This window comes from Pseudomonas sp. BJa3, from assembly GCF_026343815.1.
Classification (GTDB): domain Bacteria; phylum Pseudomonadota; class Gammaproteobacteria; order Pseudomonadales; family Pseudomonadaceae; genus Aquipseudomonas; species Aquipseudomonas soli.
The window spans coordinates 1-226,755 of sequence record NZ_JAOXMC010000004.1 but is presented as its reverse complement, the minus strand read 5'-3'; the positions used below and the strand labels follow the sequence as shown (position 1 = coordinate 226,755).

At 64.3% G+C, this 226,755-nt stretch carries 211 protein-coding genes, 1 tRNA gene, 1 other RNA gene, 4 pseudogenes and 1 riboswitch (1 of these 218 only partly in view); of the genes and pseudogenes, 132 read left to right on the top strand and 85 right to left on the bottom strand.

Features of this window, described 5'->3' with window-relative positions; all coding sequences use genetic code 11:
* The 16 genes from OH705_RS06280 to OH705_RS06210 form a co-directional block, all read right to left on the bottom strand.
* Nucleotides 1-488, bottom strand: the 5' end (the start) of a protein-coding gene (locus OH705_RS06280) for a phage tail tape measure protein (RefSeq protein WP_267301434.1). The gene continues 1,585 nt to the left of window position 1, outside the view; the window shows 488 of its 2,073 coding nt (coding positions 1-488); it begins with the start codon at nt 486-488; the stop codon falls past the left edge of the window.
* Nucleotides 489-493: 5 nt separating this feature from the next.
* The gene (locus tag OH705_RS29235; protein ID WP_156177691.1) at nt 494-640 is read right to left on the bottom strand and encodes a DUF6890 family protein; all 147 of its coding nucleotides are present in this window, start codon (nt 638-640) and stop codon (nt 494-496) included.
* Nucleotides 641-660: 20 nt separating this feature from the next.
* Nucleotides 661-948: a putative phage tail assembly chaperone gene (locus OH705_RS06275; protein ID WP_267301433.1), complete on the bottom strand. Its 288-nt coding sequence runs from the start codon at nt 946-948 to the stop codon at nt 661-663.
* 27 nt (nt 949-975) lie between these two features.
* Nucleotides 976-1,200, bottom strand: a complete 225-nt coding sequence (locus OH705_RS06270; protein WP_267301431.1) for a TraR/DksA family transcriptional regulator — start codon at nt 1,198-1,200, stop codon at nt 976-978.
* Nucleotides 1,200-1,649 (bottom strand): phage protein, encoded by a 450-nt coding sequence (locus tag OH705_RS06265; protein WP_046857144.1) that lies wholly within the window; start codon nt 1,647-1,649, stop codon nt 1,200-1,202. The genes OH705_RS06270 and OH705_RS06265 overlap by 1 nt, the downstream gene beginning before the upstream one ends.
* 3 nt (nt 1,650-1,652) lie before the next feature.
* The gene (locus OH705_RS06260) at nt 1,653-2,768 is read right to left on the bottom strand and encodes a DUF2586 domain-containing protein (RefSeq protein WP_267301428.1); all 1,116 of its coding nucleotides are present in this window, start codon (nt 2,766-2,768) and stop codon (nt 1,653-1,655) included.
* A gap of 91 nt (nt 2,769-2,859) precedes the next feature.
* The gene (locus OH705_RS06255) at nt 2,860-3,324 is read right to left on the bottom strand and encodes a phage tail protein (RefSeq protein WP_267301426.1); all 465 of its coding nucleotides are present in this window, start codon (nt 3,322-3,324) and stop codon (nt 2,860-2,862) included.
* A gap of 476 nt (nt 3,325-3,800) precedes the next feature.
* Nucleotides 3,801-4,901, bottom strand: a complete 1,101-nt coding sequence (ychF, locus tag OH705_RS06250; protein WP_023629554.1) for a redox-regulated ATPase YchF — start codon at nt 4,899-4,901, stop codon at nt 3,801-3,803.
* A 23-nt stretch (nt 4,902-4,924) separates the two neighbouring features.
* Nucleotides 4,925-5,509 carry an aminoacyl-tRNA hydrolase gene (pth, locus tag OH705_RS06245; RefSeq protein WP_023629555.1) on the bottom strand — a complete coding sequence of 195 codons (585 nt, stop codon included), beginning with the start codon at nt 5,507-5,509 and terminating at the stop codon, nt 4,925-4,927.
* Nucleotides 5,510-5,588: 79 nt separating this feature from the next.
* The gene (locus OH705_RS06240; protein WP_011532196.1) at nt 5,589-6,185 is read right to left on the bottom strand and encodes a 50S ribosomal protein L25/general stress protein Ctc; all 597 of its coding nucleotides are present in this window, start codon (nt 6,183-6,185) and stop codon (nt 5,589-5,591) included.
* A 118-nt stretch (nt 6,186-6,303) separates the two neighbouring features.
* Nucleotides 6,304-7,245: a ribose-phosphate pyrophosphokinase gene (locus tag OH705_RS06235; protein ID WP_016391678.1), complete on the bottom strand. Its 942-nt coding sequence runs from the start codon at nt 7,243-7,245 to the stop codon at nt 6,304-6,306.
* A gap of 45 nt (nt 7,246-7,290) precedes the next feature.
* Nucleotides 7,291-7,365: transfer RNA gene (locus OH705_RS06230), tRNA-Gln, on the bottom strand.
* A gap of 20 nt (nt 7,366-7,385) precedes the next feature.
* Entirely contained in the window at nt 7,386-8,246 is an 861-nt protein-coding gene (ispE, locus tag OH705_RS06225) for a 4-(cytidine 5'-diphospho)-2-C-methyl-D-erythritol kinase (RefSeq protein ID WP_267301423.1), read from the bottom strand.
* Nucleotides 8,247-8,250: 4 nt separating this feature from the next.
* Complete coding sequence (lolB, locus tag OH705_RS06220; protein WP_094010299.1) at nt 8,251-8,868, bottom strand: lipoprotein insertase outer membrane protein LolB; 618 nt, start codon at nt 8,866-8,868, stop codon at nt 8,251-8,253.
* A 3-nt stretch (nt 8,869-8,871) separates the two neighbouring features.
* The gene (locus OH705_RS06215) at nt 8,872-10,593 is read right to left on the bottom strand and encodes a tetratricopeptide repeat protein (protein WP_267301422.1); all 1,722 of its coding nucleotides are present in this window, start codon (nt 10,591-10,593) and stop codon (nt 8,872-8,874) included.
* 479 nt (nt 10,594-11,072) lie between these two features.
* Complete coding sequence (locus tag OH705_RS06210; protein ID WP_267301420.1) at nt 11,073-11,291, bottom strand: hypothetical protein; 219 nt, start codon at nt 11,289-11,291, stop codon at nt 11,073-11,075.
* Here OH705_RS06210 and hemA point away from each other — a divergent pair.
* From hemA to murI, 5 genes are read left to right on the top strand one after another with little or no spacing between them, the layout of a single operon-like run.
* A complete protein-coding gene (hemA, locus tag OH705_RS06205) occupies nt 11,290-12,567 on the top strand; it encodes a glutamyl-tRNA reductase (protein WP_038707349.1) in 1,278 nt (425 codons plus the stop codon). The genes OH705_RS06210 and hemA overlap by 2 nt on opposite strands.
* Nucleotides 12,564-13,646 (top strand): peptide chain release factor 1, encoded by a 1,083-nt coding sequence (gene prfA / locus OH705_RS06200; RefSeq protein ID WP_023632111.1) that lies wholly within the window; start codon nt 12,564-12,566, stop codon nt 13,644-13,646. Before hemA ends, prfA begins: the two co-directional genes overlap by 4 nt.
* A 1-nt stretch (nt 13,647) precedes the next feature.
* A complete protein-coding gene (gene prmC, locus OH705_RS06195) occupies nt 13,648-14,478 on the top strand; it encodes a peptide chain release factor N(5)-glutamine methyltransferase (protein WP_038707350.1) in 831 nt (276 codons plus the stop codon).
* Nucleotides 14,472-15,227: a molybdopterin-synthase adenylyltransferase MoeB gene (locus tag OH705_RS06190; protein ID WP_094010298.1), complete on the top strand. Its 756-nt coding sequence runs from the start codon at nt 14,472-14,474 to the stop codon at nt 15,225-15,227. The genes prmC and OH705_RS06190 overlap by 7 nt, the downstream gene beginning before the upstream one ends.
* Entirely contained in the window at nt 15,220-16,017 is a 798-nt protein-coding gene (murI, locus tag OH705_RS06185; RefSeq protein ID WP_094010297.1) for a glutamate racemase, read from the top strand. The genes OH705_RS06190 and murI overlap by 8 nt, the downstream gene beginning before the upstream one ends.
* A 9-nt stretch (nt 16,018-16,026) precedes the next feature.
* Here murI and OH705_RS06180 read toward each other — a convergent pair whose 3' ends face one another.
* The 5 genes from OH705_RS06180 to OH705_RS06160 form a co-directional block, all read right to left on the bottom strand.
* A complete protein-coding gene (locus OH705_RS06180) occupies nt 16,027-16,707 on the bottom strand; it encodes an SDR family NAD(P)-dependent oxidoreductase (protein WP_263159303.1) in 681 nt (226 codons plus the stop codon).
* Complete coding sequence (gene phrB / locus OH705_RS06175; RefSeq protein ID WP_023630153.1) at nt 16,704-18,146, bottom strand: deoxyribodipyrimidine photo-lyase; 1,443 nt, start codon at nt 18,144-18,146, stop codon at nt 16,704-16,706. The genes OH705_RS06180 and phrB overlap by 4 nt, the downstream gene beginning before the upstream one ends.
* A gap of 21 nt (nt 18,147-18,167) precedes the next feature.
* Nucleotides 18,168-19,037, bottom strand: coding sequence for a MerR family transcriptional regulator (locus tag OH705_RS06170; protein WP_110604437.1), 870 nt, complete (start codon nt 19,035-19,037; stop codon nt 18,168-18,170).
* Nucleotides 19,027-19,995 (bottom strand): YbgA family protein, encoded by a 969-nt coding sequence (locus OH705_RS06165; RefSeq protein ID WP_023630155.1) that lies wholly within the window; start codon nt 19,993-19,995, stop codon nt 19,027-19,029. Before OH705_RS06165 ends, OH705_RS06170 begins: the two co-directional genes overlap by 11 nt.
* 105 nt (nt 19,996-20,100) lie before the next feature.
* Nucleotides 20,101-21,087: an NAD(P)/FAD-dependent oxidoreductase gene (locus tag OH705_RS06160; protein WP_023630156.1), complete on the bottom strand. Its 987-nt coding sequence runs from the start codon at nt 21,085-21,087 to the stop codon at nt 20,101-20,103.
* A 185-nt stretch (nt 21,088-21,272) separates the two neighbouring features.
* Here OH705_RS06160 and OH705_RS06155 point away from each other — a divergent pair, with 185 nt between their 5' ends.
* Nucleotides 21,273-22,178, top strand: coding sequence for a TIGR01777 family oxidoreductase (locus OH705_RS06155; protein ID WP_267301412.1), 906 nt, complete (start codon nt 21,273-21,275; stop codon nt 22,176-22,178).
* 13 nt (nt 22,179-22,191) lie between these two features.
* Entirely contained in the window at nt 22,192-23,205 is a 1,014-nt protein-coding gene (gene hemH / locus OH705_RS06150; protein WP_267301411.1) for a ferrochelatase, read from the top strand.
* Between the two features lie 111 nt (nt 23,206-23,316).
* Here the strand turns inward: hemH and OH705_RS06145 are convergent, their stop codons facing one another.
* Nucleotides 23,317-24,591, bottom strand: coding sequence for a uracil-xanthine permease family protein (locus OH705_RS06145; RefSeq protein WP_038707351.1), 1,275 nt, complete (start codon nt 24,589-24,591; stop codon nt 23,317-23,319).
* 2 nt (nt 24,592-24,593) lie between these two features.
* Nucleotides 24,594-25,232 carry a uracil phosphoribosyltransferase gene (gene upp / locus OH705_RS06140; RefSeq protein ID WP_023630748.1) on the bottom strand — a complete coding sequence of 213 codons (639 nt, stop codon included), beginning with the start codon at nt 25,230-25,232 and terminating at the stop codon, nt 24,594-24,596.
* A 165-nt stretch (nt 25,233-25,397) separates the two neighbouring features.
* On the opposite strand from upp, the gene OH705_RS06135 reads away from it, so the two are divergent.
* The 4 genes from OH705_RS06135 (at nt 25,398) to OH705_RS06120 (ending at nt 27,360) form a co-directional block, all read left to right on the top strand.
* Nucleotides 25,398-25,955 carry a hypoxanthine-guanine phosphoribosyltransferase gene (locus OH705_RS06135; protein WP_023630749.1) on the top strand — a complete coding sequence of 186 codons (558 nt, stop codon included), beginning with the start codon at nt 25,398-25,400 and terminating at the stop codon, nt 25,953-25,955.
* A gap of 2 nt (nt 25,956-25,957) precedes the next feature.
* Nucleotides 25,958-26,431 carry a WbuC family cupin fold metalloprotein gene (locus tag OH705_RS06130; protein ID WP_023630750.1) on the top strand — a complete coding sequence of 158 codons (474 nt, stop codon included), beginning with the start codon at nt 25,958-25,960 and terminating at the stop codon, nt 26,429-26,431.
* Nucleotides 26,432-26,528: 97 nt separating this feature from the next.
* Nucleotides 26,529-26,999, top strand: coding sequence for a hypothetical protein (locus tag OH705_RS06125; RefSeq protein WP_023630751.1), 471 nt, complete (start codon nt 26,529-26,531; stop codon nt 26,997-26,999).
* A 70-nt stretch (nt 27,000-27,069) separates the two neighbouring features.
* Entirely contained in the window at nt 27,070-27,360 is a 291-nt protein-coding gene (locus OH705_RS06120) for a PA4642 family protein (RefSeq protein ID WP_023630752.1), read from the top strand.
* Between the two features lie 76 nt (nt 27,361-27,436).
* On the opposite strand, the gene mqo is transcribed toward OH705_RS06120, so the two are convergent.
* Together mqo and OH705_RS06110 are read right to left on the bottom strand one after the other, a co-directional pair.
* The gene (gene mqo, locus OH705_RS06115; RefSeq protein ID WP_023630753.1) at nt 27,437-28,942 is read right to left on the bottom strand and encodes a malate dehydrogenase (quinone); all 1,506 of its coding nucleotides are present in this window, start codon (nt 28,940-28,942) and stop codon (nt 27,437-27,439) included.
* A gap of 604 nt (nt 28,943-29,546) precedes the next feature.
* Entirely contained in the window at nt 29,547-29,780 is a 234-nt protein-coding gene (locus tag OH705_RS06110; protein ID WP_104444516.1) for a hypothetical protein, read from the bottom strand.
* 143 nt (nt 29,781-29,923) lie between these two features.
* Here OH705_RS06110 and OH705_RS06105 point away from each other — a divergent pair, with 143 nt between their 5' ends.
* On the top strand, nt 29,924-30,508 hold the full coding sequence (locus tag OH705_RS06105) for a YajG family lipoprotein (protein ID WP_023630961.1): 585 nt from the start codon (nt 29,924-29,926) through the stop codon (nt 30,506-30,508).
* 239 nt (nt 30,509-30,747) lie between these two features.
* Here OH705_RS06105 and OH705_RS06100 read toward each other — a convergent pair whose 3' ends face one another.
* Complete coding sequence (locus OH705_RS06100) at nt 30,748-30,954, bottom strand: hypothetical protein (RefSeq protein ID WP_046857121.1); 207 nt, start codon at nt 30,952-30,954, stop codon at nt 30,748-30,750.
* Between the two features lie 158 nt (nt 30,955-31,112).
* Between OH705_RS06100 and OH705_RS06095 the strand changes: the two genes are divergently transcribed.
* Complete coding sequence (locus tag OH705_RS06095) at nt 31,113-31,373, top strand: hypothetical protein (RefSeq protein ID WP_023630962.1); 261 nt, start codon at nt 31,113-31,115, stop codon at nt 31,371-31,373.
* Nucleotides 31,374-31,484: 111 nt separating this feature from the next.
* Here OH705_RS06095 and OH705_RS06090 read toward each other — a convergent pair whose 3' ends face one another.
* Complete coding sequence (locus tag OH705_RS06090) at nt 31,485-32,651, bottom strand: 1-acyl-sn-glycerol-3-phosphate acyltransferase (protein WP_267301403.1); 1,167 nt, start codon at nt 32,649-32,651, stop codon at nt 31,485-31,487.
* A gap of 125 nt (nt 32,652-32,776) precedes the next feature.
* Here OH705_RS06090 and OH705_RS06085 point away from each other — a divergent pair, with 125 nt between their 5' ends.
* Genes OH705_RS06085 through OH705_RS06075 form a run of 3 tightly spaced genes read left to right on the top strand, consistent with a single transcriptional unit; the run spans nt 32,777 to nt 33,855 of the window.
* Entirely contained in the window at nt 32,777-32,959 is a 183-nt protein-coding gene (locus OH705_RS06085) for a CPXCG motif-containing cysteine-rich protein (RefSeq protein WP_010225771.1), read from the top strand.
* The gene (locus OH705_RS06080) at nt 32,959-33,219 is read left to right on the top strand and encodes a putative signal transducing protein (RefSeq protein WP_023630964.1); all 261 of its coding nucleotides are present in this window, start codon (nt 32,959-32,961) and stop codon (nt 33,217-33,219) included. Before OH705_RS06085 ends, OH705_RS06080 begins: the two co-directional genes overlap by 1 nt.
* A gap of 15 nt (nt 33,220-33,234) precedes the next feature.
* Nucleotides 33,235-33,855 (top strand): SOS response-associated peptidase, encoded by a 621-nt coding sequence (locus tag OH705_RS06075; protein WP_038707353.1) that lies wholly within the window; start codon nt 33,235-33,237, stop codon nt 33,853-33,855.
* Between the two features lie 85 nt (nt 33,856-33,940).
* Here the strand turns inward: OH705_RS06075 and OH705_RS29230 are convergent, their stop codons facing one another.
* Nucleotides 33,941-34,684 carry a methyl-accepting chemotaxis protein gene (locus OH705_RS29230; RefSeq protein ID WP_371041509.1) on the bottom strand — a complete coding sequence of 248 codons (744 nt, stop codon included), beginning with the start codon at nt 34,682-34,684 and terminating at the stop codon, nt 33,941-33,943.
* A 111-nt stretch (nt 34,685-34,795) separates the two neighbouring features.
* A pseudogene (locus OH705_RS29225) lies at nt 34,796-34,999 on the bottom strand (HAMP domain-containing protein); the annotation flags it as partial.
* A 1,235-nt stretch (nt 35,000-36,234) separates the two neighbouring features.
* Between OH705_RS29225 and OH705_RS06065 the strand changes: the two are divergent.
* Nucleotides 36,235-37,050 carry a M48 family metallopeptidase gene (locus OH705_RS06065; RefSeq protein WP_023631454.1) on the top strand — a complete coding sequence of 272 codons (816 nt, stop codon included), beginning with the start codon at nt 36,235-36,237 and terminating at the stop codon, nt 37,048-37,050.
* Between the two features lie 96 nt (nt 37,051-37,146).
* Here OH705_RS06065 and OH705_RS06060 read toward each other — a convergent pair whose 3' ends face one another.
* From OH705_RS06060 to OH705_RS06050, 3 genes are all read right to left on the bottom strand, one after another.
* Nucleotides 37,147-37,731, bottom strand: a complete 585-nt coding sequence (locus tag OH705_RS06060; RefSeq protein WP_177182881.1) for a TMEM165/GDT1 family protein — start codon at nt 37,729-37,731, stop codon at nt 37,147-37,149.
* Nucleotides 37,732-37,822: 91 nt separating this feature from the next.
* Nucleotides 37,823-37,942, bottom strand: a riboswitch (yybP-ykoY riboswitch).
* A 39-nt stretch (nt 37,943-37,981) separates the two neighbouring features.
* Nucleotides 37,982-38,980, bottom strand: a complete 999-nt coding sequence (locus OH705_RS06055; RefSeq protein ID WP_267301398.1) for a methyltransferase — start codon at nt 38,978-38,980, stop codon at nt 37,982-37,984.
* 44 nt (nt 38,981-39,024) lie between these two features.
* Nucleotides 39,025-39,990, bottom strand: coding sequence for a 2-hydroxyacid dehydrogenase (locus tag OH705_RS06050; protein WP_267301396.1), 966 nt, complete (start codon nt 39,988-39,990; stop codon nt 39,025-39,027).
* 190 nt (nt 39,991-40,180) lie between these two features.
* On the opposite strand from OH705_RS06050, the gene OH705_RS06045 reads away from it, so the two are divergent.
* From OH705_RS06045 to OH705_RS06000, 10 genes are all read left to right on the top strand, one after another.
* Entirely contained in the window at nt 40,181-41,863 is a 1,683-nt protein-coding gene (locus tag OH705_RS06045) for a fatty acid--CoA ligase (RefSeq protein WP_267301395.1), read from the top strand.
* A gap of 330 nt (nt 41,864-42,193) precedes the next feature.
* A complete protein-coding gene (locus tag OH705_RS06040) occupies nt 42,194-44,131 on the top strand; it encodes a DUF1302 domain-containing protein (RefSeq protein WP_267301393.1) in 1,938 nt (645 codons plus the stop codon).
* Nucleotides 44,132-44,156: 25 nt separating this feature from the next.
* Entirely contained in the window at nt 44,157-45,521 is a 1,365-nt protein-coding gene (locus OH705_RS06035) for a DUF1329 domain-containing protein (protein ID WP_104444513.1), read from the top strand.
* 209 nt (nt 45,522-45,730) lie between these two features.
* Entirely contained in the window at nt 45,731-48,448 is a 2,718-nt protein-coding gene (locus OH705_RS06030; RefSeq protein WP_038707357.1) for a LuxR C-terminal-related transcriptional regulator, read from the top strand.
* A gap of 310 nt (nt 48,449-48,758) precedes the next feature.
* On the top strand, nt 48,759-50,366 hold the full coding sequence (locus OH705_RS06025) for a response regulator (RefSeq protein ID WP_267301391.1): 1,608 nt from the start codon (nt 48,759-48,761) through the stop codon (nt 50,364-50,366).
* Nucleotides 50,363-51,055, top strand: coding sequence for a sensor histidine kinase (locus OH705_RS06020; RefSeq protein WP_023631285.1), 693 nt, complete (start codon nt 50,363-50,365; stop codon nt 51,053-51,055). Before OH705_RS06025 ends, OH705_RS06020 begins: the two co-directional genes overlap by 4 nt.
* A gap of 156 nt (nt 51,056-51,211) precedes the next feature.
* The gene (locus tag OH705_RS06015; protein ID WP_023631284.1) at nt 51,212-51,490 is read left to right on the top strand and encodes an AbrB/MazE/SpoVT family DNA-binding domain-containing protein; all 279 of its coding nucleotides are present in this window, start codon (nt 51,212-51,214) and stop codon (nt 51,488-51,490) included.
* Nucleotides 51,487-51,834, top strand: a complete 348-nt coding sequence (locus tag OH705_RS06010) for a type II toxin-antitoxin system ChpB family toxin (RefSeq protein ID WP_267301390.1) — start codon at nt 51,487-51,489, stop codon at nt 51,832-51,834. Before OH705_RS06015 ends, OH705_RS06010 begins: the two co-directional genes overlap by 4 nt.
* A gap of 11 nt (nt 51,835-51,845) precedes the next feature.
* Nucleotides 51,846-52,490 carry an MBL fold metallo-hydrolase gene (locus tag OH705_RS06005; protein WP_031315462.1) on the top strand — a complete coding sequence of 215 codons (645 nt, stop codon included), beginning with the start codon at nt 51,846-51,848 and terminating at the stop codon, nt 52,488-52,490.
* Nucleotides 52,491-52,585: 95 nt separating this feature from the next.
* Nucleotides 52,586-53,305: an OmpA family protein gene (locus OH705_RS06000; protein WP_267301388.1), complete on the top strand. Its 720-nt coding sequence runs from the start codon at nt 52,586-52,588 to the stop codon at nt 53,303-53,305.
* Nucleotides 53,306-53,353: 48 nt separating this feature from the next.
* Here the strand turns inward: OH705_RS06000 and OH705_RS05995 are convergent, their stop codons facing one another.
* From OH705_RS05995 to OH705_RS05980, 4 genes are read right to left on the bottom strand one after another with little or no spacing between them, the layout of a single operon-like run.
* A complete protein-coding gene (locus tag OH705_RS05995; protein WP_267301386.1) occupies nt 53,354-54,478 on the bottom strand; it encodes an agmatine deiminase family protein in 1,125 nt (374 codons plus the stop codon).
* A gap of 4 nt (nt 54,479-54,482) precedes the next feature.
* The gene (locus OH705_RS05990) at nt 54,483-55,577 is read right to left on the bottom strand and encodes an extracellular solute-binding protein (RefSeq protein WP_267301385.1); all 1,095 of its coding nucleotides are present in this window, start codon (nt 55,575-55,577) and stop codon (nt 54,483-54,485) included.
* 3 nt (nt 55,578-55,580) lie between these two features.
* Nucleotides 55,581-56,477, bottom strand: a complete 897-nt coding sequence (gene aguB / locus OH705_RS05985) for an N-carbamoylputrescine amidase (RefSeq protein WP_038707359.1) — start codon at nt 56,475-56,477, stop codon at nt 55,581-55,583.
* On the bottom strand, nt 56,474-57,523 hold the full coding sequence (locus tag OH705_RS05980; protein WP_267301384.1) for an agmatine deiminase family protein: 1,050 nt from the start codon (nt 57,521-57,523) through the stop codon (nt 56,474-56,476). Before OH705_RS05980 ends, aguB begins: the two co-directional genes overlap by 4 nt.
* A gap of 134 nt (nt 57,524-57,657) precedes the next feature.
* On the opposite strand from OH705_RS05980, the gene OH705_RS05975 reads away from it, so the two are divergent.
* From OH705_RS05975 to OH705_RS05960, 4 genes are all read left to right on the top strand, one after another.
* Nucleotides 57,658-58,509, top strand: a complete 852-nt coding sequence (locus tag OH705_RS05975) for a LysR substrate-binding domain-containing protein (RefSeq protein WP_267301383.1) — start codon at nt 57,658-57,660, stop codon at nt 58,507-58,509.
* A gap of 149 nt (nt 58,510-58,658) precedes the next feature.
* On the top strand, nt 58,659-59,858 hold the full coding sequence (gene fabV, locus OH705_RS05970; protein WP_094010279.1) for an enoyl-ACP reductase FabV: 1,200 nt from the start codon (nt 58,659-58,661) through the stop codon (nt 59,856-59,858).
* 167 nt (nt 59,859-60,025) lie between these two features.
* Entirely contained in the window at nt 60,026-60,712 is a 687-nt protein-coding gene (locus tag OH705_RS05965) for a GNAT family N-acetyltransferase (RefSeq protein WP_267301381.1), read from the top strand.
* A 97-nt stretch (nt 60,713-60,809) separates the two neighbouring features.
* The gene (locus OH705_RS05960; protein WP_267301379.1) at nt 60,810-61,718 is read left to right on the top strand and encodes an alpha/beta fold hydrolase; all 909 of its coding nucleotides are present in this window, start codon (nt 60,810-60,812) and stop codon (nt 61,716-61,718) included.
* A gap of 36 nt (nt 61,719-61,754) precedes the next feature.
* On the opposite strand, the gene OH705_RS05955 is transcribed toward OH705_RS05960, so the two are convergent.
* From OH705_RS05955 to OH705_RS05935, 5 genes are all read right to left on the bottom strand, one after another.
* Nucleotides 61,755-62,096 carry a HopJ type III effector protein gene (locus OH705_RS05955; RefSeq protein ID WP_267301378.1) on the bottom strand — a complete coding sequence of 114 codons (342 nt, stop codon included), beginning with the start codon at nt 62,094-62,096 and terminating at the stop codon, nt 61,755-61,757.
* A complete protein-coding gene (locus OH705_RS05950) occupies nt 62,089-62,385 on the bottom strand; it encodes a DUF1244 domain-containing protein (protein ID WP_023630529.1) in 297 nt (98 codons plus the stop codon). The genes OH705_RS05955 and OH705_RS05950 overlap by 8 nt, the downstream gene beginning before the upstream one ends.
* Before the next feature lie 11 nt (nt 62,386-62,396).
* The gene (folM, locus tag OH705_RS05945; protein ID WP_023630530.1) at nt 62,397-63,089 is read right to left on the bottom strand and encodes a dihydromonapterin reductase; all 693 of its coding nucleotides are present in this window, start codon (nt 63,087-63,089) and stop codon (nt 62,397-62,399) included.
* Between the two features lie 76 nt (nt 63,090-63,165).
* Entirely contained in the window at nt 63,166-63,738 is a 573-nt protein-coding gene (locus OH705_RS05940) for an antibiotic biosynthesis monooxygenase (protein WP_267301376.1), read from the bottom strand.
* Nucleotides 63,739-63,885: 147 nt separating this feature from the next.
* Nucleotides 63,886-64,509: a hypothetical protein gene (locus tag OH705_RS05935; RefSeq protein ID WP_267301375.1), complete on the bottom strand. Its 624-nt coding sequence runs from the start codon at nt 64,507-64,509 to the stop codon at nt 63,886-63,888.
* Between the two features lie 185 nt (nt 64,510-64,694).
* Between OH705_RS05935 and OH705_RS05930 the strand changes: the two genes are divergently transcribed.
* Nucleotides 64,695-65,150, top strand: a complete 456-nt coding sequence (locus OH705_RS05930) for a flavodoxin (RefSeq protein ID WP_046857095.1) — start codon at nt 64,695-64,697, stop codon at nt 65,148-65,150.
* A 37-nt stretch (nt 65,151-65,187) separates the two neighbouring features.
* On the opposite strand, the gene OH705_RS05925 is transcribed toward OH705_RS05930, so the two are convergent.
* A complete protein-coding gene (locus tag OH705_RS05925; protein ID WP_038707364.1) occupies nt 65,188-66,075 on the bottom strand; it encodes a LysR family transcriptional regulator in 888 nt (295 codons plus the stop codon).
* A gap of 102 nt (nt 66,076-66,177) precedes the next feature.
* Here OH705_RS05925 and OH705_RS05920 point away from each other — a divergent pair, with 102 nt between their 5' ends.
* The 4 genes from OH705_RS05920 (at nt 66,178) to OH705_RS05905 (ending at nt 69,350) form a co-directional block, all read left to right on the top strand.
* Nucleotides 66,178-66,564 (top strand): CidA/LrgA family protein, encoded by a 387-nt coding sequence (locus OH705_RS05920; RefSeq protein ID WP_217867217.1) that lies wholly within the window; start codon nt 66,178-66,180, stop codon nt 66,562-66,564.
* Nucleotides 66,554-67,240, top strand: a complete 687-nt coding sequence (locus tag OH705_RS05915) for an LrgB family protein (RefSeq protein ID WP_094010275.1) — start codon at nt 66,554-66,556, stop codon at nt 67,238-67,240. The genes OH705_RS05920 and OH705_RS05915 overlap by 11 nt, the downstream gene beginning before the upstream one ends.
* A gap of 173 nt (nt 67,241-67,413) precedes the next feature.
* A complete protein-coding gene (locus OH705_RS05910; RefSeq protein WP_094010274.1) occupies nt 67,414-68,319 on the top strand; it encodes an alpha/beta fold hydrolase in 906 nt (301 codons plus the stop codon).
* Between the two features lie 116 nt (nt 68,320-68,435).
* Nucleotides 68,436-69,350 carry an SDR family oxidoreductase gene (locus OH705_RS05905; protein WP_038707367.1) on the top strand — a complete coding sequence of 305 codons (915 nt, stop codon included), beginning with the start codon at nt 68,436-68,438 and terminating at the stop codon, nt 69,348-69,350.
* Nucleotides 69,351-69,637: 287 nt separating this feature from the next.
* Here the strand turns inward: OH705_RS05905 and OH705_RS05900 are convergent, their stop codons facing one another.
* A complete protein-coding gene (locus OH705_RS05900; protein WP_094010273.1) occupies nt 69,638-70,417 on the bottom strand; it encodes an IclR family transcriptional regulator in 780 nt (259 codons plus the stop codon).
* Nucleotides 70,418-70,607: 190 nt separating this feature from the next.
* Here OH705_RS05900 and hmgA point away from each other — a divergent pair, with 190 nt between their 5' ends.
* From hmgA to OH705_RS05880, 4 genes are read left to right on the top strand one after another with little or no spacing between them, the layout of a single operon-like run.
* Nucleotides 70,608-71,909, top strand: coding sequence for a homogentisate 1,2-dioxygenase (gene hmgA, locus OH705_RS05895; protein ID WP_267301363.1), 1,302 nt, complete (start codon nt 70,608-70,610; stop codon nt 71,907-71,909).
* A 3-nt stretch (nt 71,910-71,912) separates the two neighbouring features.
* On the top strand, nt 71,913-73,205 hold the full coding sequence (gene fahA, locus OH705_RS05890) for a fumarylacetoacetase (protein ID WP_104444509.1): 1,293 nt from the start codon (nt 71,913-71,915) through the stop codon (nt 73,203-73,205).
* Nucleotides 73,206-73,218: 13 nt separating this feature from the next.
* The gene (gene maiA / locus OH705_RS05885) at nt 73,219-73,848 is read left to right on the top strand and encodes a maleylacetoacetate isomerase (RefSeq protein ID WP_267301362.1); all 630 of its coding nucleotides are present in this window, start codon (nt 73,219-73,221) and stop codon (nt 73,846-73,848) included.
* Nucleotides 73,849-73,899: 51 nt separating this feature from the next.
* The gene (locus OH705_RS05880) at nt 73,900-75,249 is read left to right on the top strand and encodes an MFS transporter (RefSeq protein WP_267301361.1); all 1,350 of its coding nucleotides are present in this window, start codon (nt 73,900-73,902) and stop codon (nt 75,247-75,249) included.
* On the opposite strand, the gene OH705_RS05875 is transcribed toward OH705_RS05880, so the two are convergent.
* Complete coding sequence (locus tag OH705_RS05875) at nt 75,238-76,044, bottom strand: SirB1 family protein (RefSeq protein ID WP_267301360.1); 807 nt, start codon at nt 76,042-76,044, stop codon at nt 75,238-75,240. The genes OH705_RS05880 and OH705_RS05875 overlap by 12 nt on opposite strands.
* 123 nt (nt 76,045-76,167) lie before the next feature.
* Between OH705_RS05875 and OH705_RS05870 the strand changes: the two genes are divergently transcribed.
* Nucleotides 76,168-77,187: a Leu/Phe/Val dehydrogenase gene (locus OH705_RS05870; protein ID WP_094010269.1), complete on the top strand. Its 1,020-nt coding sequence runs from the start codon at nt 76,168-76,170 to the stop codon at nt 77,185-77,187.
* Between the two features lie 78 nt (nt 77,188-77,265).
* On the opposite strand, the gene OH705_RS05865 is transcribed toward OH705_RS05870, so the two are convergent.
* Nucleotides 77,266-77,529: a YebG family protein gene (locus tag OH705_RS05865; protein ID WP_023631474.1), complete on the bottom strand. Its 264-nt coding sequence runs from the start codon at nt 77,527-77,529 to the stop codon at nt 77,266-77,268.
* 218 nt (nt 77,530-77,747) lie between these two features.
* Here OH705_RS05865 and OH705_RS05860 point away from each other — a divergent pair, with 218 nt between their 5' ends.
* Nucleotides 77,748-78,218 carry a phosphate-starvation-inducible protein PsiE gene (locus OH705_RS05860; protein WP_031315617.1) on the top strand — a complete coding sequence of 157 codons (471 nt, stop codon included), beginning with the start codon at nt 77,748-77,750 and terminating at the stop codon, nt 78,216-78,218.
* Between the two features lie 3 nt (nt 78,219-78,221).
* On the opposite strand, the gene OH705_RS05855 is transcribed toward OH705_RS05860, so the two are convergent.
* Together OH705_RS05855 and OH705_RS05850 are read right to left on the bottom strand one after the other, a co-directional pair.
* Nucleotides 78,222-78,521: a DUF3509 domain-containing protein gene (locus OH705_RS05855; protein ID WP_094010268.1), complete on the bottom strand. Its 300-nt coding sequence runs from the start codon at nt 78,519-78,521 to the stop codon at nt 78,222-78,224.
* A gap of 129 nt (nt 78,522-78,650) precedes the next feature.
* A complete protein-coding gene (locus OH705_RS05850; RefSeq protein WP_023630676.1) occupies nt 78,651-78,998 on the bottom strand; it encodes an HPF/RaiA family ribosome-associated protein in 348 nt (115 codons plus the stop codon).
* 250 nt (nt 78,999-79,248) lie between these two features.
* Here OH705_RS05850 and OH705_RS05845 point away from each other — a divergent pair, with 250 nt between their 5' ends.
* The gene (locus OH705_RS05845; RefSeq protein ID WP_110604421.1) at nt 79,249-80,352 is read left to right on the top strand and encodes an NADH:flavin oxidoreductase; all 1,104 of its coding nucleotides are present in this window, start codon (nt 79,249-79,251) and stop codon (nt 80,350-80,352) included.
* Here the strand turns inward: OH705_RS05845 and OH705_RS05840 are convergent.
* On the bottom strand, nt 80,321-81,532 hold the full coding sequence (locus OH705_RS05840) for a glycosyltransferase family 4 protein (RefSeq protein ID WP_110604420.1): 1,212 nt from the start codon (nt 81,530-81,532) through the stop codon (nt 80,321-80,323). The two genes, OH705_RS05845 and OH705_RS05840, sit on opposite strands and share 32 nt — an antisense overlap.
* A gap of 56 nt (nt 81,533-81,588) precedes the next feature.
* Here OH705_RS05840 and OH705_RS29220 point away from each other — a divergent pair.
* Nucleotides 81,589-82,434, top strand: a pseudogene (locus OH705_RS29220) (PAS domain-containing protein); the annotation flags it as partial.
* Nucleotides 82,435-82,596: 162 nt separating this feature from the next.
* Entirely contained in the window at nt 82,597-83,028 is a 432-nt protein-coding gene (locus OH705_RS29215) for a methyl-accepting chemotaxis protein (protein ID WP_371041508.1), read from the top strand.
* A 77-nt stretch (nt 83,029-83,105) separates the two neighbouring features.
* Here the strand turns inward: OH705_RS29215 and cysZ are convergent, their stop codons facing one another.
* Nucleotides 83,106-83,834: a sulfate transporter CysZ gene (cysZ, locus tag OH705_RS05830; RefSeq protein WP_267301350.1), complete on the bottom strand. Its 729-nt coding sequence runs from the start codon at nt 83,832-83,834 to the stop codon at nt 83,106-83,108.
* Between the two features lie 327 nt (nt 83,835-84,161).
* On the opposite strand from cysZ, the gene trxB reads away from it, so the two are divergent.
* A complete protein-coding gene (gene trxB / locus OH705_RS05825) occupies nt 84,162-85,124 on the top strand; it encodes a thioredoxin-disulfide reductase (RefSeq protein ID WP_038707377.1) in 963 nt (320 codons plus the stop codon).
* A gap of 107 nt (nt 85,125-85,231) precedes the next feature.
* Here the strand turns inward: trxB and nadC are convergent, their stop codons facing one another.
* Nucleotides 85,232-86,080 (bottom strand): carboxylating nicotinate-nucleotide diphosphorylase, encoded by an 849-nt coding sequence (nadC, locus tag OH705_RS05820; protein WP_094010265.1) that lies wholly within the window; start codon nt 86,078-86,080, stop codon nt 85,232-85,234.
* A 245-nt stretch (nt 86,081-86,325) separates the two neighbouring features.
* Here nadC and OH705_RS05815 point away from each other — a divergent pair, with 245 nt between their 5' ends.
* From OH705_RS05815 to OH705_RS29205, 5 genes and pseudogenes are all read left to right on the top strand, one after another.
* Nucleotides 86,326-88,476, top strand: a complete 2,151-nt coding sequence (locus tag OH705_RS05815) for a DUF1631 domain-containing protein (RefSeq protein WP_267301348.1) — start codon at nt 86,326-86,328, stop codon at nt 88,474-88,476.
* 88 nt (nt 88,477-88,564) lie between these two features.
* A complete protein-coding gene (gene ampD, locus OH705_RS05810; protein ID WP_038707380.1) occupies nt 88,565-89,131 on the top strand; it encodes a 1,6-anhydro-N-acetylmuramyl-L-alanine amidase AmpD in 567 nt (188 codons plus the stop codon).
* On the top strand, nt 89,128-89,958 hold the full coding sequence (ampE, locus tag OH705_RS05805) for a regulatory signaling modulator protein AmpE (RefSeq protein ID WP_094010264.1): 831 nt from the start codon (nt 89,128-89,130) through the stop codon (nt 89,956-89,958). Before ampD ends, ampE begins: the two co-directional genes overlap by 4 nt.
* Before the next feature lie 254 nt (nt 89,959-90,212).
* Nucleotides 90,213-91,334 (top strand): annotated as a pseudogene (locus tag OH705_RS29210) (HAMP domain-containing protein); the annotation flags it as partial.
* A gap of 144 nt (nt 91,335-91,478) precedes the next feature.
* Nucleotides 91,479-92,192 carry a methyl-accepting chemotaxis protein gene (locus OH705_RS29205; RefSeq protein WP_371041507.1) on the top strand — a complete coding sequence of 238 codons (714 nt, stop codon included), beginning with the start codon at nt 91,479-91,481 and terminating at the stop codon, nt 92,190-92,192.
* 631 nt (nt 92,193-92,823) lie between these two features.
* On the opposite strand, the gene OH705_RS05790 is transcribed toward OH705_RS29205, so the two are convergent.
* Nucleotides 92,824-93,462: a DUF6036 family nucleotidyltransferase gene (locus tag OH705_RS05790; protein ID WP_267301343.1), complete on the bottom strand. Its 639-nt coding sequence runs from the start codon at nt 93,460-93,462 to the stop codon at nt 92,824-92,826.
* Nucleotides 93,463-93,673: 211 nt separating this feature from the next.
* Here OH705_RS05790 and OH705_RS05785 point away from each other — a divergent pair, with 211 nt between their 5' ends.
* A complete protein-coding gene (locus tag OH705_RS05785; RefSeq protein WP_110604364.1) occupies nt 93,674-94,801 on the top strand; it encodes an IS481 family transposase in 1,128 nt (375 codons plus the stop codon).
* An 85-nt stretch (nt 94,802-94,886) separates the two neighbouring features.
* Here the strand turns inward: OH705_RS05785 and OH705_RS05780 are convergent, their stop codons facing one another.
* On the bottom strand, nt 94,887-95,663 hold the full coding sequence (locus tag OH705_RS05780) for a TatD family hydrolase (protein ID WP_094010261.1): 777 nt from the start codon (nt 95,661-95,663) through the stop codon (nt 94,887-94,889).
* 2 nt (nt 95,664-95,665) lie between these two features.
* The gene (cra, locus tag OH705_RS05775; protein ID WP_104444502.1) at nt 95,666-96,661 is read right to left on the bottom strand and encodes a catabolite repressor/activator; all 996 of its coding nucleotides are present in this window, start codon (nt 96,659-96,661) and stop codon (nt 95,666-95,668) included.
* 296 nt (nt 96,662-96,957) lie between these two features.
* Here cra and ptsP point away from each other — a divergent pair, with 296 nt between their 5' ends.
* From ptsP to OH705_RS05760, 3 genes are read left to right on the top strand one after another with little or no spacing between them, the layout of a single operon-like run.
* Nucleotides 96,958-99,807: a phosphoenolpyruvate--protein phosphotransferase gene (gene ptsP, locus OH705_RS05770; RefSeq protein WP_267301339.1), complete on the top strand. Its 2,850-nt coding sequence runs from the start codon at nt 96,958-96,960 to the stop codon at nt 99,805-99,807.
* Nucleotides 99,807-100,754, top strand: a complete 948-nt coding sequence (gene pfkB, locus OH705_RS05765; RefSeq protein ID WP_267301337.1) for a 1-phosphofructokinase — start codon at nt 99,807-99,809, stop codon at nt 100,752-100,754. The genes ptsP and pfkB overlap by 1 nt, the downstream gene beginning before the upstream one ends.
* On the top strand, nt 100,754-102,469 hold the full coding sequence (locus tag OH705_RS05760) for a PTS fructose-like transporter subunit IIB (protein WP_267301335.1): 1,716 nt from the start codon (nt 100,754-100,756) through the stop codon (nt 102,467-102,469). Before pfkB ends, OH705_RS05760 begins: the two co-directional genes overlap by 1 nt.
* A 25-nt stretch (nt 102,470-102,494) precedes the next feature.
* Here OH705_RS05760 and OH705_RS05755 read toward each other — a convergent pair whose 3' ends face one another.
* A complete protein-coding gene (locus OH705_RS05755) occupies nt 102,495-102,716 on the bottom strand; it encodes a DUF3820 family protein (RefSeq protein ID WP_031315465.1) in 222 nt (73 codons plus the stop codon).
* A gap of 202 nt (nt 102,717-102,918) precedes the next feature.
* Between OH705_RS05755 and OH705_RS05750 the strand changes: the two genes are divergently transcribed.
* A complete protein-coding gene (locus OH705_RS05750) occupies nt 102,919-103,395 on the top strand; it encodes a ferritin-like domain-containing protein (protein WP_094010256.1) in 477 nt (158 codons plus the stop codon).
* A 31-nt stretch (nt 103,396-103,426) separates the two neighbouring features.
* On the opposite strand, the gene OH705_RS05745 is transcribed toward OH705_RS05750, so the two are convergent.
* Nucleotides 103,427-104,923: a sensor domain-containing diguanylate cyclase gene (locus tag OH705_RS05745; RefSeq protein WP_104445310.1), complete on the bottom strand. Its 1,497-nt coding sequence runs from the start codon at nt 104,921-104,923 to the stop codon at nt 103,427-103,429.
* 461 nt (nt 104,924-105,384) lie between these two features.
* Here OH705_RS05745 and OH705_RS05740 point away from each other — a divergent pair, with 461 nt between their 5' ends.
* Both OH705_RS05740 and OH705_RS05735 read left to right on the top strand, forming a co-directional pair.
* Entirely contained in the window at nt 105,385-105,624 is a 240-nt protein-coding gene (locus OH705_RS05740; RefSeq protein WP_023631630.1) for a hypothetical protein, read from the top strand.
* Nucleotides 105,621-105,872 carry a DUF3077 domain-containing protein gene (locus OH705_RS05735; protein WP_094010255.1) on the top strand — a complete coding sequence of 84 codons (252 nt, stop codon included), beginning with the start codon at nt 105,621-105,623 and terminating at the stop codon, nt 105,870-105,872. The genes OH705_RS05740 and OH705_RS05735 overlap by 4 nt, the downstream gene beginning before the upstream one ends.
* Nucleotides 105,873-105,954: 82 nt before the next feature.
* On the opposite strand, the gene OH705_RS05730 is transcribed toward OH705_RS05735, so the two are convergent.
* The 6 genes from OH705_RS05730 to OH705_RS05705 all read right to left on the bottom strand — a co-directional run bounded on the left by OH705_RS05730 (nt 105,955) and on the right by OH705_RS05705 (nt 114,208).
* Nucleotides 105,955-107,265, bottom strand: a complete 1,311-nt coding sequence (locus OH705_RS05730) for an OprD family porin (RefSeq protein ID WP_023631632.1) — start codon at nt 107,263-107,265, stop codon at nt 105,955-105,957.
* Nucleotides 107,266-107,470: 205 nt separating this feature from the next.
* Nucleotides 107,471-107,695, bottom strand: a complete 225-nt coding sequence (locus OH705_RS05725) for a hypothetical protein (protein WP_023631633.1) — start codon at nt 107,693-107,695, stop codon at nt 107,471-107,473.
* A 130-nt stretch (nt 107,696-107,825) separates the two neighbouring features.
* Entirely contained in the window at nt 107,826-109,229 is a 1,404-nt protein-coding gene (locus tag OH705_RS05720; protein ID WP_267301332.1) for a heavy metal sensor histidine kinase, read from the bottom strand.
* Between the two features lie 45 nt (nt 109,230-109,274).
* The gene (locus OH705_RS05715) at nt 109,275-109,946 is read right to left on the bottom strand and encodes a heavy metal response regulator transcription factor (RefSeq protein ID WP_104444494.1); all 672 of its coding nucleotides are present in this window, start codon (nt 109,944-109,946) and stop codon (nt 109,275-109,277) included.
* A 9-nt stretch (nt 109,947-109,955) separates the two neighbouring features.
* Entirely contained in the window at nt 109,956-113,048 is a 3,093-nt protein-coding gene (locus OH705_RS05710; protein WP_267301330.1) for a multidrug efflux RND transporter permease subunit, read from the bottom strand.
* A complete protein-coding gene (locus OH705_RS05705; protein WP_267301328.1) occupies nt 113,045-114,208 on the bottom strand; it encodes an efflux RND transporter periplasmic adaptor subunit in 1,164 nt (387 codons plus the stop codon). Before OH705_RS05705 ends, OH705_RS05710 begins: the two co-directional genes overlap by 4 nt.
* A 222-nt stretch (nt 114,209-114,430) precedes the next feature.
* Between OH705_RS05705 and OH705_RS29200 the strand changes: the two are divergent.
* A pseudogene (locus tag OH705_RS29200) lies at nt 114,431-114,712 on the top strand (PAS domain-containing protein); the annotation flags it as partial.
* A 264-nt stretch (nt 114,713-114,976) separates the two neighbouring features.
* Complete coding sequence (locus OH705_RS05700; protein WP_371920591.1) at nt 114,977-116,014, top strand: methyl-accepting chemotaxis protein; 1,038 nt, start codon at nt 114,977-114,979, stop codon at nt 116,012-116,014.
* Nucleotides 116,015-116,042: 28 nt separating this feature from the next.
* Here OH705_RS05700 and OH705_RS05695 read toward each other — a convergent pair whose 3' ends face one another.
* From OH705_RS05695 to norR, 4 genes are all read right to left on the bottom strand, one after another.
* Nucleotides 116,043-116,777, bottom strand: a complete 735-nt coding sequence (locus OH705_RS05695) for a YkgJ family cysteine cluster protein (RefSeq protein WP_023632439.1) — start codon at nt 116,775-116,777, stop codon at nt 116,043-116,045.
* Nucleotides 116,774-117,085 carry a hypothetical protein gene (locus OH705_RS05690; protein WP_023632440.1) on the bottom strand — a complete coding sequence of 104 codons (312 nt, stop codon included), beginning with the start codon at nt 117,083-117,085 and terminating at the stop codon, nt 116,774-116,776. The genes OH705_RS05695 and OH705_RS05690 overlap by 4 nt, the downstream gene beginning before the upstream one ends.
* Nucleotides 117,086-117,173: 88 nt before the next feature.
* A complete protein-coding gene (locus tag OH705_RS05685; protein ID WP_023632441.1) occupies nt 117,174-118,073 on the bottom strand; it encodes a chemotaxis protein in 900 nt (299 codons plus the stop codon).
* 110 nt (nt 118,074-118,183) lie between these two features.
* Entirely contained in the window at nt 118,184-119,734 is a 1,551-nt protein-coding gene (gene norR, locus OH705_RS05680) for a nitric oxide reductase transcriptional regulator NorR (protein ID WP_038707393.1), read from the bottom strand.
* A gap of 154 nt (nt 119,735-119,888) precedes the next feature.
* Between norR and hmpA the strand changes: the two genes are divergently transcribed.
* From hmpA to OH705_RS05585, 19 genes are all read left to right on the top strand, one after another.
* A complete protein-coding gene (gene hmpA / locus OH705_RS05675) occupies nt 119,889-121,067 on the top strand; it encodes an NO-inducible flavohemoprotein (protein WP_267301324.1) in 1,179 nt (392 codons plus the stop codon).
* Between the two features lie 546 nt (nt 121,068-121,613).
* Nucleotides 121,614-122,120, top strand: a complete 507-nt coding sequence (locus OH705_RS05670) for a disulfide bond formation protein B (RefSeq protein WP_023629873.1) — start codon at nt 121,614-121,616, stop codon at nt 122,118-122,120.
* A gap of 559 nt (nt 122,121-122,679) precedes the next feature.
* Nucleotides 122,680-123,624, top strand: a complete 945-nt coding sequence (gene cyoA / locus OH705_RS05665) for a ubiquinol oxidase subunit II (RefSeq protein WP_038707394.1) — start codon at nt 122,680-122,682, stop codon at nt 123,622-123,624.
* Nucleotides 123,625-123,627: 3 nt separating this feature from the next.
* The gene (cyoB, locus tag OH705_RS05660) at nt 123,628-125,649 is read left to right on the top strand and encodes a cytochrome o ubiquinol oxidase subunit I (RefSeq protein ID WP_023629874.1); all 2,022 of its coding nucleotides are present in this window, start codon (nt 123,628-123,630) and stop codon (nt 125,647-125,649) included.
* Nucleotides 125,650-125,652: 3 nt separating this feature from the next.
* Nucleotides 125,653-126,276, top strand: coding sequence for a cytochrome o ubiquinol oxidase subunit III (locus OH705_RS05655; RefSeq protein ID WP_023629875.1), 624 nt, complete (start codon nt 125,653-125,655; stop codon nt 126,274-126,276).
* Nucleotides 126,276-126,608 carry a cytochrome o ubiquinol oxidase subunit IV gene (cyoD, locus tag OH705_RS05650; RefSeq protein WP_023629876.1) on the top strand — a complete coding sequence of 111 codons (333 nt, stop codon included), beginning with the start codon at nt 126,276-126,278 and terminating at the stop codon, nt 126,606-126,608. The genes OH705_RS05655 and cyoD overlap by 1 nt, the downstream gene beginning before the upstream one ends.
* Nucleotides 126,609-126,619: 11 nt before the next feature.
* The gene (cyoE, locus tag OH705_RS05645; protein ID WP_023629877.1) at nt 126,620-127,507 is read left to right on the top strand and encodes a heme o synthase; all 888 of its coding nucleotides are present in this window, start codon (nt 126,620-126,622) and stop codon (nt 127,505-127,507) included.
* A gap of 185 nt (nt 127,508-127,692) precedes the next feature.
* Nucleotides 127,693-128,685 carry an isocyanide synthase family protein gene (locus OH705_RS05640; RefSeq protein WP_267301321.1) on the top strand — a complete coding sequence of 331 codons (993 nt, stop codon included), beginning with the start codon at nt 127,693-127,695 and terminating at the stop codon, nt 128,683-128,685.
* Between the two features lie 11 nt (nt 128,686-128,696).
* Entirely contained in the window at nt 128,697-129,398 is a 702-nt protein-coding gene (locus OH705_RS05635; protein WP_267301319.1) for an HAD family hydrolase, read from the top strand.
* 22 nt (nt 129,399-129,420) lie between these two features.
* Nucleotides 129,421-131,181, top strand: a complete 1,761-nt coding sequence (locus OH705_RS05630; protein WP_267301317.1) for an isocyanide synthase family protein — start codon at nt 129,421-129,423, stop codon at nt 131,179-131,181.
* Nucleotides 131,182-131,401: 220 nt separating this feature from the next.
* Nucleotides 131,402-132,610 carry an alanine transaminase gene (gene alaC / locus OH705_RS05625; RefSeq protein WP_046857052.1) on the top strand — a complete coding sequence of 403 codons (1,209 nt, stop codon included), beginning with the start codon at nt 131,402-131,404 and terminating at the stop codon, nt 132,608-132,610.
* 232 nt (nt 132,611-132,842) lie between these two features.
* Nucleotides 132,843-133,226 carry a YkgJ family cysteine cluster protein gene (locus tag OH705_RS05620; RefSeq protein ID WP_038707396.1) on the top strand — a complete coding sequence of 128 codons (384 nt, stop codon included), beginning with the start codon at nt 132,843-132,845 and terminating at the stop codon, nt 133,224-133,226.
* Nucleotides 133,227-133,517: 291 nt separating this feature from the next.
* Nucleotides 133,518-135,710: a YadA family autotransporter adhesin gene (locus OH705_RS05615; protein WP_267301314.1), complete on the top strand. Its 2,193-nt coding sequence runs from the start codon at nt 133,518-133,520 to the stop codon at nt 135,708-135,710.
* 5 nt (nt 135,711-135,715) lie between these two features.
* The gene (locus OH705_RS05610) at nt 135,716-148,801 is read left to right on the top strand and encodes an autotransporter-associated beta strand repeat-containing protein (protein ID WP_267301312.1); all 13,086 of its coding nucleotides are present in this window, start codon (nt 135,716-135,718) and stop codon (nt 148,799-148,801) included.
* Between the two features lie 434 nt (nt 148,802-149,235).
* Complete coding sequence (locus tag OH705_RS05605) at nt 149,236-149,481, top strand: hypothetical protein (RefSeq protein WP_023631578.1); 246 nt, start codon at nt 149,236-149,238, stop codon at nt 149,479-149,481.
* Nucleotides 149,478-149,723, top strand: coding sequence for a DUF3077 domain-containing protein (locus tag OH705_RS05600; RefSeq protein WP_028689794.1), 246 nt, complete (start codon nt 149,478-149,480; stop codon nt 149,721-149,723). The genes OH705_RS05605 and OH705_RS05600 overlap by 4 nt, the downstream gene beginning before the upstream one ends.
* 94 nt (nt 149,724-149,817) lie before the next feature.
* Complete coding sequence (locus OH705_RS05595) at nt 149,818-150,381, top strand: GNAT family N-acetyltransferase (RefSeq protein ID WP_052062241.1); 564 nt, start codon at nt 149,818-149,820, stop codon at nt 150,379-150,381.
* Between the two features lie 50 nt (nt 150,382-150,431).
* Nucleotides 150,432-150,971 (top strand): hypothetical protein, encoded by a 540-nt coding sequence (locus tag OH705_RS05590; RefSeq protein ID WP_267301308.1) that lies wholly within the window; start codon nt 150,432-150,434, stop codon nt 150,969-150,971.
* A gap of 84 nt (nt 150,972-151,055) precedes the next feature.
* Entirely contained in the window at nt 151,056-151,595 is a 540-nt protein-coding gene (locus OH705_RS05585; protein ID WP_267301307.1) for a hypothetical protein, read from the top strand.
* A gap of 5 nt (nt 151,596-151,600) precedes the next feature.
* Here the strand turns inward: OH705_RS05585 and OH705_RS05580 are convergent, their stop codons facing one another.
* Nucleotides 151,601-152,068 (bottom strand): DMT family transporter, encoded by a 468-nt coding sequence (locus OH705_RS05580; RefSeq protein WP_094010241.1) that lies wholly within the window; start codon nt 152,066-152,068, stop codon nt 151,601-151,603.
* 91 nt (nt 152,069-152,159) lie between these two features.
* Here OH705_RS05580 and OH705_RS05575 point away from each other — a divergent pair, with 91 nt between their 5' ends.
* Both OH705_RS05575 and OH705_RS05570 read left to right on the top strand, forming a co-directional pair.
* Nucleotides 152,160-153,080, top strand: a complete 921-nt coding sequence (locus tag OH705_RS05575) for a LysR family transcriptional regulator (protein ID WP_267301305.1) — start codon at nt 152,160-152,162, stop codon at nt 153,078-153,080.
* 34 nt (nt 153,081-153,114) lie between these two features.
* Nucleotides 153,115-153,501, top strand: a complete 387-nt coding sequence (locus tag OH705_RS05570; protein WP_023631889.1) for a lysozyme inhibitor LprI family protein — start codon at nt 153,115-153,117, stop codon at nt 153,499-153,501.
* Nucleotides 153,502-153,516: 15 nt separating this feature from the next.
* Here the strand turns inward: OH705_RS05570 and mnmH are convergent, their stop codons facing one another.
* Together mnmH and selD are read right to left on the bottom strand one after the other, a co-directional pair.
* On the bottom strand, nt 153,517-154,629 hold the full coding sequence (gene mnmH / locus OH705_RS05565; RefSeq protein WP_094010238.1) for a tRNA 2-selenouridine(34) synthase MnmH: 1,113 nt from the start codon (nt 154,627-154,629) through the stop codon (nt 153,517-153,519).
* Nucleotides 154,629-155,663, bottom strand: a complete 1,035-nt coding sequence (gene selD, locus OH705_RS05560) for a selenide, water dikinase SelD (RefSeq protein WP_038707400.1) — start codon at nt 155,661-155,663, stop codon at nt 154,629-154,631. Before selD ends, mnmH begins: the two co-directional genes overlap by 1 nt.
* 120 nt (nt 155,664-155,783) lie before the next feature.
* On the opposite strand from selD, the gene OH705_RS05555 reads away from it, so the two are divergent.
* The 8 genes from OH705_RS05555 (at nt 155,784) to moaE (ending at nt 161,992) form a co-directional block, all read left to right on the top strand.
* Nucleotides 155,784-156,638 carry a putative selenate ABC transporter substrate-binding protein gene (locus OH705_RS05555; RefSeq protein WP_023633092.1) on the top strand — a complete coding sequence of 285 codons (855 nt, stop codon included), beginning with the start codon at nt 155,784-155,786 and terminating at the stop codon, nt 156,636-156,638.
* Nucleotides 156,635-157,429: a phosphonate ABC transporter ATP-binding protein gene (locus OH705_RS05550; RefSeq protein ID WP_267301304.1), complete on the top strand. Its 795-nt coding sequence runs from the start codon at nt 156,635-156,637 to the stop codon at nt 157,427-157,429. The genes OH705_RS05555 and OH705_RS05550 overlap by 4 nt, the downstream gene beginning before the upstream one ends.
* Nucleotides 157,423-158,250, top strand: a complete 828-nt coding sequence (locus OH705_RS05545) for a PhnE/PtxC family ABC transporter permease (RefSeq protein ID WP_104444487.1) — start codon at nt 157,423-157,425, stop codon at nt 158,248-158,250. Before OH705_RS05550 ends, OH705_RS05545 begins: the two co-directional genes overlap by 7 nt.
* On the top strand, nt 158,247-159,014 hold the full coding sequence (phnE, locus tag OH705_RS05540) for a phosphonate ABC transporter, permease protein PhnE (RefSeq protein WP_094010234.1): 768 nt from the start codon (nt 158,247-158,249) through the stop codon (nt 159,012-159,014). Before OH705_RS05545 ends, phnE begins: the two co-directional genes overlap by 4 nt.
* A 292-nt stretch (nt 159,015-159,306) precedes the next feature.
* Nucleotides 159,307-160,701, top strand: coding sequence for a PhoH family protein (locus OH705_RS05535; protein WP_023629387.1), 1,395 nt, complete (start codon nt 159,307-159,309; stop codon nt 160,699-160,701).
* Nucleotides 160,702-160,824: 123 nt separating this feature from the next.
* Nucleotides 160,825-161,295 (top strand): cyclic pyranopterin monophosphate synthase MoaC, encoded by a 471-nt coding sequence (gene moaC, locus OH705_RS05530; RefSeq protein WP_104444485.1) that lies wholly within the window; start codon nt 160,825-160,827, stop codon nt 161,293-161,295.
* Nucleotides 161,295-161,540 (top strand): molybdopterin converting factor subunit 1, encoded by a 246-nt coding sequence (gene moaD, locus OH705_RS05525; RefSeq protein WP_023629385.1) that lies wholly within the window; start codon nt 161,295-161,297, stop codon nt 161,538-161,540. Before moaC ends, moaD begins: the two co-directional genes overlap by 1 nt.
* Before the next feature lie 2 nt (nt 161,541-161,542).
* Nucleotides 161,543-161,992, top strand: a complete 450-nt coding sequence (gene moaE, locus OH705_RS05520) for a molybdopterin synthase catalytic subunit MoaE (RefSeq protein WP_023629384.1) — start codon at nt 161,543-161,545, stop codon at nt 161,990-161,992.
* A gap of 49 nt (nt 161,993-162,041) precedes the next feature.
* On the opposite strand, the gene rhlB is transcribed toward moaE, so the two are convergent.
* A complete protein-coding gene (gene rhlB, locus OH705_RS05515; protein ID WP_267301303.1) occupies nt 162,042-163,514 on the bottom strand; it encodes an ATP-dependent RNA helicase RhlB in 1,473 nt (490 codons plus the stop codon).
* Nucleotides 163,515-163,606: 92 nt separating this feature from the next.
* Nucleotides 163,607-164,263 (bottom strand): alpha/beta hydrolase, encoded by a 657-nt coding sequence (locus OH705_RS05510; protein WP_267301302.1) that lies wholly within the window; start codon nt 164,261-164,263, stop codon nt 163,607-163,609.
* 335 nt (nt 164,264-164,598) lie between these two features.
* Here OH705_RS05510 and OH705_RS05505 point away from each other — a divergent pair, with 335 nt between their 5' ends.
* The 4 genes from OH705_RS05505 (at nt 164,599) to OH705_RS05490 (ending at nt 168,756) form a co-directional block, all read left to right on the top strand.
* Nucleotides 164,599-165,627 (top strand): amino acid ABC transporter substrate-binding protein, encoded by a 1,029-nt coding sequence (locus OH705_RS05505; protein ID WP_023629381.1) that lies wholly within the window; start codon nt 164,599-164,601, stop codon nt 165,625-165,627.
* A 67-nt stretch (nt 165,628-165,694) separates the two neighbouring features.
* Nucleotides 165,695-166,873, top strand: a complete 1,179-nt coding sequence (locus tag OH705_RS05500) for an amino acid ABC transporter permease (protein ID WP_023629380.1) — start codon at nt 165,695-165,697, stop codon at nt 166,871-166,873.
* A gap of 10 nt (nt 166,874-166,883) precedes the next feature.
* On the top strand, nt 166,884-167,981 hold the full coding sequence (locus tag OH705_RS05495; protein ID WP_023629379.1) for an amino acid ABC transporter permease: 1,098 nt from the start codon (nt 166,884-166,886) through the stop codon (nt 167,979-167,981).
* A gap of 10 nt (nt 167,982-167,991) precedes the next feature.
* Nucleotides 167,992-168,756 (top strand): amino acid ABC transporter ATP-binding protein, encoded by a 765-nt coding sequence (locus tag OH705_RS05490; RefSeq protein ID WP_023629378.1) that lies wholly within the window; start codon nt 167,992-167,994, stop codon nt 168,754-168,756.
* Nucleotides 168,757-168,799: 43 nt separating this feature from the next.
* Here the strand turns inward: OH705_RS05490 and OH705_RS05485 are convergent, their stop codons facing one another.
* Nucleotides 168,800-170,470 (bottom strand): S8 family serine peptidase, encoded by a 1,671-nt coding sequence (locus OH705_RS05485; RefSeq protein ID WP_267301301.1) that lies wholly within the window; start codon nt 170,468-170,470, stop codon nt 168,800-168,802.
* 157 nt (nt 170,471-170,627) lie between these two features.
* A complete protein-coding gene (gene algW / locus OH705_RS05480) occupies nt 170,628-171,791 on the bottom strand; it encodes a Do family serine endopeptidase AlgW (RefSeq protein ID WP_094010231.1) in 1,164 nt (387 codons plus the stop codon).
* Nucleotides 171,792-171,997: 206 nt separating this feature from the next.
* Between algW and OH705_RS05475 the strand changes: the two genes are divergently transcribed.
* From OH705_RS05475 to cysN, 3 genes are all read left to right on the top strand, one after another.
* Nucleotides 171,998-172,756 carry a Nif3-like dinuclear metal center hexameric protein gene (locus tag OH705_RS05475; RefSeq protein WP_110604395.1) on the top strand — a complete coding sequence of 253 codons (759 nt, stop codon included), beginning with the start codon at nt 171,998-172,000 and terminating at the stop codon, nt 172,754-172,756.
* Nucleotides 172,757-172,910: 154 nt separating this feature from the next.
* Entirely contained in the window at nt 172,911-173,828 is a 918-nt protein-coding gene (gene cysD, locus OH705_RS05470; RefSeq protein ID WP_038707406.1) for a sulfate adenylyltransferase subunit CysD, read from the top strand.
* 15 nt (nt 173,829-173,843) lie between these two features.
* On the top strand, nt 173,844-175,745 hold the full coding sequence (gene cysN / locus OH705_RS05465; protein ID WP_038707407.1) for a sulfate adenylyltransferase subunit CysN: 1,902 nt from the start codon (nt 173,844-173,846) through the stop codon (nt 175,743-175,745).
* A gap of 89 nt (nt 175,746-175,834) precedes the next feature.
* On the opposite strand, the gene OH705_RS05460 is transcribed toward cysN, so the two are convergent.
* Nucleotides 175,835-176,314: an Lrp/AsnC family transcriptional regulator gene (locus OH705_RS05460; RefSeq protein WP_094010228.1), complete on the bottom strand. Its 480-nt coding sequence runs from the start codon at nt 176,312-176,314 to the stop codon at nt 175,835-175,837.
* 127 nt (nt 176,315-176,441) lie between these two features.
* Between OH705_RS05460 and OH705_RS05455 the strand changes: the two genes are divergently transcribed.
* Together OH705_RS05455 and mdeB are read left to right on the top strand one after the other, a co-directional pair.
* The gene (locus tag OH705_RS05455; RefSeq protein ID WP_023632306.1) at nt 176,442-177,638 is read left to right on the top strand and encodes a methionine gamma-lyase; all 1,197 of its coding nucleotides are present in this window, start codon (nt 176,442-176,444) and stop codon (nt 177,636-177,638) included.
* A gap of 24 nt (nt 177,639-177,662) precedes the next feature.
* A complete protein-coding gene (gene mdeB / locus OH705_RS05450) occupies nt 177,663-180,353 on the top strand; it encodes an alpha-ketoglutarate dehydrogenase (protein WP_094010227.1) in 2,691 nt (896 codons plus the stop codon).
* A 112-nt stretch (nt 180,354-180,465) separates the two neighbouring features.
* Here the strand turns inward: mdeB and OH705_RS05445 are convergent, their stop codons facing one another.
* On the bottom strand, nt 180,466-180,903 hold the full coding sequence (locus OH705_RS05445; protein ID WP_023630140.1) for a YhcB family protein: 438 nt from the start codon (nt 180,901-180,903) through the stop codon (nt 180,466-180,468).
* A gap of 135 nt (nt 180,904-181,038) precedes the next feature.
* On the opposite strand from OH705_RS05445, the gene OH705_RS05440 reads away from it, so the two are divergent.
* From OH705_RS05440 to zapE, 3 genes are all read left to right on the top strand, one after another.
* On the top strand, nt 181,039-181,674 hold the full coding sequence (locus tag OH705_RS05440) for an alpha/beta hydrolase (protein ID WP_094010226.1): 636 nt from the start codon (nt 181,039-181,041) through the stop codon (nt 181,672-181,674).
* Nucleotides 181,675-181,699: 25 nt separating this feature from the next.
* The gene (locus OH705_RS05435; protein WP_094010225.1) at nt 181,700-183,049 is read left to right on the top strand and encodes a tryptophan--tRNA ligase; all 1,350 of its coding nucleotides are present in this window, start codon (nt 181,700-181,702) and stop codon (nt 183,047-183,049) included.
* Between the two features lie 85 nt (nt 183,050-183,134).
* Nucleotides 183,135-184,229: a cell division protein ZapE gene (gene zapE, locus OH705_RS05430; RefSeq protein WP_023630138.1), complete on the top strand. Its 1,095-nt coding sequence runs from the start codon at nt 183,135-183,137 to the stop codon at nt 184,227-184,229.
* A gap of 49 nt (nt 184,230-184,278) precedes the next feature.
* Here zapE and OH705_RS05425 read toward each other — a convergent pair whose 3' ends face one another.
* The gene (locus OH705_RS05425; RefSeq protein ID WP_167335949.1) at nt 184,279-185,175 is read right to left on the bottom strand and encodes a GlxA family transcriptional regulator; all 897 of its coding nucleotides are present in this window, start codon (nt 185,173-185,175) and stop codon (nt 184,279-184,281) included.
* 207 nt (nt 185,176-185,382) lie between these two features.
* A complete protein-coding gene (locus OH705_RS05420; RefSeq protein ID WP_094010224.1) occupies nt 185,383-186,423 on the bottom strand; it encodes an NADP(H)-dependent aldo-keto reductase in 1,041 nt (346 codons plus the stop codon).
* Between the two features lie 256 nt (nt 186,424-186,679).
* Between OH705_RS05420 and rplM the strand changes: the two genes are divergently transcribed.
* The 7 genes from rplM (at nt 186,680) to OH705_RS05385 (ending at nt 191,537) form a co-directional block, all read left to right on the top strand.
* Complete coding sequence (gene rplM / locus OH705_RS05415; RefSeq protein ID WP_008097538.1) at nt 186,680-187,108, top strand: 50S ribosomal protein L13; 429 nt, start codon at nt 186,680-186,682, stop codon at nt 187,106-187,108.
* 14 nt (nt 187,109-187,122) lie between these two features.
* Nucleotides 187,123-187,515, top strand: coding sequence for a 30S ribosomal protein S9 (gene rpsI / locus OH705_RS05410; protein WP_003260797.1), 393 nt, complete (start codon nt 187,123-187,125; stop codon nt 187,513-187,515).
* A 265-nt stretch (nt 187,516-187,780) separates the two neighbouring features.
* Nucleotides 187,781-188,374, top strand: coding sequence for a ubiquinol-cytochrome c reductase iron-sulfur subunit (gene petA, locus OH705_RS05405; RefSeq protein ID WP_023628711.1), 594 nt, complete (start codon nt 187,781-187,783; stop codon nt 188,372-188,374).
* Nucleotides 188,374-189,585, top strand: a complete 1,212-nt coding sequence (locus tag OH705_RS05400) for a cytochrome b (protein WP_023628712.1) — start codon at nt 188,374-188,376, stop codon at nt 189,583-189,585. The genes petA and OH705_RS05400 overlap by 1 nt, the downstream gene beginning before the upstream one ends.
* Entirely contained in the window at nt 189,585-190,364 is a 780-nt protein-coding gene (locus tag OH705_RS05395; RefSeq protein WP_267301292.1) for a cytochrome c1, read from the top strand. The genes OH705_RS05400 and OH705_RS05395 overlap by 1 nt, the downstream gene beginning before the upstream one ends.
* A 116-nt stretch (nt 190,365-190,480) precedes the next feature.
* Complete coding sequence (locus OH705_RS05390; protein WP_023630220.1) at nt 190,481-191,104, top strand: glutathione S-transferase N-terminal domain-containing protein; 624 nt, start codon at nt 190,481-190,483, stop codon at nt 191,102-191,104.
* 13 nt (nt 191,105-191,117) lie between these two features.
* The gene (locus OH705_RS05385) at nt 191,118-191,537 is read left to right on the top strand and encodes a ClpXP protease specificity-enhancing factor (protein WP_046857019.1); all 420 of its coding nucleotides are present in this window, start codon (nt 191,118-191,120) and stop codon (nt 191,535-191,537) included.
* Between the two features lie 56 nt (nt 191,538-191,593).
* Here OH705_RS05385 and OH705_RS05380 read toward each other — a convergent pair whose 3' ends face one another.
* From OH705_RS05380 to OH705_RS05360, 5 genes are all read right to left on the bottom strand, one after another.
* Complete coding sequence (locus tag OH705_RS05380) at nt 191,594-191,812, bottom strand: YgdI/YgdR family lipoprotein (RefSeq protein ID WP_023630218.1); 219 nt, start codon at nt 191,810-191,812, stop codon at nt 191,594-191,596.
* A 59-nt stretch (nt 191,813-191,871) separates the two neighbouring features.
* Nucleotides 191,872-192,450 (bottom strand): BON domain-containing protein, encoded by a 579-nt coding sequence (locus tag OH705_RS05375; RefSeq protein WP_023630217.1) that lies wholly within the window; start codon nt 192,448-192,450, stop codon nt 191,872-191,874.
* A complete protein-coding gene (locus tag OH705_RS05370; protein WP_023630216.1) occupies nt 192,447-193,040 on the bottom strand; it encodes a phosphoheptose isomerase in 594 nt (197 codons plus the stop codon). The genes OH705_RS05375 and OH705_RS05370 overlap by 4 nt, the downstream gene beginning before the upstream one ends.
* A gap of 87 nt (nt 193,041-193,127) precedes the next feature.
* Entirely contained in the window at nt 193,128-193,499 is a 372-nt protein-coding gene (locus OH705_RS05365) for a YraN family protein (protein WP_094010222.1), read from the bottom strand.
* Complete coding sequence (locus tag OH705_RS05360; RefSeq protein ID WP_094010221.1) at nt 193,499-195,316, bottom strand: penicillin-binding protein activator; 1,818 nt, start codon at nt 195,314-195,316, stop codon at nt 193,499-193,501. Before OH705_RS05360 ends, OH705_RS05365 begins: the two co-directional genes overlap by 1 nt.
* Nucleotides 195,317-195,504: 188 nt before the next feature.
* On the opposite strand from OH705_RS05360, the gene rsmI reads away from it, so the two are divergent.
* The 18 genes from rsmI to lpxC all read left to right on the top strand — a co-directional run bounded on the left by rsmI (nt 195,505) and on the right by lpxC (nt 214,923).
* A complete protein-coding gene (gene rsmI / locus OH705_RS05355) occupies nt 195,505-196,380 on the top strand; it encodes a 16S rRNA (cytidine(1402)-2'-O)-methyltransferase (protein WP_267301285.1) in 876 nt (291 codons plus the stop codon).
* Nucleotides 196,381-196,447: 67 nt separating this feature from the next.
* Nucleotides 196,448-196,807: RNase P RNA component class A (gene rnpB, locus OH705_RS05350), an RNA gene on the top strand.
* Between the two features lie 309 nt (nt 196,808-197,116).
* Nucleotides 197,117-197,572, top strand: coding sequence for a division/cell wall cluster transcriptional repressor MraZ (mraZ, locus tag OH705_RS05345; protein WP_011535546.1), 456 nt, complete (start codon nt 197,117-197,119; stop codon nt 197,570-197,572).
* A complete protein-coding gene (gene rsmH / locus OH705_RS05340) occupies nt 197,569-198,516 on the top strand; it encodes a 16S rRNA (cytosine(1402)-N(4))-methyltransferase RsmH (RefSeq protein ID WP_371041614.1) in 948 nt (315 codons plus the stop codon). Before mraZ ends, rsmH begins: the two co-directional genes overlap by 4 nt.
* Nucleotides 198,513-198,806 carry a cell division protein FtsL gene (ftsL, locus tag OH705_RS05335; RefSeq protein WP_023630124.1) on the top strand — a complete coding sequence of 98 codons (294 nt, stop codon included), beginning with the start codon at nt 198,513-198,515 and terminating at the stop codon, nt 198,804-198,806. Before rsmH ends, ftsL begins: the two co-directional genes overlap by 4 nt.
* Nucleotides 198,806-200,533 carry a peptidoglycan D,D-transpeptidase FtsI family protein gene (locus OH705_RS05330; protein ID WP_172670937.1) on the top strand — a complete coding sequence of 576 codons (1,728 nt, stop codon included), beginning with the start codon at nt 198,806-198,808 and terminating at the stop codon, nt 200,531-200,533. The genes ftsL and OH705_RS05330 overlap by 1 nt, the downstream gene beginning before the upstream one ends.
* Nucleotides 200,533-202,020: a UDP-N-acetylmuramoyl-L-alanyl-D-glutamate--2,6-diaminopimelate ligase gene (gene murE / locus OH705_RS05325; protein ID WP_267301279.1), complete on the top strand. Its 1,488-nt coding sequence runs from the start codon at nt 200,533-200,535 to the stop codon at nt 202,018-202,020. Before OH705_RS05330 ends, murE begins: the two co-directional genes overlap by 1 nt.
* Nucleotides 202,013-203,380: a UDP-N-acetylmuramoyl-tripeptide--D-alanyl-D-alanine ligase gene (locus tag OH705_RS05320; RefSeq protein ID WP_267301277.1), complete on the top strand. Its 1,368-nt coding sequence runs from the start codon at nt 202,013-202,015 to the stop codon at nt 203,378-203,380. Before murE ends, OH705_RS05320 begins: the two co-directional genes overlap by 8 nt.
* Entirely contained in the window at nt 203,380-204,462 is a 1,083-nt protein-coding gene (mraY, locus tag OH705_RS05315; RefSeq protein ID WP_011535540.1) for a phospho-N-acetylmuramoyl-pentapeptide-transferase, read from the top strand. Before OH705_RS05320 ends, mraY begins: the two co-directional genes overlap by 1 nt.
* 6 nt (nt 204,463-204,468) lie before the next feature.
* Entirely contained in the window at nt 204,469-205,815 is a 1,347-nt protein-coding gene (gene murD / locus OH705_RS05310) for a UDP-N-acetylmuramoyl-L-alanine--D-glutamate ligase (RefSeq protein ID WP_267301275.1), read from the top strand.
* Nucleotides 205,812-207,026, top strand: a complete 1,215-nt coding sequence (ftsW, locus tag OH705_RS05305; protein WP_023632511.1) for a putative lipid II flippase FtsW — start codon at nt 205,812-205,814, stop codon at nt 207,024-207,026. The genes murD and ftsW overlap by 4 nt, the downstream gene beginning before the upstream one ends.
* A complete protein-coding gene (murG, locus tag OH705_RS05300; RefSeq protein ID WP_263159200.1) occupies nt 207,016-208,095 on the top strand; it encodes an undecaprenyldiphospho-muramoylpentapeptide beta-N-acetylglucosaminyltransferase in 1,080 nt (359 codons plus the stop codon). Before ftsW ends, murG begins: the two co-directional genes overlap by 11 nt.
* Nucleotides 208,088-209,536: a UDP-N-acetylmuramate--L-alanine ligase gene (murC, locus tag OH705_RS05295; protein ID WP_038707416.1), complete on the top strand. Its 1,449-nt coding sequence runs from the start codon at nt 208,088-208,090 to the stop codon at nt 209,534-209,536. Before murG ends, murC begins: the two co-directional genes overlap by 8 nt.
* On the top strand, nt 209,533-210,489 hold the full coding sequence (locus OH705_RS05290; RefSeq protein WP_263159198.1) for a D-alanine--D-alanine ligase: 957 nt from the start codon (nt 209,533-209,535) through the stop codon (nt 210,487-210,489). The genes murC and OH705_RS05290 overlap by 4 nt, the downstream gene beginning before the upstream one ends.
* 5 nt (nt 210,490-210,494) lie before the next feature.
* Nucleotides 210,495-211,364 carry a cell division protein FtsQ/DivIB gene (locus OH705_RS05285; protein ID WP_023629819.1) on the top strand — a complete coding sequence of 290 codons (870 nt, stop codon included), beginning with the start codon at nt 210,495-210,497 and terminating at the stop codon, nt 211,362-211,364.
* Nucleotides 211,365-211,378: 14 nt separating this feature from the next.
* On the top strand, nt 211,379-212,647 hold the full coding sequence (gene ftsA / locus OH705_RS05280) for a cell division protein FtsA (RefSeq protein ID WP_094010215.1): 1,269 nt from the start codon (nt 211,379-211,381) through the stop codon (nt 212,645-212,647).
* 55 nt (nt 212,648-212,702) lie between these two features.
* The gene (gene ftsZ / locus OH705_RS05275; protein WP_023629818.1) at nt 212,703-213,899 is read left to right on the top strand and encodes a cell division protein FtsZ; all 1,197 of its coding nucleotides are present in this window, start codon (nt 212,703-212,705) and stop codon (nt 213,897-213,899) included.
* Between the two features lie 112 nt (nt 213,900-214,011).
* On the top strand, nt 214,012-214,923 hold the full coding sequence (gene lpxC, locus OH705_RS05270; protein ID WP_023629817.1) for a UDP-3-O-acyl-N-acetylglucosamine deacetylase: 912 nt from the start codon (nt 214,012-214,014) through the stop codon (nt 214,921-214,923).
* 104 nt (nt 214,924-215,027) lie between these two features.
* On the opposite strand, the gene OH705_RS05265 is transcribed toward lpxC, so the two are convergent.
* Entirely contained in the window at nt 215,028-215,477 is a 450-nt protein-coding gene (locus OH705_RS05265; RefSeq protein WP_023629816.1) for a DUF721 domain-containing protein, read from the bottom strand.
* A 351-nt stretch (nt 215,478-215,828) separates the two neighbouring features.
* Here OH705_RS05265 and secA point away from each other — a divergent pair, with 351 nt between their 5' ends.
* From secA to OH705_RS05245, 4 genes are all read left to right on the top strand, one after another.
* Entirely contained in the window at nt 215,829-218,564 is a 2,736-nt protein-coding gene (gene secA / locus OH705_RS05260) for a preprotein translocase subunit SecA (RefSeq protein ID WP_031314821.1), read from the top strand.
* An 88-nt stretch (nt 218,565-218,652) separates the two neighbouring features.
* On the top strand, nt 218,653-219,870 hold the full coding sequence (argJ, locus tag OH705_RS05255) for a bifunctional glutamate N-acetyltransferase/amino-acid acetyltransferase ArgJ (RefSeq protein WP_038707417.1): 1,218 nt from the start codon (nt 218,653-218,655) through the stop codon (nt 219,868-219,870).
* Nucleotides 219,871-219,924: 54 nt separating this feature from the next.
* A complete protein-coding gene (locus OH705_RS05250) occupies nt 219,925-220,557 on the top strand; it encodes a glutathione S-transferase family protein (RefSeq protein WP_267301258.1) in 633 nt (210 codons plus the stop codon).
* Nucleotides 220,554-221,498 (top strand): Nudix family hydrolase, encoded by a 945-nt coding sequence (locus tag OH705_RS05245; protein ID WP_267301256.1) that lies wholly within the window; start codon nt 220,554-220,556, stop codon nt 221,496-221,498. Before OH705_RS05250 ends, OH705_RS05245 begins: the two co-directional genes overlap by 4 nt.
* Before the next feature lie 66 nt (nt 221,499-221,564).
* Here the strand turns inward: OH705_RS05245 and OH705_RS05240 are convergent, their stop codons facing one another.
* Genes OH705_RS05240 through OH705_RS05230 form a run of 3 tightly spaced genes read right to left on the bottom strand, consistent with a single transcriptional unit; the run spans nt 221,565 to nt 225,112 of the window.
* Entirely contained in the window at nt 221,565-222,128 is a 564-nt protein-coding gene (locus OH705_RS05240) for a cob(I)yrinic acid a,c-diamide adenosyltransferase (protein WP_267301254.1), read from the bottom strand.
* Nucleotide 222,129: 1 nt separating this feature from the next.
* Nucleotides 222,130-224,157 carry an ATP-binding protein gene (locus OH705_RS05235; protein WP_038707420.1) on the bottom strand — a complete coding sequence of 676 codons (2,028 nt, stop codon included), beginning with the start codon at nt 224,155-224,157 and terminating at the stop codon, nt 222,130-222,132.
* A gap of 37 nt (nt 224,158-224,194) precedes the next feature.
* A complete protein-coding gene (locus OH705_RS05230; RefSeq protein WP_094010213.1) occupies nt 224,195-225,112 on the bottom strand; it encodes a putative 2-dehydropantoate 2-reductase in 918 nt (305 codons plus the stop codon).
* Nucleotides 225,113-225,212: 100 nt separating this feature from the next.
* On the opposite strand from OH705_RS05230, the gene OH705_RS05225 reads away from it, so the two are divergent.
* A complete protein-coding gene (locus OH705_RS05225; RefSeq protein WP_011535522.1) occupies nt 225,213-225,698 on the top strand; it encodes a YajQ family cyclic di-GMP-binding protein in 486 nt (161 codons plus the stop codon).
* 113 nt (nt 225,699-225,811) lie between these two features.
* Complete coding sequence (locus OH705_RS05220; protein WP_023631294.1) at nt 225,812-226,648, top strand: mechanosensitive ion channel family protein; 837 nt, start codon at nt 225,812-225,814, stop codon at nt 226,646-226,648.
* Nucleotides 226,649-226,755 lie beyond the last annotated feature (107 nt).

Below are 226,755 nucleotides of genomic sequence, written 5' to 3'. Positions count from 1 at the left end.
TCGGCCTGCTGCTTCTGCAGGTTGTACATCGTGCCGACGTACTCGGCCATCACGCCTTGGTCGGATTTGGTGGCCTTGGCCAGCACGCTGCTGGCGTAGGTGAACGTGGCCAGCTGGGAGCCGGAAAGGCCCTTGATCGCGCCTTCGATCTTGTACGCCGAGGCGACGAAGTCCCGGGCGTTCTCGCCATAGGCGATGGAGAACGCCAGGGCTTTCCTGTTCAAGGCCTCCAGGGCGTCCTCGGCCACGCCAAGCGAGCGCACATCCCCAAGGGCACGGTTCATTTCCAGGGCGGGCTCAAGGAAGGTGCCAAAGCCGCTGGCGGAGTTTTGCAGCTTCTGCGTGCCATCGCTGATCTGCTTGATGGCGGTCTGACTTTTCTCGGTCAGCTTGTTGAAACCTTGGGTCATCCTCGCCAGCGGCGCGGTGACTTTGTCGGTCAGCGACAGGATGAAATCCAGCCGGCTGATTGCGGTGTTCGCGCTCATGGATGTCAGCTTCCGTTGAATGCACGTGCGATGCCGTTGGCAATGGCGATTTCCATTCGCCGCCAGTGCTCGTCCTCCAGCCACTTGGCTGTGCCCAGGTTCTCGGGCGTGGCGGATGCACCGGGCAGCCAGCGTTCGGCCAGGGCCAGCAGCTGGCCCAGGCCGTCCTCGGTCAGTCGCTCTGCGTGGCCGAGCGCTTTTTTACGGTGACCTCGACGGTCGGCGCGTATTCCTCGACCAGGGCGCCGGCCAGCTGGATGACGGTCATCGGGTTGGCCAGCAGCGCCTTGAGCTGGTCCTTGTGCTCGGGCTTCACGGCGGTGACCAGCAGGTTGTTGGCCGGTGCGACCTTGTTGGACGGGGTCAGGGCGTTGATGTACTTGGTCATCAGGGCTGGATCGACGGCGAAGTCCAGGGACAGGTCGCCGACTTCCAGGGTGATTTCGGTGCGTTGGGTCATGGGGTACTACTCCAAGAAATACGGGAATCAAAACGAAGGGTTGAGCGCTGTGCTGCGCTCGTGGCGGTGCTGGCAGGGAACGCAGCGGCGCATGCCACCCAAGGCGCGGCGCGCCTCGGGGATCTCGTCGCCGCAGTCCGCGCAATCGGTGAGGCTCGGCCCAGTCGCCGCCCGTCGGTCACGCACAGCGGCGATCGCCAGATCACGCCTGAGCTGTTCCAGGGCCTGGGCGCGGTCGAATGGGCACACCATCAGCTCAGGCCCTCTACCTCGGCGAAGGACAGGTACGGCACGCCGTTGACATGGATGAAGTCCGGGCTGGTGACGTCGAACGGCAGCTTGTGCTTGGTCTTCTCGCCGCCCTTGGCGTCGATGTTGAGCAGGCTGGAGATCTTGAAGCGGCAGCCGAAGGCCTCGACGCGGATCTCGTCGGTGGGGGTCTTGGCGTAGAACAGCTGGTCGAAGGTGCCCAGCTGGCGGAAGCTGCCGGCCTTGGCGGCGGCTTCGATGATCAGGTTGAAGTTGCTGGTGTCCACTTCCAGCTCGCCGCTGGCGGCCACGTCGCCGGCGACCCAGCCGTCCGGCACGCCCTTGGTGTGGGCCACGGCGCTGTTGTCGGTTATGTCGAGGGTTGCGCTTTCAACGTGGATCTTCAGGTCGCCCACGTTGATGTCGAAGTTCAAGCCACTGATCTTGGCCATGGGTTACTCCTGGTTGTCCTGGGAAAGGTCCAGCGCGATGTTCGCGGTGATGTCCTTGGGGCAGTTGTGCGGGCGGATGCGGATGAACACTTCCACCTGGGTGTGGCTCTTCCATACGATGACCAGGTCGCCGTCGCGGGGTGGCTGGATTTCGCCCGGGAACACCTCGCCGGCGAACTTCACCGCCTTGGCCATGCGGCGCAGCGGCGCCATCAATGCGCTGGTATTGGCGGCCATGCTGGCGGGGCTGTTATTCAGGCGGCGGTCACCGATACGGCGGATCAGCAGCGGACGGACCTGGCGGGCGGCCTTGTCGGCCAGGCGCAGGTATTCCAGGACCTGGAAGTCGCTGGCGGCAGTGTCGAGCATGTTGGCGTCGCCCCAGTACACTCCCTCGTAGTCCGGGTAGGTCTGGGATACGGAGAAGCGCGCCTTGTCCAGCTCGCTGCGTACTGCCGAGGGCAGCGGTACGCCGTCCTTGTCCGCCGGCACGCTGCCCAGGCCCAGGACAGGGCCACTGGCGACGCGCATCGGGGTATCGGCGATGCTCCAGGCGGCATTGGCCAGGCGACCGGCGAGCACGCCCAGGTCGTTGCCGTGCAGCTGCGGCACCACCACGACACGTGGCGCGGCGATACCGTCGGTGAGCGCCTTCTGCTCGAGCAGGTAGTCCGACCAGGTTACGGTCGGCAGGATGCCGGCGGACGCGGCCAGGACGAACGAACGCCGGCCATGGCGGGCGTTCAGTTGTTCGGCGGCGGTGTGCAAGGCCAGCAGTTCCGCGCCGGCGGCCACCGGCTTGGTGACGACGATGCCCTCGACCGAGTAGCCGTGTTGCTGGGCGTACTCCAGCGCGCTGGCCCAGTCGCCTTCGGCGCCGATTGGCGCGGCCAGGCAGGCCCAGCGGCTGCCGCCGTTGGCACGGGCGGCGATCAGTTGGGTCTTCAGGTCGCTGGCGGCCACGCCCAGTTCGTTGTCCAGGTCGCTGTCAGTGTTCAGGGCCAGCAGCTTGCCGACGTTCTTGGCGGCGGGGCCGATGAAAAGGAAGTAGCGCTCGATCTCGGTCACGGCGCCCTGGCCGAGGTTGAGATTGTTCACGCTGATTTTACCGAGTGCCATAGGTTGCCTCGTTAGCGGGGTGATTGAAGGGTTGTGCCGGAGCCTGCCAATCAGGTTGCCGGCGGGACGGGCGCTGGGCCCGGGTAACAGGTCAGGGGAGAGGGCTGCCCTGCACGACCACATCGCCTTGTTCGGCGACCCACAGGTCATGGGGCTGGAATGACCAGGTCTTGCCGAAGACCTCGATTTCTCCGGTTGCGTCCTCGGTCAGGTAAAGGGGCTCGACGAACTCCAGAGCCAGCGACACATCCAGCAAGTCGCTGCCTGGGGCCTTCTGCTTGACGGTGAGCGTCGGTGCCGGAAGGGCGAACAGATGGCGCCCGGGGTCTTTGGCTTCCAGCCAACTCCCGGCGAGGGCCATCAGGCGTCCGGGATGGCCGCTGTAGTCGTCGAGATCGAACAGGGCGCGGTAGCGCAGGTTGCCCATGTGCAGACCCAGCTCGGTCTGTGTCCAGGCCAGTTGCAGGTCGAGTTGCTGCGCCCCGGCATGCAGTTGTTCAGCGGGCACCAGCTTGCGTTCGAGCAGGTAGCTGGTCAGTGCTTTCAACTGGTTCATGGGGCTGACCTCGGGGCGGGGTTGCCTGAATAAATCATCGTTGAGTACTCGTGTGAGAGTTTCTGGCTCTGAGGGCGGCATTCCAAAAAGCCCGCCGTGCAGGCTTTTCAGTAATGCGCGTGGTCACCGCTGGCCACGACTGGTGACGCCATGCGGTTGCGCTTCGAATTGGTGACTCCGACCGCGGCCGTGTGCCCGCCGGATAACTGATCGTGGTGCTTTACGCTGCACACCCGGGCCAGTTGCCAACCCTCTGAACAGTCGAGGCCTGTTCATCGCTGCCTGTGTAACAACCGGTTGCTGTCCGGTTCGAGATTCAGATTATGCATCAATGCATATGCAGTCAATGCGAAAGTGGAAATATTTATGCATAAAGAATTGCCGATATGCATGTCGGTCTTTGCGGGCGGGGGTTGTAAGGCTTTTCTGTGGGCGAAAAAAAACCCGCCGAAGCGGGTTTTTTCAGGAGCGCTGCATCAGACGTTGAAGCGGAAGTGCATCACGTCGCCGTCCTTGACGATGTAGTCCTTGCCTTCAAGGCGCCATTTACCGGCTTCCTTGGCACCGCTCTCACCCTTGAACTGGATGAAGTCGTCATAGGCCACCACTTCGGCGCGGATGAAGCCTTTCTCGAAGTCGGTGTGGATGACGCCGGCCGCCTGCGGCGCGGTGGCGCCCACGCGCACGGTCCAGGCACGCACTTCCTGCACGCCGGCAGTGAAGTAGGTCTGCAGGTTGAGCAGCTCGTAGCCGGCGCGGATCACGCGGTTCAGGCCAGGCTCTTCCAGGCCCAGGGCCTCGAGGAACATGTCCTTCTCCTCACCGTCGTCGAGCTCGGCGATCTCGGCTTCGATCTTGTTGCACACCGGTACCACCACCGCGCCTTCTTCCTCGGCGATGGCCTTGACCACGTCCAGGTGCGGGTTGTTGTCGAAGCCATCTTCGGCAACGTTGGCGATGTACATCACCGGCTTGCTGGTCAGCAGGTGGAAACCGCGGATGACGGCTTTTTCGTCGTCAGCCATGTTCTTCATGAGGCTGCGTGCCGGCTTGCCTTCGGTGAAGTGCGGGATCAGTTTTTCCAGGATGGCCTTCTGTGCCAGGGCATCTTTGTCGCCGCCCTTGGCGTTGCGGGCGACCTTCTGTAGTTGCTTCTCGCAGCTGTCGAGGTCGGCGAAGATCAGTTCGAGGTCGATGATCTCGATGTCGCGCTTGGGGTCGACGCTGTTGGAAACGTGGATCACGTTCTCGTCTTCGAAGCAGCGCACCACGTGGGCGATGGCGTCGGTCTCGCGGATGTTGGCGAGGAACTTGTTGCCCAGGCCTTCACCTTTCGAGGCGCCAGCGACCAGGCCGGCGATGTCGACGAACTCCATGGTGGTCGGCAGGATGCGGTTCGGCTTGACGATCTCGGCCAGCGCGGCCAGGCGTGCGTCGGGCATCGGCACGATGCCGCTGTTCGGCTCGATGGTGCAGAAGGGGAAGTTCTCCGCCGCGATGCCGGACTTGGTCAGGGCGTTGAACAGGGTGGACTTGCCGACGTTGGGCAGGCCGACGATGCCGCAATTGAAACCCATGGGTATTCCCCTATCTAAAAGTGTCAGGCCTTCTGGCTGTGCAGTTCGCGCATCGCCTTGGCGAAGTCGCCGGCAAGCACGTCGGGCATCACGCCGAGGGCAAAATCGATGCTGGCGTCGAGCTTCTCCTGCTCGGCGCGCGGCGCGCGGCCCAGGACGAAGTTGGAGACCAGTTTGGCGTCACCCGGGTGGCCGATGCCAAGCCGCAGGCGGTGGAAGTCGTTCTGGTTGCCGAGCTGCGCGATGATGTCGCGCAGGCCGTTGTGCCCACCATGGCCGCCGCCTCTCTTGAGCTTGGCGACGCCGGGGGGCAGGTCGAGTTCGTCGTGCGCCACCAGGATAGCTTCCGGCTTGATGCGGAAGAAATTCGCCAGAGCCGCCACGGACTGGCCGCTGCGGTTCATGTAGGTGGTGGGGATCAGCAAACGAACATCGTTGCCTTGATGGCTGAACTTAGCCGTCAGGCCGAAATACTTTTTGTCAGCGGACAGCGAGACGCGCTGGGCGCTGGCGAGGCGTTCAACGAAAAGAGCCCCTGCGTTATGCCGGGTCTGTTCGTATTCGGGGCCGGGGTTACCCAGGCCGACGATCAACTGGATGGCGGTCACGTCAGGGGCTCTTCCTTGGAGTTGGTGGGTTACGGTGCGCGCGGCACTGTAACCCGATCAACGCCGGCGTGCGAGTGGATTACTCGGCAGCGCCTTCAGCAGCTTCAGCGGCAACGCGCGGGGCGTGGACGTTGGCAACAGCTTTGTCATCACCGTGGGCCAGAGCGACGAACTCTACGCCTTTCGGAGCTTTCAGGTCCGACAGGTGGATGATGGTGCCGACTTCGGCCTTGGACAGGTCGACTTCGATGAACTCAGGCAGGTCTTTGGCTTCGCAGGAAACTTCGATCTCGGAAACGACGTGGGAGATCTCGCCGCCTTTCTTGATCGGGGCTTCTTCGCCGACGAAGTGAACCGGAACCTTGGCGGTCAGCTTCTGGCCAGCAACGACGCGAACGAAGTCGGCGTGCATGATGAAGCCTTTGGCCGGGTGACGCTGCATGGCCTTGACCACGACGTTCTGCTTGGCGCCATCGACGTTCAGTTCGATAACGTGGCTGAAGGCAGCTTCGTTTTCGAACAGCTTGGCGATTTCCTTGGCCACGATGGTCAGGGACTGGGCTTCTTTATCGCCACCGTAGACAACGGCAGGGATGTTGGCGGAGTGACGCAGGCGGCGGCTCGCACCTTTCCCCAGGTCAGTACGCGCTTGGGCGTTCAGGATGAAATCAGTCATTTTGCTTCTCCAAAATAGCCCCCCGAGGGCGTTTGCGACCAGCGCCAACGGGGATGGCAAAAAAGCCCCGCCCCAACGAAAGCTGGGGCGGGGCGCTTCATATCAACACATGTTCCGCTTAGCGGAACATCGCGCTGATCGATTCTTCGTTGCTGATGCGGCGTACCGCTTCAGCGACAACCGGTGCGATATCCAGCTGGCGGATACGGTCACAGGCTTGAGCCGCGGCGGACAGCGGAACGGTGTTGGTCACCACCAGCTCGTCCAGTACCGACTTCTCGATGTTCTCGATCGCGCGGCCCGACAGGACAGGGTGCGTGCAGTAGGCGTAAACCTTGGCAGCACCGTGTTCTTTCAGGGCCTTGGCCGCGTGGCACAGGGTGCCAGCGGTGTCGACCATGTCGTCTACCAGGATGCAGGTGCGTCCTTCGACGTCGCCGATGATGTGCATAACCTCGGAGTGGTTAGCCTTTTCGCGGCGCTTGTCGATGATCCCGAGATCGACGCCCAGGGACTTGGCGACGGCGCGAGCACGCACCACGCCACCGATGTCTGGGGAAACGATCATCAGGTTCTCGAAACGCTGGTCTTCGATGTCGTCGACCAGTACGGGCGAGCCGTAGATGTTGTCGACGGGGATATCGAAGAAACCCTGGATCTGGTCAGCGTGCAGGTCGACGGTGAGTACACGGTCGATACCTACGACAGTGAGCATGTCAGCGACGACTTTGGCGCTGATGGCTACACGTGCCGAACGCGGACGGCGGTCCTGGCGGGCGTATCCGAAGTAAGGAATCACGGCGGTGATTCGCGACGCTGAGGAGCGGCGGAAGGCGTCGGCCATCACTACCAGTTCCATCAGATTGTCGTTGGTTGGGGCACAGGTGGGCTGAATGATGAAGACGTCTTTACCGCGGACATTTTCGTTGATTTCAGCACTGATTTCGCCGTCGGAGAACTTACCGACAGAAACATCACCCAGTGGAATATGCAGCTGACGTACGACACGCCGAGCCAGATCGGGGTTAGCATTCCCCGTGAAGACCATCATCTTGGACACGCGCAGTACCTGAAGGCTGAGGGTAACCTGGATGAGTATAAGAAATGGCAGGGGCGGCTGGATTCGAACCAACGCATGGCAGGATCAAAACCTGCTGCCTTACCGCTTGGCGACGCCCCTGTATCTGTTGCTGCGAATTCTTATGAACTCGACTTCTTGATCAGACTTTGCAGCTTGCGATGCAACATCGAAACATTGCTTCCTTTCGCCACAAACCCTGTTTGGGTCTCTGAAAGAAGGGCCAGAACTTTATCAGCTTCGGCTTTGCTTGGGAAGGCCCCAAACACACAGCTTCCAGTGCCGGTCATTCGAGCTTCGGTAAATTTACCCAGTGAAATCAACGCATTGCGAACTTCAGGGTAACCTTGCTCTACCACCGGTTGGCAGTCATTTCGACTGTTTCCCTCGGGAACGGGGCGCATCTTAAGGGGGAGGGAATCACGTGTCAACTCTGGATGCGAAAAAATTTCCGCTGTGCTGACAGACACTTGCGGTACCAGTACGACATACCAGGGTTCGGCGGGGTCGACCGGGGTAAGTTGCTCGCCGACACCCTGGGCAAAGGCAGCATGGCCACGGACGAACACCGGCACATCGGCGCCGAGCGAAAGGCCCAGGGTCGCCAGGCGGTCTTCGTCCCAGTCCAGTTGCCACAAGTGCGCAAGTGCCAGCAGGGTGGTCGCCGCGTCAGAGCTGCCGCCTCCGATACCGCCTCCCATGGGCAGTACCTTGTTTAGCCAGATGTCGGCGCCGAGCTGGGTACCGGACTGGGTCTGCAGCATCCGCGCCGCGCGAACGATCAGGTTGCTGTCGTGGGGCACGCCGTCAATTTCCGTGCGCAGGCAGATCTGGCCATCGTCGCGCAGGGCGAAGCTCAGTTCGTCGCCATGCTCGAGAAACTGGAACACGGTTTCCAGCTCGTGATAACCATCGGCGCGGCGCCCAGTGATGTGCAGCCACAGGTTGAGCTTGGCCGGAGCAGGCAGTGTCAGCTTTTGCATCGAATCAGTGCCCCAGCTGGCGTGGCTGCCAGTCCTTGACCACCAGGGTCACGTCGATGTTCTCGCCGTGCAGCTTCAGGCGCTCGGGCAGCCAGTAGCCGTTCTGCTCCACATAGCTCAGGTATTCAACCTTCCAGCCGTCCTGGGCGAGGCTGGCCAGGCGGCTGTCGCCGTCGAGGGTCAGCTGGCTCTTGCTGTCCGGGGCGGGCAGGCCGCGCACCCACCAGACCAGGTGCGACACCGGCAGGCGCCAGCCCAGTTGCTCTTCCAGCAGGGCCTCGGGGTTAGCGGCCTCGTAGCGGCCCTGGTTGGCGACTTCCAGCACCACGCCGCCGGGGCGCCCGGTCAGGCGTGCCGCGCCGCGGCCCAGGGGGCCGGCCAGGCGGATGTCGTAGTAGTCCTGGCGTTGCAGCCAGAACAGCGTGCCGCTGCCCGAATCACGCGGGGCGCGGATGCCGACCTTGCCGTTGATCTGCCAGCCGTCGAGGCTGCCCAGCTGCTGCTTGTGCTCGCGCCACAGCTGCGGGTTGCCCTGGCCCTGTACGGCTTCCTTGCTGCCGAAGCCAGCGCAGCCGGCGAGCAGGGCGATGAGGGTGAAGGTGATGCAATGACGCAGAAGCATGGTTTACAGGCTCTCGGATCCGGTCAGGCGCAACAGGGTCTTGCGCAGGATGGGGCTGTCGGCCTGGGCTTCGAAGCCCTTGGCCCAGACTTGGCGGGCTTCGCGGCGCTTGCCGTTGGCCCAGAGGACTTCGCCCAGGTGGGCGGCGACTTCATGATCGGGGAAGCGTTCGAAGGCCAGGCGCAGCTGGCGCTCGGCTTCCTCGAGGTTGCCCGTGCGATAGGCGATCCAGCCCAGGCTGTCGAGCACGGCCGGGTCGTCCGGGGTGAGCTGGTGGGCTTTGTCGATCAGCGCCTTGGCTTCGCCGTAGCGGGTGGTGCGGTCGGCCAGGGTGTAGCCCAGGGCGTTGAGAGCCATGGCGTTTTCCGGCTCGCGGGCGATGATGGTGCGCAGGTCTTTTTCCATCTGTGCCAGGTCGTTGCGCTTCTCTGCGAGCATGGCGCGGGTATAGAGCAGGTTGAGGTCATCCGGGTAACGTTTGATCGCCTGCTCCAGCACTTGAGATGCCTGGGCCTCCTTGCCGTTGTTACCCAGGCTTTCTGCTTCGATCAGGTACAGTTGGATAGCGTAGTCCGGCTGTGCCGCACGGGCTTCGCCGAGCAGCTTCGAGGCTTCGGCGCTACGTCCGTTGGCAATGAGGATATCGGCCTGTCGCAGTTGCGCCGGCAGGTAGTCTGGGCCGGGCCCGACCAGGGCGTACTCGCGCAGGGCAGCGGCGGGTTGGCTGCGTTCTTCGCGGATGCGGCCGAGGTTGAGGTGGGCGGCGTCGACATTGGCGTCCCGTTCGACAAGCTCCTGCAGGTAGCCTTCGGCTTCGTCCCAGTGCTTGGTTTCCAGGCATACCAGGGCAAGCGAGTAGCGGATCTCATCATCTTCCGGATACTGCTGCAGCAGGCTCTCGAATTCGGCCTTGGCGTCATTGATGCGGTCCTGCTCGACCAAGGTGCGCGCGTAGGTCAGGCGCAGACGCTTGTCTTCAGGGTTGTCGCGAATCGCCCTACGCAGCAGTGGCAGGGCCTCGGGGCCGCGGTCCAGGGCTTGCAACAGGCGGGCGCGCAGCAACATCGGTGCAATCTCGCCATTCTGCGGTGGGTGGGTCTCGAGCAGGTCGAGGGCCTGTTGTGGCTTGTCGTCTTGGTTGAGAAGCAGGGCCTTGCCGAATACCAGCTGACCGTTGTCGGGGTATTTCACCAGCAGGCGGTCGAAGCTTTGCATCAAACCGTCGCGGGTGTGCTGGTCGGTCTCGGCGGCCGACAGGGCGAGGAAGTCGAAGTGGGTGTCGCCCTGGCCTTGCAGCACCTTTTCCATATAGGTCATGGAGTCGTCGTAGCGTCCGGCACGGGCTAGCTGGATGGCGGCGGCGCGCTGGGCGTCGAGATTCTGCGGGTCGTTGCGGGCCCAGATCAGCGCGGTGTCCAGGGCCGGTTCGTCGGCGCCCAGGTACTCGGCGATACGATAGGCGCGTTCGGAGACGGCCGGGTCCTGGGTCTTCTCGGCCTGGTCGACGTAGTTGGCCAGGGCGATGTCGAAGCGGTTGCGCTGGCCGGCCAGCTCCGCCACCAGCAGGCTGTACAGGGTGTCCTGCTTGAACGATCCGTACACCACGGGCTTTTCCGCGCTCTTGCCGGCGTCGGCGGCGGGCGTCTGGACGTCCGTCTTCGGGGCCAGGCTCTGGCAGCCTTGAAGCAGGGCGAGGGCAAGCAGCAATGCGTAGGATTTGTTCATAGAGGCTTATAAAGAGGCTAAACCGGCGGTCGGAGCATGATGACACAAGCGCGATGGCAAACCCACCTGCGAAGGTCGTGGTGTGAAGCGGTGCTTCGGAGTATAGGGACAATGAGCCGGAGCGGTGGTTCGCAACCACTCCACGGCATCCTGCCCTTGCCCCTTGCCCTTGTTTTTGCTTTTGCTTCTAAGCGCGCGGTAGTTCAGGCAATGCCAATTGCGACTTCAGGAGGCCGAACGCAGGTCTTGCGGAGGGAGGTGACGGGCATGGATGCCCGTCAAGCGCTGCGCCCCAGGATGGGGCGTTCAGCGCGGTCCTCCCGGGAGCAAGGCCGGAGTGAGGGGACCCCGGAGCGAAGCGTAGGGGCCGGATGAATGGAGCCGGGCGGCTTTGGTTACTTTGGCCGTCCAAAATAACCCGCCGTAAGGGCGGAAAGGTGACTGTGAGTCGCCGCAGCGAATGAATGCGCATACAGCTTTCAATACACACGCTCTAAAAAGCCAAAGCCAAAGCCAAAGCCAAAGCCAAAGCCAAAGCCAAAGCCAAAGCCAAAGCCAAAGCCAAAGCCAAAGGCAGATAGAGGGTGGCAGGACAGCCGATAGCCTGGCCGCATTAGCACGATAGCGAACGGTGGTTGTTCTAAAACCTGCGAAGTAGGACAATTATCGGCTTCACGTCCCAACCAGCGATCTTGCATGGCCTTTCTTGCCCTTGGTATCAACCATAAGACTGCCTCGGTAGACGTACGCGAGCGCGTGGCGTTTACGCCCGAGCAGCTGGTCGATGCCCTGCAGCAGCTGTGCCGACTGACCGCCAGCCGCGAAGCGGCGATCCTGTCGACCTGCAACCGTAGCGAACTCTATATAGAACAGGACCACCTTGCCGCCGATGCCGTGCTGCAATGGCTGGCCGACTATCACCAGCTGAGCCTCGACGAGCTGCGCGCCAGTGCCTATGTCCACGAGGAGCACGACGCGGTCCGGCATATGATGCGCGTGGCCTCCGGCCTCGATTCGCTGGTGCTCGGTGAGCCGCAGATCCTCGGCCAGATGAAGTCGGCCTACGCCGTGGCGCGCGAGGCCGGCACCGTCGGCCCGTTGCTTGGGCGCCTGTTCCAGGCCACCTTCAGCGCCGCCAAGCAGGTGCGCACCGATACCGCCATCGGCGAGAACCCGGTGTCGGTGGCGTTTGCCGCAGTGAGCCTGGCCAAACAGATCTTCTCCGACCTGGGCCGCAGCCAGGCGCTGCTGATTGGCGCCGGCGAGACCATCACCCTGGTCGCCCGCCATCTGCACGAGCAGGGCGTGCGCCGTATCGTCGTGGCCAACCGTACCCTGGAGCGCGCCAGTATCCTCGCCGAGCAGTTCGGTGCCCATGCGGTGCTGCTGGCGGACATCCCGCAGGAGCTGGCCAATAGCGACATCGTCATCAGTTCCACCGCCAGCCAATTGCCGATCCTGGGCAAGGGCGCGGTGGAGAGTGCGCTGAAACAGCGCCGGCACAAGCCGATCTTCATGGTCGACATCGCCGTGCCGCGAGACATCGAGCCGCAGGTCGGCGAGCTGGACGACGTCTACCTCTATACCGTCGATGACCTGCATGAAGTGGTCGCGGAAAACCTCAAAAGTCGTCAGGGCGCCGCCCAGGCCGCCGAGGAGCTGGTCTCGGCCGGCGCGGATGATTTCATGGTGCGCCTGCGTGAGCTGGCGGCGGTGGACGTGCTCAAGGCCTATCGCCAACAGAGCGAGCGCCTACGCGACGAGGAACTGCAAAAGGCCCAGCGCCTGCTGGCCAACGGCGGCAACCCCGAGGACGTGCTCATGCAACTGGCCCGGGGTCTGACCAACAAGCTATTGCATGCACCCAGCGTACAACTGAAAAAGCTCTCCGCCGAAGGCCGCCTCGATGCGCTGGCCATGGCCCAGGAACTCTTCGCCCTCGACGAGGGCTCGACGGACAAATCCCCGCAATGAAAGCGTCGCTGCTGAACAAACTGGACACGCTCCAGGACCGCTTCGAGGAACTCACCGCGCTGCTCGGTGATGCCGAAGTCATTTCCGACCAGACGCGCTTTCGCGCCTATTCCCGTGAATATGCCGAAGTGGAACCGGTCATCGGGGCCTATAAAGAATGGCGCAAGGTCCAGGACGACCTTGAAGGCGCCCAGGCGCTGCTCAAAGACGCCGATCCCGATCTGCGCGAGATGGCGGTGGAGGAAGTGCGTGAAGCCAAGGAGCTGTTGGTGGGCCTGGAGTCGCAGCTGCAGCGCATGCTGCTGCCCAAGGACCCCAACGACGGGCGCAACGTGTTCCTGGAAATCCGTGCCGGCACCGGTGGCGACGAGGCGGCGATCTTCTCCGGCGACCTGTTCCGCATGTACTCGCGCTATGCCGAGAAGCGCGGCTGGCGCCTGGAGATCCTCTCCGAGAACGAAGGCGAGCACGGTGGCTACAAGGAAATCATCGCCCGGGTCGAAGGGGATAGCGTCTACGGCAAGCTGAAGTTCGAGTCCGGCGCGCACCGTGTGCAGCGTGTGCCGGAAACCGAGTCGCAAGGCCGTATCCATACCTCCGCCTGCACCGTGGCGGTGTTGCCCGAGCCCGACGAGCAGGTGGCGATCGAGATCAACCCGGCCGACCTGCGCGTGGACACCTACCGCGCATCCGGTGCCGGCGGCCAGCACGTCAACAAGACCGATTCGGCGATCCGTATCACCCACTTGCCCACCGGCATTGTGGTCGAGTGCCAGGAAGAACGTTCGCAGCACAAGAACCGTGCCCGCGCCATGTCCTGGCTGTCGGCCAAGCTCAACGACATGCAGACCAGCGCCGCGCAGAACGCCATCGCCAGCGAGCGCAAGCTGCTGGTCGGCTCGGGCGATCGCTCCGAGCGCATCCGCACCTACAATTACCCACAGGGACGGGTTACCGACCATCGCATCAACCTCACCCTTTATTCGCTCGACGATATTCTCGCCGGCGGTGTGGACGCGGTGATCGAACCGTTGCTGGCCGAATACCAGGCCGATCAGCTGGCTGCCCTGGGGGACTGAAATGACCATCATCGCCAGCTTGTTGCGCAACGCACAGTTGCCGGACTCACCGACCGAACGGCTGGACGCCGAGTTGCTCCTGGCTGCGGCCCTGGGCAAGTCGCGCAGCTACCTGCACACCTGGCCCGAGCGCATCGTCAGCAGCGAGGCGGCAGCCGCCTTCGCCGGCTACCTCGAGCGCCGTCGCGCCGGTGAACCGGTGGCCTATATCCTTGGCCAGCAGGGGTTCTGGAAGTTGGACCTGGAAGTGGCGCCGCACACGCTGATCCCGCGTCCGGACACCGAGCTGCTGGTGGAGACCGCCCTGGAGCTGGTTTCGCCCAAGCCCGCCCGGGTGCTCGACCTGGGCACCGGTACTGGGGCCATCGCCCTGGCCCTGGCCAGCGAGTGTCCTGGTTGGCAGGTGATGGCGGTGGACCGTATCGACGAGGCCGTGGCCCTGGCCGAGCGCAACCGCCAGCGCCTGGGTCTGGGCAATGTCCAGGTGCTTGTCAGCCACTGGTTCGACGCCCTCGCCGGTGAGCGCTTTGACCTGATCCTCAGCAACCCGCCCTATATCCGCGCCGCCGATCCGCATCTGGTGGCCGGTGACGTGCGTTTCGAGCCCAGTAGCGCACTGGTGGCCGGTGAAGACGGATTGGACGATCTGCGCGTGATCGTGGCCCAGGCGCCAGGGCACCTATTGCCTGGTGGCTGGCTGCTGCTCGAGCATGGGTATGATCAATCCGCCGCGGTACGTGCATTGCTGGTGAGCGGCGGCTTCACCGAGGTGGTCAGCCGGGTCGACCTGGGTGGCCATGAACGCATCAGCCTGGGACGTCTGCCATGTTGAGCGACCAGGAGCTTTTGCGCTACAGCCGGCAGATCTTGTTGTCGCAGGTGGATATCGACGGTCAGTTGCGTCTGAAACACAGCAAGGCCCTGGTCATCGGCCTGGGCGGGCTGGGCTCGCCGGTGGCGCTGTACCTCGCGGCGGCGGGTGTCGGTGAGCTACATCTGGCCGACTTCGACACCGTCGACTTGACCAACCTGCAGCGACAGGTGATCCACGACAGCGACAGCGTCGGCATGAGCAAGGTCGATTCGGCAATCAGGAGGTTGCAGGCGATCAACCCGCAAGTCAGCCTGGTTACCCATCGCCAGGCGCTGGACGAGGATTCGCTGGCCGTCGCCGTGGCGGCGGTGGACGTGGTGCTGGACTGCTCCGACAACTTCGGCACCCGCGAGGCGGTCAACGCCGCCTGCGTCGCCGCTGGCAAACCGCTGGTCAGCGGCGCGGCGATCCGCCTCGAGGGCCAGTTGTCGGTGTTCGACACCCGTCGCGACACCAGTCCTTGCTACCACTGCCTGTATGGTCATGGCAGCGAGGCCGAACTGACTTGCAGCGAGGCCGGGGTGATTGGCCCTTTGGTAGGTTTGGTCGGCAGCCTGCAGGCGCTGGAGGCCTTGAAGTTGCTGGCAGGGTTTGGCGAGCCATTGGTGGGGCGCCTGTTGCTGATTGATGCATTGAGTACGCGCATGCGCGAGCTGCGGGTCAAGCGCGACCCAGCCTGCGCCGTGTGCGCCAGCCGTCATGGCTGAGCGTTTGGCGCCTATTGGCGTGATGGACTCCGGTGTTGGCGGCTTGTCGGTACTAGCCGAAATCCAGCGCCTGCTGCCCAGCGAGTCGTTGCTGTATGTCGCCGACAGCGGCCATGTGCCGTATGGCGAAAAATCCCCGGACTACATCCGTCGGCGCCTGCGTCACATTGCCGAATTCTTCCGCGAGCAAGGCGCCAAAGCCATGGTGTTGGCATGCAACACCGCCACAGTGGCGGCAGTGGCCGACCTGCGTGAGCTGTACCCGGACTGGCCGTTGGTGGGGATGGAGCCGGCGGTCAAGCCGGCGGCGGCAGCGACCCGTTCCGGCGTTGTCGGTGTGCTGGCAACCACCGGCACCCTGCAGAGTGCCAAGTTCGCCGCGTTGCTTGATCGCTTCGCCAATGACGTGCAAGTGATTACCCAGCCGTGCCCGGGTTTGGTCGAGCGCATCGAGGCGGGTGACCTGGTCAGCGAGCAGTTGCGCCAATTGTTGTCGGGCTACGTGAAACCTTTGCTGGCGGCTGGATGCGATACGCTGATCCTGGGCTGCACCCACTATCCGTTTTTGCGGCCCATGCTGGCGGAAATGGTGCCGGCGGATGTGGCGATCATTGACACCGGTGCTGCCGTGGCGCGACAACTGCAGCGCTTGCTGGGCGCTCGTGAACTCCTCAGCGACGGACCGGCGCAGGCGACGGCGTTCTGGAGCAGTAGCGAGCCAGGCAGCTTGGAGCAGGTGCTGCCGCTGCTGTGGAACCAGCCCGGCAGCGTGCAGCGCTTCGTGCCTTGAATCACGCTGTCAGCTGTTCTCTGGCAGTGGCCACAGTTCGCTGGGCTTGAGCACTTCCAGCACCAGCTGGGGTTGGCGCTGTTCCAGGCGCGACAGCAACTCTTGCGCAGCACTTTGCGCCGACCAGGGTTCAGGTACAGCCTGTGCCGAGGTCACAGGGCTTTTCAGCAACTGCGGCGCCACGACGGTCAGATCGATACCCAGCGTTTGCAAGGTGGCGCGCTGCTCATTCAACCAGGTCGGCAGGCTGTTGCCGCCAGTGAGCGGCTGGTTCGGCTCGAACAGTTGCAGGGCCGAATAGCGGCTGAGGATGGCCATGACCTGAGGCTTCTTGCCTTTGGCCAGCAAAGGCAGCGCGGCGGCCAGGCACTGGTGAGTAGCTTGCAGGTTGCTGCTGGCGATCTGCTCGAATAGATCTTTATCCGCCAGATTGTCTGGCAGGTAATCGCAGGTCCCAGCATTGATGATCAATGCATCCAGCGCATCCGATTGGGCTCGAAGCTGATGGCTGGCGTCCTGCAAGGGGCCGGAAAGGCGCAACAAGCGTGTGCCGTAACCTTGGCCCAGGGTATGGAGTTCCTGGCTATCCTTGCCACTGGCGGTCACCGTGTGTCCCTGTGCGAGCAACTCTTCCACCAAGGCCAGGCCGAGTCCGTGGCCGGCTCCTGTAATCCAGAATCGACGTGTCATGGTTTATGCCCCTGATCCTGCCAGCTGGACAAGCTTTTGAAAGCTTCCAATGCGCGTTGGCGACTACTTTCGAGATCGACTATCGGGTTGGCGTAAAGATTTGTAGCAAATAGATCGGCAGATATCACTGGGTAGTGAATCGATTTGTCGTCCCTGGCTTGCAGTTCGGGCAGCCAGCGACGAATGAACGCGCCATTGGGGTCGAAGCGTTGTGACTGAGTAACAGGGTTGAATATCCGGAAATACGGCACGGCGTCGGTGCCGGTCGATGCGCTCCATTGCCACCCGCCGTTATTGGCGGCTAAGTCGCCGTCTATCAGATGCCGCATGAAATGCCGTTCGCCATGCCGCCAGTCGATCAACAGGTTCTTGCTGAGGAACATCGCGACAATCATGCGTAAGCGGTTGTGCATCCAACCGGTGTCCAGTAACTGGCGCATGGCAGCATCGACGATAGGAAAGCCCGTGCGGCCCTCCTTCCAGGCTTGCAGATCGGCGGGCGCATCGCGCCAAGCCAATCCCTCGGTGTGGAGGCGAAAGGCGCGATGCCGCGAGACGCGGGGGTAACCCACCAGTGTGTGCTTGTAGAACTCACGCCATAGCAGCTCGTTGACCCATGTCTGAGCGCCCGCGCTGCCGCTGTCGAACTCGCCTCGGTTGCTCGCCAGGACCGCGTGCAGGCACTGGCGTGGCGAAATCACGCCCGCAGCGAGATAGGGCGAAAGCTGGCTGGTTCCGGCCTTGGCGGGCAGGTCGCGCAATTGCGCGTAGTCTTCGACGATTTCGTCGATGAAGCGCTGCAACCGCTGGCGAGCTTCCTTCTCACCCGCAGGCCAGCAATCGCGCAAGGTTTGGGTAGGACTCTCGAAGCCTTCAATGTGCTCGGGAATGGCGTCACTACGGATGCCCAAGGCCTCTTGACGCTGTACCGTTGGGGCTAGGGGCGGCAGGGCACGGTGCAGGTGTTCGAGGCAGACCCGTTTGAACTGGCTGAATACCTGGAAATACTGACCACCACGGGTCAGCACAGTGCCGGGCTGGAACAACAACTGGTCGAGATGGCCGGTGGCCTCGACCCCTGCTCGCTGCAATGACTCACGCGTGGCCTCGTCGCGTTGCGCCTCGTTGATACCGTACTCGTCATTCCAGTGCACGGCTTCGATGCCGTGCTGGCGGCAGACTTCGAGCACGCATCGAGGCGTATCCGCCCAAGTGGAGACCTGGCGAACCAGCAGTGGAATGTTCAGCGCCTCCAGCGACTGGCGCAGCAGCCGCAGGTTGCGCAGCCAAAAGTCGACCTTGCAGGGCGCGTCGTCATGGGCCAGCCATTGCCCGGGGCTGGCGATCCACAGGGCCATGGTCGGGCCGCGCTGGCAGGCTGCCGCCAGGGCGGTGTTGTCGTCGATACGCAGGTCACTGCGTAGCCAGATCAGTTGCATGGAGAACGGGTCCACGATTGGTCAGGGTTGCTGGAAGCGGCGCAAGGCGGCTTGCGGGCTGTCGAACAGATGCAGGTCGGTCAGCGGCAGGGCACGAAGCTCAGCTTCATGAAGAGTGACCGTGCTACCGCCCAGGAGTTTCTTCACGTTGGTTTCCCGAAGTGCTCGCCCCAATGCGGTCAGGTCTGGACGCCGCCCGAGATGCAGCAGCAGCGTATGCGGTCGCAGTCGATCCACGGCCAGGCGCAGCTGGCGAGGCTCGACGGACCACTCGAGAATCTCCAGGTGATGGCCATTGCTGCTCAGCAGCCAGGCGCAGAGCCAGAACTCCGTGTCAAAGGGGGTATCGTCGGTGCGGGCGAGCAGTATGCAGGGGCCGGTTAGTGATTGGCCATCGTGATAAACACGGGCGCCCAGCTTGCTGCGCAGCCAGGTATGGAAAAAGACCTGCTCGAGACGGCCGTCGAAATGGGTTTGCCAGCGCGATGTGAGTGCCTCTAGTAGCGGCAAGAGCAGGCGTTCACAGACGGTCACGGCAGGGTAGAGGGCCATCATCTGGTTCAGTAGTTGGTCCAAGGGGCGCTGGGCCAGGCGTGTAGTTGCCGTGATCATTTGCTCGATACGTTCACCCCATTCGCCCTGGAGGGTTGGCGGAGTGTTCGTTGAGCCGTCCAGCAGCTCGCGCACCTGGCTGATTGCGGCGCCGCGCTCCAACCAGCACAACGCGGCCTGGACCCTTTGCACCTGGTCTTGGGAATAGAGGCGATGGCCCTTGGGAGTGCGCTGGGGCTTGATAAGGCCGTAGCGACGCTCCCACGCGCGCAAGGTGACCGGATTGACGCCGGTGAGTCGCGCTACCTCGCCGATGGGCAGCAGTTCGTCAGATGGCATTGCGTAATCCAAGGTTTTCCGGATGGGGTTGCAGGTACGCCTGCTGCATGAGGTAGGGATCGGGATGGTTGCGCAAGTGGTGCTTGAGCAGGGTCAACGGCACGACCAGTGGCACCACGCCTTTCTGGTATTGGCCGATGAGCTGTTGCAGTTCAGCCTTGTCGGCTCGATCCAGGTCATTGCGCAGATAGCCGCTCAGGTGCTGCAGCACGTTACCGTGGGTGCCGCGGCTGGCGCAGCGACGCAGCGCCTGCATCAGCTGGCTGAAGTATTGGCTACCGATGTGCGCGGGATCATCGTCCCGGTTCAAGCTGCCAAGCAGGCGGCCGAGGCTGCGATAGGCCTGTGGGTTGTGGGCCATGAGCAGGTACTTGTAGCGCGCATGAAAGCGGGTCAGCGCGCCTCGGCTCAGGCCCTGACGCAGTTGTGATTGCCAGTCGGCGTAAGTGTAGACCCGGGCAATGAAGTTCTCCCGCAGTACCGGATCGTGCAGACGCCCCTCTTCCTCGACCGGCAGATCCGGGCGCCGGGCACAGAACGCCGCAGCGTACACCCCCCGTCCAGCCCGCTGCGCAGGACGGCCTTCATCCTGATAGACCTTCACTCGTTCAAGCCCGCAAGACGGCGATTTCTGCATGAAAATGTAGCCGCAGATGTCGTCGATCTGCTCGGCCATTTGCTCGCCGTATTCGCGTAGCGGGCCGGTGAAGTCGGTGGTGCTGTTGAGCGTGCCGGTGACCACCGGATGTTCGGGATCACCGACCAGACGAATCGGCTCGCGCGGGGTTCCCAGGCCGATGGCGACTTCAGGGCACAACGGTACCCAGTCGAAATGTTCATCGAGCAGGTCCAGACACAGGCTGGAGGCTTTATGGCCAGCGTTGTAGCGCACATTCAGGCCAGTCAGGCAGGCACTGATGGCCAAGCGTGGCTTGCGGCTGGAAAGGGGAGCGTTCATCGCGGTCTCCGAAATACTTGTACAGGCTGAAAAATTTGTACAAGTTAATTTCAGCACAGATGAAAACTTATACAAGCGAAATTTTTGTATAAGTTTTCAGCGCGACTATTCGAGGTGCTCCAGCAGTCGCCTGGCGGCTTCCTGGCCGCTGAGCCAGGCACCTTCGACGCGCCCGGACAGGCACCAGTCGCCACAGGCATACAAACCCAGGTCGGCATCGGCCAGCGTGCCCCACTCGTGGTTGACCGCGGGGCGGGCGTACAGCCAGCGGTGGGCGAGGGCAAAGGTAGGCGCGGGCACCGAGCAGCTGAGCATTTCGGCGAATGCACCCCACAGTTGTTCAATCACCTCTTCCTTGGCCAGGTCGATGTGCTGTTTGCTCCAGTCGGACGTGGCGTGCAGTACCCAGGTATCGAGGTGTGCGTCCCGGCCTGGCTTGCTACGGTTACGAGCCAGCCAGTCGAGCGGGTTGGCCTGTACGAAACAGCCCTGCATCGGCGTGTCGAGTGGTGTCTCGAAGCCCAGGGCGATGGCCCAGGTGGGTTCCATCTGCACGCCTGCGGCGACCGCCGCGAGTTTCGGTGCGGCGGCCAGCAGCGGTGTGGCCTGGGGGGCCGGCACAGCGATCACCACTCGGCTGAACGGTCCATGGCTGCAGCCTTCGGTGTCCTGCAAATGCCAGTACTGCTTACCGCGGAACACTTCGGCGATGCGGCAGCCGAAGTTGACCGTGACATCCTTGAGCAAGCCGCGGGTGATGGCGCTCATGCGCGGCACGCCGACCCAGCGGACCTGTTCGTCCGGGGAGGGCGTCAGTTCGCCATCTCGGTAGTTGTACAGCTGCGGTTTCCACTGCGCGGCCCAGCCCGAGGCGACCCAGTGCTGGACCTGCTCGACGAAGCGCCGGTCACGGGCAGTGAAGTATTGTGCACCCAGGTCGAGGGCCCCGGCATCGCTGCGCTTGCTGGCCATGCGGCCGCCGCTGCCATGGCCCTTGTCGAACAAGTGGACGGTCTGCCCGGCCTTCTGCAGGGCCTGGGCTGCGGACAGGCCGGCGATACCGGCTCCGATGATGGCGATGGGTACTGTCATGATGGCCTCTTCGAACCTAGCTTCACGCAGCGTACGCTGCCAGGCAAACCTGTACAATGCACAATGTTTGTATAAGGTTATTCCGCTCGATAGGCAGGTGGCCTATGTTTATCCGAGAGCGATCAGTCAAAAAAGTGCCTTGATCTTAAAAATAGACCACGGCCGCCAAGTGTGAGGACACAGCCATGCATATATTGCTGACCGGCGGTACCGGCCTTATCGGCCAACACCTGTGCCAACTGTGGCGGGGCCAGGGGCATCGGCTGACTGTCTGGAGCCGCAGGCCTGAACAGGTGGCGAAAATCTGTGGCACTGGAGTGCGTGGTGTTGCGCGGCTGGACGATATCGCCAAGGACGACCCAGTGGATGCAGTCATCAACCTGGCCGGCGCGCCGATCGCCGATCGCCCCTGGACTGCGGCGCGCCGGACCCTGCTCTGGGCCAGTCGGGTGTCCCTAACCGAACAGTTGCTGGCCTGGCTGGATAGCCGTGAGCAGCGGCCGTCGGTGCTGATTTCCGGCTCTGCGGTGGGTTGGTACGGCGACGGCGGTGAGCGCGAACTCACGGAGAACTCGGCCCCGGTGAAGGAGGATTTCGCCAGCCAGCTGTGCATCGCCTGGGAGGAGACCGCCCTGCGTGCACAGGCATTGGGGATCCGCGTGGTGCTGGTGCGAACTGGCCTGGTGCTGGCGGCCGATGGCGGCTTTTTGTCGCGCCTGCGACTGCCCTACAAACTGGGCCTGGGCGGGCCTCTGGGCGATGGCCGGCAGTGGATGCCCTGGGTGCATATCGATGATCAAATCGCCCTGATTGATTTTCTCATGCAGCACAACGAGGCCAGCGGTCCCTATAATGCCTGCGCGCCGGAGCCGGTGCGCAATCGCGAGTTCGCCAAGCGCCTGGGGCGCACCTTGCATCGTCCGGCGTTCATGCCGACGCCGGCGCTGCTGCTCAAGGCCGTGCTCGGCGAGCTGTCGACGCTACTGCTTGGTGGCCAGCGTGCCCGCCCTGTACGCCTGTTGGCGGCGGGCTTCACGTTCCGTTTCAACGATCTGCAATCGGCCCTGGACAACCTGTCCAGCCGCCTCTGACATAGGACGCTGCATGACTGATCATGCCCTGCTGCTGGTCAACCTGGGTTCGCCGGCTTCCACCTCGGTAGCCGACGTGCGCCGTTACCTCAACCAGTTTCTGATGGACCCCTATGTGATCGATCTGCCCTGGCCGGTGCGGCGGTTGCTGGTGTCGCTGATCCTGATCAAGCGGCCGGAGCAGTCGGCCCATGCTTACGGCTCGATCTGGTGGGATGAAGGTTCGCCCCTGGTGGTGCTGACCCGCCGCCTGCGCCAGGCGATGCTCGAGCATTGGCCCCATGGCCCGGTGGAGATCGCCATGCGCTATGGCGAGCCAGCACTGCCTGACGTGCTCGAGCGCCTGGCCACGCAAGGTGTGCGCAAGGTGACGTTGGCACCGCTTTATCCACAGTTCGCCGACAGTACCGTGACTACGGTGGTGGAGCTGGCCAAGCAGACCATCGCCGAGCGCCGGCTGCCCTTGCAGACCCGCGTGCTCCAGCCGTTCTACGATCATCCCGACTATATCGAGGCATTAGCTGCCAGCGCCCGCCCGTACCTGGAGCAGGACTACGATCACCTGTTGCTGAGCTTCCATGGCCTGCCCGAACGGCACCTGAAAAAGCTCGACCCCACCGGCAACCATGACTTCCAGGCGGCCGACTGCTGCAAGGACGCCAGCGCCGAGATGCGCGCGGTGTGCTATCGCGGCCAGTGCCTGGCCACGGCCAGGGCGTTCGCCGAGAAGATGGGCATCCCCGAGGGCAAGTGGTCGGTGTCGTTCCAGTCGCGTCTGGGCCGAGCCAAGTGGATCGAGCCGTATACCGAAACGCGTCTTGACGAGCTAGGCAAGGCGGGGGTGAAGAAGTTGCTGGTGATGTGCCCGGCGTTTGTCGCCGATTGCATCGAGACGCTGGAAGAGATCGGCATGCGCGGCAGTGAGCAGTTCATCGAGGCCGGCGGCAAGGAGCTAGTGTTGGTGCCGTGCCTTAACGATCACCCAGAGTGGGTGAGAGTGCTGGCGGGACTGTGCGAGAAGGCCTGAGCGGGAATCCGTGATGCTGCGTGGGAGCGGGCTTGCCCCGCGAAGGCGATGGCCTGGGCTTAGCCATCGCGGGACAAACCCGCTCTCACATGGGTGCAACTACTTGGTCATTCAAGGCAACTGATCATCCAGTTTCTTGTTCTTCCAGCCATCATTGCCCGGCAGGATCAGGTTCAGGGCAATGGCCACCACGGCGCACAGGGCGATGCCCTTCAGGCCCCAATCGTCCGGGCCGTCACCGCTGCCGATCAGCACGCCGCCGATACCGAACACCAGGGTCACCGACACGATCACCAGGTTGCGGGCCTCGGCCAGGTCGATCTTGTGGCGGATCATGGTGTTCATGCCCACTGCGGCGATCGAACCGAACAACAGGCAGAGAATGCCGCCCATCACCGGCACCGGAATGCTCTGCAGCAATGCGCCGAACTTGCCGATGAAGGCCAGGGTGATGGCGAATACCGCCGCCCAGGTCATGATCTTCGGGTTGTAGTTCTTGGTCAGCATCACCGCGCCGGTCACTTCGGCGTAGGTGGTGTTGGGCGGGCCGCCGAACAGGCCGGCTGCCGTGGTGGCCAGGCCGTCACCAAGCAGCGTGCGGTGCAGGCCGGGCTTTTTCAGGTAGTCGCGGCCGGTCACGCTGCCCACCGCAATCACCCCGCCGATGTGTTCGATCGCCGGGGCCAGGGCTACGGGCACGATGAACAGAATGGCCTGCCAGTTGAAGGCTGGCGCTGTGAAGTTGGGCAGTTCCAGCCATGGGGCCGCGGCGATCTTGGCAGTGTCGACCACGCCGAAGGCGAACGACAGCGCGAAGCCCACCAGCACGCCGGAGATGATCGGTACCAGGCGGAAGATGCCTTTGCCGAACACGGCCACGATCAGCGTGGTCAGCAGTGCCGGCATGGAGATCAGCATGGCGGTCTTGTACGGCATCAGCGCAGCACCGTCACCACCCTTGCCCATCGCCATGTTGGCGGCGATCGGCGCCATGGCCAGGCCTATGGAAATGATCACCGGGCCGATGACCACCGGCGGCAGCATGCGGTCGATGAAGCCGGTGCCCTTGATCTTCACCATCAGGCCCATGAAGGTGTACACGAAGCCTGCCGCCATGACGCCGCCCATGGTCTCGGCCAGGCCGAACTGGCCCTTGGCGAGGATGATCGGGGTGATGAAAGCGAAGCTCGAGGCCAGGAACACCGGGACCTGACGGCCTGTGACCAGCTGGAACAGCAGGGTGCCGATGCCGGCGGTGAACAGTGCCACGTTGGGGTCGAGGCCGGTGATCAGCGGCATCAGCACCAGCGCGCCGAATGCCACGAAGAGCATCTGCGCGCCCGAAACGACCTGGCGCCAGAGCGGGTCGTTGAAGCCGTCCTGCATGGTCAGGCGTCCTTCTGCTTGGTGCCGAAGATCTTGTCGCCGGCATCACCCAGGCCCGGCACGATGTAGCCGTGCTCGTTGAGGCGCTGGTCGATCGAGGCGGTGTAGATCTGCACGTCCGGGTGGGCTTTTTCCACCACTTCGATGCCTTCGGGCGCCGCGACCAGGACCATGGCGCGGATTTCCTTGCAGCCGGCTTTTTTCAGCAGGTCGATGGTGGCGACCATCGAGTTGCCGGTGGCCAGCATCGGGTCGATGATCAAGGCCAGGCGCTGGTTGATGTCCGGCGCGAGCTTCTCGAGGTAGGTATGGGCCTCGAGGGTTTCCTCGTTGCGGGCCACGCCCACGGCGCTGACCTTGGCGCCGGGGATCAGGCTGAGCACGCCGTCGAGCATGCCGATGCCGGCGCGCAGGATCGGCACTACGGTGATCTTCTTGCCGGCGATTTTCTCGACTTGCACCTTGCCGCACCAGCCGTCGATCTCGTAGGTTTCGAGCGGCAGGTCCTGTGTGGCTTCATAGGTCAGCAGTGCACCGACTTCCTGGGCGAGTTCGCGAAAATTCTTGGTGCTGATATCGGCACGGCGCATCAGGCCGAGCTTGTGGCGGATCAGCGGATGGCGGATCTCACGAGTAGGCATAGGGGGAGGGCTCCGGGAGGCGGGCAAAAAAACCGCGCTAGATTAATCTATTCAGTCCTTGATGTCGTGCAGTCATTGTGCACGTTAGTCCATAAAGGCTTGATCTGGGACGAGCGGATGCGTACCTTTGCCCGCTTTTCCAAAACGCACCCCCTGGAGAGCGCCATGTCCGCCGATCTCGAGCATATCCGTCAAGTGATGCGCGAGGCTGATTGCCTGTACAACGAAGCCGAGGTCGAGGCCGCCATCGCCGAGGTCGGTAAACAGATCTGCAAGGACCTGCACGACAAGAACCCGGTGGTCTTCTGCGTGATGAACGGTGGCCTGATCTTCTCCGGCAAACTGCTGACCCACCTGCAGTTCCCGCTTGAAGCCTCGTACCTGCACGCCACCCGCTACCGCAACACCACCAGCGGTGGCGAGCTGTTCTGGAAGGCCAAGCCGGAAGTGTCGTTCATCGACCGCGACGTGCTGATCGTCGACGATATCCTCGACGAAGGGCACACCCTCAGCGCCATCATCGAGTTCTGCAAGCACGCCGGCGCCCGCGCCGTGCACACCGCGGTGCTGATCGACAAGGACCACGACCGCAAGGCCAGTCCGGACCTGAAGGCCACCTACACCGGCTTGTCGTGCGTCGATCGCTACGTCTTCGGCTACGGCATGGACTACAAGGGTTACTGGCGCAACGCCAACGGCCTCTTCGCCGTCAAGGGGATGTGAGCATGCGCCAGCCTGCGTTCCTCGATCAGTCGTTGTTCGTCGGGCTGGCACAAAAGGCCGCCGAGAGTCCGCGTGGCCGCCAGCACCACAACTTCCACCAGATGGAAGAGCCCTGCCACCGCATGGCGGTGGGCTTGCAGCCAGCTACCTATATCCCGCCGCACAGGCACCTGAGTGACGACAAGGCCGAGGTCTTGATCGTCCTGAAAGGGCGCTTGGGTTTGCTGATTTTCGATGACCTGGGACAGGTCACCGACAAACGTGTGCTGCAAGCGGGCGGCGAGTGTCTTGGGGTCGACCTGGTGCCTGGCACCTACCATGGCCTGGTGGTGCTCGAGGCCGACAGCGTCATGTTCGAGTGCAAGGCCGGGCCGTACCGGCCGGTGGGCGAGGGGGAGCACGCTCATTGGGCGCCGCGTGAAGGTGAAGCGGCCGTTGCCGAGTATCACGCCTGGATGCGCGCGCAGTTCGATTGAGCGTGCCAATCTTGAGCCCGCGCCCTCACCTCAGGACCGGGCTTGCTCCGCGACAGGGCCTGTGCGTAGAGTGCCTGCTCATGCCAAGGAGCCCCACATGCGTGCGATCGTCCCCCTCCTGCTGGCGGTGAGCCTGCCGCTTGCCGCCGCGCCGCTGCACAGCCAGTTCCTCCCGCCCGACGACCTCTCACTGCGCCAGGAAGCACCGGTCAGCCAGCAACTGCTGCAGGTCACCGACTACAGCGTGGTGGTCGGCACCCAGCGCCAGTCCGACCAGCAGCCGATCCCGATCACCTCTTCCTTGCAGGTGCGCCTGAAGGGCAAGCCGCTGAGCAAGGGCTCGACCATTGGCCAGGTCCTGCTCAATTTCGACGGCGAGGGCGGCAAGAGCCTGAAGAAACCGGTGTACGACGACAAGGCCCGCACGCTGACGCTCAACTATCCGTTGGCCGACTATCGGGTGATCATCGACCTGCTGCGTAACGAGACGCTCTACGTACAGTTCCTCACCTATGCCAACGGCCATATCTGGGCCGACCTGCACACCGGTACCGTACGTACGCGTTGAGGCTCGCCGTCGCCGGGGGGTACACTGCCGGCCTTCGAAAATGTCCGTGATGGTCCAGTTGGAGTCGGCGATGCGTAAAGACAAGAAACAAGTGATTGGTGACGAGATCAGCGACGAGTACATCAAGACGTTCCTGCAGTTCGAACCGGCCGATGGCCTGACCTCGCCTTCGCATCACAAGCTGATCAAAGGCTACCGTGGTTTGCGCGTCGACGACTTCGAGCGTTACGTCGGTTTCTTCGTGTCGGCCGGCTACGATCTGGATGGCAAGGACGAACATGGCAAGACCTTCGCCGAGGCCATAGCCGACCAGCGCAATGCGCCGGAGTACATCGAGATCATCGAAAAAGCTCGCGGCTGATCTGGCTGCCCCGCTTTGCGGGCTCGGCCCAGGCAAAAAAAACGCCCCGGGGGGGCGTTTTTTCGTTTCAGCCGGATCAGGCGTAATGCTTGGCCGGGCTGCTTTCCACCAGCTCCAGCGCCACATCGTTTTCAGCGCTGATCTTGTGGTATAGGGCCGCGTCGGTGGCCAGGGTCTTCTCACGGGCGGGGAAGATTTCCTTGAGCTTGGCGGCCCAGGCGCCCTTGGCCTGCTCTGGGAAGCAGCGCTCGATCAGCTCGAGCATGATCGACACGGTCACCGATGCGCCCGGCGATGCGCCCAGCAGGGCAGCCAGGCTGCCGTCTTCGGCCGAGACCAGCTCGGTGCCGAACTGCAGGATGCCGCCTTTCTTCGGATCCTTCTTGATGATTTGCACGCGCTGGCCGGCCACTTCCAGGCGCCAGTCCTCGGCTTTCGCCTCCGGGTAGAAGCGGCGCAGCGATTCCAGGCGCTGCTCCATCGACTGCATCACTTCGCTGACCAGGTACTTGGTCAGGTCCATGTTGTCACGGGCTACGGCCAGCATCGGGCCGATGTTGCCCATGCGCACCGACAGCGGCAGGTCCATGAAGGAGCCGTGCTTGAGGAACTTGGTGGTGAAGCCGGCGTATGGCCCGAACAGCAGTGATTTCTTGCCGTCGACCACGCGGGTGTCCAGGTGTGGTACCGACATCGGCGGGGCGCCGACCGCGGCCTGGCTATAGACCTTGGCCTGGTGCTGCTTGACGATCTCCGGGTTGTCGCAACGCAGCCACTGGCCGCTGACCGGGAAGCCGCCGAAGCCCTTGCTTTCCGGGATGCCGGACACCTGCAGCAGGGGCAGGGCGGCGCCACCGGCACCGAGGAAGACGAAGCGGGCGTCCACTTCACGGCTGCCGCCGCTGTTGACGTCCTTGATGCTCACGGTCCAGCCGCTGCCGTTGCGGCGCAGGCCGACGACCTTCTTGCTGTACTTGACCTGGGCATCGGGCGAGTCGCCAAGCAGCTTGAGGAGCTTGTTGGTGAGGGCACCGAAGTTGACGTCGGTGCCTTTCATCACGCGGGTGGCAGCGATGTGCTGGTCGGCCGGGCGGCCTGGCATCATCAGCGGCATCCAGTCCTTCATCACCGCCTTGTCTTCGGTGTATTCCATCTCGGCGAAGGCGTGGTGCTGCTTGAGCAGCTCGAAACGCTTCTTGAGGAACGAGACGCCCTTGTCACCTTCGACGTAGCTCAGGTGCGGCACCGGGTTGATGAAGGCGCGCGGCGAGCCGAAGTTGCCTTTGCGGCTCAGGTAGGCCCAGAACTGGCGCGAAACCTCGAACTGGGTGTTGATGTGCACGGCCTTCTTGATGTCGATGCTGCCATCGGCGGCCTGCGGGGTGTAATTGAGCTCGCACAGGCCGGCATGGCCGGTACCGGCGTTGTTCCAGGGGTTGGAACTCTCCGCGGCTCCGGAGTCCATCGCCTCGACGACCTCTAGCTTCAGGGTCGGGTCGAGCTCCTTGAGCAGTACGGCCAGGGTGGCACTCATGATGCCCGCGCCTACCAGTACCACATCAACCGATTCGTTCTGCGCCATTAACGCGTCTCCACAATCTACAGCACCTAATTGACAGCATAGGATCCCTGGGTTGGCCAGGATCGCCATGTCCGACTCTTCGCAGTTCTTGCAACTTCCGCGGACACCGCCAATCAGTCTTGGGTGTTCGGCTATTGAACGCCCATTGCCACGGGTGCGGCAATTCGACTTATGGTCAAGTGGCCCGTCGTGCGTTATGGACCGGCCTCAGGCGTTCATCAGGGATGAGCGCTCTTGCCGTCTGTTCAGGGCTGTTCGGTACACATCTGCCGCTCTTGCACATGCCAGACTGTTCATTTGCTCGCCACACTCTCGTGAAGTTGTGAAAAACCGTTTTTTCACGCTCTTTTGGAGTCGTGAACCTCAAAAGTGGACTGCGCGATGGCAACCCGCAGGTTCATGCGCAGCGGACGGCCGAAAACAGCAGGCACGACAGCCAATGCAAGACCTGAGTGGAAGGCTCTCTGTGGGCGAAGCGTCGAGGGTGCCGGGTTGAAGCGGCGAATGCGGGGCCCGATCAGGAGACGTCCTTATAATCGGGGGGAGATTATAACGATGTCGCGGGCGGAAAGGGCGTACTTGTTGGTTTTTATTGCAGCGTTTGTCAGGCTGCGAGGGTGCGTTGCTGCCAAAGGCGCATTGCACCGTGGCAAACCCGGGCGCTGGCCGGCAGCGGGCGGCCAAGCCAGGTCAGTCGCGCTTCGCTGACCTGCACCCAGGTGCCGTTGCCCGGCGGTGTGGCGCAGTGCTTGAAGGCCAGGCAGGTGCCATCGCTGTCGAGGCGGGCGTAGGTGGCGTGGCGCGGGCGGTGGAAGAGCAGGGTCCAGAGCGAGGCCATGACGTGGTGTCCTGTGAGGGAGGGTTGACGCAAGGATAAACGCAGGGGCATGAAACGATTGTGACAAGCGGGCCGGGCGATGGCTGGCGTGTGGTGCGCTAGGTATACTGTGGGCCTTTGCCGCTTTTTCTGGAGAAATGCGCATGTTGCAACGTCTGTTGGTCGGTTTGTTCGCGGTGGCCAGCCTGAGCCTGGCCGGTTGTGCCCACAGCCCGCAGCAACTCAGCCCGCAACCCAAGCTCACCCAGCAGTTGGCCCCGGTCGGCCACGGCCAGCCGGTGGTGGTCAGGGTCGTCGATGGGCGCGCCTCGCAGTCGCTCGGCACCCGTGGTGGCATGTACCCCGAGACCAGCACCATCACCGTCAATGGCAATGACGTGGTGCCCAAGCTGCAGGCCCAGGCCGAAGCGGCGGTGCGCCTGCTGGGCTTCACCCCGACGCCGAATGCCGGCAATGCCCCGCAGTTGACCGTGACCCTGGCCGAGCTCAAGTACCAGTCGCCCAAGGACAAGATGTACGTGACCGAGGCGACCATCGGTGCCACCTTCCGCGCTGATGTGTCGAACGCCAACCGTCGCTACAGCGGCCGTTACGGTGCGTCGCTGGACCAGCGGTTCGGCATGGCGCCGAACCAGGAAACCAACACCAAGCTGGTGAGCGACGTGCTCAGCGATGCCCTGACCCGCCTGTTCAAGGACCCGACCGTCGGTCAGGTACTGGGCGAGTAAGCACGCCGATACCGCGTCAAAAAAGCCCGCTGCCTGGGATCAGGCAGCGGGCTTTTTCATGGCTGTATCTAGTGTGGTGTTTCACAAATAACGACCATAACTCGCGGTGCTTTTTGCGCTCATGCGGCGTTGTCGCTCCTCGCCGTAGCTGGGCTACGACTCGTCGCGACGCCTTGCCTGAGCGCAAAAATCACTCGCGAGTTATTGGTCGTATTTGCAAAACACCACACTAGGGCCAGTCAGGCGGCCTGGACGTGAAAGTCCAGAAGGCTGATGCCCGTGTGCGGGTCGATCTCCGGCAGGTCGTCATGGGCATGCCCGCCCAGGGCGCAATACACCAGCCACTGTCGGTCCTGGACGTTGATCGCGAAGCCGTCGATCAGCGCCTGTTGTTCGTCGCTCTGGGCCACGAGGTAAAGGCGGTCCTGGTTTTCGGCGTGCAGCATGACAAGCTCCGGTCAGTTGAAGGCCGACAGGGTGGCCTGTCTTGATGACGAGCGTGTGACAGGTGAAATTAGATGACAGCTGGTCGCAAAGTGGCGGTGGTCGATGTGGGCTTGGGTAGAATGCCGGGCTTTGCCACATGTGATACCGAGGTCGCGTAATGTCGTTGCAAGTGCTCTGGGGCTTCCTGGCCGCCCATCCGGCCAAGCTGATCAATCTGCTGGCTTTGCTGATCACCTGCCCGGGCGGCTTGCTGCTGCACGGCGCCCGGCGCCGCGAGGCGCTTGCCAGGGAAAGCCTGGCGATGGATGAAGGGGTGGTGGACGTGCTCGAGCAGCGTGTGCCGCGTTATTACTACATCCTCGGTTTCTGCTGCCTGGCGATGGCGTTGCTGCTGTCCTGGTTCAGTACCTGGATCTGAATCGCTGATGTCGACCCTGTAGGAGCGGCTTCAGCCGCGATCCAGGCAACGCGGTGCCTGGCACCCGCTTTGCGGGTGATCGCGGCTAAAGCCGCTCCTACAGGTGTGTTGTCAGGCTGAAGTGGGCTGACGCTTCACCTGATACTGATTGCGCACCGGCGTCGCGTACTGCTGCACCAGGTACGGCTGCTGCTCGACCGGGCAGGCATCCAGCCGGCGCTGCCATTCTTCCTTGGCCTTGGCCAGTTCATCGGCGGGGAACAGTTTTTCCGCGCTCGGCACTTCGAGTGCCGCATCTTTCTCCGTCCACATCGCATAGGCCAGGTAATGCACCGGGAACAGCCGGTAGCCGCCAAGGATCTGCCGGTCGATGGCCTGCGCCAGCTGCTTGGTGTCCTCGTGGTACTCGGTCACCGGAGGGGCGAAGTTGATGTGAACCCGCCCTTTGTAGCCGGTGATGCCCTGGGCGATGCTGTTGTCGTCCTCGCCGGGTGCCTTCTTGTAGGTGCCGGTGGTGGCGCGGATGTACAGCTCGCGGGCCTTGGCTTGGTCGCAGGGGTCGTACTCGTAGCTGATCGACACGGGGATCAGGTTCAGGCTCTGGATCACCGCGCCGAACGGTTCGTCCTTGCGGCTCATGTGGAACATTTTCAGGATCGCCGAATCGGTGCGGTCGTCACCGTCCTTGGCGCGGCCTTCGGCCTGGGCGATCCAGATCGACGCGCCATCGTTGCGGATCGAGTGGTTGATGTAGGCCGAGAGCAGTTGATAGGCGGCCAGTTTCTCGCGGCGGCCGCTGATCGAACGGTGCACGATGAAACTCTTGTTCAGGCGCATCATGTCGCTGACGAACGGCTTTTGCAGCAGGTTGTCGCCGATGGCGATGCGCGGTGTCGGCAGGCCGGCGTGGTACACCGCATAGTTGACGAAGGCCGGGTCCATCACGATGTCACGGTGGTTGGCCAGGAACAGGTAGGCGGTACCGGACTTGAGCTGTTCGACGCCGCTGTAGGTGACGCCGTCGGTGGCGCGGTCGATGGTGCGGTCGACGTAGTACTCGACCTTGTCCTGCAGCGTGGATACGCAGGTCACGCCGGCAAATTCCTTGCGCAGGCGCCGGGCGATCAGTGGTTTGAGCAGCCAGCCGAAGGCACCCGCCGCACGCGGAAAGCGGAAGTGGGTGAGGATATCGAGGAATGCCGGGTCGCTGAGCAGGCGTGCCAGCACAGCAGGGACCTCAGCGTCGTCGTACGGTCGGATGGCATCGAATTCGCCCATCATGCTCTCTTGTTGGAAACGGCTAGGGTAATTAGGTAGGGGCGGGCTCCGAAAAACGGCTCGGACGCACACAGGCCCTGTAAACAGACCGGCAATTATACGCACAAGTCACTCCGGAGGCCGCGATGCTGGAAACTGCGATCTACGATTGCCCTTACTGTGGCGAGGAAGTCGAAACCACGGTGGACTTGTCCGGCGGCGACCAGGAATACATCGAGGACTGCCAGGTGTGCTGCAAGCCCATTCGCTTCGTGCTGCAGGTCCATGGTGAGGAGTGGATGCTCGATGTCTATGGTGAGAACGACTGATGCGGCGAATCTATGAACCGGAAAGCCTTCTGGAGGCCCAGGTGCTGGTGGGCATGCTGGCCAGCGAGGGCATCGAGGTGCACCTGGTCGGGCGCGACCTGATGGGCGCCGTGGGCGAGTTGCCGATGCACGGCTTGCTCGGTCTGGCGGTGCCCGACGAGCAGGCCGGGTACGCACGGCAACTGATCGATGAGTACAATGCCGCCCAGCCGCTTGCCGGTGACGAACCGGAGAGTTATCCCGGAACCCTGATCTGCTAGGTTTTGATTTCGCCCATGTGTGGACGCTACGCCCTGTTTCGCTGGTCCCAGAGCTTCGCCGGCCTGCCGGGCTTCCCCCCGGGCCAGAAGGCCCAATGGAACATCGCGCCCGGCGCCTCGGTACTGATTCAGCGCCAGGTCGACGGCCAGCTGCAGCTGGCCAGCGCTCGCTGGGGGCTGACCCCGGCCTGGCTCACCGACCTTTCCCGCACACCGGCACAGGCCCGTGCCGAAACCCTGGCCGAGCAGCCGATGTTCCGCGAGCCCCTGCGCCAGCGCCGTTGCCTGATGCCCGCCAACGGCTTCTACGAATGGCGCGGCACGGCGCGCAAGCGCCCGTACTGGGTAACGCCGGGGGAGGGCGCGTCGTTGTTCTTCGCCGCGGTTTGGGAGGTCTACCCGGTGCAGGAGCAAGAGTGGCTGAGTTGCGCGGTGGTCACGCAAGCGGCGATGAACCAACGTCGGCCGCTGATTATGGACGAGGCCGAGCAGGCGCTGTGGCTGGACCCCGGCACGCCGATGGCAAAACTGCACGAGCTGCTGGCCAAGCCGCCGACGGCACTGCGTGAGCGGGCGCTGGCACATTTCGTCAACGATCCGAAGCTCGATGGGCCGGAGTGCCTGACCCCCGCCTGACGGCGTAAGCTGTGAGTTGCAAGCGGCAAGTCAAAGCGGTTCGTGCTCGGCTTTGACTTGTCGCTATACACTTGCGGCTTAAAGCTCAGACCCTGAATTGATTGATCAGGCGGCGCTGCTGCTCCGCCAGCTTGGTCAGCTCGGCGCTGGCCTGGCTCGACTCGTCGGCACCGCCCGCCACTTCGCCGGCCACCTGGCCGATGTTGATCACGTTGCGGTTGATGTCCTCGGCCACGGCACTCTGTTCCTCGGCGGCACTGGCGATCTGGGTGTTCATGTCGTTGATCACCGACACCGCCTGGGTGATGCTTTCCAGCGCCTCGGCAGCGCGGCTGGCCTGCAGCACGCTGTCGTCGGTCTTGCCCTGGCTGTCTTCCATCACCTTGACCACTTCGCGGGTGCCCTGCTGCAGTTGCTGGATCATCTGCTGGATTTCTTCGGTGGCCTGCTGGGTCTTCTGCGCCAGGTTGCGCACCTCGTCGGCGACCACGGCGAAGCCACGGCCCTGCTCGCCGGCGCGGGCGGCCTCGATGGCGGCGTTGAGCGCCAGCAGGTTGGTCTGCTCGGCAATGGCGCGGATGGCCACGAGGATCGCATTGATGTTTTCGCTGTCGCGGGCCAGGTCCTGGACCACGGTGACTGCGCGGCCGATCTCGCTGGCCAGGGCGCTGATGGCGCTGGAAGTGTCGCGCACGATTTCCAGGCCCTGGTTGGCGGCGCGGTCGGCCGCGCTGGCGGCCTGGGCGGCTTGCGTGGCGTTGCGCGCGACATCCTGGGCGGTAGCGGTCATTTCATGCACGGCGGTGGCCACCTGGTCGATCTCGGCCATCTGCTTGTGCACGCCCTGGTTGGTTCGGATGGCGATGTCGGCGGTGTGCTCGGACGAATCGCTGACCTTCTGCACCGAACCCACTACCTGGCTGATCATGGCCTGCAACTTGGCCAGGAAGGTATTGAAGCCCTTGGCGATGGCACCCAGCTCGTCGGCGCGGTCGCTGTGCAGGCGACGGGTCAGGTCGCCTTCGCCCTGGGCGATGTCGTCGAGCATCGCCACCATCTGCTTGAGCGGGCGGGCGATGCCCAGGGCCAGCAACCAGATCACCAGCAGGCCAAGGGCGGCGATGCCGAGGCCAACGAGGGTCATGCCGGTGATATCGGTACGACGCTGTTCGGCCAGATCCTTCTGCAGCTGGTTGACCTCAGCCATCACGGCGCTCAGCGGCAGTTCCAGCAGCAGTGTCCAGCGGGCATCGGTGTTGGCGACCTTGAACGGCAGGTACAGCTCGATGCGATCCTTGCCGGCGTCCACTTCGTAGTGCAGGGTTTCGCCGCTCAGGCTGTTGAGGGTGCTGGCTTCGTCGCTGTCCAGCACATCGCTGGCCTTCTCGCCGAATTTCGCCGGGTCACGGGTATAGGCCACCAGGCGGCCGTTGCTGGAAACCAGCGCCAGCTCGCCGGCGCCGTCGTACAGCTGGCGATCGGCGGCATTGAGCAGGTCCTGGATGAAGTTCACCGACAGGTCGGCACCGGCCATGCCCTGGAACTGGCCATCGACCATGATCGGTTCGACGAACGACGCCAGCATGACCATCTTGTCGCCCACTTTATAAGGCGCGGGGTCGATCACGCAGGCCTTCTTCGACTCCTTGGGGCACAGGTAGTACTCGCTGGCGCGCACGCCGGTGGCGAGGACTGTGCGGTCGTCGACATCGGCCAGCTTGTCCTGGCCAAGGCTGCCATCGCCATTGCGGAACCACCAGGGCAGGAAGCGGCCGTTGGCGCTGTCGATACCCACCAGGCTGCTGCCGACGTAGCGGGCATCGGCATGGTCGAGGGCGTTTGGCTCCCAGCCAAGGTAAGCGCCGAGCACGCTTGGATTGACCTCCACGGTGCGCTTGAGCTGGTTGATCAGGTGCTCGCGGTCGACCCTCATCAGCGCTTGGCCGTCGCTTCCCTGCATGCCGAGCATGGCGTTGCCAGTGGCCAGGCCGCGGGCGATCGACAACGGAGCTTCGAGGCCGCGCTGGATCTCGCTGACCTGGGTGCGCGCCAGGGCGGTGAGGCGCTGCTCGATGACGTTTTCGAACTGTTGCTGGGTGCGCTGTTGCACCAGGGCCTGGGTGCGTTGCCCGGAGTAGACGGCGTACAGCACCAGGGCCGCGACAATACTCAGCACGATGGCACCGGCCAGGGCGGCTACGGAAAACTGGATCGACTTGAACTTCATGGCAAAGCTCCGCGCGCAAGGAGGTCGTTACCGAGTGTTATCGGCGGGCTAATACCAAAGCATGAGGACCTTGTCAGAAATCTTACCTGCGGCTCTGGCAGGGGCGGGCTTCTGGGCCTAGGATACGCCGCACGTAAAAAGGGAGTGTTTTCATGCGTAAGTCATTCGTTGTCAGCATGCTGACGGTCGGCGTCCTGCTCGGCGGCTGCCAGGCGGTCAATACCACCAGTGGTGGTGCCGTGGGCGTCCAGCGCCAGCAATACATGTTCAGCATGCTTTCGACCGATGAGGTCAACAAGATGTACGCCCAGTCCTACCAGCAGACCCTCGGCGAGGCGTCGAGCAAGGGCGTGCTGGACAAGAGCAGCAATGATGCCAAGCGCGTGCAGGCCATCGCCAAGCGCCTGATCGCACAGGCGCCACAGTTCCGGCCGGATGCCGCGCAGTGGAACTGGGAAGTCAACGTGATCAAGAGTGACGAGCTCAACGCCAATTGCGGCCCGGGCGGCAAGATCATCGTCTACACCGGGCTGATCGATCAGCTGCAGCTGACCGACGCCGAGATCGCCGCGGTGGTGGGCCATGAAATCGCCCACGCCCTGCGCGAGCACAGCCGTGAAGCGATGTCCAAGGCCTACGGCGTGGAAATGGCACGCCAGGGTGCCGGCGCGATCTTCGGTCTGGGGCAGGACAGCATGGCCATGGCCGACACCGTGGTGAACTACGCCATGACCTTGCCCAACAGCCGGGCCAACGAGAACGAAGCCGACCTGATCGGCCTCGAACTGTCGGCCCGTGCCGGCTATGACCCGAACGCCGCGATCACCCTGTGGAACAAGATGAGCAAGGCGTCCGAAGGCGCGCCGCCAGAGTTCATGAGCACCCACCCGGCTTCGAGCAGCCGTATCGCCTCGTTGCAGGCGGCGATTCCGAAGGTGATGCCGCTGTATCAGGCGGCCAAGAAGTAATCCTTCGGGGATATGCAAGGCGTGGGAGCGGGCTTGCCCCGCGATGAAGGTGTAAAACCCAGCATCTTCAGAGCGAAAGCAAGCCCGCATCTACGGTCAGCCTATCCAGCCACTGGTCTTCATCGCCGAATACACCGCGACGATGGCCAGCACCACGAACGCGGTCGCCGCCAGGCGACGGATCAGCGTCAGCGGCAGTTTCTCCGCCGCGAAGTTGCCTGCCAGCACCACCGGGACGTTGGCGATCAGCATGCCCAGGGTGGTGCCGATGATCACCATGATCAGGTGCGGATACTGGGCGGCCAGCATCACCGTCGCCACTTGGGTCTTGTCGCCGATTTCGGCGAGGAAGAACGCGATCAGCGTGGTCACGAATGGCCCGAACCGTCGTGCGCTGCTGGTTTCTTCATCGTCCATCTTGTCCGGCACCAGGGTCCACAACGCGGTGGCGGTGAAGCTCGCGGCGAGGATCCAGTGCAATACCGACTCGGTGAAGAAGCTGCTGACCCAGGCGCCGACCGCGCCAGCGGCGGCATGGTTGGCCAGCGTCGCGGCGACGATCCCGGCAATGATCGGCCAGGGTTTGCGGAAACGGGCCGCGAGAATGAGCGCGAGCAATTGCGTCTTGTCGCCGATTTCGGCAAGCGCGACGATCGCGGTGGGGACGAGCAATGATTCCAGCATCAGGATTCCTACGGGGGCGGGTCGACACGGCTATGACACGTACGACCTCCCCGCCCCGGGTAAGGTGTGCGTGTCATAGGTCTTGTCAAACCCTGGACCTGTCTGCGCAGATCGTGGGTCGCACGCGCCATGGCCTGTGGGCCAAGTGTGTTGACGCGTACCGGGCGAGCTGGGTGCTCGCGGGAGACTACTCCCCTAGGACGGAGCGGATTCTGCCTAGACGAATCGCTTTCGGCAAGCCCTGTTTTTATCCATGTGTTGCGCGGTAGATGCGAAAACCTTGTGCTTCGGCACGGATCTCACAGTTGCCCAGGGCGCCTTCGATGAGCGGTTGGTAACGAAGGAAGCTGTTGGCTACCAAACGGATTTCACCACCTTTTCGCAGATGTTCCCTGGATTTTTTCAGCAGGTTTTCCGAGGCGTGATAGTCGGTGTGTACACCGGTATGGAACGGCGGATTGCTCAGGATTACGTCCAGGTCGGTGGGGGCCGCATCGATCCCGTCACCGCTGATCACCTCGCCTTCCAGACCATTGGCGGCCAGGGTCAGGCGACTGGCCGCGACCGCGAAGGCGTCGACATCGAGCAAGGTGACCCGGCTCTGCGGATAGCGACGCTTGATCGTGGCCCCGAGCACCCCGGCACCACAGCCGAAGTCCAGGACATGGCCGCTCGGCAGGCCGTCGAGGTGTTCCAGGAGCAGGGCCGTGCCTTTGTCCAGGCGCCCGTGGCTGAACACGCCGGGCAGGCTGATCACTTGCAGCGGGCCATCTTCGAGGGGCAGTTCAAAGCGCTCGGCCAGGCTTTCCAGAGGCTTGGCCTCGGGCGCGTTGTCCACCGTCACCTGCCATAGCTGGCAGTGGCGGGCGCTGTCGAGCTTGCGCGGCCGGCCGAAGGCCTGCAATTGCTTGGCCGCGCCCTCGACGCCACCGCGTTTCTCCCCCACCAGGTACAGCGTGCGACCGGCAAGGCGCGAGGCCAGGGCGTTGAGCAGGTAGGCCGCCAGCTCGCGTGACTTGGGCAGGAACAGCACGGCGGCGTCGAAGGCTACCTCGGGCACTTCGACACCGTAGTGGCTGCGCCCGGCGAAGCGGCTCTCGAGCACGGCCAGGTCGCCGGCATGCCAGGTCCAGCCGTGGGCCCCAGGCAACTGGCCGAGCAGGCCATCGGCCTGGGCGCCGGCGACCAGCAGCGGGCCTTGGAATAGCTCTGCCTGGCGGAGCAACACTTCACTGCGCGGGTCCATGGACGACGCCTCCTGAAAAAGTGGCGCAGTGTACCAGAGGCGGGTCAGCCGACCACGCGGCGCGGCTGCCCGGCGAAGTAGGCCTGGGCGTTCTCGGCCAGCTGGCCGACGATGCGCTGGCGCGACTCCACCGCGCCCCAGGCACTGTGCGGGGTGATGATCAGGCGGGGGATGTCCGCCGCCAGCAGTGGGTTGCCGTTGACCGGCGGTTCGACGCTCAGCACATCGGTAGCTGCGCCACCCAGGTGGCCGCCGCGCAGGGCGTCGGCCAGGGCCTGTTCGTCGATCAGCCCGCCGCGGGCGGTGTTGACCACCAGGGCGCCGGGCTTGAGCAGCGCCAGCTCGCGGGCACCGATCATGTGCCGGGTCTGCTCGTTGAGCGGGCAGTGCAGGGTCAGGGCATCGACCTGTGGCAGCAATTCGTGCAGTGGTAGGCGATCGGCCCGGGGTGGACGGCCGGGGATCTGCCCGCTCAGCACGCGCATGCCGAAGGCCTCGGCCAGGCGCGCCACCGCGCCGCCCAGTTCGCCATGGCCGAGCAGGCCGAGGGTCTTGCCCTCCAACTCGACGATTGGGAAATCCAGCAGGCAGAACTGGCTGGCCTTGGCCCATTGCCCGGCCTTCACCGCCTGGTCGTAGTCGCAGAGGCGCGTGGCCAGGGCCAGCAGCAGGGCCAGGGTGTGCTGGGCCACCGACGGCGTGCCGTAGCCCTGGCAGTTGCTCACGGTGATACCCTGGGCACGGGCGGCGGCCAGGTCGACATTGTTGGTGCCGGTGGCGGCCACCAGGATCAGCTCGAGTTGCGGGTTGGCGGCCAGCGTGGCGGCATCGAGCATCACTTTGTTGCTGATGACGGCCACGGCACCTTGCAGGCGTTCGGCGACCTGCTCCGAGCGGGTCGTGGCATGCAGTTGCAACGTGTCGAACTGGGCATGCAAGGGTGAAAGGTCGAGGTCACCCAGGTCCAGTGACTGGTGATCGAGAAACACGGCGCGACGTGGGCTGGACATCAGGGGCTCCGGTGGCAGGGCAGGATGGGCTCGGCGCAGTGTCCGGCCCGGCGCCGCCGCTCGTCAACGGTCGCGCCTGCGCTCATACCCGCACGGCACAAATCATTCCTTCGGCTGATTTGACCGCTGCGTCACCGAACTACAGTTGTTGCCTGAACTGTCCTGCCCGCTTTGAAGAAAAGGGATACCCATGTTGCAGACGCGCATCATCAAGCCCGCCGAGGGCGCCTACCAGTACCCACTGCTGATCAAGCGCCTGCTGATGTCCGGCAGCCGTTACGAAAAGACCCGCGAGATCGTCTACCGCGACCAGATCCGCCTAACCTACCCGCAACTGAGCGAGCGCATCGCCCGCCTGGCCAACGTGCTGACCGAGGCAGGGGTGAAGGCCGGCGATACCGTGGCAGTGATGGACTGGGACAGCCACCGCTACCTGGAATGCATGTTCGCCATCCCGATGATCGGCGCCGTGGTGCACACCATCAACGTGCGCCTGTCGCCGGAGCAGATCCTCTACACCATGAACCACGCCGAAGACCGCTTCGTGCTGGTCAACAGTGATTTCATCGGCCTCTACCAGGCCATCGCCGGGCAACTGACCACGGTGCAAGGTACCGTGTTGCTGACCGATGGGCCGGACAAGTCTGCCGACCTGCCGGGCCTGCAAGGCGAGTACGAGCAGCTTCTGGCCGCGGCGAGCCCGCATTATGATTTCCCCGATTTCGATGAAAACTCGGTGGCCACCACCTTCTACACCACCGGCACCACGGGCAACCCCAAGGGCGTCTACTTCACCCATCGCCAGCTGGTGTTGCATACCTTGGCCGAAACCTCGGTCCTCGGCAGCCTGGACAGCGTGAGGCTGCTGAGCAGCAACGATGTCTACATGCCGATCACGCCGATGTTCCATGTGCACGCCTGGGGCATCCCCTACGCGGCGACCATGATGGGGATCAAGCAGGTTTATCCGGGGCGCTATGAGCCGGACATGCTGATCAGGCTGTGGCGTGAAGAGAAGGTGACTTTCTCCCACTGCGTGCCGACCATCCTGCAGATGCTGCTCAACTGCCCGTCGGCAGCCGGCCAGGATTTCGGTGGCTGGAAGATCATCATCGGCGGCAGCGCGCTCAACCGCGCCCTGTACCAGGCCGCACTGGCCCGTGGTATCCAGCTCACCGCCGCCTACGGCATGTCTGAAACCTGCCCGCTGATCAGCGCCGCGCACCTGAACGACGAGTTGCAGGCCGGAAGCGAGGATGAACGTACCAGCTACCGGATCAAGGCCGGCGTGCCGGTGCCCTTGGTCGAAGCCGCCATCGTCGATGGCAATGGCAACTTCCTGCCCGCCGATGGCGAAACCCAAGGCGAGCTGGTGCTGCGTGCGCCCTGGCTGACCATGGGCTACTTCCGCGAGCCGGTGAAGGGCGAGGAACTCTGGCAGGGTGGCTGGCTGCACACTGGCGATGTCGCCACGCTCGATGGCATGGGCTTCATCGATATTCGCGACCGCATCAAGGATGTGATCAAGACCGGTGGCGAATGGATCTCGTCGCTCGACCTGGAAGACCTGGTCAGCCGCCACCCGGCGGTGCGCGAGGTCGCGGTGGTCGGGGTGCCCGATCCGCAGTGGGGCGAGCGCCCGTTCGCGTTGCTGGTGGTGCGCGAGGGGCAGAGTATCGATGCACGTGCGCTCAAGGAGCACCTCAAGCCTTTCGTCGAGCAGGGGCACATCAACAAGTGGGCGATTCCCAGCCAGATCGCCCTTGTTACTGAAATTCCCAAGACCAGCGTCGGCAAGCTCGACAAGAAGCGCATCCGCCTGGATATCAGCCAGTGGCAGGCCAGTAACAGCGCATTCCTTTCCACCCTGTAACCCAGGCGCGGGTCGTGCTCCTTTCAGCGCGACCCGCAGACTAGACAGGATGCCGCCTTGTCAAACGACAGAATTGAGCCATGCTTGAGCACTGCCAGCGCGCAGGCCGGCCGATCGGGGTGGGCCACAAGCAGGACGCGCAAATCACACTTTAGAGGGATCAAGCACCTGTGACCGCTGGCTATAGTCGGGTCAGGGGATTTTCAGGAATGGGGGAGGGCGCCGCACGGCAACGCGCGGCGTCACGGGCAGGAGCCTGCTTCACCAGGCGCTCGAGCCGTTTCTGAAAGGACTCACTGCCATAACAAAAAAGTACATGGAGTAGCGTCGATGACATCTGCAAACCCGTTCTGGCGCCGGGCGAAACTGCCCCTGGCCGTCAGCCTCGCTTCCACGCTCGCAAGTCCTGCTTTCGCGGTCAGCTTCAACATCGGTGAAATCGAAGGCCAGTTCGACTCGTCGCTCTCCGTTGGCGCCAGCTGGTCGACGGCCAACCCGAACAAGAACCTCATCGGGGCCAACAACGGCGGCAGGGGCCTGTCGCAGACCTCCGACGATGGTCACCTGAACTTCAAGAAAGGCGAGACCTTCTCGAAGATCTTCAAGGGTATCCACGACCTGGAGCTCAAGTACGGCGACACGGGCGTGTTCGTCCGTGGCAAGTACTGGTACGACTTCGAGCTCAAGGATGAAAACCGCCAGTTCAAGGACATCAGCGATTCGAACCGCAAGGAGGGCGCCAAGTCCTCGGGCGCGGAACTGCTCGACGCCTTCGTCTACCACAACTACAGCATCGGCGACCTGCCCGGCAACGTACGCTTGGGCAAGCAGGTGGTGAGTTGGGGTGAGAGTACCTTCATCGGCGGCGGTATCAACGCCATCAACCCCATCGATGTCTCGGCGTTCCGTCGCCCTGGCGCGGAGATCAAGGAAGGCCTGATCCCCGTCAACATGTTCTATGTGTCGCAGAGTGTGACCGACAACCTCACCGCCGAAGGCTTCTACCAGATCGAGTGGGACCAGACCGTCGTCGACAACTGCGGTACCTTCTTCTCCCAGCCTGACGTGATCGCCGACGGTTGCAACAACAACCTGGCGGTGCTGGCCAAGCAGGCCAATGTGTCAAGGAGCCTGGCCGCGCAGATCGGCCCGTTTGCCGGGCCGGCCATGAACGCATTGACCGGGCAGGGCGTGTCCTGGGGCTCGCCAGACGAAGGCGTGATCGTGCGCCGCGGCCCCGACCGTGATGCCCGTGACAGTGGCCAGTTCGGCGTGGCCTTGCGCTACATGTACGAGCCTCTGAATACCGAGTTCGGTGGCTACTTCATGAACTACCACAGTCGGGCGCCAATCTTCAGCGGCCGCGGCGCAGCCGCTGGCTTCTACAACCCGGCCAACCTGGCTGGGGCACTGGTCAGGGCTGGTGTTCCGGGGGCCGCCGCCACCAACCCGGCCCTGCTCCAGGCCCTGATGCCGTTGTACGTGGCGGGTAACTCCAGCTACTACGTCGAGTACCCGGAAGACATCCGCCTGTACGGCCTGAGCTTCTCCACCACCTTGCCCACCGGTACCGCCTGGAGCGGTGAGATCAGCTATCGGCCGAATGCACCGGTACAGTTGAACACCACCGACATCCTGTATTCGGGGCTGACTCCGCTGGATCCCAACGCCTCGGTCCTGCGCGGCACGCCGGATGCCGACCAGCCAGGCTATCGCCGCAAGGAAATCACCCAGCTGCAAACCACGTTCACTCACTTCTTCGACCAAGTCATGGGCGCCGAGCGTCTGACCATGGTCGGCGAGGTAGGCTGGACCCACGTCGGTGGCCTGGAAAGCACCTCCAAGGCCCGCTATGGCCGCGACCCGGTCTACGGCCCAGGCCCGCTGCCCAACGGCCGCTGCCAGAGCCTCAACGCCACGACGCTGGCAGGTGTCGAGCAGAACAACCTGTCGCGCTACTGCGAAAACGACGGTTTCACTACCTCCGATTCCTGGGGTTATCGCGTTCGCGCCATCTGGGACTACAACAACGTCTTCGCCGGTGTGAACCTGCGCCCGAGCGTGGCCTGGTCCCACGACGTCGACGGCTACTCCCCGGGCCCTGGCGGCAACTTCGAGGAAGGGCGCAAGGCCATCAGCCTGGGCCTGGACGCCGAGTACCAGAACACCTACACGGCGAGCCTGTCGTACACCAACTTCTTCGATGGCAAGTACACCACCGTGGATGACCGCGACTTCGTCGCGCTCAGCTTCGGCGTGAACTTCTAAGAACATTGATCCAGGACGACAAAGAATGAAAATGACCACACGTCTGCTGCAAGCCGGTGTACTGGGCATGTCCCTGCTGGCAACCAGCGTCATGGCTGCGGTTTCCGCTGACGAGGCCGCCAAGCTGGGCGCGTCGCTCACCCCGATGGGCGCCGAGAAGGCCGGTAACGCCGATGGTTCCATCGGCCCGTGGGAGCCGCTGTCCAAGAGCGCCGGCAGTGCCGACGCCAAGGGCTTCCTCTCCGACCCTTACGCCAGCGAAAAACCGCTGTTCACCATCACCGCGCAGAACGTCGACCAGTACAAGGACAAGCTTTCGCCTGGCCAGGTGGCGATGCTCAAGCGTTACCCGGATACCTACAAGATTCCGGTGTACAAGACTCACCGCGGCTCCACGGTGCCGGACGATGTCTTCGCCGCCATCAAGGAAAACGCCACCAAGACCACCCTGGTCGGAGGTGGCAACGGCCTGGAGAACTTCAAGACAGCCGTACCGTTCCCGATTCCCAAGGATGGCGTGGAGGTGATCTGGAACCACATCACCCGCTACCGTGGCGGCAGCGTGACCCGCCTGGTCACCCAGGCCACCCCGCAGCAGAACGGCTCCTACAGCCTGGTGTACTTCCAGGACCAGTTCGTCTTCCGCGACAAGATGAAGGACTACGATCCGGCCAACCCCGGCAACATCCTGTTCTACTTCAAGCAGGAAGTGACCGCTCCGGCGCGTCTGGCCGGGACCGTGCTGCTGGTCCACGAAACCCTTGACCAGGTCAAGGAACCGCGCAAGGCCTGGATCTACAACGCCGGCCAGCGTCGTGTGCGCCAGGCGCCGCAAGTGTCGTACGACGGCCCGGGTACCGCCGCCGACGGCCTGCGCACCTCCGACAACCTGGACATGTACAACGGCGCGCCAGACCGTTACGACTGGAAGCTCGAAGGCAAGAAGGAGATGTACATCGCCTCCAACGCCTATAAGCTGGACGATCCGAAGCTCAAGTACAGCGACATCATCAAGGCCGGGCATATCAACCAGGACCTGTCGCGTTACGAGCTGCGTCGCGTCTGGCACGTGGTCGCCACGCTCAAGCCGGGCCAGCGCCACATCTATGCCAAGCGTGACTTCTATATCGACGAGGACACCTGGCAGGCCGCGGTGATCGACCAGTATGACGGCCGCAACCAGCTGTGGCGTGTTTCCGAGGCTCACGCCCAGCCGTATTACAACGTGCAGGTGCCGTGGTACACCCTGGAAGCCATCTACGACCTGCAGTCGGGTCGCTACCTGGCGCTGGGCATGAAGAACGAAGAGAAGCGCGCCTACGACTTCGGCTTCAGCGCCAGCAAGGCTGACTTCCAGCCAGCGGCATTGCGCCAGGCGGGTGTGCGTTGAGCCGTTGAACGCAAACTCCTTTGATCTCCCAGAACGCCCCGGCTTGCCGGGGCGTTTCTGTTCCAGGGGTGTCCGTCCATCAGCATTGTTTCTTTTTGTTGTAGTCTTTTTCGCTCGATGCGTTTCCATCATCTTCAAATGCGCCGCGTTTGCCGCTAGTCTCGCAACCATCCGTACTGCCGCATTACTCCAATCAGAACGAGCCGGCCATGACAGATTTGTCCCGTACGCATGGAGTCGCCAGCCAGGCCCTGGGCCTGCTGGACGGGCGTTTCTTCCGTCCACCCCTGCCGGAGGCTCACGTCCCCCGAGCGCGCTTGTGCCAGCGCTTGCAAGGCGGGCTGGGCGGGCGTCTGCTGTTGGTGAACGCACCGGCCGGGTTCGGCAAGAGCTCGCTCGCCATCGAATTCTGCCAGGAGTTGCCCGGCCATTGGCGCAGCCTCTGGCTAGGGTTGAGCCAGCGCGATGCCGACCCGGGCCGTTTTCTCGAGCGCCTGCTCGAAGGGCTGCAGCAGTTCTGCCCGGCGCTCGGCGGGCAGGCCATGGGCCTTTTGAAAATGCGCCAGCGTCATCAGCCCTTCGCCTTCGAGGAATGGCTCGATGGCCTGCTTGATGAGCTCGCGCTCTATCTGCAGCCGGACACCCCCCTGCTGCTGGTCCTGGATGACTACCATCTGGCCCAGGGCCCGGTGCTCGATCGATGCCTGCAGTTCTTCCTCAATCACCTGCCTGCCGGGCTGGTCCTGCTGGTCACCAGCCGTCAGCGGCCCGACTGGCATTTGGCACGCCTGCGCCTGTCGCGCCAGTTGGTCGAGCTCAACGAGCAGGACTTGCGCCTGACTGCCGATGAAGCGTTGGCGGTGATTGGTCGTCAGCCTACCGGTCTGCGCGGCCAGGCCTTGGATAATCTGATCCAGCGCAGCGACGGCTGGGTGGCCGGGCTGCGTTTCTGGCAGCTGGCGGCCAGCGAATCCGGCGATGACAACGCCTTGCCCCAGGCACTGCATGGCGGCGAGGGACTGATTCGTGACTACCTGCTCGAGGAGGTGATCGAAATCCTGCCGGCGCCCGTGCAGGCGTTTCTCTACGACACCGCCTGCCAGGAACGTTTCTGCGCCGAACTGTGCGATGCCCTGCGTGAGCGGCACGACAGTGCCGAGATCCTGCGCTACCTGCAGGCCCACCAGGTGTTCCTGGTGCCGCTGGATGAGCATGGGCTGTGGTTCCGCTATCACCATCTGTTTTCCGACCTGTTGCGCAGCCGGCAGGCCAGTGGCCCCCAGGCGGGGTTGCACTTGCGTGCCTGCCGCTGGTTCGAGGGGCAGGGCCTGTTGGATGAGGCGGTGGAGCAGGCCCTGCGGGCCGGCCATCTGGATGTTGCGGCGGACCTGGTACAAAGCCTGTCGGAGGAGCAACTGCTCGCCGAGCAGAATGTCGGCATGCTGCTGCGCTGGAAAATGGATCTGCCCGACAGCCTGCTGATCAGCACGCCCAGGTTGATTGTCCTGTACAGCTGGGCCCTGGGGCTTGCCTGCCAGCTGGACGCCGCCGAGGAGCTGGCGGCCTACCTGAGCCGGTTCCTGCCCGCGCCTTCGGCCACGGCGCAAAAATCGATGCTCGCCCAGTGGCTGGCCTTGAGTGGGGTCATCGCCCGCGGCCGTGGTGATCGCGAGCGAACCCTCGCCTATTGTGGCGAGGCGCTGCAGAGCTTGCCGAGCAAACGTTATGGGCAGCGCCTGGTGTGTCTGTCGACCTTGTCGAACCTGGCCATCGCCGATGGCGATTTCTGGCGGGCGCGGGGCTGGAACCGAGAGGCGCTCGAGCTGGCGCAACGGGTCGGCAATCCGCTGTTCGAGGCATTGGCCCATTACGACCGGGCGCGGGTGCTGCACGCTCGAGGCGAGATACTGCGGGCACTGGATGAAGTGCGCCAGGGGCTGCAAAGGTTGCAAGGCCTGTCGGGCCAACGCCTGTATGCGGTGCGCGCCCGCCTCACTTTGTACGAAGGCTACCTGTTGGCCACCCGCCTGCACTGTGCCCCGGGCCGTGCGCGTTTGCGCGCCGGGCTCAGCGAGGCGCGGAGCTGTCGCGATATCAGTGTCCTGATCGGGCATTGCGTGATCGCGTCGCTCGATGGGCGCGAAGGGCGGTTCGCCGAGGCATTCTCCGAGCTGGCCGAGGCCGAGCGGCTGATGCATATCTGGGATGTGCCGCCGATCTTCTACCTGGCCATGATTACCCTGGTGAAGTGCGAGCTCTGGTTGGCCCAGGGACGTACGGACCTGGCGGAGTCGTGGCTGTTGCGCCTGGGGCAGACCTACGGTGGCGAGCAGCCTGCCGCCGCGCCGGAGTTCCACCCCTTGTTGCCGCTGCATATCGAGTTGCAGCAAGCGTTGCTGGAGCGGGTGCTGGCCCGTGTCGACGATGCCGAAGCGAGGCTGCACAGGCTGATCGAGCGCGGGCAGGCCAGCGCTGGCATGACGCTGATGGTCAGCGCGCAGTGCCAGTTGATCGCGTTGCTGTTGGCCCAGGGGCGTGAGCCCGAGGCGGCCAAGCTGCTTGCGCAGGCACTGGAGGCCGCGCAGGGCGGTGCCTTGCAGGCATTCCAGCGCTTGATCGAGGAGCAGCCGCAATGGCTGCGCGAGCAGTTGGCCGGCCGTGCCGCCTGCCCCGTGCAGCGCGATCTGCTGACGCACCTGCCGCAAGCCCTCGTCGCCAGCACCTGCACCACCGAGGCCCTGAGCAGCCGCGAGTTCGCCGTGCTGGAGCTTATCGCCCAGGGTTGTTCGAACCAGCAGATCAGTGAGCGGCTGTTCATTTCCCTGCATACGGTCAAGACCCACGCCAGTCATATCAACAGCAAGCTGGGTGTGGAACGGCGTACCCAGGCGGTGGCCAGGGCCAAGTCCCTCGGGTTGCTCGTCTAGTGTCCTGTCTCGGAAATAAGCTGTTCACTTTTGGCGGCGTCTTGGGCGCCCGGCCCGCGTTGCCACTCCTCGCCAGAGCACTGCTATGACTCGTCGCGGCGCCTTGGCCGAACACCCAAGCCACTCGCCAAAAGAGAACGTATTTTTGAGACAGGACACTAGTGATCTGCGGCATGGGCGGCCGTTAACATAGCGGCACAAGGCTATCGCCGTTCCGGGCTCATCTTTCCCGATCCGCTGCCGATACACTTTTCGGCGATACGCATCGCCGTGCGCCACTTCCCCACTTCTTCCAATACAGGTCGTGTTGATGCTGCAGTATGGGCAAAAAAGCTTTCTGATCGTCGACGACTTTACCGACTTCCGCACCTCGACCCGCTCGATGCTTCGCGAGCTGGGCGTACGTGACGTGGACACCGCCGACAGTGGCGAACAGGCGCTGCGCTTGTGCGGGCAGAAACGCTACGACTTCATCCTCCAGGATTTCCACCTGGGCGATGGCAAGAAGAATGGCCAGCAGGTGCTCGAGGACCTGATTCTCGACAAGCTCATCAGCCATGAGTGCGTGTTCATCATGGTCACGGCCGAGAGCAGCCAGGCCATCGTGCTCAGCGCCATCGAGCACGAACCCGACGCCTACCTGACCAAGCCCTTCAACCGTGTGGGCCTGGCCCAGCGTCTGGAGAAACTGACCCAGCGCAAGACCTTGCTAAAGCCCATTCTCCAGGCCCTGGATCGCAGCCGCCCGGCCGAGGTACTCGCCGCCTGCGCCGAGCTGTGCAAGAAAGACCCGCGGTTTGCCCCGTTGTGCCTGCGCTATCGCGCCGACGCCCTGCGCGACCTCAATCGCTTTGATGAGCTGGAGAAGTTCCTCAAGAATATCCTGGCCAGCCGCCCGCAACCCTGGGCCTACGCGGCGCTCGGCAGCCTGTTGCACAAGCGTGGCCAGAACGCCCAGGCCCAGGGCGTCTACGAGCAAGCCCTCAAGGCCTTCCCGATCATGCCCAACCTGTACGATGGCATGGCTGATGTGCTGGTGGCCCAGGGCGAAACCAAGCGCGCCCAGCACATGCTCGAGGAGGCCGTGCGCCTGTCGCCACTCGCCGTGCGCCGCCAGGCCGCGCTGGGCAAGCTGGCGCTGGATAACGCCGACTTCGAAAGCGCGTCCAAGGCCTATCGCCATGCGGTCAACCAGGGACAGAGCTCGCGCTACAAAGACGCCGAAAGCAATCTCGGCCTGGTCCAGGCGCTGATGAGCAAGAACACCGGCAACGGTCTCGATGCGCGCACCCGGGTGGAAATCAACACCGTGCTCAGCGAGGTGGCCAAGGAGAACGTCGAGGACCAGGGCCTGCAGGTGCGCGCCCGCCTGATGAAGGCTGCCAGCCTGCAGCAGGCCGGAGACCCGGATACCGCCGCCAAGCTCACCGAGCAGGCCATGCTGCGCCTGGAAAAAATGGATCAGTTTTTCTCCGTCGAGGCGGCGCTGACGGTGGCCAAGCAATTGCAGCAACTTGGTCAGGACGCGGCGGGCACCTCTATCCTCAAGGGCTGCGTGGAAACCTACGGGGACGACCCCAAGGTCATGCAGAGCGTCGCCAAACTCACCGACGACCCGCTGGTGCTGGGAGCGGTGACCGAAGCCGTGGACCTCAACCGTCAGGGCGTGCGCAGCTACCAGGGTGGCCAGCTCAACGAGGCGCTGGGCATGTTCCGCAAGGCGCTTTCGCTGCAGCCGAAGAACATCAGTATCGCCCTGAACACCGCCCAGGCCCTGCTGCGCATCGGCGGCGAGACGCCACCGCCGGCGTTGATGCAGGAGTGCCGCGACTGTCTTACCAGCGTGGCCGGCATTCCCGCCAGCGACAGCCGCTACGACCGTTATCGCAAACTGCACATCCGGGTCTTTGGCGCATGAACCAGGACAACCAGGGGCTGGATTTTTCCACGGTGATCGCCTCCACCGTGCACGACCTGAAGAACTCCCTTTCGGCACTGACCCACGCACACAGCCAATGGCTGGCGCGCCTGCCCGAGGAGCTGCGCGGCGGTACCGAGCAGGGCGTGGTGGAGCACGAGCTCAGCCACCTGAACGGCATGCTGGTGCAGTTGCTGGGGCTCTACAAGCTGGGCGTCAACCAGTTGCCCATCTGCCCGGACTACCACGAGCTGGACGACTTCATCGAGGCCCAACTGGCGGCCCAGGAAGATGTGATCAAGCATCGCGACATCCTCGCAACCTGGCGCATCGAGACCGAAAGCCCGTTGGGTTTCTTCGACCGTGAACTGGTCGCCTCGGTGGTGGCCAACGTCCTCACCAACGCCATCCGCTATGCCGGCCACGCCTTGTTGATCAGCATCGAGGAAGAGGGCGAGCAGCTGGTGATCAGCGTCAACGACGACGGCGCCGGTTATCCACAGCGCATGCTCGAACGCCAGCATGACTACGTGCAGGGCATCGATTCGCAGAGTGGCAGTACTGGATTGGGGCTGTATTTCGCGGCGCGGATTGCCGCGTTGCACGAGCGCAATGGCGTGCGCGGGCGGATCGAGATCGCCAATGGCGGGACGCTGGGGGGCGGGTTGTTCCGGTTGTATCTGCCCTGAAGACGGTAGAAATTGTTGCCTGCATGGGCTCGTTTCCCAAGATAAAGTGAGGCATTTCCTTCTCGCTGCAGGTGGTCTTTTTTCTGCGCTGGACGAGTGGCAATGTAGATACTTGGTTTCTACATTTCACTTGCTATCGCCGGGAGGGTTTCTACTATGTATCTACCGTGGGAGATACTTATGCAGATCAAGATTCAGCAGTGGGGAAATAGCGCCGCTATTCGAATTCCCTCCACCGTCCTTAAGCAGATGCGTCTTGAAGTGGGATCAACCTTGAGTCTGGATACGGCTGGCGAGAGCATGGTGCTCAAGCCTGTCAGATCGAAGCCCAAGTACACGCTTGAAGAGTTGATGGCGCAGTGCGATCTGAATGCTCCGGAGCCGGAGGACATGGCTGCCTGGAACACGATGCGTCCGACCGGGCGTGAAGTGTGAGGCGCGCCAAGTTCGCGAGGGGAGACATCGTCAGGGTCAACCTGGACCCTACCGTTGGTCGAGAGCAGCAGGGTGCGGCACGCCCAGCACTGGTCCTTACCCCGAGCACGTTCAATATTTCCGGGCTTGCAGTGATCGCGCCGATATCGCAGGGCGAGGATTTTGCCCGACATGCGGGATTCGCGGTTACGCTTAGCGGCGCCGGTACCCAGACGCAAGGCGTATTGCTGTGCAATCAGATCCGGGTCGTTGATCTGGAGGCAAGGCAAGCCAAGCGCATCGAGTCTGTGCCTGAGGCGGTAATCCTGGATGCATTGGCGCGCGTTCAAACACTATTCGAGTAATGGGTCGTTTCATGGCAAATCCTGCGGTAACCCTCATCCGCGAAACCTTCCCCGTCGGCCCCTTGCAGTGCAACTGCACCTTGATCGGTGACCCGGTCAGCAAGCACGCCATCGTCGTCGACCCGGGCGGGGACGAGCAGAAGATCCTCGCCCGCCTGCAGCATCATAGCCTGACCCTGGTGAGCATCATCCACACTCACGCGCACTTCGACCATTTCCTCGCCTCGGGCAGGCTCAAGGAGCTGACCGGCGCCACGCTGCACCTGCACAAGGCCGACCAGCCGCTGTGGGAAAACCTGGAAATGCAGTGCCAGATGTTCGGCGTGCCCTATACGCCGGTACCGTCGCCGGACCAATGGCTGAGCGACGATGAGGCGCTGGCCTGCGGCTGCGGCGTGGCGTTGCACACCCCCGGGCACACGCCGGGCTCGATGAGTTTCTGGTTCGCTGAGCACAAGTTGCTGATCGCCGGCGATACCTTGTTCCGCCGTGGTGTCGGACGCACCGATTTGTGGGGAGGCGATCAGCGGGCTATCGTTCGTTCCATCAAGGAACGGCTGTACCGCCTGGATGAGGACGCCATCGTGGTGACCGGCCATGGCCCGGACACCCGCCTCGGCGACGAGATGCGCGAGAACCCCTTCGTGCGCGCCTGAGGTTTCATGGAATTTTTCCGCTGCGCTGCAATCCAAGGCTGGCATAGATCCGTAGTCGATCCGCTGCACTTTCGAATTTCAGTAGGAGCTTGTCCATGTTCACCATGCGTCGTCTGATTATCGTCGCTACCGCCGCCGCGCTGATGTCTGGTTGTGCCAGCCCCAACCCGTACGACAGCCAGGGCCGGGCGCAGGGCTCCACAGGGATGAGCAAGACCGCCAAATATGGTGGCCTGGGCGCGCTGGCCGGCGCCATCGCCGGTGCCGCCATCGACCACAACAACCGTGGCAAGGGGGCGTTGATCGGTGCCGCCGCGGTCGGTGCCGCCGCTGCCGGTTACGGTTACTACGCCGACAAGCAGGAAGCCGAGCTGCGGGCGCAGATGGCCAATACCGGCGTCGAAGTGCAGCGCCAGGGTGACCAGATCAAACTGATCATGCCGGGCAACATCACCTTCGCCACCGATTCGGCGAACATTGCCCCAAGCTTCTACTCGCCGCTGAACAACCTGGCCAACTCGTTCAAGCAGTTCAACCAGAACACCATCGAAGTGGTGGGCTTCACCGACAGCACCGGCAGCCGCCAGCACAACATGGACCTGTCGCAGCGCCGCGCCCAGGCAGTCAGCACCTACCTGACCTCCCAGGGCGTGGATTCGTCGCGGGTCAGCGTGCGTGGCATGGGCCCGGACCAGCCGATCGCCAGCAACGCCGATGCCAACGGCCGTGCGCAGAACCGTCGGGTCGAGGTCAACCTGAAGCCGATCCCGGGCCAGCAGTATGACCAGCAAGGGACCGTGCAGCAGTATCCATAAGCGCCGGATTGGCGATGCCGGGGCTGCGCGCCAGCCCCGGCAATTGCGCTAGATCGCCGGGCACTGGTTGGTCACGCAGTGAATCCCGCCCCCTCCCGCCGCAATGGCGTCGATGTCCAACTGCACCACCTTGCGCCCCGGGTACAGCTTCACCAGCAACGCCCGCGCCTGCTCATCGGCACTGCGGTCGCCGAACTGCGGGGCGATCACCGCTCCGTTGATCACGAAATAATTGATGTACCCCGCCGCGAAATCCGGATTGTCCTCGTTGAACTTGCTGCGCCTTGGTTTCAAAGGCGGCGACATCGTATGCACCTGTAGCTTGCGCCCGTCGGCATCGGTGGCGTTGCGCAGGATCTCGAGGTGCTTGAGTGTCACCTCGTGGTCGTAGGAGTCCGGATCGTTGTCCAGGTTCGCCACTACCACGCCGGGCGCGGCAAAGCGGGCATAGAAGTCCACGTGGGCATCAGTGATGTCCTTGCCCTTGATGCCCGGCAGCCAGATGATCTTGCGCAGCCCCAGCCGCTCCTTCAGTTCCGCCTCGACCTGGGCCTTGCTCCAGCTTGGGTTGCGGTTGCTGTTGATCCAGCTGCTCTCGGTCATGATCCCGGTGCCATGGCCGTCCACTTCGATACCGCCGCCTTCGCCCACCAGCTCGCTGCGCTGGTACTGGGCACCAGCCAACTTTGCAACGCGGGCCGCGAGCTTGGCGTCATGGCGGTGTTGCTGCTTGCCGCCCCAGCCATTGAAGTTGAAGTCCACGGCGCCCAGCGCGCCATCGTCATCGACCACGAAGTTGGCGCCGATGTCGCGCATCCAGATGTCGTCCAGCTCGGTCTCGACGTAGGTGATGTTGTGGCTGCCGCATTCCTCCTCGGCAATGTCGCTTTCGCTGGCGCGGCAGAACACTGTCACCGGCTGGTAGGCAGCGATGGCGCGGGCGATGCGCCCGAGGGCGGCCTGGACGTCTTCGGTGAAGTCTTCCCAGATGGCGTCCTGGGCGCCGAAGGCGATGTAGGCGCGCTGGTGCGGCTCACCCTCGTCGGGCATGAACCAGCGGCCTGCTTCGCTGGCGCGGGCGCTGCCGCTGGCGAAGGGTAGGCCGAAGCCGGCGGCGGCACCGAGGCCGGCGACGACGCTCATGTGTTGGAGGAAAGTGCGGCGAGTGGGCATGGGGTCAGTCCTGTGCGGTCTTGAAACGGGTCCAGACACGCATGCGCGCGCGCATGTCGGCCTGGGGGATGTCCTTGCCCGGGATCAAGCGGGTGAAGGTGGCATCGCTGAGGTAGATGTCCGGGTTGTCACGCAGGCGCGCGTCCACCTGCGACCGGGCCTTGGCACTGGCAGTGGGGTAGCCGGTGAAGTTGCTGATCGCGGCCATGTTCTCCGGGCGCATGACGAAGTTGATGAAACGATAGGCGTACTCCGGGTGCTTGGCATCGGCGGGGATGGCCATGGTGTCCATCCACACCGTGGTGCCTTCGCGAGGCACGCGGTACTGGAAGTCGATGGCCTTGCCCGCGGCTTCGGCGGTGCGCTGGGCCTGGATCACGTCGCCGCTGTAGCCCAGCGACAGGCAGGTGTTGCCATTGACCAGCTCGGTGACCGGTTGTGACTGAAGCTTGCGCACGTACGGGCGGATGCCCTTGAGCAGCTCGCTGGCGGCGGCCAGGTCCTCGCGCTTGGCGCTGCGCGGTTCGCGGCCGAGGTAGTGAAGGACCACAGCCAGCACTTCGTCGGGCGAGTCGATCATCGAGATGCCGCAGTCGGCGAACTTGGCCGCCAGCTCCGGCTTGAACAGCAGGTCGAGGCTGTCGAGCGGGGCGTCGGGCATGCGCTCGCGGATCTTCTTCGCGTCCATGGTCAGGCCGATGGTGCCCCAGGTGTAGGGCACGGTGGCCTGGCTGGCCTTGGGGTAGCGGTCGTGCAATTGGCGCAGGCCGGGCTCTATATCATCGAGCGCGCTCAGCTGCTTGCGATCCAGGGTCCGCAGGCTGCCGGCGCGCATCAGCCGTTCGGCCACGGTGTCGCCAGGGAAGACCAGGTCGTAGCCGCTGCGCCCGGACATCAGTTTGGCCTCGAGCACCTCGCTGCCGTCCATGACGTCGTAGATCACCGGGATGCCGGTTTCGGCGGTAAAGCGCTTGAGGGTGTCTTCGGCAAAATAGTCGGCCCAGTTGTACAGGCGCAGGGCGTCCTGTTCGGCCTGGGCAATACCGGCACAGGCCAGCAGGGCGGCGATGGCGAGCAGTTTCGATGGACGGCTTGGCATGGTTCAGGCCCTCGCAGTCGGTGGGGTACGGCCGTCAAGGGTCAGCAGCGGCGCATACATGTCGGGGCGGCGGTCGCGGTAGATGCCCCAGCTCAGGCGGTCTTCGCGCATGCGCGCCAGGTCCAGGTCGTGCAGCCAGACGCCGCTGTTGTCGCGGTCGGCCTCTTGCAGCATCGCGCCCTTGTGGTCGCAGATGAACGACGAGCCGTAGAAGCGCATGCTCAGGCTGTCGTCGCTGCGCGCCACTTCATGGCCGACGCGGTTGGCGGCCACCACTGGCAGCAGGTTGGCGGCGGCATGGCCACGCATGGCCATCTGCCAATGGTCGCGTGAATCCAGTTCGGCGGCGCCAGGCTCCGAGCCGATGGCAGTGGGGAACAGCAGCACTTCGGCGCCCATCAGCGCCAGGCAGCGGGCCGTCTCGGGGAACCACTGGTCCCAGCAGATGCCGATGCCCAGGCGACCGAAGGCGGTGTCCCAGACCTTGAAGCCGGTGTCGCCGGGGCTGAAGTATTCCTTTTCCTGGTAGCCGATGGCGTTGGGGATGTGGGTCTTGCGATACACACCCAACAGGCGCCCGTCGGCATCGGCCACGGTCAGCGAGTTGAAGAAGGCGTTGCCGGCCCGTTCATACCAGCTAAGTGGCAGGACCACGCCCAGTTCCTTGGCCAGCGCGGCGAAGCGCTTGAGCAGCGGGCTGTCGTGGTAGTCCTGGGCCAGGGCCTGGTGGCTGTGGCACTGCTCGATGCAGAAGTACGGGGTGGCGAACAGCTCCTGCAACAGGATCACCTGGGCACCCTTGGCAGCGGCCTGGCGCACCAGTTGTTCGGCGTGGTCGAGGTTGGCGGGCAGGTCCCAGCTGCAGGCCATCTGCGTGGTGGCGATGCGCAGCGTGCTCATGGGCGCGCTCCTTGCCAGGCCGGCTGCTGCTGGGTGATGCAATGGATGCCGCCACCGCCGTGGGCGATATGGTCGATGCGCACCGGTACCACTTCGCGACCGGGGAAGGCCAGGGCCAGTTGCTGCGCCGCGGCCTGGTCGGCGTCGATGCCATAGGCCGGCATGATCACCGCGCCGTTGGCCAGGTAGAAGTTGGTGTACGAGGCGCAGAACACCTCGGCTTCGGTGTCCACGGCCGCGGTGGCCTCGAACAGCTCGAGCAGTTCGAACGAACGGCCCTGGGCGTCCGTGGCCAGTTCCAGCGCGCGGCGGTTTTCGCGGGCCACTTCGGCATACACCGAGCCCTGGTCGTGGGTGGCGTCCACCAGTAGCACGCCGGGGCGGGCGAAGGCGCACACGCCATCGACGTGACCGTCGGTCATGTCGCCGGTGACGTACTGCGGGTCGCCCGGCAGCCAGATGGTCTTGCGGATGCCCAGCAGGCGGGCGAAGCAATCCTCGAAGTCAGCCTTGCTCAGGCCCGGGTTGCGGTTGGGGTTGAGCAGCACCGATTCGGTGGTGATCAGGGTGCCTTCACCGTCCACATGGATGGCGCCGCCTTCGTTGCACAGCGGAGTGCTCAGGCCTTCCAGGCCAAGGTGGTCGAGGATGCGCCGGGCCAGGCTGCGGTCCTTGCCGTGATCGGACTTGCCGCCCCAGGCGTTGAAACGCCAGCTCAGGCCCGCCACGCCGTGTTGCGGGTGGGTCAGGAAGGTCGGGCCGCTGTCGCGGCACCAGCTGTCGTCCACGGCCAGCTCGACCAGCTCGATACCGGCGCCGCACAGTTCGCGGGCGATGGCCATGGCCGACGGATCGACCACCATCTTCACCGGCTCGAAGCGGGCGATGGCGGAGGCCACTCGGGCGTAGTCGCGCTGCACGTCGGCCAGGGTCACGCCCCAGCCCGACTCCCACAGCGTTTGGTTGTGCGGCCAGATCATCCAGGTGGCGGCGTGGCGGGCCCATTCGGCGGGCATGCGCCAGCCGCTGTCGAGGGACAGGGTCATAGTGAACTCCGATCTATTAGGGATTGTTATCAACGAAGCCCGCCGTCGCGGGTGTTGTTGTCCATGTTATGACTGGGAATCCAGGGCGACAAACGATAGATTTAGCGTATTTCTGATCAGTCAGGCTTATCAGCATGCTCAAGCATTGGCCCCCGCTCAACGCCCTGCGCGGCTTCGAAGCCGCTGCCCGGCTGGGCAGCTTCCACAAGGCCGCCGAGGCCCTGAACCTCACCCAGTCGGCGATTAGCCAGCAGATCCGCAGCCTGGAGGGCTACCTGGAACAGCCGTTGTTCCACCGCAGTGGCCGTAGCGTCAGCCTGACCGACGCCGGGCACGATCTGCTCAGCACCACTCAGGCCTTGCTGCAACAACTGGCGGTGGGCATCCGCCGCCTGGAGCAGTACCGCAAGCCCAACCAACTGGTGGTCAACACCACCCCGGCGTTCGCCCGGCACTGGTTGCTGCCGCGCCTGGCGGACTTCCACCAGCGCTGCCCGGAAGTCGACCTGTGGCTGTTCACCAGCTTCGAGGTGCCGGACATGGCCAGCGAGACCATCGACCTGGCGATCCGCGACGATATCGGCGCCCAAGCCGAATGCAGCTTTACCGTGCTGCACCAGGACCAGTTGTATCCGGCGTGCCATCCGGACCTGCCCGAGCAGGGGCGAACCACCCTGCATGGCGAGCGGGAGATGGACTGGAGCCATTGGCAACTGGAGGGCGGGGAGGACGTGGGGCAGCAAGGCAAGGGGCTGAACTTCTCCGACCCAGGGTTGCTGCTGGAGGCGGCGGGCGAGGGGCTGGGGATCGCCCTGGTCAGTCAGTTGCTGGCGCGGCGGATGGTCGACGAAGGGCGCCTGCGGCCCTTGTCGGCACAGCGCGTGCGCGGGCCGGTGTGGAGCTGCCTGGTACATTGGGAAAGCCAGGAGGATCCGTTGGCGCGGCAGTTCCTGGGATGGTTGAAGGCGGCGCTGGCGCAGGTATAGCGTTTATCAGAGCCGCTGCGATTTTTCATTGCTCCGATCACCCCGTAATATGTGTCGGATGACTTGCGAGGGTAGTCTCACCCTCTAGATCAAACGGCAGCACCCGAATCCGGGCGCTACCACAGCCTAAACCTGACGAGGTACAGACATTGGCCATCATTCATCCCAAGGTTCGCGGTTTCATCTGCACCACGACTCACCCCAAGGGCTGCGAGCTCAACGTCCGTGACCAGATCGAAGCCACCCGCAAGCTGGGCGTGCGCGAGGATGGTCCGAAGAAAGTCCTGGTGATCGGTGCCTCCAGCGGCTACGGCCTGGCCGCCCGTATCACCGCGGCGTTTGGCTTCAAGGCCGATACCCTGGGCGTGTTCTTCGAAAAGCCGGGCACCGAGACCAAGGCCGGCACCGCCGGCTGGTACAACGCCGCCGCCTTCGACAAGTTCGCCAAGGCCGAAGGCCTGTACAGCAAGTCGATCAATGGTGATGCCTTCTCCGACGAAGCCCGCGCCAAGGTCATCGAGCTGATCAAGAACGAAATGGGCGGCCAGGTCGACCTGGTCATCTACTCCCTGGCCTCGCCGGTGCGCAAGCTGCCGCAGACCGGTGAAGTGATCCGCTCGGCCCTGAAGCCGATCGGCCAGCCGTACAAGTCGACCGCCATCGACACCAACAAGGACACCATCATCGAGGCCAGCATCGAGCCGGCCACCGAGCAGGAAATCGCCGATACCGTCACCGTGATGGGTGGCCAGGACTGGGAACTGTGGATCGACGCCCTGAATGCCGCCGGTGTTCTGGCGCCACAGGCCCGTACCGTGGCCTTCAGCTACATCGGCTCCGACATCACCTGGCCGATCTACTGGGACGGCGCGCTGGGCAAGGCCAAGCAGGACCTGGACGAAACCGCCCAGCGCCTGGCCGGCAAAGTGGGTGGCAGTGCCAACGTGGCCGTGCTCAAGTCCGTGGTTACCCAGGCCAGCTCGGCCATTCCGGTGATGCCGCTGTACCTGTCGATGGTGTTCAAGATCATGCAGGAGAAGGGTATCCACGAAGGTACCCAACACCAGCTGGATCGCATGTTCCGTGACCGCATGTACCGCGCCGATGGCGCCCCGGCGGCGCTGGACGAGAAGGGCCGTCTGCGTCTGGACGACTGGGAGCTGCGTGATGACGTGCAGAACGCCTGCCGTGAGATGTGGCCTAAAGTGACCACCGAGAACCTGTTCGAGCTGACCGACTACGCCGGCTACAAGAAGCAGTTCCTCAACCTGTTCGGCTTCGAGCGTGCTGACGTCAACTACGACGAAGACGTGGCCACCGACGTACGGTTCGACTGCGTCGAGCTGTAAGCAAGTCCTTGACCGCGCAGCCGTTCATGACGGCTGCGCGGTTCCCGCCGACGACTTGTTAATATTCTGAAACAAATCCCTCGCTGGCCCTTTGCCATGGCTACCCTCCGCCTGATCTATACCCCAGCTATTGGCTTGGCAATTTCGCTGGCGCCGAGGAGGGAGCAATGGGTGTACTGCAAAAACTACAAGAACGCATTCGCCAGAAGGGCCTCAAGCGCACCTTCAAGACTGTTTTCGAGCGCTACGTGTTTTTCCATTGGGAACTGCTGTGGATGGAGCGCGACCTGATCAGTCCGGTGCCGCCGCACAGCCTCAAGGCGCATGCGCCCGTCACCCTGGCGCAGATCACCACGGCCAATGCCGATGCCTTCGCCCGACATTTCGGCGACCGTGTCGAGACCATGCGCGAGCTAGCCGCCGAGGGCCATACCGGGCACATGTACCTGGATGAGCAGGGCGATGCCGTGGCATTCATCTGGGCCAGCGTGGTCGATTACCACGACAAGCATTACTATGGTTGCACCTTCCCGGTGAAACCCGGCGAGTTCTTCGAGTTCGGCGGCGAGATGACCCGGCCGTACTTTGGCAGCGAGTTGTCGGTGACAGCCCAGGTCGAGCTGTGGAACACCATGCGCGAAAAGGGCTGCCACAAGGTGGTGGACGTGGTGGAGACCCACAATGTGCCAGCAATGAAACTGCACCTGCGCATGGGCTACCACGAGCAGGGCCGGGTGATGCATGTGTATGGCCTGTTCGGTCGCTGGAAGCTGTTCCGCGAAACCCGCTACCACGGCTCGCGCCTGGCGGTGCTGCGCAAGCCGGGCGTGGCGCGGGCGCTGCCGACCACCTGAGCCTGTCCCGCGATTACAGGCAAGGTTTTTTTTGCTAGCGTTGGCGCACGACAACAGCCCGTCCGCCAGCATGGCGCGACGCCGCAGGGAGCGCGCCATGAGCAGCCTTACCCAACCCGCCTGTGCCTTTCGTCATGTCGCCGCCGACGGCTATGGCCTCGGCGGATTTCGCTGGCGCCACGCTAAGCCCGATCCCCTGCGTCCCCTGGTGATCATCAATGCCGCCACTTCGGTGCGTTGCCGCTATTACTCGCGTTTCGCCGACTACCTGTTCGCCCAGGGCTTTGACGTGCTCACCTACGATTATCGCGGTATCGGCGAGTCGCGCCCGGCCGCGCTGCGCGGTTTCCAGGCGTCCTGGAGCGACTGGGGCCGGCTGGACTTCGAAGCGATGTTGCAACTGGCCGCCGCCGAGCATCCGGGCCAGCCGATGCATGTGGTCGGCCACAGCTTCGGCGGCTGGGCGCTCGGGCTGGCGCCGTCGGCGGGGCAGGTGCGCCATGCACTGCTGGTGGGCGCGCAGTTCGCCTATTGGCGCGATTATGCGCCGGAGCAGCGTTGGCAGCTGTTCGGCAAATGGCACGTGGTGATGCCGCTGTTGACCCGGATGTTCGGCTATTTCCCCGGCAAGCGCCTGGGCTGGCTGGAGGATACCCCGGCCGGCGTGGTACGCGATTGGGTTGCCCGTACGCCGCGTTACGAGCAGCGGCCCAGTGGGCGTCTACTGTCGGCGACGCCATTTGCCCAGGTACAGGCGGCGACCCTGGCCATCAGCCTGACTGACGATCCGTTCGGCACGGTGGCGGCCACTGAACGATTGTTGGGGTACCTGCAAACGGGCGAGCGGCGGCATCTGCGGGTGGCGCCTGTGGATATCTCGGTCGGGGAGATCGGGCACTTCGCGTTCTTTCACGATCGGTTTCGTGAAAGTCTGTGGCCGATTGCGCTGGAGTGGTTGCACAAGGGGCGCCTTGAGGCTGGAACACCAGGCCGGCTCATCAGTTGATGTCCGGTTGGGGCCGCACAGCGGCCCCATCTGCTATCAGCCCAGGCGCGCAAGTGGCTGGGTGGTGAACTTCACCCCGGCCAGCCCATGCTTGATCAGCGCACGGATATTGCCATGGTCGCTGCCCTCGGGCGTGGCGACCACGCTGCGGTAGTGCTCACCGAAGGCCAGCAGTGCCTCCTGGTCGTTCAACCCTTCGAGCAGCGCCAGGCCCAGGGTCTTGCACGAACCTTCGTTCTGCCCGGCGGCGTTGTGCACGTCGCCATTGTCGAAGGCCTGGGGCTGGTAGCTGTAGTTCGCGGCGATGAAGGCCAGGGTGTCGGCAAAAACGTGTTCGCCGCTGGCGAGGCTGCTGCGCAGGGTATTCAGGTCAGTCACGCGGTTTTCCTTGTTCGAACGCCGCTTTCTGCTCGGCGCTGGCTTCGTTCTGGTATTGGGCTTTCCAATCGGCATAGGGCATGCCGTACACCTGCTCGCGGGCATCGTCCAGGCTCAGCTCGATCTGGCGATCATCGGCGGCGGCCTTGAGCCACTTGGACAGGCAGTTGCGGCAGAAGCCGGAAAGGTTCATCAGGTCGATGTTCTGCACGTCGGTACGTTTTTGCAGGTGGTCGACCAGGCGCCGGAACGCGGCGGCTTCGAGTTCGAGCTGTTGTTGCGGGGTCATGGGCGATCTCTTCAGGTCATGCGGTTCTTCAGATGGCGGCCACCGTTGATGACCACCTGGCTGCCGGTGCTGTACTGGCTTTGCAGCAGGAACAGCACGGCGTCGATCAACGGGCGGGCGCCGGGTTCGAATTCGAGCAGGGCCTTTTTCAGCGTCTGCTCGCGGTACTGCTCGTCGCCGCCTTCCTTGAGGATCAGCAGGCCAGGCAGGATACCGTTGACCCGCACCTTGGGCGCGTATTTTTCGGCGAACGACAGCACCATGTTCTGCAGCGCGGCCTTCGTCGCGGCATAGCCGATGTGGCTCTTGCTGCCGCGCGAGGAGGTCTCGTCGCAGATGTGGATGATGTCGGCCTTGTCCACCTTGTCCAGCAGCTCGCCGAGGGCGAGGTTGAGGTGGTAGGGCGCCTCGACGTGCAGGCGGAACATGGTGTCGAGGTTGTCCAGGCCATCGTCGAGCCACAGCGAGGCGTTATGGATGATCGCACGCAGGCCGTCGTACTCGCGTTGCAGGTACTCGATCAGGGCCTGGCGGTCTTCGCTGCGGGTCAGGTCGGCCTGGAACTGCCGGATGTTCGGGTGGGCAGCCTGCCCCTGCAAGGTGCGGCTGGCGCTGACCACCGTATGGCCGGCCTGGGCTAGCTCCATGGCCAGGGCCAGGCCGACGCGCTGGCTGGCGCCGGTGATGAGGATTGGGCTGTTCATGTTCGGGCGGTCTGTTCGTCTGTCCGTGCGTGATGCCCCAGCATACCCGAACTGCACGGCCTTGCGAGCCCGTGCCTCAGCGGCTGCGCAGCCCCTGGGAACGCTCGGTGGCGGCGCGTGGCGTGGCGTTGAGCCAGCCGGCCAACAACCGGGTGGACAGCGGGATGAACAGGTAAACCATCAATGGCGTCAGGGCCAGGGTACTGAGCAGCACTCGAGGCAGCAGGTCGAGTGGCGCCAGCCAGTGGCCGAACAGCAGGTTGAACAGTAGCGAAACCGGAAAGAACGCCAGCCAGATGGCCGTTGCCTGCTTCCAGCGTGGTGGTTTTTGCACTGTATTCGTGCCGAACCAGTCGTCGATACCGCTCACGCGCCTCTCTTTGGGGCGCTCGAACAGGCCGTTACCGCGTTCCAGCCAGGCCCTGCGCGAGGCGGAATGCTCCCAGGCGTGCATGGTCTGTTCGCTGGCGAAGCGGAAGATGATCTGGAATTCGTCGCCCTCGCTCGGCGGGGCAAGGATGCCCGAGCCCAGGTAGCCGGGAAAGTCGGTGGCCAACTGCTCGCCTTCGTGCAGCCAGGCCAGCAGGTCCTGGAAGCGGCCGCAGGCGGCACGGCGCGACACCATCAAGGTGACGGGTGGGGTAGACATCGTGTATCTCCTGACGACGGGGCTGGCGGGTAGCCGGCCCCTGGCTTGCGGCCCGGGGTGATGGGCGGCGCAGGCGGGCTTGCAAGAATCGGGCACGGATTATCGCCGATCAATCATGACCGGTCAGTTTCAATGGCTGGACGGTCGTCAGAAGGTGTTGGGTGCCTGGGCGTGCAGCTCGGGGTGGGCCTTGCGGTGGGCCTGGAGGATATATTCGCGCAGGCGCTCGACCTCTTCGGCCGGAGTGTGGGTCAGGTCGTAGGCGGCGAGGCGCGGGGTGATGCGCCGGCGCAGTGCGCCGTGCAGGCCGATCGGCGGGATGTCCTCGGCGGCGAAGCGCAGGTTGAATTGCGCAGGGGCTTCAGCCCCACCGCGCACTTCCAGCAGCACACCCTTGAAGGAAATGTCGCGTACCCACAGGTCGCTGGCCTGGCCGTGATCGTCCAGCAGCGCGGTCGGCTGCTGCAGCGAAAGGCGCCATGGCCGCCGCATGGGGCCGTCCTCGTAGATGTCCGGCGAGCCCAGTTGCAGGTGCAAGGCGTGGAACTCATCCTCGACCAGTTGCAGGGGGAAGCTCAGCTGCTGATTATTGAAGCTGGCTTGCAGCGTCACCTGCTCGTTGGCCACCAAGCGGGTGAGCAGGTCCTTGAGATGACGGTCGCCATTGACCAGCAGGCTCGACATGGGGTCAGCCAGGTTCAATTGGGGCGAATGCTGCATGTCCTGGATGAAGTCCAGTTCGTCCTGGGAGAGTAGGGCGTCTGCTTGCATGGTCTGACTCGAAGGGGCAATCGGTAACGGCGATTTTGTTCACGGCGGTGGACAGTGGCTAGTCCGTTTCGTTCCGGGCATTCGTCGGATAATTCTCAAGCTAGTGACTTTAGGCGGGGGCGGCCTTTTGCCACTGTCGAGTGCTAGTATCCTACGTTTTCACTCAGTTTCGGAATCCTCACCCGATGAAAGTCGCCATTATTTCCGGTTCGGTGTACGGCACCGCCGACGAAGTCGCCCGCCACGCCGAGTCGCTGCTCAAGGCTGCCGGCCTTGAAGCCTGGCACGCGGCACGCGCCACCCTGCAGGACATCGAGGGCTTTGGCCCCGACGCGTTGCTGGCGGTGACCTCGACCACCGGCATGGGCGAGCTGCCCGACAGCCTGATGCCGCTGTACAGCACGATCCGCGATGTGCTGCCGGCGGCCTGGCGCGGCTTGCCAGGGGCGGTGATCGGCCTGGGCGACTCCAGCTACGGCGATACCTACTGCGGCGGTGGCGAGCAGATGCGTGAGTTGTTTGCCGAGCTGGGGGTGAACGAAGTGCTGCCGATGCTGCGACTCGATGCCAGTGAGACCGTGACACCCGAGGCCGATGCCGAGCCGTGGCTGGCGGAGTTTGCGGCTGTGCTGAAAGGCTGATGTTGCCTGGACCGGCCCCGCGATAGGGCCGGTCGCCTCAATGCATGGCTGAGTCTTCACGCAACAATGCCAGCCACGCCTGCGCCGCCCGTGACAGATACGCCCCGCGCCGCCAGATGAAGGCGATATCCCAACGCAGGTACTCCGGCGCCCGCAACGGCAAGCGCACCACCCCGGGCCGTTCCAGCGCCCGTGCGACGATCGCCGGCAGCAGCACCACGCCTTGCCCGGCCGCCACCAATGCGGCAAGAAAGTCTGCCTGGCCGCTACGCCCACCCTCCTTGGGCGTGAAGCCTTCCTGCTGGCAGGCGCTGAGCAATCGATCGTTGAGCACGAAACTGCGCTGGTACAGCAGAAACGGCGTGTCGGCCAGCTGTGCCAGGGCGACGTCGACCTGCCCGGCCAGCGGATGGCCGGCGGGCAGCAAGGCCTCCAGTGGCTCATTGCAGAACGGCTGGTAGTCGAACGCCGGGTCGCTCGGGGTGAGGCTACCGCCCAACTCCAGCTCGCCACTCTTGACGGCTTGCTCGACCATGCGGCTGCCACCTTCGAGCAGTTGGATCGAGATATTCGGATGGCGCCGCCGGTACTCGGCGAACAATCCGGCGAACAGCGCATCACTGCCCAGCAGCGGCAGGCCCAGGCGCAATTCGCCGCGGGCCATCTGGCTGAGGTCGTCCAGTTCGCTCAGCAGTTCCTGGCGCTGGCGCAACAGCGCTTCGCCGCGTTCCAGGACGATGCGCCCGGCGGCAGTCAGCAGCAGCTGTGAGCCTTGGCGTTCCAGCAGCGGCTGGCCGATGTCCTGTTCCAGCTGGGCGACCTGCTTGCTCACCGCCGACTGGCTGACGTGCAGGGTGCCCGCCGCCTGGGTGAAGCCCCCTTTGTGGACGACTTCGATGAAACTGCGCAGCTGTTTGAATTCCATGTGTGCTGGATTCCGTTTTGGAATGGCTGTCAGTCTAACAATTCGCTTCTGGCCTAGGGGGCCGACTTTTACAATGGGCTCGTTGTCGAGGAACTCCCGCCCATGAATCCTGCATTATTGAAAAAGACCTTGCGCCTGCTCGCCGAGCTGACGGTGTTGCTGGCGCTGTTCCTGATCGGTGGCCAGTTGGCCGCCTGGCTTGGCTGGCCGATTCCTGGTGGTGTGATGGGCTTGGCCTTGCTGCTGGCACTGTTCGCCACCGGCCTGCTCAAACCCGCCACGCTGCAACTGGGTGCCGGCTGGCTGATGGCCGAGATGCTGCTGTTCTTCATTCCCGCGTTGATGAGCCTGCTGGACTACGGCAGCCTGCTGCGCAGCGAAGGCTGGCGCATCCTGCTGGTGATCGCGCTGAGCACCCTGCTGGTGATGGTGGTCACCGCGGTCACTGTCGAGCTGGTGTGCCGTTGGAGGCTGCGCCATGAGCCTTGAACCCATGCCGCTGTTCTGGCTGGCCCTGACCCTGGGCGCCTACCTGGGCAGCCGCTGGCTGTACCGGCGCAGCGGACGCTACCTGCTGTCGCCGCTGATCCTGGTGCCGGCCTTGCTGCTGGCGGTGGCCGTGCCGCTGCACACCGCCTACACCGAGTACGCTCGCAACACGCATTGGCTGATGGGCGTCCTCGGCCCGGTCACCGTCGCGTTCGCGGTGCCGATCTGGCAACAACGGGCACTGCTGGCGCGGCACTGGCCGGCGCTGCTGGTCGGCATGCTCGCCGGCAGCGTGGCTTCCATCGGCAGCTCCTGGGCGCTGGCGCACCTGCTCGCGCTGGACGATGCGGTCAGCCTGTCGTTGCTGCCGCGCTCGATCACCACACCGTTCGCCATGCCCGTGGCCCAGGACCTGGGCGGCGTGCCGGAGCTGACAGCGGTGTTCGTGATGTTTACCGGGGTGCTCGGGGCGATGTTCGGCGGCATTCTCCTGCGTTGGCTGCCCTTGCGCACACCGTTGGCACGGGGCGCTCTGTTCGGTGTCGGCGCCCATGGCGCGGGGGTGAGCCGCGCCCAGGAAGTCGGGCGCGAGGAAGGCTCGGTGGCCGGCCTGGTCATGGTCCTGACCGGGCTGCTCAACCTCTTGGCCGCGCCGTTGCTGGTGATGCTGGTCTGACCGTTCGTGCCACTGACTCGCACGGTCATCAGGCTGGCTGCCAAGGCGACTTATCACCTTCGTATAGGCCTCTAGACTGAGCCTCGACATAGAGAGCACATGTATGTGCCGAGGTGACATGCAATGAACGCAGCCTTGCCCTCTTCCGACACTTATCCACCGGGACGACCGTGATGCCACTGGCCGAAATTCCATTGTGCGTCTGGCGCACCCGGAGCCAGGGTTTCACTTTCCGGGGCCAGAGCATCCGCTACTGGACGGCAGGGCAAGGAGAGCCCCTGCTATTGCTTCACGGTTTCCCCACGGCCAGCTGGGATTGGCACTACCTGTGGGCACCCCTGACCCAGCGTTTTCGCGTGGTGGCCTGCGACATGCTTGGCTTCGGCGATTCGGCCAAGCCTGCGGACCACGACTACAGCCTGCTCGAGCAGGCCGACCTGCAGCAGGCCTTGCTGGCGCACCTGCATATCGACCAGCCGGTGCACCTGCTGGCCCACGACTACGGCGGCAGCGTTGCCCAGGAGCTGCTGGCCCGGCACCACGAACAGCGGCTCCAGGTGGCCAGTTGCGTGTTCCTCAACAGCGGGCTGTTCCCCGAGAGCTGCCGGGTGCTGCTGGTCCAGAAGCTGCTGCTCAGCCGCCTGGGCTGGCTGGTCGGGCGCTCGTTCGGACGCGATGACCTGGTGCGCAACGTCACCCAGGTCTATGGCCCGTGCACGCATCCCAGCGAGAGCGCCCTGGATGACTACTGGAGCCTGATCGTTTCCAACCGTGGCCCACGGATCCTGCATAAACTGGTCAGCTTCCTGCCGGAGCGCCGGGCCCAGCGCGAACGCTGGGTCGCCGCGCTGCAGCGCCCCGGCGTGCCGCTGCGCTTCATCAATGGCGCGGTCGATCCTTTGTCTGGCGCGCACATGGTCGAGCGCTACCGCGAACTGGTACCGCAGCCGGACACCGTGGTGCTGCAGGGCATCGGCCATTATCCGCACACCGAGGCGCCGGTGCAGGTGCTGCGCCATTACCTGGCGTTTCGTGAACAGCCGCTGAGCTATATCCCACTGAAGGTTGCCTGGTCCTGACTGGGCGATCATCGCCGGTCGTTATAAAGCGGCATTCGCCACGGTGCGCTTGATTGCCCGGCCCAGGCGGCTGGCGGAGACTGCGTTGCATCCCTTCATTGCCAGGAGCCTTGAGCATGAGCGAGCCGGTACGTCTGCAGGATCGAGTGGTGATCGTCACGGGGGCCGGCGGTGGCCTGGGCCGGGCCCATGCGCTGTTGTTCGCCGCGCGCGGCGCTCACGTGGTGGTCAACGACCTGGGTGGGTCGACACATGGTGAAGGCGCCAACACCTCGGCGGCCGACCGCGTGGTGGAGGAGATCCGCGCCGCGGGCGGTTCGGCGATCGCCAACCATGACTCGGTCACCGATGGCGCGCGCATCGTCGAGCAGGCCCTGGATACCTTCGGCCGGGTCGATGTGCTGGTAAACAACGCCGGCATCCTGCGCGACAAGACCTTCCACAAGATGGAAGACGGCGACTGGGAGCTGGTCTACCGCGTGCATGTCGAAGGTGCCTACAAGGTCACCCACGCCGCCTGGCCGCACCTGCGGGCGCAGAACTGGGGGCGGGTGATCTTCACTTCGTCCACTTCGGGCATCTACGGCAATTTCGGCCAGGCCAACTACGGCATGGCCAAGCTCGGCCTCTACGGGCTGACCCGGACCTTGGCCATCGAGGGCCGCAAGCACGGCATCCTGGTCAACGCCATCGCCCCGACCGGTGGCACGCGCATGACCGAGGGGCTGATCCCGCCGCAGGTGTTCGAGCGTCTGCAGCCCGAGCTGATCAGCCCGTTGGTGGTGTATCTGGGCAGCGAGCAGTGCCAGGACAGCGGCGAGCTGTTCGAGGTGGGCGGCGGCTGGGTGGGCAAGGTGCGCTGGGAGCGTAGTCAGGGCGTGGGCTTCGATCCGCGTGAAGGGTTCACCCCCGAGCAGGTGGCGGACAACTGGGCGCGGATCGGTGATTTCGAAGGCGCGCAGCACCCGCAGGACAGCTTGCAGGCGTTGCAGCAGATGATGGCGAACCTGCAGAAGTATCCGTTGGGTTGATTGGCGCCGACCTTGCAATTCTTGCAGAAATAAAAAAGGCCGCTGCAATCGCAGCGGCCAATCGAGACGTTAGATCAAGGAGCTTCAAAATCAACGTCGGTGAACCTGGGCGGGCGCGAAAAGCAGGGGGGAGAGCCCTTCGTGCCGGCCAGTGAGATCAGAATAAGCGCATGATCCCGTGGGAAAAATACCCGCTTATGACATTCACCTTTACGTTTCGAGCAAAAGTGCGAGGCGGACTATAGGCCGCTCTCGCAGGAAAAGTCCGTAATGCTTTGTAAGCCCTTTTACTGATCCGCGCCGTATCCCATTCGCCAGCTGGTGGCCTGGGTGGCGGCGAGCAGGCGCCGGGCGGCCGGGCCATGCTCGTCGGCGTGGAAGATCGAGGTCGGGCCGACCACGGTCATCACTGCGGCGACCTGGCCCATGGCGTTGAACACCGGCGCGGACAGCGCGTCCACCCCTGGCATGAGCAATCCGTGCACATGGTGCAGGCCGCGCTGGCGGATCTGTTCGAGCAAGGCGGCATAGTCGTCCGCCGTCTGGCCGAGCGCTGCCAGTTCCCGGTCGCGCAGCTCCACGGTCTCGCGCTCGGGCAGGTGCGCGGCGAACACCAGTCCGGTGGAGGAGCTGAGCAACGGCAGCACCGAGCCGATCTGGGTCACCACCGTCACCGCCCGCACCGCAGGCTCGATGCTCACCACGGTCGCCCCCTGGTTACCCCACACGGCGATGAAGCAGCTTTCGTTCAACTCGTCGCGCAATTGCGACAGTGGCAGCGCCGCCACCTTCAGCACATCGATGCTACCCAGGGCCGCCATGCCCACCCGCAACGCCTCGCGCCCCAGCCCGTAGTGGTTGGTGGCCGGGTCCTGTTCGGCGAAGCCGCTGGCGATCAGCGCCTGCAGGTAGCGGTGCACCTTGCTCGCCGGCATGTCGACATGTTCGGCCAGGCGCGACAGCGAGGTAGAGGGGGAAAGTTCGGCCAGGGCCTTGAGGATGTCGGTGCCGACTTCCGCCGAGCGGACCTTCTGTTTGCCGTTGTCGGTGCTGCTGGCTTTGGCCATGGGGGACTTCTATGCAGATTTCATGGGGTGGCGCCTTTATAGCTTGACGCCTGCGCGCGGGCAAATTACGTTATTCGTAATCTGATTACGATAAAAACAATGCAGACGCGCTGCCGCCCTTGGTGCCGGTTTCAGGATCGGGCTCCGCAGCCAGCTGCCCGAAACGGCTCCCTGTAGCCCGGAGGCACCGATGACCCGCGACACATCCCCTGAACTCCAGTACCTGAGCGGCTTCGGCAACGAATTCGCCAGCGAAGCCCTGCCCGGCGCCCTGCCGGTCGGGCAGAACTCGCCGCAGAAGGCTCCCTATGGCCTGTACGCCGAGCTGCTGTCGGGCACCGCGTTCACCATGACCCGCAGCGAACTGCGCCGTACCTGGCTGTACCGCATTCGCCCCTCGGCCCTGCACCCGCGCTTCGAGCGCCTGGAGCGCCAGCCGCTGACCGGGCCGTTGGGAGGCGTCAATCCCAACCGCCTGCGTTGGAGCCCGCAACCGATCCCGTCCGAACCGACCGACTTCATCGACGGCTGGCTGCCAATGGTGGCCAACTCGGCATCGGAAAAACCGGCCGGCGTGAGTATTTACATCTACCGCGCCAACCGTTCCATGGAGCGGGTCTTCTTCAACGCCGACGGCGAGTTGCTGCTGGTGCCCGAGCAAGGCCGCCTGCGCATCGCCACCGAACTGGGCGTGCTTGAGGTCGAGCCGCTGGAGATTGCGGTGATCCCGCGTGGCATGAAGTTCCGGGTCGAACTGCTCGATGCCCAGGCCCGGGGCTACATTGCCGAGAACCACGGCGCGCCGCTGCGCATCCCTGACCTTGGCCCGATCGGCAGCAATGGCCTGGCCAACCCGCGTGACTTCCTTGCCCCGGTTGCCCATTACGAAGAGAGCACCGGCCCTGTGCAGCTGGTGCAGAAGTTCCTCGGCGAACATTGGGCCTGCGAGCTGCAGCACTCGCCCCTGGACGTGGTCGCCTGGCACGGCAGCAACGTGCCGTACAAATACGACCTGCGCCGCTTCAACACCATCGGCACGGTCAGCTTCGACCACCCCGATCCGTCGATCTTCACCGTGCTGACCTCGCCTACCAGCGTGCATGGCATGGCCAACATGGACTTCGTGATCTTCCCGCCGCGCTGGATGGTGGCCGAGAACACCTTCCGTCCACCATGGTTCCACCGCAACCTGATGAACGAGTTCATGGGCCTGATCCAGGGCGCCTACGATGCCAAGGCCGAAGGCTTCCTGCCCGGCGGCGCTTCGCTGCACGGGGTGATGAGCGCCCACGGCCCCGACGCCGAGACCTGCGACAAGGCCATCTCGGTGGACCTGGCGCCGCACAAGATCGACAACACCATGGCCTTCATGTTCGAGACCAGCCAGGTGCTGCGCCCGAGCCGCCAGGCCCTCGAAAGCCCGCAGTTGCAGGCCGACTACGATAGTTGCTGGGCCACCTTGCCGAGCACCTTCAACCCGAACCGGAGATAACCGATGAACCACACCGCCATTGCCCGTAGCTGGGTCGAGCACGCCAACGGGCACCGCGACTTCCCGTTGCAGAACCTGCCCTTGGGCATCTTCAGCCGCCCAGGGCAGGCGCCACGTTGCGGCGTGGCCATCGGCGACGCGATCCTCGACCTCGAGGCCGTGCTGGCCGCCGGGTTGTTCGAGGGGGCGGCCAAGGCTGCCGTCGAAGCCACCGTCGGTGGTGCGCTGAATGACTTCTTCGCCCTTGGCCGCGAGGCCCGTGTCGCCTTGCGCGAGCGCCTGCTGGCACTGCTGGGCGAGGGCAGCGAGCACCAGGCGGCCCTGAAGGCCGCGCTGTACCCGGCTGATGAATGCCAGCTGCACCTGCCGGCGAAGATCGGTGACTACACCGACTTCTACGTCGGCATCGAGCACGCCAAGAACGTCGGCAAGCTGTTCCGCCCGGACAATCCGCTGCTGCCCAACTACAAGCATGTGCCGATCGGCTACCACGGCCGCGCCTCGACCATCCGCCCGTCCGGCACCGACGTACGCCGCCCCAAGGGCCAGACCCTGCCGGTGGGCCAGACCGAGCCGAGCTTCGGCCCTTGCGCGCGCCTGGACTACGAGCTGGAACTGGGCATCTGGATTGGCCAGGGCAATGACATGGGCCAGCCGATCCCGATCGGTGACGCCGCCGAACACGTGGCCGGCTTCTGCCTGCTCAACGACTGGTCGGCGCGCGACATCCAGGCCTGGGAATACCAGCCGCTGGGCCCGTTCCTGTCCAAGAGCTTCATCACCACGGTGTCGCCGTGGGTGGTCACCGCCGAAGCCCTTGAGCCGTTCCGCTGCGCCCAACCAGCCCGTCCGGAGGGTGACCCGCAGCCGCTGTCGTACCTGCTGGACAAGCGCGACCAAGCCGCCGGCGCCTTCGACATCGAACTGGAAGTGCTGCTGCTGACCGAACGCATGCGCGAGCAGAACCTGCCGGCGCATCGCCTCACCTTGAGCAGCACCCGCAGCATGTACTGGACCGTGGCACAGATGGTCGCCCACCACAGCGTCAACGGCTGCCAGCTGCAACCGGGCGACCTGTTCGGCTCGGGCACCCTGTCGGGCGCGGCGCCAGGCTCGTTCGGCAGCCTGCTGGAGATCACCGAAGGCGGCAAGCACCCGGTGGAACTGGCCAGTGGCGAAGTGCGCAAGTTCCTCGAGGACGGCGACGAGATCATCCTGCGCGCCCGTTGCGTGCGCGATGGCGTGGCCAGCATCGGCTTCGGCGAATGCCGTGGCACCATCGTCGCGGCTGGCTGAGGAGGGCAGGGCGATGCAACTGTTCAGCTACTACCGCTCCACATCTTCGTATCGGGTGCGCATCGCCCTGGCGCTCAAGGGCCTGGAATACCAGGCCGAGCCTGTGAACCTGCTCAAGGGCGAGCAGCGCGGCACGGACTACCTGGCGCTCAATCCGCAAGGGCGGGTGCCGGCCCTGCGTACTGACGCTGGCGAGTTGCTGGTGCAGTCGCCGGCGATCATCGAATACCTGGAGGAAGCCTTCCCGCAAACGCCACTGCTGCCCCGTGAGCCCGAAGCCCGGGCCAGGGTGCGTGGCGTGGCGGCGATCATCGGTTGCGATATCCACCCGTTGCACAACGTCAGCGTGCTCAACCAGCTGCGTCAGTTGGGGCACGACGAGGCCCAGGTCAACCAGTGGATCGGTCACTGGATCAGCCAGGGGCTGGCGGCGGTGGAGCAACTGATCGGCGATGACGGCTTCTGCTTCGGGGCGACGCCGGGCCTGGCCGACGTCTACCTGATCCCGCAGCTGTACGCGGCCGAACGTTTCAACATCGACCTTGGTGGTTACCCGCGCATTCGCCGGGTGGCCGCCCTGGCCGAGCAGCACCCGGCCTTCCAGCAGGCCCACCCGGCGAGGCAGCCCGACACGCCCGACTGATCGCCACCGCCCGCACCTGCACTCATAACAACAAAAGACAGGGACCTTGCGATGCACAACCAGATAGCCAGCTTTCGCGCGGCGCTAGACGCGCGCCCGGTGTCACCCTACCAGTGGCGCCTGCTGCTGCTGTTGATCCTGCTGTTGGTCACCGATGGTTATGACGCCCAGGTGCTGGGCTATGTGATCCCCGCGCTGGCCCAGGACTGGGGCCTGGAAAAGGCCGCTTTCGGGCCGGTGTTCAGCGCCAACCTGCTGGGGCTGACGGTCGGTTCGCTGGCGGTCACGCCACTGGCCGACCGCTTCGGGGTGCGCCGGGTGCTGCTGTGCTGCGTGCTGCTGTACGCCAGCCTGACGCTGCTGATGGTATTCGCCACTTCCCTCGACAGCCTGATGCTGGCGCGCTTTCTCTGCGGTATCGGCATGGGCGGCGCGATGCCCAGCGCCATGGCGCTGATGGCCGACTACGCGCCGCCCCGACTGCGCACCTTGATGGTCACCCTGGCGGCCTGCGGTTTCTCGCTGGGTGGCGCTGCGGGGGGCTTCGTCGCCGCGGGCTTCATCGATCATTACGGCTGGCAGGCGGTGTTCCTCGCCGGCGGCGTGGCGCCCTTGCTGCTGTTCCCGTTCCTGGCGCTGTTCCTGCCCGAGTCACTGCCGCGCCTGCTGCGCGACGCCCCGCCCTATGCACGGTTGCAGCGGGTCACCGTTCGCCTGCTGCCGGGCTGGCAGGTACCGGCGGCGCGCATCGCCACCGACGAGCCGGCGGACAGCAAGCTCACCGTGGTGGCGCTGTTTCGCGAGGGGTTCGCCCGGCCCACGCTGCTGCTGTGGAGCACCTTCTTTGTCAGCCTGATCCTGTTGTACTTCATGATCAGCTGGCTGCCGTCGCTGCTGCAGGAAAGCGGGCTGGCGCTGAACCAGGCCAACCTGGTGACTTCGCTGTTCCTGTTCGCCGGCACCTTCGGCGCGGTGTGCTTGGCCTGGTGCGCCGACCGCATGGCCAACAAGGCCCATTTGTTGGCGGGCGTGCTTTTGGGGGCAGCGCTGTTCAGCGTGCTGGTCGGCATTAACCATGATGATCCGCGCTGGCTGGTGCCCAGTGTGTTCGCCGCCGGGTTCTGCATCATTGGCGGGCAGTTGACGCTCAATGCCTTCGTCAGCAACTTCTACCCGGCCCAGGTGCGCGCCACCGGTACCGGCTGGGCCTTGGGGGTCGGGCGCTTCGGCTCGATCCTCGGACCTTTGCTTGGCAGTCTGCTGCTGACCTTGCACATGCCTGTGGAGCAGATCTTCTTCTTCTGCGCCGTGCCGGCGCTGCTCGGCGCGCTGCTGATCAGCCGGGTACGCGCACCGCAGCAGCGCGAAGCGACGGTGAAGGGCGAGGCTTTAGTGGATTGAGCGTTTGCCGTTGGGCAACTGGCCAAGGCGTTCCGTGAGTTTCAGGCGCTGCACCGGGTCGTCGGTCAGCAGCAGTGCGTGCTCCAGGTCGAAGCGCTCTGCCTGGGGGCAGTCCAGGCGTTGGTACAACGTGGCCCGCGCCAGGTAGTCGCCGACCTGCACCGGGCCCAGTTGCATGACCCGCTCGGCGTCGATAAGCGCCGCGAGGTCGTTGTCGTTGCTGATATGCAACTGGCGAAGGTTGCGCGACAGGCGCTGGAGCATCTGCGTCGGCGAGGCGCTGCGCAGGTGCTCGGCGGTCAGCGGCAGCTGTGGGCCGAACTGACGGGCGAGCAGCTCGCGGCAGTCGTTGGGGTACAGGCGCCGGCCGCCGCAAGGGTCGAGCAGGTGGTCGGCACCGGGCACGCGCAGCAGGAAGTGGCCGGGAAAGTTCACGCCCTCCAGGGGAATCGACAGGCGGCGGGCCAGCTCCAGAGCAAGGATCGCCAGCAGCAGAGGTTGGCCACGCCGGCGTTGCAGCACTTTGTCCATCAAGGCCACGTGTGGACGCAACGGGTGGTACTCGTCCTGCTGGTAGCCCAGTGCGTTGAGCTGACGCAGCAAAGGCTGGGCCAGTTCGTTGACCGGCAGCATCGGCAGGCTGGTGCTGACTTCGCGTTGCAGCTCGTGCAGCCTGGCCAGGCTGGCCGCGGGCTCGACAGTGCGGTCATGCTCGGCAGCGATCCACAGCGAGGCTTCCAGCAGGGCGACCGGCTCGCGTTCCAGGCAGGCCAGGCAGGCTTGGCGTGGGTTCATGGGGCTTCTCCATCACGCTTAACTTGTAGCCCTGGCGCGGCTTTTCGTCCAGTGGTCCGCCCGCGCGGTGTGCGGCCTTGACCTGTTTATACTGGTAGGAGCACCTCTCGGGGGAGCCCGTCGATGTTCGCGCTCATGCAAAGCACCCGCACCCAGTCACTGCACCTGTTCATCGACCCGCCCACGGGTTTGAAGGCCGTGGTGGCGATTCACAGCGAACAACTCGGCCCGGCCATGGGCGGCTGTCGCTACTTGCCCTATGCCGACGACGAGAGCGCCATGACCGATGCCATCCGCCTGGCCCAGGGCATGAGCTACAAGGCGGCCTTGGCTGGCCTGCCGATGGGCGGCGGCAAGGCGGTGATCGTGCGCAATCCGCATGTGGAAAACCGTGCAGCGTTGTTCGAAGCGTTCGGGCGCTTCGTCGACACGCTTCAGGGGCGTTTCATCACCGCCGTGGACAGCGGCACCTCGACCCTCGACATGGACTGCATTGCCCAGGCCACCCCCTACGTCACCAGTACCACCGCCTCGGGCGATCCTTCGCCCCATGCGGCGCTGGGCGTGTTCGCCGGCATCCGCGCCACCTCGATGGCAAGGCTTGGCAGTGACAACCTGGAGGGGCTGCGAGTGGCGGTGCAAGGGTTGGGCAACGTCGGCTATGCGCTGGCCGAGCAACTCCATGCGGCGGGTGCCGAATTGCTGGTCAGCGACCTGGATGCAGGCAAGGTGCGGCTGGCCGTGGAGCAGCTAAATGCCCACCCGGTGGCCCATGAGGCCTTGCTCAGCACGCCGTGCGACATCTTTGCGCCGTGTGGCGTCGGGCCGGTGTTGAACGGGCAGAGCGTGATGCAACTGCGTTGCGCGGCAGTGGCGGGGTCGGCGAACAACCAGTTGACCACGCTGCAGGTGGCCGACCAGTTGGAGAGCCGGGGCATCCTGTATGCGCCGGATTATGTGATCAATGCCGGTGGGTTGATCTATGTGGCGCTTACCCATCGGGGCGAAGGGCTGGGGACCATTACCGCACACCTGGCGCGGATACCGTCGCGGCTGACCGAAGTGTTCGCCCATGCCCAGGCGGAGAAGCGTTCTCCGGCACGGGTGGCGCAGATGCTGGCGGAAAGATTGCTGTACGGCTGAAAGCCATTTCGCGGGGCAAGCCCGCTCCCACGAGATTTTCCATGGATGCGGGCCTTGCGGGCTTGCCCCGCGATGGCGTCATTCTACCGCGCCGCCTTCAAGCAGCTCCGCCAGCGCATCGGGCTGGCTCTTGAATGCCCGGGCGAACACATCGCGGTTCTTGGCCATGTAGATGCCGGCTTCCTCTACCTGCTGCTCGCTCATCGAAGGCACCGCCTTGTGCAGTACCTCGGCCAGGCGTTCGGCCAGCTCGAGCATCTTGTCGTGACGGTCTGCTTCGGCCTTATCCATGAACAAGCGCTCCGGGTCGCGGCTGCTGCGGTACACCACTTCGACGGCCATTCATCACCTCTGTGCCTTTTTGCTGATTGGGTTGCGGACAACTGTATTTTTATACAGTACATCGCCAGGCCATCACCCTGCAACTGCAATGATGGCCAGGCAAACTGAAAATCAGCGTAGCCCACAGGTGCCCTGCGGCAATCGACCGCCTTCCAAGACATGAGCCATGGCCCTTTAACTGCATGGCACCAGACCTTCAGTATCAGGAATCGAACATCGTGAACATCAAATGGGCAGAAAAGCTGCGCAAGGGCCTGCACGGCTCCGCCGACTCGCTGGGCAACCTGTGTGTGGAGGCCTTCCACTACCTGGCGCTGTTCGGTATCGGCGCGATCACCGCCTATGCGGCGGTGGTGACCTTCCTGGACATGCTGGGCAAGGGCGGGGTGAGCGTCGATGACATCCTGCTGCTGTTCATCTACCTGGAGCTGGGGGCGATGGTGGGGATCTACTTCAAGACCAACCACATGCCGATCCGCTTCCTGCTCTACGTGGCGATCACCGCGCTCACGCGCCTGCTGATCGGCGACGTCTCGCACCACAAGGCGCCGGATGTCGGGCTGCTGTACGTGTGCGGTGGCATCCTGCTGCTGGCCTTCGCCATCCTGGTGGTGCGCTACGCCTCGTACCGCTACCCGTCGACCAAGGCGCTGGATGCCAGTGGCAAGGAAGTGGACGAGGGCAAATAGCCCTCAGTTGGCCAGGCCGGCGGCAGGGAAGCGGCGCTCGCCGTGCGCGGGGCGGGTCAGCGCGGCAAGCACTTCCAGCGGGTTCTGCCCCAGCTCGATGGCCAGGCCCAGGCGGATGCTGTCGATGACCCGCTGCAGGCGTACCGGGTCGTTGCGCTGGGCCTGGCTGATCAGGCGCTTGGCAACCACGCCACTGTCGTCGGAGAGGGTCAGCATGATGCTGCCGTCCAGGCGCTCGATGCTCAGGTTGACCCGGTACTCCGGGGCGAAGGCGGCGCTGATCTGATCAAAGGGATTGTTCATGGTCGGGGTCTGCAGTGAATGATTGCAGAAGTTGACCGGGCTCGGCCAAGGTTGGTTCAGGCCCGCTGATCGGCGAACAACGAAAACGCCCGGCGCAAGGCCGGGCGTTCTTGTCTGACCCGTTGCCGGTCAGGCGTCTGGGTCACTCAGTTCCAGGGCGCCGCGCTTGCTGCGCAACTTGCCGTAGAAGTGTTCCAGGGCGTGATTCAGTTTGCTGGCGGCGCCATCGACGGCATGTTCCAGCGAAGTGGCGGTGTGGGTCACGGAAATCGGCTGGTGACCCTTCGGGCGAGCCTCCATCTGGCAGCGTTTGTCGTGGGGACCGGGCTTGGCGCCGTTTTCGTCACGCAGGTGGACTTCAATGCGGGTGAGGTCGTCCTCGTAACGTTCGAGGCTGCTTTGCAGGGTACTGCGGACCCATTGGTCGAGACGGATGTTGCCTTCGATATGGTTGCTGCTGTTGACCTGGATTTGCATGATTCAATCCTTATTCAGCTTGCTCGCGAGAGGCGCGCCTAGGCCACTGAGGGCGTTGGTTTTCCTGCGCCTCTTGACTCTAAAGTCAGGCAAGCGCCGGACGAATTCAAGCCCTTTCTGAAAATAAATTTCCTGTTGCAATTCGCTCCGCTCACAACGATGACGGCCGATCACTGCAATCAATAATGCTGGGCCATCCGCCAGGCGACCCCTAAGCTCAGGTGCATTCCTCACCCGTCGGGAGCGCCGCATGTCCAGCAACCCTCTGTTCCAGCCCTTTACCCTCGGCACCCTCGATCTGCCGACCCGCGTGGTCATGGCACCGATGACCCGTACCTTCTGCCCCGGAGGCGTACCCCATGACGCAGTGGTCGACTATTACCGTCGCCGCGCCGCCGCCGGTGTCGGGTTGATCATCACCGAGGGCACCACGGTCGGGCACAAGGCCGCCAATGGCTACCCCAATGTGCCGCGCTTCCATGGCGAAGATGCCCTGGCCGGTTGGAAGCGTGTGGTCGACGCGGTCCATGCCGAAGGCGGGCGCATCGTGCCGCAATTGTGGCACGTGGGCAGTGTGCGCCGACTGGGCACCGAGCCGGATGCCGACGTGCCGGGTTATGGCCCGAGCGGCAAGGAGAAGGATGGCCAGGTACTGGTCCAGGAGATGAGCCACGACGACATTCGCGAGGTGATCGCCGCCTTCGCCCAGGCCGCGCGAGATGCCCAGGCCATCGGCATGGACGGTGTGGAAATCCACGGCGCCCACGGTTACCTGATCGACCAGTTCTTTTGGGAGGCCAGCAACCGTCGCGATGACGAATACGGCGGTGACCTGGCCGGACGCTCGCGTTTCGCCATCGAGCTTATCCAGGCCGTGCGCGCAGCCGTCGGCCCGGACTTCCCAATCATCCTGCGCTTTTCGCAGTGGAAGCAGCAGGACTACAACGCACGCCTGGTACAGACCCCGGAGGCCCTGGCGGCATTCCTCAACCCCTTGTGCGAAGCGGGTGTGGATATCTTCCACTGCTCTACCCGGCGCTTCTGGGAGCCGGAATTCGAGGGCAGCGAGCTGAACCTGGCCGGCTGGACCCGCCAGCTCACCGGCAAGCCGACCATCACCGTGGGCAGTGTCGGCCTGGATGGCGAGTTCCTGCAGTTCATGGTCGCAACCGACAAGGTGGCCAAGCCGGCCAGCCTCGAAGGCTTGCTGCAACGCTTGCAGGACCAGGAGTTCGACCTGGTGGCCGTGGGACGCGCCTTGCTGGTGGATGCCGAATGGGCGCGCAAGGTTCGCGAGGGACGTGAGGCTGATGTGCTGCCGTTCAGCCGTGAGGCGCTGACGACCCTGGCTTGATCACCAGGGGCGGCGACTGTTCGCGGGTAGCCTGCAACCCGCGGCAGGCATCGTACAGGTAACCCTCGAACTGCTCGATGATCGCCGACCAGCCCTGGCGGCTTGCGTGCTGGCGGGCATTGAGGCGCACCCGGCGCAGGGTTTCGCTTTCCTCCAGCAACCAGCAGGCGGCGTCGATGAACGCCGCCTGATCACCCGGCATGGCCAGCGCGCCGCTGTGGCCGTGGCGGATGTGCTGGGCGGCCGCGGCTTCATCGTAGGCGACCACGGCAAGACCCGAGGCGAGCGCCTCGAGCACCACGTTGCCAAAGGTCTCGGTCAGGCTCGGGAACAGGAACAGGTCGCCGCTGGCATAGTGCTCGGCCAGCACCTCGCCGCGCTGCGCACCGCAGAACACCGCATCGGGCAGCTGTTGTTCGAGCTGGCCGCGCAGTGGGCCATCGCCGACGATCACCAAGCGCAGCCGCCGGTGCGGGTAGGCCCTGCGCAGGGCTTCCATGCAGGGGCGCAGCAAGGCCAGGTTCTTCTCCGCGGCCAGGCGCCCGACGTGCAGCACAGCCAGGTCATCCACGGCCAGCCCCCACTGCTCGCGCAGGGCCTGGCTGCGCCTTGCCGGGTTGAACAGGCCGGCATCGACCCCGCGGGCCATCAGGCCAAGGCGTTCGAAGCCGCGGCGTTGCAGTTCCAGGCGCTGGCTGATGCTGGGCACCAGGGTGATGGCGGTACGCCGATGGAACCAGCGCAGGTAGTGGGTCAGCAGCCGCGACAGCAGCCCCAGGCCATACTGCCCAGAATACTGCGCAAAGTTGGTATGAAAGCCACTGACCACCGCCACGCCCAGGCGCCGGGCGGCGCGCAGGGCGCTCAGGCCCAAGGGACCTTCGGTGGCGATGTACAGCACGTCCGGACGCTGCCGGCGCCAGCGGCGCCAAAGCTTGTGCATCGACACTTCGCCCCACTGCAGGCCGGGGTAGCCGGGCAGTGGCCAGCCGCGGCACAGCAGCAGTTCGTCATCGTTGCCCGTTTCGCTGTCGGCAGCCTGTCGCGGGCGGATCAGTTCGACCTGATGCCCGCGCTGGCGCAGCCCCTCGCTGAGGCGGCCGAGGGTGTTGGCCACGCCATTGATCTCGGGTGGGAAGGTTTCGCTGACCAGGGTGATGCGCAAGGACGGTGTGTTCATGGCAAAAAGTGTCCGACGCCCCCATTGCGGTCATATGACGTCTTTGTGACGTGCGGATGACGCCTGATTTCCGGCAGTTCCATCCGTTTGAATATTTCCTTGCAACGCACTCAAGAACTCTCGGGACGCAGCCGATGCAGATGCATTCGACTACGGGAATACGCTCCGGGAGAGCGGCCATGTTCAACAGCAAACTGAAGAAAGAAATCCAGCAACTGCGCGAAGAACTGATGTCCATCGAGCAGGTCAAGAACAGCCTCGACAGCGAGATGCTGGTGCTCCAGCTGGACCCGCAGGGGCGCATCGAGTCGGTCAATGGCAACTTCGAGGCCGAAATGGGCTACCGCGCCGAGCAGCTCATCGGGCGCAACATCGAGGAGATCGTCCCGGCCCATGTGAAGAAGCTCGATTTCTATCAGCGCATGAAGCACGCCATCACCCGGGGCGAGCACCTCAACGGCGCCTTCCGCCTGCTGCGTGGCAACGGCGAAGAGGCCTGGCTGCGCTCGATCCTGCAACCGGTCAAGGACAGCGACGGGCGCATCAAATACTTCTCCCTGCATTCCAGCGACCTGACCCGCACCATCGAGACGTCTCGCGAGCATGAGAGCCTGATCAAGGCCCTGATGCGCTCCACCGCGGTGATCGAGTTCAACCTCGAAGGCCAGGTGCTGACCGCCAACGACCGCTTCCTGCAGACCATGGGCTACACCCTCGAACAGATCCGCGGCAAGTCGCACCGCATGTTCTGCGAGCCGGAAGAAGCCAATTCAGCGGGCTACCAGGAGTTCTGGAACAGGCTGCGCCGCGGCGAATTCGTTGCCGAGCGCTTCAAGCGCATCGATGCCCATGGCCGCGTGGTGTGGCTGGAGGCCTCGTACAACCCGATCATCGACGCCCACGACGTGCTCTACAAAGTGGTCAAGTTCGCCACCGTGATCACCGACCAGGTCAACCAGGAACTGGCCGTGGCCCAGGCCGCCGACATCGCCTACACCACCTCGCTGGAAACCGACGGCAGCGCGCGCAAGGCCACCGACGTGGTGACCCAGACCGTCGAGGTGATGCGTGGGCTGGAAGGCTCGATGCAGGACGCCGCCGAGGGTATCCAGGCGCTGGACAAGCAGTCGAAGGTGATCGGCGCGATCATCAAGACCATCAGCGACATCGCCGGGCAGACCAACCTGCTGGCGCTCAACGCCGCCATCGAAGCCGCCCGCGCCGGCGAACAGGGCCGTGGTTTCGCCGTGGTCGCCGACGAAGTGCGCCAACTGGCCTCGCGCACCAGCAGCGCCACCGAGGAAATCGCCAAGGTGGTGCAGCAGAACGAACAGCTGGCCCAGGCCGCGGTGGACATCATCGACACCAGCAAGCGCCAGGCCGAGCAGGGCCTGGCCTTGGCCGCCGATACCGGCGGGGTGATCGTCGAGATCCAGGAAGGAGCGAAGAAGGTGGTGGATGCGGTGGGGCAGTTTTCCAGCCAGTTGAACCACTGACCGAACTCAAGCCATCGCGGGGCAAGCGCGCTCCTACAGATCTAGTGGGAGCGCGCTTGCCCCGCGATGGCGTTCATTCAGCCGCGTTCACGTACCCAGAACAACGTTGCCCCGGCCACCGCCGCCGGCATCATCAGCACGTTGACCCCCGGAATCATCAGCGCCAGGTAGGTGATCCCGCCAAAGCCCATCGATTGCCAGCGCTTGGCGCGCAGCCAGGCGAGCATGTCCTGCCAGCTCATCTTGTTGTTGTCCGCCGGGTAGTCGATGTACTGGATAGCCATCATCCAGATACCGAACACCAGCCACAGTGGCGCGGCGATCACGTTCACCACCGGGATGAACGACAGGATGAACAAGCCGATGGCCCGTGGCAGGAAGTAGGAAAGCTTGCGCATCTCGCGGCTGAGGGTGCGTGGCACCATGGCCACCAGCTCGCCCCAGCTGAAGGGTGGGAAGTTGTCCTGGCCGCGCACCACCACTTCGACCTTTTCCGCCAGGAAACCGTTGAATGGCGCGGCGATGATGTTGGCCAGCAGGGTGAAGGTGAAGAACACCATCAACAGCACCAGGGCGACGAACAGCGGCCACAGGATGTAGGTGAGAAAACCCAGCCAGTCGGGCAGGGTGGGCATCAGCGCATCTACCCACAGGCTGAACTGGTGGCCGGCAAAGTAGATCAGGCCGCCGAACAGCAGCAGGTTGACCGCCAGGGGCAACAGCACGAACAGGCGCAGGCTGGGGCTCAGGACCAGTTTCAGGCCTTCGCGCAGGTACTGCGGGCCGGACAGGACGGGGGCTTGCATCGGAATGCTCCGCTTGAGGAAAACGCGCTGACCTTACCGAGTTTGGCGCGCCGACGAAAGGCGCCGCGCCTTCGGGAAACGGCGTGTAACAAAGCGCTGGCATAATGCCTGTCGGTTTCCTCGGCGGATAGAGACTGTCTATAAGGTGGATTGTCGAAGGATATTTCCTTAATCTCTGCGGCCTCGCTACAGTGCGCTCAACTTTTTTGGTTTTGGACCAACGCGTTGTAGCCTTCCCCAAGTGCTGCGTGGGTCCCTTTTAATTCCAGCTGGCGCAACCGGCGCACCGACGCCGGCCCCGTGCGGCCCGCTCGACAGGAGTTCGACATGTCCGAAGTACGTCATTCGCGCGTCATCATTCTCGGTTCCGGCCCTGCCGGTTACAGCGCCGCGGTGTATGCCGCCCGCGCCAACCTCAAGCCGCTGCTGATCACCGGCATGCAGGCGGGCGGCCAGCTGACCACCACCACCGAAGTCGACAACTGGCCGGGCGACCCCCACGGCCTGACCGGCCCGGCCCTGATGCAGCGCATGCAGGAACACGCCGAGCGCTTCGAGACCGAGATCGTCTTCGACCACATCAACGCCGTCGACCTGGCCAACAAGCCGTTCACCCTGCGCGGTGACAGCGGCACCTACACCTGCGACGCGCTGATCATTGCCACTGGCGCCAGCGCCCGCTACCTGGGCCTGCCGTCGGAAGAAACCTTCATGGGCAAGGGCGTGTCGGCCTGCGCCACCTGCGACGGCTTCTTCTACCGCAACAAGCCGGTGGCGGTCGTCGGCGGCGGCAACACCGCCGTGGAAGAGGCGCTGTACCTGGCCAACATCGCCAGCAAGGTGACTCTGGTACACCGTCGCGACACCTTCCGCGCCGAGAAGATCCTGATCGACAAGCTGCACGCCCGTGTCGCCGAAGGCAAGATCGAACTCAAGCTCGACGCCACCCTGGACGAAGTGCTGGGTGACAACATGGGCGTGACCGGTGCGCGCCTGAAGAACAACGACGGCAGCTTCGACGAAATCAAGGTCGACGGTGTGTTCATCGCCATCGGCCACACCCCGAACACCTCGCTGTTCGAAGGCCAGCTGACCCTCAAGGACGGCTATCTGGTGGTCCACGGCGGCCGTGAAGGCAACGCCACCGCCACCAACGTCGAGGGCGTGTTCGCCGCCGGCGACGTGGCCGACCACGTCTACCGCCAGGCCATCACTTCCGCCGGTGCCGGCTGCATGGCGGCCCTGGACGTCGAGCGTTACCTGGACGGCCTGGCCAACGCCGCGCACTGATCCAGCCTTTGCGGGCCAGCCCGCTCCTGCACAGAACGTGGGAGCGGGTTGGCCCGGCGATAAAAAAACCGGCCATCTGGCCGGTTTTTTTGTACCTGCGATTCAGCTCACAGACTGAGCCGCATCGACAGGTCCACCGCCTTCACATCCTTGGTCATCGCACCGATCGAGATGTAGTCCACACCGGTGTCGGCGATCACTCGCAGGGTGGTTTCGTTGACCCCGCCGCTGGCCTCAAGCTTGGCCTTGCCCGCGGTGATGCGTACCGCTTCGCGCATTTCATCCAGGCTCAGTTCGTCAAGCATGACGATATCGGCGCCCGCCACCAGCGCCTGGCGCAGCTCGTCCAGGCTTTCCACCTCGATCTCCACCGGCTTGCCCGGGGCGATGCGGTGCGCCGCCGCCACTGCCTCGGCCACGCCGCCACTGGCGGCGATGTGGTTTTCCTTGATCAGGAAGGCGTCATACAGGCCGATGCGGTGGTTGTGGCAGCCGCCGCAGGTAACCGCGTACTTCTGCGCCAGGCGCAGGCCCGGCAGGGTCTTTCGGGTATCGAGCAGGCGCACCTGGGTGCCCTCGACCAGGTCGGCCAGGAAGCGTGCGCGGGTTGCCACGCCCGAGAGCAGTTGCAGGAAATTCAATGCCGAGCGTTCACCACTGAGCAGCGAGCGCGCCGGGCCTTCGAGGTGGAACAGGGCTTGGTTGGCGGTGGCGCGCTCGCCATCGGCAACCTGCCAGTGCACCGCTACCCGCGGATCGAGTTGGCGGAAAACCGCATCGACCCATGCGGTGCCGGCGATCACGCAGTCCTCGCGGGTAATGATGGTCGCCTTGGCCAGGCGCTCGGCTGGGATCAGCTGGGCGGTGATGTCGCCGCTGCCGATGTCCTCGAGCAGCGCGCGGCGCACGTTGGCTTCGATTTCGGCGGTCAGGTCGGCGAGGCGTAGGTTCGGCATGGTCGGCTCCACAAGCTAGGTGCCGGCGATTATAGGGCAGGGGGGCGGCGTGTACAGCTGCCGTGCCGATGACCTTTGGTCAGGCGGTTTGAGCAATTGTGCAAATGCATTGTCCGTTGAGGCGTGCGAAAGGCGTGCTAGCAGCTGTCAGAATTTTCACCGATAATAGCGCCTTGTAATTGGCGTCATAGCTTTGACGACCACCCTTCCAATCGAACAACGCAACATCCACCAAGGAGTCCGGGATGCATGATGAAGGCAAGGTGGTGCCCTTGGCGGCTGCCATCGACCGGGGCGCGCGTGCGCCCTCGCCATGCCTTCCGGTCTTGCTCCTGCAAGTGCGCGACAAGGCTGCGCTGCAATTGCGCCAAGGCTTGCAGGCGCTGTTCGACAATGCCGACGACACCCTCTTCGAAATGGCCGATAAGGCCAGTGGCCGCCTCGACCAGAACCTCTACTTCGAGGCCATGCGTGATCTGCGCCTCAAGCGCAAGAGTATCGAGCGCGGGTTCCTCGACACCTTCTACGACGCCTTCGCGCGTATCGGCCAGGGCGGTGGGCTCGAGGCCCTGGTCAGGTCACAGACCCAGGACAGGTCGGCTCTGAAGCGAACCGTGGCCGTGCAGGCCATGGTCGATCGGGTGCTGTCGCGTGACGGGTTTCTGCTCGATCAACTGAACCTGCGCTTCACCACGTTGCTGGAAGTGCCGCTGGAAACCGCGCACAACCCACTCGGCCCAGGCAACCTCTGCGGTTACTTCCTGGATGCCGGGCGCAACCTGGGCGTCGGCGCCAGCGTCAAGATGGTGCTGGTCAAATTATTCGAGCGCTACGTGCTGCGCGACCTCGACCTGCTCTACGGCGAGGCCAGCCAGTTGCTCGCCAGTGCCGGCGTGCTGCCGGACCTGCTGCCCGCGCCACGGCGTCGTGCCGAGGACCGGCGCGGCATTGCCAGGCGCGTGCCGGCCAGCGCCATGCCGGGCGGCCTGCCCGACTCCGCTGGCCAGGCGTTCTTCGCCTCGGTGCAGGCGCTGCTGGCACCGGTGCGCGGGCGGGTCACGCCGCGTTTGCAGGCGGCCGGCGCGGCCCAGCCGACCAGTACCGGCGACCTGCTGCGCCTGCTCACCCACTTGCAGCACTATGTGCCGGCCCCTGGCGAGCCGGATGACTTCAACCTTGGCCAGCAGCTGGAGCAACTGCTGTTGCGGGTCAGCGTGCGCAGCGGCACGCGGCGGCGTATTGCCACCGACGACGAAGACACGATCAATCTGGTCGACCTGCTGTTCGCCTTCATCCAGGGTGACCACAACCTGCCGGCCAGCCTGCGCGCGTTGATCGTGCGCCTGCATATCCCTGTGCTCAAGGTGGCGCTGATCGACAAGGGCATGTTCAGCCGTGGCAGCCACCCGGCGCGCCGCCTGCTCAACGAAATCGCCGCTGCGGCCATTGGCTGGGAGACCGAGGCCGAGGGGCTGCGCGACAGCTTGCACCTGCGCGTCGAACGTATCGTGCAGCGCCTGCTCAATGACTTTTCCGACGATTGCGCCCTGTTCGACGAGCTGCTCGATGAGTTTCTCGCGTTCAGCCAGGATGAACGTCGGCGCAACGAACTGCTCGAGCAGCGCACCCGTGACGCCGAGGAGGGCCGCGCCCGTACGCTGCTGGCCCGCCAGCGTGTGCAGCAGGAGCTGAACGACCGCCTGCATGGCCGGGTGCTGCCGCAGGTGGTGGTGCAGATGCTGGTGCAATCCTGGAGCCAGGTGCTGCTGCTGGCCTGGCTGAAGCAGGGTGAGGCTTCGCCAGCCTGGGCCGAGGCCCTGGCGACAGTGGACGACCTGCTGGTCAGCATTGCCCCGTACCGTGAGCCACAACGCCTCTTGGAGCAGGTGCCGGGCCTGCTCAAGGCGCTGCGCGATGGTCTGGCGGGGGTGGCGCTGGACTCCGCAGCCACCCGTGATTTCTTCCTGCAACTAGAGAAGCTGCATCAGCGTGCCTGTGGCGGCACGCCGGAGGCGGATTCCGCGCTGGACGAAGTGTGGGTGGAGGACGATATCGTGCTGGTCGTCAGTGATGAGTCCGAGTTGGACGCTGGCCTGCCGCTCGACGAGCATGACCCTGCCGTTCATCAGGTACAGCGGTTGCAGGTCGGCACCTGGGTCGAGGTGATGGACGACGACGAGGCGCTGCGCTGCAAGCTGGTGGCGCGTGTCGACAGCAACGACCGGCTGGTCTTCAGCAACCGCACCGGCATGAAGGTGCGCGAATGGAACCGCATGGGCCTGGCCATGGCCCTGCGTCGTGGCGAGGTACGCCTGTTGGACAATGGCCTGCTGTTCGAGCGGGCACTGGAGGCGGTGCTGGAGCAGTTGGGTGGGCTGCAGGCGCAGCAAAGCTGAAGCTTCCTACACAATCATTTACATGCAAGCACTGGCCGCCCACGGCATACTGACCATCTGTCTCGGGCGTCATTTCAGGATCTGCACCATGCAATTGGACCGCGCGACCGGCTGGTTCACCGGCGTCAGCCACTGCCCCTCGCCGAACTTCAACGCCCGCCCCGAAGGTGAGGCCATTGCGCTGCTGGTCATCCACAACATCAGCCTGCCTCCGGCCTGCTTCGGCACCGGCAAGGTGCAACAGTTCTTCCAGAACCGCCTGGACCCGGACGAGCACCCGTATTTCGCGACCATCAACCACCTGACCGTCTCGGCGCACCTGTTCGTCGAGCGCGATGGCGCGGTGACCCAGTTCGTCTCGTTGCTCGACCGTGCCTGGCATGCCGGCGTGTCGCGCTTCGGCGAGCGCGAGGGCTGCAACGATTTTTCCATCGGCATCGAGCTGGAAGGCACCGACGAGCTGCCCTACACCGATGCCCAGTATGCCACCCTGGAGCGGCTGACCCGCGAGATCCGCGCGGCTTGGCCGGTGATCGACGCCCAGCGCATCTGTGGCCACAACGATATCGCTCCGCAGCGCAAGACCGACCCGGGCCCGGCCTTCGACTGGCCGCGCTACCGCGCCGCGCTGCAACGCAACGAGGACAAGGCATGAGTTTTCTGGTGTTGGTGCTGGCGCTGTGGGTCGAGAAGTTCTCGGCCCTGCGCCAGCGGTTGCAGCGCGACGGTTTCTACCTGGGCGAGCTGGTGCGCCTGGAGCGCAGCGGCAAGGTCCACCCGTGGTGGACGCTGAGCATCCTGATCCTGGCGCCGGTGGCGCTGCTCGTGCTGCTTTTGCATGTGCTGGAGCCGGTGGCCTACGGCTTGCTGGCGCTGCCGGTGCATTTGCTGGTGTTGGTCTACAGCCTGGGGCGCGGCGATGTGAAGGCGGCGCTGGGGCCGTTTCGCGACGCCTGGCGCCGGGGTGACGAACAGGCGGCGCTGCATGTGGCCGAGCGCGACCTGGGGCTGGCCGCCGACGACGCCCAGAGCTTGATCAAGCGGGTTCAGGGCCACCTGCTGTGGCAGGCCTACCAGAGCTTTTTCGCGGTGATCTTCTGGTACTTCCTGCTCGGCCCGGCGGCGGCGCTGGCCTACCGCCTGCTGGCGCTGACCATGGACAACAGCCGCCAGCCGGCCTTGCAGAGCCTGGCCGGGCAACTACGCCACGCCATGGACTGGCTGCCGGTACGAGTGATGACGGTGAGTTTCGCCCTGGTCGGCAACTTCGTCGCGGTGACCCGCGTGATGCTGCACGAACTGCTCGACTGGCACATCAGCGCCGGACACCTGGTGGCCAAGGTTGGTCGGGTGGCCGACGACATCCCTGAGGAGGAGGACCGCCAGCGCGGCCTGGAGCGGCTGGACAGCCTGTGGGATCTGCTGCTGCGCTGCGCGGTGCTGTGGTATGCCTGCTTTGCCCTGTGGACCGTGCTGGTCTGAAAGACTTCTAGCACCTCCCTGTAGGAGCGGCTTCAGCCGCGATCACCCGCGAAGCGGGTGCCAGGCTCCGCGGTGTCTGCATCGCGGTTAAAGCCGCTCCTACCGAATCGCGCTTAACCATAAGTTACAAACCTTGATTCCAATCTGCGCTATACAAAGCCACTGGCCCTAGATGGCCTAGTGCTACCCCGCAGAACAACAAGAATTCAAGGAGGTGACCTGTGAAGCGTCTGCTCTATCCGGCCATCGCACTGATGAACCGGCTGAGCTTCGGCATGAAGTTCAGCCTGATCAGCGTCCTGTTCTTCCTGCCCATGCTGGTCACCAGTTTTTATCTGGTACGCGACGCCTACAACCAGCTCCAGGCCACCCGTGGTGAATTGCAGGGGCTGGCGCCGTTGTCCGAGAGCCTGACGTTGCGCGGCGACCTGGAGACCCTCGGCAACCTGCTGCAGATCAACGCCGTGCTGGGCCAGTCGGGCCAGGCCGGCGATGTGGAAAGCCGTATCGCGGCGCTGCAGGACAAGGTTCAGGCCCGGCTCGATGGCCTCAAGGGTAGCGACCCTGCGTTCGAGGCCAAGCGTGCAGAGCTGGCCGAGGCCTTCGCCAGTGCCCGTGACGAAAGTTCGCTGCAGAACAAGGCGGCGCTGTTCGACAAGTTGCTGGCCCAGGCCCAGGTGCTGGGCAAGCTGGTGGCCAGCCAGTCGGGCCTCAGCCAGGACAGCCAGGCCTCGGTGCGTCAGTTGAGCGAGTTGCTCGGCAATGCCACGGCCCAGGTGACCCAGGCCATCGGTGAGGGGCGGGCAATGGGCGCGGTGGCCCTGGGCCGCGGCTTCATGGACTCCTCGGGCAGCGCGCGTTTCGAAGACCTGCTGCAGCGCCTGGAGCGCTTGTCCGCCGATTACGCCATTCGCCTGGATGACGCCCTGGCAACCGATGCCGGGCTCAAGCTTGCGCTCGCCAGCAGCGCCCAGGCCAGCCAGGCCACCGTCAAGCAGGCGGCGACCCTGTTCGAGGACCAGGTGGTAGTGGCCGAGAGCCTGGACGCGCCGTGGGCCGGTTTCTACCAGCAGACCAGCGACCTGATGGCGCAAACCTACCGCTTGAACGATGCCGTGCTGGCCCATCTGCACGGGCAACTGGAAGAGCGCCTCGGCCAGCACCGCCTGCGCACGGTCGCGCTGGTGGCGGCCTTGGCCAGCGTCTTCGCATTGATCATCTACCTCTACAGCGGCTTCTACGTATCCACCCGGGAAACCCTCGGCAACCTGGGCACCGCCATGGACAAGGTGGCCGCAGGCGACATGACTATCAGCTTCCAGGCCAGCAGCCGAGACGAGCTGGGCGAGTTGGGGCGTGGTTTCAACGAGACCGTGCGGCGCATTCGCGGGCTGATCGAGCAGGTCGGCAAGACCGTGACCACGGTCGAGGAACAGGCCGGCCAGGTGCTGTCGGTGTCGAGCCGCAGCAACCAGGCGGTCAGTGGCCAGCGCGAGCAGATCGAGCAGGTGGCCACGGCCATGAACCAGATGAGCGCCACCGCGCTGGAGGTCGCCCGCAGCGCGGCCCTGGCCGCCGAAGGCGCGCAGCGGGTCAACCATGAGAGTGCCTCGGGCCGCGACCTGGTGGCGAGCCAGCAGGGCAGCATCGCCCGCCTGGCTGGCGAGATTGACCAGAGCGTGGCGGCGGTGAACCAGCTGGCGGGGGACAGCCAGGCCATCGGCCGAGTGCTGGAAGTGATCCGTAGCATCGCCGAGCAGACCAACCTGCTGGCCCTCAACGCCGCCATCGAAGCGGCCCGAGCCGGCGAGCAGGGCAGGGGGTTTGCCGTGGTTGCCGATGAGGTACGCACCCTGGCCAGGCGCACCCAGGACTCCACCGAAGAGATTGCGCAGATGATCCAGCGCCTGCGCGAAGGCGTGGGCGCGGCGGTGCGGGTGATGGGCAGCAGCCACCAGATGGCCGCCGGCACCGTGGACGAAGCGCGCCAGGTGCAGCAGGCGCTGGGCAATATCCTTGGCGCGGTCGGTGGGATCGTCGAGCAGAACCAGCAGATCGCCGCCGCCGTCGAACAGCAGACCGCCGTGGCCCACGACATCGACCAGAACATCGTGGCGATCAACCGTGCGGCGCAGGACACTACCGAAGGCGCTTGTCAGACCGAAGATGCTAGCCGCGCATTGTCGGCGCAGGTGGTGGAGCTCAAGCGGCTGATCGGGGCGTTTCGGGTCTAGTGACTAGGCTCTGTACGGAATGTATCTGCACTCGCCCATACTGCGTTGAAACGGGGCTCGGAATGCTCATGTACTCCAGTACAGTCGGGCGCGACCTCGGCCGTTCCTCCCCCCGTTTCGCCTTGTCTGGCCTTCGCGCAGACACATTTCGTACAGACCCTAGTGTTGCGGGGCTGAATGGACGAGGCGATTCGAATGGTTGGAGCAGCGGTTTCAGGAGTTGGTTTGCCTGGCTTCGTAATGGCGGGTCTGGTAAGGCAGCAGGGCTTGCGCTTTCAAACCGAGCCCTTCATCAAGCCCCCAGGATGCTGCCAGTTCATCACGGCGCTTGCGTACAGCGGTCGGTGACTGGGCAATTGGCATGGCGTGGGGAAACAGCTCAAGTGCGTGGCGGGTATCCATGACACGGTGGACCGAAGCACAGGAGAAGCGCGTCAATTTCTCCAACAAGTAACCCACTCGACGGACCTGAAGTTCATCGGGATGACACCTCAGAAACGCTCGCGCAGCGCTGACCAGGTCGACATCCGAATACCAGACAGCCTGCGCTACGTGGACAAGGGTTGAGTCATCCGCTTCATTCAAGGGAGATCTGGCCAGCTTGTCCAGCGCGGATGTGAAGAGGTTGCCGTCAAGACGCTTCGCCATCTTCGGGCTCCAGGAAGTCTTGCAAGAGATTGGTCAGTACGGTGGTCGGTGGTTCCTTGGACCCAACATACACATCGATTGCCTCCAGTGCCAGCCTCCGTAAGTCAGCGGTCAGGATGAGACCCGAACGGAGCAATGCGTGAATGTCACTCAAGTCTTGTTCGCTTGCCCTGGCCAGCTTCGATATGGCGATGTCGACAGGCGCTGCGATACGAATATGCAAGGGGGAGGTTTCCGGGAACTCTGCCAATGGCAGGCTGCGCTCCAGATAGTCTTCGTGGATCGGCCCGAAAGTTGTGGTGTAATGCAGGTCGTAGTGCAACTCCAGCATGCGTCCGGATTGGGCATCGAAGAAGGCTTGAGGGACTTCGGCGAGTAGAGCTTGCAAGTCGAACGGCTCGGCGAGGCTGTTCTCGTAACATTCGGCATCGACATCCACGGAAACGCGATGATGAGTATAGAGGTGGACAGCACACCCTCCGAGTATGATGATTTTCAATGCGCCTGGCCCTGCTTGCTCTTGCACCATTTCCGCTTCCACTGACTTGAACATGGAAATCAGGGCTTGTCCCAGATCGCTCTGGGTGTTCAGGGGTGGAGGAGTTGCATTCAGACGGTCCATTGCCAACCTCGATATCCTTGTGACCAGCTCGTAGGCGTACTTGAGCAAGATTCACCCAAGCGCGTTCGGGGCATCAATCTAGTTGGACGGTCGAGGTGTCGGAAACAGGAAAGTAGCTTCTGGGTGTTGTGTATGGACCGGACACATGGTGGACACGTGTGCGGAGACATGGTTGACACTTTTCGGCAAGCAATCTGCCGGGAATACGACCATGCCTTGGAACGCGAGAGATGCCATGAGCTTAAGAGAAGAGTTCGTTAGCCTGGCCAATCACCCGGACGCCAACATGAGGGAGCTATGCCGTCGGTTCGGCATTAGCCCTCAGACGGGTTACAAATGGCTCAATCGATTTCGACAGGACGGCTTGCTCGGCTTGCAGGAGCGCTCTCGAAAGCCGGCCGTCAGCCCTCGCAAGACTCAGCCTGGGCTGGAAGAGGAAGTGATTGCCATCCGTAAGGAGCACTCCACGTGGGGTGGCCGAAAGATTAGTCACCTGCTTGATCAGCGCATCTGTGCCAGTACCGTAACCAATGTCCTGCATCGGCATGGATTGATCACCGCGGAGGCTTCCGAGGCTGCTAAACCATGGACACGCTTTGAGCGCGAAGCCCCGAATGATCTGTGGCAGATCGATTTTAAAGGTTTCTTCCAAACGGCTCAGGGACCTTGTTATCCGCTGACGCTGATTGATGACCACTCACGCTTTAACCTTGTGATACAGGCCTGCGCACATCAGCGCACAGGGTTGGTCATGGAGCACCTGACCGATCTGTTCAGCCGGTATGGGCTGCCCGTGCAGATCAATGCGGATAATGGCTCGCCCTGGGGGGCGCCAAGAAATCCCGGAGAACTCACACCGCTAGGTATCTGGTTGGTTCGCCTGGGAATTCGACTGACTTTCAGCAGGCCAGGCCACCCACAAACCAATGGTAAGGATGAGCGATTCCACCGGACGCTCAAGGCCGAGGTACTAACCGGGCGCAGTTTTCGGGATCTGCGAGAAGCGCAGGAAGCTTTCGACCTCTGGCGGGGCATTTACAACTACAAGCGTCCTCATCAGCAACTGGGCTACAAAGTACCGGCAGATCGCTATCAGATGAGCAGGCGGGCTTTCCCAAGCCGTCTACCGCCCGTTGAATACGGTCCCGATGATATTTTGGTGAAACCCTACAGCAGTCAGTTCCGCTTCAAGAAACGCTCATTTCGGATAGCCAAGGCGCTAGCAGGCTATGTGTTGGCGCTCCGCCGCAGCGATCAAGGGCCTGACCATTTTGATGTTTACTTTTGCCAGCACAAGCTGCGAACCATCGACTTCAACAACCCCGACGGTAAGCGATAATGTGTCCACCATGTCCCCGCACATGTGTCAGCGATGTCTCAAGTCCATACAGTGTTGCCAAAGTGCAGGCTGGGACAGCGGTGATTTACCAGCCAAACAGTGCGCAGGCATTGTGGGTGCTGGTCTTCGCCAGTTGCTCGACATCGACACCTATTACTTCAGCCAGTGCCTGTGCAATCTCTGGTAAATATTCCGGGCTGTTGCGCTGCCCCGGGAACATCGCCGGCGCCATGTCCGGCGCGTCGGTCTCCAGCACCACGCTGTCCAGGGGCAACCGCGGCAGGGTCTTGCGCAGGCGCAATGCCTGGGGCCAGGTGCCGGCGCCGCCCAATCCCAGCTTGAAGCCGAGCTTGATGTACTCCCGCGCCTCTTCGTAGCTGCCGGCAAAGGCATGGATGATCCCCGCCCGCACCGGCTTGTAGCGCTTGAGCGTGGCGATCACCTGGGCGTGGCTGCGGCGAACATGCAGCAGTGACGGCAGCTCGAAGTCGCAGGCCAGTTGCAGTTGGGCCTCGAACAACGCCTGCTGGCGCGTCGGGTCCAGTTCGGGCAGGTAGAAGTCCAGGCCGAACTCACCCACCGCGCACAGCCGCGGGTTGCCGCGCAGGCGTTCGAGCCAGTCGCGCAACTGCGCCAGGTGCTCAGGAAGGTGCTGCTCGAGGTAGATCGGGTGCAGCCCCAGCGCCGCGTACACGCCTTCGTTGGCGCAGGCCAGGTCCCAGACTCGCTGGAAGTTGTCCTGGTACACCCCCAGCACCACCATGCGCTCCACCCCGCGCGCCGCCGCGTTGGCCAGAAGGCGCGGGCGGTCGGCGTCGAAATCGGCGAAGTCGAGGTGGGTGTGGGTGTCGATCAGGCGCATGCTCAGGCCTTGGCGATCCGCTGCTTGAAGGTGCGGCCGATGGCGTGCACGCCGGGCTCGTAGCGCTTGTCCTCGATGGCGGCCAGGGCCAGCTCCAGCGCGGTGGCGGCAATCAGGCCGTGCTGCTGGGCCATGGCGTTTACCGGCAGCGGCAGGAAGTCGAGCAACTGGTTGTCGCCGAAGGTGCCCAACTGCAGCTGGCGTGAGTCCTCGGGGCGCGCCTGAAGCGTGTCGAACACGCCTTGCAGCAGCACGTAGGACGTGGTCACCAATGCATCCGGCAGGCCACCCAGTTCATCGATCAGCTGTTGCATCAGGCGTTGGCCGCACTCGCGGCTGAAGGCTTCGCCCTGGCAGCGGCGCACTTCGCCGGCGAAACCTTGCAGGGCTTCGTCGAAACCACCGGCACGGGCCTGGCTGACCGACAGCTCGGGGCGGGCGCCGATCAGGGCGATGCTGCGCGGGCGGGTTTTCAACAGGCTCTGGGCCAGCTGGCGGCTGGCGTCGCGGTCATCGCTGATCACCGAGCAGAAGTGCGCCGGGTCCAGGCGCCGGTCGATGGCGATCACCGGCAGGCCCTTGGCCTGCAGTTCGCGGTAGCTCTCGTCTTCCGGCGGCAGGCAACTGGCGACGAACAGCGCGTCGCAGCGCCGGGCACGGAACAGCTGCTGCAACTGGCGTTCGCTGTCGGGCTGGTCGTCACTGCTGGCGATCAGCAGCTGGTAGCCACGGGCACGGGCGCCTTGCTCCAGTTGCTTGGCAATGCGGGCGTAGCTGGGGTTCTCCAGATCCGGGAGAATGAAGCCCAGGGTGCGGGTGTGGCGGCTGCGCAGGCCGGCGGCCTGGGGGTTCGGGGTGAAGCCGTGGGCCTCGACCACCGCACGCACGCGCTCGACGGTGCTGCTGCTGATGCGCTGCTGTTCGGCCTTGCCATTGATGACGTAGCTGGCGGTGGTCACGGACACACCGGCCAGACGGGCGATATCGCTGAGTTTCACCGAATTTTCCTTGTTGTTTCCGGGACTGCCTGCGGGGCTTGACCGGCTAGTTTCACCCATCGACGGGCCCGCGCGCAGACGACCATTGTCGCAATTGTCCGACAGGATGGGGCTTTTTCGTTGGCAGATTATCGAGTAACGTGGCCGCTTGGTCAGATTAAACGTTTCAGCAAGGCGAATTTTCCTGCCTGAAAATCAGTCTTCGCCCGTTGTGCTGATCGTTTCGGCGGCTTTTGTCGTCGAATTCCACAACAATACCTCGGTAGCCGACGGGGCTGCCGCAAAAGGAGAGGGTCATGCTCGAGCTTGCCGTTGAGCAGATTGCCATGGGCCAGCGTGCCGCCGACAAGGGCGAGGCACTGGCGCTGCTGGCCGATCGACTGGTTGCCGATGGTCTGGTCGCTGAGGGTTACCTGGCGGGGCTGCAGGCCCGGGAGACGCAAGGCTCGACCTTCCTCGGCCAAGGCATCGCCATCCCCCACGGCACGCCGCAGACCCGCGAGCTGGTGTTCGCCACGGGCGTACGCCTGCTGCAGTTTCCCGACGGCGTGGACTGGGGCGACGGCCAGATCGTCTACCTGGCCATCGGCATCGCCGCCCGCTCAGATGAACATTTGCGCCTGCTGCAACTGCTGACCCGCGCCCTCGGTGAAACCGACCTGGCCGAGGCGCTGCGTCGCTCCGGCAGTGCCGAGGCACTGCTCAAGTTACTGCAAGGGGCGCCACGCGAGCTGGCGCTGGATGCCCAGCTGGTCGGCCTCAACCTGGCGGCGGAAGACTTCGACGAACTGGCCTGGCGTGGCGCTCGTCTGTTGCAACGCGCCGGTTGTGCCGACAGCGGCTTTGCCGCCTTGCTGCAGCAGACCGAGCCGCTGCCGCTAGGTGAAGGCCTGTGGTGGCTGCACAGCGAACGTGAGGTGCGCCAACCGGGGCTGGCCTTCGTCACCCCGCAGCAACCGTTGCGCTACCGCGATCAACCGCTCAATGGCCTGTTCTGCCTGGCCAGCCTAGGAGCGGCGCATCAAGCCCTGCTCGAGCGCCTGTGCGAGGTATTGATCGAGGGCCGTGGGCAGATGCTCTACCAGGCCACCAGCAGCCGCGCCGTGCTCGAAGTGCTCGGCGGCGAGGCGCCCGCCGACTGGCCCAGCGCCCGGATAGTATTGGCCAACGCCCATGGCCTGCATGCTCGCCCTGCAAAGGTACTGGCGCAGCTGGCCAAGGGTTTCGAGGGCGAGATCCGCATACGGCGGCACGACAGCGGCCAGCCCGCCGTCTCGGTGAAGAGCCTGAGCAAGCTGCTGAGCCTCGGCATCCGTCGTGGCCAAGTTCTAGAATTGATCGCTGAACCTGGCATCGCCGCCGATGCCTTGCCGGCGTTGCTGGCGGCTATCGAGCAGGGCCTCGGCGAGGAGGTCGAGCCCTTGCCGCAAACGGCAGCAGTGGAGCAGCCGCAGGTCGAAACCCTCCAGGCCCCGCCGCCCGGCAGCACCCTGCAGGGTGTCGCGGCCGCGCCGGGTATCGCCAGTGGCCCGGCCCATGTCTGCGTCGAGCGCGATATCGACTACCCGCTGCGCGGCGAGTCGCCCGCCCAGGAGCGGGCCAGGCTGCGCCAGGCCATCGACACAGTGCACGCCGATCTTCAGGCCCTGGTGCAACGCAGCGACAAGGCCATCGGCGAAATTTTCGTCACCCATCAGGAAATGCTCGCCGACCCGGCCCTGACCGACGACGTCGAGCTGCGCCTGGCCCAGGGCGAAAGCGCCGCAGCTGCATGGATGGCGGTGATCGAAGCCGCCGCCCGTCAGCAGGAGGCCCTGCACGATGCGCTGCTGGCCGAGCGGGCCGCCGATCTGCGCGATATCGGTCGTCGGGTGCTGGCGCAACTGTGCGGCGTCAAGGACAGCGCCGAGCCAGAGCAGCCCTATGTGCTGGTGATGGCCGAGGTCGGCCCTTCGGACGTGGCGCGCCTGGACCCGGCACGGGTCGCCGGCATCGTCACCGCCCAGGGCGGCGCCACCGCACACAGCGCCATCGTCGCTCGCGCCCTGGGCATCCCGGCGGTGGTCGGGGCCGGGGCGGCCGTGCTGTTGCTGGATAGCGGCACGCCGCTGCTGCTCGATGGTCAGCGCGGGCGGGTCGTGGTTGCGCCAGCCGAGGCCGAGTTGCAACGAGCCCTGGCAGAGCGTGATGCCCGCGAGCGTCGGCTACAGATCGCCTGGGCCAACCGCCATGAGCCCGCGCGGACGCGCGACGGCCATGCCGTCGAAGTGTTCGCCAACATCGGCCAGAGCAACGGCATCGACAAGGTGGTGGAGCAAGGTGCCGAAGGCATCGGCCTGTTGCGCACCGAACTGATCTTCATGGCCCATCCGCAGTTGCCCGATGTGGCGACCCAGGAAGCCGAGTACCGTCGGGTGCTCGATGGCCTGGACGGACGGCCACTGGTGGTGCGCACGCTCGACGTCGGGGGCGACAAGCCCTTGCCGTACTGGCCGATCGCGGCTGAGGAAAACCCCTTCCTCGGCGTGCGCGGCGTGCGCCTGACCCTGCAACGCCCGCAGGTGATGGAGGACCAGCTGCGCGCATTGCTGCGTGCCGCGGACAACCGCCCGCTGCGCATCATGTTCCCCATGGTCGGCCAGCTCCATGAATGGCGCGCCGCCAAGGCCATGGTCGAGCGCCTGCGCCAGGAGATCCCGGTGGCCGACTTGCAGGTAGGCATCATGGTCGAGGTACCGTCGGCCGCCTTGCTGGCACCGCAGCTGGCCCGTGAAGTGGACTTTTTCAGTATCGGTACCAACGACCTCACCCAGTACACCCTGGCCATCGACCGCGGTCACCCGAGCCTGTCGGCCCAGGCCGACGGCCTGCACCCGGCAGTGCTCAACCTGATCGACATGACCGTGCGCGCCGCCCATGCCCAGGGCAAGTGGGTGGGCGTGTGCGGCGAACTGGCGGCCGACCCGCAGGCGGTCGCCGTGCTGCTGGGCCTGGAGGTGGACGAACTGAGTGTCGCCGCCCGCAGCATTCCTGAAGTCAAGGCACTGGTGCGCCAGACCGACCTTTCGACGGCCCGCGCCCTGGCGCGCGAGGCCCTGCAACAAGACAGCGCCGAGGCAGTTCGGGCGCTGGTGGAGCGTTTTTGATGGCCAAGATCCTCACCCTCACCCTCAACCCGGCGCTGGATATCACCATCAGCCTCGACCGCCTGCGACCCGGCGCGGTCAACCGCAGCCAGGCCCAGCACAGCCATGCCGCCGGCAAGGGGCTGAACGTCGCCCAGGTGCTGGCCGACCTGGGTCACAGCGTCACTGTCGGCGGTTTCCTGGGGCAGGATAACCTGGCGCCGTTCGAGGCGCTGATTGCCTGGCGCGGGTTCGCCGATTGCTTCGTGCGCGTCCCGGGCGAGACCCGCAGCAACATCAAGCTGGTCGAGGCCGATGGCCAGGTCACCGATATCAACGGGCCAGGGCCGCAGGTCGACGAGGCCGCCCGCGACGCCTTGCTGCAACGTCTGGCACTCGTGGCCCCGGGGCATGACGCCGTGGTGGTGGCCGGGAGCCTGCCACGGGGGATCAGCCCCGAGTGGTTGCGCGAGCTGCTGCTGGTGCTCAAGTCCCAGGGCCTGAAGGTGGCCCTGGACAGCAGCGGCGAAGCCTTGCGCGCAGGCCTGCAGGCCGCGCCCTGGCTGGTCAAGCCCAACACCGAGGAGCTGGGTGAAGTCCTCGGGCTGCCGGTGCAGGCTGCGGACGAGCAACGCGCGGCCGCACGGCGGCTGCTCGCCACTGGCGTCGAGCATGTGGTGGTGTCCCAGGGCGAGCAGGGCGTGAACTGGTTCGCCGCTGGCCTGGCGCTGCATGCGCAACCGTCGAAAGTGCGCATCGCCAGTACCGTCGGCGCCGGTGATTCGCTGGTTGCCGGCATGGTCCATGGCCTGCTCCTGGCCGAAGCGCCCGCCGCTACCTTGCGCCGCGCCACCGCCATCGCCGCCCAGGCAGTCACCCAGGTCGGCTTCGGCATTCACGACCGTGAGCAACTGGAGCGTCTGGAAGCCGCCGTGCGCCTTACAGAACAACAAGAAGAGGGCTGCTGATGAACATTGCCATTGTCACCGCCTGCCCCAACGGTCAGGTGTCCAGCGTGCTCAGCGCCCGCCTGTTGGCCGCCGCGGCCCAGCGTCGGGGCTGGAAAACCTGCGTCGAGGTGCACGACGCCGAACATCCGGAGCTGCGCCTGACGCCAACGCAGATCGCCGAGGCCGACTGGGTGCTGGTGGTCAGCACCGGGCCGGTGGACCTGGCGCGCTTTGCGGGCAAGCGCCTGTACCAGAGCACGCCGGCCCAGGCCCTGGCCGACCGTGAAGGCTTCCTCGACGAGGCCGCTGCTGGCGCCCAGGTGCAAGTGGCGCAAACCCCGGTGCAGGGTGCGCCGAAGATTGTCGCTGTGACCGCCTGTCCTACCGGCGTGGCCCACACCTTCATGGCCGCCGAAGCCCTGCAACAGGCGGCGCAGGCCATGGGCTACCAGCTCACCGTGGAAACCCAGGGCTCGGTCGGCGCGCGCAATCCGCTGCCGGCCGAGGCCATCGCTGCAGCCGATGTGGTGTTGCTGGCTGCCGATATCGAAGTACCGGCTGCGCGCTTTGCCGGCAAGCGTATCTACCGCTGCGGCACCGGCATCGCCCTCAAGCAGGCCCGTGCCACGCTGGACAAGGCCCTGGCCGAGGGCAAGGTAGAGGCGGCGGGAACGACCGGCGCGGTTTCTCCGGCCGAGAAGACCGGTGTCTACAAGCACCTGTTGACCGGGGTTTCGTTCATGCTGCCGATGGTGGTGGCCGGCGGTTTGCTGATCGCCTTGTCGTTTGTGTTTGGCATCGAGGCTTACAAGGAACCCGGCACGCTGCCCGCCGCCTTGATGCAGATCGGCGGCGAGGCGGCGTTCAAGCTGATGGTGCCGCTGCTTGCCGGCTATATCGCCTGGTCCATTGCCGACCGCCCGGGCCTGGCGCCCGGGATGATCGGCGGCCTGTTGGCCAGCACGCTCGGGGCGGGGTTCATCGGCGGCATCGTCGCCGGCTTCCTGGCCGGCTACAGCGCCAAGGGCATCGCCCGCTGGGTGCGCCTGCCCAGCAGCCTCGACGCGCTCAAGCCGATCCTCATCATCCCGCTGCTGGCCAGCCTGTTCACTGGCCTGGTGATGATCTACGTGGTCGGCCAGCCCGTGGCGGCCATGCTCGCGGGACTGACCCATTTCCTCGACAGCATGGGCACCGCCAACGCCGTGCTGCTTGGGCTGCTGCTCGGCGGCATGATGTGCGTCGACCTCGGCGGGCCGATCAACAAGGCCGCCTATGCCTTCTCGGTGGGGCTGCTGGCCTCGTCGAGCTACGCGCCGATGGCCGCGACCATGGCCGCCGGCATGGTGCCGCCGATCGGCCTGGGCATCGCCACCTTCCTGGCCCGGCGCAAGTTCGCCCAGAGTGAGCGCGAGGCCGGCAAGGCGGCGCTGGCGCTGGGCCTGTGCTTCATCTCCGAGGGCGCGATCCCGTTCGCCGCCAAGGACCCGCTGCGGGTGATTCCGGCGAGCATCGCCGGGGGCGCGCTGACCGGGGCCTTGTCGATGTATTTTGGCTGCAAGCTGATGGCGCCCCATGGCGGGTTGTTCGTGCTGCTGATCCCCAACGCGATCAACCTTGCGCTGTTGTACCTGCTGGCCATCGTCGCCGGCAGCCTGCTGACGGCGGTGGTGTACGCGCTGATCAAGAAGAGCGAGCAGGTGGAGATGGTCGTGGCGCCGGCCAAGGGCTAGGCCCGCGATTGCTCCATCAAATGCTTCAACCCCTGGTCTTGCCCCGCAACGGTTTCAGCAGATCGCCCAACCCGTTGTGGTCGATCTCGTGCATCAGCGCCAGCAACCCGCCAAGCTCCCCGGGCGGGAAGCCTTTACGGGCAAACCATGCCAGGTAGTCCCCGGGCAGGTCGGCGATGATCCGCCCCTGGTACTTGCCAAAAGGCATGGTGCGGGTGACCAGCAGTTGCAGGGTTTCGGGTTTCATCGGGCGGTGGCCTGTGGCGGTTGAAGCGCGACCTTACTGCAAACTGCACGACGACCCAAGCGGCGATCATGCAGAACGCCCTTGAACGGCATGTTTGTGAAATCTTCAAGTTACTGATTTTAATGAATTATTTTTATTTTCTGGGTTTGGCACGAAGCCTGCTCCGATCAAGGTGACTATGACCTGCCAAGGAGTTTTTGCCATGAGTAATCCCAACAAAGACACGATCGACGTACTCAACGACCTGATCGAGTACAGCAAGGATGGTGAGAAAGGCTTCAAGACTTCTGCCGAGGATGTGAAGAACCCTGAACTGAAAGCATTCTTCGTGCAGCGTGCCAGCGAGTGCGCCAGTGCCGCCGCAGAGTTGCAGGGCGAAGTGCGGCGCCTGGGCGGCGACCCGGAAACCAGCACCAGCATCAGCGGTGACCTGCACCGTGGCTGGGTCAACCTCAAGTCGATGGTCACCGGCAAGGATGAAGAAGCGGTGCTCAATGAAGTGGAGCGTGGGGAAGACCATGCGCTGAAGGCCTACAAGGAAGCCCGCGAGAAGCTGGTCAAACTGGGGCGTTCGGCCAATGACACTTCGTATGCCTTGGTAGAGAAACAGCTGCAGGGCGTGCAGCGCAATCATGATCAGGTGAAGGCTCTGCGTAACGCAGCCCGCGCTCGGTCCTGATCAGCATGGGGCCGTTTAACGGCCCCATGACTCACTCCTCGGGTCCTTCCACCCGATTCCGCCCATTGGCCTTGGCCCGATACAACGCCTCGTCAGCATCACCCAGCAGCGCCGCCAGGTCCTGATGGGTGCCGGGGATATGCAGGCCAATCCCCACGCTGACCGTCACCGACCGCTCGTCATCGCCGAACGGCGGCATCGCCTCGACACTGGCGCGAATCCGCTCGGCCAGCAACCGGGCGCCGGCCAGCTCGGTTTCCGGCAGCACCACCTGGAACTCTTCCCCGCCGTAACGCGCCGCCAGGTCCGCCGGGCGGCGGATGCACAGCTCGATAGTGGTGGCCACCTCGCGCAGTACATGGTCGCCACCGGCATGGCCATGGCGCTGGTTGAAGGCCTTGAAGTGGTCCACATCCACCATCAGCACTGCCAGCGGCTTGCGGTTGCGCTGGGCGCGCGCCCATTCCTGGCGCAGCACCTGGTCGAGGCGGCGGCGGTTGGCAAGGCCGGTGAGGCTGTCGGTGGCGGCGAGGGTGGCCAGGCCCATTTCGGCATCGTGGCGCCGACGTAGCTCGCGGCCCAGCAGCAAGGTCAGCCAGAGGATGCCGATGCACAACACGCCGGTGGCCACGCTGACCACGATCGCGGTACGCCGCCACGACTGGAACACTTCATCGGCCGAGTGGGCCACCAGCACGATCAACGGCAGGTCGGCGACCCGGGCGAAGGTGTAGAGGCGCTGGCCCTCATAGGCCGTCGAGCGGGCGGTGAAGCTGCCACTGCGCTCGCTGAGGATGCGCTTGAAGTTGGGGCGCTCGCTGAAGCTGGTGCCGATCAGTGGATCCTGCGGCCGGGTCGGCTGGCGCGCCAGTAGCTGGCCGTCGGTGTTGAGCAGGTTGATGCTGCTGTCCACGCCGATGTCCAGGCGCTGGAACAGTTCGTTGAAATAGGACAGGCGCAAGGCCCCGGCGGCCAGGCCCTGGAACTCGCCGTTGGCGCCGGAGATGCGCCGGCTGAAGCTGATGCACCAGTCCAGGTTGCCCAGCCGCGCCTTGAACGGCGGACTGATCAGCAGGCCCAGGCCCGGGCGGTCTCGGTGCGCCTGGAAGGCCACGGTGTCGGCGAAGTTGGCCTGGCGCGGCACCGCGCTGGTGGAGTCGCCGAGCACGTCGCCCTTGGCGTCGAGCCAGAGAATGTCGCCGCGCACCGGCGCGGAGAAGGCCTGGTTGAACAGGATCTGCTGGCGCAGCTTGGTCGGTACGTTGAGCAGCTCGGGGTGCTGCACGGCCCAGATCAGGCCCTTGAGCGACTGGTCGTAGAGTTCGACGTTGCGCAGGATGTCGCTTTCGATCAACTGCACGATGTTGCTCGACGAGCGCATTTCCGATTGCTCGACGCTGTCGCGCTCGCGTGCCAGCAGGTAGCCGACGATAGCCACTATGGCGAGCACGGCAAGGCAGCTGCCCAGGTTGAGGACCAGCTCGGGGTGTGACTTGTACAGGGCGGATCGTGGTGATCGGGTGGGCAACGTCATGCTCGCAACTGCATAAGCCCCGGGATCCATGGGGAGTGGGCCGGAAAGCGGCGGCGGTATTTTAGGCAAGGCGCGATTGTCGGACAAGATCAAAGGTGTTTTGCCCGACGGAATTGATTCAGTAGGCCTGCGATGGGATGTACGACATTTCCGAATCTGAAACCAAATGCTTCAGTTGGGCTGTGCTTGGGACCTATCCTACGCGCTTGCCGGAAGGGTCTGGATAGGCCGGGAAATGCATCAGGGCTAACGTCGTCGGGTCGCCAAATTCGGTGACCGGGCGTGAGAACCTGATGATATGTCTTTCGGCCACTTCAATGGCAGCCGTGTTCGGGCAGACCTCTGGTCTGGCCGGGTTTCATGTCCTCGGTTTCTCACCCCGTACACGGTTGCCACCTAATCCCGTGAGAAAGGTTCAAGTGGCGATTTTCTTCAATCGACATGAGCGATTTGAAATGAAAAAGCTAGTACCTGACCCACCCATCCCCTACATCTCCATCATCGACCATCTGCCCCTCGCCGAAGTCTGGGAGCATGCCGCTGTCCTGATGACCATGATGACCCGCACCTGCGACGTCTACATGGCCTTTCCCGTGGATGAGCGTCCCGAGATCCTGGTGGAGAACATTTCCATCCTCAGCCGGCTGCTGAGCTGCCTGATGGCCCACGCCAGGTCGCTGGAGGTGCAGCCATGAGCGAGCAGCCCGAACGTTTTGCCACTGCCGGCGTTTCGACATTCCTGGAGTGTTTTCGTGTTGAGCCCGATGTGCCTTTCAGCCTGGCGTTCAACGAGCTGTCGGTGCTGCAGGGTTGCATCCTGCACCTGACCACGGAGGCGGAAATGGAAGGGGATTTGAAAGCAGGGAGTGCAGCGCGGATCCTCAGTGCCATGGCCAAGGCGCTGATCAATGACCTGGAGATTGGGTTGAACCGTACCCGTTGAAGTCCATCGCAGGGCAAGCCCGCTCCCACGCCTGATAATCCGCCTGGCGTGGGAGCGGGCTTGCCCTGCGATCGGTTTCAGATCAGAACACGTTCAACGGATAATCCACGATCATGCGGAATTCGTTGTTGTCCTGAATCGTCGAGTAGGCCGCGTTGGCCCGGTGCGTGGCATAGCGCAGCAGCACCGACAGGTCCTTCATCTGACCTTCCTGGAACACATACTTCACGTCGAAGTCGCGCTCCCAGTGCCGGGCATTTTCGCCTTCGGCGTTGTAGAAATCGTAGTACTGGGTGTCTTGGCTGGCCTTGGTCAGGTCGGCCTTGCCGCGCGAGTACGACAGCGAGGTGCTCAGGCCTGGGATGCCGAGGCCGGCGAAGTCGTAGTCGTACTGCAGCTTCCACGAGCGCTCGTTCGGCGCGTTGAAGTCCGAGTACATGCGCGAGTTGTCGAGGAAGATGCTGTCGCCCAGGTTGATGTAGTCGAACGGCGTGTCGCCATTGACCCGCTGGTAGGCGGCGGTGACGCTGTGGTACCCGGCGGCGACGGTGAAGTGCACGCTCCAGGTGTTGTTGTCGATGCTGCCCAGCTTCGACTGGCCGGTGTCCTGGGTGTGATAGAAGTGCACGCCTGGGTTCAGGCTGACCAGGTCGTTGACCGCGTAGGTGTAGTCGAAGTCGGCGTAGTACTGGTTCCAGATGTCCTTCAGCTCGGCGGCGTAGAGGTTGGCGGTGACGCCCTCGGTGCCGCTCCACGACGCGCCGGCCCAGCTCAGGTTCTGGCTGTCCTGCTCGCGTGTCTGGTTGCTGTAGTAGGTGTTGATGCGGCGGTGGCCGCTCTGGTTGTACGGCTTGGTGAAGCTGACCTTGCCGCCTTCGAGCATCAGCCCGTCGATGCTGTTGTTGGTCAGCGCGACGCCGCGGAAGGTCTGCGGCAGCATGCGGCTTTCGCCACCGGCGATCACCGGGTTGGTGAGGAACAGGTCACCGGCCTTGAACTCGGTGTCGAAGCCCTTGAGCTTGATCGCGCCGCCGGCAGTGGAGAAGGCGTGGCGCGCCTTGTCTTCCGGTGCGCTCGGCAGGATCGAGGTGCCGGCACGGCCATCACCGCCGTCGAGCTTCAGGCCGACCATGGCGTGGGCGTCGAGGCCGAAGCCGATTACGCCAGGCGTGTAGCCGGACTCGAAGCGTGCGACGGCGCCCTGGCCCCACTCGCGTTTGTCCTTGATCGAGGCATTCTTTTCGTTGCGGTTGAAGTAGGCATTACGCAAATGCAGGTTCAGCGTGGAGCCCTCGATGAAGCCATCAGCCTTGGCTTCATCGGCCTGTGCGGCCACGGGCATCGTTGCGGCCAATGCAACGAACAACGGGGTGAAACGAAACGCGAAAGACACCGGTACAAACTCCTTTGGTCAAGCGATGGGGCAGTTTTTTATTGTCGTGTCTGCAAGTTCTTATTAGAGACGTAACAGCCAGGCTGAGATTTTCGACGCATAAAAAAAGCCGCTGAAAGGCAGCGGCTTTGAAAGGCTAACATATCGTCACAGGCAGTGCCCATGGTGTAGCCCAGGGAAAACTGGAAACAGCTGGCGTGGCCGGTCAGCTATCGGCATCGGTATCGACAGATACCTTGGAAGCGGTCTGCTGTGCGTCTTTAGCCGCAGCGGACTGCTGCGCGGCGTAGGCGTCACGCGCCTCCTGGTGAACCGCGGCGAGTTCGGCGTTGCGGGCGACGAAGGCCGGGGATTCTTCCGCCATGGCCAGGGGCGACAACAACAGGGAAGACAGGACGAAGACGCTGGCAATACCCATACTGTTGGACATTTGGAACAACCTTCTTGCGGGGCAAGTGCTAATGGAGACAGGGCTAAAGTTAGTCCTGTAAACAGCGGGGAAACAGAGGCTGTTCAGATAAGCACTGTTGCGCAAAAAGTAATGATCGCGGCAAAAATACTCAGACTTTTACCGCAAACCCGCGTAGTTGAGCGCTCGGCAAGTTGATACCGAAGGTATTGGCCCCGGCCTCGCTGTGCACGAAAACACTGCCGCCGTGCATCAGGGCGATTGCCTTGACGATGGCCAGGCCCAGTCCGTGGTTGCCGCCGCCGCTGTTGGCGCGGGCCGCATCCACCCGATAGAAGCGCTCGAACAGCATCGGCAGGTGTTCGTCGTCGATCGCCGGCCCCGGGTTGCTCACCGCGATGCTGACTTGCTCCTCAGTAGCCTCGATGCGCACCTGGATCGCCTGGTGCGGTGCGGTGTGCTGCACGGCGTTGTTCAGCAGGTTGATCAGCGCCCGGCGCAACTGGGCCTTTTCGATGCAGGCCTGGGCATCGCCGCTGACGGTGACGCTGACGTGGGCGTCTTCGAGGATGTAGTCGAGGTAGTCGAGGGTGGTGGCCACTTCCTCGGCCAGCGAGGCCTGGGTAAGGGCGGTGGCCTTGCTGCCCTGGTCGGCGCTGGCCAGGAACAGCATGTCGTTGATGATGCTGCGCAGGCGCTCGAGTTCTTCGAGGTTCGATTGCAGCACCTCGAAGTAGTGCTCGGCGCTGCGCCCGCGGGTGAGGGCGACCTGGGTCTGGCCGATCAGGTTGGTCAGCGGCGAGCGCAGTTCGTGGGCGACGTCGGCGTTGAAGGCTTCCAGTTGCGAATAGGCCTGGCTGACTCGGTCGAGGGCGGCATTGAAGGTGCCGGCGAAGCGCGCCAGTTCCGGCGGCAGGTCGCGGGTCTGCAGGCGACCGTCCAGGCGTGGCGGCGCCAGGGCCTGGGCTTCTTCGGAGAGGGCGAGCAGGGGTCGCAGACCAATACGGGCGACCCAGTAACCAAGCAGCGAAGCCAGCAGCACGCCGAAAGCCGCCAGGCCAACGATGGCCACCAGCAGGCTGTGCTGGGCCTGCCAGAAGGTTTCAGTGTCGATGCCGATCAGAAAACGCAGGGGCGGGCGCTCACCCTGCGCGGGCAGCTCGCTGACCAGCACCTTGTAGGGATAGGGGCTGTCGGACAGGCGCAGCTCGCGCATGCCCACAGGGCCCTTGGCGAAGCCGCGCACCTGTTCGCTGGGCTGGCCGTACTCGAAGGCCGGGTCGCTGCTCACCACCCAGAAGCGGATGCGTCGGTCTTCTTCGCTCAGCAGGTTGAGTTTGTTGTTGATCTTGGCCCAGTGCTCGGAGGTGCCGAAGCGGTTGAGGGTGGATTCGAGCACGCTGAAGCGTGCGTCCAGTTCGGCCGCTGGCAGCAGATCGAGGCTGTGGTCGACCTGGCGGTACAGCGCGCTGCCGATCAGTACGAACACCGCCAGGGCGACCATGGCGAACAGCGCCGCCAGGCGCAGGGCGATGGAGTTGCGCCAAGGATTCATGGGGCGCTACCTGCGGCCGATTCATGGGGGCGGGTAGTGCAGGTATCAGCCACGATGTTCCAGGACATAGCCCATGCCTCGAATGGTATGCAGCAGCTTGTGGTCGAACGGCCCGTCGAGCTTGGCGCGCAGGCGCTTGATCGCCACTTCGACGACATTGGCGTCACTGTCGAAATTGATGTCCCAGACCAGCTCGGCGATGGCGGTCTTGGACAGGATCTCGCCCTGGCGCCGGGCCAGCACGCTGAGCAGCGAGAACTCCTTGGCGGTCAGGTCCAGGCGCTGGCCGGCCCGGCTGGCCTTGCGCGCCATCAGGTCGATCCACAGGTCCGCCACCTGGATCTGCAGCGGCTCATGAATGGCGCTGCGCCGGGTCAGGGCCTGCAGCCTGGCCACCAGTTCGAGGAACGAGAACGGCTTGCCCAGGTAGTCGTCGGCGCCTTCGCGCAGGCCGTGGATGCGGTCCTCGACCCGCTCGCGGGCGGTGAGCATGATCACCGGCGTCTGCTTGCGCGCCCGCAGTGCGCGCAGCACGCCGTAGCCATCCAGGCCAGGCAGCATCACGTCGAGAACGATCACCGCGTAGTCGCCTTCGAGGGCCAGGTGCAGGCCGTCGATGCCGTCGCGGGCCAGGTCGACGGTGAAGCCCTGCTCGGTGAGGCCACGATGCAGGTAGTCGGCGGTTTTTTCTTCGTCTTCGATGATCAGCACACGCATGGTCTTGTCTCAACTGGCGGTCGGCGCGGGGGCGACGGTGGCCCGGCGGCGGTGGAACAGACGCTCCAGGGCCAAGTATATGACCGGGGTGGTGAACAGCGTCAGTGCCTGGCTCACCAGCAGGCCGCCGACCACGGCGATGCCCAGTGGCTGACGCAGTTCGGCGCCGGCGCCGAAGCCGAACATCAGTGGCAGCGCGCCGAGCAATGCGGCCAGGGTGGTCATGAAGATCGGGCGAAAGCGCACCAGGCACGCCTGGTGGATCGCCTGCTCGGGCGTCATGCCGTGGTTGCGCTGGGCTTCGAGGGCGAAGTCGATGAGCAGGATGCCGTTCTTCTTGACGATGCCGATCAGCAGCACCACGCCGATCAGGCCCATGATGGTGAAGTCCTGGCCCATGGCCCAGAGCAGGATCAGCGCGCCCAGGCCCGCCGAGGGCAGGGTGGAGATGATGGTCAGCGGGTGCACGAAGCTCTCGTAGAGCACGCCGAGGATGATGTACACCGCCACCAGCGCGGCGAGGATCAGGTAGGGCTGGCTCGACAGTGAACTCTGGAAGGCCTGGGCGGCGCCCTGGAAGTTGCCGGCGATGGAGTCGGGCATGCCCAGTTCGCGCTGGGTGCGTTCGAGGATCTGCACCGCATCGCCCAGGGCCACGCCGGGGGCCAGGTTGAACGACAGGTTGGCCGCCGGGAACAGGCCGTCGTGGCTGATCGACAAAGGGCCGGTGCTGGGCGGCGCGACATGGGCCAGGGCCGACAGCGGCACCATCTCGCCCGACAGTGGCGAGCGCAGGTAGAAGTAGTTGAGGCTCTCGGCCTTGCCGCGCTGGCGGGCGTCCAGCTCGAGGATCACCTTGTACTGGTTGGTCTCGGTCTGGAACTCGCTGATCTGCCGCTGGCCGAAGGCATCGTACAGCGCCTGGTCGACGTCGGTGGTGGTCAGGCCGAAGCGCGCGGCGGCCTGGCGGTCGATGTCGATGCGGGTGACGCTGGCGCCCAGTTGCAGGTCGTTGGACAGGTCGCGGAACGCCGGATTTTCGCGCAGGCGTTCGGTCAGGCGCTGGGTCCACAGGTTCAGCGCAACGCCGTCGTTGCTCTTGAGCACGTACTGGTACTGGGTGCGCGACGGCCCGGAACTGAGGTTGATGTCTTGCCCTGCGCGCAGGTACAGGACGATGCCGGGAACCTGCGCCAGTTTTGCGCGCATGCGGTCGATCCATTCGCTGGCCGACACGTCGCGCTCGCCACGGGGCTTGAGGGAGATCCAGAAGCGCCCGTTGGCGATGGTCTGGTTGCTGCCGGTGACACCGACCGAATGGGAGAAGGCGCGCACCGCCGGGTCGGCTTCGATGATCTTCGCCAGGGCCTTGTGCTTCTCGATCATCGCGGGGTAGGACACATCGGCCGCCGCCTCGCTGGTGCCGAGGATGAACCCGGTGTCCTGCAGCGGGAAGAAGCCCTTGGGGATGGCCACGTAGCCGACCACCGCCAATGCCAGGGTCAGGCCGAACACGCCGAGGGTGACACGCTGGTGCGCCAGGGCCCGGTCCAGGCCCTTCTCGTACCAGCGCACCAGGCGCTGGCCGAAGCCGCCATGCTGCGTCTCGGGCGGGCGGCGCATGCACAGCGCGGCGAGGGTCGGTGCCAGGGTCAGCGAGACCACCACCGAAATCAGGATGGTCGCGGTGGCGGTCAGGGCGAATTCCTTGAACAGCCGGCCGACCACGCCGCCCATGAACAGCAGCGGAATGAACGCGGCGATCAGCGAGAAGCTGATCGACACCACGGTGAAGCCGATCTCGCCGGCGCCCTTGAGCGCGGCCGTGCGGCTGTCGTCGCCGGCCTCCAGGTGGCGGTGGATGTTTTCCACCACGACGATGGCATCGTCCACCACGAAGCCCACGGCGATGACGATGGCCACCAGGGTGAGGTTGTTGAGGCTGAAGCCGAACACGTACATCAATGCGCAACTGGCGATCAGCGACACGCCGAGCACGCTGGAAACGATGAAGGTCGCCGACCACTGGCGCAGGAACAGCGCCATCACCCCGATCACCAGGGCCACGGCGATCAGCAGGGTCAGCTCGACCTCATGCAGCGAGGCGCGGATGGTCTGCGTGCGGTCCTGCAGCACCGACACCTCGACCGCTGCCGGCAGCATTTCCTGCAGGCGGGGCAGGGCAGCCATCACCCGGTCCACGGTGTCGACGATGTTTGCCCCGGGTTGGCGGAAGATAACCAGGTTCAACCCCGGCTGTTCGCCGGACCAGGCCCTGACGTAGGCGTTCTCGGCGCCGTCGATCACCTTGGCGACGTCGGCCAGGTGCACCGGGGCGCCGTTGCGGTAGCTGACGATCAGCTTCGCGTAGTCGTCGGGGTGGAACAGCTGGTCGTTGGCGGCGAGGGTCGACACGCTGTGCTCGCCGTACAGCGCGCCCTTGGCCAGGTTGAGACTGGTCTGCTGGATGGCCTGGCGGATATCGGCCAGGGTCAGGCCGATGGCGGCGAGCTTTTCGGGCTGGGCCTGCACGCGGATGGCCGGGCGTAGTTGCCCGGTGATGTTGATCAGGCCGACCCCGTCGATCTGGCTGAGCTGGCGGGCCAGCAGGGTCTCGGCATAGTCGCTCAGTTGGTTGCCAGGCATCTGCGCCGAGCTGACGGTGAGGATCAGCACCGGGCTGTCGGCCGGGTTGACCTTGCGCCAGGTGGGCGGGCTGGGCAGGTCCTGGGGCAGGCGCGCGGTGGCGGTGTTGATCGCCGCCTGGACCTCCTGAGCGGCGGTGTCGATGTTCTTGTCGAGGGTGAACTGCAGGATCAGGTTGGTCGAGCCCAGCGCGCTGCTGCTGGTCATCTGGGTCATGCCGGGGATGGCGCTGAACTGCACCTCCAGGGGCGTGGCGACCGACGAGGCCATGGTTTCCGGGCTGGCACCGGGCAACTGGGCGGTAACCTGGATGGTCGGGAAGTCGGCCTCGGGCAGCGGCGCCACCGGCAGGCGCGGGAAGGCGATGGCACCGAGCAGCACCAGGGCGAAGGTCAGCAGCAGGGTGGCGATGGGGTGGTCGATGCACCAGGCCGAGACGCCGTTGCGGGTGTTCATGGCTGGCTCCTGCTTTCGGCCATTTGCGCCGGGGCAGGGGTGTCGGGGGTGACTTCCACGGTGCTGCCGGGCTTGAGCCGCGACTGACCGTCCAGCACCAGGCGATCGCCGGCCTTGACCCCGGCAATGACGTTCAGCGTGCTGTCCTGGTACACCACCTTGACCGGTACGGCGCTGACCTTGTTGCCGTCCAGGCGGTAGACGAAGTGGCCGTCGATGCTGCGCTGCACCACCGGAGGCGGTACCACCAGGGCGTCCTCGTCCACCGCCGTGCGCAGGCGCACGGTGACCAGCTGGCCCGGCCACAGGCGTGCGTCCCGGTTGTCGAACTCGGCCTTGACCCGCACCGTGCCGGTGGTGGCCGAAACCTGGTTGTCGATCAGCATCAAGTGCCCCTTGGCGAGCAGGCTGCGTTCGCCGTCGGCGTCCAGGTAGGTCTCCACTTCGGCGGGTGTGGCCGAGTTGAGCAGGCCCTGCAGGACTGGCAGCTGCTGTTGGGGCAGGGCGAACTCCACGGCGATCGGGTCGATCTGGGTGACGCTGAACAGGCTCTGAGTGTCGCTGGTGCGTACCAGGTTGCCAGGGTCGACGTTGCGAATGCCGACGCGCCCGCTCACCGGCGAGCGGATCTGGGTGTAGCTGAGCTGCACCGCGGCATTGTCGATGGCCGCCTGGTTGCCCTTGATCGTCGCCTGCAACTGGTTCACCAGCGCCTGCTGCTGGTCGAGGGTCTGCTTGGACACTCCGTCGTCGCTGCTGAGCAACTGGTAGCGCTTGAGGTTGACGTTACCCACCTGCAACTGCGCCTGGGTCTGGCCGAGCTGGGCGCGGGCCTGATCGAGGTTGGCGCGGATCGCCCGGTCATCGAGGGTGGCCAGCAGGTCGCCCTGTTTGACCCACTGGCCTTCCTTGACCAGCACCTGGGTCAGCACGCCCTCCACCTGCGGGCGCACCTCGACGCTATGCAGCGACAGCACCGAGCCGATGGCGCTCAGGTAGCGCGGCACGTCCTGCTGGGCCACGGCGACCACGCGCACCGGTATCGCGCTGGCGGCGCGGTTGGCCGGGGCTTCGCGGCGCAATCCCTGCCAGGCGCCGATGGCGACCAGCAGGGCGAGGGCCAGGGCGGCGAGTACGAGGTAGCGGGACGGACGTCGCATCGGGGCAGGCACCTTGGCCAAGGGGCTGGGAAATGGATTGGACTATTGCAGGGTTATAGCGCGCCGTCCGGGTCGGCAGCGTGACGCCTGGCTGTCATGGCTGTCAGTTTCGGTGGGTTGATGGCCAAGTGCCAATACCCTGCCATGGATCAATGTTACGTTGGCGTTTGCCCCTAGAGTCGTACGCCCTGCCGATTTCACGTACAACAACGAGAGCCTCCGATGAAGTGCAATATGCCTGTTACCGGTCGCGAAGTGGATTACCCCGGCGACGCCAATATCCTGTCCACCACCGATCTGGACAGCCGCATCACCTATGCCAACGACGATTTCCTGCGGGTCAGCGGGTTCTCGCGCGAGGAGCTGCTGGGCAATCCCCACCACATCGTCCGCCACCCCGACATGCCGCCCCAGGCCTTCGCCCAGATGTGGCAGGCGCTCAAGGCCGGTCGCTCGTGGATGGGGCTGGTGAAGAACCGTTGCAAGAACGGTGACCACTACTGGGTGAGTGCTTTCGTCTCGCCGATCAGCAGCGGCGGGCAGGTGCTGGAGTACCAGTCGGTGCGGACCAAGCCTGGGGTCGAGCAGGTCGCGGCGGCCGAGCGGTGCTATGCAAGGTTGCGCGAAGGCCGGCGTGGCTGGCGCGAGCGCTTGCCGGTACTGCAGTTGGGCACACGCTTGTCGCTGGCGGTCGGTGTGGTACTGGCGCTGGTGATAGGCGCGGGTCAATGGTGGCTGGGGGCACCGCTGCTGGAATCGCTGGTGGAGATGGTGGCGGCTGGGGGCTTGAGCAGCTTGGCGATCCTGGTGCTGCTGCGCCCATACGAGCGGCTACGTCGGCAGGCCCAGACGATCGCCGACAATCCGCTCAGCCAGCACCTGTACACCGGCCGGCGTGACGGCCTGGGGCAGATCGAGTTCGCCATGCGCATGCTCAAGGCGCAGCTGGGGGCGGTGGTCGGGCGTATCGGCGACACCTCCTCGCGCCTGGCCGGGCACTCGGGCTCGCTGGTCGAGGCCTTGCACAGCAGTCACGCCAACAGCCTCGAGCAGCAGAGCGAAGCCGACCAGGTGGCCACGGCGATCCACCAGATGAGCGCCAGTGTCGCCCAGGTCGCCAGCAGCGCGCAGATGGCGGCGATGGCGGCCGACCAGGCCGAGGACGAGACCCAGTCAGGCCACCAGCTGGTCGATCGCAACCGCTGCGCGATCCAGGACCTGGCCGGCTCGCTGGTGGAAGCCAGCGAGGTGATCCAGCAACTGGAGAACCACAGCAGCGAGATTTCCGGGGTGCTCGACGTGATCCGTGGCATCGCCGAGCAGACCAACCTGCTGGCGCTCAACGCCGCCATCGAGGCGGCGCGCGCAGGCGACCAGGGGCGGGGGTTCGCGGTGGTCGCCGACGAGGTGCGTGGCCTGGCCCAGCGCACCGCGCAGTCGACCCACGATATCCAGCGCATGATCGGTGCCCTGCAGGACGGTGCCCGCGCGGCGGTGCAGGTGATGCAGCAGAGCAGTGCCCATGCCGGGCACAGCGTCGAGCAGGCGCAACTGGCCAGCGACGCGCTGGACAGCATCAGCGTGCGGGTCAACCAGATCAATGAGATGAGCCTGCAGATCGCCGCGGCGGTGGAGCAGCAGAGCCAGGTCAGCGAGAACATCAACCGCAACATCACCAGCATCCGCCAGGCCAGCGAGGCGACGGTCAGCGTCGGGCAGCGCAGCCACAGCAGCGCCAGTGACGTGGCGGACCTGGCCAAGGACCTGCGGCGGCTGGCGGATGAGTTCTGGCGGCGCTGTCAGTGATTGACTGAGTTGTCTGTGCCGGATCTATCTAGAAACCGATGAACGCATAGTAGACCGGCGCTTCGCCCGTCACCTGTAGGCGATGACCCTGCAGATCGGCCGCAAGTGTCTCGTCCTGCACATGCACCACCCACGGTCCATCGACCGCCTGTGGCGCCTGCTCCAGCACCGAGGCAAACGCCGCCATGTCCGGCAGCCACGCGGTAAACCCATTGCCCTTCAGCGCACTGGTGGTCATCCCCAGCGCCTGACAGATCGCCACCTTGGCCGCGATATCATCGCGGTCGGCCTGGCGTGAGGCTTCGATCAGGGCACGCAGCGCCTCATCCACCGGCAGGTTGCCGTGAATCAGTTCCGGCCCTTGCGTCCAGGCCTCGGGCGGGCAGTCCTTGTTTTCCGGGCGCAGCGGCAGGTGCGGGTTGATCTCCGCCGGGTAGATGCGACAGACCAGCGGACGGCTTTCATAGATACCGCACAGGTCGTTGTCATCGAGGTTGCGGCAGCGCCCTGGATTGAACGCGGCGAAGGTCACCGATACCTGCAACTGCGCGTCACCGCATGGCACCGGGTGCGAACGGCGCAGCACATGCTCGCGCTGGTCTGCCGGCATGCCGGGGCCATCGGCGAGAAAACCTTCGATCAGCACTACCACCTGACCACCAGAGATCGCCCACTGGTGGGCCTCGGCAAGCGTCAGCGGCACATGATGGCCCGTGCAGCATTTGCCGCAGCCGGTGCAGGCGAAGCGAATACTGTCGCTCATCGTTTGCCGGCTTCCCATTCCGTGGTAAAGGCTTGCTGGCGTTGGCGGTCGTAGAGGCACAGCTCGGTACCGGTGCGGTTCTGCATGTGCTTCTGGGGGTAGATGCCCTCGATCAGCAGCGCGCTGTAACCGATCTGGTCGTCGAACTCGGCGGGTTTGCCCAGGGCGTGGGCGTCCTTGAACTGGCTGGCGGCCAGACAGGCTTTGAGCATGTGCTGGCGTTGGTCGCTCCAGGCTTGGTTGCTCGAAGCGTGTACTGCGCCGCTGGCGAAGGCGCAGAGAATCAGGAACGAATTGAGTAATTTCATACGCGACACCGGCAATGAACCTGCGAAGGGCGCGAATTATGCCCGAACGTTTTCCTTCATCAAGTCAGGAAAGTCCTGACTTGATGTGTCAGTGCTCCTCGAACACCACCGCCCGCGCCGCCGTCACCAGGCAGTTGGTCAGCTCCGGCGAGGAGAACTTGGTGAGAATGGCATTGGCCCCGGCCAGCTTGGCCTTGTCACCGCTCATCGCGCTGTCCAGCGAGGTGTGCAGCAGGATGTACAAGTGCTGGAAGTCCGGGGTTTCGCGCAGGGTGCGGGTGAAGGCGAAACCATCCATCTCGGACATCTCGATGTCCGAGACGATGATGTTGATCTCCCTTTCGGTGCCTTGCAGCTCCAGCAGCACATTGATCGCATCCTTGGCGCTGCGCGCGGTATGGCACTCGATGCCAAGGTTGCGCAGGGTGTGCACCGACTGCTGCAACGCAACCTGGCTGTCGTCTACCACCAGGATGTTGGCGGCGGCCAGCAGGCTTGCATCTTCTTCGCTGACTTCCCCCGGGTGCGGTTCGTGGGGCGGCGGGGCGATGCCGTGGATGACCTTCTCGATATCCAGCACCTGCACCAGGGTGTTGTCGACCCGAGTGACGCCGGTAATGAACGAGCGATTGCCCGAGCCGTAGGGCGGCGGTTTGATGTCGGTGCTCAGGCAATGGACGATACGACTCACCGCTTGCACGTGCAGGCCCTGGCGCGAGCGGCTGATCTCGGTGACGATCAGGCAGCCGCCGTCGGGGTCGGCCAGGGGCATTTCGCCGATGGCGCGTGACAGGTCGATCACCGACAACGAGTTGCCGCGCAGGGTGGCGACGCCTTTGACGTGCGGGTGGGACTCCGGCAGCTTGGTCAACGGCGGGCAGGGGATGATCTCGCTGACCTTGAGCAGGTTGATAGCCATCAGCTTGCCGCTGCGCAGGGTGAACAGCAGCAGGGACAGTGAGTCCGCGCGGGCTTTTTGCGTGGCCATGGACAACCTTCGCTATGAATGAGGGGGAGGATGCCGGGTTATCGGCTTTCTGGCGCCAGGCTTTAGCTTAGTTTGCTATTCGCTCTGTATGAGGCTGCTTCGCAGCCCCATCAGCGCAGCCCCAAGCGTTTGGCCAACCGGCTCAGGTTGGCCCGATCCAGCCCCAGCTCCCGGGCTGCGGCTGCCCAGTTGTCCTGGTGACGATCCAGGCACGCTTCGACGATCTGCCGTTGATAATCATCCACCGCCTCGCGCAGCCCCCCCTCGGGCAGCGGCGCGTCAGCCGACGGTGCCTCGGTTTCTGCCAGTATGCTCGGCGCCACGTTGCGCAGATCGAGGTCAGCCGCTTCCAGGGTGAGGATCTTCGGCCGCCGTCCTTGCTGCCCCAATGCCTTGAGCGCCGAGCGACCGATCAGGTGTTCCAGTTCGCGGACGTTGCCCGGCCAGCCGTACGCCAGCAGGGCGGCCTGGGCGTCGGTGGACAGCCGCAGGCTCCCCAGCCCCAGGCGCGCGCGGTTCTGTTCGAGGAAAAAGCCAGCCAGCAACAGCACGTCGCGGCCTCGCTCGCGCAGGGGCGGAACTTGCAGCGGGTAGACGCTCAGCCGGTGGTAGAAGTCGGCGCGGAAGTTGCCATTGCGCACCTCTTCGGCCAGGTCGCGGTTGGTCGCGGCGATCAGGCGTACATCGACCTGATGGTCGCGGTCCGAACCCAGGCGTTGCAACTGCCCGCTCTGCAACACCCGCAGCAACTTGGCCTGCACCGCCAACGGCAGCTCGCCGACCTCGTCGAGGAACAATGTGCCGCCGTTGGCCAGCTCGAACTTGCCGCGGCGTTCACCATGGGCGCCGGTAAAGGCGCCGCGCACATGGCCGAACAGTTCGCTCTCCACCAAGGTGTCGGGCAGGGCGGCGCAGTTGAGGCTGATCATCGGCTTGCCGGCACGCTGGCTGGCATGGTGCAGGGCCTGGGCCACCAGTTCCTTGCCGACGCCGGTCTCGCCAGTGATAAGCACGGTCAGGTCGCTGCCACCGACCAGGCGGATCTCCTCGACCAGGCGCTTGTGCGCCTTGCTCTGGCCGATCAGTTCGCGGTCCTGGCCGCTGGCCTGGCGATATACCTCGGCGCGCTGGTGTTCATCCTCGGCGCGCAGGGCCAGGTGCTCGATGCGCTCGGCCACGGTTACCGTGGCGGCGGCCAGGCTGGCGAAGGCTTGCAGGGCGTCGAGCTCGAGGCTCTGGAACTGGCCGGCGGTGAGCGCGTCGAGGGTCAGCAGGCCCCACGGGCGTTCGTCGACCATCAGCGGGCAACCCATGCAGTCGTGCACCTCGAGATCCACATGGGCGGCGTCGACCAGGCCGTCGTAAGGGTCGGGCAGCGGGCTGTCGCTAGGGAAGCGGGTGGGCTCGGGGCGGCTGAGCAGGGCCTGGAAGCGCGGGTGCTCGCTGACTCGGAAGCGTCGACCCAGGGTGTCCGCTGACAAGCCATCCACCGCCAGCGGCACCAGCCACTCGCCATCCAGGCGCAGCAGCGCCGCGGCATCGCACGGCAGCAGACCGCGCATGGCCTGCAGCAGCCGACGGTAGCGTTCCTGGTCGGGGAGGTCGCGGGACAAGTCGCTCACCAGGGGGAGGAGGGCGGTGAGCAGGGGCTTTGCAGTCATATGGACTCCTGTTGGTCGGAGTGACTATACGCCTGAGTGTGTCCTTTTGACATCGATCAATGAAAACCCCCGGTTTTACTGACGATCAAAGTTGGCACGATTGCTGAAATGGTCTACGCAACCATTCGAAGCCACAGGCTCAGGAGTTGTCGTAATGCTCAATGCCGAACAACGTGCAATCATCAAAGCCACCGTGCCCCTGCTGGAAAGTGGTGGCGAGGCCCTGACCACTCACTTCTACAAGCTGATGCTCAGCGAGTACCCCGAGGTACGCCCGCTGTTCAACCAGGCCCACCAGGCCAGCGGCGATCAGCCGCGTGCCCTGGCCAACGGCGTACTGATGTACGCCCGGCATATCGACCAGCTCGAGCAGCTGGGCGGCCTGGTAGGCCAGATCATCAACAAGCACGTCGCCTTGCAGATTCTCCCTGAACACTACCCGATCGTCGGCAGCTGCCTGCTGCGCGCCATCGAGGAAGTGCTGGGCAAGGAGATCGCTACCGCCGAGGTGATCGCTGCCTGGGCGGCGGCCTACGGCCAGCTTGCCGACATCCTCATCGGCGCCGAGGAGAACCTGTACAAACAGAAGGAAGAGGCTGCCGGCGGCTGGCGCGGCACCCGCGAATTCCGCCTGGTGCGCCGCGAGCAGGAAAGCCGCGAGATCGTCTCGTTCTACTTCGCTCCGGTCGATGGCAAGCCGGTGCTCAAGGCCGAGCCGGGCCAGTACATCGGCCTGAAGCTGGAAATCGATGGCCAGGAGCAGCGTCGCAACTATTCGCTGTCGGCCCTGTGCGACGGTGAGCAGTACCGCATCAGCGTCAAGCGTGAGGCGGGCGGCAAGGTCTCCAACTACCTGCATGATGGCTTGATGGTCGGCGATACCCTGCAACTGTTCCCGCCTTCCGGTGATTTCACCCTGGTCGCCAGCGCCAAGCCGCTGGTGCTGATCAGCGGCGGCGTGGGCATCACCCCGACCCTGGCCATGCTTGAGGCGGCCCTCGAGACCGAACGCCCGGTGCACTTCATCCATTGCGCGCGCAACGGCGCGGTGCATGCCTTCCGCGACTGGATCGATGGCCTGGCGGCGCGCCACCCGCAACTCAAGCGCTTCTACTGCTACGCCGAAGAAGATGGCAGCCAGGCTGCCGACGCAGTGGGCCTGCTGGACCAGGACCTGCTGGCCGAATGGCTGCCGCGTGAGCGTGATATCGACGCCTACTTCCTCGGGCCCAAGGGCTTCATGGCGGCGATCAAGCGTCAGCTCAAGGGCCTGGGTGTGCCGGAAGGGCAGAGCCGCTACGAGTTCTTCGGCCCGGCTGCGGCGCTGGAGTAAGCGATAGGCCTGGCTGGCCCCATCGCCGGCAAGCCGGCTCCCACAGGTATCGCTGAACCCTGTGGGAGCCGGCTTGCCGGCGATGGGGCCGGGACAGGCTACGAGTAATTCATCCCAATCGCTGCGGTTCGGCGTTCTGTCGGGCCGCCAGCACACGGATGCTCCCGGCCGTGGGTAATCGAGAACAAAGCGGACGATGACATTCGACGCTGTCGGCCTGGCCGAGCGCCGAACCGCAGCGATTGGGCCTAACCGGTCTTCTATATAAGGAAGAGGTAAACGCGGTTACACCCGCTTTCATCTTTAATCCTCCTTTAATCACTGTATCCTTCACTCTCAGGTGTCGAGGGGCCTGCTCCTGCCCGGCACCTGGGCTGGCGCATTTTTCACGTGCGTCAGTGAACCGAAACCGACCCGCTCGGTCCTAGGTCATCAGTGGATAGCCGCGCACGCCCCCGCTCGATGCATTCAAAGGTCATCTTCAGCGTGTAGACTGGGCGCCCCTCGGGCAGCCCGCGCTGTCACTCTCCATCGAAGGAATCGGCAATGAACGAACTCTCATCGCGCCTGAATCGGGAACGGCGCTTTCTGGTGCTCCTCGGCGTGATCTGCCTGGCGCTGATCGGCGGCGCCCTGTACATGCAGGTGGTGCTGGGCGAGGCACCTTGCCCGCTGTGCATCCTGCAGCGCTATGCCCTGCTGTTCATCGCGATCTTCGCCTTCATCGCCGCCGCCATGCCCGGGCGCCGCAGCCTGACCTTCTTCGAGGCGCTGGTGGTGCTCAGCGCCATCGGTGGCATCGTTGCCGCCGGCAACCATGTGTATATACTCGCCAACCCCATGGTCAGCTGCGGTATCGACACCTTGCAGCCCATCGTCGACGACCTGCCGCTGGCCAAGCTCTGGCCGCTGGCGTTCCAGGTCGATGGGTTCTGCTCCACCCCATACCCACCGATCCTCGGCCTGTCCCTCGCGCAATGGGCGCTGGTGGCGTTCGTGCTGACGGCGGTGCTGGTGCCCTTGGGCATCTACCGAAACCGTCGCCGCGCTTAGACCAAAGTCCCGAATTGACCTGGGTCTATTGCGCGGCGAGATAAGCTGCAAATGGCCCCCGATGATTGATCCAGGTCAGCCACCAGCCCTTGCGCGGCAAGGGTTTCAGGGCTACTGCGCGGGGTGCGACAAACTGTCGCGAAGTTGATTTTTTGACCAGTATTGTTACGCATTCTGTAAAAGACTGTTGCTCAATAAGTCATAGTCATCGTGGGGCGACCTATCTACAATCGCCCCCAATTTCCGTTCGGCACTGCTTGCGAGTCGCAGGATTGATGGGAGCCGCAGCGCTTTCCATTTGCTGACTTCGACAAGTTTCGCCCAACGGCGATACCGGGCGGACACCCCTCCGCGTTTTCCCGCACCAAATGGACTTGGTCTGAAGTACAGGCCTGTTGCCTACGAAACCATAAGCACCGCCAACCCGCTTGACGCCAAGATCCAGCAGTCGGATCCCTGGCAGGGGCGGGTACGGGCGCCAATTGCCGCACTTGGCAGGACGAAGTGTTGGCTACCAAACACAAATTGCATTGAAGCAAGCTGATCTAGAGGTCGTGAGATGAGTAAAAAGCGTTACCCCAGACTGTTTGGCATATTGCCCTTTTTAGGCATGCTTTTACTCAGTGGGTGCAACTGGACCCTGCTCGATCCGAAGGGCCAGGTCGGCATTGAGCAGAAGAACCTGATCCTGATCGCCACCGGCTTGATGCTGCTGGTGGTCGTGCCCGTGATCATCATGACCCTGGCGTTCGCCTGGAAGTATCGTGCGTCCAACAAGGCCGCCACCTACACCCCCGACTGGTCGCACTCGACCAAGATCGAGGCCGCGGTGTGGATCATCCCGATCCTGATCATCATCGCCCTGGGTTACTTCACCTACCACTCCACCCACAAGCTGGACCCGTACCGTCCACTGGATTCCGATGTGAAGCCGGTGCAGATCGACGTGGTCGCGCTGGACTGGAAATGGCTGTTCATCTACCCGGAACAGGGCATTGCCACGGTCAACAAGATCGTCTTCCCGGCCAATACCCCGGTCAACTTCCGCGTGACCTCCGACGCCGTGATGAACTCCTTCTTCATCCCGGGCCTGGGTGGCCAGATCTACGCCATGGCTGGCATGACCACCAAACTGCACCTGATCGCCAACGAGAACGGTGAGTTCGACGGTATCTCCGCCAACTACAGCGGTGCCGGCTTCACCGGTATGAAATTCAAGGCTGTTGCCACCTCCCAGGCCGACTTCGATGCATGGGTCGCCGAGGTGAAGGCTTCGCCGAAGAAACTGGACCAGGCCGAATATGACGCCTTGGCCAAAGCAAGCGAAAACAACCCAGTCGCGCTGTACAGCGAGGCTCAGGCTGACCAGTTCCAGCGCATCGTCGACAAGTACGAAGGCATGAACCGCGGTCGTCCGAACCACGAAGAAGCAGGCAGCAAAGACCTGGCCACTACCAAGGGTGTGGAATCGAGTATGCAACCAGCTGCCGGTGCAGAGGAGTAAGAGATGTTCGGTAAATTAACTCTGGAGGCGATACCGTATCACGAGCCGATAGTCATGGTGACGCTTGCCATGATCGCGCTCGGTGGTATCGCTGTCGTTGGTGCCATCACCTATTTCCGCAAGTGGACCTACTTGTGGACCGAGTGGCTGACCACGGTCGACCACAAGAAGATCGGCGTGATGTACATCATCGTCGCGATGGTCATGCTGCTGCGCGGCTTCGCCGACGCCATCATGATGCGTACCCAGCTGGCTGCCGCCACCGGTGGCTCCGAAGGCTACCTGCCGCCTGAACACTATGACCAGATCTTCACCGCCCACGGTGTGATCATGATCATCTTCATGGCGATGCCGTTCTTCACCGGCCTGATGAACCTTGCGGTTCCTCTGCAGATCGGTGCACGTGACGTTGCCTTCCCGTTCCTGAACTCCCTGAGCTTCTACCTGCTGCTGGCAGGCGTGCTGCTGGTCAACATCTCGCTGGGCGTTGGTGAATTCGCCAAGACCGGCTGGGTTGCCTATCCGCCGCTCGCGGGTATCCAGTACAGCCCTGGGGTGGGTGTCGACTACTACATCTGGGCACTACAGCTATCAGGTCTGGGTACGACGCTTACCGGCGTGAACTTCCTCGTCACCGTGATGAAGATGCGCGCCCCTGGCATGAAGCTGATGGACATGCCGATCTTCACCTGGACCTGCACCTGGGCCAACGTACTGATCGTCGCTTCCTTCCCGATCCTGACCGCCGCACTCGCGCTGCTGACTGTTGACCGTTATCTGGACTTCCACATCTTCACCAACGAGCTTGGTGGGAACCCGATGATGTACGTCAACCTGTTCTGGGCGTGGGGTCACCCTGAGGTCTACATCCTGATCCTGCCGGCCTTCGGCGTGTTCTCGGAAGTCACCTCGACCTTCGCAGGCAAGCGCCTGTTCGGTCACCACTCGATGATCTACGCATCGGGCGCAATCGCCATCCTCGGCTTTGCGGTCTGGCTGCACCACTTCTTCACCATGGGTGCCGGCGCCAGCGTCAACACCTTCTTCGGCCTGGCGACGATGCTGATCTCCATTCCGACCGGTGTGAAGCTGTTCAACTGGCTGTTCACCATCTACCAGGGCCGTCTGCGCTTCACCGCGCCGATCATGTGGACCCTGGGCTTCATGGTCACCTTCTCCATCGGTGGCATGACCGGCGTCCTGCTGGCTGTTCCAGGTGCCGACTTCGTTCTGCACAACAGCCTGTTCGTGATCGCCCACTTCCACAACGTGATCATCGGTGGCGCGGTATTCGGCTACATCGCCGGCTTCGCCTTCTGGTTCCCGAAAGCCTTCGGTTTCACCCTGAACGAGAAGTGGGGCAAGGCTGCCTTCTGGTTCTGGATCTCCGGCTTCTACGTAGCGTTCATGCCGCTGTACGCCCTGGGCTTCATGGGCATGACCCGTCGTCTGAACCACTCCGACAACCCGCTGTGGGAACCCTACCTGTACGTAGCCGTAGTCGGCGCCGTGCTGATCCTGTTCGGTATCGCCTGCCAGCTGATCCAGATCTACGTCTCGGTTCGCGATCGCAAGGACAACATGGACGTCACCGGCGACCCATGGGGCGGCCGTACCCTGGAATGGTCGACTTCGTCGCCACCTCCGTTCTACAACTTCGCCCACATGCCTGAGCACGTTGGCCTGGACGCCTGGCACGAAGCCAAGCAAGCCGGCGCCGCCTACAAGGCTCCGGCCAAGTACGAAGCGATCCACATGCCGAGCAACACTTCCACCGGTCTGTTCATGGGTCTGTTGCTGACCGTGTTCGGCTTCGCCTTCATCTGGCACATCTGGTGGCTGGTGGGTGCGAGCCTGGTTGCGACCATCGCTGTCTTTGTTCGCCACGCCGCGCGTGACGACCAGGGCTACATGGTGCCGGCCGAAGAAGTGGCGCGCATCGAAGGCGAGCGCATGAAAGCGCTGGCCAACGCTGGTGCACTGCCTGCTGGCGGCGCACGTGTCGAATCGTTTGAACGGGTGTAATCAATGTCCAGTCAAGTAATCCACGGTGGCGCGCATGGTCATGACCATGCGCACGATGACCACCACCACGACTCGGGCCAGATGACCGTACTCGGTTTCTGGCTGTACCTGATGACCGACTGCATCCTGTTTGCGTCGCTCTTCGCCACCTACGCGGTGCTGTCCGGCGGTTTCGCCGGCGGCCCGTCGGGTCACGACATCTTCCAGCTCGACTTCGTGCTGGTCGAAACCGCGTTTCTGCTGCTGTCCTCGATCACCTTCGGCTTCGCCATGCTGAAGATGTTCGCCGGCAACAAGGCAGGTGTACTGGGCTGGTTGGCTGTGACCTTCCTGTTCGGTGCAGGCTTCATCGCGATGGAAATCTATGAGTTCCATCACCTGATCGCCGAAGGCTACGGCCCGCAGCGCAGTGGCTTCCTGTCGGCGTTCTTCGCGCTGGTCGGTACCCACGGCCTGCACGTGACTGCCGGTCTGATCTGGATGGCAATCATGATGTACCAGATCAACAAGCACGGCATCACGCCGACCGCCAAGACCCGCATGAGCTGCCTGAGCCTGTTCTGGCACTTCCTCGACGTGGTCTGGATCTGCGTGTTCACCGTCGTCTACCTGCTGGGGGTTCTGTAATGGCTAGCGCACACGACACTCATCACGAAGGCAATCACGGTAGCGTGAAGTCCTACATGATCGGCTTTGTACTGTCGATCATCCTGACCGCGATCCCGTTCGGCCTGGTGATGTACCCAAGCCTGCCGAAGAACCTGACCGTCCTGATCGTGGTGGCCATGGCCGTCATCCAGGTGGTGGTGCACCTCGTGTACTTCCTGCACATGGACCGCTCGAAAGAGCAGCGCTCCAACGTGTCGACGTTCCTGTTCACCGTTCTGGTAATTGCACTGCTGGTCGGCCTGTCGCTGTGGATCATGTTCAGCATCCACTTCGAAATGCTGGCCAAGTGAGGTAAGACTGCATGTCCGTGAAGCACTTTATCCAAATCACCAAACCGGGGATCATTTTCGGTAACGTGCTTTCCGTGGCAGGCGGTTTCTTCCTTGCCGCCAAGGGGCATGTGGATTTCGCCCTGTTCCTGGCGGTGGTGATCGGTACGTCCCTGGTGGTCGCGTCCGGATGCGTGTTCAACAACTGCATCGACCGTGACATCGACCACAAGATGGAGCGCACCAAGAACCGCGTCATGGTCCAGGGCGGCATGTCGCTGCCCCTGGCGCTGATCTACGCCACCCTGCTCGGGGTGGCGGGTTTCAGCTTGCTGTATGTCCAGGCCAACCCGCTGTCGGCGTTCTGCGCCCTGGTTGGCTTCGTGGTCTACGTCGGCTTCTACAGCCTGTGGCTCAAGCGCAAATCGGTGCACGGCACCCTGGTCGGCAGCCTGTCCGGTGCCATGCCTCCGGTGATCGGCTACTGCGCGGTGAGCAACAGCTTCGACCTGGCCGCGTTCACCCTGCTGGTGATGTTCAGCCTGTGGCAGATGCCGCACAGCTTCGCCATCGCCATCTTCCGCTTCAAGGACTACAGCGCCGCCAACATCCCGGTCCTGCCGGTGGCGCGCGGTATCCTCGCGGCGAAGAAGCAGATCGTGCTGTACGTGCTGGCCTTCGTCCTCGCCACCCTGATGCTGACCCTCGGCGGCTACGCCGGCCTGGGTTACCTCGCCGTGGCGGCCGCCATGGGCCTGTACTGGCTGTACATGGCCTGGGGCGGCTACAAGGCAGAGGACGACAGCAAGTGGGCGCGCAAGGTATTCGGCTTCTCCATCCTCACCGTCACTGCCCTGAGCGTGATGATGGGCGTGGACAGCCAGACCGCGGCCGACGTGCTGATGACCTACGCACGCTGAAACACCCCAGCTGCACAAGACGCCCCGGCTTGCCGGGGCGTTTTTTTGCCTCGGAAAATTCATTCGAAGGGCAGTTGACAGCGCCATGCCCTTTGCCGGATGTTATGCGCCGCAGGTCAGGACGACCTGCAGGCCAGGGTAGGCCGCGATCCATTCGGATCGATCCACATGACAAGGACTGTTCCATGACCGAATCGAGCTCCGCTCCTTCGGCGTGCGCGGCTTCGCTGCGCCAACGCCATGCCTCTGCCAGCACCGCTACCGCGCTGGCCATCCTCGAATGCCTGTTTCGTCGACGCAGCCTGGCCACTGGGCAGGATGACGCGCTGGATGATGCCGTGCTCGCCCCGCACCTGCCCAAGGTGCTGCAGGCCGTCGAGCGCGGGCTGCCGGTGGAGATGGTCCTCCCGGCCTTCCCCGGCAAGTCGCCCAACCGCCAGAAGACCCTCGGCCCGCTCCCGGACCTGGCAGAGCACCATGCCATCGACGAGCTGAACCGCCTGGCTGAGGAAATCCGCGCATTCCATGCCCCCGGTGCAGTCATTCACATCTGCTCGGACGGCTATGTCTTCGCCGACCTGGTGCGGGTGCCCGATGCCCATGTCCAGGCCTACACCGACGATATCCAGCGCTATGCCGGCCAGCACTATCCCGGCCGTTTCACCTTGTTCGACCTCAAGGATGCCTATCCGCAACTGGGCTGCCTGGACTCCATGCGCGAAGAGCTGATGATCGAGCATGGCCAGTCGCTGCGCGTCCTGCAGCAGCGCTTCGAGGACGAGGAGCACATGCGGTTGATGTACTGCGGCATCCATCGTTTCCTCGCCGAGGACTACGCCGGACTGGTGGAGTTCGAAGGCATGAGCATGAACGCGGTTAAGAAGGCCGCCAAGCCCGCCTCCCAGCGGGTGATCCAGCGTAGCGAGGCCTGGAGTGCGTTGCTGCAAGCGCGCTATCCGCATTGCCTGCGCCTGTCGATCCACCCGCAGTTGGCGGTGTCGAGCAAGATCGGTATCCGCCTGGTGCCGACCAGCGACCTGTGGCGCACCCCCTGGCATTCGGTGGCGATCAAGCGTCGTGGCGTGGTGACCCTCGACCGGCGCAGCAATGTCGATGAGCGTTACAGCCGGCTGGTATTCCGCCGTGGCCGGCCTTGCCACTACGCCAGCGCGCAGTGAGGGTGGCGCCAATGGACATACGCGCGGTTCTGTTCGACCTGGACGGCACCCTGGTCGATACCCTGCCGGATATCGCCTGGAGCCTGAATCATGTGCTGAGCCTGCACGGGCTGCGCACGCTGCAGCCGGATGAGGTGCGCGGGATGATCGGCGGCGGTGTGGCGGCGATGCTCGAAAGGGCCGCCGTCGGCCTCGACGCCGAGCAACGTCAACGCCTGCATGACGACTACAGCAGCTGCTATCACGACAACCTGGTCCGGCGTTCCCGAGTCTTCCCAGGTTGTATCGGCCTGATCGAGAGGATTGCCGACAAAGGGCTGCCCATGGCTGTCGTCACCAACAAGGCCCACACCCTCGCCGAGCGTGTCGTACAAGGGCTGCTGCCCGCGCAGCGATTTGCCGCGGTGCTCGGTCATCGCCCCGGCGAGCGGCTCAAGCCGGCACCGGACATCGCGCTGCAGGCTGCCGAACGGCTGGGCATCGACCCAGGCCACTGCCTGTTTGTCGGCGATACCCCGGTCGACCTGTTGACCGCCAAGGCCGCGGGCATGCCCGCCGCCGCCGTCGGTTGGGGCTACGGCGAGTGGCAAGCGTTGCTCGAGCAGCGGCCACAGTTCCATTGCCAGCAACCCTTGCAGCTGCTCCGGGCCCTGCGCCCGGAGCAAGTGCGCCACTGTGCAAGCCAATCCGCAACGCCAATCGGTTCGCTGTAGCCGTTCTCAAGGAAGACACGACATGCAAGACAAAGACAGCTGGATGGAAGCCGTCGGCCAGGTGCTGGACGCTTACCTGCTCAAGGCCCAGGACGACCGCTTCGACCAAGCGGGCAGGGCGCACCTGGCCCACGACCTGGCGCGCTGCTTCGACAGTGGCGAGCCGCTGCGCATGGTGCTGCCGGGTTTCCCGTGCAAGTCGCCGAATGATCACGACAAGACCTTCGGCGTACTGCCCGACCATGGCGAGGTGATCGCCATCGAGCGCCTCGAGCGCCTCGCCCAGGAGCTCGCCGAGCTCCACGCCCCTGGCTGCGAGATCGCGATCCTCAGCGACGGCACCACCTTCAACGATATCGTCGGCGTGCCGGACGACGTGCGCCGCGCCTACAACCAGGCGCTGCGCACCCTGTGCACCACCCATTGCATCCGCTGGGTGAGCATGGAGGACCTGTTCCCCCAGGCCAGCAGTGCCGAAGCCCTGCGTGCCACCCTGGTCAAGCAGGCCCGTCTGCCGTGGAAGAACGTCGAGGCACTGATCGAGCAGTGCCAGCACGACGAGGCCCTGGGCCGGACCCACGACAAGTTGTGCAGCCACCTCTACAACGACCTGCGCCTGTGCCGCCAGGCCGGGCAGGACGAAGACGAGCACCTGCGCCAGATCAGCTACAAGGCCTACCAGATGATGCTGCGCGGCCAGGCCTTGAATGCGGCGGTCGAGCGGTTTTTCCCCGGGCACGTGCGCCTGTCGGTGCACCAGTACGACAACGCCGGCCCCAAGTTCACCGTGGCCCTGGCCGAGGGGCTCGATCATGTAGTCAGCCCCTGGCATGCAGTGCCGGTGCGCCAGCTTGACGGTCACCAGACCCTGCGCGGCCGCGCGCAGATCGACGCCGCGCGGCATGTGCTGGTGACCTGGCAGGGGCAGCCATGGCTGTTCCATGAAACAGCGGGCGAGGCGCTCGAGGGCTTCAACTTCACATTGCAGAAGCTCCCCCTGTTCGGGTTGCTGGTCAGCGACCCGCTGGGGCTGGGTTTCCAGCGACTGTCTACCGAGACCTTGCAAGCCCTGGTGCGCAGTTTCGGTTTTGTCTGCCTCAGAGGCTGTGAATTCACCGACCAGCAGGCATTCGCCACCGACTGTGAGCGTTTCGGCACCATCTACCGTTGGTCCTTTGGCGAGGTGCATGTGGTCAAGCCGGCCGACCAGCCCCAAGGCGTGGTGCATTCGCTGGAGAAGACGCCCTTGCACTGGGACCTCAACATGCTGCCCGACAGCGATCCGCTGGTGCAGCGCGATGCCAAGTTCTGCGCCCACACCTTCATGCTGTATTGCAAGACGCCGCCGCAGCCGGGGGAAGGGCAGACCACGGTCGTCGACAGCCGCAACGCCTTGCGCAAGGTGGGCCTGCGCACCGCCCGCCAGTGGCAGGGCATCGATTTGACCTACTACACGCGCATGACCTATTTCGGCGGTTCGCCGCGCAGCTACTCGCTGGTCGACCTCGATCCGCGCAGCGGCGAGCGGGTACTGCGCTACCAGGAGGGCTGCCAGTCGTCGTTGCAGACCCTCGAACAGAAGGTGCAGGGGCATGACGAAGCCTTCCAGCAGGCATTGATCAGCCAGCTCGATGAACTGGTCTACGACCCCGAATGCCTGATTGCCCATGAGTGGCAGGCGGGTGACCTGGTGCTGATCGACAACTACCAGACCTTGCACGGGCGCCTGCCGATGAGCGCGGCCTCGGCCGCGCGCGAACTGTGGCGGGTGCAGGTCTACTGAGCCCTTTGACGGCGGCGCTTGCCGGTGTTTCGGCAAGCTCCGCCTGCTGAGGGTGGTTCTGTAATTACGATTTTTTTCAAATGAAGTGGCTGAAAAAATCTAATAAAACAGGAAATTATCCTTTACTAAGTGATCATGGCGGGATTATGTTGTTTGTCGGCCGCCGCAGCGGCCAGCGTCGCTCGGACGGTTCCGGGCGCTTACGTCTCTCGAGGAACACATGGCCAACCCAGGTTCGCCGCGCCGCTTTGCGCGCATCGATCGTCTCCCCCCTTACGTCTTCAACATTACTGCCGAGCTCAAGATGGCCGCCCGCCGCCGTGGCGAGGACATCATTGACCTGAGCATGGGCAACCCTGATGGCGCCACGCCGCCACACATCGTCGAGAAACTGGTGCAGGTTGCCCAGCGCGAAGACACCCATGGCTATTCCACCTCCCGTGGCATCCCGCGCCTGCGCCGCGCCATCTCCAACTGGTACAAGGAACGCTACGAGGTCGACATCGACCCGGAAAGCGAAGCCATTGTCACCATTGGCTCGAAGGAAGGCCTGGCGCACCTGATGCTCGGCACCCTCGACCACGGCGACACGGTCCTGGTGCCCAACCCCAGCTACCCTATCCACATCTACGGCGCGGTGATCGCCGGCGCCCAGGTACGTTCGGTGCCGCTGGTACCGGGCGTGGACTTCTTCAACGAGCTGGAACGGGCGATCCGCGAATCGATCCCCAAGCCGAAGATGATGATCCTCGGCTTCCCGTCCAACCCCACCGCGCAGTGCGTGGAGCTGGATTTCTTCGAGCGTGTGGTGGCCCTGGCCAAGCAGTACGATGTGCTGGTGGTGCACGACCTGGCCTACGCCGACATCGTCTACGACGGCTGGAAAGCGCCGTCGATCATGCAGGTGCCGGGGGCCAAGGACATTGCGGTGGAGTTTTTCACCCTGTCCAAGAGCTACAACATGGCTGGCTGGCGGATCGGCTTCATGGTCGGCAACCCTGAGCTGGTCAGTGCCCTGGCGCGGATCAAGAGTTACCACGACTACGGCACCTTCACTCCGCTGCAGGTGGCCGCCATCGCCGCCCTGGAAGGCGACCAGCAGTGCGTGCGCGATATCGCCGAGCAGTACCGCCAGCGCCGCAACCTGCTGGTGAAGGGCTTGCACGAGTTAGGCTGGATGGTCGAGAACCCCAAGGCCTCGATGTACGTGTGGGCTAAGATCCCTGAGCAGTACGCTCACCTGGGGTCGCTGGAGTTTTCCAAGAAGCTGCTGGCCGAGGCCAAGGTTTGCGTGTCGCCGGGGATCGGCTTTGGCGACTACGGCGATGATCATGTGCGTTTTGCCCTGATCGAGAACCAGGACCGTATCCGCCAGGCCATTCGCGGGATCCGCCAGATGTTCCGCGCCGATGGTTTGACCAGCAAGTAAACAGGTCCGACCTCATCGCCGGCAAGCCGGCTCCCACAGGATGGCACTGGACCTTGTGGGAGCCGGCTAGCCGGCGATGGGCCGGTACAGGCGATATCGATCACGACTTTCAGATCGCCGATCAGCGGCGATCTTTTTTTGCATTCCCCCTCTTCTCAGCCGCCCGCGCCTGGATTACAAATAGCGCCGCGGGCGCCCGCCCCGATAACAACAACCTCCCTCCCTGGCCATCATGTCCGAACAGAACCCTTGCCTGACCTGCGGCGCCTGCTGCGGCTACTTTCGTGTGTCTTTCTTCTGGGGTGAGTGCCAGTCCGCCGGTGGCCTGGTGCCCGACGACCTGGTCGTGCAGATCAACCCGACCCGCGTCGCCATGATTGGCACCGACGCCAAGCCCTGCCGTTGCGTCAGCCTCGGCGGCGAGATCGGCACGCAGGTGGCGTGCTCCATCTACGAGAACCGCTCCAGCCCCTGCCGCGAGTTCGAAGCGTCGTGGGAAAACGGCGTGCACAATCCGAGCTGTGACGACGCTCGGGCAGCCTATGGCCTGCCACCGCTGACGCCGCCGGGCGCCAACGAGCCGCATTGGCCGGACGACGGGGCGGAGGTCGCCTGAACCTGCTCGGGTCAAGCCTGCTCCTCGCGGAGCAGGCACTACCGTTCGTCGGTTGGATCCAATGAGCGCATCGCTGAAACCCGCGAAACACGTGCCGCCTCGACAAAGTATTAACACCATTTGACCGGCATCGACGGCAAGCCGCCCGCCCCTGAGCGGCTACACATTCCTTCAAAGGATGTTCGTAGCCATAGATCAGGTATTTCGGCCGTCGCGTGTGTCACTGCTCCTGCCCACCCTGCTGTACACGCTTTCAAGGACTGAATCGCCTGATCCACGAAGGAGCTTTCCGTGGACAGTCGCGCCGCCCCCCGTTCGCCCGCCCGTTTCTCCCAACTGTCGCTGGCCGTCAGCCTGGCCGTGACTGCCATGGCCTTTGGTCTGCACGGCGAACAGGCGCTGGCCGCCTGCAGCCTGGCCGGTTCCACGGTGACCTGCAGCGGCGCGGCCAACCCGCTCGCGCCGAGCTATTCCAACAGTGGCAACGGCCTGACCGTCAATGTCAACACCGGTGCCTCGCTGGGCGTGCTGCTGGGCGTGGGCGGCACCGCGCTGTCGCTCACCGGCAACAACATCACGTTGAACAACTCCGGTACCGTCAACCCGTCGTTGCTGGGGATCCTTAGCATCCAGTCCACTGGCGCCGTGATCGGCAACACCAGCACTGCCAGTACCATCAACATCACCAACAATGCCACGGGTGTGATTCGAGGAACCGGGGCGGTGCTGGGCGCGAGCCTGTTGAACCTTACCGGCATGGCAATGGACGTGCGTAACGCTGCCGGAGGTGTCACTACCATCAACAACGCAGGCAGCATCGGCTCCACGGCATTGGCCAGCTTGACGATCATCAGCGAGGACACCCCGGTCATCGCCGTGAGCGGTGGCGGGTCGGTGGACTTCACCAACACCGGCACCGTGCTGGGTCGTACAGCATTTCAGGCGTCGGCAGGCGGCAACACCTTCACCAACGCCGGGAGCCTGACCGGCAGCCTGTCCATGGGCGCGGGCAGTACCAACCGCTTCAACGCCATCACCGGCTCCAGCCTCAGCGCGGGAGCCGGTGTCGGTGTTTCGCTGCTGGTCACCAGTAACCCCAACCTGGCCTTCGCGCCTGCAGGGGTGGTCGACGGCGGTGCCGGCGGCACCAATACCCTGGCGCTGCAGAACGCCATCGGTGGCGGCAGCGGCACCAGCGGCAGCGGCACCATCAACGCCTCGAACTACATCAACTTCAACCGCCTGATCGTCGACAGCGGTACCTGGTCGCTGATCGGGCAATTGCTCAACGGCACCACCCAGACCACCCTCAACGGTGGCTTGCTCAACTTCGACAACGCCAGCGCCTTCGGTACCGGTGGCATCACGGTGAACGGCGGTGGTCTCGCGGGCACGGTGGCAGGCCTGGGCCTTAATAACGCGCTGACCTTGAATGCCGGCCTGAACGTGGGTGGCGCCACCGACATGGCCCTCAATGGCGTGGTTTCGGGTGTTGGCGGCTTGACCAAGACCGGTGCCGGGCTGCTCACCCTTGGCGCCAGCAACACCTACAGTGGCGGTACCACCCTGGCCGCCGGGGGCCTCAACCTGACCAGCGCCACGGCGCTCGGCACAGGCGGGCTGACCGTCAGTGGCGCCGGCAGCCTGCAAGGTAGCGTGCCGCTGGTGTTGAACAACGCGGTGGCGCTGAACGCAGCCTTGACGCTGCCCGGCAGCAACGCACTGACCCTTGGCGGCGTACTCAGCGGCACCGGCTCACTGGTCAAGAGCGGCACCGGCAGCCTGACGCTCAATGGCCTCAATACCTTCAGTGGCGGCACCTCCCTGGCCGGCGGAACGCTTACCTTGGGTAGCGACACGGCGTTGGGCAGCGGCGCCCTGACGGTGACCGCCAGCAGCACCCTGGACAGTGCCTCGGCGCTCAACCTTGGCAACGCAATCGCCCTGAGCGCAGGCACGCTCACCCTCGCTGGCAACAATGCCACCACCTTGGGTGGCATCATCAGCGGTACCGGTGCGCTGGCTAAGGCGGGCGCAGCCGACCTCACCCTCAACGGCATAAATACCTACAGCGGCGGTACCAGCCTGGCGGGTGGCAAGCTTACCGTCGGCAACGGCAGTGCGCTGGGCACTGGCGCGCTGACCTTGGGGGGTAACGCCAGCCTCGATGCCAGCAGCGCGGTAAGCCTGGGCAACGCCATCAGCCTTGGCGCCAACACTCTGAACCTGCTCGGCACCAGTGCCACCACCCTGGGTGGCGTGATCAGCGGTACCGGTTCGCTGGTCAAGAGCGGGGCAGGGGACCTGGCGCTGAACGGCAACAACACCTTCAGTGGCGGCCTCACCCTCAACGCCAGCAAGCTCACCGTCGGCAACAGCAACGCCCTGGGCACCGGCGCCCTTACCCTTGGCGGCAACGCCAGCCTGGACGCCAGCACGGCGGTGAGCCTGGGCAACGCCGTCAACCTCGGCGCCAATACCTGAACCTGTTGGGCACCAGCAGCACCACGCTGGGCGGCGTGATCAGCGGTACCGGCGCGCTGGTCAAGAACGGCAGCGCCGGGTTGACCCTGAACGGCAGCAACACCTTCAGCGGCGGCACGACCCTCAACAGCGGTGTTCTCACCGTGGGCAACAACAACGCCCTGGGCACCGGCGGCCTCACCTTGGGCGGCAACGCCAGCCTCGACGCGGGCGTGGCGGTGAACCTGGGCAACGCCATCGACCTGGCCGGCAACACCCTGACGTTGCCTGGCACCAGCGCAACCACCCTGGGTGGTGTGATCAGCGGCACCGGCGCGCTGGTCAAGAACGGCAGCACCAACCTGACCCTGGGCGGCGCCAACACCTTCAGCGGTGGCCTCACCCTCAACGCTGGCACCCTGACCCTGGCCAGTGCCACGGCGCTGGGTACCGGCGCCCTGACCGTGGGCGGCGCATCGACATTGGCCAACACGGCGGCGCTGACCCTGGGCAACGCGGTCAACCTGGGCGGCAACCTGACCCTGACAGGCGCCAACAACCTCAACCTGGCCGGGACCCTCAGCGGCACCGGCGGCCTGGTCAAGAACGGTAGCGCCAGCCTGACCCTCAGTGGCAACAACACCCACAGTGGCGCCACCACGCTCAACGCCGGCACCCTGGTGCTGGGCAGCAACACCGCGCTTGGCACCGGCGTGCTCAACGCCGCGGCCAACACCAGCCTGGACACCAGCGTCGCCGCGCTGAACATCGGCAACGGCCTGAACCTGGCCGGCAACCTCAACCTGCCCGGCAGCAACGACCTGACCCTGAGCGGCGTCATCGCCGGCAGCGGCGGCCTGACCAAGGCCGGCAACACCACGCTGACCCTGACCGGTGCCAACACCAACAGCGGTTCCACCTTCCTCAACGGCGGTACCCTGGTGGTCGGCAACAATACGGCGCTCGGTACCGGCATCCTCAACACCGCTGTGGGAACGCACCTGGACGCCAGCACCGCGGTCAGCCTGGCCAATGACGTCATCGCCGCCGGCCCCCTGACCATCGACGGCACTGCCAACCTCGGGCTGAGCGGCGTGATCAGCGGCATCGGCTCGCTGGTCAAGAACGGCAACGCCAGCCTGACCCTGAGTGGCAGCAACACCTTCACCAATGGCACCCAGCTCAATGCCGGTACCTTGGTTCTCGGCAGCAACACCGCGCTGGGCATCGGCGGCCTGACCCTGGGTGGCAACGCCAACCTGGACACCAGTACCGCCGTTTCGGCGACCAACAGCATCAGCCTGGGCGGCAACACCTTGACCGTGCTGGGCAGCAACGCCACCACCCTGACCGGGCAGATCAGCGGCACCGGCGCCCTGGTCAAGAGCGGCAGTGCCGGCCTGACGCTCAATGGCAACAACACCTTCAGTGGCGGTACCACCCTGAACGCCGGGCTGCTGACCCTGGGCAACAGCAATGCCCTCGGTACCGGTGGCCTGACCCTGGGCGGCAATGCCAGCCTCGACGGCAGCGGCACCCTGAACCTGGGCAACGCCATCAACCTGGCCGGCAATACCCTGACCCTGCCAGGCAGCAACACCACCACCTTGGGCGGGGTGATCAGCGGCACCGGCGCACTGGTCAAGAATGGCGCCACCAACCTGACCCTGAGCGGAGCCAACACCTTCAGCGGCGGCCTCACGCTCAATGCCGGTACCTTGACCCTGGCCAGCGCCGCCGCGTTGGGAACCGGCGCGCTGACGGTCGGTGGCGCGGCGACCCTGGCCAACTCGACGGCGATGACCCTGAACAACGCCGTCAACCTCGGCGCCAACCTGACCTTGCCGACCACCAGCAACCTCACCCTGGCCGGCACCCTCAGCGGCGCTGGCGGCCTGGTCAAGAACGGCAGCGCCACCTTGACCCTGAGCGGCAACAACACTCACAGCGGCGCCACCACCTTCAACGCCGGCACACTGGTGGTCGGCAGCAACACGGCGCTGGGCACCGGCGCGCTCAACGCCGCCAACAACACCACGCTGGACACCAGTGCGGCCGGGCTGAACCTTGGCAACGCACTCAACCTGGCGGGCAACTTCATCCTGCCCGGCAGCAACGATTTGACCCTGAGCGGCGTCATCGCCGGTGCCGGCGGCATCACCAAGAATGGCGGCACCACCCTGACCCTGACCGGCAACAACAGCAACAGCGGCATCACCCGCCTGAACGCCGGTACCCTGGTGGTCGGCAGCAACACCGCGCTGGGTACCGGTACCCTCAATACCCTGGCCGGTACCCACCTGGATGCCAATACGGCGGTGAGCCTGGCCAACGATGTGAACATCGCCGGCCCGTTGACCATCGATGGCAGCGCCGACCTGGGCCTGAGCGGCGTGGTCAGCGGCATCGGTTCGCTGGTCAAGAATGGCAACGCCAACCTGACCCTGAGCGGCAACAACCTCTACACCAACGGCACCCAGCTCAATGCCGGCACCCTGACCCTGGGCAGCAACACCGCGCTGGGCATCGGCGCCCTGACCGTGGGCGGCAACGCCAATCTCGACGCCAGTACCGCTGTCGCGGTGACCAACGGCATCAACCTCGGCGCCAATACCCTGACCGTACTGGGCAGCAATGCCACCACCCTCGGCGGTCTCATCAGCGGCAGCGGTGCGCTGGTCAAGAACGGCAGCGCCGTGCTGACCCTCAACGGCAACAACACCTACAGCGGCGGCACCACCCTCAATGCCGGCACCCTGGTCCTGGGCAACAACAACGCCATCGGCGGCGGCGCCCTGAGCGTGGGCGGCAATGCCAGCCTCGACTCCAGCGCCACCCTCAACCTCGGCAACGCCATCGCCCTTGGCAACGGCGCTACCCTGACCCTGCCAGGCACCAACACCACGACCTTGGGCGGCGTGATCAGCGGTGCCGGGGCCTTGACCAAGGACGGCAGCAGCAATCTGACCCTGAGCGGCGCCAACACCTTCAGCGGTGGCCTGAACCTCAATGCCGGCACCCTGACCTTGGCCAACGCCGCGGCGCTGGGCACCGGGGCATTGAACGTCGGCGGTGCCTCGACGCTGGCCAACAGTGTGGCGATGACCCTGGGCAACGACGTCAACCTCGGTGCCAACCTGACCCTCGGCGGCAGCAACAACCTGACCCTTGGCGGCGTGCTCGGCGGTACCGGCGGGTTGATCAAGAATGGCGTGTCCGACCTGACGCTTACCGGCAACAACACCTTCAGCGGCGCCATCGACCTGCTTGGCGGCAGCATCACCACGGTCGGCAACACGGCCCTGGGCAATACCTCGGCGGTCAGCGTCGGCGCCGGCACCAGCCTCAATCTCGGCGCCAGCGCCACCATCGGTGGCCTGAGCGGGGCCGGCACGGTGAACATCGCCGGCGGCGGCGACCTGACCCTGGGCGGCAACAACCTCAACAGCGTGTTCAGCGGTGCCCTGGCCGGCAGTGGCGGGCTGATCAAGACCGGTACCGGCAGCTTCGAGCTGTCCGGCGTCAACGTGCTCGGCGGCAATACCACGGTCAATGCCGGCCTGCTCAACGTCACCGGCTCGCTGGCCAGCCCCAGCGTCCAGGTCAACAGCGGCGCCAGCCTCGGGGGCACCGGCAGCCTGCTCGGCGCAGTCGACATTGCCAATGGTGCGCACCTGCTGGCCAACAGCGGCGCGACCCTCAGCACCGGTGCGCTGACCCTGCACAGCGGCTCGATCCTCGATTTCGGCCTGGCATCGCCGGCCACCGGCGGCACCGCAGTGGTCAGCGTCAATGGCAACCTGACCCTGGACGGTACCCTCAACGTCACCGACCTCGGCGGCTTCGGTACCGGTATCTATCGGCTGTTCGACTACACCGGCGCGCTGGTCGACAACGGCCTGCTGATCGGCAACGTGCCGGGCGTCATGTTGCCCGGCGACCTTCAGGTGCAGACGTCCATTGGCAGTCAGATCAACCTGCTGGTCGGCGGCGCCAGCGGCACCGTGCAGTTCTGGGATGGCGCGCAAAGCGTGCCCAATGGCGTGATCGACGGCGGTACCGGTACCTGGAACGGTGGCAACACCAACTGGACCGATGTCAACGGCGTGCTCAATGGCAGCTGGGCCAGCGACTTCGCGGTATTCCAGGGCACCGCAGGCGATGTCACCGTGGTCGGCACCCAGGCCGCCACCGGCCTGCAGTTCGTCACCAACGGCTATCGCCTGATCGGCGCCGGTGGCCTGGACCTGGTCAACGGCAGCAACGGCGCCTTTGCCTTGCGCGTCGATCCGGGTGTCACCGCGACCCTCAACGTTGGCCTCTCTGGCAGCGGCCAACTGGCCAAGCTCGACAGCGGCACGCTGGTGCTCAATGGCGCCAACAGCTATACCGGTGGCACCCTGTTCAATGGCGGCACAGTGGTGGTCGGCAACAACACCGCCTTCGGTACCGGCACGGTCAGCACCGCCAACGGCACTACCCTGGACAGCAATACGGCCGTCACCCTCGGCAACGCCTTCAGCCTCAGCGGTGCCCTGACCGTCGCCGGTTCCGCCGATCTGGGCCTGTCCGGCGTGGTCTCGGGGGTTGGCAGCCTGATCAAGAATGGCGGCGCCAACCTGACCCTGGGCAATGCCAACACCTACAGCGGCGGCACCAGCCTGGGGGCCGGTACCCTGACCCTGGGCAACGCCCAGGCCCTGGGCACTGGCGGCCTGACCGTGACCGGCGCCGCCAGCCTGGCCACCACCGGCAACCTGGCGCTGGGCAATACCATCGCCCTGAACGCCAACCTGACCCTGCCGGGGAGCAACGACCTCACCCTCAACGGTGCGCTCAGCGGCACCGGTGGCCTGATCAAGGGTGGCGCCGGCACGCTCACCCTCAACGGCAGCAACAGCCAGCAAGGCATTACCAGCCTGAATGGCGGCACCCTTGTGATAGGCAGCAACACGGCGCTGGGCACGGGTGCCCTGAACGCAGCCGGCGGCACCACCCTGAGCAGCAATGCCAACGTCACCCTGGCCAACCTGATCAACCTGGCCGGTAACCTGACCGTCGCCGGGGCGCAGAACCTGACCTTGGGCGGCAACGTCACCGGCGTCGGCGGTTTGACCAAGACCGGCAGCGGCACCCTGACCCTGAACGGCACCAATGGCAATCTGGGCAACACCAATCTCAATGCCGGCACCCTGGTGCTCGGCAGCGCCAGCGCCCTCGGCCTCGGCCAGCTCAACGCGGCTGCCGGGACCACGCTGGACAGCGCCTCGGTGATCACTATCGGCAACACCGTCAACCTGGCGGGCAACCTCACCATCGCCGGCAGCAACGACCTGGGCCTGGGCGGGCTGGTCACGGGGGCCGGCAGCCTGACCAAGAACGGTGCCGGCAACCTCACACTCAGTGGCGCCAACACCTTGATTGGCGGCGTGACCCTCAATGCCGGCACGCTCACCCTGGGCAACAACCAGGCCCTGGGTACCGGCAACCTTGTCGTCGGCGGCGCCAGCAACCTGGCCACCACGGGTGCCTTGACCCTGGCCAACCAGGTGGCGCTGAACGACACCCTGAGCCTGACCGGCACCAACGACCTGACATTGAACGGCGTGATCAGCGGTACCGGCGGCCTGACCAAGACCGGTACCGGCAACCTGACCCTCGGCGCCGCCAACACCTATCAAGGCAGTACCACGCTTGGCGCTGGCACCCTGACCCTGGGCAACAACAGCGCGCTGGGCACGGGCAACCTGTCGGTGACCGGCAACAGCACCCTGGCCACCACCGGGGCGCTGCAACTGGCCAATGCCATCGGCATCGGCGCTACCACTACCCTGAGTATCAACAATGCCCAGGCCCTGACCCTAGATGGTGTGATCAGCGGTGCCGGGACGCTGAACAAGCTGGGCGCCGGGCAACTGGTACTCAATGGCAGCAACACCTACGCCGGCGGCACCTCGCTGCAGGCCGGCAGCCTGCTGCTGGGCAATGCTGGCGCCTTGGGCAGCGGCGCCCTGACCGTCAACGGCGCGGCTGGCCTCGACGCCAGCCAGGCGCTGGTACTGGCCAATGCCGTCAACCTCGCCGGTGGCAACCTGACCCTCGGCGGCAGCCAGGCGCTGACCCTCGGCGGTGTGGTCTCCGGCAACAATGGCCTGGTCAAGAACGGCGCCGCCAGCCTGACCCTCAACGGCAACAACACCTACAGCGGCGGCACCACCCTCAACGCCGGCACCTTGGTGGTCGGCAGCAACACCGCGCTGGGTAGCGGCGACCTCAGCACCGGTGCCAACACCAGCCTCGATGCCGGCGGTGCGGGCGCTACCCTGGCCAACAACGTGCACGTGGGCGGCACTCTCAACCTGCCGGGCAGCGCCGACCTGACCCTCACCGGCGTGGTGGATGGTGTCGGCGGCCTGAGCAAGGCCGGTGCCAGCACCCTGACCCTCAACGGCGCCAACAGCTACCTGGGCGGCACCACCCTCGGTGCAGGCCGGCTGGTGGTCGGCAACGACAACGCGCTGGGGCAGGGCGCCCTGACCGTCGCCGGGGTCTCGTCCCTCAGCAGCGGCGCCAGCACCACCCTGGCCAACAACGTCACCCTCAACGCTGGCCTGACAGTCGATGGCAGCAACGACCTGACCCTAAACGGCGTGATCAACGGCACGGAAGGCCTGACCAAGAACGGCAGCGGCAACCTGACCCTCAATGGCAACAACGGCTACCAGGGCGGCACCCAGCTCAACGCCGGGCGCCTGACCCTGGGCAGCAGCGGCGCACTGGGTACCGGCACCCTGGCGGTCACCGCCGACGCCACCCTGGCCAACAGCTCGGCCATGGCCTTGGGCAACACCATCGCCCTGAGCAACGGCGCCAACCTGACTGTCGAAACCGCCAATGCGCTGATCCTCAGCGGCGACCTCGGCGGCAGCGGCAACCTGGTCAAGACCGGCGTCGACGCCCTTACCCTGGTCGGGGTCAAGACTTTCACCGGCAACGTGGATATCCAGGCGGGCTCCCTCACCACCCTCGGCAGCGGTGTGCTGGCCAACGTCGACACCCTCAACGTCGGCGCCAGCGGCCAGCTCAACCTCAACGGCAACGCCAGCCTCGGCAGCCTGACCGGCAGCGGCCTGGTCGATGTCGGCGTCGGCAGCGTCCTGAGCCTGGGCGGCAACAACCTCAGCAGCACCTTCGCCGGTGGTCTCAACGGCCTGGGCGGCCTGACCAAGGTCGGCAGTGGCACCCTGACCCTGACCGGCACCAGCAACCTGGCCGACAACACGCTGGTCAACGCCGGTACCTTGAAGGTCGACGGCACCTTGGGCAGCAACCTGCTGACCGTGGCCAGCGGTGCGACCCTCAGCGGCAGCGGCACCGCCAATGCCTCGGTGGTGATCGACAACGGCGGCCACCTGGCCGGGCAGAGCGGCGCGACCCTGGGCCTCGGCAGCCTGGTGCTCAACAGCGGTTCGATCGTCGATATCGGCCTCGGCTCGCCGTCCACCGGTGGCACCGCGCTGTTCAACGTCGGTGGCAACCTGACCCTCGACGGCACGCTCAACGTGAGCAGCATCGGCGGCTTCGGCAACGGTGTGTACCGCGTCTTCGACTACACCGGCGCCCTCACCGACAACGGTCTGGACTTCGGTAGCTTGCCGCTGGGCGTGGGCCTGGGTGACGTGACCTTGCAGACCGCCCTGGCCAACCAGGTCAACCTGCTGGTCAGCGCCGCGGGGCTCAATATCCAGTTCTGGGATGGCAGCCAGAACGTGGCCAACGGTCAGGTCGACGGCGGTGCCGGCGTATGGAACGCCGGCAATACCAACTGGACCGACCTCAACGGCCTGACCAACACCACCTGGGGCAGCACCTTCGCGGTGTTCCAGGGCACCGCCGGCGATGTCACCGTTGACGGCAGCCAGACGGTCAATGGCCTGCAGTTCGTCAGCGATGGCTACCGCCTGCTGGCCGGCACCGCCGGTGCGCTCGACCTGATCAACGGCACCAGTGGCGACACCAGCGTGCGGGTCGATCCGGGCGCCACGGCGACCCTCGATGTCGGCCTGACCGGCGTCGGCAAGCTCAACAAGCTCGACAGCGGTACCCTGGTGCTCAACGGCAGCAACAGCTACAGCGGCGGTACCGTGCTCAGTGGCGGCACTTTGATTGTCGGCAGCAACACGGCCCTGGGCAGCGGTGCGTTTGAAACCGCTGCGGGTACCACCCTCGACAGCAATGCCTCGGTCACGCTGGCCAATGCCATCACCCTGGCGGGGCCGCTGAACATCGCAGGCAGCAACGACCTGGCGCTGGGCGGCAACATCGGCGGCGCCGGTGGCCTGGTCAAAGCTGGCAGCGCCCGGCTGGCGCTGGCTGGCAACAACACCTATGCCGGCAACACCGCGCTCAACGGCGGCACCCTGGTGCTGGGCTCCAATACCGCGCTGGGCAGCGGCAGCCTGAACACCGTGGCCGGCACCAGCCTGGACAGCAGCCAGGCCGTGACCTTGGCCAACAACGTCAACGCCACCGGCGACCTGACGATCCTGGGCAGCAACGACCTGACCCTCGGCGGCACCGTCGGCGGCAGCGGCCGCCTGCTCAAGGCCGGCCTCGCCCGCTTCGCGCTGATGGGCGCCAACACCTACAGCGGTGGTACCGAGCTGCAGGCCGGCACCTTGGTGGTGGGCAACGATGCGGCCCTTGGCAGCGGCGGGCTGGATGTCACCGGTAATGCCAGTCTCGACAGCGCCAGTGCCGTAACCCTGGCCAATCCGGTCAACGTGGGGGGCGTGCTCAACGTGTTGGGCAGCAACGATCTGCACCTGGCCGGCGTGCTCAGCGGTGCCGGTACCTTGAACAAGAGCGGCCTGGCTGACCTGACGCTGTCGGGCAACAACACCTTCAGCGGCATCCTCAATATCCTGTCCGGCAGCCTGAGCACCATCGGCACCACCGCCCTGGGCACCCAGAGCGAGCTGAATGTCAGCAGTGGCGCCAGCCTCAACCTCGACGGCAACACCACATTGGGTGATATCGGAGGCACCGGTGCGATCGCCATCGCCGCCGGCAACAGCCTGAGCGTCGAGGGCGGCACCTTCGATGGCAATATCGGTGGGACCGGCACCCTGAACAAACTCGGCGCCGGCACCCTGGCGCTGCGCAGCGCCAACAGCCACACCGGCAATACCAATGTGCAAGGCGGCGGGCTGAAGGTGGATGGCTCCCTGGCCAGCGGCACGGTCAACGTCGCCAGTGGCGCCACCCTCAGCGGCGCCGGCAGCCTCGGTGGTTCGGTGACCGTGGCCAATGGCGGCAACCTGGCGGCCATCGGCGGCAGCACCCTGAATGCCGGCAATCTGGTGCTCGACAGCGGCGCCAACTTCAACGCTTCGCTGGGCGCGCCGTCGGCTGGCGGCACACCGCTGGTCAACGTGGCCAACGACCTGACCCTGGGCGGTACCCTCAATGTCACCGACATCGGCGGCTTCGGCGCCGGCGTGTACCGCCTGTTCGCCTACGGTGGCAGCCTCACCAACAACGGCATGAGCTTCGGCACCACGCCGGTGCCGGTCACCGACCTGACGGTGCAGACCGCCGTGGCCAACCAGGTCAACCTGGTGGTCGGTGGCGCCAGCAACGTGTTGTTCTGGGACGGCAGCCAGACCGTGGCCAACGGTGTGATCGAGGGCGGCAGCGGCGTCTGGGATGCCACTAACACCAACTGGACCGACGCCAACGGCGTGCTCAACGGCACCTGGAACGACACCTTCGCCGTGTTCCAGGGCGCCCCCGGCACCGTCACCGTGAACGGCAGCCACAGCATCACCGGCCTGCAGTTCGTCACCGACGGCTATGTGCTCAATGCGGGGACTGCCGGTGAACTGCTGGGCAACGGCACCACCAACCTGCGGGTCGACAGCGGCGTCACCGCCACCCTCAACGTCGCCCTCAACGGCACCGGCAGCGTCGCCAAGCAAGACGGCGGCACCCTGGTGCTCAACGCTGCCAATGGCTACAGCGGCGGTACCGCCCTCAACGGCGGCACCCTGGTGCTAGGCAACAATAGCGCGCTGGGCAGTGGCGCCCTGACGGCCGCGGGCGGCACCACGCTGGACAGCAACACCGCCGTGACCCTGGCCAACAATGCTGTGCTCAACGGCGCCCTGGCCATTGCCGGCAGCAACGCCCTGACCCTCAACGGGGTGGTCAGCGGCACCGGTGGGCTGATCAAGAATGGCGCTGGCCTGTTGACCCTGAACGGTGCCAACACCTACAGCGGCGGCACCCAGATCAACGCAGGCGGCGTGGTTGGCAATACTACCAGCCTGCAAGGCGCGATCCTCAACAACGCGGCCCTGACCTTCGAGCAGAACGCCAATGGCAGCTACACCGGCAACCTCACCGGTACTGGCACCCTGACCAAGAACGGCACTGGCGAACTGCTGCTGACCGGCATCAATGGCCTGACCGGCGCGACCCAGGTCAACGCCGGCAGCCTGCTGGTCAATGGCCGCCTCGACAGTGCCAGCGTGCAGGTCGCCACCGGCGCCCGCCTGGGCGGCAGCGGTACCTACGGCGGCGCGGTGCAGATCGCCAATGGCGCCACCCTGGCTGCCGGCCAGAGCGCCACGCCGCTCACCGTCGGCAGCCTCGACCTGGCGTCGGGCAGCGCCCTGGACTTCAGCCTCGGCGCCCCGGCGGCCTCCACCACCGTGGTCAAGGTCAACGGTAACCTGGTGCTGGACGGCACGCTGAACATCACCGATGCCGGCGGCTTCGGCACCGGTGTCTACCAACTGTTCAGCTACGGCGGCACGCTCACCGACAACGGCCTGGTGTTCGGTGCGATTCCGGGCAGCGTGGTGCTGGGTGACCTGACCCTGCAGACCGCCATCGCCAACCAGATCAACCTGGTGGTGCAGAACTACGGCGAAGAGCTGCAGTTCTGGAATGGCGGCAAGACCAACCCCGATGGCAGCATCGGCGGCGGCAGTGGTACCTGGGGGCCGAACACCGGTTGGACCAACGCCGGTGGCACCAGCAACGAAGGTTGGAGTGGTGGCTACGCGGTCTTCGGCGGTACCCCGGGCACCATCACCGTGGTCGGCAACCAGTCGTTCGAGGGCTTGCAGTTCCTCAGCAACGGCTACCAGGTCGTTCCGGGCGCTGGGGGTAGCCTGACGCCGGTCAATGGTGCCGATGGCAGCCTGGCGCCGGTGCGTGTCAACGCAGGTGCCACCGCCACCGTCAGCGTGCCGCTGGTCGGTAGCGGCGGCATCGAGAAACTCGACGCTGGCACTCTGATCCTCTCGGGCGCCAACACCTACAGCGGTGGCACCACTGTCAGCGGCGGTACTCTGGTCGGCAACACCACCAGCCTGCAGGGCAACATCCTCAACAACGCCAACCTGGTCTTCGCCCAAGGCAGCAACGGCACCTTCAACGGCACTCTCAGCGGTACTGGCACCACCACCAAGCAGGGCGGCGGTACCTTGCTGCTGACTGGCAACCAGCCGTTCAGTGGCGCCTTCAACGTCAACCAAGGCGTGTTGCAGGTGGGCGATGCGGCCAATCCGGGCAGCAACCTCGCAGCCCAGGTCACAGTGGCCAATGGCGCCGCACTGACCGGCAACGGCACCGTCGCCGGCCTGACCAACAACGGCACCGTGCTGCTAGGGCCTGCCGGTAACCTGAACGTGTCGGGCAACTTCACCAACGGCGCCACCGGCACCCTGGTGATCGACCTCGGCACCTCGCCGGTGAACTACCTGAATGTGGGCGGCACTGCCAACCTCGGCGGCAGCCTGATGGTCGCCAACCTGGCCAGCGGCAATGGCCAGTACACCGTGGTCAGCGCCGCGGGCGGGGTGAATGGCACCTTCGCCACCACCAACCTGGCCAACTCGGCGTTCCTCAACAGCTCACTGGACTACGGCGCCAACCAGGTGACCCTGTCGGTCAGCCGCAACGGCAACTCCTTCGCCGATGTCGCTGCCACTGGCAACCAGCGTGGCGTGGCCACCGCGCTGGCCAGTGCCGGGGCGCCGGCCGAACTGGTCAACAACCTGCTGCCGCTGGACCGCCAGGGCGCCCAGGCCGCGTTCGACAGCCTGTCCGGCGAGATCCACGCCAGCACCGCGACTGTGCTGATCGAGGACTCGCGCTACGTCCGCGACGCGGTCAATGACCGCCTGCGCCAGGCCGACTGCACCAACCAGGACGACCCGCGTCGCACCCTGGCGCCGACCGCCAACCAGCAACTGACCAGCGAAGGCTGCCAGGGCCAGGCCGTGGGCTGGATCCGCGCCATCGGCGGCTGGGGCACCTACGACGGCAGCAGCAGCCATGCCAGCGTCGACCGCGACCTGTCGGGCTTCATGCTCGGTGTCGACCGCGCGCTGGACGATGAATGGAAAGTCGGCGCCGCCGCCGGCTACACCCGTTCGAGCATTGATGCGCACCGTCGCCGCTCGGACGCCACGGTGGACAGCTACCACCTGACCACCTACCTCGGCTACCAGCTTGATGCCTTCGCCGCTCGCCTGGGTGTGGCCTACAGCTGGCACGACATCGACACCAAGCGCGATGTCACCGTGGGCAGCTATGACGACCGTCTCAAGGCCAAGTACAAGGCGCGCAGCGCCCAGGTGTTCGGTGAGGTGGGTTACGCCATCGATGCCGGCGGCATTGCCCTGGAGCCGTTCGCCGGGCTGGCGTATGTCAACTACGACAGCGATACCGCCCATGAGAAGGGTGGGGCAGGGCGGCTGGAGGGCAAGGTCGACCAGAATGTGACCTTCTCCACCCTGGGCGTGCGGGCTGGCAAGCGCATCCTGCTCGACAACGGCAGCACCATCACGCCGCGGTTGTCGGTGGGCTGGCGCCATGCCTTCGGTGACGACAAGCCCGATGCCGATCTGCGCTTCATCGGTGGTGGCGACGGTTTCAGCACCGAGGGTGTGCCGATTGCCAAGGACGCGGCGGTGGTCGAGGCCGGGGTGGACCTGTCGGTGGGCGCGAGCGGCAAGCTCGGGGTCGGGTACTCCGGGCAGCTGTCCAGCGAGAACCGCGACCATGGCGTGGTGGTGAGCTTCAGCATGGGGTTCTGAGGTAGCTTCCAGGGGCCGTCGTGTGGCCCATCGCGGGGCAAGCCCGCTGTCACGAGATTTGGCGTGTCTCTCGTGGCAGCGGGCTTGCCCCGCGATACGTTTCTGCATGCGTAAGATTTTTCCGAAATTGAAACCAAATCCTTCAGCCAGCCAGCGCTTCGGACCTATCCTACCCGCCTGCCGGAAGGCTCTGAATTGGCCGGGAAATACATCAGGGGTACCGTCTCTGGGTCGTCACATTTGGCGACCGGGTGTGAGAAGCCCGTTGTGTGAACCATGTCGATTTCGTCAATGGCGGTCGTGCGCGTGCAGGCTTTGGCCTGACCGTGGATTCATGGTTACACACGGGCTTCTCACCATGCGTACGACTGCCACCCTAATCTGTGAGAAGGATCGAGGTGGTTGTTCCTGAAGTTCAATTTCGAGGAGTAACCATGAAAAAACTTGTACCCGACCCACCCTATCCAATCCCCTTCGTCACCATCATCAGCGACCTCGACCCCGAGGAAGCCATGGCCCATGCCAACAAGCTGATGCACATCCTCAGCGACACCGTCCACGCCTACACCGTCTGCCAGCGCGATGCGCGCCTCGACGTGATGATGGACAGCGTCGAGATCCTCGGCCAACTGGTCATCTCGCTGGTCCGCCACGCCCGGGCCAAGGGGGCGCCGGTATGAGCGACGACTTCAAGCCCGGCCCGACCCAGGGCAAGACCACCTGCCTCGAGATCTTCTGTATCCAGCCCGGCATCCCGTTCGACCACGCTTTCAGCGACCTGTCGGTGCTGCTCGGCTGCGTGGCGCATTTCACCACCGAGGCCGAGATGGAGGGTGACCTCATGGCAGCCAGTGCGGCGCGGATTCTCAGCGGGCTGGCCAAGGGGCTGATCGATGACATGGAGCTGGGGTTGAACCGGTAGTGGTGAAAGGGGGCCGCAAAGCGGCCCCAGGGATGCCAGACCGAGCCACTGTCGTTAGACTGTCATCTCCTCACCACCGGACAGGAGTCCCGGCGTGCCCGACCCCCGCAGTTTCCCCAGCGACCTGTGCCTCGACAGCCCACGCCTGCAGTTGCGTCCCATGCGTCATGGCGACGCGCAGCAGTGGCTGACCATCATGGCCGACCCCGAGGTCATGCGTTACTGGTACCACGCCCCCTGGCAGACCCTGGCCGAGGCCGAGAGCGCCCTGGCCGCCGACCGCGAGGCGTATGCCGCCGGCCAGTTGCTCAAGCTGGGCATGTACCGTCGTGACAACGGCGAGCTGATCGGCATGGTCCAGCTGTTCAACCTCGAAGAGGCCTCGCGCCGGGGCGAAATCGGCTACTGTCTGGCCAAGTCCGCCCAGGGCCGGGGTTACATGGACGAAGCGCTGACCTGCTTCATTGACTACCTGGCCCACACCCTGCACCTGCGCCGCCTGGAGGCGGAAATCGACCCGCGCAACCAGGGCTCGGCACGTACCCTGGAGCGCCAGGGCTTCGTCCTGGAGGGCACCCTGCGCGCACGCTGGTGCGTGGCCGGCGAGCTCTCTGACTCGGGGCTTTACGGTCTGCTGCTCGAACCGCCTGTCGCCTGACGCCCGCTTGCGCTATGGTCGCGCCTTTCGCTGCTGGATGGAGCCTGCGCGTGCCTGCTTTTTATGTGATGTTCACCCTTGTGCTGTTCCTTCTTTGCCTGTGTTTCGATGGCCTGCTGATGGGCGTCGACGGGCATATGCCGGCGCTGCAGATACTTGTCATGGGCCCATGGGGCATTGCCTTCGGGTTGTACCAGTGGTTTGCCAATCCATTGCTGGGGCTGGGGATCCTCGCCCGTAGGCGTTTTCGCCGGGTGGCGCTTGGCGCTGGCCTGATCGCCCTGGGCCTGGCGCTCAGTTGCCTGGGCATCGAGCGGCTGCCGGACAACCGCAGCTATGAATTCCTGCCGCTTACCGGCTTCGGCCCCGGCTACTACCTGTGGACACTGGCAATCCTGCTGTTCTGCCTGGGGCAGGGATGGTGGTGCCGCAAGGTGCAGACGGCGCAGGATATGCCGCGCTGGCGCTGGTTCGATGTGCTGCTGATCGCGGTGCTGACGAGCACGATCTACCTGGCGACCAAGATGCCCAGCCTGGGCGTGCAAATTCGCAGTTCCGACGAGCCAATGGAGCAGGTACAGGCAGGCTGAACTCTCCAGACGCGCCTTGGGTTTGGAAAGACGGCAGGGGCTGGGTTAAGGTCGCAGCTCGTCCGCTTTTACCAGGTGCCTGACTTGCCCGCTTTCTACCTGACCACAAGCCTCGCCCTGTACCTGCTGAGCCTGGCCTTCGATGGTGCCCTGACAGGCGCAGGGCGACATGTACCGGCATTGCAGATGCTGCTTTACGGCCCGTGGGGTATCGCCTTCGGCCTGTACCAGTGGATCGCCAACCCACTGCTGGCGTTGGCGATCCTTGCCCACCGACGGTTCCGCCGCCTGGCGCTGGGGTGCGGCCTGCTGGCGCTGTATCTGGCGGCCAGCAGCTTCGCCATCACCCGCTTGCCGGACAACCAGAGCTACGCCTTCCAGGATGTGACCGGCTTTGGCGCGGGCTTCTACCTGTGGTTGCTGGCGATCCTGGTGTTTTGCATGGGGCAGTTATGGTGGTGCTGGAGGGCGCGTTCGGCAGCGGATGTACCGGGTTGGGGCTGGCTCGATGTGGCGCTGATCGCGGCCCTGAGCGTGGCGCTGTATGCCGGTACGCAAATGCCATCGCTGCGCTTCGAGCCGCACAAGGTGATCGTGCCGCCGGAGCAGCCGCGCACCTTGTGATGGCCTTAACGCGCCGTGCCCCACTGCACCGCGATCATCCCGAGCACGATCATTCCCACTCCCGCCAGCCGCAGCAGGTTCACCGGTCGCTCCGGCAGGCCCATGAGGCCGAACTGGTCGATCAGCAGCGACGACAGCACCTGCCCGGCCACCACGCAGACGATGAACCCCGCCGCGCCTAGCCGTGGCGTCAGCACCAGCGCGGCGGTGATGTAGAGCACCCCGGCAATCCCACCGAACCAGGCCCACCAGGGCGCATGGGCCAGTTGCTGCACCTGTGGCAGCGGCGCGCGCATCAGCAGCAGGGCCGGCACCAGCATCAGCAGGCTGACCAGCAGCGACACCCCGGCCGCCCACAGCGGATGACCGAGCAGGCGCCCGAGCGCGGCGTTGCTGCCCGCCTGAAACGGCACGGCAGCCCCGGCGAGCAGGGCGATGAGCAAGGGAAGGGCGGCGAAGAGGCTGGCGGGCATCGTGTCTACTCCTGATCAAAACACTGGCCTCAGTCTTTGCTATGCACTTCAATGATGGAAATTCGAACTTTGCACAGGCTGTATTCGTGGCATGGATGATTTGCGCCGTATCGATCTCAATTTATTGCTGACCCTGCACGCCCTGCTCAGCGAGCAGCATGTCTCGCGCGCGGGATTGCGCCTGCACCGCAGCCAGCCGGCGGTCAGCCATGCGTTGGCGCAGTTGCGCGAGATCTTCGCCGATCCGCTGCTGGTACGACGCGGTGGCCGCCTGCAACTGACGGCCCGCGCCGAAGCCCTGCACGCGCCGCTGCAGGAGGCTTTGCAGCAACTCGACGGATTGCTCGGCACGCCGGGCTTCGAGCCGGTGCGGGCTCGGCGTACTTTTCGCCTGGCCATGTCCGACTACGGCGCCCGCGTGGTGTTGCCTTCGCTGATGCGCCTGTTGCGGCGCGAAGCACCGGGCATCGACCTGGTGGTGTCCCAGGGTAGCCGCGAGGCGATGCTCGGCCAGTTGATCGACGGCGAGGCGGACCTGGCGCTGGGAGTGTTTCCGGAGCTGCCGACGGAAATGGCTCAGCAGGTGCTGTTCGAGGAGTCCTTCGTCTGCCTGGCCGATCGCGCCAGCCTGCCGCCTCGCGGTGGCCTGGCGCTGGACCCGTGGCTGGCGCGGCCCCATGTGTTGGTGGCGGTGCGCCCCGGCATCGACAACGAAATCGACCAGGCCCTGGCCACCTTGGGCGCACGTCGGCGCATCGCCTTGACCCTGCCGCATTGGGGCGTGGCCCAAAGTGTCATTGCCGGAACCGACCTGGTGCTCACCGTGGCCCGGCGCAGCCTCGTTGGTGCTCGCCTGGATCCGGCCCTGCGCCAGTTCGCGCCGCCCCTGGCGATCTCGCCGTTCGCCTTCGCCCAGGCCTGGCACTCGCGGCGCGACGGCGATGCCGGGCACCGCTGGCTGCGGGCGCAAATCCAGGCGTTGTGCGTGAACGAAGGCGGAGCAGGATGCTAGGCTGTGCCGCATTCATCTGCGAAAAGGAAAGCCCATGTTCAAGCATTGCCTGGTCAGCGCCGCCGCCCTGCTGATCGTTGCCGGCGCCCAGGCCGAGGACTATTCGCCCACCTATACCCAGTGCATGGACAAAGCCTCCAGCACCCTGGCCATGGGCGCCTGCATCCAGGCCGAAACCCAGTTGCAGGATGACCGGCTGAACCGGGTCTACAAGCAGCTCATGGCCAAGCTCGACAGCCAGCAGCAGAAGGACCTGCGCGAAGTCCAGCGTACCTGGATGAAGTACCGCGACGGCAACTGCGCGTTCCACGGCAAGTTGAGCAACGGCAGCATCTACCGCATCGAAGGCGCGATGTGCGAGATGGACATGAGCAAGGACCGGGCGGCGGAGCTGGAACGGGTGCTCAGCCCGGGGCAGTGATACGGCATCCGCGAATCAGGCGCCGCGTTGTTCACGCAGCGCCCGGGCCTTCAGGTACTCACGCACTTCCACCCCGTCTCCGGCGAACTCGATCCGTTGCGCCTTGGCCGCACGCTGGTAGGCGTACATCGGGTCGTAGTATTCCTTGAGCAGCCCTTCTATCCACCCTCGGTGCAGGCTCACGTCGCCGCTGCGCAACTGCTCCTCCAGCGCCTGGTCGAGCAACGTCGACAGCCGCTGGAAGCGCTCGCCGCCCAGGCGTTTGTGGATGTTGATCAGGCTCTGGCGCATGCGTTCGGCGAACAGCGGGCCGCCGGCCTCTGCACCGTGCACGGCGATGAACTCGGCGCACAGGTTGATCACGTAGTCGCGCAGGATGCGTTCCACGCGATGCTCGAAGCTGTCTTCAAGCCACACCAGCGGATAGCGCTGCATGCCCTGGTACAACTCCAGCGGCACCGCGCAGCTGCCGACCACGCGACCTTCGTCCTCGAGCACGAACTGGCCGATGCCCTGGTCACGTTTTTTCAGAATGTCGATGGCCAGCGCATTCTCGAAATCGATCTGCGCCGGCTGTGCGGTGGCGCGCTTGCCGAAGCTGGAGCCGCGGTGGTTGGCATGGCCTTCCAGGTCCAGCACGTTGTCCAGCTGGAGCAGCACGTCGGTCTTGCCGGTGCCGGTCAGGCCGCCCACCAGCACGAAGTCGCAGTGCTGCACCGCTTGTTGGGTAGTCTCCAGCAGCAGGGTGCGCATGGCCTTGTAGCCTCCCACCACCTTGGGGTACTGGATGCCGGCTTCTTTGAGCCAGCCTTGGACGATCTGTGAGCGCAACCCGCCGCGGAAGCAGTACAGGTAGCCGTCGGGATGAGCCTGGGTGAAGGCCGTCCAGGCGTCGAGGCGTTGCTGCTTCACCGCACCGTTGACCAGCTGGTGGCCCAGGGCGATGGCGGCGGCCTGGCCCTGCTGCTTGTAGCAGGTGCCGACTTTCTGCCGCTCCTGGTCGGTCATCAGGGGGAGGTTGACCGCACCGGGGAAGGCGCCCTTGGTGAATTCGATCGGCGCGCGCATGTCCATCAGCGGCACGTTGTTGAGGAACAGCTGTTTCAGCTCGGTGCAGTCGGGGCGCATCAGATCACCTCGACTGCGTGGCTCTGTCGTTCGACCAACTCGCCGATCGGCGCCAGCTCGAGCCCGAGTTCCCGGGCCACGGCAAGGAATTCGGCCTCGCCCTGCGGGCTGACCGCCACCAGCAGGCCACCGCTGGTCTGCGGGTCGCACAGCAGGTGCTTCTGCTCGTCGCTCAGTGCGCCGATCTTGTGGCCGTAGCTGTCGAAGTTGCGCAAGGTGCCGCCGGGGATGCAGCCCTCGGCCAGGTAATGCTCGACGCTGGGCAGGCGCGGTACGGCAGCGAACTGCAGGCGGGCGGTAAGGCCGCTGCCCTCGGCGACTTCGACCAGGTGGCCGAGCAGGCCGAAACCGGTGACGTCGGTCATCGCCTGCACGCCGTCGAGCTTGCCGAAGCGGCTGCCGGGGGTGTTGAGGGTGCACATCCAGTCGCGGGCCAGACCCTGGTCCTGTTCGCGCAGCTTGGCCTTCTTCTCGGCGGTGGTGAGGATGCCGATGCCCAGCGGCTTGGTCAGGTACAGGCGGCAGCCGACGCTGGCGGTATCGTTGCGCTTGAGGTGGCGCTTGCTTACCACGCCGGTGACGGCCAGGCCGAAGATCGGTTCCGGGGCGTCGATGGAGTGGCCACCGGCCAATGGGATGCCGGCCTCTGCGCAGACCGCGCGGCCACCGCGGATCACTTCGCGGGCGACCTCCGGCGGCAATACGTTGATCGGCCAGCCGAGGATGGCGATGGCCATCAGCGGGTCGCCGCCCATGGCGTAGATGTCGCTGATGGCGTTGGTGGCGGCGATGCGGCCGAAGTCGTACGGGTCGTCGACGATGGGCATGAAGAAGTCGGTGGTCGAGACCACGCCGCGCTCGTCATCCAGGGCGTAGACGGCGGCGTCGTCGCGCGAGGCGTTGCCGACCCAGAGGTTCGGGTCCAGCGCCTGCGTGCCGCTTTCGGCGAGGATCACATCCAGGACCTTGGGAGAAATCTTGCAGCCACACCCAGCACCGTGGCTGTACTGTGTCAGACGAATCGGCTCGCTCATGTGCACCTCGACTTTTCGTGATGCGCGATTGTAGCAAAGCTGACCTTTGTGCCTGTGGCTCTTATACTTCCCGCGATGCGACACCGACCCATGCCCTGCCATTGAACCGGAGAACCCCCCATGCTCAAACGCCCCCTGGCACTGTTTGCCGGCCTCGCGCTGTCCTGCTGCGCGGTGTTCGCCCAGGCCGCCGATGTGCTGCGCGTCAGCGCCATCCCCGACGAGGCGCCGACCGAACTGCTGCGCAAGTTCAAGCCATTGGGCGAGTACCTCGAGCAGCAACTGGGCATGAAGGTGCAGTTCGTGCCGGTGGCCGACTACCCAGCGGTGGTCGAGTCGCTGGCCAGCGATCGCCTGGACCTGGCCTGGCTGGGGGGCTTCACCTTCGTCCAGGTGCACCTGAAGGACCCCAAGGCCACGCCGCTGGTGCAGCGTGAGCAGGATGCCAAGTTCACCAGCAAGTTCATCACCGCCAACCCGGACGTGAAGAGTCTCAAGGACCTCAAGGGCAAGACCTTCGCCTTCGGTTCGATTTCGTCCACCTCGGGCAGCCTGATGCCGCGTTACTTCATGCTCAAGAACGACAACATCAAGCCAGAGGAATACTTCAGCCGCGTCGCCTATTCCGGCGCCCATGATGCCACCGCCGCCTGGGTCCAGGCCGGCAAGGCCGATGCCGGCGTGCTCAACGCCAGCGTCTGGGACAAGCTGGTCGCCGCCGGCAAGGTCGACACCAGCAAGGTGCGGGTGTTCGCCACCACGCCGGAGTACTTCGACTACAACTGGACCGTGCGCGGCAACATGGACCCGGCGCTGAAAGAGAAGATCAAGCAGGCCTTCCTCGCCCTGGATCCGGCCAAGCCTGCGGACAAGGCGATCCTCGACCTGCAGGCCGCCAGCCGCTTCATTGAAACCAAGCCGGAGAATTACCAGGGCACCGAGCAAGCCGCGCGCGAGGCCGGCCTGCTCAAGTGAGTATCCGTGTTCAGGGCGCCAGCGTGCGCCATGGCCAGGTCCAGACCTTGAGCGCGCTGGACCTGCAGATCGGCCAGGGCGAGCGGGTGGCGATCATCGGTCCGTCCGGAGCCGGCAAGTCCAGCCTGCTGCACCTGATGGCCACTGCCGTGCCGCCCAGTGGCGGGCGCCTGGAGTTGTTGGGCGAGCAGCCCTGGGTTCTGTCTGCCCGCGCCCGTCAGCGCTTGCGTGCACGGGTCGGCCTGGTGCACCAGGCACCGCCCCTGCCGCCGCGCCAGCGGGTGGTAACCGCCGTGCTGGCGGGGCGCCTGGGGCAGTGGGGCACCTTGCGCGGGCTGCTCAACCTGATTCACCCCGGGGATATTCCCGGTGCCCGCGCGGCACTGGGCGAGCTGGGCATGGCTGACAAGCTGTTTGCCCAGTGCGGGCAGTTGTCGGGGGGGCAGTTGCAACGGGTCGGCATCGCCCGCGCCTTGTACCAGCGACCTGAAGTGCTGCTGACCGACGAGCCTGTTTCGGCCATGGACCCGGTGCTCGCCGATCACAGCCTGGCGTTGCTCAATCGTCATGCCCAGGCCCATGGCGTGACGCTGGTCGCCAGCCTGCACGCGGTGGAGCTCGCCCTCGCGCACTTTCCGCGCATCGTCGGCATTCGCGCCGGGCAGGTGGCGTTCGACTGCCCGGCAGCGGCGGTCAGCGAAGCGATGCTCGATGCCTTGTACGCCAACGAGCAACTGGCCTCGCCTGTTGCCTCGACGGCCAGCCCGCAGGTGCAGATCCCGCGATGCTGAGCACTGACCAGCGAGATCCTGCTGCCATCCCACGTGTGCTGTTGACCCTGTTGTGCCTGGCGTTGCTGTGGCCGGGCCTGCGCCTGAGCGAGCTGGACCCCGGCGTGCTGTTACAGGCCGAGAACCGCCAACAGATGGCCGGCTTCGTCAGCGCGTTCTGGCCCCCGGCCCACGACGCCGGGTTTCTCGATTTGCTGCTCACCGCCACGGTGCAGACCCTGGCCGTGGCCACCGCGGGCATGAGCCTGGCACTGCTGCTGGCGGTACCGGCCAGCCTGCTGGCCAGCCGGGCGTTGTCTTTGCGGGCAGCCTCCAGCGCTGGGCGCCTGGGGCCATGGTCCCGGGCTGCGCGCCTGCCGGTGCGTGGCCTGCTGATTTTCCTGCGCAGCGTACCGGAGATCGTCTGGGCACTGTTGTTCGTCCGCGCCGTGGGCCTGGGCCCGACTGCCGGCGTGCTGGCCATCGCCATCACCTACAGCGGCATGCTCGGCAAGGTCTACGCGGAGATCTTCGAGTCGGTGGACCAGCGCCCTGCCCATGCCTTGCTGCAGGCCGGCAGCAGCCGCCTGTCGGCGTTTCTCTACGGCACCCTGCCCGAGGCCGCGAGCGAGGTGGTGTCCTACACCGTGTACCGCTGGGAGTGCGCGGTGCGCGCTTCGGTGGTGATGGGCTTCGTCGGTGCCGGTGGGCTGGGCCAGCAGATCGATCTGTCGATGCGCATGTTCGCCGGTGCCGAGGTGGCGAGCATGCTGCTGACTTTCCTGCTGCTGGTCGTGCTGGCCGACTTGCTCAGCCGTTTCCTGCGCGGGAGGCTGGCATGAACCGGGTGATCAATGGGCTGGTGATCGCCGCGATCCTGGCGGCGGTGCTGGCATCGTTCGCTTATCTGGAGCTGGACCTGGCAGCGGTCGTCGGCAGTGGCGGGCCGGCGCAGATGGGCGAATACGCGGCGCGTTTCCTGCACCCGGACCTGTCTGTGGCGCACCTGCGAGCGGTGGGGCAGGGGGCCTTGGAAACGCTGGCGATGTCAGGAATAGGGACAATCCTGGCGATGCTGCTCGGCCTGTTGCTGGCGCTGCCGGCCGCCGGGCGTTTCGGCTTGCCGTTGCAGGGCGCGGCGCGCCTGCTGCTCAATGCGCTGCGGGCGATTCCGGAGCTGGTCTGGGCGGCGCTGACCGTGTTGGCTGCGGGCCTGGGACCGAATGCCGGCACCCTGGCGTTGGCGCTGCATACCGCCGGGGTGTTGGGACGGTTGTTTGCAGAGGCACTGGAGAATGCACCGCCCGAGCCTGCGGCGGCGATCCGCCTGCAGGGCGGCAGCCAGGTGGCGGCCTTCTGCTTCGGCACCTTGCCCAACCTGTGGCCACAACTGCTGGCGTACAGCCTGTATCGCTGGGAGAACAACATCCGCATGGCCAGCGTGCTGGGCTTCGTGGGGGCGGGTGGGCTGGGGCAGATGCTCTACGCGACCCTGAGCCTGTTCCAGGAGGCCCAGGCCAGCACGGTGATCATCGCCATGCTGGTGCTGGTGTTGCTGGTGGATGCCCTGAGCGATGTGTTGCGCCAGCGTTTCGTACGCGCCTGAGTACATTTCGCGGCACCTGATCCTTGACTGTAGTCCTGCTCCGGGCCCGCGCCAAGCCCTGTTCGTCAATCCGAAAAATAAACTTCACCTGAGCGTAAAAAGACTTTTTTCGGTCATGGTTTTTGCGGTATCAAGGAACCAGACAGCCGAACCCTGCAGCACAGGTGGCGTCATCCACGCCCTCCTTGCCAGGTGAGCTTCCCGCCCGTAACGACGCGGATACGGGGAGAACGGCAGTCACTTTGCGGCGCAGCCGTTCGCGCCGTGTGGCTTTCACATAAGGTGAACGAGTATGGATGACCAAGGACGCAACCCTTCCTCCAACCAGCCAATCCTGTATGTGCTCGATACCAACGTCCTGATTCACGACCCCAACGCCCTGCTCAACTTCGAGGAGCACCACGTCGCCATACCGATGACGGTGCTGGAGGAACTCGACAAGCTCAAGACCGGTAAACAGACCATCGCCGCCGAATGCCGCCAGGCCATCCGCCTGATCGACCAGACCCTCGGCGACGCCTCGCCCAGCGATGTCGAGCAGGGCGTGCCGATCCAGCGCGGCAAGAGCGGGCCCAAGGGCTTCCTGTCCATCCTCATGAGCACGCGCAACGAGCCCAACCGCCTGCTCCCCGAGAACCTCGCCGACAACATCATCATCAACCAGCTGCTGGACCTGCGCGCCAAGCGCAAGGACCTCGACGTGGTGCTGGTGACCAAGGACATCAACATGCGCCTGAAGGCGCGTGCGTGCGGGATCGCCGCCGAGGACTACAGCACCGACCAGTTGGTCGACGATGTGTCCTTGCTGTCCAAGGGCTACCACTCGGTCACAGGGTCGTTCTGGGACCGCGTGAGCAAGGTCGACACGCGTCAGGAGCGTGGCCGTACCTGGCATCGGGTGCAGTTGACGGACAACTTGCCCGCCGTGCACGTCAACGAGTTCATCATTGACGAACAGGGCTTCGTCGGCTGGATCAAGGGCATCCGCAACGACGAGCTGCTGCTGCTCGACCTGCACCAGGAACCGCTGCTGCACCAGGAAGCCTGGGGCCTCAAGCCACGGGACATCCACCAGAGCCTGGCGCTGTTCGCCTTGCTCGACCCGGATATCCACCTGGTCAACCTGACCGGTGCGGCGGGCTCGGGCAAGACCATCCTGGCGCTGGCCGCGGCCATCGAACAGACCATGGTCAGCAAGCGCTACCGGCGCATCATCGCCACCCGCAGCGTGCAGGGGCTGGACCAGGAGATCGGCTTCCTGCCGGGCACCGAGGCGGAGAAGATGGAGCCTTGGCTGGGTGCCATCACCGACAACCTCGAAGCCTTGCACATGGATGACGAGAGCACCCACGGCAGTGTCGAGTACATCCTCGAGCGGGTGCCGCTGCAGTTCAAATCGCTGAACTACATCCGTGGGCGCAGCTTCCAGCAGAGCCTGATCCTCATCGACGAGTGCCAGAACCTCACGCCGCACCAGATCAAGACCATCATCACCCGTGCCGGGACCGGCTCGAAGGTGGTCTGCCTGGGCAACCTGGCGCAGATCGACACCCCCTACCTGTCGGCCACCAGTTCCGGCCTGACCTACCTCACCGAGCGCTTCAAGGACTTCCCCCACGGCGTTCATATCACCCTGCAGGGCGTGCCACGCTCGGTACTGGCCGAGTACGCCGAGTCGCACCTGTAACCTGTCGCCGGCCATCCCGTTCCCACCGTGGGAGCGGGATGGCCCCGCGATGCGCTGTTCTACCCTCTGCTCAAAGCTGACCGGCAGGTTTACACTCTGTTATCCCTTCCCAGGAGCAGAGCAGTGCTGACTCATCTTGATTCCCAGGGGCGCGCCAACATGGTCGACGTCACTGAAAAGGCCGTGACCGCCCGCGAGGCGATTGCCGAGGCACGTGTGCGCATGTTGCCGGACACCCTGCGCATGATCGTCGATGGCCAACACCCCAAGGGCGACGTGTTCGCGGTGGCGCGCATCGCCGGCATCCAGGCGGCGAAGAAGACCAGCGACCTGATCCCGCTGTGCCATCCGCTGATGCTCACCAGCGTCAAGGTCGAGCTGGCCTCCGAGGGCGAGAACGTGGTGCATATCGTCGCCCGCTGCAAGTTGGCCGGACAGACCGGCGTTGAAATGGAGGCGCTCACCGCCGCCAGCGTTGCCGCGCTGACGATCTACGACATGTGCAAGGCAGTGGACAAAGGCATGGTCATCGAGCACGTGCGCCTGCTGGAGAAGACCGGTGGCAAGAGCGGGCACTACAAGGTGGAGGGGTGATGAAGGTCAAGGTCATGTATTTCGCCCGCTACCGTGAGTTACTGGGCATCGACGCCGAGCGCCTGGAAGGCGACTTCAAGGTGCTGGACGATGTGCGCCAGGCTTTGGCGGGCAAGGGTGGGCACTACGCGGTGCTGGCCGAGCAGAACCTGATGTGTGCCCGCAACGAAGAGCTGTGCCGGCTCGATGAACCATTGGAAGAGGGTGACGAGATCGCGTTCTTCCCACCCGTCACCGGAGGTTGACCATGGCCGTGCGCGTTCAGGAGGCGGCCTTCGACCCGGGCGCCGAAGTCAACGCCATGCACGCCGCCAATGTCGGCGTGGGCGCGGTGGTCGGGTTTGTCGGCTATGTGCGTGACTTCAACGATGGCCGGGAGGTGGCGGGGATGTTCCTCGAGCACTACCCAGGCATGACCGAGAAGGCCCTGGCCAAGATCGTGGTCGAGGCCGAGGGGCGCTGGCCGCTGCTCAAGGTCGAGGTGCTGCACCGTATCGGCGCCCTGGAACCGGGCGAGCCGATTGTCTTTGTCGGCGTGGCCAGCGCGCATCGGCAGGCGGCGTTCGACGCCTGCAACTTCATCATGGACTACCTGAAGACCCGGGCGCCGTTCTGGAAGAAGGAGAATACCCAGCAAGGGCCGCGCTGGGTGGAAGGCAAGCAGAGCGACCAGGATGCGGCAGGGCGCTGGGACTGAATGAGACGGTGATCGTGGGAGCGGGCAAGCCCGCTCCTACAGAGGCCTGTCAGTGATGCTTGCGCGGCACGGGCTTCAACAGCTCGTCCGGCGGCATCTCGCACTTGATCTTGCGCCCCAGCAACTCTTCGATCGCCGGCAACTGGTACGAATCGTCCTCGCCGGCAAAGCTGATCGACACGCCGCTGGTGCCGGCGCGACCGGTACGGCCGATGCGGTGCACGTAGTCGTCCGGGTCTTCCGGCAGGGTGAAGTTGATCACATGGCTGATGCCGTCGATGTGGATGCCACGGCCGGCCACGTCGGTGGCCACCAGCACGGTGATGCGCCCTTCACGGAAGCTCTCCAGGGTGCGGATACGCTTGTGCTGCGGCACGTCGCCCGAGAGCTGGGCGGCGTTGATGCCGTCACGCACCAGTTTTTCCTCGATGCGGCGCACCTCGTCCTTGCGGTTGGCGAACACCATCACCCGTTCCCACTTGTTCTGCGTGACCAGGTTGTACAGCAGCTTGTACTTGTCGCTGCCGGCCACGGCGTAGACGTGCTGTTCGACGGTTTCGCTGGCGACGTTCTCCGGCTCGATCTCGACGATGGCCGGGTTGGTGGTCCACTGCTTGGCCAGGTTCATCACGTCGTCGGTAAAGGTGGCGGAGAACAGCAGGGTCTGGCGCTCGCTCTTGGGCGGGGTCTGGCGGATGATCTGGCGGACCTGGGGGATGAAGCCCATGTCGAGCATGCGGTCGGCCTCGTCCAGCACCATCACCTCGACCATGTCCAGGTGCACCTCGCCGCGCTGGTTGAAGTCCAGCAGGCGGCCCGGGGTAGCCACCAGGATGTCGCAATGGCGTGCTTCCAGCGACTTGAGCTGCTTGTCGAAGTCCATGCCGCCGACAAAGCTCATCACGTTCAGGCCGGTGTACTTGGTCAGTGCCTGGGCATCCTTGGCGATCTGCACCACCAGCTCGCGAGTCGGGGCGATGATCAGCGCCCGCGGCTCGCCCATGTAGCGTTCCTTGGGCGGTGGGGTCTGCTGCAGTTGCGAGATGATCGAGATCAGGAACGCGGCGGTCTTGCCGGTGCCGGTCTGGGCCCGGCCGATGGCGTCCTGGCCGCGCAGGGTGTAACCCAGGACCTGCGCCTGGATCGGCGTGCAATAGGGGAAGCCGAGGTCGTGGATGGCATGCATCAGTTCATTGGAGAGCTTGAAGTCGTGGAAACGCGTCTTGCCTTCCTGCGGCTCGACGACGAAATCCTCCGGCTTCCACAGGCTCGCCTGCGGCTTGGGCTTGCGTTCGCGGCGTGGTTTGTCCTTGGCGGGCGACTCGGCGCGCGGCGGTTGGGCGACCTGGACGGCGGCTTGTGGCTCGGCCTTGGCCTTGGGCGCAGGCTTTGGCCGGGGTTTGCCCGCCTGGCGCTCTGGCGCCGGGGCGGCGGCCGGCTGAGGAGCCGGCTCAGGTTGGGACGCGGCGATGGGCGGTGCGGCGTCACCTTTGGCGAATATTTTCTTGAGTGCCTTGAGCACGGTCGTCTCGTCAACTGGTTAAGGAATGTACGCCGGGCAGTGTAATGCAAGAATCGGGCGCGGCGTAGTGCAATGCGGGCTGGGCTACAGAATCACTGCAACTGGCGGCTCAGCCAGTCGTGGATGTCCTTCAGCTCCTCGACCACCACTTCGTGCTCCATCGGGTACTCATGCCACTGGGCGGCCACACCCCAGGTATTGAGGTACTCGAACGCCGTGCGGCCCATCGAGGAGATCACCACCGGGTCGTGCACACCATGCAGGCACAGCGCCGGCGTGCGTTGCTGGCAGGCACTCAGTTGCTGCGCGTCGCTGAAAGTCGGCGCGTAGGTGGAGAGGGCGATCACCCCGCCCAGCGCTTCCTGCCACTTTATATAGGCAGTGTGCAGCACCACCGCACCGCCCTGGGAAAACCCGGCGAGGAAGATGCGCGACAGGTTGATGCCCTTGGCCTGTTCGGCCTTGATCAGGGCGATCACCTGGTCGGCCGACTCTTCCAGTTGCGCCTCGTCGATGGCCCGCGCCGGGGTCATGGCCTTGATGTCGTACCAGCTGGGCATCTGGTAGCCGCCGTTGATGGTCACCGGACGCGTCGGTGCCTGGGGCATGATGAAGCGGGTGCTCAGCAGGCGTTCCTGCATGAATTCCGCTACCGGTAGGAAGTCGTAACGGTCGGCCCCCAGGCCGTGCAACCAGATCACACAGGCGTCGGCGGTTTTCTGCGGTTCGAGAATCAGCGGTTGGGTCATGACTGCTCCGAAAGAGTGCTGGCGTACTGATGTAGTGCTTAAAAAGAAGGCATTGCAGGCTAATGCCAGAAAAAGATGTCGCAACTCTACAACTTTTCCCACTTGACTACCGCTTAATCGCTTAAGCCTTCGACTGTGGTACGCCCTTTGCTATGTCCTTGTCATGCGAAGAGGTGGACCGGTCCCGGTAACACCCCTCGTGTGGATCGAAGGCTGTCATAGAACAGCCCATTGCGCCAATTGACCCAAAAACAAGCCAACAAGGGGTCGGATGCGCCTCATAAGGGTGCGGTGCAATTCCGGCTCATACAACAAGAGCGATTTGGAGGTTGTTGATGAAGATGTTGAAAACCACCCTGGCAGTCCTGACCGCCGCCGCCGCGCTGGGCGCCACCAGTTTCGCCCAGGCCGGCGCCACCCTCGACGCGGTGAAGAAGAAGGGCTTCGTCCAGTGTGGCGTGAGCGATGGTCTTCCCGGCTTCTCCGTGCCTGACGCACAGGGCAAGATCGTCGGCATCGACGCCGATGTGTGCCGCGCCGTGGCCGCCGCCGTGTTCGGCGATGCGACCAAGGTCAAGTTCAGCCAGCTCAACGCCAAGGAGCGCTTCACCGCGCTGCAGTCCGGCGAAGTCGACGTGCTGTCGCGCAACACCACCTGGACCAGCTCTCGCGATGCCGGCATGGGCCTGGTGTTCGCCGGCGTCACCTATTATGACGGCGTCGGTTTCCTCGCCAACAAGAAGCTCGGTGTCTCCAGCGCCAAGGAGCTCGATGGCGCCACCATCTGCATCCAGGCCGGTACCACCACTGAACTGAACGTCTCCGACTACTTCCGTGCCAATGGCTTGAAATATACCCCGATCACCTTCGACACCTCCGACGAGAGCGCCAAGTCGCTGGAGTCCGGCCGTTGCGACGTGCTGACCTCGGACAAGTCGCAGCTGTTCGCCCAGCGCTCCAAGCTGGCCGCGCCGACCGAGTACGTGGTGCTGCCGGAAACCATCTCCAAGGAGCCCCTGGGCCCTGTCGTGCGCAAGGGCGACGAGGAATGGTTCAGCATCGTCAAGTGGACCCTGTTCGCCATGCTCAACGCGGAAGAAGCAGGGGTCACTTCGAAGAACGTCGAGGCCGAGGCCAAGTCCACCAAGAACCCTGACGTCGCCCGTCTGCTGGGCGCCGATGGCGAGTACGGCAAGGACCTCAAGCTGCCCAAGGACTGGGTAGTGCAGATCGTCAAGCAAGTCGGCAACTATGGCGAAGTGTTCGAGAAGAACCTGGGCCAGAGCACCGACCTGAAGATCGACCGTGGCATGAATGCCCTGTGGAACAACGGCGGCATCCAGTACGCGCCACCTGTGCGCTGATGGCTGCACCCCGCGGCGGCATCCTGCCGCTGCGGGTCGTTCGAATCCCTTCTTTTCGGGGCACTTCATGCAAAATCAAATCGGCGCACGGAAAGGGTTTTCCCTTAGTGATCCACGTGTGCGCGCGTGGCTGTTCCAGATCCTCACCGTAGTCTTCGTGGTGGGCCTGGGCTGGTACCTGTTCCATAACACCCAGACCAACCTGCAGCACCGGGGCATCACCTCCGGTTTCGATTTCCTCGAGCGCAGTGCCGGCTTCGGCATTGCCCAGCACCTGATTCCCTACGTGGAATCGGACAGCTACGCCCGGGTGTTCGTCATCGGCCTGCTCAACACCCTGCTGGTAACCTTCATCGGCATCATCCTGGCTACCTTGCTGGGCTTCATCATCGGCGTGGCGCGGCTGTCACCGAACTGGATGATCAACAAGCTGGCGACGGTGTACGTGGAGACCTTCCGCAACATTCCACCGCTGCTGCAGATCCTGTTCTGGTACTTCGCCGTGTTCCTGACCCTGCCGGGGCCGCGGGGCAGCATCAATATCGATGACACCTTCTTCATCAGCAACCGTGGCCTGAACATGCCCGGCGCCTCGATGGCCGAAGGCTTCTGGCCGTTCGTGATCGCGTTGGTGCTGGCGATCGTCGCCATCGTGTTGATGGTGCGCCTGGCCAACAAGCGTTTCGATGAAACCGGCCAGCCATTCCACAAGTTCTGGGTGGGCCTGCTGCTGTTGATCGGCATCCCCGGCGTGTGCGCGTTGCTGTTCGGCAGCCCGGTGCACTGGGAAGCGCCGCAGCTCAAGGGCTTCAATTTCGTCGGTGGCTGGGTGCTGATCCCCGAGCTGCTGGCGCTGACCCTGGCGCTGACCATCTACACCGCGGCGTTCATCGCCGAGATCGTGCGCTCGGGTATCCGTTCGGTCAGCCACGGCCAGACCGAGGCAGCTCGTTCGCTGGGCCTGCGCGAAGGTCCGACGCTGCGCAAGGTGATCATTCCCCAGGCGTTGCGGGTGATCATCCCGCCGCTGACCAGCCAGTACCTCAATCTGGCGAAGAACTCGTCGCTGGCCGCCGGTATCGGCTACCCGGAGATGGTCTCGCTGTTCGCCGGTACCGTGCTCAACCAGACCGGCCAGGCCATCGAGGTGATCGCCATCACCATGAGCGTCTATCTCGCCATCAGCATCAGCATTTCGCTGTTGATGAACTGGTACAACAAGCGCATTGCGCTGATCGAACGGTGAGGGTCCTTCCGTGACAGCCCATGTTTTCAAACCCGACATGCCGCCACCGGTGAAGACCGTTGGCGTGCTCGCCTGGATGCGGGCCAACCTGTTCTCCAGCTGGCTCAACACCTTGCTGACACTGTTCGCCCTATACCTGGTATGGCTGATCGTGCCGCCGCTGGTGCAGTGGGCGTTCATCGACGCCAACTGGGTCGGCACCACCCGCGCCGACTGCACCAAGGAGGGCGCCTGCTGGGTGTTCATCCAGCAGCGCTTCGGCCAGTTCATGTATGGCTACTACCCGACGGAACTGCGCTGGCGCGTCGACCTGACGGTGTGGCTCGCCGTGCTCGGCGCGGCCCCGCTGTTCATCAAGCGCTTCCCGCGCAAAGCAGTGTACGGCCTGGGCTTCCTGGTGCTGTATCCGATCCTGGCCTACATCTTGCTGCACGGTGGCACGCTGGGCCTGGACACAGTGCCCACCAGCCAATGGGGCGGCCTGATGCTGACCCTGGTGATCGCCACGGTCGGTATTGTCGGTGCGTTGCCGCTGGGCATCCTCCTGGCGTTGGGGCGACGCTCGAACATGCCGGCGGTGAAGGTGGTCTGCGTGACCTTCATCGAGTTCTGGCGCGGCGTACCGCTGATCACCGTGCTGTTCATGTCATCGGTGATGCTGCCGCTGTTCCTGCCCGAAGGCATGAGCTTCGACAAGCTGCTGCGGGCGATGATCGGCGTGATCCTGTTCCAGTCGGCGTACATCGCCGAGGTGGTGCGTGGGGGCCTGCAGGCCATCCCCAAGGGGCAGTACGAAGCCGCCGCGGCCATGGGCCTGGGCTACTGGCGCGCAATGGGCCTGGTGATCCTGCCCCAGGCGCTCAAGCTGGTGATCCCTGGCATCGTCAACACCTTCATTGCCCTGTTCAAGGACACGAGCCTGGTGATCATCATCGGCCTGTTCGACCTGCTCAACAGCGTCAAGCAGGCCGCGGCCGACCCGGCCTGGCTGGGCATGGCGACCGAGGGCTATGTGTTCGCCGCCCTGGTGTTCTGGATTTTCTGTTTCGGTATGTCCCGCTACTCCATGCACCTGGAGCGCAAGCTGGACACTGGCCACAAGCGTTAGGAGTTTCGAAATGAGTGAAGCGATCAAGCAGCCTGCCGGCCCCGAAGGCATCATCCAGATGCAGGGCGTGAACAAGTGGTACGGCCAGTTCCATGTGCTCAAGGACATCAACCTGAACGTGCGCCAGGGCGAGCGCATCGTGCTGTGCGGGCCGTCGGGCTCGGGCAAGTCCACCACCATCCGCTGCCTCAACCGGCTTGAGGAACACCAGCAGGGACGTATCGTCGTCGACGGTGTCGAGCTGACCAACGACCTCAAGCAGATCGAGGCGATCCGCCGCGAAGTGGGCATGGTGTTCCAGCACTTCAACCTGTTCCCGCACCTGACTATCCTCGAGAACTGCACCCTGGCGCCCATGTGGGTGCGTAAGCTGCCACGGCGCAAGGCCGAGGAAATCGCCATGCATTTCCTCGAGCGTGTGCGCATCCCTGAGCAAGCACACAAGTACCCCGGGCAGTTGTCCGGCGGTCAGCAGCAGCGGGTGGCGATTGCTCGGGCGCTGTGCATGAAACCGAAGATCATGCTGTTTGACGAACCGACTTCGGCGCTGGACCCTGAGATGGTCAAGGAGGTGCTCGACACCATGGTCAGCCTGGCCGAGGATGGCATGACCATGCTCTGCGTGACCCACGAGATGGGCTTTGCCCGCACCGTGGCCAACCGGGTGATCTTCATGGACAAAGGGGAGATCGTCGAGCAGGCGGCGCCGGACGACTTCTTCGACCGGCCGCGCAGTGACCGGACCAGGTTGTTCCTGAGCCAGATCCTGCACTGATGCACTCGGCCAGCCACCTTGCAAGCAAGGGCGGTTGGCCAGTTCAGGCGCGTCTGCCACCTATGATTTTATCAAGCAGGTCAAGCGTTTCCTTGATGTTCGGGCGCGCACCGATCTGCTGTCCTTGCGCCTCTTTGTAGCCCGCCTTGGTGACCAGCGCATGCATATGCGCCGTGTCCAGGCACAGGTTGTACCGACGGATGGCGTAGCCCTGGACAACCGCCAATGCCGCGGCCGTGAGTGGGGTAGCGCTCGAGGTACCGCCGAAGTACATGTACCTGGTCTCGGGCGTTCCGCCATCCCACAGGTCTGCGCCGTCCCCGTTTTGCCGCAGCGTGCCGGTTGTCGCGACGTTGTCGCCCCATGAGTTGAGGGTGGCGTGAAGGTTGTAGTTGGAGGTGCTGTGGCGCTTGCCATCGTCATGGTTGCAAGAGCCGACCATGATGCCGCCCGAGTCGCCATAGTTATTGAAGTCGGAATGCGTGGCGAGGTCGAGGCCACCATTGCCTGCGGCGAAGAGCACGATCGCACCTGCATCCACCAGGGCCCGCACCGCATCCCAGTAGCGTTTGTCGTGGACCGCCGGTGCATAGGGCAAACCACCGGAGCCCTGGATGTTGAACGCGATGATATCGCCGGGGCAGTAATCAGCCAGGATGCGTTGCCACGAGGTATTGTCATACATGTACAGGCGGGCCCCCCAGGCAACCCCCGTGACCCCCTTGCCGTTGTTACCGGCGGCAATGCACCCCGCCGACGCGCTGCCGTGGTTCTTGGCGTAGCCTGCGTTGGTGACCACGTCGATGTAGCCCTTCAGGTCCTCATGGTCCTCGAAAACCCCAAAATCCAGGAAGCGCACACTTGCCTGTTCGCCGTTTGCGTCTTGTTCCCAGGCGTTCCGTGCATTCATTCCCAAGTTGTCGTCGAGGTAGCCCTGATGCACGGTGAGGTCGGGTGTTTGTTCCGGGCGCGGTGCGACTTTAGCGGTCTCTAGCGCTTTTTGTAGTGGGTAGACTGGCAGGTCGAAAGCGACGTATTTGACGATGTCAAGTTGCTCCAGCCTCTTGGCCAATTCCAGCTTCTGCCGACTATCCTGCTTCTGCGTCTTCACGCGGTACAGATTGCAGAAACGGTTGAGGTTTGCGGCCCGGCCAGTGTGGGACCATCGAGTCGCTACCCAGACCGGCTCGAAGGTGATTTGCGGGAAGCCCTCGAGCGTGAGAGGAGGACGGTTCTTTACGGTTTCATTCCCGCAGTCGTGAAACATCACTTGCAAGTCGTAGTCTTTGCCGTTGGGAGGCAACCGCAGGAAGCCTTTCAAATTTTGGCTCGCGCGGGGCGCGGGAGCCTTACTTACACTTATGCGCTCTTTTAGGTGCTCTTGGAAAGCGCGGCTTGGCCAAGAGTCATCGGAATAGCGGGTGGTGTCGATCTCCAGATCGCTTATCCTGGATACAGGCCAATCGTTACTGTGCAGTTCCACCTCTAGCTTGTAGCGCCCCGGTTTTTGCTTCGTGAAGGTCTGCCGTTGCGTGGGAGGCTGCGAAGTCAGGGAGTCAAGAATGTAGCCGTCGGCGCTTTTCAGTATGAACGTCGCCTTGTCGACGTGCCGCAGATCTTGCTCGGGGCATATGCACTTCAGATAAACGTGAATTTCCTGGTTGTAGTCGACGCTGGTGAAATAGCCGCTACGGATGGGGGCTTGCGTTGCCATGATTGCCTCCTGCTGATCGACACTTCCGTTTAGCGTCCGCTATCCGGGTAAAGGACAATCTACATCGGTCATGGCATGGCAACACCTGACATAAATGCCAGTGGCGCAGCGGGCTGAGGGAAACCAAAGGAGCCGCAAAGCGGCCCCGGGGATATCGTCAGCGTTCTTCCTTGCCGGCGGGCACCGGCGCAGGCGGCGGTCGCAGCCCTACTTCGGCCACCAGCTTCAGTTGCTTGCCGTTGCGCATTACTTCGATCGCGACCTTGTCGGTGGGCTTGATCCGCGCCACCTGGTTCATCGACTTGCGCCCGTCGCCGGCCGGCTCGCCATTGATGCTCAGGATCACGTCGCCCAGTTGCAGGCCGGCGCGCGCTGCCGGGCCATCGCGGAAGATCCCCGCCACGACGATGCCGGGGCGGCCCTGCATGCCGAACGAGTCGGCCAGCTCCTGGCTCAATGGCTGCACTTCGATGCCCAGCCAGCCACGGATTACCTGGCCATGCTCGACGATCGACTTCATCACCTCCAGCGCCAGCTTGACCGGGATGGCGAAGCCGATGCCCTGGGAACCTCCGGACTTGGAGAAGATTGCGGTGTTGATGCCCACCAGGTTGCCGTTGGCATCCACCAATGCACCGCCGGAGTTACCCGGGTTGATCGCCGCATCGGTCTGGATGAAGTCTTCGTAGTTGTTCAGGCCCAGTTGGTTGCGGCCGGTGGCGCTGATGATGCCCATGGTCACGGTCTGGCCGACACCGAAGGGGTTGCCGATGGCCAGGGTCACGTCACCGATATGGATGTTGTCAGAGCGGCCGATGGTGATCGCCGGCAGGCTCTTGAGGTCGATCTTCAGTACCGCCAGGTCGGTTTCCGGGTCGCTGCCGATCACTCGGGCAAGGGTTTCGCGGCCATCCTTGAGGGCCACGACGATCTGGTCGGCGCCGCTGGTGACGTGGTTGTTGGTCAGCAGGTAGCCTTCCGGGCTCATGATTACCGCCGAGCCCAGGCTCGATTCCCAGCGCCGCTGCTTGGGCAGGTTGTCACCGAAGAAGCGGCGGAACTGCGGATCCTCGAACAGCGGATGCGCGCTCTTGTTCACCACCTTGGTGGTGTAGAGGTTGACCACTGCAGGCGCTGCCAGGGTCACGGCATCGGCATAGGAGACCGGTCCCTGCATGATTTTGGTGGTTTGCGGAGCTTGTTGCAGGTTGACGTCCTGGCTGGGCAGGCCGACCCATTCGGGGAAGCGCTGGATGACCAGCATGGCGATCAGCACACCGGTGAGCAGGGGCCAGCCGAAGTAACGCAGAGCCTTGAACATGAATGGATCCTGGGAGTAGGGCGGGGGCCGTGACAATGTGGCCCGGGGCGCGAGCGGGCGCGATCATACACCTGATAAAACCGAACGGCGATGGCCGGACACCCCGAGCCCCCGCCAGCGGTTTCCCCCACGCCGGCGACGGCCCATAATGGCGGCCATTATAGAGCCTGACGCCCGCCGCAACGCCGAATTCGAGGAGATTTTTCATGGCAGTCGCCCTAAACACCCTGGTCGAGGAAGCCGAGCGCTACCTGGCCAGCGCCAGGATCCAGGATTACTGCCCCAACGGCCTGCAGGTCGAGGGCCGCCCCCAGGTCAGCCGCATCGTCAGTGGCGTAACCGCCAGCCAGGCGTTGCTGGACGCGGCGGTCGAGGCCGAGGCCGACTTGGTGCTGGTGCACCACGGCTACTTCTGGAAGGGCGAAAGCCCCTGCATTACCGGCATCAAACAGCGCAGATTGAAGACCTTGCTCAAGCATGACATCAGCTTGCTGGCCTTCCACCTGCCGCTGGACGTGCACCCGGAGGTGGGCAACAACGTCCAACTGGCGCGCCAGCTGGACATCACCGTCGAAGGCCCGCTGGATCCGAACAATCCCAAGGTGGTGGGCCTGGTCGGTTCGCTGGCCGAACCAGTCTCGGCGCGGGATTTTGCCCGCCGAGTGCAAGAGGCACTGGGGCGCGAACCGCTGGTGGTCGAGGGTGAGCGGATGATCCGTCGAGTCGGTTGGTGTACCGGAGGCGGGCAGGGCTACATCGACACAGCCATTGCCGCCGGAGTCGACCTGTTCCTCAGTGGCGAGGCATCGGAGCAGACCTTTCACAGTGCCCGCGAAAACGGCATCAGCTTCATCGCCGCCGGCCATCACGCCACCGAGCGCTACGGCGTGCAGGCGTTGGGTGATTACCTGGCGCGGCGCTTCGCGGTCGAGCATCTGTTCATTGATTGCCCAAACCCGATCTGATCGGCTTTTCGCCAGGCAAGGCCCAAACCCGCAGTCATATCATTAGACCTTTTCGATCTAGTCGCACGCCTAAATAGAATCAGGCGCTGTGATAAAGTGGCTCGCTCGAACACGGCCCGCAGGCCGTCCATAAGATCGTTTTTCGTGAGTAGCCATGGTCGACAATCTGACGCACTTGAAACAGCTGGAGGCGGAGAGCATCCACATCATCCGCGAGGTGGCCGCCGAGTTCGACAACCCGGTGATGCTGTACTCGATCGGCAAGGATTCCGCGGTCATGCTGCACCTGGCGCGCAAGGCGTTCTTCCCGGGCAAGCTGCCGTTCCCGGTGATGCACGTCGACACCCAGTGGAAGTTCCAGGAGATGTACCGCTTTCGCGACAAGATGGTCGAAGAGATGGGCCTGGAGCTGATCACCCACGTCAACCCCGAGGGTGTGGCGCAGGGCATCAACCCGTTCACCCATGGCAGCTCCAAGCATACCGATATCATGAAGACCCAGGGCCTGAAGCAGGCGCTGGACAAGCACGGCTTCGACGCCGCCTTCGGTGGGGCGCGCCGCGACGAAGAGAAGTCGCGAGCCAAAGAGCGCGTCTACTCGTTCCGTGACAGCAAGCACCGCTGGGACCCGAAGAACCAGCGCCCGGAGCTGTGGAACATCTACAACGGCAAGGTCAACAAGGGCGAGTCGATCCGCGTGTTCCCGCTGTCGAACTGGACCGAGCTGGACATCTGGCAGTACATCTACCTCGAAGGCATTCCGATTGTGCCGCTGTACTTCGCCGCCGAGCGTGAAGTGATCGAGAAGAACGGCACCCTGATCATGATCGACGACGAGCGCATCCTCGAGCACCTCTCCGAGGAAGAGAAGGCGCGCATCGTCAAGAAGAAGGTGCGTTTCCGTACCCTGGGCTGCTACCCGTTGACGGGTGCGGTCGAGTCCGAAGCCGAGACCCTGACGGACATCATCCAGGAAATGCTCCTGACCCGGACGTCCGAACGCCAGGGCCGTGTCATCGACCACGATGGCGCCGGTTCCATGGAAGACAAAAAACGCCAAGGCTACTTCTAATTTCAGGGTTCCAGCATGTCGCACCAATCTGATCTGATCAGCGAGGACATCCTCGCCTACCTGGCCCAGCACGAGCGCAAGGAACTGCTGCGCTTCCTCACCTGCGGCAACGTGGACGACGGCAAGAGCACCCTGATCGGGCGCCTGCTGCACGATTCGAAGATGATCTACGAGGACCACCTCGAGGCCATCACCCGTGACTCGAAGAAGTCCGGCACCACTGGCGAGGAAGTCGACCTGGCGCTGCTGGTCGACGGCCTGCAGGCCGAGCGCGAGCAGGGCATCACCATTGATGTCGCCTACCGCTACTTCTCCACCGCCAAGCGCAAGTTCATCATCGCCGACACCCCGGGCCACGAGCAGTACACCCGCAACATGGCCACCGGCGCCTCGACCTGCGACCTGGCCATCATCCTGGTCGATGCCCGCTACGGCGTGCAGACCCAGACCCGCCGGCACAGCTATATCGCATCCCTGCTGGGCATCAAGCACATCGTCGTTGCGGTCAACAAGATGGACCTCAAGGGCTTCGACGAGCAGGTCTTCGAGTCGATCAAGGCCGACTACCTGAAGTTCGCCGAGGGCATCGACCTCAAGCCGAGCAGCCTGCACTTCGTGCCGATGTCGGCGCTCAAGGGTGACAACGTGGTCAACCGCAGCGAGCGTTCGCCGTGGTACACGGGCCCTGCGTTGATGGAGATCCTCGAGACTGTCGAGATCGCTGCCGACCGCAATGTCACCGACCTGCGTTTCCCGGTGCAGTACGTCAACCGCCCGAACCTCAACTTCCGCGGCTTCGCCGGCACCATCGCCGGTGGCGTGGTGCACAAGGGCGACGAGATCGTCGTGCTGCCGTCGGGCAAGAGCAGCCGGGTCAAGTCCATCGTCACCTATGAAGGTGAACTGGAGAACGCCGGGCCTGGCCAGGCGGTGACCCTGACCATGGAAGACGAGATCGACATCTCCCGTGGCGACCTGCTGGTGCATGCCGACAATGTTCCAACGGTGGCCGACCAGTTCGACGCCATGCTGGTGTGGATGGCCGAGGAGCCGATGCTCCCGGGCAAGAAGTACGACATCAAGCGCGCCACCAGCTATGTGCCGGGCTCGATCGCCAGCATCACCCACAAGGTCGATGTGAATACCCTGGAGCAGGGCGCCGCCAGCGCGCTGCAACTCAACGAGATCGGCCGGGTCAAGGTCGCCCTGGACAGCGCCATCGCCCTGGACGGTTACGAGAGCAACCGCACCACCGGCGCATTCATCGTCATCGACCGCCTGACCAACGGCACCGTCGGCGCCGGCATGATCATCGCCCCGCCGGTCCTGCCACACGGCGGCACTGGCCAGCACGGCAAGCTGGCCCATGTGTCCACCGAAGAGCGCGCCCTGCGCTTCGGCCAGCAGCCAGCCACCGTGCTGTTCAGTGGCCTGTCGGGCGCCGGCAAGAGCACCCTGGCCTATGCCGTGGAGCGCAAGCTGTTCGACATGGGCCGTGCAGTCTACGTGCTCGACGGCCAGAACCTGCGTCACGACCTGAACAAAGGCCTGCCGCAGGACCGCGCCGGGCGCACCGAGAACTGGCGCCGCGCCGCCCATGTGGCGCGCCAGTTCAACGAAGCCGGCCTGCTGACCCTGGCCGCCTTCGTCGCCCCTGATGCCGAGGGCCGCGAGCAGGCCAAGGCGCTGATCGGCAAGGAGCGTCTGGTTACGGTGTATGTCCAGGCCTCGCCTATGGTGTGCCGCGAGCGTGACCCGCAGGGCCTGTATGCCGCCGGTGGCGACAACATCCCGGGCGAGAGCTTCCCATTCGATGTGCCGCTGGATGCGGACCTGGTGATCGACACCCAGTCGGTCAGCGTCGATGAAGGCGTTAAGCTGGTGCTGGATGTGCTGCGTCAGCGTGGGGCGATCTGATTGATTGCCTGATGTGAAAAACCCCGCTTCGGCGGGGTTTTTCATTTGTACGGCGTTTGTTGGCAGGATTTTGGGTCTGCTTTGCGACCCTAGATATGCTTCTCCGACACCGGAATCACCCGTCGCTCTTTCACCGCCTTGTACGAAAAGCTCGAATAGATCTCCTTCACCCCCGGCAACCGCTGCAGCACCTCCCGGGTGAATTCGCCAAACGATTCCAGGTCCCGTGCCAGGATCTCCAGCAAAAAATCATAGCGCCCGGAGATATTGTGGCAGGCGACGATCTCGGGGATCTCCATCAGCCGTTTCTCGAACGCCAGGGCCATTTCCTTGGTGTGCGAGTCCATCATGATGCTGACGAACGCGGTCACCCCGAAGCCCAGCGACTTGGGCGAAAGAATGGCCTGGTAGCCGGTGATGTAGCCGTTGTCCTCGAGCAATTTGACCCGCCGCCAGCAGGGCGAGGTGGTCAGGGCGACCTGGTCGGCGAGTTCGGAAACGGTCAGGCGGGCGTTGTCCTGCAGGGCGGCGAGCAGGGCGCGGTCGGTACGGTCGAGCGTTGAAGGCATATCTTGCCCTCCTGGTTCTATTTTTGTTGTTTTTCTTTCAAAACATGCCCGATTGCGTGGGCAAGTTTGGAAAAAGCGCGGCAGCTTGGTGGCATAAGCTTATAACAAACCACAAGAGACTGTTGCCATGCGCGACTCCAACAACAACACCGGTTTCTCCACGCGGGCCATCCACCATGGCTATGACCCGATGTCCCATGGCGGCGCCCTGGTGCCGCCGGTCTACCAGACCGCCACCTACGCTTTCCCGACTGTCGAGTATGGCGCCGCCTGCTTCGCCGGCGAAGAGCCGGGGCACTTCTACAGCCGTATTTCCAACCCGACGCTGGCCCTGCTGGAGCAACGCATGGCGTCGCTCGAAGGCGGCGAGGCAGGGCTGGCGCTGGCCTCCGGGATGGGCGCCATCACCGCCACGCTATGGACCCTGCTACGCCCGGGTGACGAGCTGATCGTCGGCAGCACCCTGTATGGCTGCACCTTCGCCTACCTGCACCACGGCATCGGCGAGTTCGGCGTGAAGATCCGCCATGTGGACCTCAACGACATCCCGGCACTCAAGGCCGCGATCACCGCAAAGACGCGGATGATCTACTTCGAGTCGCCGGCTAACCCCAACATGCAGTTGGTGGATATCGTTGCCGTCGTCGAGGCTGCAAAGGGCCATGACCTGAGCATCGTGGTCGACAACACCTACTGCACGCCCTACCTGCAGCGCCCGCTGGAACTGGGCGTCGACCTGGTGGTGCATTCGGCCACCAAGTACCTGTCCGGACATGGCGATATCACCGCCGGGCTGGTAGTCGGGCGCAAGGCGCTGGTCGACCGCATCCGCCTGGAAGGGCTCAAGGACATGACCGGCGCCGTGCTCTCGCCCCACGACGCCTCGCTGTTGATGCGCGGCATCAAGACCCTGGCCCTGCGCATGGACCGCCACTGCGCCAATGCCCAGCAGGTGGCCGAGTTTCTCGCCGAACAACCTCAGGTTGAGCTGCTGCACTACCCGGGCCTGCCATCCTTCCCGCAGTACGCGCTGGCCCAACGGCAGATGCGCCTGCCGGGCGGGATGATCGCCTTCGAGCTGAAGGGCGGGATCGAAGCCGGGCGCCGTTTCATGAACGCCCTGCAGCTGTTCAGCCGCGCGGTGAGCCTGGGCGATGCCGAGTCGCTGGCCCAGCACCCGGCGAGCATGACTCACTCCAGCTATACCCAGCAGGAGCGTGCCGAGCATGGCATCTCGGAAGGGCTGGTGCGTCTGTCGGTGGGGCTGGAAGACATCGACGACCTGCTTGCCGACATTGCCCAGGCCCTGAAGGCCTGCGCCTGAATCGCCACGGACGAGGCCTGCGCGATGGTAGCGATGATGAACCCGAACGAGCCGTTGACGGCCCTTGATGCCGCCCTGGACAGCGACCCAGCGGAAACCGCCGAGTGGTGCGAGGCGCTGGCCTCGACCCTGGCTCACTGCGGCCCGGCGCGGGCCCGCTACCTGCTGCAGCGCCTGCAGGCCCATGCCCTCGAGCTGGGCCTGGAGCGCGAGGCCCAGGCCTTCTCGGCCTACCGCAACACTGTGCCGGTGGAACAGCAGGGCGCTTACCCCGGTGATCTCGAGCTGGACGAGCGTATTACCGGCATCCTGCGCTGGAACGCCCTGGCCATGGTGGTACGGGCCAACCACGCCTATGGCGAGCTGGGCGGGCATATCGCCAGCTACGCCTCGGCGGCGGAAATCTTCGAGGTCGGCTTCCAGCATTTCTTTCGCGGCGAGGGCGGTGGCGTGCAGCGCAGCGGCGACCTGGTGTTCTTCCAGCCGCACTCGGCGCCTGGCATCTATGCCCGCGCATTTCTTGAAGGGCGCCTGAGCGAGGAACAGCTGGCCAACTACCGGCAGGAGGTCGGCGGCAACGGGCTGTGCTCCTATCCGCACCCTTGGCTGATGCCGGACTTCTGGCAGTTTCCCACAGGTTCCATGGGCATCGGCCCGCTCAATGCGATCTATCAGGCGCGCTTCATGCGCTACCTGCATCATCGCGGGCTGCTCGACACCTCTGCCCGGCATGTCTGGGGAGTGTTTGGCGATGGCGAGATGGACGAGCCGGAGTCGACCGCCGGCCTGACCCTGGCTGCCCGTGAAGGCTTGGACAACCTGACCTTCATCGTCAACTGCAACCTGCAGCGCCTGGACGGCCCGGTACGCGGCAATGGCCAGATCATCCAGGAGCTCGAAGCGTTGTTCAGCGGTGCCGGCTGGAACGTGATCAAGGTGCTGTGGGGTTCGGAGTGGGACGCCCTGTTCGCCCGTGATCACGAACACGCGCTGCTGCGCCAGTTGGCGGCGACGCCCGACGGTCAGTTCCAGACCCTCGGCGCCAAGGACGGCAGCTACAACCTCGAGCACTTCTTCAAGCAGAACCCGGCCTTGCAGCGCCTGGTGGCGCACATGAGCACCGAAGAGATCAACGCCCTCAAGCGCGGTGGTCATGATTTTCGCAAGCTGCATGCCGCCTATGCCGCCGCCAGGGCCTGCAAGGGCCGGCCGACGGTGATCCTGGCCAAGACCAAGAAAGGCTATGGCATGAGCAGTGCCGGCGAGTCGCGGATGACCGCGCACCAGGCCAAGAAACTCGACGTGCAGGCACTGCTGGCCTTCCGCGACCGTTTCCATTTGCCGTTGTCGGATGAGGCGGTGGAGCAACTGCGTTTCTATCGCCCGGCCGAAGACAGCCCGGAGATGGTCTATCTGCGCCAGCGCCGCCAGGCACTGGGTGGGCCGCTGCCGCTGCGGCGCAACGACTGTGCCACCTTGCCTGTGCCCGAGCTGGAGGCATTCGGCGGTTTCGCCCTGCACGCCGAAGGCAAGGAGATGTCCACCACCATGGCCGCGGTGCGCTTGCTGGGCAACTGGCTCAAGGCGCCGGGGTTGGGGCCACGAGTGGTGCCGATCGTCGCCGACGAGGCGCGCACCTTCGGCATGGCCAGCCTGTTCCGCCAGATCGGTATCTATTCGCCCCACGGGCAACGCTACGAGCCGGAGGACGCGGGCTCGCTGCTGGTCTACAAGGAGGCGCGGGACGGCCAGCTGCTGGAGGAGGGCATCACCGAGGCCGGGGCGATCTCTTCATGGGTCGCGGCAGCGACCGCCTACGCGGTGCATGGCGAGCCGATGCTGCCGGTGTACATCTACTATTCAATGTTCGGCTTTCAGCGGGTCGGCGACCTGATCTGGGCTGCCGCCGACCAGCGTGCCCGGGGCCTGTTGCTGGGCGCCACGGCGGGGCGCACCACGTTGGGCGGCGAGGGCTTGCAGCACCAGGACGGATCGAGCCTGGTAATGGCATCGATGGTGCCCAACTGCCGGGCCTGGGATCCGTGCTTTGCCGGCGAGCTGGCGGTGATCCTCGACCATGCCGCGCGGCGCATGCTGGTGGAGCAGCAGGATGAGTTCCACTATGTGGCGGTGATGAATGAAAACTACCCGCAGCCGTCGTTGCCCGAAGACATGCACGACGATGTACTGCGAGGCATGTATCGCTTTGCCCGGCATTCCTCGGCCGCACCCCGTGGCCAGGTGCGCTTGTTGGGTTCGGGCACCATCCTGCGCGAGGTGATTGCCGCCGGCGAGTTGCTGGCCAGTGACTGGCAGGTCGACAGCGAGGTGTTCAGCGTCACCAGCTTCAGCGAACTGGCGCGTGGGGCCAGGGATGCGCAACGCTTGGCGATAGCCGGGGAGCAGGCGGATTGCCATGTGCGTCGTTGCCTGCCCGGCGCCGCCCCGGTGATCGCGGCCAGCGACTATGTGCGCGCCTGGCCGCAATTGATCGCCGAGTATGTGCAGGCGCCCTATGCCACCCTGGGCACCGATGGTTTCGGGCGCAGCGATACGCGCCAGCAGTTGCGACGGTTTTTCGAGGTGGACCGGTATGCCGTGGTGCTGGCGGCCTTGCATGGGCTGGTATGCCAGGGCGTATTGCCGAGGGATGTACTGGGGCAGGCGCGGGCGCTTTATGACATCGGCGAGGAGGGCGCGGCCTGGTATCGCTGAGGTGATCCGGGCCGGCTCTATCGCGGCCCAAGCCCGCTCCCACGGAGTGTTAGGGCGAGTAGACAGCGCCCACAAAAAAGGCCTCTTGCGAGGCCTTCTTCATGTCATCGATTCAGCGCTTGAGCCCGTAGCTCTCATCGAGCATGCCCGGCGAGTTCGGCGACTTCGGTGCGTAGTCGCGTGGCACTTCGGCGGTATCCTTCGGCGGCGTCAGGCGATCACGCGGGCCTTGCGCGGCTTCGGAGTGCAGCGCGGCCAGCAGGCGTTGGCGGGTCAGCTCGTCCAGGGCCAGGCGGTTGGCGCCGTCGGCCAGGTGATCCTGCACGTCCTGGTAGCTCTGGGTCAGTTTTTTGACCAGCGATGCAGTGCTGTTGAAGTGGGTTACCACTTCGTTCTGGTAATTGTCGAAGCGCTGCTGGATGTCATCCAGCTGGCGTTGGGTGTTGCTTGGTGCCGCGTTGGGCAGCAGGCGGGCCAGCGCGAAACCGACGACGACACCGACAACCAGGGCCAGGGTCGGCAGCAACCAAACAAGGAGCGAGTGTTCCACGAGTCCTTCCTCTATAAACGGCTTTGCTTTACGTTAACGGCTCAGACCTGCGCTGTATACCGCGAGCGATCGCAAATCAGAACAGAATTCCTTTGCTAGACGAGTCGACCCTTCACGAGGTCACGGAGTAGTACCTTGCTTATCCGCGAAACCCCCTTGTTCATTGATGGCCCGACCGGCCAGCTCGAGGCTTTGTACCTGGACGTGGCCGATGCCCGCGGCGCGGTGCTGATCTGCCACCCCAACCCGGTCCAGGGCGGCACCATGCTCAACAAGGTGGTCTCGACCCTGCAGCGTACCGCCCGTGATGCAGGTTACGTCACCCTGCGCTTCAACTACCGCGGCGTTGGCCAGAGCGCCGGCAGCCATGACATGGGCGCTGGCGAGGTAGCGGATGCCGAGGCTGCCGCAGCCTGGTTGCGCCAGCAGCATCCCGAGCTGCCGTTGGTGCTGATGGGCTTCTCCTTCGGCGGCTTCGTTGCCGCCAGCCTGGCCGGTCGCCTGGAGGCGGCGGATGTCGAGCTGCAACAGCTGTTCATGATCGCCCCGGCGGTGATGCGCCTGAACGCGCAGTTCCCGCTGCCCGAGCGCGTCGCGCTGATCGTCGTGCAGCCGGACACCGACGAAGTGGTCGATCCGCAACTGGTCTACGATTGGTCCGCCGCCCTGTCGCGCCCCCACGAGCTGCTGAAAGTGGCAGAATGCGGACACTTTTTCCATGGCAAGCTGACCGATCTGAAGGATCTGCTGCTGCCGCGCCTTTCGAACTGAGCCAAGCCTGAATAAGCGAACCCCCATGACCACGCGCATCCTCACCGGTATCACCACCACCGGCACCCCGCACCTGGGCAACTACGCCGGCGCCATCCGTCCGGCCATCCTCGCCAGCCAGCAGCCCGGCGTCGACTCGTTCTACTTCCTGGCCGACTACCACGCCCTGATCAAGTGCGACGACCCGCAGCGCATCCAGCGTTCGCGCCTGGAGATCGCCGCCACCTGGCTCGCCGGTGGCCTGGACCCGGCCAAGGTGACCTTCTATCGCCAGTCGGACATCCCCGAGATCCCGGAGCTTACCTGGCTGCTGACCTGCGTCGCCGCCAAGGGCCTGCTCAACCGCGCTCACGCCTACAAGGCGTCGGTGGACAAGAATGTCGAGGCCGGCGAAGACCCGGACGCCGGCGTTACCATGGGCCTGTTCAGCTACCCGGTGCTGATGGCTGCTGACATCCTGATGTTCAATGCCAACAAGGTGCCGGTTGGCCGCGACCAGATCCAGCACGTGGAGATGGCACGTGACATCGGCCAGCGTTTCAACCACCTGTTCGGCCAGGGCAAGGACTTCTTCGCCCTGCCCGAGGCGGTGATCGAGGAGAGCGTGGCCACGCTCCCGGGCCTGGACGGTCGCAAGATGTCCAAGAGCTACGACAACACCATCCCGCTGTTCACCAGCGCCAAGGACATGAAGGATGCGATCTCGCGCATCGTCACCGACTCCAAGGCCCCCGGCGAGGCCAAGGATCCGGACAACTCGCACCTGTTCACCCTGTTCCAGGCCTTCTCCTCGCCGGCGCAATGCGCCGAGTTCCGCGAAGAGCTGCTTCAGGGCCTGGGCTGGGGCGATGCCAAGCAGCGCCTGTTCCAGCTGCTCGACGGCCAGTTGGCCGAAAAGCGCGAGCACTATCACCAGCTGATCGCGCGCCCGTCTGAGCTCGAGGACATCCTTCTGGCCGGCGCCGCCAAGGCCCGCAAGATCGCCACGCCGTTCCTCGAGCAACTGCGCGAGGCAGTTGGCCTGCGTTCGTTCCGCACCACCGTGCAGGCCAGCACCGAGGTGAAGAAGAAGGCCGCCAAGAGCGCCCGCTTCGTCAGCTTCCGTGACGAGGATGGCAGCTTCCGCTTCCGCCTGCTGGCCGCTGATGGCGAGCAATTGCTGCTGTCGCGCAGCTTCGCCGATGGCAAGAGCGCTGGGGCGGTGAGCAAGCAGCTGCAACAGGGCGGCGAGGCCGATGTGCGAGTCGAGGGCCTGGGCTTCTCGCTGTGGCTGAACGGTGAGCAAGTTGCCGACGGGCCGCAGTTCGAGGCCGCCGAGGCCCGTGACGCGGCCATCACCAGCCTGCGCGAGGCCCTGGCGCCACAGGCGGACTGAGTCACTTTGACGCAAGTCTGATTGCCATTAAGCGGGCCGGTCGCTACAGTGACGGCCCGTTTTTTGTTGCCTCGCTAACGAAATCATGACGCCCCTAGAACGATACCAAGCCGATCTGAAACGCCCCGACTTCTTCCATGACGCGGCGCAGGAAACTGCGGTGCGTCACCTGCAGCGCCTGTACGACGACCTGGTACACGCGCAGAACAACAAGCCGGGCGTGTTCGGCAAGCTGTTCGGCAAGAAGGAGCAGACGCCGGTCAAGGGCCTGTACTTCTGGGGCGGCGTGGGCCGGGGCAAGACCTACCTGGTCGACACCTTCTATGAAGCGCTGCCGTTCAAGCAGAAGATGCGCACGCACTTCCACCGCTTCATGAAGCGCGTCCACGAGGAGATGAAGACCCTCAAGGGCGAGAAGAACCCGCTGACCATCATCGCCAAGCGCTTCAGCGACGAAGCCAAGGTGATCTGCTTCGACGAGTTCTTCGTCTCCGATATCACCGATGCCATGATCCTCGGCACCCTGATGGAAGAGCTGTTCAAGAACGGCGTGTCGCTGGTGGCCACTTCCAACATCGTCCCGGACGGCCTGTACAAGGACGGCCTGCAGCGCGCGCGCTTCCTGCCGGCCATCGCCATGATCAAGCAGTACACCGATGTGGTGAACGTCGACAGCGGCGTGGACTACCGTCTGCGCCACCTGGAGCAGGCAGAGCTGTTCCACTTCCCGCTCGACGACGCGGCGCATGAAAGCCTGCGCGCCAGCTTCAAGGCGTTGACCCCAGAGTGCACCCAGGCAGTCGAGAACGACGTGCTGATGATCGAGAACCGCGAGATCCATGCCCTGCGCACCTGCGATGACGTTGCCTGGTTCGACTTCCGCGCCCTGTGCGACGGGCCGCGCAGCCAGAACGACTACATCGAGCTGGGCAAGATCTTCCATGCCGTGCTGCTGAGCAACGTCGAGCAGATGGGCGTGACCACCGACGACATCGCCCGGCGCTTCATCAACATGGTCGACGAGTTCTACGATCGCAACGTGAAGCTGATCATCTCGGCCGAGGTGGAGCTCAAGGACCTGTACACCGGCGGGCGCCTGAGCTTCGAGTTCCAGCGCACGCTCAGCCGCCTGCTGGAGATGCAGTCCCACGAGTTCCTGTCGCGGGCGCACAAGCCGTAAGCCATTCCTTTCGTGGGAGCGGGGCAAGCCCGCTCCCACGATAGAAGGTTCATGCCTCTTGCATGAACTGCTGCCGATACTGGTTCGGCGACAACTCCGTGTGCTGGCGGAACAGCCGGGCGAAGAAGCTCGCGTCGTCGTAGCCCACCTCGTAGCTGATGGTCTTGATGCTCTTGCGCGTGCTCGACAGCAGGCCCTTGGCGGTCTCGATGCGCAGGCGCTGCAGGTAGTGCAGGGGCTTGTCGCCGGTGGCGCTCTGGAAGCGGCGCATGAAGTTGCGGATGCTCATGCCGTGGTTTCGCGCCACATCCTCGAAGCGGAACTTGTCGGCGAAGTGCTCTTCTAGCCAGTGCTGGATCTGCAGGATGATCAGGTCCTGGTGCAGCTTCTGGCCGCCGAAGCCCATGCGCCCCGGGGTATAGCTGCGCTGCACCTCGTAGAGGATGTCGCGGGCCACCGCGCGGGCCACGTTGGCGCCACAGAAGCGTTCGATCAGGTAGATGTACAGGTCGCAGGCCGAGGTGGTGCCGCCGGCGCAGTAGAGATTGTCGGCGTCGGTCAGGTGCTTGTCCTGGTTCAGGCGGATCTTCGGGAAGCGCTCGGCGAAGCTGCTGAAGAAGCGCCAGTAGGTGGTTGCCTCCTTGCCGTCGAGCAGCCCCGACTCGGCCAGCCAGAACACGCCGCTGGCCTCGGCGCACAGCACCGCGCCACGGGCATGCTGCGCGCGCAGCCAGGGCAGCACCTGCGGATAGCGTTGCAGCAGGTTGTCGAAGTCGTCCCAGAAGGCCGGCAGGATGATCACGTCGGCATCATTGAGGCCGCTGTCGACCGGCAACTGCACGTTGCTGAAGCTGTCCACGGGCAAACCGTCCGGGCTCACCAGGCCGATCTCGAACATCGGTTGCAGACCCAGGCCCAGCTGCTTGCTGTAGCGCAGGCTGGCCAGGTGGAAGAAGTCCTTGGCCTGCATCAGTGTCGAAGCGAACACTTTATCAACGGCCAGGATGCTGACGCGCCGCAGCGACGCCGGGGGTTGGGTAAACATCATTGTCATTGTTCTTATAGGGTAGAGTGGTCAATCACCGGCTGGATCGTCTTATTTTTTGGCGATTGTGTCTACCCCACGAAAGAGCAGTGCAGCGTCTGTGTTGCATCAAGGCGCGGGGTTCGGCTGCTCCTGATGGACCGCCTCGATCGCCGCCAGCAGTTCATCGCCCAGGTTCAACGCCTGGCTGTCGATGTTGCTGCGCAGTTGCTCGAGGTTCGTCGCGCCGATGATGTTGCTGGTCACGAACGGCTGCCGGGTCACGAACGCCAGCGCCATCTGCGCCGGGTCCAGCCCGTGTTCGCGGGCCAGCTGCACATAGCGGCCGCAGGCGGCCACGGTCTGCGGATTGGAGTAGCGGGCAAAGCGGCTGAACAGGGTCAGGCGAGCGTGTTCGGGGCGGGCGCCGTTTTCGTACTTGCCTGACAGCATGCCGAAGGCCAGCGGCGAATAGGCCAGCAAACCACACTGCTCGCGGATTGCCACCTCCGCCAGGCCCACCTCGAAGCTGCGATTGAGCAGGTTGTAGGGGTTCTGGATCGACACCGCGCGGGGCCAGCCGCGGGTTTCGGCCAGGTGCAGGAATTTCAGGGTGCCCCACGGGGTTTCGTTGGACAGGCCGATGTGGCGGATCTTGCCGGCGCGCACCTGTTCATCGAGCACCTCCAGGGTTTCCTCCAGCGGGGTGAAAATGTCCTGGGGCAGGTGCTGGTAGCCGAGCTTGCCGAAGAAGTTGGTGCTGCGCTCGGGCCAGTGCAACTGGTAGAGGTCGATGCGGTCGGTCTGCAGGCGCTTGAGGCTCTCGTCCAGCGCGGCGACGATGTGCTGGCGGTTGTGCTTTAGCTGGCCGTCGCGGATGTGGCTGATGCCGTTGCCGGGGCCGGCGACCTTGCTGGCAAGGATCCAGTCGTCACGGTCGCCGTTGGCGGCGAACCAGTTGCCGATGATGCGTTCGGTGGCGGCGTAGGTCTCCGGGCGCGGTGGCACTGGGTACATCTCGGCGGTGTCGATGAAGTTGATGCCGCTGGCCTTGGCCAGGGCGATCTGGGCGAAGGCCTGGTCCTGGGTGTTCTGTTCGCCCCAGGTCATGGTGCCCAGGCACAGGGCGCTGACGTCGAGGTCGGTACGGCCGAGCTTACGGTATTCCATCGGGTATACGCTCCATGGCAAAGACGAGCATAAAAGCAGGTTGAAATTTTTCCTGCAATCTGGATAATTCTGCCCCTCTCCGTGTGGCGGAAGTGATGCACCACCATGCAGGGAACCCTTGTCGAACATTGGCGTGCCCGACCCGAGCCCCCAAAAGCGTCAGCGTTCGGCTGCGCGCTTGCCCTTGGCAAGCTGTGCACTATCCAGTAAGATTCGCCGTCTATTTTTCGCTGGGCGGCCTCTGAGGCTTTAGAGAATGAAAACTTTTACTGCTAAACCGGAAACAGTAAAGCGCGAGTGGTTCGTAGTCGACGCCGCTGGTCAGACCCTGGGTCGTCTGGCTACCGAAATCGCTAGCCGCCTGCGTGGCAAGCACAAGCCAGAATACACCCCTCACGTTGACACCGGCGACTACATCGTCGTCATCAACGCCGAGCAAATCCGTGTGACTGGTGCCAAGTCTTCCGACAAGATGTACTACTCCCACTCCGGCTTCCCGGGCGGTATCAAGGAAATCAACTTCGAGAAGTTGATCGCCAAGGCCCCTGAGCGTGTTATCGAAACCGCGGTCAAAGGCATGCTGCCGAAGAACCCGCTGGGTCGCGACATGTACCGCAAGCTGAAAGTGTACGCGGGTGCTGCTCACCCACACACTGCTCAGCAGCCTCAAGAACTGAAGATCTAACGGGATAGTTCATTATGTCGGCGACTCAAAACTACGGCACTGGCCGTCGCAAGACCGCAACCGCTCGCGTTTTCCTGCGTCCAGGTACCGGTAACATCTCCATCAACAACCGTTCTCTGGACGTGTTCTTCGGCCGCGAAACCGCTCGCATGGTTGTTCGCCAGCCGCTGGAACTGACCGAAACCGTTGAGAAGTTCGACATCTACGTCACCGTTTCCGGTGGTGGTGTCAGCGGTCAGGCCGGTGCAATCCGCCACGGCATCACCCGCGCCCTGATGGAATACGACGAAACCCTGCGTGGCGCTCTGCGTCGTGCTGGCTACGTCACCCGCGACGCTCGTGAAGTTGAGCGTAAGAAAGTGGGTCTGCGTAAAGCGCGTAAGCGTCCTCAGTACTCCAAGCGTTAATACCGCTTCGGCAGTCGAAAAAAGCCCGGTTCCTTTTTGGAACCGGGCTTTTTTTATGTCTTCAACTAACCTGTCTGCTAGTCCGTGGCCGTTTGTCGCATAGACGCAGATCAAGCAAAGCGAGGGTAGTGGCCCGACGAGCGGGTAATCACCTTGTCAGCGTGTGGATTTGTTCCTTACCATTGCGGCCAATTTTTAGTGCCACAGACGTACCTAAGTAGATGCCTGTTCAAACAGGCCAAGCAAGCTGATGGGAGAGGACTGAATGAGCAATGACGGCGTCAACGCAGGCCGGCGCCGCTTCCTCGTAGCCGCGACATCCGTGGTCGGGGCAGCGGGGGCAGTGGGGGCAGCGGTACCGTTCGTGGGGTCATGGTTTCCCAGTGCCAAGGCGAAAGCCGCAGGGGCACCGGTGAAGGTCAATATCGCCAAGGTCGAGCCCGGTCAGCAGATGGTAGCTGAATGGCGTGGGCAACCTGTATTCATCGTGCGGCGAACGGAGGAGATCCTCGGTAATCTGAAAAAGATCACCGGCGAGCTGTCCGACCCTGAATCCAAGGCGTCGGTGCAGCCTACCTACGTCGACCCGCAAGTCCGCTCGATCAAGCCCGAGATTCTCATCCTGGTCGGCCTGTGCACACACCTGGGTTGTTCGCCGACCTTCCGCCCTGAGGTCGCCCCGGCTGACCTCGGGCCGAAGTGGGTCGGTGGCTATTTCTGCCCCTGCCACGGTTCGCACTACGACCTTGCCGGGCGTGTCTACAAATCCCAGCCGGCGCCTCTCAACCTGCCAGTGCCACCGCACTCGTACGAGTCGGACGAAATCATCGTCATCGGCGTCGATCAGGAGAACGCATGATGAGCAAGTTCATGGAGTGGATCGATGCGCGCTTCCCCGCGACGAAGATGTGGGAAGACCATCTAAGCAAGTATTACGCGCCCAAGAACTTCAACTTCCTGTACTTCTTCGGCTCGCTGGCGTTGCTGGTGCTGGTCAACCAGATCGTCACCGGCGTGTGGCTGACCATGAGTTTCACCCCCTCGGCGGAAGAGGCCTTCGCCTCGGTCGAGTACATCATGCGCGACGTCGAGTACGGCTGGATCCTGCGCTACCTGCACTCCACCGGCGCCTCGGCGTTCTTCATCGTGGTCTACCTGCACATGTTCCGCGGGCTGCTCTACGGCTCCTACCAGAAGCCCCGCGAGCTGGTCTGGCTGTTCGGCATGCTGATCTACCTGGCGCTGATGGCCGAGGCGTTCATGGGCTACCTGCTGCCCTGGGGGCAGATGTCGTACTGGGGTGCCCAGGTGATCATCTCGCTGTTCGGCGCGATCCCGGTGATCGGTGATGACCTGACCCAGTGGATTCGTGGTGACTACCTGATCTCCGGCATCACCCTGAACCGCTTCTTCGCCCTGCACGTGGTGGCCTTGCCGATCGTGATCCTGGGCCTGGTGGTGCTGCATATCCTGGCGCTGCACGAAGTGGGTTCGAACAACCCCGATGGCGTGGACATCAAGAAGAAGAAGGACGAGAACGGCATTCCGCTGGATGGCATCCCGTTCCACCCGTACTACACCGTCAAGGATATCGCCGGGGTCGTGGTGTTCCTCTTCGTGTTCTGTGCCGTGGTGTTCTTCTTCCCGGAAATGGGTGGCTACTTCCTGGAAAAACCGAACTTCGAGCAGGCCAACGCTTTCAAGACCCCTGAGCACATCGCGCCTGTGTGGTACTTCACACCGTTCTACGCGATCCTGCGCGCGGTGCCCGACAAACTGTTCGGGGTAATTGCCATGGGCGCGGCAATCGCGGTGCTGTTCGTGTTGCCCTGGCTTGACCGCAGTCCGGTGCGCTCGATGCGCTACAAGGGCTGGCTGAGCAAGATCTGGTTGCTGGTGTTCTGCGTGGCCTTCGTCATCCTTGGCGTGCTGGGCGTGCTGGCGCCGACCCCGGGGCGTACCTTGCTGTCGCAGGTGTGCACCGTGTTGTACTTCGCCTACTTCCTGCTGATGCCGTTCTACACAAGGCTCGAGAAGACCAAACCGGTTCCGGAAAGGGTGACTGGCTGATGAAAAAGTTTATTGCAGTATGCTTGCTGGCATTGATGCCTGGCCTTTCGTTCGCCGCCGAGCACGGCCTGGAGCTGGACAAGGTCGATATCGACCTGACCGACAAGGCCGCGATGCAGGATGGGGCGCGTACCTTCGCCAACTATTGCATGGGGTGCCATAGCGCCAAGTTCCAGCGTTACGAGCGTGTCGCCGATGACCTGGGGATTCCCCACGAGCTTATGCTCGAAAACCTGGTGTTCACCGGCGCCAAGATCGGCGATCACATGAAAATCGGCATGCAGCCGAACGATGCCAAGACCTGGTTCGGCGCCGCGCCGCCCGACCTCACCCTGGTTGCCCGGGTGCGTGGCAACGACTGGTTGTACACCTACCTGCGCAGTTTCTATGAGGACAAGGCGCGGCCATATGGGGTGAACAACAAGGTCTTCCCCAACGTCGGCATGCCTAACGTACTGGTTGGTCTGCAGGGCAACCAAGTGATTGGTTGCAAGCAGGTGCAAAGCGTGGTCGATGGCAAGAAGCAATACGACCCGCTGACCGGCACCCCATTGACCCATGAAGCGTGTGACCAGCTGACCGTCGAAGAGAAATCCGGTACCCTGACGACCGAGCAGTTCGACGAGAAGGTCAAGAACCTGGTGACCTTCCTGGCCTATTCGGCCAACCCGGTCAAACTGGAAAGCCAGCGCATCGGTACCTACGTGTTGCTGTACCTGGCTTTCTTCTTCGTGTTCGCCTACTTGCTCAAGCGCGAATACTGGAAGGACGTGCACTGATCACGCAGTAGTTTCTGGTAGTTGAACGCGCCCGGGGTGCCCAGCGATGTCGCTGGGGCACCCCGGGCGCGTTTTCATTTGCAGTATTACAAGCATCCCGTACGAGGAGGCGCTACATGGGCGCAACCAACAGGTTAGCCTGCTATTCCGACCCCGCTGACCATTACTCCCACCGGGTACGCCTGGTGCTCGCGGAGAAAGGCGTTACGGTGCAGATTATCGATGTCGACCGCAATCGCCTGCCACCCAAGCTGGTCGAAGTGAACCCTTACGGCAGTCTGCCGACCCTGGTCGATCGCGATCTGGCGCTGTACGAGTCGAGCGTGGTGATGGAGTACCTCGAGGAGCGTTACCCGCACCCGCCGCTGATGCCGGTCTATCCGGTGGCTCGCGGCAACAGCCGCCTGCTGATGCACCGCATCCAGCGCGACTGGTGCAGCCTGGCCGACACCGTGCTGGACCCGCGCAGCAGCGAGCCGGCACGTACCCAGGCGCGCAAGGAGTTGCGCGAGAGCCTGACGGGCGTGGCTCCGCTATTCGCTGAAATGGCCTGCTTCATGAGCGAGGAGCAGAGTCTGGTCGATTGCTGTCTACTGCCCATACTCTGGCGCTTGCCGGTGATGGGTATCGAGTTGCCGCGGCAGGCCAAGCCGCTGCTGGATTACATGGAGCGACAGTTCGCCCGCGAGCCTTTCCAGGCGAGCCTGTCTGCTACTGAACGTGAAATGCGCAAGGTTTAAAGAGGAGCCGTTGATGAACTCCAGTCGCCCCTATCTGGTTCGTGCGCTGTACGAGTGGATCGTCGACAACGATTGCACGCCCCATATGCTGGTCAATGCCGAATACCCGGCGGTCCAGGTGCCACAAGGTTTCGCCAGCGATGGCCAGATCGTCCTGAACATCTCCCCCAGTGCCGTGCGTAGCCTGCATATGGACAACGAGGCGGTTAGCTTCGAAGGGCGCTTCGGTGGCGTGGCGCATACGCTGTATGTGCCGATTGGCGCCATCCTGGGGATCTACGCCCGGGAGAATGGCCAGGGCATGGTCTTCGAGCTGGAGCCGCCGCTCGCGGACGAGGATGACCTTGAGGACGACGGTGTCGAGCCGGATGATGACGGTCCGCCCGAGCCGCCGCGTCCGAGTGGTCGTCCGAGCCTGAAAGTCGTGAAGTAACAGGCAGTAATGAAAAAGGCGATCCGCAGGGATCGCCTTTTTCATTACTGCCGCAATTACAGGTCCTTGATGCTCTGCACCTGGTCCTTGTTGATGCGGGTCGGCTTGCCATCCAGTTGCTTGAACTCGTAGAAGCCGGAGTTGCGGTCGAAGTGCGGCGTGTCGGTGGTCTGCAGTTCGCGGCCATCGTTGAGGGTGATCACGCTCGGAGTGGAGCAGCCGGCCAGGGTGGCGAAGGTGCCGATCAGCAGGGCGGGCAGCAGCAGCTTTTTCATGGGGTACTTCCTGGATCAGAGTGAAAAAGGCGAGCGTCCCGACGCTCGCCAAGGAGTTGTCAGTCGATGTACTCGAACAGCTTGACGATCTTCTGTACGCCCGACACACCTTGCACCACATTGGTGGCAGCGTTGGCCTCTTGCTGTCTTACCAGGCCGAGCAGGTAGACGATGCCGTTTTCGGTGATCACCTTGATGCGCGAGCTGGGCACGCTCTCGTCGGTCAGCATCTGGGTCTTGATCTTGGTGGTCAGCCAGGCGTCGTTGTTGCGCGCCAGGATCGACGACGGCTGAATGACTTGCAGCTCGTTGTGTACCTTCTTGACTCGCTGCACCTGGCCGGCGGTCTGCTCGGCGAGGGACTTGAGATCGGCGCGTGGGGTCTGGCCGGCAAGCAGCACGACACCGTTGTAGCTGCTGACGACGATGTGCGAGCCTTTGTCCAGCTCCGGGTTGGCCTTGGCGATGTTGACCGAGACCTTGGTCTCGATCAGCGAGTCATCGATCTTGCTGCCGATGGTGCGGGTGCCGCGGTCATCCTCGATAGGCGAGTTGCGCGCCGAGGTGAGCACGGAACTGCAGCCCGATACGCCGAGGCACAGGGTCAGGGCCATCAGGCCGATACGCTTGGAGATCATTCTTCACTCCCGAACAGTTGGCTGTCGATCAGGTCGCACAGACAGTGGATCGTCAGCAGGTGGACTTCCTGGATGCGCGCGGTGACCGTGGCGGGGACGCGGATTTCGACGTCCTCGGGCAGCAGCAGCGAGGCCATGCCGCCGCCATCGCGCCCGGTCAGGGCGACGACAATCATTTCGCGGTCATGAGCGGCCTGGATCGCCTGGATCACGTTGGCCGAATTACCGCTGGTGGAGATCGCCAGCAGCACGTCGCCGGGCTGGCCCAGGGCGCGGATCTGCTTGGAGAAGACTTCGTTGTAGCTGTAGTCGTTGGCGATCGAGGTCAGTGTGGAGCTGTCGGTGGTCAGGGCAATGGCCGGCAGGCTCGGGCGCTCGCGCTCGAAGCGGTTGAGCAACTCCGAGGAGAAGTGCTGGGCATCGCCGGCCGAGCCGCCGTTGCCGCACGCGAGCATCTTGCCGTCGTTGAGCAGGGCGTTGACCATGACCAGGCTGGCCTGCTCGATGTGGGGTGCCAGGATGTCCATTGCCTGTTGCTTGGTGTCGATGCTGGCCTGAAACAGCCGGCGAATTCGGGATTGCATGTCCATCTGGGTGACCTTAAGAGGGGCGGTGGCCTTTGCTACGCGCAACAGTGACCAGCCCGCGAAACATAGAGCTAGAAAATCGAATTGGGTTCAGCATTCGAAGGCATTTTTCAGCCATTGAAGCGGTTGCCCCGCATGCCCCCGGCCCTGCAGGGCGATAACGTCGAAGCGGCAGGGGCGGGTGGCCCAGCGGGGTTCGTGCTGCAGGAAGAGGTTGGCGGCAAGCGCCAGTCGTTGCTGCTTGCGCCCATCGATACTGGCGAGCGCTCCGCCGAACTCCGCATGCAACCGGTAGCGGACTTCGACGAATACTACTGTATCGGCATCGAGCATGACCAGATCGAGCTCGCCCCCCTTGCATCGCCAGTTGCGCTCCAGTAGCCGCAGACCTTGCCCTTGAAGGTATTCAAGGGCGTGATCTTCGGCTGTCTGGCCGGCAAGGCTGGGCGATGCGCCGGGCATCAGCGAGGGGTGTCCGGCAGGCGCTTGACCTGGCCGCCGGCGAATTCGGCCCATGGCAGCTGGCGTTCGATGCGCTGGCTGGGGTTCATGCTCAGGCTACCGGACAGGCCTTCGACGCGGTTGTCCGGCAGCGCTTTGAGCTGGCCCAGGCGCGGAGCCAGGCTGTAGGCGTCGACGCCCATGGCGTACAGGCGGCCGAGGCTACCGGCGGCCTGGGGCCACTGCTGCACGACTTGCTGGCGCAGGCTGTTGGTGGTGTCCAGCAGCCAAGGCGTTTCGCAGAAGCGGATGCCGTTCATGTCGTTGTACTGGTTCACGTCACCGCTGGCGCTGTACAGGTTGGAGGTGGCGTAGACCGGCACGTCGCCGGCGTACTGGAAGTTCAGTGTCGGCTTGATCTGCTGGGCCTGCTGCGGCGTCGAGGCGAGGAAGATGAAGTCGATGTCCTGGCGGCGCGAAGGCTGCGCGGCGATGGTGCCGCCGACGGTGCTCTGCAGGCTCTTGGCGCGGCCTTCGCTCTGGCGCAACTGGAACAGATCGGCGATCTGCTGGGCAAGGGCGACGGGCTGGGCGATGCGCTGCGCGGTGATCAGGGTGCCGCCATTGCCTTCCCAGTCCTGGCGGAAGGCGGCGAGCACGCGGTCGCCCCATTCACCGCTCGGTACCAGGGCCACGGCGCGAACCATGCCGTCGGCGCGGGCACGGCGTGCCACTTCGCGGGCTTCGTCCTCGGCGGCCAGGCCGAACTGGAACAGCTGTGGCGGCGCTTTTTGGCCGGCGTCGGCGTAGTTCAGGGCCAGGGTGGTGATAGGCAGTTGCGGGTAGGCGGCGAGCTTCTTGACCAGCGGCTTTTCCAGCGGGCCGACCACCAGTTGCACGCCGGCAGCCTGGGCCTGACGGTAGAAGTCGTCGAGCGAGGTGATGCGCGAGCTGTCGAACACTTGTACCGCAGGGGCGGGCTGGCCACCTTGCTGGGCCTGGAAGTGAGCGGCCATGAAGCCGTCACGCAGCGCACGGGCGACACCGGCCAGTGGGCCCTCCTGGGGCAGCAGCAGGGCGATCTTGGTCAGTGGCTGGCTGGCCAGCTCCTTGAGCTTGACCAGGGCTGTCGGCAATTGCTTGGCTGCCGGGTGTTCGGGGTGCTGCTGGCGCCAGGTGTCAATGGCGGCCTGTTGCTGTTCCAGGGTGCCGGCGCGCTTCACGGCCAGGGCCAGGCTGGTCCAGCCGGCCAGGGTCTCGTCGGCGGCCGGCTGCTGCAGTTGTTCGGCGGGCAGCGAGGCGACCAGGGCCCAGATCGCGTCATTGTTGGCGCTGGCGGCCTGGCCGCTAAGCAGGGGGGCCAGCAGCGCGCGCTGCTGGGCGGCGGCCAGGGCCTGGCCGTCGGCTTCGAGGGCTGCGGCATGAACGCTGTAGGTGCGGGCCTGCTGCTCGGTCGGCAGTTCGCCGACGCGCTGCAGGCTCGGGTGGGCGAGGGCGGTCAGGGCGGCCTTGGGCTGGTTGCGGCTCATGGCGAGCTCGGCGGCCAGGGTGGAGGCGAACACCTGCTGGGCGGGCTTGAGCGGCTCCAGCGGGACCTGCTCGAGAATCCGCGCGGCGCGCGGGAAATCCTTTTGCTTGTATGCCAGGTCCGCGGCGCTCAAGCGCAGCAGGGCCGCATCCTCGGCGGACTTGCTGGAGGCCGCCTTCTCGAGCAGTTGCTCGATGCTGGCGTCCGGGGTGCGTGGCAGTTCGCCCAGGCTGGATGAGGGCGAGCTGGCGCAGGCTGCCAGCAGGGCAGCAAGGCAGAGGGCTGTGAGCAGCCGCAGACAAGCGATCATGTAAAGGTCCTGTTACTCGATCAAGTTGGCCGGCAATTGTACCCAAGCGGGGGGCGCGGCGCGATCTCGCCGACACTGAACCTTCACTATAGGTGGCCCGTGGTGTGCCCGGGGCGAAGTTCTTTGCGCCCTGTTACCGGTGCTCGGGCTACAATGGCGACCTTTGATCCGGAAAGCAGGTGTGCGCAGTGACTGATGTTGCAGGGGTTTCGAAATCCACGTTGGGCAAGCTTTACGTCGTTGCCACGCCCATCGGCAACCTCGACGACATGAGCGCCCGGGCGCTGAAGGTGCTGGCGGATGTCAGCCTGATCGCCGCCGAGGACACCCGCCACTCGGTGCGTCTGCTGCAGCATTTCGGCATCGACACGCCGCTGGCCGCTTGCCATGAGCACAACGAGCGTGACGAGGGCGGGCGCTTCATCACTCGCCTGCTGGCCGGCGACGATGTGGCGCTGGTGTCCGATGCCGGCACGCCGCTGATTTCCGATCCGGGCTATCACCTGGTACGCCAGGCGCGTGCTGCGGGCGTGCAGGTGGTGCCGGTGCCGGGTGCCTGTGCGTTGATCGCCGCGCTGTCGGCGGCGGGGTTGCCGTCGGACCGCTTCATCTTCGAAGGCTTCCTGCCGGCCAAGGCCGCCGGGCGCCGTGCGCGTCTGGAGCAGGTCAAGGAAGAGCCGCGCACCCTGATCTTCTACGAGGCGCCACACCGGATCCTCGAGTGTCTGGAGGACATGGAGGCGGTGTTCGGTGGCGATCGACCGGCGCTGCTGGCGCGTGAGATCACCAAGACTTTCGAGACCCTCAAAGGCTTGCCGTTGGCCGAGTTGCGCGCATTCGTCCAGGGTGACAGCAATCAGCAGCGTGGCGAGTGTGTGGTGCTGGTGGCCGGTTGGAGCGCGCCGGAGGGCGAGCAGGCGATCAGCACCGAGGCGCAGCGGGTGCTGGATCTGCTGCTGGCCGAACTGCCGCTGAAGAAAGCAGCGGCGCTGGCGGCCGAGATCACCGGGGTGCGCAAGAACCTGCTCTATCAGTTGGCCCTGGAAAAGCAGAAAGCCCATTAGTGGCATAATGGTATTAATGGTCGCGCCGCTTGTTCTTGAGCGCTGCTACCGGTAACCTTGGCGGCGGAGAGTCGATCGGACAGTCGCTGCCGTCTTTTGTTCCGCAAAAGGCGGGGGAGGAAAGTCCGGGCTCCATAGGGCAGAGTGCCAGGTAACGCCTGGGAGGCGCGAGCCTACGGAAAGTGCCACAGAAAACAACCGCCTAAGCACTTCGGTGCCGGTAAGGGTGAAAAGGTGCGGTAAGAGCGCACCGCACGGCTGGCAACAGTCCGTGGCTAGGTAAACCCCACTCGGAGCAAGACCAAATAGGGTTCCATACGGCGTGGCCCGCGTCGGAACCGGGTAGGTTGCTAGAGGCGTCCAGTGATGGCCGTCGTAGAGGAATGACTGTCCTCGACAAAACCCGGCTTACAGATCGACTCTCCACCTCTTCCTTTCCTGCTTGAATCGATAGCAGATGCGTCCTGGTAATACCGAAAAAATCTTACTCTTAATAAATTACTTTAACTTCTCACTCTATCCGCTTGAGTGTGTTTGATTTTTCCCGTCAGTTTTTCCCGCCTGTAATCCTTCTCCCTTCCTTTGTTGCGCTAAATCGCCGTCCTGTAAGGGATTTCCTTATGAACGTGCCTTGACGGTGTGGCGGGCGGATTCCTATAGTGTGCGCAAGTGGCAGAAAGTGGGATGAAGTGGGTTTTCTGGCACAAAAAAGCTAACATTGTGGGGAATCGCAGCCGTGTTCCGCGGAGCCAACGCCGTCAGCCTCGATGCAAAGGGCCGTCTCGCCATGCCGAGCCGGTACCGTGACGAGCTCGATTCGCGTTGCAATGGTCAATTGATCGTGACCATCGACGCCGTTGACCCCTGCTTGTGTGTTTATCCCCTCGATGAGTGGGAACAGATAGAAGCCAAGTTGCGTGCCTTGCCGTCGTTGCGTGAGGAAAACCGTCGCCTGCAGCGTTTGCTGATTGGCAATGCGGTGGACCTGGAGCTCGATGGCAGTGGGCGTTTCCTGGTGCCGCCCCGTCTGCGTGAGTACGCCAAGCTGGACAAGAAGGCGATGCTGGTGGGGCAGCTGAACAAATTCCAGCTGTGGGATGAGGATGCCTGGAACGCGGTTTCGGCAGCTGACCTTGCAGCTATTCAACAACCGGGCGCCATGCCCGATGATTTGCGTGACCTGATCCTGTGACCATAGATAGCGGCTTCAACCACATCACCGTCCTCCTCGACGAAGCCGTCGAGGCATTGGCCCTGCGCGCCGACGGTTGCTATCTGGACGGCACCTTCGGGCGTGGCGGCCACAGCCGCCTGATCCTCAGCAAGCTCGGGCCGCAAGGGCGGTTGCTGGGCTTCGACAAGGATCCTCAGGCGATTGCCACCGGGCAAGCGCTGGCGGCCGAAGACGGCCGCTTTGTCATTGTGCAGCGCAGCTTTGCCGAACTCGGCGACGAAGTGCGCGCCCGCGGCCTGGACGGCAAGGTCAGCGGCATCCTGCTCGACCTGGGCGTATCCTCGCCGCAACTGGACGACCCCGAGCGCGGCTTCAGCTTCCTCAACGACGGCCCGTTGGACATGCGCATGAACCCGGGCCAGGGCATCAGCGCCGCCGAGTTCGTCGCCACCGCCCCCGTCGAAGAAATTGCCCGGGTGTTCAAGGAGTACGGCGAGGAGCGCTTCGCCGGCCGCATGGCGCGCGCCGTGGTCGAGCGCCGCGAGAAGCAGCCGTTCACCCGTACCGCCGACCTGGCGGAAGTGCTCAAGGTCGCCAACCCGGCCTGGGAAAAGGGCAAGAACCCTGCGACCCGCGCTTTCCAGGGCCTGCGCATCCATGTCAACAACGAGCTTGGCGACCTCGAGACCGGCCTTGAAGCCGCGCTCGACGCCCTTGAGGTGGGTGGCCGCCTGGCAGTGATCAGCTTCCACTCGTTGGAAGACCGTATCGTCAAACTGTTCATGCGCAAGCTGGTCAAGGGCGAGGCAGACAATTTGCCGCGCAACCTGCCGGTCCAGCACAAGGCCTTCGAGCCGAAGATCAAATTGATCGGCAAGGCGCAGTTCGCCTCCGAAACCGAACTCAAGGCCAACCCTCGGTCGCGCAGCGCCGTCATGCGGGTCGCGGAGAAGTTGCGGTGAGCAGGCTGTTTGCCAAGCCGCTGCCAGGCGGAAGCTTCCTGATGCTTCTGCTGTTCGTCGCCGTGCTGATTTCGGCGATCGCCGTTTCCTACAGCGCCCACTGGAACCGTCAGTTGCTCAACACCCTGTACGGTGAACTGAACGAGCGCGACAAGGCCCAGGCCGAGTGGGGCCGGTTGATCCTTGAGCAAAGCACCTGGACTGCCTCCAGCCGTATCGAGAGCCTGGCCTCGGAGCAGCTCAGGATGCGCGTGCCCGCCGCTGACGAAGTGCGAATGGTGGCGCCATGATGAAGCTCGAAGGCGCACTCTACCCCTGGCGCTTCCGGGTGGTGATCGGTTTGCTGGCGCTGATGGTCGGTGCCATTTGCTGGCGCATCATCGACTTGCAGGTCGTCGACCGCGACTTCCTCAAGGGCCAGGGCGATGCTCGCAGCCTGCGCCATATTCCCATCCCCGCGCACCGCGGCCTGATCACCGATCGCAACGGCGAGCCGCTGGCTGTCAGTACGCCCGTCACCACCTTGTGGGCCAACCCCAAGGAAATGCAAGCGGCCAAGGATCGCTGGCCACAGCTGGCCGCCGCGCTCGGGCAAAATCCGCAGCAATTGAGCGAACGTCTCACCCAGCAGGCCAGCAAGGAGTTCATCTACCTGGTCCGCGGCCTGACCCCGGAGCAGGGCCAGCACGTCCTCGACCTGAAGGTTCCGGGCGTCTACGGCCTCGAAGAGTTCCGCCGCTTCTATCCGGCCGGCGACGTCACCGCACACATGGTCGGCTTCACCGACCTGGATGACCATGGTCGTGAAGGCGTCGAACTCGCCTACGACGAATGGCTCGCCGGGGTGCCCGGCAAGCGGCAGGTGATCAAGGACCGGCGTGGCCGGCTGATCAAGGACATCCAGGTAACCAAGAACGCCAAGGCCGGCAAGACCTTGGCGTTGTCGATAGACCTGCGTCTGCAGTACCTGGCCACCCGCGAGCTGCGCAACGCCATTGCCGAACAGGAAGCCAAGGCCGGCAGCCTGGTGATCATGGACGTCAAGACCGGCGAGGTCCTGGCCATGGTCAACCAGCCGACCTACAACCCGAACAACCGCCGCAGCATGTTCCCGGCCGCGATGCGCAACCGGGCGATCATCGATGTGTTCGAGCCTGGCTCGACGGTCAAGCCGATTTCGATGAGCGCCGCCTTGCAGAGTGGCCGCTGGAAGGTCACCGACAAGGTCGAGGTCTATCCGGGCAGCCTGCAAATCGGCCGCTACACCATCAAGGACGTGTCGCGCAGCGAGGGCCCGATTCTCGACCTGACCGGCATCCTGATCAACTCGTCCAACGTCGGCATGAGCAAGATCGCCTTCGATATCGGTGGCGAGGCCATCTACCGGGTCATGTCCCAGGTAGGCCTGGGCCAGTACACCGGCCTCGGCTTCCCCGGCGAGCGTGTCGGCAACCTGCCCAACCACCGCGAGTGGCGCAAGGCCGAGACCGCGACCTTGTCGTATGGCTACGGCGTGTCGGTGACCGCCCTGCAGCTGGTGCATGCCTACGCCGCACTGGCCAACGACGGCAAGATGGTGCCGCTGTCGATCCTCAAGGTCGACAAGGCCCCGGAATCGGTCCAGGCGATCCCCAAGGAAACCGCCGAAACCGTGCAGGGCATGCTGCAGCAGGTAATCGAAGCGCCGCGCGGGGTATTCCGTGCCCAGGTGCCGTTCTACCACGTGGGTGGCAAGTCCGGTACGGCGCGTAAAGCCACCGTCGGTTCCAAGGGCTACACCGAGAACGCCTACCGTTCGCTGTTCGCCGGCTTCGGCCCGATGAGCGACCCGCGCTATGCCATCGTCGTGGTCATCGACGAACCGAGCAAGGGCGGCTACTTCGGCGGCCTGGTCTCGGCACCCGTATTCAGCAAAGTGATGTCGGGCACCCTGCGCCTGATGAATGTACCGCCGGACAACCTGCCGCCCTCGACGCAGCAAGCCAGCGCAGTACCCGCCAAGGGAGGGCGAGGTTGATGACGATGCCATTGAGCAAACTGTTCGCCCATGCCAGCCGCGATCCGTTGATCCGCGAGCTGACCCTGGACAGCCGCCAGGTGCGCCAGGGCGATCTGTTCCTCGCTGTGCCGGGCGCCAAGGTCGACGGCCGTGAGCATATTGCCGACGCGCTGGCCCGTGGCGCCGCCGCGGTCGCCTATGAAGAGCAGGGCACCTGCGTGTTGCCGCTTACCGACGTGCCGCTGATCCCGGTCAAAGGGCTGATCGGCCAGCTGTCGCAGATCGCCGGGCGCTTCTATGGCGAGCCCAGCCGCCAGTTGAACCTGGTGGGTGTCACCGGTACCAATGGCAAGACCAGCGTCACCCAGCTGGTGGCTCAGGCGCTCGACGCCCTTGGTCAGCGTTGCGGGCTGATCGGCACCCTGGGCACCGGCTTCTACGGTGAATTGCAGAGCGGCCGCCTGACCACGCCGGACCCGATTGCCGTGCAATCGACCTTGAACGACCTGAAAAAGAGCGGCGCCAAGGCCGTGGCCATGGAAGTGTCCTCTCACGCCCTTGAGCAAGGGCGCGTCGCCGCGCTGGAGTTCGATATCGCGGTGATGACCAACCTGTCGCGCGATCACCTGGACTATCACGGCAGCATGGAGGCCTATGAGGCCGCCAAGGCCAAGCTGTTCGCCTGGCCGAGCCTGCGTTGCCAGGTGGTCAACCTGGATGATGAGTTCGGACGCCGCCTGGCCGCCGACTTCGCCCGCCGCCCGAGTACCGATCATATCGAGACCCGGTTGCTCAGCTACAGCCTGGAGAACCCCGACGCTTCGCTGTTCTGCCGCGAGGCCACGTTCGACGATGATGGCGTACGAGCCACCCTCGTTACCGCACAGGGCGAACGCAGCCTGTGCAGCCAGCTGCTGGGGCGCTTCAACCTGAGCAACATGCTGGCGGCGGTGGCTACCCTGCTGGCGCTGGACTATTCGCTGGACGAAATTCTCAAAGTCACTCCGCAGCTGCAGGGCCCGGTCGGCCGCATGCAGCGCCTGGGTGGCGGTAAAAAGCCGTTGGTGGTGGTCGACTACGCCCACACCCCGGATGCCCTGGAAAAGGTGCTCGAGGCATTGCGCCCGCACGCCCACGGCAAGCTGCTGTGCCTGTTCGGCTGTGGTGGTGATCGTGACGCCGGCAAGCGTCCGCTGATGGCGGCAGTCGCCGAGCGCCTGGCCGATCGTGTGCTGGTGACTGATGACAACCCGCGTACCGAGGATCCGCAGCGCATCTTCGATGACATTCGCCCCGGCTTTGCCCAGCCCGACAGCGTGGAGTTCGTCGCTGGCCGTGGCCTGGCCATTGCCCATCTGGTCGCCACTGCTGCTGCCGAGGATGTGATCGTCCTGGCCGGCAAGGGCCACGAGGATTACCAGGAGATCAATGGCGAGCGCCATGACTTCTCCGATCTGGTCGAAGCCGAGAAGGCCCTTGCCGCCTGGGAGGCTCCACATGCTTAAGCTCATGATGCTCAGCCAGCTGACTGCTGCTTTGAACGCACGCCTGGCAGGCGCCGACGCCAGTTTCACCGGCGTCAGCATCGACAGCCGCAGCGTCGCTGCCGGTCAACTGTTCGTCGCCCTCAGCGGGCCGCGCTTCGATGGCCATGACTACCTGGCCGATGTGAAGGCCAAGGGGGCGGTTGCCGCGCTGGTCGAGCGCGAAATCCCCGGTGTCGATCTGCCGCAACTGGTGGTCGCCGACTGCCGCGTGGCGCTTGGTCAGCTCGGCGCGCTGAATCGTGCAGCCTTCGACAAGCCAGTGGTGGCCATCACCGGCTCCAGCGGCAAGACCACGGTCAAGGAAATGCTCGCCGCGATCCTGCGCACCCGTGGGCCGGTGCATGCCACCCGTGGCAACCTCAACAACGACCTCGGCGCACCGCTGACCCTGCTGGAGATCGCCCCGGAGCACAGCGCCGCGGTGATCGAGCTGGGGGCCTCGCGCATCGGCGAGATCCGCTACACCGTCGGCCTGACCCGGCCACAGGTAGTCATCATCAACAACGCCGGTACCGCCCACGTCGGCGAGTTCGGCGGCCCGGAGAAGATCGTCGAGGCCAAGGGCGAGATCCTCGAAGGCCTGGGCGAGGGTGGCACGGCCATCCTCAACCTGGCCGACAAGGCGTTCGATATCTGGCGTCGGCGCGCGGGCAATCACCGCGTCGTCAGCTTTGCGCTGGACAACCCGCAGGCCGACTTCCACGCCAGCGATATCGGCCGCGACGCCCGTGGCTGCCCCTCGTTCACCCTGCATGGCCCGGACGGCAGCGTCCCGGTGCAATTGAACCTGCTCGGCATCCATAACGTCAGCAACGCCCTGGCTGCAGCAGCAGCAGCCCATGCCGTTGGTCTGAGCCTGAGCGGCATCGCCGCCGGCCTTGGCGCCGTTCAACCGGTCAAGGGCCGTACCGTTGCGAAGATTGCGCCCAGCGGCGCGCGGGTGATCGACGACAGCTACAACGCAAATCCCACCTCGATGTGTGCCGCCATTGATATACTCGCCGGCTTTTCCGGCCGCACCGTCCTGGTGCTCGGGGATATCGGCGAACTGGGGCAATGGGCCGAGGAAGGTCACCGCCAGGTGGGTGACTATGCACGTGGCAAGGTCGATGCGCTGTACGCGGTGGGCACCAACATGGCCCATGCCGTTCAGGCATTCGGTACCAATGGCCGCCATTTCGCCACTCAAGCTGAGCTGATCGAAGCCGTCAAGGCCGAGGCCGCCAGCGACACCACTATCTTGATCAAGGGCTCGCGCAGCGCTGCGATGGAAAACGTCGTGGCCGCACTGTGCGGCGCCAGCGGGGAGAAACATTAATGCTGCTGCTGTTGGCTGAGTATCTGCAACAGTTCCACAAGGGCTTCGCAGTCTTCCAGTACCTGACCCTGCGCGGGATCCTGGGTGTACTGACCGCGCTGTCCCTGGCCCTGTGGCTGGGCCCGTGGATGATCCGTACCCTGCAGATCCGCCAGATCGGTCAGGCCGTGCGTAACGACGGCCCACAATCGCACCTGTCCAAGTCCGGCACCCCGACCATGGGCGGTGCGCTGATCCTTTCCGCCATCGCCATCAGCACCCTGCTGTGGGCCGACCTGACCAACCGCTATGTGTGGGTGGTGCTGATCGTCACCCTGGCGTTCGGCGCCATCGGCTGGGTCGACGACTACCGCAAGGTCATCGAGAAGAACTCCCGCGGCCTGCCGAGCCGCTGGAAGTATTTCTGGCAGTCGGTATTCGGCCTGGCTGCGGCGATCTTCCTGTACAAGACCGCGCCGACCAGCGTCGAGACCACGCTGATCATCCCGATGCTCAAGGACCTGGCCATCCCGCTGGGCGCCGGCTTCATCGTGCTCACTTATTTCGTCATCGTCGGCTCGAGCAACGCGGTCAACCTGACCGACGGTCTCGATGGCCTGGCGATCATGCCGACGGTGATGGTTGGCGGCGCGCTGGGCATCTTCTGCTACCTGTCGGGCAACGTGAAGTTCGCCGAATACCTGCTGATCCCCTACGTGCCGGGCGCGGGCGAGCTGATCGTGTTCTGCGGCGCGCTGATCGGCGCGGGGCTGGGCTTCCTGTGGTTCAACACCTACCCGGCCCAGGTATTCATGGGCGACGTCGGCGCGCTGGCCCTGGGCGCTGCGCTGGGCACCATCGCGGTGATCGTGCGCCAGGAAGTCGTCCTGTTCATCATGGGCGGCGTGTTCGTGATGGAAACCCTGTCGGTGGTCATCCAGGTGGCTTCGTTCAAGCTCACCGGCAAGCGCGTGTTCCGCATGGCGCCGATCCACCACCACTTTGAACTTAAGGGTTGGCCCGAGCCACGGGTGATCGTCCGCTTCTGGATCATCACCGTGATTCTCGTGCTGATTGGCCTTGCCACCCTGAAACTGAGGTAAACGAGCGTGTCACTGATCGCTTCCGACCAATTCCGCATCGTTGTCGGCCTCGGCAAGAGCGGCATGTCCCTGGTTCGCTTCCTGGCGAGCCGGGGCATTGCCTTTGCGGTCGCCGACACCCGCGAGCAACCGCCGGAACTGGACACCCTGCGCCGTGAATACCCGCAGGTGGAAGTGCGCTGTGGCGAGCTGGACGTGGACTTCCTGTGCCGGGCCAACGAGCTGTATGTCAGCCCGGGCCTGGCCCTGGCCACACCTGCGCTGCAACAGGCCGCGGCGCGTGGCGTCAAGCTGTCCGGGGACATCGAGCTGTTCGCCCATCACGCCAAGGCGCCGATCGTGGCCATCAGCGGCTCCAACGCCAAGAGCACCGTGACCACCCTGGTCGGCGAGATGGCCGCCAAGGCAGGCAAACGTGTGGCGGTCGGCGGCAACCTCGGCACCCCGGCCCTGGACTTGCTGGCTGACGACGTCGAGCTGTACGTGCTGGAGCTGTCGAGCTTTCAGCTGGAGACCACTGACCAGCTCAACGCCGAAGTGGCCACCGTGCTGAACATCAGCGAAGACCACATGGACCGCTACAGCGGCCTGCCGGCCTATCACCTGGCCAAGCACCGGATCTTCCGCGGCGCCCGCCAGGTGGTGGTCAACCGCCAGGATGCCCTGAGCCGTCCGTTGCCGGTCGAAGGCCGTCCGTGCTGGACCTTTGGCCTCAACGCACCGGACTTCAAGGCCTTCGGCCTGCGTGAAGTGGATGGCGAGAAATACCTGGCGTTCGAGTTCCAGACCCTCATGCCAGTGCGTGAGCTGAAGATCCGTGGTGCTCACAATCACAGCAACGCCCTGGCTGCCCTGGCCCTCGGCCACGCCGTCGGCCTGCCGTTCGAGCCGATGCTCGAAGCGCTGCGCGAATTCAAGGGCCTGGCCCATCGTTGTCAGTGGGTGCGCGAGCGCAACGGCGTGAACTGGTACGACGATTCCAAGGCCACCAACGTCGGTGCCGCGCTGGCGGCCATCGAAGGCCTGGGCGCCGATATCGAGGGCAAACTGGTGCTGATCGCCGGCGGCGATGGCAAGGGTGCCGATTTTGCGGCCTTGCGCACCCCGGTGGCGCAGCATTGCCGCGCCGTGGTGCTGATCGGCCGCGATGCCGCACGCCTGGCCGAAACCCTGAAGGATGCCGTGCAACTGGTGCCCGTGCAGACCCTCGATGAGGCCGTGCAGCGTTGCGCCGAGCTGGCCCACGCCGGTGACGCGGTGCTGCTGTCGCCGGCCTGCGCCAGCCTCGACATGTTCAAGAACTTTGAAGAGCGCGGGCGCCTGTTCGCCCAGGCAGCGGAGGGGCTGGCATGATCTTCGGCATCCTCAAACCGTACCCGTCGCCGCTGATCAGCGGCCGTGGCATCGACCTCGACTTCCCGCTGCTGGCCGGTTGCCTGGCGCTGCTCGGCCTGGGCCTGGTGATGATCACCTCGGCCTCCTCCGAAGTGGCCGCGGTGCAGTCCGGCAACCCGCTGTACCACATGTTCCGCCACCTGGTGTACGTCACCCTGGGCCTGGGCGCCGGGTTGATGACCATGCTGGTGCCGATCGCCACCTGGCAGCGCATGGGCTTCATGATGCTGATCGGTGCCTTCGGCCTGTTGGTGCTGGTGCTGGTGCCCGGTATCGGCCGTGAGGTGAACGGTTCGATGCGCTGGATCGGCTTCAGCTTCTTCAACGTCCAGCCGTCGGAGATCGCCAAGGTCTTCGTGGTCATTTATCTCGCCGGCTACCTGGTGCGTCGCCAGACCGAGGTGCGCGAAAGCTGGATGGGCTTCTTCAAACCGTTCATCGTGCTGCTGCCAATGGCCGGCCTGCTGCTGATGGAGCCGGACTTCGGCGCCACGGTGGTGATGATGGGCGCTGCGGCGGCCATGCTGTTCCTCGGCGGGGTGGGGCTGTTCCGCTTCTCGCTGATGGTGGTGCTGGCGGTCATATCGGTGGTGGTACTGGTCCAGGCCCAGCCTTACCGGATGGCGCGCCTGATCACCTTCACCGACCCCTGGAGCGACCAATTCGGCTCCGGCTACCAGCTGACCCAGGCGCTGATCGCCTTCGGCCGCGGCGAATGGTTGGGCGTGGGCCTGGGCAATAGCGTGCAGAAGCAGTTCTACCTGCCCGAGGCGCACACCGACTTCGTGTTCTCGGTACTGGCCGAAGAGCTGGGGGTGGTCGGCTCGTTGCTGACCATCGCGCTGTTCGTGTTCATCACCGTGCGTGCCCTGTACATCGGCCTGTGGGCCGAGAAGGCCAAGCAGTTCTTCGCCGCCTACATGGCCTTTGGTTTGTCATTCCTGTGGATCGGCCAGTTCCTGATCAACATCGGCGTGAATGTCGGCCTGTTGCCGACCAAGGGCCTGACTCTGCCGTTCCTCAGCTACGGGGGCAGCTCGCTGGTGATCTGTTGCGCCTGTGTCGGGCTGCTTTTACGCATCGAGTGGGAGAGCCGCACCCATCTTGGCAGCGAGGAACACGAATTCAAGGAAAGCGATTTTGCCGAGGAGACCAGTCATGGCCGCTGACGGCAAGAACGTCCTGATCATGGCCGGTGGCACTGGGGGCCACGTGTTCCCGGCCCTGGCCTGTGCCCGCGAGTTCCAGGCACGCGGCTACAGTGTGCATTGGCTGGGTACCCCGCGTGGCATCGAGAACGAACTGGTGCCCCAGGCCGGCCTGCCGCTGCACCTGATCCAGGTCAGCGGCCTGCGCGGCAAGGGCAAGCTGTCGCTGCTCAAGGCGCCGTTCACCCTGGTCAAGGCCGTGATGCAGGCGCGGCGCATCGTCCGTGAGCTCAAGCCGGTCTGCGTGGTCGGCTTCGGTGGCTATGTGACCGGCCCCGGTGGCGTAGCCGCGCGGTTGTGTGGCGTGCCACTGGTGATCCACGAGCAGAATGCTCGCGCCGGTACCACCAATCGGTTGCTGCTGCCGCTGGCCGCGCGTGTCTGCGAAGCATTCCCGGACACCTTTGCCGCCAGTGACAAGCTGCGCACTACCGGCAATCCGGTGCGCCCGGAGCTGTTCATGGACGCCCTGCGCGCGCCCCTGACCGAGCGCCGTGCGCGCCTGTTGGTCATGGGCGGCAGCCTGGGTGCGGAACCATTGAACAAATTGTTGCCTAAGGCCCTGTCCGAGGTGCCGGCGAACCTGCGCCCCGAAGTTTTCCACCAGGCGGGCAGGAACCACGCGCCCGTCACCGCCGAGCGTTATCACGAGGCGGGGGTCGAGGCCCAGGTCGAACCGTTCATCAAGGACATGGCCCATGCCTATGGCTGGGCCGATATGGTGGTGTGCCGGGCCGGCGCCCTGACCGTCAGCGAACTCGCGGCGGCGGGCCTGCCCTCGATGCTGGTGCCCTTGCCCCATGCCATCGACGACCACCAGACCCACAACGCCCAATACCTGGCACGTGAAGGCGCCGCCTTCCTGATGCCACAAGCGACTACTGGCGCAGCGCAGCTCGCTGAACGCCTGAATGAGGTGCTGATGCAACCCGAGAAACTCAACGCCATGGCCGGCACCGCCCGCCGCCTGGCCAAACCTGCCGCAACCAGCACCGTGGTGGATATCTGCCTGGAGGTGGCCCATGGTTGAGAGCCAGAAAGCCATGCCGCATCCCAAGATGGGCCGTATCCGTCGCATCCACTTCGTCGGTATCGGCGGCGTGGGCATGTGCGGCATCGCCGAAGTGCTGCTGAACCTCGGCTATGAAGTGTCCGGCTCCGACCTCAAGGTGTCGCCGGTCACCGAGCGCCTTGAGTCGTTCGGCGCCGAGATCTTCGTCGGCCACCGCGCCGAGAACGCCGCCAATGCCGATGTGCTGGTGGTGTCCAGCGCGATCAATCCGGCCAACCCGGAAGTCGCCACCGCACTGGAGCGCCGCATCCCCGTGGTGCCGCGTGCCGAGATGCTCGCCGAGCTGATGCGCTATCGCCATGGCGTGGCGGTGGCCGGCACCCACGGCAAGACCACCACCACCAGCCTGCTGGCCTCGGTGTTCGCCGCCGGTGGCCTGGACCCGACCTTCGTCATCGGTGGTCGCCTGACCGCGGCCGGGACCAACGCGCAGTTGGGCACCAGCCGCTACCTGATCGCCGAAGCCGACGAGAGCGACGCCAGCTTCCTGCATCTGCAGCCCATGGTCGCGGTGGTCACCAACATCGACGCCGACCACATGGCCACCTACGAAGGCGACTTCAACAAGCTGAAGAAGACCTTTGTCGAGTTCCTCCACAACCTGCCGTTCTATGGGCTGGCGGTGATGTGCCTGGACGACCCGGTGGTGCGCGAGATTCTGCCGCAGGTCAAGCGCCCGACGGTTACCTACGGCTTCAGCGAAGAGGCCGACATCCGCGCCATCAATGTGCGTCAGCAGGGCATGCAGACCCACTTCACCGTGCTGCGCCGTGACTGCGAGCCGCTGGAAGTGTCGGTGAACATGCCGGGTAACCACAACGTGCTCAACGCGTTGGCGACCATCGCCATCGCCACCGACGAAGGCATCAGCGACGAGGCCATCGTCCAGGGCCTGTCGGGCTTCCAGGGCGTCGGTCGACGCTTCCAGGTCTACGGCGAGCTGCCGGTCGACGGTGGCAGCGTGATGCTGGTCGACGACTATGGCCACCACCCGACCGAGGTCGCCGCGGTGATCAAGGCCGTGCGTGGCGGCTGGCCGAGCCGCCGCCTGGTAATTGTCTACCAGCCGCACCGCTATAGCCGCACCCGCGATCTGTACGACGATTTCGTGCAGGTGCTGGGCGATGCCAACGTGCTGCTGCTGATGGAGGTCTACCCGGCCGGCGAAGAGCCGATCCCCGGCGCCGACAGCCGCCAGCTGTGCCACAGCATCCGCCAGCGCGGCAAGCTCGACCCGATCTATATTGAACGCGGCGCCGAGCTCGCGCCGCTGGTCAAGCCGCTGCTGCGTGCCGGCGACATCCTGATCTGCCAGGGTGCCGGCGATGTCGGCGGCCTGGCCCCGCAATTGATGAAAAGCCCGCTGTTCGCAGGCGCCAAGCAGGAGAAGTCGAAATGACCAGCGCCTACGACAAGTTGCACTCGACCCTGGACGTCAAGGCCTTTGGCCGCGTCGCCGTGCTGTACGGTGGCAAGAGTGCCGAGCGTGAGGTTTCCCTGAAGTCGGGCAAGGCAGTGATCGAAGCGCTGACCAACGCTGGTGTCGACGTAGTCGCCATCGACGTCGGCGACGACCTGCTGACCCGCCTGCAGAGCGAGAAGATCGACCGCGCCTTCATCATTCTCCACGGCCGTGGCGGTGAAGATGGCAGCATGCAGGGCCTGCTCGAGTGCCTGGGGATTCCCTACACCGGCAGCGGCATCCTCGCCTCGGCGCTGGCCATGGACAAGCTGCGCACCAAGCAGGTGTGGCAGAGCCTGGGTATCCCCACGCCGCGTCACGCCGTGCTGGCCAGCGAGCAGGATTGCGTGGCCGCCAGTGCGGAACTGGGCTTCCCGTTGATCGTCAAACCCGCCCATGAAGGTTCGAGCATCGGCATGGCCAAGGTGAACAGCGAGCAAGAGCTGGTCACCGCCTGGAAAGACGCCGCCAACTACGATTCGCAAGTGCTGGTCGAGCAGTGGATCCACGGTCCGGAGTTCACCATCGCCGTGCTGCGTGGCCAGGTGCTGCCGCCGATCGCGCTGGGCACCCCTCACGTGTTCTACGACTACGACGCCAAGTACATCGCCAATGACACCCAGTACCGCATCCCGTGCGGCCTGGACAGCGTCAAGGAGCAGGAGCTGATCGACCTTACCGCGCGCGCCTGCGATGCCGTTGGTATCGAGGGCTGGGGCCGTCTGGACGTGATGCAGGACGAGCAGGGCCGTTTCTGGCTGCTCGAGGTCAACACCGCACCGGGCATGACCGACCATAGCCTGGTGCCCATGGCGGCCCGTGCCGCCGGCCTGGACTTCCAGCAGCTGGTGCTGGCGATCCTGGCCGACAGCGTAGCGACGAGAGGTTAATAGCCATGCAAGGCGCGATGATACGTCAGCAGCCACCCGTCACCGGCCGTAGCAAGCCGGTGCCGCGTGGTGCCAGCCGACTGGTGGCCGACGAGCCCGTATCGGCGCGCCTGCCGCGGCCAAGCTTCGGCGGCCTCAAGCGTCTGCTGTGGCCGGTATTGCTGGTGGCCGCCGGTTTTGGCGCCTATGAGGGTGCCATTCGCCTGATGCCCTACGCCGACCGGCCGATCACCAAGATTGCCGTGCAGGGCGACCTCAGCTACATCAGCCAGCAGGCGGTGCAGCAGCGGATCGCGCCCTACGTGGCGGCGAGCTTCTTCACCGTCGACCTCGCGGCGATGCGCGTCGAGCTCGAGCAGATGCCCTGGATCGCCCACGCCGAAGTGCGCAGGGTGTGGCCGGACGAGGTGGTTATCCGCCTGGAAGAACAGTTGCCGGTGGCGCGCTGGGGCGACGAGGCCTTGCTCAACAACCAGGGGCAGGCCTTCACCCCGCGCGAGCTGGCCAACTACGAGCACCTGCCGCAGCTGTTCGGGCCGCAGCGCGCTCAGCAACAAGTCATGCAGCAGTATCAGGTATTGAGCCAGATGCTGCGCCCCATGGGCTTTTCCATCGCTCGCCTGGAGCTGCGCGAGCGAGGCAGCTGGTTCCTGACCACTGGCGCGGGTAGCGCCGGCCCAGGCATCGAGCTGCTGCTGGGGCGCGACCACCTGGTGGAGAAGATGCGCCGTTTCATTGCCATTTACGACAAATCGCTTAAAGACCAGATCACCAATATCGCCCGCATCGATCTGCGTTATTCCAACGGACTTGCCGTTGGTTGGCGGGAACCGAATGCACCGACGACGGCCCAACCCGCCGTTGCGAAGAATTAGAGAGAGGCAGGACCATGGCAAACGCGCATAGCGGCAAAATGATCGTCGGGCTGGACATCGGCACCTCCAAGGTGGTGGCGCTGGTGGGTGAAGTCGGCGAGGACGGCACCCTGGAGATCGTCGGGATCGGCACCCATCCGTCACGCGGCCTGAAGAAGGGCGTGGTGGTGAATATCGAATCGACCGTGCAGTCGATCCAGCGCGCCGTCGAAGAGGCCCAGCTGATGGCCGGCTGCCGCATCCATTCGGCGTTCGTCGGTGTTGCCGGCAACCATATCCGCAGCCTGAACTCCCACGGCATCGTCGCCATCCGCGACCGTGAAGTCAGCACCGCCGACCTCGAGCGCGTGCTCGATGCCGCCCAGGCCGTGGCCATCCCGGCCGACCAGCGGGTGCTGCACACCCTGCCGCAGGACTACGTGATCGACAACCAGGAAGGCGTGCGCGAGCCCCTGGGCATGTCGGGCGTGCGCCTGGAAGCCAAGGTCCACGTGGTTACCTGCGCGGTGAACGCGGCGCAGAACATCGAAAAATGCGTGCGTCGCTGCGGTCTGGAAATCGACGACATCATCCTCGAGCAACTGGCCTCGGCCTACTCGGTGCTGACCGACGACGAGAAAGAGCTGGGCGTGTGCCTGGTGGACATCGGTGGCGGCACCACCGACATCGCCATCTTCACCGAAGGCGCGATCCGCCACACCGCGGTAATTCCGATCGCCGGCGACCAGGTCACCAACGACATCGCCATGGCCCTGCGTACGCCTACGCAGTACGCCGAGGAAATCAAGATCCGCTACGCCTGCGCTCTGGCCAAGCTGGCCGGTGCCGGAGAGACCATCAAGGTGCCGAGCGTGGGTGATCGCCCGCCGCGCGAGCTGTCGCGCCAGGCCTTGGCCGAAGTGGTGGAGCCGCGTTACGACGAGCTGTTCACCCTGATCCAGGCTGAGCTGCGCCGCAGTGGCTACGAGGACCTGGTGCCGGCCGGCATCGTCCTCACCGGCGGTACCGCGAAGATGGAGGGTGCCGTGGAACTGGCCGAGGAAATCTTCCACATGCCGGTACGCCTGGGCGTGCCGCACAGCGTCCGCGGGCTGAGCGACGTGGTCCGCAACCCGATCTATTCCACCGGCGTGGGCCTGCTCACCTACGGCCTGCAGAAGCAGTCCGAGGACCTGTCCCTGACCGGTATCAGCAACAGCAACAGCAGCAACAACAGCTATGGCGATGAACCCAAGGGGCCAGTGCTTGAGCGACTCAAGCGTTGGGTCCAGAGCAACTTCTGAGTTTCAAAGCAGTAGTGGTAGGCGCGACAACTAGAGAACTGTAAGGAGAGGGAAAATGTTCGAGCTCGTAGACAACGTCCCGCAAAGTCCGGTCATCAAGGTGATCGGCGTCGGCGGTGGCGGCGGCAACGCCGTCAACCACATGGTCAAGAGCAGCATCGAGGGCGTGGAATTCATCTGCGCCAACACCGATGCTCAGGCGCTGAAAAATATCGGCGCGCGCACCATCCTGCAACTGGGCACCGGTGTGACCAAGGGCCTGGGTGCTGGCGCCAATCCGGAAGTCGGCCGTCAGGCCGCGCTGGAAGACCGTGAGCGCATCGCCGAAGTGCTGCAGGGCACCAACATGGTATTCATCACCACCGGCATGGGTGGTGGTACCGGTACCGGCGCGGCGCCGATCATCGCCGAAGTGGCCAAGGAAATGGGCATCCTTACCGTCGCGGTGGTGACCCGTCCGTTCCCGTTCGAAGGTCGCAAGCGCATGCAGATTGCCGACGAAGGCATCCGCATGTTGGCTGAAAGCGTCGACTCGCTGATCACCATCCCCAACGAGAAGCTGCTGACCATCCTGGGCAAGGATGCAAGCCTCTTGTCCGCCTTCGCCAAGGCCGACGACGTGCTGGCCGGCGCCGTACGTGGCATCTCGGACATCATCAAGCGTCCGGGCATGATCAACGTCGACTTCGCCGACGTGCGCACAGTGATGGGCGAGATGGGCATGGCCATGATGGGGACCGGCTGCGCCAGCGGCCCTAACCGTGCGCGCGAAGCGACCGAGGCGGCGATTCGCAACCCACTGCTCGAAGACGTCAACCTGCAGGGCGCCCGCGGTATTCTGGTGAACATCACCGCTGGCCCAGACCTGTCGCTGGGTGAATACTCCGACGTCGGTAGCATCATCGAGGCCTTCGCCTCCGACCATGCGATGGTCAAGGTCGGCACTGTGATTGACCCGGACATGCGCGACGAACTGCACGTGACCGTCGTGGCAACTGGCCTTGGCGCTCGCATCGAGAAGCCGGTCAAGGTGGTCGACAACACCCTGCAGACTGCTCAGCAGGCATATGAGGCCTCCAATCCTGCCCCGGCTCGCCAGGAGCAGTCGGCCGTCAACTACCGTGACCTGGAGCGCCCGACCGTGATGCGCAACCAAGCCCATGCAGGTGCTGCGGCTGCCGCTAAACTCAACCCCCAGGACGATCTGGATTACCTGGATATCCCGGCGTTCCTGCGTCGTCAGGCCGATTAATGGAATTTATCAGGGGTATAAGGGTGATTGGTGTTCAGCAAAGGCCGGGTCTGTTATCATCCCCAGCCTTTGTTGATACCTGTTCGCAATTTGCGCTGAAGCGGCCAATGCCATGATTAGACAACGCACCCTGAAGAATACCATCCGTGCCACAGGCGTCGGCCTGCACTCCGGGGAGAAGGTCTACCTGACCCTCAAGCCTGCGCCTGTCGACACCGGCATCGTCTTCCGTCGCGCCGACCTCGACCCTGTGGTCGAAATTCCGGCGCGCGCGGCCAACGTCGGCGAGACCACCATGTCGACCACGCTGGTCAACGGTGACGTCAAAGTCGATACGGTCGAGCACCTGCTCTCCGCCATGGCGGGCCTGGGCATCGATAACGCCTACGTCGAGCTCTCCGCCTCGGAAGTGCCGATCATGGATGGCAGTGCCGGACCCTTCGTATTCCTGATCCAATCGGCCGGCCTGGAAGAACAGGACGCACCGAAGAAGTTCATCCGCATCCTGCGTGAAGTGACAGTGGAAGAGGGTGACAAGCGCGCCACTTTCCTGCCCTTCGACGGGTTCAAGGTGAGCTTCGAGATCGATTTCGATCACCCGGTCCTCAAGGGCCAGACCCAGAGCGCTGTTGTCGACTTCTCGAGCACCTCGTTCGTGAAGGAAGTCAGCCGTGCCCGTACCTTCGGTTTCATGCGTGACATCGAGTACCTGCGCAAGCACAACCTTGCGCTGGGTGGTAGTGTCGAGAACGCCATCGTCGTCGACGAGACGGGTGTGCTAAACGAAGACGGCCTTCGTTCCGATGACGAATTCGTCAAGCACAAGATCCTCGACGCCATCGGCGATCTGTACCTGCTGGGCAACAGCCTGATCGGCGAGTTCAAGGGATACAAGTCCGGGCACGCGCTGAACAACCAGCTGCTGCGCAAGCTGATCGCGGAAACCGACGCTTGGGAAGTGGTGACTTTCGAAGATGCCAGCACGGCACCGATCTCGTACATGCGCCCTGTTGCGGCTGTGTAAGTTCGAACACTCTCTCTAGTGATTAAGGCCACCCTCGGGTGGCCTTTTTTATACGCGATGATCCAGGTTGCATCTTATTTGGAGTCGGGTTTGAGCAAAACCGATCAAGTCTTGGCATGTGTCGCCAGCCGCTCCAGCGCCGCCTTGAGCTTGGGATCGCTGATGCCCTCGGCGGACCCGCGGATGCTCAACGCGGCAGTTTCCGTCAGCTCCGGGCCTTGGCCTGCGCGCTTCGCTGGGACCAAGGGCGGCTGTACCTTGAATTGGATGCGGCTGAGGTTGGCGAAGGCTTCCATGGCCTGGAGCTGGCGTTGCAGACGCTTCTGCTGGTAGCGCAGGCGGGTAGCCCAATGGCCGTCGGTTACCACCAGCAACAAGGTGCCTTCCTTCCAGGACGCCACGTGGCAATGCTCCCGGGCGGCCGGTTGCAACTGACTCTCGAGCAGACGCTGCAGATGCTCGATGCGCTCGGCTTGGTTGAGCAGCAAGCGCAGTGGCCGCGCCTTGCGCAGCAGGTCGGCGGGTGGGCGGGCAGGGCTAGGTTTGTAGGCCATGGGATTGCGCTGAAAATGACAGGACCATCAGTCTAACAGTTGGTCATTCATCACGGGGCCCGCTCGGCCCACACGCCGTGATCAGGGGCGGGAGCAGACTGGCCCCGCGATCGTCCGTCGGATCTTGATACAAGTCATTGGCGATACGTTTCATCTATGCGCACCTTGAACTTGTGCAAAAAGGCCCTATGTTAGTCAGGCCCCCTAAAAGCGCTGTGCCAGCATCGTGGAAATCCACCACTTTCCTCACCATCGTTTCCGGGTAGAATGCTCGTTCGCATGCGGCCTCTGGGCTGCACGGGCGACTCATGGGGCCGCCCTCCATCCCTACGTGTGGAAGATCCTGCCGATATGTTTGCGCCTTTGTTAAAAAAACTTTTTGGAAGCAAGAACGAGCGTGAAATCAAACGCATGCTCAAGACGGTGAGCACCGTCAATGCCTTCGAAGAGAAGATGGTGGCCCTCTCCGATGAGCAACTGCGGGGCAAGACCGCAGAGTTCAAGGAACGCCTGGCCAAAGGCGAAACGCTCGACCAACTGCTGCCAGAAGCCTTCGCGGTAGCCCGCGAGGCCGGCAAGCGCGTGATGGGCATGCGTCACTTCGATGTCCAGCTGATCGGCGGCATGACCTTGCACGAAGGCATGATCGCAGAAATGCGTACCGGTGAAGGCAAGACCTTGGTCGGTACCCTGGCCGTCTACCTCAATGCGCTGTCCGGCAAGGGTGTGCACGTGGTCACCGTCAACGACTACCTGGCCCGCCGCGACGCCAACTGGATGCGCCCGCTGTATGAGTTCCTCGGCCTGACCGTCGGCATCGTCTCGGCGTTCCAGCCGCCGGAAGAGAAGCGTGCCGCCTACGCCGCCGACATCACCTACGGCACCAACAACGAATTCGGGTTCGACTACCTGCGCGACAACATGGCGTTCAGCCAGGACGAGAAGTTCCAGCGTGAGCTGAACTTCGCGGTGATCGACGAAGTCGACTCGATCCTCATCGACGAAGCGCGTACCCCGCTGATCATCTCCGGCCAGGCCGAGGACAGCTCCAAGCTGTACATCGAGATCAACCGCCTGATCCCGCGCCTGACCCAGCACATCGAGGAAGTCGAAGGCCAGGTGACCCAAGAGGGTCACTACAGCATCGACGAGAAGAGCCGCCAGGTCGAACTGAACGAGGCCGGCCACCAGTTCATCGAGGACATGCTCACCCAATCCGGCCTGCTGGCCGAGGGCGAGAGCCTGTACTCCGCGCACAATCTGGGCCTGCTGACCCACGTCTACGCCGGCCTGCGGGCGCATAAACTGTTCCACCGCAACGTCGAGTACATCGTCCAGGATGGCCAGATCCTCCTGATCGACGAGCACACCGGCCGCACCATGCCGGGCCGCCGCCTGTCCGAGGGCCTGCACCAGGCCATCGAGGCCAAGGAAAACCTGAACATCCAGGCCGAAAGCCAGACCCTGGCCTCGACCACCTTCCAGAACTACTTCCGTCTGTACACCAAGCTGTCCGGCATGACCGGTACCGCCGACACCGAGGCGTTCGAGTTCGCGCAGATCTATGCGCTCAACGTGATGGTCATCCCGCCGAACAAGCCGTTGGCGCGCAAGGACTTCAACGACCTGGTGTACCTGACCGCCGACGAGAAGTACGCGGCGATCATTGCCGACATCAAGGAAAGCATGGCCCAGGGCCGTCCTGTCCTGGTCGGCACCGCGACCATCGAAACCTCCGAGCACATGTCCAACCTGCTCAAGAAGGAAGGTATCGATCACAAGGTCCTGAACGCCAAGTACCACGAGAAAGAAGCCGAGATCATCGCGCAAGCCGGTGCGCCGGGTGCCCTGACCATCGCCACCAACATGGCCGGCCGTGGTACCGACATCCTGCTGGGCGGTAACTGGGAGGCCGAAGTCGCCGCCCTGGACAACCCGACCGCCGAGCAGATCGCCCAGATCAAGGCCGACTGGCAGAAGCGTCACCAGCAGGTGCTGGAGGCCGGTGGCCTGCACGTGATCGCCTCCGAGCGCCACGAATCGCGCCGTATCGACAACCAGCTGCGTGGCCGTGCCGGCCGTCAGGGTGATGCCGGTTCGAGCCGCTTCTACCTGTCGCTGGAAGACAGTCTGATGCGCATCTTCGCCTCTGACCGGGTGAAGAACTTCATGAAGGCTTTGGGAATGCAGTCCGGCGAGGCCATCGAGCACCGCATGGTGACCAATGCCATCGAAAAAGCGCAGCGCAAGGTCGAGGGCCGCAACTTCGATATCCGCAAGCAGCTGCTCGAGTACGACGACGTGGCCAACGAGCAGCGCAAGGTGATCTACCACATGCGCAACAGCCTGCTAGCGGCCGAGAACATCGGTGACACCATCGCCGAGTTCCGCCAGGAAGTGCTCGATGCAACCATCAGCCAGCACATCCCGCCGCAATCGCTGCCCGAACAGTGGGACGTGGCTGGCCTGGAGGCCTCGCTGTCCAGCGACTTCGCCATGAAACTGCCGATCCAGCAGTGGCTCGACGAGGACGATCACCTCTACGAGGAGACCCTGCGCGAGAAGCTGCTCAAGGAAATCACCGACGCCTACAACGAGAAGGAAGACCAGGCCGGCATCGACGCCCTGCGTACCTTCGAGAAGCAAATCCTGCTGCGCGTGCTGGACGACCTGTGGAAAGACCACCTGTCGACCATGGACCACCTGCGCCACGGTATCCACCTGCGCGGCTATGCGCAGAAGAACCCCAAGCAGGAGTACAAGCGCGAATCCTTCACCCTGTTCCAGGAGCTGCTCGAGTCGATCAAGCGCGACACCATCCGCGTGCTGTCGCACGTTCAGGTCCGTCGCGAAGACCCGGTCGAGGAAGAAGCCCGTCTGCGCCGCGAGGCCGAGGAACTGGCCAGCCGCATGCAGTTCCAGCACGCCGCCGCACCTGGCCTGGAAGGCGAGCAACTGGCCGAGGAGGGCGCTGAAGTCGCCGTCGCATCGGCCCCTGTGCGCAACGACATGAAGCTCGGTCGCAACGAGCCTTGCTGGTGTGGCTCGGGCAAGAAATTCAAGCATTGCCATGGTCAGATTGAATGATCTGAACCACCTGCAGTAACGTGACACATCCGGGGCCGCTTTGCGGCCCCGCTTTTTGTTCTCAACCGATTTATCTAGGAGCGCTCTAATGGCTGTTGGTCTTGGTCCCCTGCCCACCCTGCACCCGGTTCCCGGTTTCGAACTCGGTATCGCCTCGGCGGGCATCAAGCGCCCGGGGCGCAAGGATGTGGTGGTGATGCGCTGCGCCGAAGGCTCCAGCGTCGCCGGCGTGTTCACCCTCAACGCCTTCTGCGCGGCACCGGTGATCCTCTCCAAGCAGCGTGTGCAGGGCACCGTGCGTTACCTGCTGACCAACACCGGCAACGCCAACGCCGGCACCGGCGCACCAGGCCTGGCCGCCGCCGAGCGCACCTGCGCCAGGCTGGCCGAACTGGCCGGTGTGCCGGCCGAGTCGGTCCTGCCGTTCTCCACCGGCGTGATCGGCGAGCCGCTGCCGGTCGAGAAGATCGAAGGCGCGCTGCAGGCCGCCCTGGACAACCTGTCGGAAAACAACTGGGCCGAAGCCGCCACCGGCATCATGACCACTGATACCCTGCCCAAGGGCGCCAGCCGTCAGTTCCAGTTCGACGGCAAGACCATCACCGTCACCGGTATCAGCAAGGGCGCGGGGATGATCCGCCCGAACATGGCCACCATGCTCGGCTACATCGCCACTGATGCCAAGGTCGCCCCGGCGGTGTTGAAGGACCTGATGCTCGACGGCGCCAACAAGTCGTTCAACCGCATCACCATCGACGGCGACACCTCGACCAACGACTGCTGCATGCTGATCGCCACCGGCAAGGCCGATGTGCCGGAAGTGACCGAAGCCAGCGGCGCGCTGTTCGAAGCGCTGAAGCAAGCGGTGTTCGAAGTGTGCATGGAGGTGGCGCAGGCTATCGTCCGTGACGGCGAAGGCGCCACCAAGTTCGTCACCGTGCAAGTCAACGGTGGTGGCAACCACCAGGAGTGCCTGGACGTCGGCTACGCCGTGGCTCACTCGCCGTTGATCAAGACCGCGCTGTTCGCCTCCGACCCCAACTGGGGCCGCATTCTCGCAGCTGTCGGTCGCGCCGGCGTGCCCGAGCTGGATGTCAGCCTGATCGATGTGTATCTGGACAGCGTGTGCATCGCCAGCAAAGGCGGGCGCAGCCCGAGCTACACCGAGGCGCAAGGCTCGGCGGTGATGGCCCAGGAAGAGATCACCATCCGTATCGACCTCGGCCGTGGCCAGTGCAGCGAAACCATCTGGACCACCGACCTGTCCCACGAGTACGTGAAGATCAACGCCGAATACCGCACCTGATGTCACAGGGGCTGCACAGCAGCCCCAATATCTCGAATTCTATGGAGCCGAACCATGAGCTATCACCTGATCATCGGCGACAAGCTGTATTCCTCCTGGTCGCTACGCGGCGCCCTGGCTCTTGAGCTGGCTGGCACCCCCTACGAAGAAACCCTGGTCAAGCTCAACCAGCCCGACACCCGCCAGCGCCTGCTGGCCTTCTCGGCGACCGCCAAGGTGCCGCTGCTCCAGAGCGAGCATGGTGTGATCGCCGACTCCCTGGCCATCGCCGAATACCTCAACGAACGCCACCCTGAGGCTCGCCTGTGGCCTGAGGACATCGCCGCCCGTGCCCAGGCCCGTTCGGCCTGTGCCCAGATGCACAGCGGCTTCTTCGCCCTGCGCGGCGCCATGCCGTTCGACCTGTCCCGCGACCAGGCGCTGGAAAGCGTGCCGCTGGATGTGCAGGTCGACATCGACCGCATCGTCGCCCTGTGGTCCGAGTGCCGCCTGGTGGCCAAGGATAGCGGCCCGTTCCTGTTTGGCCGGCCGACCCTGGCCGATGCCTTCTTCGCCCCGGTGGCCGTGCGCCTGCGCACCTACCGCGTCGAGGTGCCGGCCGAGGCCGCCGCCTACATCGAAACCATCTACCAGTGGCCGGCCTTCCAGGCCTGGCAGCAGGCTGGCCTGGCGGAGCGTGAAGGGTGAAACGGATTCATGTAGTGGCCGCGGTCATCCGCGGTACCGATGGTCGCATCCTGATCGCCCGTCGTGCGGATACTCAGCATCAAGGCGGCTTGTGGGAGTTCCCCGGCGGCAAGGTGGAAGCGGGGGAGAGCGTCGAAGCGGCGCTGGCCCGTGAGCTGCGTGAGGAGCTGGGTATCGAGGTCACGGGTTCGCGCCCGCTGATCAAGGTCAGCCACGATTACCCGGACAAGCAGGTGTTGCTCGATGTGCGCGAGGTGGATGGCTTTACCGGTGAGCCACATGGGGCAGAAGGGCAGCCTTTGGCGTGGGTGGCTCCGCGTGACCTGGGGCAGTATGCGTTCCCCGAGGCCAACAAGCCGATCGTCGCCGCCGCGCGTTTGCCCGATCAATACCTGATCACCCCGGACGGTCTGGAAGTGCCCGAGTTGCTCAAAGGTATCCAGAAGGCCGTGGCCAGCGGTATCAGGCTGATCCAGCTACGGGCACCGGACATGTACGACCCCAAGTACCGCGATGTGGCGGTCGACGCGGTTGGCCTGTGCGCAGGCAAGGCGCAACTGATGCTCAAGGGGCCGCTTGAATGGCTCGGCGACTTCCCGTCTGCCGGCTGGCACCTGACCGCCGCGCAGTTGCGCAAGTACGCGGCCAAGGGCCGGCCGTTCCCGAAGGAGCGCTGGCTGGCGGCGTCCTGCCACAGTGCCGAGGAGCTGGCATTGGCCGAGCAGATGGGGGTGGACTTCGTCACCCTGTCGCCGGTGCAGGCGACGCAGACTCATCCTGAGGCTGAGCCGTTGGGTTGGGATGAGGCACAGCGCTTGATCGCCGGGATCAGCCATCCGGTGTTTCTGCTGGGTGGGGTGGGGCCGGGTGAGCGGGAGCAGGCGTGGGATGCCGGTGCTCAGGGCGTGGCGGGGATTCGGGCGTTCTGGCCTGGGGCTTGAGTCATCCGCCAATCGCGGGCCAAGTCGGGTCGCCGCAGCGCCGCTCCGACTTGCCCCGCGATGCTTTCAGACGGGCTTCTCGGCCGTCTGCCACAGCACTTCGTCGACACCTTGGCGTCGTCCAATGATCCGTGCTGCGACAAACAGCAGGTCCGACAGCCGGTTGATGTAGGCCAGCCCCACTCCCTCCAGCGGCTCCAGCGTGTTCAACTGCTGGCAGCGTCGTTCAGCTGCGCGTGCCGCGCTGCGACATACATGGGCCTGGGCCACCAGCATCGAGCCTCCGGGGAGGATGAAGTTCTTCAGTGGCCCCAACTCGTCGTTCCAGCGGTCTATCGCAGCCTCCAGGCGCTCCACTTCAACGCTGTTCAGCGCCTGGTAAGTGGGCATCGCCAATTCGCCCCCCAGGTCGAACAGCCGATGCTGACAAGGCGCCAGCACCTCGATCAGCTCGCCCAACCCTGCCTCGGCCAGACCCGCCAGCAACACGCCGAGCTGGCTGTTGAGGCTGTCGACCTCGCCGATCGCCTCGACGCGCGGATGGTCCTTGGGCACCCGGCGCCCGTCGCCCAGGCCGGTTTCACCTTTGTCGCCGGTGCGGGTATAGATCTTCGACAGGCGATAGCCCATGTCATGTCTCCGTGTTCAGGGGGGCCGGTTGGGCCTGGTTCAGGGGCAGGCGCAGGGTGAAGCAGGTACCCTGGCCGGGGGTGGACTGCACTTCCATCTGCCCCTTGTGGTTGTTGGTGATGATGAAATACGACACCGACAGGCCCAGGCCGGTGCCCTGGCCGATCTCCTTGGTGGTAAAGAATGGCTCGAAGGTGCGCTTGCGCACCGTCTCGGGCATGCCGACGCCGTTGTCCTCGACCTGGATTTCCGCCCAGGGCGGGTTGAGCCTGGTGCGCAAGGTGATACGCCCAGGCTCGCTGGGTTGCGGGCGCTGGTGGATGGCCTGGGCGGCATTCTTCAGCAGGTTCAGCAGCACCTGCTCCAGTTCGTTGGCGGTGCAGGGCACCGGCCCCAGCTGTGGGTCGAACTGGCGGACGATGGCCTGTCCCTTGAAGTCGAAGCCGATGGCCAGGTCGAAGTCATTGCCGGCAATCTCCACCGCCTGGTCGATCAACGCCGGCAGGTCGCAAGGGACTAGCTGGCGGTTGCTGCGGCGGCTGAAACTGAGCATATGAGTGACGATCTTCGCGGCCCGCGCGCCGGCTTGCTGGATGCCGTCGAGCAACTGTGGCACCTCGCGGCTGGCCAGGTAGCGATTGATGGTCGGCAGGTCGATGCCCAGCTCGTTGGCCTGCTCCTGATTGCGCGGCAGGTCCGGCGACAGACGGCGGCGGATGTTCTGCACGTTGTGCAGGATCGCGCCCAGCGGGTTGTTGATCTCGTGTGCCATGCCGGCCGCCAGGCCGCCGACAGAGAGCATCTTCTCGGATTGCACCATCATTTCTTCCAGCGATAGACGCTGGGTGATGTCGTCGATACGGATCACCACGCCGCGTCCGCCACCGCCCATCAGCGGGTAGAAGGTCAGCGCGTAGTGACGCAGGTCCTCGCCCTTTGGCCAGGTGACCCGCTCGATCTTGGCCACCCGGTGTTTCTCCACGCTCTCCTTGAGCTGCGGCAGGAACGGCTTGAGCGGCTCGAAGGCGAGGAAGATCGGTTGGTTCAGCGCTTCGTCCAGCGGTGTCCCGGAGAGTACCGTGGCCTCGTGGTTCCACTGGGTGACGTAGAGCTGTTCATCGAGGGCGATCAGCGCCGAGGGCATTGAGTCGATGATGCTGTTGAGGTAGTTCTGGAAACCGGTGAGCTTTTTCTCGATCTTGCTGCGGACCTGGACTTCCAGCTCCAACTTGCGGTTGGTGTGGCGGGTTTCCTCAGCCAAGCCCTGGGCCTGGTCGTAGGCGTTTTGGAATTCGTCCCGGGTGCGTTTGAGTTGCTGTTCACGGGCTTCAATGCGCGACAGCATGGTGTTGAACGCTTCAGCCAGGCCGCCGATCTCGTCGTCATTGCCGCGCTGGGCGCGCAGGGCATAGCTCTCCTCACGGGTGACCTGGCGGGTCAGCTCTTCAAGGCGGTTGATCGGCAGTGTGATCAGGCGTTTGATCTGCCGAGCGATGACTAGCCACAGCAGCACGCTGAAAACCAGGATCGCCAGGCTGGCGGAGAGGGTGCCGGTGTAGAACGCGGTGGGCAACTCGCTGCTGGCCACCAGCAGCAGGTGTGCGGGTGGGGCGGCGCTGCGCGGCAGGCGGATCAGCTGAGTACTGCGAAACTCCATCAGGCGCCAGCCATCGATGTTGCGGTAGCGCTTGGGCAGGGTCAGCGGGTCGCCATGCTGTAGTTGCGCCAGCAGGCGGCCATCGCCGCCATAGATCGCCGCGGCACGCAGGGGGGCATAGCTGTCGAGTTCCTTGAGCAGCGCGCTGGCGGTCTCCGGTGTGTCGCCGGCGCGGGCCGACAACTGCGGATTGGACACCAGCTTGCCGATGGTCTGCAGGGCCTGGGGGGCCATACTCTCCTGGGTGATCCAGTAGGCGGCGCTGATGAATGCCAGGTTAGCCACCAGCAGAATGGTCACCAGCAGCACCAGCAGGGCCGCCAGCAGTTTCTGCCCGACCGGGAGGTTTTCCAGGCGTTGACGCAGGGTCATGGGTCTGAGGGTGTCCGTTTCCGATGAATGGGCAGGATCAGTCGCTGCGCAGGCCGCGGGCCTGCAGGTTATCGACAAGGCGTCGGTGCAGGTGTTCCAGTTGCGGCACTGCCAGGCCGTGTCTGCCGGCGGCACGACAGGCGTGGCCGAGCAGGTAGTGGACCTCGGTGCGCCGGCCATGGCGGACATCCTGGTACATGGAAGAATAGTTGGCCGCGGTGGCCAGGATCACTCGCTGTACTTCCTCGTGCAGGTCGCTGGCCGCTTCGGGCTGGCCGCAACGATGCAGCAGGTTGACCAGTTCGTCGCACAGCGGGTCGACTTCGGTCAGGTGCCCGAGCAGGCCGCCATTCTGGCAGTCGTGCAGTACCGTCAGCGGGTTGATCGCACAGTTGAGCGCCAGTTTGCGCCACAGGCGAGCAGGGATGTCGAGCGCCCACTCGGCCGGTATGCCGGCCTCGTGCAGGTCGTCGAACCAGGTCGGCATGCCCGGGCTGGCCGGATCACCCAGCCAGTTGAATCCGTGGCCGGCAAAGCGAACCTGCCAGTCGGCTTCGCGGAACGCGCCCTCGGTGCTGGAGGCGAAGATGCAGCGGGCGTGGGGCACCTGCTCGGCGACCTCGTCCTGGCTGCCCAGGCCGTTCTGCAGCAGTATCAGCTCGGCGCCATGGGCCAGCCTGGGGGCCAGGCGCGCCACGGCAGGCGCGGCGTCATAGGCCTTGCAGGCGACCAGCAGGCGATGGATCGGGCCGGGCGCGTCGAAGCTCTCCGCGGGGATCGCATAGTGGTGCTGGACATCCTGCTCCATCAGGGTCAGCCCGCCCTTGCGTTCATAGGCGGCCAGGCGCTGCTGGTCGCGCAGGATAAGGCGGACTGCCTTGCCCGAGCGGGCCAGGCGGCAGGCCCAGAGGCTGCCGAGGCTGCCGGCGCCGAGAATATGCCAGGTGCTGCTCATCTGCGTTTCGCAACCCGTTATAATGAGTCCGCATTTTAACCATCAAACCCGACGCGCTCCATCTTCAGGCCGAGCGCGCTTTTTTTTCTGGAGATCAACCATGCCTTCGTTCGACGTGGTATCGGAACTGGACAAGCACGAAGTGCAGAACGCTGTCGACAACGCCATCAAGGACCTCGACCGTCGCTACGACTTGAAGGGCAAGGGCACCTTCGAGTTTAAGGACAAGGAGCAGACCGTGCTGCTGACCGCCGAGGAGGAGTTCCAGCTCGAGGCCATGCTGGAAATCCTGCGCCTGGCACTGGTCAAGCGCAAGATCGACGTCAAATGCCTGGAAACCAAGGATCCCTACGCTTCGGGCAAGGAGAAGAAGCAGGAAGCCAAGTTCCGCGAAGGCATCGACAAGGACCTGGCCAAGAAGATCGTTGCCACCATCAAGGACGGCAAGCTCAAGGTCCAGGCCGCCATCCAGGGCGAGCAGGTTCGCGTCACCGGCAAGAAGCGCGATGACCTGCAGGAGGCCATTGCCTTGCTGCGCACCAAGGAATTCGACATGCCGCTGCAGTTCAACAACTTCCGCGACTGATCGTACAGCGGCCCGGAACCTTGATGGCGCATTGATGTCCATCGGGGTCAGGGCCGCTGGCTTTGCGCTGCCCGCTTCACTGTGTACTTGCCGTTCGGCATCAGGAGATAAACATGGATTTGAACGCTGAAGTCGATCAGCTTGTTCGCCAATCGCAGACCTGGGTTCCCTTGATCATGGAGTACGGCAGCCGCCTGTTGCTGGCGCTGCTGACGCTGGCCATCGGCTGGTGGATCATCAACAAACTCAGCGCCCGTCTCGGCAAGCTGGTGGGCCTGCGCGCCGACGCCGCACTGCAGGGCTTCATCAGCACCCTGGCCAATATCGTGTTGAAAGTGCTGCTGATGGTCAGCGTGGCGTCGATGATCGGTATCGAGACCACCTCGTTCGTCGCCGCCATCGGTGCCGCCGGCCTGGCTATCGGCCTGGCCTTGCAAGGCAGCCTGGCCAACTTCGCCGGCGGCGTGTTGATCCTGATGTTCCGCCCCTTCCGTATCGGTGACTGGATCGAGGCCCAAGGGGTCAGCGGTACCGTGGACAGCATCCAGATCTTCCACACCGTGCTGCGCACTGGCGACAACAAGACCGTGATCATGCCCAACGGCAGCCTGTCCAACGGCATCATCACCAACACCAACCGCCAGCCGACCCGTAAGGTGGTGTTCGACGTGGGGGTGGATTACGACGCCGACCTGCAGAAGGCTCGCAATGTACTGCTGGAGCTGGCCCAGGATCCGCGTGTACTGCAGGACCCGGCGCCGCAGGCGGTGATTTCGACCCTGGGCGACAGTTCGATCACCGTGTCGCTGCGCATCTGGACCAAGACCGCCGACTATTGGGACGTGATGTTCATGCTCAACGAACATGCCCGTGATCGGCTCAAGGCCGAAGGCATCGACATTCCCTTTCCACAGCGAGTGATTCGCGTGGTGCAGGAGACCGTGGCGTAACATAAGCGTCCGCGAAATCGGGGCGGCGGGGGGGCGCCCCCCGCGCCCCCCCCCGCGCCGCCGCGGGGGGGGCACAAAAAAGGGGGGGAGGGGGGGGGGAGGGGAGG

Excerpts from the sequence above, each read along its gene's own strand:
- OH705_RS06275 (WP_267301433.1), bottom strand. The coding sequence starts at position 948 with ATGACCCAACGCACCGAAATCACCCTGGAAGTCGGCGACCTGTCCCTG.
- OH705_RS06270 (WP_267301431.1), bottom strand. The coding sequence starts at position 1,200 with ATGGTGTGCCCATTCGACCGCGCCCAGGCCCTGGAACAGCTCAGGCGT.
- OH705_RS06265 (WP_046857144.1), bottom strand. The coding sequence starts at position 1,649 with ATGGCCAAGATCAGTGGCTTGAACTTCGACATCAACGTGGGCGACCTG.
- OH705_RS06260 (WP_267301428.1), bottom strand. The coding sequence starts at position 2,768 with ATGGCACTCGGTAAAATCAGCGTGAACAATCTCAACCTCGGCCAGGGC.
- OH705_RS06255 (WP_267301426.1), bottom strand. The coding sequence starts at position 3,324 with ATGAACCAGTTGAAAGCACTGACCAGCTACCTGCTCGAACGCAAGCTG.
- ychF (WP_023629554.1), bottom strand. The coding sequence starts at position 4,901 with ATGGGTTTCAATTGCGGCATCGTCGGCCTGCCCAACGTCGGCAAGTCC.
- OH705_RS06240 (WP_011532196.1), bottom strand. The coding sequence starts at position 6,185 with ATGACTGATTTCATCCTGAACGCCCAAGCGCGTACTGACCTGGGGAAA.
- ispE (WP_267301423.1), bottom strand. The coding sequence starts at position 8,246 with ATGCAAAAGCTGACACTGCCTGCTCCGGCCAAGCTCAACCTGTGGCTG.
- lolB (WP_094010299.1), bottom strand. The coding sequence starts at position 8,868 with ATGCTTCTGCGTCATTGCATCACCTTCACCCTCATCGCCCTGCTCGCC.
- OH705_RS06215 (WP_267301422.1), bottom strand. The coding sequence starts at position 10,593 with ATGAACAAATCCTACGCATTGCTGCTTGCCCTCGCCCTGCTTCAAGGC.
- hemA (WP_038707349.1), top strand. The coding sequence starts at position 11,290 with ATGGCCTTTCTTGCCCTTGGTATCAACCATAAGACTGCCTCGGTAGAC.
- OH705_RS06210 (WP_267301420.1), bottom strand. The coding sequence starts at position 11,291 with ATGCAAGATCGCTGGTTGGGACGTGAAGCCGATAATTGTCCTACTTCG.
- prfA (WP_023632111.1), top strand. The coding sequence starts at position 12,564 with ATGAAAGCGTCGCTGCTGAACAAACTGGACACGCTCCAGGACCGCTTC.
- prmC (WP_038707350.1), top strand. The coding sequence starts at position 13,648 with ATGACCATCATCGCCAGCTTGTTGCGCAACGCACAGTTGCCGGACTCA.
- OH705_RS06190 (WP_094010298.1), top strand. The coding sequence starts at position 14,472 with ATGTTGAGCGACCAGGAGCTTTTGCGCTACAGCCGGCAGATCTTGTTG.
- murI (WP_094010297.1), top strand. The coding sequence starts at position 15,220 with ATGGCTGAGCGTTTGGCGCCTATTGGCGTGATGGACTCCGGTGTTGGC.
- OH705_RS06180 (WP_263159303.1), bottom strand. The coding sequence starts at position 16,707 with ATGACACGTCGATTCTGGATTACAGGAGCCGGCCACGGACTCGGCCTG.
- phrB (WP_023630153.1), bottom strand. The coding sequence starts at position 18,146 with ATGCAACTGATCTGGCTACGCAGTGACCTGCGTATCGACGACAACACC.
- OH705_RS06170 (WP_110604437.1), bottom strand. The coding sequence starts at position 19,037 with ATGCCATCTGACGAACTGCTGCCCATCGGCGAGGTAGCGCGACTCACC.
- OH705_RS06165 (WP_023630155.1), bottom strand. The coding sequence starts at position 19,995 with ATGAACGCTCCCCTTTCCAGCCGCAAGCCACGCTTGGCCATCAGTGCC.
- OH705_RS06160 (WP_023630156.1), bottom strand. The coding sequence starts at position 21,087 with ATGACAGTACCCATCGCCATCATCGGAGCCGGTATCGCCGGCCTGTCC.
- OH705_RS06155 (WP_267301412.1), top strand. The coding sequence starts at position 21,273 with ATGCATATATTGCTGACCGGCGGTACCGGCCTTATCGGCCAACACCTG.
- hemH (WP_267301411.1), top strand. The coding sequence starts at position 22,192 with ATGACTGATCATGCCCTGCTGCTGGTCAACCTGGGTTCGCCGGCTTCC.
- OH705_RS06145 (WP_038707351.1), bottom strand. The coding sequence starts at position 24,591 with ATGCAGGACGGCTTCAACGACCCGCTCTGGCGCCAGGTCGTTTCGGGC.
- upp (WP_023630748.1), bottom strand. The coding sequence starts at position 25,232 with ATGCCTACTCGTGAGATCCGCCATCCGCTGATCCGCCACAAGCTCGGC.
- OH705_RS06135 (WP_023630749.1), top strand. The coding sequence starts at position 25,398 with ATGTCCGCCGATCTCGAGCATATCCGTCAAGTGATGCGCGAGGCTGAT.
- OH705_RS06130 (WP_023630750.1), top strand. The coding sequence starts at position 25,958 with ATGCGCCAGCCTGCGTTCCTCGATCAGTCGTTGTTCGTCGGGCTGGCA.
- OH705_RS06125 (WP_023630751.1), top strand. The coding sequence starts at position 26,529 with ATGCGTGCGATCGTCCCCCTCCTGCTGGCGGTGAGCCTGCCGCTTGCC.
- OH705_RS06120 (WP_023630752.1), top strand. The coding sequence starts at position 27,070 with ATGCGTAAAGACAAGAAACAAGTGATTGGTGACGAGATCAGCGACGAG.
- mqo (WP_023630753.1), bottom strand. The coding sequence starts at position 28,942 with ATGGCGCAGAACGAATCGGTTGATGTGGTACTGGTAGGCGCGGGCATC.
- OH705_RS06110 (WP_104444516.1), bottom strand. The coding sequence starts at position 29,780 with ATGGCCTCGCTCTGGACCCTGCTCTTCCACCGCCCGCGCCACGCCACC.
- OH705_RS06105 (WP_023630961.1), top strand. The coding sequence starts at position 29,924 with ATGTTGCAACGTCTGTTGGTCGGTTTGTTCGCGGTGGCCAGCCTGAGC.
- OH705_RS06100 (WP_046857121.1), bottom strand. The coding sequence starts at position 30,954 with ATGCTGCACGCCGAAAACCAGGACCGCCTTTACCTCGTGGCCCAGAGC.
- OH705_RS06095 (WP_023630962.1), top strand. The coding sequence starts at position 31,113 with ATGTCGTTGCAAGTGCTCTGGGGCTTCCTGGCCGCCCATCCGGCCAAG.
- OH705_RS06090 (WP_267301403.1), bottom strand. The coding sequence starts at position 32,651 with ATGGGCGAATTCGATGCCATCCGACCGTACGACGACGCTGAGGTCCCT.
- OH705_RS06085 (WP_010225771.1), top strand. The coding sequence starts at position 32,777 with ATGCTGGAAACTGCGATCTACGATTGCCCTTACTGTGGCGAGGAAGTC.
- OH705_RS06080 (WP_023630964.1), top strand. The coding sequence starts at position 32,959 with ATGCGGCGAATCTATGAACCGGAAAGCCTTCTGGAGGCCCAGGTGCTG.
- OH705_RS06075 (WP_038707353.1), top strand. The coding sequence starts at position 33,235 with ATGTGTGGACGCTACGCCCTGTTTCGCTGGTCCCAGAGCTTCGCCGGC.
- OH705_RS29230 (WP_371041509.1), bottom strand. The coding sequence starts at position 34,684 with ATGGCCGAGATCGACCAGGTGGCCACCGCCGTGCATGAAATGACCGCT.
- OH705_RS06065 (WP_023631454.1), top strand. The coding sequence starts at position 36,235 with ATGCGTAAGTCATTCGTTGTCAGCATGCTGACGGTCGGCGTCCTGCTC.
- OH705_RS06055 (WP_267301398.1), bottom strand. The coding sequence starts at position 38,980 with ATGGACCCGCGCAGTGAAGTGTTGCTCCGCCAGGCAGAGCTATTCCAA.
- OH705_RS06050 (WP_267301396.1), bottom strand. The coding sequence starts at position 39,990 with ATGTCCAGCCCACGTCGCGCCGTGTTTCTCGATCACCAGTCACTGGAC.
- OH705_RS06045 (WP_267301395.1), top strand. The coding sequence starts at position 40,181 with ATGTTGCAGACGCGCATCATCAAGCCCGCCGAGGGCGCCTACCAGTAC.
- OH705_RS06040 (WP_267301393.1), top strand. The coding sequence starts at position 42,194 with ATGACATCTGCAAACCCGTTCTGGCGCCGGGCGAAACTGCCCCTGGCC.
- OH705_RS06035 (WP_104444513.1), top strand. The coding sequence starts at position 44,157 with ATGAAAATGACCACACGTCTGCTGCAAGCCGGTGTACTGGGCATGTCC.
- OH705_RS06030 (WP_038707357.1), top strand. The coding sequence starts at position 45,731 with ATGACAGATTTGTCCCGTACGCATGGAGTCGCCAGCCAGGCCCTGGGC.
- OH705_RS06025 (WP_267301391.1), top strand. The coding sequence starts at position 48,759 with ATGCTGCAGTATGGGCAAAAAAGCTTTCTGATCGTCGACGACTTTACC.
- OH705_RS06020 (WP_023631285.1), top strand. The coding sequence starts at position 50,363 with ATGAACCAGGACAACCAGGGGCTGGATTTTTCCACGGTGATCGCCTCC.
- OH705_RS06015 (WP_023631284.1), top strand. The coding sequence starts at position 51,212 with ATGTATCTACCGTGGGAGATACTTATGCAGATCAAGATTCAGCAGTGG.
- OH705_RS06005 (WP_031315462.1), top strand. The coding sequence starts at position 51,846 with ATGGCAAATCCTGCGGTAACCCTCATCCGCGAAACCTTCCCCGTCGGC.
- OH705_RS06000 (WP_267301388.1), top strand. The coding sequence starts at position 52,586 with ATGTTCACCATGCGTCGTCTGATTATCGTCGCTACCGCCGCCGCGCTG.
- OH705_RS05995 (WP_267301386.1), bottom strand. The coding sequence starts at position 54,478 with ATGCCCACTCGCCGCACTTTCCTCCAACACATGAGCGTCGTCGCCGGC.
- OH705_RS05990 (WP_267301385.1), bottom strand. The coding sequence starts at position 55,577 with ATGCCAAGCCGTCCATCGAAACTGCTCGCCATCGCCGCCCTGCTGGCC.
- aguB (WP_038707359.1), bottom strand. The coding sequence starts at position 56,477 with ATGAGCACGCTGCGCATCGCCACCACGCAGATGGCCTGCAGCTGGGAC.
- OH705_RS05980 (WP_267301384.1), bottom strand. The coding sequence starts at position 57,523 with ATGACCCTGTCCCTCGACAGCGGCTGGCGCATGCCCGCCGAATGGGCC.
- OH705_RS05975 (WP_267301383.1), top strand. The coding sequence starts at position 57,658 with ATGCTCAAGCATTGGCCCCCGCTCAACGCCCTGCGCGGCTTCGAAGCC.
- OH705_RS05965 (WP_267301381.1), top strand. The coding sequence starts at position 60,026 with ATGGGTGTACTGCAAAAACTACAAGAACGCATTCGCCAGAAGGGCCTC.
- OH705_RS05960 (WP_267301379.1), top strand. The coding sequence starts at position 60,810 with ATGAGCAGCCTTACCCAACCCGCCTGTGCCTTTCGTCATGTCGCCGCC.
- OH705_RS05950 (WP_023630529.1), bottom strand. The coding sequence starts at position 62,385 with ATGACCCCGCAACAACAGCTCGAACTCGAAGCCGCCGCGTTCCGGCGC.
- folM (WP_023630530.1), bottom strand. The coding sequence starts at position 63,089 with ATGAACAGCCCAATCCTCATCACCGGCGCCAGCCAGCGCGTCGGCCTG.
- OH705_RS05940 (WP_267301376.1), bottom strand. The coding sequence starts at position 63,738 with ATGTCTACCCCACCCGTCACCTTGATGGTGTCGCGCCGTGCCGCCTGC.
- OH705_RS05935 (WP_267301375.1), bottom strand. The coding sequence starts at position 64,509 with ATGCAAGCAGACGCCCTACTCTCCCAGGACGAACTGGACTTCATCCAG.
- OH705_RS05930 (WP_046857095.1), top strand. The coding sequence starts at position 64,695 with ATGAAAGTCGCCATTATTTCCGGTTCGGTGTACGGCACCGCCGACGAA.
- OH705_RS05925 (WP_038707364.1), bottom strand. The coding sequence starts at position 66,075 with ATGGAATTCAAACAGCTGCGCAGTTTCATCGAAGTCGTCCACAAAGGG.
- OH705_RS05920 (WP_217867217.1), top strand. The coding sequence starts at position 66,178 with ATGAATCCTGCATTATTGAAAAAGACCTTGCGCCTGCTCGCCGAGCTG.
- OH705_RS05915 (WP_094010275.1), top strand. The coding sequence starts at position 66,554 with ATGAGCCTTGAACCCATGCCGCTGTTCTGGCTGGCCCTGACCCTGGGC.
- OH705_RS05910 (WP_094010274.1), top strand. The coding sequence starts at position 67,414 with ATGCCACTGGCCGAAATTCCATTGTGCGTCTGGCGCACCCGGAGCCAG.
- OH705_RS05905 (WP_038707367.1), top strand. The coding sequence starts at position 68,436 with ATGAGCGAGCCGGTACGTCTGCAGGATCGAGTGGTGATCGTCACGGGG.
- OH705_RS05900 (WP_094010273.1), bottom strand. The coding sequence starts at position 70,417 with ATGGCCAAAGCCAGCAGCACCGACAACGGCAAACAGAAGGTCCGCTCG.
- hmgA (WP_267301363.1), top strand. The coding sequence starts at position 70,608 with ATGACCCGCGACACATCCCCTGAACTCCAGTACCTGAGCGGCTTCGGC.
- fahA (WP_104444509.1), top strand. The coding sequence starts at position 71,913 with ATGAACCACACCGCCATTGCCCGTAGCTGGGTCGAGCACGCCAACGGG.
- maiA (WP_267301362.1), top strand. The coding sequence starts at position 73,219 with ATGCAACTGTTCAGCTACTACCGCTCCACATCTTCGTATCGGGTGCGC.
- OH705_RS05880 (WP_267301361.1), top strand. The coding sequence starts at position 73,900 with ATGCACAACCAGATAGCCAGCTTTCGCGCGGCGCTAGACGCGCGCCCG.
- OH705_RS05875 (WP_267301360.1), bottom strand. The coding sequence starts at position 76,044 with ATGAACCCACGCCAAGCCTGCCTGGCCTGCCTGGAACGCGAGCCGGTC.
- OH705_RS05870 (WP_094010269.1), top strand. The coding sequence starts at position 76,168 with ATGTTCGCGCTCATGCAAAGCACCCGCACCCAGTCACTGCACCTGTTC.
- OH705_RS05865 (WP_023631474.1), bottom strand. The coding sequence starts at position 77,529 with ATGGCCGTCGAAGTGGTGTACCGCAGCAGCCGCGACCCGGAGCGCTTG.
- OH705_RS05855 (WP_094010268.1), bottom strand. The coding sequence starts at position 78,521 with ATGAACAATCCCTTTGATCAGATCAGCGCCGCCTTCGCCCCGGAGTAC.
- OH705_RS05850 (WP_023630676.1), bottom strand. The coding sequence starts at position 78,998 with ATGCAAATCCAGGTCAACAGCAGCAACCATATCGAAGGCAACATCCGT.
- OH705_RS05845 (WP_110604421.1), top strand. The coding sequence starts at position 79,249 with ATGTCCAGCAACCCTCTGTTCCAGCCCTTTACCCTCGGCACCCTCGAT.
- OH705_RS05840 (WP_110604420.1), bottom strand. The coding sequence starts at position 81,532 with ATGAACACACCGTCCTTGCGCATCACCCTGGTCAGCGAAACCTTCCCA.
- OH705_RS29215 (WP_371041508.1), top strand. The coding sequence starts at position 82,597 with ATGCGTGGGCTGGAAGGCTCGATGCAGGACGCCGCCGAGGGTATCCAG.
- cysZ (WP_267301350.1), bottom strand. The coding sequence starts at position 83,834 with ATGCAAGCCCCCGTCCTGTCCGGCCCGCAGTACCTGCGCGAAGGCCTG.
- trxB (WP_038707377.1), top strand. The coding sequence starts at position 84,162 with ATGTCCGAAGTACGTCATTCGCGCGTCATCATTCTCGGTTCCGGCCCT.
- nadC (WP_094010265.1), bottom strand. The coding sequence starts at position 86,080 with ATGCCGAACCTACGCCTCGCCGACCTGACCGCCGAAATCGAAGCCAAC.
- OH705_RS05815 (WP_267301348.1), top strand. The coding sequence starts at position 86,326 with ATGCATGATGAAGGCAAGGTGGTGCCCTTGGCGGCTGCCATCGACCGG.
- ampD (WP_038707380.1), top strand. The coding sequence starts at position 88,565 with ATGCAATTGGACCGCGCGACCGGCTGGTTCACCGGCGTCAGCCACTGC.
- ampE (WP_094010264.1), top strand. The coding sequence starts at position 89,128 with ATGAGTTTTCTGGTGTTGGTGCTGGCGCTGTGGGTCGAGAAGTTCTCG.
- OH705_RS29205 (WP_371041507.1), top strand. The coding sequence starts at position 91,479 with ATGAACCAGATGAGCGCCACCGCGCTGGAGGTCGCCCGCAGCGCGGCC.
- OH705_RS05790 (WP_267301343.1), bottom strand. The coding sequence starts at position 93,462 with ATGGACCGTCTGAATGCAACTCCTCCACCCCTGAACACCCAGAGCGAT.
- OH705_RS05785 (WP_110604364.1), top strand. The coding sequence starts at position 93,674 with ATGCCTTGGAACGCGAGAGATGCCATGAGCTTAAGAGAAGAGTTCGTT.
- OH705_RS05780 (WP_094010261.1), bottom strand. The coding sequence starts at position 95,663 with ATGCGCCTGATCGACACCCACACCCACCTCGACTTCGCCGATTTCGAC.
- ptsP (WP_267301339.1), top strand. The coding sequence starts at position 96,958 with ATGCTCGAGCTTGCCGTTGAGCAGATTGCCATGGGCCAGCGTGCCGCC.
- pfkB (WP_267301337.1), top strand. The coding sequence starts at position 99,807 with ATGGCCAAGATCCTCACCCTCACCCTCAACCCGGCGCTGGATATCACC.
- OH705_RS05760 (WP_267301335.1), top strand. The coding sequence starts at position 100,754 with ATGAACATTGCCATTGTCACCGCCTGCCCCAACGGTCAGGTGTCCAGC.
- OH705_RS05755 (WP_031315465.1), bottom strand. The coding sequence starts at position 102,716 with ATGAAACCCGAAACCCTGCAACTGCTGGTCACCCGCACCATGCCTTTT.
- OH705_RS05750 (WP_094010256.1), top strand. The coding sequence starts at position 102,919 with ATGAGTAATCCCAACAAAGACACGATCGACGTACTCAACGACCTGATC.
- OH705_RS05740 (WP_023631630.1), top strand. The coding sequence starts at position 105,385 with ATGAAAAAGCTAGTACCTGACCCACCCATCCCCTACATCTCCATCATC.
- OH705_RS05735 (WP_094010255.1), top strand. The coding sequence starts at position 105,621 with ATGAGCGAGCAGCCCGAACGTTTTGCCACTGCCGGCGTTTCGACATTC.
- OH705_RS05725 (WP_023631633.1), bottom strand. The coding sequence starts at position 107,695 with ATGTCCAACAGTATGGGTATTGCCAGCGTCTTCGTCCTGTCTTCCCTG.
- OH705_RS05720 (WP_267301332.1), bottom strand. The coding sequence starts at position 109,229 with ATGAATCCTTGGCGCAACTCCATCGCCCTGCGCCTGGCGGCGCTGTTC.
- OH705_RS05715 (WP_104444494.1), bottom strand. The coding sequence starts at position 109,946 with ATGCGTGTGCTGATCATCGAAGACGAAGAAAAAACCGCCGACTACCTG.
- OH705_RS05710 (WP_267301330.1), bottom strand. The coding sequence starts at position 113,048 with ATGAACACCCGCAACGGCGTCTCGGCCTGGTGCATCGACCACCCCATC.
- OH705_RS05705 (WP_267301328.1), bottom strand. The coding sequence starts at position 114,208 with ATGCGACGTCCGTCCCGCTACCTCGTACTCGCCGCCCTGGCCCTCGCC.
- OH705_RS05700 (WP_371920591.1), top strand. The coding sequence starts at position 114,977 with ATGGTGGCGGCTGGGGGCTTGAGCAGCTTGGCGATCCTGGTGCTGCTG.
- OH705_RS05695 (WP_023632439.1), bottom strand. The coding sequence starts at position 116,777 with ATGAGCGACAGTATTCGCTTCGCCTGCACCGGCTGCGGCAAATGCTGC.
- OH705_RS05690 (WP_023632440.1), bottom strand. The coding sequence starts at position 117,085 with ATGAAATTACTCAATTCGTTCCTGATTCTCTGCGCCTTCGCCAGCGGC.
- OH705_RS05685 (WP_023632441.1), bottom strand. The coding sequence starts at position 118,073 with ATGGCCACGCAAAAAGCCCGCGCGGACTCACTGTCCCTGCTGCTGTTC.
- norR (WP_038707393.1), bottom strand. The coding sequence starts at position 119,734 with ATGACTGCAAAGCCCCTGCTCACCGCCCTCCTCCCCCTGGTGAGCGAC.
- hmpA (WP_267301324.1), top strand. The coding sequence starts at position 119,889 with ATGCTCAATGCCGAACAACGTGCAATCATCAAAGCCACCGTGCCCCTG.
- OH705_RS05670 (WP_023629873.1), top strand. The coding sequence starts at position 121,614 with ATGAACGAACTCTCATCGCGCCTGAATCGGGAACGGCGCTTTCTGGTG.
- cyoA (WP_038707394.1), top strand. The coding sequence starts at position 122,680 with ATGAGTAAAAAGCGTTACCCCAGACTGTTTGGCATATTGCCCTTTTTA.
- cyoB (WP_023629874.1), top strand. The coding sequence starts at position 123,628 with ATGTTCGGTAAATTAACTCTGGAGGCGATACCGTATCACGAGCCGATA.
- OH705_RS05655 (WP_023629875.1), top strand. The coding sequence starts at position 125,653 with ATGTCCAGTCAAGTAATCCACGGTGGCGCGCATGGTCATGACCATGCG.
- cyoD (WP_023629876.1), top strand. The coding sequence starts at position 126,276 with ATGGCTAGCGCACACGACACTCATCACGAAGGCAATCACGGTAGCGTG.
- cyoE (WP_023629877.1), top strand. The coding sequence starts at position 126,620 with ATGTCCGTGAAGCACTTTATCCAAATCACCAAACCGGGGATCATTTTC.
- OH705_RS05640 (WP_267301321.1), top strand. The coding sequence starts at position 127,693 with ATGACCGAATCGAGCTCCGCTCCTTCGGCGTGCGCGGCTTCGCTGCGC.
- OH705_RS05635 (WP_267301319.1), top strand. The coding sequence starts at position 128,697 with ATGGACATACGCGCGGTTCTGTTCGACCTGGACGGCACCCTGGTCGAT.
- OH705_RS05630 (WP_267301317.1), top strand. The coding sequence starts at position 129,421 with ATGCAAGACAAAGACAGCTGGATGGAAGCCGTCGGCCAGGTGCTGGAC.
- alaC (WP_046857052.1), top strand. The coding sequence starts at position 131,402 with ATGGCCAACCCAGGTTCGCCGCGCCGCTTTGCGCGCATCGATCGTCTC.
- OH705_RS05620 (WP_038707396.1), top strand. The coding sequence starts at position 132,843 with ATGTCCGAACAGAACCCTTGCCTGACCTGCGGCGCCTGCTGCGGCTAC.
- OH705_RS05605 (WP_023631578.1), top strand. The coding sequence starts at position 149,236 with ATGAAAAAACTTGTACCCGACCCACCCTATCCAATCCCCTTCGTCACC.
- OH705_RS05600 (WP_028689794.1), top strand. The coding sequence starts at position 149,478 with ATGAGCGACGACTTCAAGCCCGGCCCGACCCAGGGCAAGACCACCTGC.
- OH705_RS05580 (WP_094010241.1), bottom strand. The coding sequence starts at position 152,068 with ATGCCCGCCAGCCTCTTCGCCGCCCTTCCCTTGCTCATCGCCCTGCTC.
- OH705_RS05575 (WP_267301305.1), top strand. The coding sequence starts at position 152,160 with ATGGATGATTTGCGCCGTATCGATCTCAATTTATTGCTGACCCTGCAC.
- OH705_RS05570 (WP_023631889.1), top strand. The coding sequence starts at position 153,115 with ATGTTCAAGCATTGCCTGGTCAGCGCCGCCGCCCTGCTGATCGTTGCC.
- mnmH (WP_094010238.1), bottom strand. The coding sequence starts at position 154,629 with ATGCGCCCCGACTGCACCGAGCTGAAACAGCTGTTCCTCAACAACGTG.
- selD (WP_038707400.1), bottom strand. The coding sequence starts at position 155,663 with ATGAGCGAGCCGATTCGTCTGACACAGTACAGCCACGGTGCTGGGTGT.
- OH705_RS05555 (WP_023633092.1), top strand. The coding sequence starts at position 155,784 with ATGCTCAAACGCCCCCTGGCACTGTTTGCCGGCCTCGCGCTGTCCTGC.
- OH705_RS05545 (WP_104444487.1), top strand. The coding sequence starts at position 157,423 with ATGCTGAGCACTGACCAGCGAGATCCTGCTGCCATCCCACGTGTGCTG.
- phnE (WP_094010234.1), top strand. The coding sequence starts at position 158,247 with ATGAACCGGGTGATCAATGGGCTGGTGATCGCCGCGATCCTGGCGGCG.
- OH705_RS05535 (WP_023629387.1), top strand. The coding sequence starts at position 159,307 with ATGGATGACCAAGGACGCAACCCTTCCTCCAACCAGCCAATCCTGTAT.
- moaD (WP_023629385.1), top strand. The coding sequence starts at position 161,295 with ATGAAGGTCAAGGTCATGTATTTCGCCCGCTACCGTGAGTTACTGGGC.
- moaE (WP_023629384.1), top strand. The coding sequence starts at position 161,543 with ATGGCCGTGCGCGTTCAGGAGGCGGCCTTCGACCCGGGCGCCGAAGTC.
- OH705_RS05510 (WP_267301302.1), bottom strand. The coding sequence starts at position 164,263 with ATGACCCAACCGCTGATTCTCGAACCGCAGAAAACCGCCGACGCCTGT.
- OH705_RS05505 (WP_023629381.1), top strand. The coding sequence starts at position 164,599 with ATGAAGATGTTGAAAACCACCCTGGCAGTCCTGACCGCCGCCGCCGCG.
- OH705_RS05500 (WP_023629380.1), top strand. The coding sequence starts at position 165,695 with ATGCAAAATCAAATCGGCGCACGGAAAGGGTTTTCCCTTAGTGATCCA.
- OH705_RS05490 (WP_023629378.1), top strand. The coding sequence starts at position 167,992 with ATGAGTGAAGCGATCAAGCAGCCTGCCGGCCCCGAAGGCATCATCCAG.
- OH705_RS05485 (WP_267301301.1), bottom strand. The coding sequence starts at position 170,470 with ATGGCAACGCAAGCCCCCATCCGTAGCGGCTATTTCACCAGCGTCGAC.
- algW (WP_094010231.1), bottom strand. The coding sequence starts at position 171,791 with ATGTTCAAGGCTCTGCGTTACTTCGGCTGGCCCCTGCTCACCGGTGTG.
- OH705_RS05475 (WP_110604395.1), top strand. The coding sequence starts at position 171,998 with ATGGCAGTCGCCCTAAACACCCTGGTCGAGGAAGCCGAGCGCTACCTG.
- cysD (WP_038707406.1), top strand. The coding sequence starts at position 172,911 with ATGGTCGACAATCTGACGCACTTGAAACAGCTGGAGGCGGAGAGCATC.
- cysN (WP_038707407.1), top strand. The coding sequence starts at position 173,844 with ATGTCGCACCAATCTGATCTGATCAGCGAGGACATCCTCGCCTACCTG.
- OH705_RS05460 (WP_094010228.1), bottom strand. The coding sequence starts at position 176,314 with ATGCCTTCAACGCTCGACCGTACCGACCGCGCCCTGCTCGCCGCCCTG.
- OH705_RS05455 (WP_023632306.1), top strand. The coding sequence starts at position 176,442 with ATGCGCGACTCCAACAACAACACCGGTTTCTCCACGCGGGCCATCCAC.
- mdeB (WP_094010227.1), top strand. The coding sequence starts at position 177,663 with ATGGTAGCGATGATGAACCCGAACGAGCCGTTGACGGCCCTTGATGCC.
- OH705_RS05435 (WP_094010225.1), top strand. The coding sequence starts at position 181,700 with ATGACCACGCGCATCCTCACCGGTATCACCACCACCGGCACCCCGCAC.
- zapE (WP_023630138.1), top strand. The coding sequence starts at position 183,135 with ATGACGCCCCTAGAACGATACCAAGCCGATCTGAAACGCCCCGACTTC.
- OH705_RS05420 (WP_094010224.1), bottom strand. The coding sequence starts at position 186,423 with ATGGAATACCGTAAGCTCGGCCGTACCGACCTCGACGTCAGCGCCCTG.
- rplM (WP_008097538.1), top strand. The coding sequence starts at position 186,680 with ATGAAAACTTTTACTGCTAAACCGGAAACAGTAAAGCGCGAGTGGTTC.
- rpsI (WP_003260797.1), top strand. The coding sequence starts at position 187,123 with ATGTCGGCGACTCAAAACTACGGCACTGGCCGTCGCAAGACCGCAACC.
- petA (WP_023628711.1), top strand. The coding sequence starts at position 187,781 with ATGAGCAATGACGGCGTCAACGCAGGCCGGCGCCGCTTCCTCGTAGCC.
- OH705_RS05400 (WP_023628712.1), top strand. The coding sequence starts at position 188,374 with ATGAGCAAGTTCATGGAGTGGATCGATGCGCGCTTCCCCGCGACGAAG.
- OH705_RS05395 (WP_267301292.1), top strand. The coding sequence starts at position 189,585 with ATGAAAAAGTTTATTGCAGTATGCTTGCTGGCATTGATGCCTGGCCTT.
- OH705_RS05390 (WP_023630220.1), top strand. The coding sequence starts at position 190,481 with ATGGGCGCAACCAACAGGTTAGCCTGCTATTCCGACCCCGCTGACCAT.
- OH705_RS05385 (WP_046857019.1), top strand. The coding sequence starts at position 191,118 with ATGAACTCCAGTCGCCCCTATCTGGTTCGTGCGCTGTACGAGTGGATC.
- OH705_RS05380 (WP_023630218.1), bottom strand. The coding sequence starts at position 191,812 with ATGAAAAAGCTGCTGCTGCCCGCCCTGCTGATCGGCACCTTCGCCACC.
- OH705_RS05375 (WP_023630217.1), bottom strand. The coding sequence starts at position 192,450 with ATGATCTCCAAGCGTATCGGCCTGATGGCCCTGACCCTGTGCCTCGGC.
- OH705_RS05370 (WP_023630216.1), bottom strand. The coding sequence starts at position 193,040 with ATGGACATGCAATCCCGAATTCGCCGGCTGTTTCAGGCCAGCATCGAC.
- OH705_RS05365 (WP_094010222.1), bottom strand. The coding sequence starts at position 193,499 with ATGCCCGGCGCATCGCCCAGCCTTGCCGGCCAGACAGCCGAAGATCAC.
- OH705_RS05360 (WP_094010221.1), bottom strand. The coding sequence starts at position 195,316 with ATGATCGCTTGTCTGCGGCTGCTCACAGCCCTCTGCCTTGCTGCCCTG.
- OH705_RS05330 (WP_172670937.1), top strand. The coding sequence starts at position 198,806 with ATGAAGCTCGAAGGCGCACTCTACCCCTGGCGCTTCCGGGTGGTGATC.
- murE (WP_267301279.1), top strand. The coding sequence starts at position 200,533 with ATGACGATGCCATTGAGCAAACTGTTCGCCCATGCCAGCCGCGATCCG.
- OH705_RS05320 (WP_267301277.1), top strand. The coding sequence starts at position 202,013 with ATGCTTAAGCTCATGATGCTCAGCCAGCTGACTGCTGCTTTGAACGCA.
- mraY (WP_011535540.1), top strand. The coding sequence starts at position 203,380 with ATGCTGCTGCTGTTGGCTGAGTATCTGCAACAGTTCCACAAGGGCTTC.
- ftsW (WP_023632511.1), top strand. The coding sequence starts at position 205,812 with ATGATCTTCGGCATCCTCAAACCGTACCCGTCGCCGCTGATCAGCGGC.
- murG (WP_263159200.1), top strand. The coding sequence starts at position 207,016 with ATGGCCGCTGACGGCAAGAACGTCCTGATCATGGCCGGTGGCACTGGG.
- murC (WP_038707416.1), top strand. The coding sequence starts at position 208,088 with ATGGTTGAGAGCCAGAAAGCCATGCCGCATCCCAAGATGGGCCGTATC.
- OH705_RS05290 (WP_263159198.1), top strand. The coding sequence starts at position 209,533 with ATGACCAGCGCCTACGACAAGTTGCACTCGACCCTGGACGTCAAGGCC.
- OH705_RS05285 (WP_023629819.1), top strand. The coding sequence starts at position 210,495 with ATGCAAGGCGCGATGATACGTCAGCAGCCACCCGTCACCGGCCGTAGC.
- ftsA (WP_094010215.1), top strand. The coding sequence starts at position 211,379 with ATGGCAAACGCGCATAGCGGCAAAATGATCGTCGGGCTGGACATCGGC.
- ftsZ (WP_023629818.1), top strand. The coding sequence starts at position 212,703 with ATGTTCGAGCTCGTAGACAACGTCCCGCAAAGTCCGGTCATCAAGGTG.
- lpxC (WP_023629817.1), top strand. The coding sequence starts at position 214,012 with ATGATTAGACAACGCACCCTGAAGAATACCATCCGTGCCACAGGCGTC.
- OH705_RS05265 (WP_023629816.1), bottom strand. The coding sequence starts at position 215,477 with ATGGCCTACAAACCTAGCCCTGCCCGCCCACCCGCCGACCTGCTGCGC.
- secA (WP_031314821.1), top strand. The coding sequence starts at position 215,829 with ATGTTTGCGCCTTTGTTAAAAAAACTTTTTGGAAGCAAGAACGAGCGT.
- argJ (WP_038707417.1), top strand. The coding sequence starts at position 218,653 with ATGGCTGTTGGTCTTGGTCCCCTGCCCACCCTGCACCCGGTTCCCGGT.
- OH705_RS05250 (WP_267301258.1), top strand. The coding sequence starts at position 219,925 with ATGAGCTATCACCTGATCATCGGCGACAAGCTGTATTCCTCCTGGTCG.
- OH705_RS05240 (WP_267301254.1), bottom strand. The coding sequence starts at position 222,128 with ATGGGCTATCGCCTGTCGAAGATCTATACCCGCACCGGCGACAAAGGT.
- OH705_RS05235 (WP_038707420.1), bottom strand. The coding sequence starts at position 224,157 with ATGACCCTGCGTCAACGCCTGGAAAACCTCCCGGTCGGGCAGAAACTG.
- OH705_RS05230 (WP_094010213.1), bottom strand. The coding sequence starts at position 225,112 with ATGAGCAGCACCTGGCATATTCTCGGCGCCGGCAGCCTCGGCAGCCTC.
- OH705_RS05225 (WP_011535522.1), top strand. The coding sequence starts at position 225,213 with ATGCCTTCGTTCGACGTGGTATCGGAACTGGACAAGCACGAAGTGCAG.
- OH705_RS05220 (WP_023631294.1), top strand. The coding sequence starts at position 225,812 with ATGGATTTGAACGCTGAAGTCGATCAGCTTGTTCGCCAATCGCAGACC.